Here is a 230,686-nt window from a genome sequence, read left to right as displayed (position 1 = left end):
GCAGCCTGGGCGAGAGTCCGCTGCAGATGCAGTCGGTGGTGTTCAGCTATGCGCTGGCGGTGGCGATGTTCATCCCGGCCTCGGGCTGGATCGCCGACCGCTACGGCACGCGCCGCACCTTCCTGGCCGCGATCGTGCTGTTCACCCTCGGCTCGCTGCTGTGCGCCGCCGCACCGCGCCTGCCCTACCTGGTCGCCGCGCGGGTGCTGCAGGGCATCGGCGGGGCGATGCTGCTGCCGGTCGGGCGGCTGGCGGTGATGCGCTCGGTGTCGCGCGAGCAGTTCCTGAGCGCGATGAGCTTCATCGCGCTCCCGGCGCTGATCGGGCCGCTGGTGGGGCCGACCCTGGGCGGTTGGCTGGTGCAGGTGGCCTCATGGCACTGGGTGTTCCTGATCAACCTGCCGATCGGCGCGATCGGCTTGGCCGCGGCGCTGAAGGTGATGCCCGACTTCCACGGCGAGCAGCGCACGCGCTTCGACCTGGTCGGCTACGCGATGCTGGCCTTCGCGATGGTCGCGCTGTCGCTGGCGCTGGACGGGATCTCCGAGCTGGGCCTGCGCCATGCGTTCGTGATGCTGCTGGCGATCGCCGGCCTGGCCGCGCTGATCGGCTATTGGCTGCACGCGGCCAATGCGCCGGCGGCGCTGTTCCCGCTGCGCTTGTTCAAGGTGATCAGCTTCCGCATCGGCATCCTCGGCAACCTGTTCGCGCGCGTGGGCAGCGGCAGCATGCCGTTGCTGATCCCGCTGCTGCTGCAGGTCGGCCTGGGCATGAGCCCGATGCATGCGGGGCTGATGATGGTCCCGGTGGCGCTGGCCGGCATGGCCGCCAAGCGCGTGGCAGTGCAGCTGGTGGAACGCTACGGCTATCGCCGGGTGCTGATGGCCAACACCGTGCTGCTCGGCACGGCGATGTCCAGCTTCGTGCTGTTCGAGGCCGGTCAGGCACTGGGCTGGCGGCTGCTGCAACTGGCGCTGTTCGGCGCGGTCAACTCGCTGCAGTTCACGGTCATGAACACGGTGACGCTACGCGACCTGGACCGCGACCAGGCCAGCGCCGGCAACGGCCTGCTGTCGATGGTGATGATGCTCGCCACCGGTTTCGGCGCGGCCGCCGCCGGCAGCCTGCTGGCCGCGTTCAACGACCATCTCGGCGATACCCACGGCGCCACCGCCGCGCTGCACGCCACCTTCGTCTGCGTCGGCGCGATCACCCTGACCTCGACCCTGATCTTCTGGCAACTGCCGGATACGCGGCCGCATCCGCAACGGGTGGAGGAAGTGGCGGAGTAGCCGGGACTCGGGACTCGGGACTCGGGACTCGAAGAGCGTGAAGCCTCAGGCCGATGTCGGAATGACGGCTTCAAGCGCCGTCGCGGCTGCCGTTCCCGGGTCCCAGGTCCCCAGTCCCGCGTCCCGCGTCCCGCTTCATCGCCGCCTCGATCGCCTCGACCAACATGTCCCCGGTGACCGGTTTGCGCAGGAAGTCGTCGAAGCCGGCGGCGCGCGCGTGCGATTCGGCGTCGGCGTCGGCGCGAGCGGTGACCGCGATCAGCGGCATCTCGTAACCGAACACGCGCAGTTGCCGCGCCAGCGCCAGGCCGTCCAGGCCGGGCAGGTCCAGGTCCAGCAGGCCCACGTCGAAGACGCTGGCGGCCACGTCGGTCAGCGCCGCCAGCGCGTGCGCGGCGTGGGTGATCTGGTGGCCGCGCGCGCTCAGCAGCCCGCTGATGACCTCGGCCACGGTGGGGTCGTCCTCGACCAGCAGGATGCGCAGCGGTTGCGTCGCGGTCGGCGCCTCGCGCTCGCCGCGCGTGCCGCGCTGCAGCGGTGTCGGGATCCACGGCAGCGGCAGGTCGACGACGAAACGGGTGCCGACGCCGAGCCTGCTGTGCAGCTCGATGCGCCCGCCCATCGCCACCGCCAGTTCCTGACAGATCGCCAGGCCCAGGCCGCTGCCGCCGTAGCGGGCGGCGGTGCGCGAGCCATCGGCCTGCTCGAAGCGCTGGAACAGCCGCGCCTGCTGCTCGGCGTTGATGCCCGGGCCGCTGTCGGCGACCTCGAAGCGCACGCCCTGGTTGTCGTGCAGCGGGGCGATGCGCAAGGCCACGCGGCCGTGGTCGGTGAACTTGATCGCGTTGTTGAGCAGGTTCAACAGGATCTGCCGCACCCGCGTCGCGTCGCCGCTGGCGGTCACCTCGGTGGGCATCGCGTTGTCCAGGGCGAAGGCCAGGCCGCGGCGGTGCGCCATCGGCGCCATCATCGCTTCCAGTTCGGCGATCAGTTGGCCGAGGTCGAACGGCTGCTGGTCCAGATCCAGGCGCCCGGCCTCGATCCGCGCCAGGTCCAGCGCATCGTTGACCAGACGCAACAGGTGGGTGCCGGCGCGGCGGATCGATTCGGTGTAGCCGCGCTGCCTGGGATCCAGCGGCGTGGCCAGCAGCAGCTCGCTCATGCCCAGCACGCCGGTCATCGGCGTGCGCACCTCGTGCCCGAGCGTGGCCAGGAAGCGGGTCTTGGCCAGCGACGCCTGCTCGGCCAGTTCCTGCTTGTGCAGCGCCAGTTGCCACGCATTGCGCCGGCGCAGGCGGCGCCGGTACAGGGACGAGGCCAGCCACAGCGCCAGCAGCGCCAGCAAGGCCAGCCCGGCCAGGCCCCAGGGGCTGCGCCACCACGGCGGCAGCACCCGGAAGCGCAGCGTGGTGACTTTCGACCACACTTTGTCGGCGGTGCGCGCCTGCGTCTCCAGGGTGTAGTGGCCCGCGGGCAGGCGCGAGAACAGGCGCTCGCCGCTGGCGCCGACATCGACCCAGTCCGGGTCGTAGCCGCTGAGCCGGAACCGGTAGGTATTGGCGTCGGTATCGGAGAACGACAGCAGGCGCGCGACGATGTGCAGGTCGCGGTCGCCTTCCTGCAGGGCGATACGGCCGGCATGCAGCAGATCCAGCGCGCGGTCGCCGCGGCGCACCCCGATGCGCTCGATGACCAACGGCGGCTGCCGCCGCGACGGCACCACCTGGGCCGGCTCGAACAACACCACGCCATCCGGGGTGCCGCCGAGGATCTGCCCGCTGCGCGCCTGGATCAGCGTCTGCACGCGGAACTCCTGGTTGGGCAGGCCGTCGTGCACGCCGTAGGAGCGGATCGCGTTGCTCGCCGGGTCGACCCGGAGCAGCCCGCGCTCGCTGCTCATCCAGGCCACGCCGCTGGCATCGACCACCAACCCGTTCGGCGCCAGCGACGGGAACTCGTGCTCGCCGTCGATGCGGTCGAGAAGGCTCAGCCGCTCGCCGTCCCACAGGTAGCGTTCCAGGCGACCGACGCTGGCCAGCCAGACCACGTTGCCGTCGGTGATGGTGAAGGCGCTCAGCGCCCGCACCGGCGCGCCCGGCACCGGCTCGAAACGCTCGCGGGCCGCGTTCCAGGCCAGCACGCCATGCCGGCCGAGCAGCCACGGCTGGCCCGACGGACCGGGCTTGGCGTCTTCCACGGTCAGCTCCAACGGCAGCCCACCGCCGCCCGGGGCGATGGTGCGCAACACGCGGCCCTCCAGGTCGCGCACCTGTACGCCGGCGACTTCGCCGAAGACCCACACACGTCCGTCGCGGCCGAGCGCCATCCGCTCGATCTCGCCGGACAGCGGCGCATCCGCGCCGTCCGCCTTGCCCCAGCGCCGCACCTCGCCGGTGACCGGGTCGTAACGCAGCACCGACCCCAGCGTCGCCGCCCAGACCCGGCCCTGGTCGTCCTCGACGATGGCACGCGGCCACCCCCGCCCGAACATGGTCAGGATGTGGTGGCGCACCGTGCCGGTGGCCGGGTCGAGCTTGTCCAGCACGCCGCGCGTGCCCGCCAGCCACACCCCGCCATCGGCCGAGGCGGCGGTGGCGATGACGTAGGGATTGCCCATCGACGCCGGATCGTCGACCCGGTGGGACAGCACCGAGAACTGCCGCCAGTTGGCCGGCAGGTACCACAGGCCGGCGTTGAAGCTGGCGAACCACAGATCGCCCTCGCGGTCCTCGAACGCCAGCGCCCAGTTGGGCTTGACCAGTCCGTGCGCGGAACTGCTGTACAGCGGCACGTTGCGGATCTCGCCGGCGTCGCCTTCGCGGCCCAGGCCGTCCAGCGTATCGAACCAGCGGCTGCCGTGGCGGTCGTGGACCAGCATCGCCAGCACGCTCTCGCCGGGCATGTTGCGCCAGTATGGCGCCACCACGCTGCCGTCGGCGCGCAGCAGACGCACCCCGCCCTGGCTGGACACCCACAGCGCGCCGTCGCGCTCTGGGGTCAGCCCCTGCACCTCCGGCCGCGGCAGCGCCGAGGCCGGCAGCCGCTCGAAATCGCGTCCGGTCCAGCGCGCCAGGCCGCCGCGCGTGCCGGCCCACAGGGTGCCGTCGGGCGTGGTCGCCAGGAAGGTCACCGCCGGCGACGGCAGGCTGCGCACGTCGCCCGGCGTCGGCATGTAGCGGCGCAGCGTGCCGTTCGGCTGCAGCCGGTTCAGGCCGCCGTTGGCGGTGCCGAACCAGATGCTGCCGTCCGGCGTGGAGGTGATCGCCCAGACCGTGGCGCCGCCGATCTGTGGGAAGTTGCTGCGGTCGTAGTAGCGGAACGTGCGCCGGTCCGCCGACAGCATGCCCATGCCGGCATTCTGGGTGCCGAACCAGACCCGGTTCTGCGCATCGACGTGGACGGTCCAGATCTTGTTGTCGCGCAGCCCGTCCTCGACCCGCCAGATGCGGTAGCCGCGTCCGTCGAACCGCGCCAGGCCGTCGCTGCTGGCCAGCCACAGGTAGCCAAGCTGGTCCTCGGCGAAGCCGTTGATGCTGTTGGACGGCAATCCGTCGGCCACGGTCAGCTGGCGCGGCTGCGGCGTCGGCGGCACCGCCGCGGCAGCGACCGCCGACCACAGCAGCAGCCACCATCCCAAGATGCTTCTCGACCGCATCGTCGTCCCCTGTGCACGGGCGCCGCGTCCCCGATGCCCGTCGCCATCGTCGGCGATAAGCGCCGCCGCTGGCAACAGACGGGGTCCGGGACTCGGGACTCGAAAAAAGCGTGTTGTCTCACCGGATGGTGCACTGGATTCGCAGGCCGACGGCTGCGAGGCTTTCGAGTCCCGAGTCCCGAGTCCCGAGTCCCGAGTCCCGAGTCCCCCGTCCCGAGTCCCTAGCCGAGCGCGCGCAGTTGCCGCGCCAGCGCAAGACCGTCGAGCGCCGGCAGGTCCAGGTCGAGCAGGCCCAGATCGAACGTGGACTGGGTCGCCTCGGTCAGCGCCTCCAGGCCTGCGCGGCGCAGACCACTCTGGTGGCCGCGGCTGCGCAGCAGCTCGGCCATCACCTTGGCCACGGTGGGCTCGTCCTCGACCAGCAGGATCCGCCGCCGCGCCTGCGCCTGCGCCTGCGCCTGCGCCTGCGCCCGCTGCGCCAGCGGCAACGCCGACGCGGGCTCGGCCGGCGGCGGCTGCCAGCGAGCGGCAGCCGCCGCCCGGAAGCACGCGCCATGGCCGGGCCGGCTGTCGACCTGGATGCGCCCGCCCATCGCTATCGCCAGGCCCAGCCCGCAGCCGCCGTAGCCGGCGGCTGCGCGGGCCTTCGCCCTGTTCGAAGCGCCGGAACAGGCGCGCCTGCTGCTCGGCGCTGATGCCCGGCCCGGTGTCGGCGACCTCGACGCACAGCCCGTGCCCACTGTGCAACGGCGACACGTGCAAGTTCACCGCGCCGCTGGCGGTGAACTTGATCACGTTGCCGACCAGGTCGAGCAGAATCTGCCGCACCCGCACCACCTCGCCGTTGACGCTCACCGCGCCCGGCAGGCGTCGTGGCATTCGAAGCGCCGCCCGCGCGCCTGCGCCAGCGGCGCCATCAGGTTCACCACGTCGGCGATCAGCGTCTGCAGCGCGAACGGCAGCCGTTCCAGTTGCAGACGCCCGGCCTCGATCCGCACCAGGTCCGGCGCGCCGTCGACAAAGTGCAGCAAGTGGGTGCCGGCGTGGCGGAGCGATTCGGTGTAGCCGCGCTGCCCGGGATCCAGCGGCATGGCCAGCGGCAGCTCGCTCATCCCGAGCACGCCGCTCATCGGCATACGCACCTCGTGCCCGAGCGTGACCAGGAAGCGCGTCTTGGCCAGCGACGCCTGTTCGGCCACTTCCTGCTTGTGCAGCGCCAGCTGCCAGGCATGCTGGCGACGCAGGCGGCGGCGGTAGGCGCACAGCAAGCCCAGCAGCAGCGCGGCGGCGAGCAGTCCGGCGGTGCCCCAGACGCTGCGCCGCCACGGCGGATAGACCCGGAACGGCAGCCGCCGCGTGGGCGACCAGGCGCCGTTGCGGGTGCGCACCTGCACCTCGAACACGTGCTCGCCGGCCGGCAGCGGCGGCAGCGTGCGCTCGCCGGCGGCGCCGACCGCGACCCAGGGACGGCCGTAGCCGGACAGGCGAAAGCGGTAGCCGATCCTTCCGATCGACGAACGACAGCCGCCGCGCCACCACCCGCAGGTCGCGGTCCTCCGGCTGCATCGCGAAACCGCCGGCCACCGGCAGCGCCAGCCGCCGCTCGCCGCGGCGCACCTGCACGCTCTCCATGCTCAGCGCCAGTGGCATCGGCGGCGGATCCGGCAGCCGCGTATCCAGCAGCGCCACGCCGCCGTCGGCGGCGGCGGCCACCAGCACCCTGCCGGCGGTCAGCCACAGCCCGCGCTTGAGCATCTCTTGGCTGCTCAATCCGTCGCGGGCGCCGAACGCGCACACCGCCGGGGGCGCCGCGGATCGATCCGGAACAGGCCGCGGCGCAGGCCCAGCCAGGCGCGTCCCTGCGGATCGGCGACCAGGCTCGGCATCGAACACGCCCAGACCACCGCCTTCGCAAGCGACCCAGACCCGGTTGCGCGGGTCGATGTGCAGTTCCTGCACGACGTTGCAGCGCAGCAACCGCGGATCGTCGCGATCGTGGCGCCAGATGCGGAACTCGCGGCGATCGTAGCGGACCAGGCCATCGTCGCTGACGATCCACAGATAACCGTCGCGATCCAGGCCCAGCCGCGAAATCTCGCTGAACGGCAGCCCATACTCGGCGCCCAGCACGCGGAACCGCGGCAGCGCCAGCACGCCGGCCCCGGCCCCGGCGCAGTTGCCGGTGCCGGCCAGCCGCAGCAGCGTCCAGCCGCGCCGCAGGCGCCGAGGACGGGGATTGGCATCGACATCGGCTCCAGCGGCCGTGAACGATCGGCGCGGATGGACACCGGCGCGCTGCCGGGGCCGGGTGCGAAAACCGCGGCCGCTCCGTTGCCGCCCTCGTGCGGACACATTTTTATTACCCCGCGGGGCCGCAAGAATCACACCCGACGCGCGGGGCAACGAAGCATTGCGCGCTGCGCTGGCGCACGCGGCGCGGACTGCGCCTAGAATCGTGCTACTCCACTCGCCTGGCCCGCCCATGCTCCAGCGCCGCCTCCGCCTCCTGCTCCTGCTGCCGACCTTGCCGACCGCCGCGCTGGCGGCCCCGGCGCAGTACGCCCTGGACCCGGTGCACACCCGCGTGCTGTTCGCGATCGAGCATGCCGGCTTCTCCAAGGCGCTGGGCACCGTCTCCGGCAGCACCGGCACCCTGCTGTTCGACCCGGACGACTGGCGCAGCGCGCGGCTGGAGGCGCGGGTGCCGCTGCAGCGGCTGGACCTGGGCGAGGACAAATGGAACCGCGCCGCGCTGGCGCGCAACCTGGTCGACGGCGAGCGCTATCCCGAGGCGCGGTTCGTCTCCACCCGGATCGAGCCAATCGACACCACCCACGCAAGGGTGTTCGGCAATCTGACCCTACGCGGGGTCAGCCGCGAGATCGTCCTGGAGGTGACCCTCAACGCGCTGAAACGGCATCCGCTGCCGCCGTTCCGCCGCACCGCGGGCTTTTCCGCCACCGCCACGCTGCAGCGCGCCGACTTCGGCATCGACGCCTGGCCATCGGTGATCGGCGCGGCGGTCGAGCTGCGCATCGAGGCCGAGGCCACCCGCGTCGGCCGCGCCGACGCCGACCCGGCGCAACCGGCCGCCCCCGCGCTCGACGCCGATCCCGATGCCCTCACCACCTCGCCCAGCCCCAGCCAGGAATCCACACCATGATCGCCAAGAGCACCGCCGCCCAGAACACCGCAGAGCGTTGGGGCGGCGTCAGCCAGACCCTGCATTGGCTGATCGCCGCGCTGATCCTGCTGCTGGGCGTGGTCGGCCTGACCATGGGCGAACTGCCGAAGACCCCCAAGTACTTCTGGGTCTACACCGCGCACAAATCGCTCGGCCTGACCGTGCTGGCGCTGGCGATTGCGCGGCTGGGCTGGCGCCTGTACGCCGGCGCGCCCAAGCCGGTGCCGGGCACGCCGGGCTGGCAGCAACGCATCGCCAGCGCCACCCACGTGCTGCTGTACGTGCTGATCTTCGCCATGCCGTTGTCCGGCTGGTTGTACGACTCGAGCAGCGGCCTGCGCCCGTTCCACTGGTTCGGCCTGGTTGCCGTGCCCAAGCTCAGCGCCCCCGACGCGCAATTGCACGAACTGTCGCACGCCGCGCACGAATGGGGCTTCTGGATCCTGGTCGCGGTGGTGCTGGCGCATGCCGGCGCCGCCTTCTACCACCACCTGTTCCGACGCGATGCCACGCTGGCGCGGATGTTGCCGCGCGGCTGGCTGCGCCCCAAGTCCTGAGGAATTCCACCATGTCGCCCCGTGTCGCCTCCCCCGCCCCCGCCGTCGCCGCCAGCCTGGTGGCGATGCTCGCCGCCGCCCCCGCGTTCGCCGCCGACTACGTGCAGGCGCCGGGCTCGAGCCTGGTGTTCGCCAGCAAGTACGACGGCGAAGTGTTCACCGGCCAGTTCCCCGGCTTCGACACCAAACTCAGCTTCGACCCGGCCAACCTGCCGGCGTCCAGGCTCGAGGTCAGCATCCCGCTGGCCGGCGCCAAGAGCGGCAATGCCGACCGCGACTCCACGCTGCAGGGCGCGGATTTCTTCAACGTCGCCAAGTTCGCCACCGCCCGCTACCGCGCCGACAAGTTCCGTGCGCTCGGCAACAACCAATACGCCGCCGACGGCATCCTGGACCTGCGCGGCGTGTCCAAGCCGGTGACCCTGACCTTCACCTGGACCCCGGGCGCACAGCCGGTGCTGGCCGGCAAGGCGCTGCTCAAGCGCCTGGACTTCGGCGTCGGCGGCGGCGACTGGGCCGACACCAAGACCATCCCCAACGAAACCGCGATCAGCACCAAGGTCGTGCTCAAGGCGAAGTGAGTCGCCACAGGCCGCGACGGCATGCGGCCCCTGGGCGGTGGATTCCCTCGTCGGGTTCCGCCGCTTTTCTGTATCCGCAGCGCCGCAGCGGAGCGCATCGCAGGCAGCGCCGAGATGCCGCTCAGGCCGCCGACATGCGCCAGTACCCGACCGTGGCGGCATCGAACGGCCAGTCCAGTTCGCGCCCCGCTGCGTCGCGCAGCACCGGCACCCGGGCCCCGTAGCGCGCCTCCAGCGCCGGGTCGGCATCGATGAATACGCTTTCGAGATCGCCCACGCGCGCCTGCGCGAGGACCAGCAGGGCCTGGTCGCACAGGCGGCAGTCGTCGCGCTGGTACAAAGTCAAGGGCATGCGGCAGGTTCCAATGCGGCGCTGCGGGCGTGCGCTGCGGGCGCGGGGCATAGAATAGACCGTCTCTGGCCTTCCCCCTCTCCGGCACGCATGGCTGTCAGCACCTTCGACCTGTTCAAGATCGGCATCGGGCCCAGTTCCTCGCATACCGTGGGGCCGATGCGTGCGGCCGAGCGCTTCGTGCACCGCTGGCTGCTGGATCCTGGCCGGCTGCATGACGTGGTGCGGCTCCGCGCCGAGGTGTTCGGCTCGCTGGCGCTGACCGGGCGCGGCCACGGCACCGACAAGGCGCTGTTGCTGGGCCTGGAGGGCCAGCGCCCGGACCTGATCGACCCGGACATCATCCCGGGCACGCTGGAACGCATCCGCGGCAGCAAGCGCATCAATCTGATGGGCCTGCACACCATCGCCTTCGACGAGAAACGCGACCTGGCGATGAACAAGCGCCAAAAGCTGCCGTACCACACCAACGGCATGCGTTTCACCGCCTACGCCGCCGACGATGCGGTGATCGCCACGCGCGACTACTACTCGGTCGGCGGCGGCTTCGTGGTCAACCAGGACGATGCCGCCGACGACCGCATCGTCGCCGACGAGACCCCGCTGCCGTATCCGTTCCTCAGTGGCGAGGAGCTGCTGGCGCAGTGCGCGCGCAGCGGCCTGAGCATCGCCGCACTGATGTTCGAGAACGAGAAGAGCTGGCGCAGCGAGGACGCGATCCGCGACGGCCTGCGCGCGCTGTGGGCGGCGATGCAGCGCTGCGTGGCGCGCGGCATCCGCGAGGAAGGCACGCTGCCCGGCGGGCTGCACGTCTCGCGGCGCGCGCCGTCGCTGTACCGCGAGCTGTCCTCCCAGCCGGAAGCGGCGATGCGCGATCCGCTGACCACGCTGGACTGGGTCAACCTGTACGCGCTGGCGGTCAACGAGGAGAACGCCGCCGGCGGCCGCGTGGTCACCGCCCCGACCAACGGCGCGGCCGGCATCATCCCGGCGGTGCTGCACTACTTGGACCGCTTCTGCCCCAGCAGCGAGCAGCGCATCTTCGACTTCCTGCTCACCGCCGCGGCGATCGGCATCCTGTACAAGGAGAACGCCTCGCTCTCCGGCGCCGAGGTCGGCTGCCAGGGCGAGGTCGGCGTGGCCTGCTCGATGGCCGCCGGCGGCCTGGTCGCCGCGCTCGGCGGCAACCCCGGCCAGATCGAGAACGCCGCCGAGATCGGCATGGAACACAACCTCGGGCTGACCTGCGACCCGATCGGCGGCCTGGTGCAGATCCCCTGCATCGAGCGCAACGCGATGGGCGCGGTCAAGGCCATCAACGCCAGCCGCATGGCGATGCGCGGCGACGGCAAGCACAAGGTCTCGCTGGACAAGGTCATCCGCACCATGCGCGACACCGGCCGCGACATGCAGGACAAGTACAAGGAAACCAGCCGCGGCGGCCTGGCGGTGAACGTCATCGAGTGCTGAGCCGCTGCGCCGGGCCGCGCCGCCGCCACGGCATTGCTCGCCGCGCGGATAAAGATCCGCGCGCCGCCGCCGATAGCGATGATGGCGATCCGCCTATCCGGCACTGGAATGCCCTTGCAGCCTCATCCCGCTTCCTGGTGCACCCATGCGCGACAGCTGGCCATGCTCCTCGGAGCGTGGGTCGCGTTCGCGCCGGTGGCGGCCGCCTTGCAGCCGGACAAGCAATTCAACCATTACGAGCGCCGGCGCTGGAGCCTGGAACAAGGCCTGCCGCAGTTGAGCGTGCAGGCCTTCGCGCAGGACCGGCAGGGCTACCTGTGGATCGGCACCATGGGCGGGCTGGCGCGCTTCGACGGCGTGCGCATGACCACCTTCGGCGAAAAGCCGCCGGCGAATCTGCCCGGACCGCTGATCAAGGCCTTGCACGCCACCCCCGGCGGCGACCTGTGGATCGGCACGTACCGCGGACTGGCGCGCTACCGCGACGGACGCTTCAGCAATCTGCTGCCGCAGGACCCGCAGGCGCCGCTGCTCAACATCGAGGCGATCGCGGTCGACGCGCGGGGCACGGTCCTGGTCGCGGCGCAGGACGGGGTCTACGCCGTGGTCGGCGACAGCCTGCGCCTGCGCCATCGCATCGCCGGCGGCGCCTACGCGCTGTTGCCCCGCGGCGAGGAACTGTGGGTCGGCGCGCGCGGCGCCGTGCTGCGCTTCGCCGGCGGCGAGGGCGAGCCGCTGGCGCTGCCGGAGGACGCCCGCCAGGCACCGGTGCGGCAGCTGCTGGACGCACAAGGGCGGCTGTGGGCCGGCAGCCGCCACGGCCTGCTGTTCCGGCGCGACGGCCGCTGGCAGCGCCTGCCGGGCGACCCGGCGCTGGCGCGGCGCGCGGTGGAAGCGCTGGCCCAGGACAGCGACGGCAACCTGTGGGTGGGCCTGCCCGGCTGCCTGCTGCGCGTGCGCGACGGCGGCATCGCCGAGCAATACCTCGAAGACGACCAGGACGCCGGTGCCAGCGCGGTGTTCGAGGACCGCGAGCGCAACCTGTGGCTGGGCAGCCACTGGAAGGGCGTGACCCGCCTATGGAACGGCTGGACGCGCCGCTACAGCAGCGACGAAGGGCTGCCCGACCCGCTGGTGTGGACGCTGGCCCGCGATCCCGACGGATCGCTGTGGGTCGGCACCGGCAGCGGCTTGGCGCGGTTGCGCGATGGCCGCTACCGGCAGGTGCTGAGCCGCGAGCAGTTGCCCACCGACGTTCCCTACACCCTGCTCGCCGAGCCCGGCCGGTTGTGGATCGGCACCCGCCGCGGCGCGGTACTGTACCGCGACGGGCGCGCCACGCTGCCGCCGCTGCTGGCGCCGCTGCGCGAGCTGCAGGTCAGCGGCATCCTCCGCGACCGCGCGCAGCGGCTGTGGTTCGCCACCAGCGACGGCCTGTTCCGCAGCGACGGCGCCGGCCTGCATCGCTACGGCACCCGCGAAGGCCTGCGCGATGCGCGCATCCGCCTGCTCTACGAGACCGGCGACGGCCGTCTGCTGGTCGGCTCCCAGGCCGGCCTGTACGAACTGCGCGGCGAGCGCCTGGTGCCGCTCGCCGATGCCGGCTCGGCGCTGGCCGCAGCCGACATCACCGCCATGCACGAACTGCCCGGCGGGCAGTGGGTGGTCGGCACGCTGTCGGAACAGCTGTGGGTGTTCGACGGCAGGCGCTGGACCATGTTCGACGAACAGGACGGGCTGCCGCTCAACGCCGCGTTCTTCATCGCCGACGACGGCCACGGCAGCCTCTGGGTGGCCGGCATGCGCGGCGTGTACCGGATGCCGCTGGCCAGCCTGCTCAAGCGCATCCAGGCGCCCGCCACCCCGCTGCAGGCGGAACTGCTGCTCAACGATGGCGGCCAGCGCCATGGCGGCGTGGAGGCGTTTTGCTGCAACGGCGCCGGCAACGGCAAGGGCTTCATCGACAACGGCACGCTGTGGCTGCCCAGCCGCGACGGCGTGGTGACCATGGACACCGCCGGCATCGTCAAGAACCCGGTCGCGCCGCAGCCGGTGGTGGAGCGGATCCGCGTGCAGGGCCGCTGGATGACGCCGCAGGCGCTGCGCGACACGCCGCTGCCGGCGCAGGCGCACGACCTGGATTTCGAGTTCACCGCCGCCTCGTTCCAGGCCCCGGAGAACGTGGAACTGCGCTATCGCCTGCTCGGCTACGACACCCGCTGGCGCACGCTCGACGATATCCGCCAGCGCGTGGCGAGCTACACCAACCTGCCCGGCGGCGACTACGTGTTCGAGGTCGCCGGCAGCAACAACGCCGGGGTGTGGGCGCAAGCGCCGGCGCGGCTGCCGCTGCGGATCCGGCTGCGCTTCCAGGAAACCCTGTACTACAAGCTGCTGCTGGGGCTGGGCGCGCTGGCACTGCTGCTGCTCGGCATCCGCATGGCGCACATGGTCAACCAGCGCCAGCGCGAGGCCCTGGAACGGGAGGTCCGCCAGCGCACCGAGGCGCTGCAGGCGGCGAACCAGCGCCTGCAGGAAGCCAGCTTCACCGACGACCTGACCCAACTGCGCAATCGCCGCTACCTGTCCCTGCACATTCCCAGCGACATCGCGCTGTACCGGCGCATGGCCGCCAACGACCAGGACATGCTGTCCTCGGGCATGCTGTTCGCGCTGATCGACATCGACCATTTCAAGTCGATCAACGACAGCGGCGGCCACCACACCGGCGACGCGGTGCTGCAGCAGATGGCGCAGTTGCTGGTGCAGCTGACCCGCGAGAGCGACTACGTGGTGCGCTGGGGCGGCGAGGAATTCCTGCTGGTGCTGCGCTCGGCGCCGCGCGAGAACCTGACCGAGGCCGCCGAGCGCCTGTGCCGGGCAATCGCCACGCACGACTTCACGCTCGATCACGGCCGCCAGGGCCAGATCACCTGCTCGATCGGCCTGGCCGAATTCCCGTTCGTGCACGATCCCGACAGCCGCCTGGGCTGGGAGCGGCTGCTGGTCCTCGCCGACCGCGCGCTGTACCGGGCCAAGGCCAAGGGCCGCAACGGCTGGGCCGCGTACCGGCCGGTGCTCGGCACACAGGCCGAGCAAGTGCTGGCGGCACTGCAGGAGCCTGCCGATCGCATGCAGCACCACGCCTGCCTGACCCTGCTCCACCGCGCCTGCTGAAGCGGCGTTGACGCGACCTGGGCTAGGCTCGGCGCGTCCTTCTTATCCGCACTTCTCCCGCCCACATGCGCCGATCCCCGCTGCTCGCCGCGCTCGCCGCCGCGCTCCTGCTGCCGTCCGGCCGCGCCGCCACGCCCGCGCCCCGCTACGGCGCGCAGCTGGAAGGCTTCGACTATCCGTATCCGGTCCGCCAGTACCGCTTCGCCTCGCAGCGCCAGTCCTTGCAAATGGCCTACCTGGACGTGGCGCCGACCGGCACGCCGAATGGCCGCGCGGTCGTCCTGCTGCACGGCAAGAACTTCTGCGCGGCGACCTGGGAGTCGGCGATCGCCGCACTCCTCGCCGCAGGCTACCGGGTGATCGCGCCGGACCAGATCGGCTTCTGCAAGTCGAGCAAGCCGCAGGCCTACCAGTTCTCCTTCGCGCAACTGGCGGCCAATACCCATGCGTTGCTGCGCTACGCCGGAGTGACCCAGGCGGTGTTCGTCGGCCACTCGATGGGCGGCATGCTCGCCGCGCACTACGCCTTGCAGTACCCGCAGGACATCAGCCGGCTGCTGCTGGTGAACCCGATCGGGCTGGAGGACTGGAAGGCCGCCGGCGTGCCATGGCGCAGCGTCGACGACTGGTATGCGAAGGAGCTCAAGACCGACGCCGCCTCGATCAAGCAGTACCAGCAGACCGTCTACTACGGCGGGCAATGGAAACCCGAATACGACCGCTGGGTGACGATGCAGGCCGGGCTGTACGCCGGCCCCGGCCACGCGCGCGTGGCCTGGAACCAGGCGCTGACCTCGGACATGGTGTTCAACCAACCAGTGGTGCAGCGGTTCCCGCAGATCCGCGTGCCGACCACGCTGTTCATCGGCCAGCGCGACCGCACCGCGATCGGCAAGGACCTGGCGCCGCCGGCGCTGGCCACGACACTGGGCGATTACCCGGCGCTGGGCAAGCGCGCGGCGGCGGCGATTCCCGGCGCCAGGCTGATCGAGTTCGCCGACCTGGGCCACTCGCCGCAGGTCGAAGCGCCGCAGCGCTTCAACGCAGCGCTGCTGCAGGCGTTGGCCGCACCCGCCGCCGCGCCGTAGCGGCGCGTCAGCGCACCGCGATCCGCAACACGTCGTCGAGCAGGGCCGCCGCGGTCACCTCGGCGCCGGCGCCCGGACCCTGGATCAACAGCGGCTGCCGCAGATAGCGGTCGCTGTGGATGGCGACGCGGTTGTCGGTCCCGGCGCCGCTGGCCAGCGGATGCGCCAGCGGCAGTTCGCGCAATCCCACCGAAGCCCCGTGCGCATCGAAGCGGCCGACGAAACGCAGGCAAGCGCCGTTCGCGCGCGCCTGCGCCAGGCGTGCCGCAAGCGGCGCATCCAGCGCCGACAGCGCGGCATCCACGTCCTGCGGCGGCGCGGCGGCCAATGCCGCCGGCAGCAGCGAGGCGACCTGCACCTGCTCGGCGCGCAGCGGCAGTCCGGCGGCGCGCGCCAGGATCAGCAGCTTGCGGCGCACGTCCTCGCCGGACAGGTCCTCGCGCGGATCGGGCTCGGTATAGCCGGCCGCCGCGGCCTCGCGCACGCACTCGGAAAAGTCGCGGCTGCCGTCGTGGCGATGCAACAGCCACGCCAGCGAGCCGGACAGCACGCCTTCCACCGCATGGATGCAGTCGCCGCCGGCGGCCAGCGCGCGCAGGCTGCTCAGCAACGGCAGACCCGCGCCGACCGTGGCGCTGTCGCCGTAGTGCGCGCCGGCAGCATGCCGCGCGGCATGGATCTGCTCGGCGCGCGCCAGGGCCGCGCCCTGTCCGAGCTTGTTCGCGGTGACCACGTGCACCCCACGCGCCAGCCACTCGGCATGCCGCTGCGCCACCGCATCGCTGGCGGTGGCGTCGACCACGATGTCGCCGGCACGCAGGTCGGCGGACACCTGTGCGCCGCCGGCGCCGCGTGCGGCGGCATTGGCCGTGGCCAGCGCCCGGTCCGGCGCGGGCCGGCAATCCTGCAGCGTGCGCGAATTGGCCAGCCAGGCGAAGGCCGGCAAGCCCGGGCGACGCTGCTGCAACACCTGGTAGCGCGCGACGAACGCGCGGCCCACCGTGCCGGTGCCGAGCAGACCCAGCCGCGGCGCCACCGTACCGGCCGAGCGCGCCTGCGCCGGCACCCCTGCAGCGGCGGCGGCGCTGCTCACGCGTCCACCTGTTTGCGCGCCGCCGCCTCGCCGGCCTGCTGCGCGCGCAGCAGGCCGGCCTGCAGGTCGGCGACCAGGTCATCGCTGGATTCGATGCCCACCGACAGCCGCAGCAGGCCATCGCCGATGCCGGCATGGGCGCGCGCTTCGGCACTCATCGCCGCATGCGTCATCGAGGCCGGATGCGCAACCAGGCTCTCGACCCCGCCCAGCGACTCGGCCAGGGTGAAGTAGCGCAGGCCATCGACGAAGGCGCGCACCTGCGCCTCGCCGCCGGCCAGCTCGAAACTGATCATCGCGCCGAAGCCCTGCTGCTGCCGCGCCGCGACCGCGTGGCCCGGATGCGCGGCCAGCCCCGGGTAGTACACCTGGTCGACCGCGGCGTGGCCGTCGAGCAGGGCCACCACCGCCTGCGCATTCTCCTGGTGCACGCGTAGCCGCGCATCCAGCGTACGCAGCCCGCGCAGGGTCAGGAACGCGTCGAACGGCGAACCGGTCAGGCCGAGCGCGTTCGCCCACCACACCAGTTGCTGGTGCAGTTCGGCATCGGCGGCGACCACCGCGCCGCCGACCACGTCGCTGTGGCCGTTGACGTACTTGGTGGTGGAGTGGACGACGATGTCGGCGCCGAACGCGATCGGCTTCTGCAGCGCCGGCGACAGAAACGTGTTGTCGACCACCGCCAGCGCACCGGCCTTGTGCGCGGCATCGATGACGAAGCGCAGGTCGGTGATGCGCAGCAGCGGGTTGGACGGGGTCTCGATCAGCACCAGCCGCGGCGACTGCGCCAGCGCCTCGGCCAGCGAGCGCGGATCGGTCAGGTCGGCGGTGATCAGCGCGAAATGGCCCTTCTTGGCCAGCGCGTTGAACAGGCGCCAGCTGCCGCCGTACGCATCGTGCGGCACCACCAGCGTGTCGCCCGGCTGCAGCAGCGCGTTGAGCACCAGATTGATCGCGCCCATGCCGGTGGCGGTGACCACGCCGCCGGCGCCGCCTTCCAGGTCCGCCAACGCCTCGCCGAGTAGGTCGCGGGTGGGATTGCCGCTGCGGGTGTAGTCGTACTGCCGCTTGTTGCCGAAGCCATCGAAGCTGAAGTTCGACGACAGCACGATCGGCGGGGTCACCGCGCCATGAGCGGTATCGCGGTCGATGCCGGCGCGCACCGCGGCGGTGGCGGCGCTGCAGCGCGGATCGTTGTCGTGGGCAGTGCTCATGCGGTAGCTCCGGTGGGGCGAAGGGCGGTGGCGAGGATCGCGTCGATGCGGTCGGTTTCTTTCAGGAAGGCGTCGTGCCCGTACGGCGAGCGCAGCACGCGCAGGCTGCCGCGCGGGCCCAGGCCTTCGACCAGGGTGACCAGGTCGGCCAGCGGCACCAGGCGGTCGCCTTCGACCGCGACCACCACGGTGGGCACGGCGACGGCGGCCGGATCGATGCGGTGCAGGTCGATGGATTCGGACAGGCGCAGGTAGGCGTTGACCCGGGTGCGCGCCACGTACTGCGCGCCGGCGGCGTCCAGGTAGTCCTCGGCGGCGACGCGGACGCGGCCGTTGATCACTTCCGGCGGCGCATCGAAGCGCTCGCCGAATTCCTCGGGCGTGCGGTAGCTGAGCATCGCGAACTGCCGCGCCAGCGACAGTCCATGACTCTCGGCGCACTGCAACTGGCCCAGCGCCACCGCGCGGCGCTGCAGCGCGCGCCACGCCGCGGCGTACGGGTGCGCGCGGTGCGCGCCGCTGACCGCGACCAGCTTGTGCAGCCGCTGCGGATGCCGCACCGCCAACTGCAGGCCGACCAGCGCGCCGTAGGAGTAGCCGACGAAGCCGTGCAGCCGGGCGATGCCCAGCGCGTCGAGCAGCGCGGCGATGGCATCGGCCTGGTCGGCGCTGTCGATCGGTGCGTCCAGGCTGCCGTCGGCGCCGACGAAATCGAACGCCAGCAACCGCCGCCGGCCTGGGTCCAGCGCGCGCCCGGTCCCGACCAGGCCCTCGGCCCAGCCCTTCTCCGGGAAGCTGGCATTGGCGGCGAGATGGCGGTGCGCGGAGATGCCGCCGGCGACAAACACCACCGGCGCGTCGGCCGGGCCGGTCAGTTCATAGCGCAGCCGCAGCAACTGCACGCCGGCGTGGCGCAACGGCAGCGCGACCGCGGCTTCGCCGCGCAGCGCAAGCAGGCCATCGGCGGCAGACGCGACGGCGCCGGCCTGGCGGTCGAGCGGCACATTCGCGACAAGGGGGCGGTTGGGCGTATTCACGAGGCTCATGGCGGTATCCGGGGAGGAACGGCCATCGAGCTTCGCGGAGCTCGCGTTCGACGTGCGCATGGCAGGCGTCGAACCATCTTTCGGCGGACGCGGTGGTCCCCGCAGGATTTGGCACCGACACGGTCGCTTGCGCGTCCGCTGGCTGCCCCGGCATCAAAGGGCCTGTCCCTCCGCCGGTCTCGATGGTGGCGCCACGATGCCAGCGATTTTCTGCAGTGTCAATCTCTTTATTCGGATGAAGCGATATGATTTTTCGATCCCCGGCCTCGGCCATACTCCGCTCTCCCCATCGATCCACCTGTCCGTGCGCCGACGCCCCCTCCGCCGCTGGCTTGCCGTGGTCCTGTCGCTGGCGGTGGCGACCTGCGCGGCCGCGCAGCCGCTGCTGCGCTGGAATGCCCCGCGGCCTGCGGCACGGCCGGCCCCGGCATGGCTGGAGGTGATCGCCCGCGACAGCGGCCTGCGCGAGGTCGCGCTGGGCAATCCGCTCGGCGGCCCCGTGCAGATCCGCCTGCAGGGCGACACCGCCGGCTTCACCGCCGTGCCCGCGCTGCCGCTGACCGTGGAACTGGCCGCCGGCGAACGCCGCGTGGTCGCTCGCCTGTATCCGCCCAGCGACCGGACCGAGACCGGCGGCGCCAGCGCCCGGCTGCGCATCGAAGCGGTGCCCGGCTCGCCGCGCGCCCACGCCGACGCCGACGCGGTGCTGTACGCGCTGCCCTTCGCCGACCGCCCGGTGCGCATCGACCAGGGCTTCGGCGGCGCCTTCAGCCATCGCGATCCGGCCAATGCCTATGCACTGGATTTCGCCCTGCCCGAAGCCACCCCGGTGCTGGCCGCACGCGAGGGCGTGGTGATGGAGGTGCACGACGACTTCCGCCAGTCCGGCACCAACCCGCGCCTGGGCCGGGCCGCCAACCTGGTGCGGGTGGTGCACGCCGACGGCAGCATGGCGATCTACGCGCACCTGGTCGCCGGCGGCGTGCAGGTGCGGGTCGGCCAGGCGGTGCGGCGCGGCGAGCGCCTCGGCCTGTCCGGCAACACCGGCCTGAGCAGCGGCCCGCACCTGCATTTCGCGATCCAGCGCAATCGCGGCCTGCGCCTGGAGTCGGTGCCGTTCCGCATGGCCGGCCCATTGGGCGAACTGCACTTCGCCCGCCCCGACCCGCGCTGAGCTACCGCCAGCGCGCCGCTCGTCGGCTGACGACTTGACATCCGCCAAGTGTATTGATGTATTAATACACATGGATGCAAACCAGCTTCATGTGCAACCCAGCGCCCCGGAGCCGATCTACCGGCAGATCGCCGAGCAGATGCGGCGCCTGGTCGCGGCCGGGCGACTGCGCCCGGGCGACGGCCTGCCCTCGGTGCGCGAGGTCGCCGCCGCCCACGCGGTCAACCCGATGACGGTCTCGCGTGCCTACAGCCAGCTCGAGGCCGAGGGCGTGCTGGAACGCCTGCGCGGCCGCGGCATGGCGGTCGCCGCGACCGCCGCCGCGCCGCAGCGGCAGCGCCTGGAACTGATCGAACCCCGCCTGCAGGAACTGGTCCGGCATTGCCGCGAACTGGGCCTGCCGGCGTCCCCCGTGATCGAACGTCTCGAACACCTGTTTGGAGAAACTGGCGATTTTGGAGAAACTGGCGATGCATAGCATGGCGATGGCGGCCGCAGACCCGGCCGGGCTGGACATGGACCTGCCGCTGGCGGCGCACGACCTGCACCTGGCGTTCGGCGCCAGCCAGGTGCTGCAGGGCGTGGACCTGCAGGTGGCACGCGGCGAGGTGGTCGGGCTGATCGGCCGCAACGGCGCCGGCAAGAGCACCCTGCTCGCCTGCCTGCTCGGCCTGCTGCAGCCGCAGCGCGGCCAGGCGCGGATGTTCGGCGGCCCGGCGCTGCGCCTGGACGATGCGCGCAAGGGCCGACTGGGATTCGTCCCGCAGCAGCCGCAGGCGTTCGGCTGGATGCGCGTGGAGGAACTGCTCGCCTTCGCCACACAGCTCTACCCCAACTGGGACGCGCCGCGTGCCGACGCCCTGCTGCGCCGCTGGGACCTGGACCGCCGCCAGCGCATCGGCACGCTCTCGCCCGGCCAGGCGCAGCGCCTGGCGCTGCTGCGCGCGCTGGCCGCGCGACCGGCGCTGCTGGTGCTGGACGAACCGGCCTCGGCGCTGGACCCGGTGGCGCGCCGCGACCTGATGCGCGAGATCGTCACCCAGACCTGCGACGAAGGCACCACCGTGCTGTTCTCCAGCCATATCGTCAGCGATCTGGAACGCGTGGCCTCGCGCGTGGCCTTCCTCCACCAGGGCCGGCTGCTGCTGGACCAGCCGCTGGACGAGCTCAAGGACAACGTTCTGCTGGTCACGCTGCCGGCGACGGCCGCCGCGCTGCTGGGCGACGCCGTGCTGCGCGGCGAATTCGCGCGGCGCCGGAGCGCCGACGGCGGCACCGCCGTGCTGCTGCACGTCAGCGAACCACCATCCGCCCTGCTCAGCATGCCCGGCGTGCGCATCGACCGGCTCGGCCTGGAAGACCTGTTCATCGAGGTGGCCGGATGAACCGCCTTCTGACCGATCTGCGCGTGCTGTCCGCGGCATCGGGCAAGACCGGCCGCGGGTACCCGCTGGTGATCGCGGCCGCGTTCGCGCTGACCTGGGTCGACAACCCGCCGTCGCCGCTGCTGCTGACCTGCCCGGTCGTGCTGCTGCTGTGGGCACGGCTCGGCGCGCGCCTGCTGAGCCTGCTCGACCAGGCGCATCACGTCCGCTTTCCGGCCCTGGCGACGCGCTTCGCGCAGCTATTGGCGCTGGCCCTGGCCGGCACGGTGTTGCTGCCTGTCCTGCTGTACGCGGTGCGCGACAGCGATCCCAGCCTATCGGCGCCGATGCTGCTGCTGTGCGCGGCTGCCGGCCTGCTGCTGGCGACCGTGCCGGCATGGTCCAGCACCCTGCTTTTATTACTCGTCGGATTCTTCCACGACACCGTCGGCGTCGCATTGGACGCTCACCCGCGCGCGGCGATGCTGGCCATCGCCACGGCCTGCCTGGCGACCACGGTGTGGGTATACCGGCATGCCAGCGCGCATCCGCCCCACGCGCTGGCGCCCTGGCTGCGTCCGCTGTGGATGACCCTGCAGCAGCGCTTGCCCGGCGACGGTGCCACCAGACACACGGTCGAATCGCAAGGCGGGCGTCTGGTCTGGATCCAGGGGATCGCCCGCCCCAGTTTCCCCTCGGACCTGCGCCGGCGACCGGAACGCGCCATGCGCTTCGCGCTCGGTCCGGGCTTTGCCCCCAGCAGTGCGGCCGGCACCGTGCTGGTCATGCCGGCGCTGGTGCTGCTGTCGACCCTGCTGCTGCGCACGCAATCGCCGACGCTGCCGCTGATCCTGGCCAACGTCATGGCCAATCTGTCCAGCGTGAAGTTTCTGCAACGGCTGTGGCTGTTGCGCAAGCACGGCAACCTGGGGCTGATGGAAAGCGCGCTGCTGCCCGGCCTGGGCGCACCCGGGCAGGCCGGCAAGCTGTTCAACCAGGTGATCCTGAAGCGCGCGATCGCGGCGATGGCGCCATGGCTGGGTCTGTCCTGGCTGCTCGGCGCTCTGAAGCACGCCCCGCCGGCCTATTACCCGCTGACCGTGTCGATGACCCTGACCGCCGGCACCCTGCTGCTGGCCTGCATGCGCTGGCCTCGCGGGGCGCTGCTGCCGACCGTGGCGCAGTTCGTGCTGGCGATACTCGGCGGAATCAGCATCGGCCAGGTCGGCCTGCCCGGCGCCGTGGCGCCGCACTGGCTGGCGCAGACCTGGAGCCTGCTGCTGCTCGGTGCGGTCGTCGCCTACAACCTGGTGGCACGCCACGCCGGCAGGCGCCCGCACCCCTGGCTGCTGAACTGAACAGGGCCATCGGGAAGCCCGCTATAATCGGCGGCTTCCTCCGTTTCCGATGACGCCCGCCGGGCGTGCTGCCCATGTCCGAAGTCGCCACCGAAGCCGCGCGCCGCCGCACCTTCGCCATCATTTCCCATCCCGACGCCGGCAAGACCACGCTGACCGAAAAGCTGCTGCTGTTCGGCGGGGCGATCCAGATGGCCGGTTCGGTCAAGGGCCGCAAGGCCGCGCGCCACGCCACCTCCGACTGGATGGCGCTGGAGAAGGAGCGCGGCATCTCGGTGACCTCGTCGGTGATGCAGTTCCCCTACGAAGGCAAGATCATCAACCTGCTCGACACCCCCGGCCACGCCGACTTCGGCGAGGACACCTACCGCGTACTGACCGCGGTGGACTCGGCGCTGATGGTGATCGACGTGGCCAAGGGGGTGGAAGAACGCACCATCAAGCTGATGGACGTGTGCCGGCTGCGCGACACGCCGATCATGACCTTCATCAACAAGCTCGACCGCGAAGGCAAGGATCCGATCGCGCTGCTCGACGAAGTGGAGACCGTGCTCGGCATCCAGTGCGCGCCGGTGACCTGGCCGATCGGCATGGGCCAGCGCCTGAAGGGCGTGGTGCACCTGATCGGCGGCGAAGTGCACCTGTACGAGCAGGGCCGCAACTTCACCCGCCAGGACTCGACCATCTTCCCGTCGCTGGACGCGCCCGGCCTGGCCGACAGGATCGGCGCGCAGATGCTGGCCGAACTGCGCGACGAACTGGAACTGGTGCAGGGCGCCAGCCATCCGTTCGACCTGGATGCGTATCGCGCCGGCAAGCAGACCCCGGTGTTCTTCGGCTCGGGCGTCAACAACTTCGGCGTGCAGCCGCTGCTGGACTTCTTCGCCGAGCATGCGCCGCCGCCGCAGCCGCACGCCACCACCGGCCGCGACGTGCAGGCGGCCGAGGAGAAGCTGAGCGGCTTCGTGTTCAAGATCCAGGCCAACATGGACCCGCAGCACCGCGACCGGGTCGCGTTCATGCGCATCTGCTCGGGGCGCTTCAGCGCCGGCATGAAGACCCTGCACGTGCGCACCGGCAAGGACACCAAGCTGGCCAACGCGCTGACCTTCATGGCCAGCGACCGCGAGATCGCCGCCGAGGCCTGGCCCGGCGACGTCATCGGCATCCACAACCACGGCACCATCTCCATCGGCGACACCTTCACCGAGGGCGAGGCGCTCGCGTTCACCGGCATCCCCAACTTCGCCCCGGAACTGTTCCGCCGCGCGCGGCTGCGCGACCCGCTCAAGCTCAAGCAACTGCAGAAGGGCCTGGCGCAGTTGTCGGAGGAAGGCGCCACCCAGTTCTTCCGCCCGCTGATGAGCAACGACCTGATCCTGGGCGCGGTCGGCACCCTGCAGTTCGACGTGGTCGCCTACCGGCTCAAGAACGAGTACGGCGTGGACGCCAGCTTCGAGCCGGTCGGCGTGGTCACCGCGCGCTGGGTGCATTGCGCCGATGCCAGGAAGCTGGAGGAGTTCCGCGAGAAGAACGCGATGAACCTGGGCATCGACGCGGCCGGCGAACTGGTCTACCTGGCGCCGACCCGGGTCAACCTGCAGCTGGCGCAGGAGCGCGCGCCGGACGTGCGCTTCGCCGCGACCCGCGAGCACGCGCACAGCGTCGCGCTGGACTGACGCGCCCCGCGCCACGGCGGCGGCGGCGCCACGGATGCGAACCGCTCGCGATCGGAGTACCGTTCGCGCATGCCAGCAGACTTGCCGTCCTCGCTCGTGAACGCAGACGCGCCGCCTTCCACCGACTGGCGCGACGAAGTCGCCAACGCAGTGACCCATGGCCTGGGCGCGGTCGCGGCGCTGGCCGGCAGCTCGGTGCTGATCACCCTCGCCGCGATCTACGGCGACGGCTGGCAACTCGCCGGCGCGATCGTGTTCGGGGTCGCCCTGCTGCTGTTGTACACCGCCTCCACGCTGTATCACGCCATCCCCCACCCCGGCGCCAAGGCGCGGCTGCAGGTGCTCGACCACTGTGCGATCTACCTGCTGATCGCCGGCACCTATACCCCGTTCACCCTGATCGGCCTGCGCGGCCCATGGGGCTGGGGACTGTTCGCGGCGATCTGGACCATCGCGCTGGGCGGGGTGGTCTTCAAGCTGTTCTTCACCGGCCGCTTCCGACTGCTGTCGACCATCCTCTATATCGCCATGGGCTGGCTGATCGTGGCCGCGATCGAGCCGCTGCTGCGCTCGGTCGAGGCATGGTCGCTCGGCTGGCTGCTGGCCGGCGGCCTGTTCTACACGCTGGGCACCTACTTCTACCAGCGCGACACGGTGCGCTACTTCCACGCGATCTGGCACCTGTTCGTGCTCGCCGGCAGCGTCTGCCACTTCGTCGCGGTCGCCAGGCAGGTGCTCTAGCGCTTTCGCACCCCGTGCACGCATGCCGCCTAGTATGCCGGCATGGATGACGACCCTACTCCCGGAACCCGCCGCCGTTCGTGGCCCTGGCGCCGTCCCGACGGCCATCTGCGACGCTGGCCATTCGTCATCGGCGCGCTGATCCTGCTGTTGTTGATCGTCATCCTGATATTCGACTGGAACTGGTTCAAGGCGCCGGTGGAGCGCGCGGTGCAGGCCAAGACCGGCCGCGCGTTCCATATCGACGGCGATCTGGACGTGCGCCTGGGCGGCGTCACCACCCTCCGCGGCGACCGGCTGCGCTTCGCCAATGCGGACTGGTCCAAGCAGCCGCAGATGGCTAGCGCGCAACGCGCCGAGATCGACTTGGCGTTCTGGCCGCTGCTGCGCGGCAAGGTCCGCATCCCCGAGATTCGTCTGACCCAGCCGAACCTACTGCTGGAAACCGGGCCGGACGGCAAGCCGGGCAACTGGGTCTTCGGCAGCAGCGACAGCGGCACGCCGCCGGTGCTGAGCCGCCTGCTGGTGCAACAGGGTCGGCTCAAGTTCCAGGACATGCCGGCACGTACCGACATCGACGTCGGCGTCGACAGCCTGACCTCGCAGCGCAGCCGCACCGATGCGGCGCCGCCGATCGCGGTGGCCGGCGCCGGCCGCTGGCACGGCAACCCGTTCACGCTCAAGGGCAGCACCGCCTCGCCGCTGGAACTGAGCGAGAGCGACCATCCGTTCAAGATCGACCTGCGCGGCAGCGCCGGCAACACGCGCGCGCATATGCGCGGCACCCTGACCAACCCCTTCCAACTGCGCGTGTTCGACCTGCAGCTGAGCCTGGCCGGCGCGGACATGGCGCACCTGTATCCGCTGCTGGGCATCGCCATCCCGTCCACCCCGCCCTACCAGTTGGACGGACGGCTCAAGCGCAACGGCGAAATCTGGCGCTACGAGGACTTCAGCGGCCGCGCCGGCGACAGCGACCTGGCCGGCAGCGTGCAGATCGACACCGCCGGGCAGCGTCCGTTCCTGCGCGCCGACCTGCGCTCGCGGCGCCTGGACTTCGACGACCTAGCCGGCTTCGTCGGCGCGCCGCCGCGCACCGGCCCCGGCGAAACCGCCAACGCCGCGCAGAAGGCGCAGGCGGCCAGGCTCGCCGCCGACGCCAAGGTGCTGCCGTCCTCGCCGTACAACCTCGGCAAGCTGCGCGCGATGGACGCCGACGTGCGCTGGAAGGCGCAGCGGATCAACGCGCAGAAACTGCCGCTGGACGACATGGACGCGCACCTGAAGCTCAACGACGGCGTGCTGCTGCTGCAGCCGCTCGACTTCGGCGTGGCCGGCGGCAACATCCGCTCGGACATCCGCATGGACGCGCGCACCCCGACCATCGCCACCCGCGCGCAGATCTCGGTGCGCGGCATGCAACTGGGCAAGCTGTTCCCGGACGCGCAACTGGCCAAGGAAGCCTCCGGCGCGATCGGCGGCGAGATCGCGCTCGCCGGCGCCGGCAACTCCATCGCGCAGATGCTCGGCAGCGCCGACGGAAACGTCGCCATCGGCATGGGCAAGGGCCGCATCAGCAACCTCATCATGGAGCTTGCCGGGCTGGACATCGCCGAATCGCTGAAATACCTGGTGACCAAGGACCGCGAGATCCCGGTGCGCTGCGCGTTCGGCGATTTCGAGGTCGAGCGCGGGGTGATGGATTCGCGCGCACTGGCCTTCGACACCACCGACACCCTGATCGTCGGCAGCGGCAACATCGACCTGGGCGAAGAGAAACTGGACCTGCTGCTGAAGCCGCGCCCGAAGGACCGCAGCATCCTGTCGCTGCGCTCGCCGCTGCGCATCGGCGGCAGTTTCAAGGCGCCGACGTTCCGTCCCGACCTCAAGGCGCTGGGCATGCGCGGGGCGATCGCGGTGGCGCTGGCCAGCATCGCGCCGCCGGCCGCGTTGCTGGCGACGTTCGAAACCGGCCCCGGCAAGGACAGCGACTGCGGCGGCCACTACGCGAAGTGAGCGGGACTCGGGACCCGGAACGTCAAAAGCACATGCACCGCTCTTGCTTTTCCGAGTCCCGAGTCCGTGGTCCCGTCAGCTAGTGATATAGCGCTGCAACTGCTCGAGTTCCTGCTGCTGCTCCTCGATCACCGCCTTGACCAGATCGCCGATCGAGATGACCCCAACCACCGCGCCGGCCTGCACCACCGGCAAGTGGCGGATGCGCTGGCCGGTCATCAGCGCCATGCACTGCTGCACGCTCTGCGCCGGGTCCACCGTGTGCACCTTCGCGCTCATGATGTCGCGTACCGGCGTGGTCGCCGAAGATCGGTCCTGCAGCACCACCTTGCGCGCGTAGTCGCGCTCGGAGAGGATTCCCACCAGGCGCCGGTCCTGCATCACCAGGACCGCGCCGATGCCCTTGTCGGCCATCAGCCGCAGCGCATCGACCACCGCCGCATCCGGCGGCACCGCGTGGATCTCACCGCCCTTGTCGCCCAACAACTGTCGCACCGTACGCATCGCTGCCTCCCGGTTCGCTGGATCGCACCGCCGAGGATACTCCTGCGGCCGGCGCGCGCCAGGTGTCGACCAAATACAGCGGCCGCTGCTTGGATTCCTCGTACAGGCGGCCCAGGTACTCGCCGATCAGGCCCAGCGCGATCAGCTGCGCACCGCCCAGGAACAGGATCACCGCCATCATCGTCGGCCAGCCGGCGACCGGGTCGCCCCACAGCAACGCCTTGATCACGATCCAGATCCCGAACAGGAACGCGCCTGCCGCGGTCGCCAGGCCCAGATAGGTCGCCACCCGCAGCGGCGCGGTGGAAAAGCCGGTGATGCCTTCCAGCGCGAAGTTCCACAGACGCCACAGGCCGAACTTGCTGCGCCCGGCCAGGCGCGGCGCGCGCCGGTACGGCAACGCCAACTGGCGGAAGCCGATCCAGCCGAACAGCCCCTTCATGAACCGGTGGCGCTCGCGCAGCTGCGCCAGCGCCGCCAGCGCACGCGGCGACAACAGGCGGAAATCGCCGGTATCGGCCGGAATCGGGGTCTTCGACAGGCGTCCGATCACCCGGTAGAACAGCGACGCGGTGCCGCGCTTGAGCCAGCTCTCGCCGTCGCGCGCGATGCGGGTTCCGTAGACGTCGTCGTAGCCGGCGCACCAGTGCGCGACGAACTGCGCGATCAGCTCCGGCGGATCCTGCCCGTCGGCATCCAGCAGCATCGCCGCGCCGTGCTCGACGAAATCCAGGCCCGCGGTCAACGCCAGCTCCTTGCCGAAATTGCGCGACAGGCGCAGCGCCCCGACCCGCGGATCGGCCGCGGCCAGCGCCAGGATCGCCTCCCAGGTCGCGTCGCGGCTGCCGTCGTCCACGTACAGCACCCGCCCCTCCAGGCCGTCCAGGCCATCGAGCGCGGCGAGGATGCGCGGATGCAGCAGCGGCAGGGTCTGCGCCTCGTTGAAGGCGGTGACGACGACGGTCAGGCGCTCGGGTTCCATGTGCCGATGGTACGGACCGGCCTGCGCGTTCACCAGCGTCCGCCCCGCCTCTGCGTCCATGCCGGGCAGGGGCGCCCTCCCTGCCTGGTACGGCGCAGGCCAGCGCGAGCGCAGGGCGCTGGGCCGCGCCCGGCGATCGCGCCCGCAGCAACCGCCTGTTGGCTGCCGACGCGTGCGCCCGGGATGGCGGAAGCCTTACGGCGCCTGCAGGTAGGCCGGTCCACCCAACTGCCGCGTCTGCCGCTGGATCCAACTGGCGCGGCGCTGCACATAAGAACCCGGGCGCGCGGCGTCGTAGCGTTGCGGCGCCGGCAGCACCGCCGCCAGCAACGCGCTCTGCCCGGGACTGAGCTGCGCCGCGTCCTTGCCCCAGAAACGGCGTGCCGCCGCTTGCGCGCCGTAGACCCCGTCGCCGAACTCGGCGACGTTGGCATAGACCTCCAGAATCCGCCGCTTCGGCCACAACGCCTCGACCAGCACCGTGTACCAGACCTCCAGCCCCTTGCGCAGCCAACTGCGGCCCTGCCACAGGAACAGATTCTTGGCGACCTGCTGGCTGATCGTGCTGGCGCCGCGCAGGCGGCCGCCGCGCGCATTGTGGTCGCGCGCCTTCTCGATCGCATCCAGGTCGAAGCCATGGTGGCTGGGAAACCGCTGGTCCTCGGCGGCCACCAGCGAAATCTGCAGGCTGGAGGCGATCTGCGCGGTGTCGCGCCAGTCGTAGGCGACGCGGAACGACCAGTCGCCCTCGCCCCAGGCGCCAAGCTGGCGTTCGAGCATCATCGCCGAGAACGGCGGGTCGACGAAGCGCAGCGCGATCACCTGCGACACGCTCACCAACACGAACAGCAGCGGCGCCGCCAGCAGCCAGCGCCGCCAGCGCGGCCGCCGCCGCGGCACGGCCGCGCCACTTGCAACGCCCCGCACCGCCCCCATTGCTGTGCCTTCTTCGACTTCGTCCACCGTGATGACCCACTATCCTGCGGTCGCCATCTTCCCATGCGCAGCGAGTCCGCGATGCCTTCTTCCGAATCCGATCACCTGACCCGCCTGCTGCTGCCCAGCGCCGGCGTGCGCGGCGTCCACGTGCGTCTGGAGGCCGCCTGGCACGAGATCCTGGCACCCGCCAGCTATCCGGCCACGGCGACCGAACTGCTGGGCCAGGCGTGCGTGGCGGCGGCGCTGTTCACCGGCCACACCAAGGTCGCGGGCCGACTGTCGGTGCAGTTGCGCAGCCAGGGCGCGCTGCGCACCCTGTTCGCCGAATGCACCGCGGCCGGCACCTTGCGCGGCATCGTCCAACTGGGCGAGGGCGGCGACGCGCCGCGCGACCTGCGCGCGCTCGGCGCCGGCGCGCTGCTGGCCATCACCATCGAGAATCCCGGCCTGGATCCGCGCGAACCGCAGCGCTACCAGAGCCTGGTGGCGCTGACGGCGGCCGAGCTGGGCGAGGCCTTCGAGGACTACTTCCGCCAGTCCGAGCAACTGCCGACCCGCCTGATCCTGGCCGCCGACGGCCACCGGGCGGCCGGCCTGCTGCTGCAGAAGCTGCCCGGCGACGCCGGCGACGAAGATGGCTGGAACCGTGCCGGCGCCCTGTTCGAGACCCTGGGCGAGGCCGAACTGCTGGCGTCGCCGGCCGCAACCCTGCTGCACCGGCTGTTCCACGAGGAAGCGCCGGAGCTGCTGGGAACCCGGCCATTGCGCTTCGGTTGCTCGTGCTCGCGCGAGCGGGTGGCGGCCATGCTGCGCTCGCTGGGCGAGGAGGAAGCGCGCGCCGCCGCCGAGGCGACCGGCCAAGTCGAGATCCGCTGCGAGTTCTGCGGCCGCCACTACGACTTCCCCTTGACGGAATTCGGCGTATTGTTCTCATTAACGAATACTGAACCTCCGCCTCCGGAGCGCTTGCAGTAGCCAATAACGAGTAGTGGGACAAGGGGCCCGGCTTGTTAAAGAAACATAAATCCACTAGCATCGTTCCAACCGCCTGGCGGGAACTTTAGTTCCTGCCCGAGAGTCCTAGACCGCTGATGCATTCGCCGCTGCGCCTGTCGCTTGCCCTGCTGATCGCCCTTGCGGCGGCCACGGGCGCGCATGCGCAGCAGGCCAAGCCCACCGCCGACCGCGACCGGACCGTGCTGCCGATCTGGAACAAGGGCAGCGGCAAGGTCGAGGCGCTGCTGTACCTGGAGCCGACCGGTGAACAAGCGGCCGGCGCGCGCTGGCACTTCGGCCGCAATTCGCTCGACGCCGCGTTCGGCCTGTCTTCCGGCGACTCGCTCGGCCTGCTGTGCAACAACGCGAGCGGCAGCAGCATGAGCGGGCTGGCCAGCCATTGCATGCTCGCCAGCCTGGGCGGCGACGATGGCGATGTCGGCCATCACGTCGCCGCCACCACCACCTTCAACCGTCCCGGCGGGCGCCTGTCGCTGTCGGCCGGCACCGGCCGCGAGAACATGCCGGCGTGGCTGGCGGGGGCGAACAAGACACCGGCGCTGCGCATGGAGCAGAACGATCTGACTGTGTTCGCGCAACAGAACATCGGCCGCGAGGGTTTCGTGTCGATCGGCGGCACCTACGCGCGGGCCCGCCTGGTGCCGATCGCCGACGCCTCGCAGGCGCTGGTCGACCAGTGGGACAGCAAGAGCCTGAGCATCGGCGGCGGCTATGGCGCCTTCAGCGCCAACGTCATCGGCCGCGTCGTGGACGCGCCTGGACAGCCCGGCAAGTGGTCGGGCCTCGGCGTGGGCCTGACCTGGCGTACCCCGTGGAGCGGACAACTGACCGTCGGCGCCGAGAACGTGACCACCCGTGGCAAGAACCCGTTCGCCCCGAACAACATCAGCACCGAGGAAGGCACCATTCCCTACGTGCGTTACGAACAGGACTTGTGAGGTGCGGCTCGCAACACAGCAAAAAGGTGATTACAGAGACAAAAAACGCCCGTTCAGGGCGTTTTTTGCGACCGAATTTACATTCAACTGCAGGAATTCACTCTATCCCGCCCTTGCATTAACGGGACTTTAATTCTTTCTCCAGCCGGGATACCATCGAACCACCCTGAGGGACTTGATGTCGCACTTTCGACTTCACCTTCAGGCAAACCTTGGGCTTTACCCAGATCTCATTCGGAGAGAGAGCTAATGAATTGCAAGACCAACAAACTGCGTGATGCAGTTGTGCTCGCGCTGATCGTGAGCGCTGGCGGCACCGCGACCGCGGCGTTCGCGCAGGACACTGGAAGCGCGGGCGCCACCAACCTGGACCGCATCGTAGTCACCGGTTCGCGCATCCGCCAGGTCGACACCGAGACCGCTCAGCCGGTCATGCTGATTAGCCGCGATCAGATCGAGAAGCAAGGCTTCAAGTCGGTGGCCGACATCCTGCAGAACATTCCTACCGCCGGCTCTCCGACCATCAGCCGCACCGCGCCGCTGTCGTCTGGCGAGAACGTCGGCGGCTACTACATCGACCTGCGCAATCTCGGTCCCGCGCGCACCCTGGTGCTGGTCGACGGCAAGCGCCTGGGCACCACCAACGGCGGCCTGCAGGACGTCTCCTCGATTCCGGCCGTGGCGGTCGAGCGCATCGAAGTGCTGAAGGACGGCGCCTCCACCATCTACGGTTCCGACGCCATCGCCGGCGTGATCAACATCATCACCCGCAAGAATTTCGAAGGCGCCGAAGCCAACGCCTACATCGGCCAGTGGGGCAAGGGCGACGGCCAGCGCCAGGTCTACGACTTCATCCTCGGCACCGCCGGCGACCGCGGTTCGCTGACCGCCGGCGTCGAATACACCAAGGAAGATCCGGTGTGGGCGCGCGACCGCTGGTTCAGCCGCGACCGTTTCCCGACCGGCGAGAATTCCGCTGCGCGTCCGGGCGGCCTGTCCGGCACCAGCCAGTACGGCCGTTTCAGCTATGACACCGGCCGCAGGGACGCCCAGGGCAGGCCGATCATGGCCACGCGCACGCTGCGCCGCGACATCCCTGGCCTGGACCCGGCCAACTTCAACAGCTACCGCGCACTCAACGGTTCGGACGTGTCCAACCCGGCGCTCGCCTCCACCGTGTACAGCGGCATCGAGCGCAAGTCGGCGTTCTTGAACGGCACCTTCAACTTCACCGACAACGTTCGTTTCGACACCAGCGTCCTGTACACCGACCGCGATTCGTTCTCGCAGAACGGGGGCTACCCGTTCAACTCTGAAGCAAGTGGCACCAGCACCGCGCTTTCCCGCAACGGCTTGTCGATTGACAGCGTGTTCAACCCGTTGGGCAACAAGGCCACCGGCCCGCGGCCTGCGGGCGTCGCGCCGCAGGCGGTCCAGTACGTGCGCCGCGGCTGGGAAGTGCCGCGCGAAGTGCGTAACAGCGTCACCACCTATCGTTTCACCGGCGTGTTCAGCGGCAGCTTCGAGCTGGGCGAGAACAAGTTCTGGGATTGGGACGCCGGCTATCTCTACAATCAGAACAAGGGCGTGCAGATCAGCACTGGCAACTTGAACACCCTTGCAGTCGGCCAAGCGACCGGCCCCTCTTTCATCAATGCAAATGGTGTAGCCCAGTGCGGAACCGCCGCTAACTCGATCGGACTTGGCAGTGCTGCGGGCACCTGTACGCCGTGGAACCCGCTGCTGCCGGAAGGCTACCAGGGCGCCAACGGTCTGACCGACCCGAATGTGCGCGCGTTCCTGTACCAGGACGGTCAGGCGGTCTCGAAGACCGAGACCAAGAACTTCTTCGCCAACATCTCCGGCACCATCGTCAGCCTGCCGGCCGGCGATCTGGGCGTGGCGGTGGGCGTTGAGCACCGTCAGGAAAGCGGCAACTTCTCCCCTGATGCGATGGCACAGGCCGGCATCTCCACCGATCTGGCCGCCGGTCCGACCCGCGGCAAGTACAGCCTGGACGAAGTCTATGCCGAGTTCCAGGTCCCGTTGCTGGCCGACCTGCCGCTGGCCAAGGAACTGAGCCTGTCGCTGGCCAGCCGCTACTCCGACTACGATAACTTCGGCGATACCGTGAATAGCAAGTTCGGCTTCAAGTGGAAGCCGATCGACTCGCTGCTGGTCCGCGGCACCTGGGCCGAAGGCTTCCGGGCGCCGACCATCGCCGACCTGTACGGCGGTCTGTCGCAGAGCTTCGAGTACTACACCGACCCCTGCGACACCTCGTTCGGCACCGCGGCGGGCAACGCACGCTGCGCGGCAGTCGTGCCGGCGGGCTTCCGCCAGCTCAACACCTCGGGTACGGCGCCGGCGCCGGGTCCGGGCGAGCAGAGCAACGTGCCGTTCGCTTCCGGTTCCACCCCGACCCTGACCCCGGAAACCTCCACCTCCAAGACCCTGGGTCTGGTATGGAGCCCGGAGTTCGCGCGCGGACTGAACGCGTCGCTGGACTGGTGGAATGTCCGCATCGAAAACACCATTGTGGCGGATGATCCGACCAGCCTGCTGGAAGACTGCTACCTGCGCGGCATCGCCTCGCGTTGCACCGGCTTCACCCGCAACGCGGCCGGCAACATCACCACGCTGGCGTTCGGTCTGCGCAATGCGGGCTACCAGGAAACGGAAGGCTACGACCTGGATCTGACCTACCGCATCGATAGCGCGTACGGCAACTTCACCGCGGCGTGGCTGAGCAGCTACGTGGTCAAGAACGAACTGAAGCAGGACGACACGGCAAGCCCCGCCGAGCAGGAGAACGGCTATCAGAAAGCCATCGGCAGCTACTTCCGCCTGCGCTCGAACCTGAGCCTGACCTGGCAGATGAACGACTGGGCCGTCACCTGGAGCACCCGCTACTACTCCGGTGCCAAGGAGCGTTGCTACTTCGACGACCGTTGCAGCGAGCCGAACTTCACCGCCCCGCAATACTTGGGTGCGCCCTTCCCGGTCAACAAGATCGGCTCCAACACCTTCCACGACGTCCAGGTCAGCTACAACACGCCGTGGAATGCCACTGTCGCCGTTGGCGCCAACAACGTGTTCGAGCACTACGCCGCTCCGTCGTACTCGCAGCCGAGCTCCGGCTACTCGTACTATGGCGGCTACGACATCGGCCGCTTCGTCTACATGAAGTACCAGCAGCGTTTCTGATCGCCTGGCGATCCGTCACCGCGTCACCACAACGGCTCCGCAAGGAGCCGTTGTCTTTTGTGTTTTGTGCCCCGCGCGCAACGCACATTGGCGGCGAGGATCGATTCGGCGGTCGCTGGCGCGCGCCGGGCAACCGCGGCGAGCGCGAGCACGCCATGGCGTTCGCGCTCGCCGCGGAGCGAGCGCTCCAGAACGCGGATCGGTCAGCCAGCGTCGCCGGCGACCCGGCGTCGCGATCTCACTGCCGCGACGTGACTGCGCGCGGAGCGCTCACGCCGGCCCGTTGCGGGCGCGCACAGCGCAGCCGTCGGCGCGAGGGTTGGAAGGAGACGTCGACGCTGGGCGCGCGGCGCATCTGGCGCTGGATCGGCTCTCAGCCGGGAATCAGGGTCGCGATGACGTGTTCAACGTAGGACTCGAAGTCCTCGCGCGCCTGCTTGGGCTGATGCAACTGCAGCGACAACTGCAGGAAGCCGACATAGGCGGCGTAGGCCAGCCGCGCACGGTGCTGGGCATCGGGACGGCTGAGCCCGGCCTGGCGGAACGAAGCGATCAGGTACTCCATGCGCCGCTGCGAGACCCGGTCGATGACCGGGCGCACCGCCGGATGGTCCAGCGCCTTCAGCAATTCGCTGTAGATGACGTGCGGCTTGACCTCGTGCGCGACCAACTGGAACAGCGCGCGCAGCCGCGTGCGCGGGTCCGGCATCTCTTCCAGGCTGCCGAACACCTGCTGCTGCTCGACCAGTTCCCAGCGCTCCAGCGCCGCCTGCAGCAGCGCATCGCGCGAGGGGAAATGCCAGTAGAAGCTGCCCTTGGTGACGCCCAGGCGCCGTGCCAGCGGCTCCACCGCCACCGCGCTCACGCCCTGTTCGGCGATCAGGTCCAGGGCGGCCTGCGCCCAGTCTTCGGCGCTGAGCCGGTTGTTGCGGCCACCGCCGGAAGCGGCGCCGTCATCGGAGGAAGGAGCGGGCGCGATATTCATCCGTGGATTTAACCATACGGGGACGTCGGTTGCAGTATGTGGCCTTCGCGAGGCCGGCGCAAATGCCCGGCAGCGTTGGCTTTTCGCACCCATACTGCATCGTATTGACATGCCCCACAGGGCGACCATACTATCTCGTATGGTTTCCTCTTCCGCCACCGTCCCGCATGCCGCCTTGGCTGCCTTGTCCGGCGCCGGCGAGCTGGCGCTGGCCGCGACCGTCACCGATCCCGGCGAGGCTGGATCGGTGCTGCTCGCGCATGGCTTCGGCCAGACCCGGCACGCCTGGTCGGCGACCGCCGCGGCGCTACAGGCGCATGGCTATCGCAGCGTCGCCTACGACGCGCGCGGCCATGGCGACTCCACGCGCAACCCCGCCGGCCTGGCGTACCGCGGCGAGCAGTTCACCGACGACCTGATCGTGGTCGCCGGCGAAATGGCGCCGGCGCCGGTGCTGGTGGCCGCCTCGATGGGCGGACTGTTCGGTCTGATGGCCGAGGCGCGCTGGCCGGGCCTTTTCCGCGCAATGGTGCTGGTCGACATCACCCCGCGCTGGCAGCCGGCCGGGGTCGAGCGCATTCTCGCCTTCATGACCGCGCATCCGCGCGGCTTCGCCAGCCTGGACGACGCCGGCGATGCCATCGCGGCCTATCTGCCGCAACGCGCGCGCAAGTCGCCCGAGGCGCTGCGCAGCGTCCTGCGCCGGCACGACGACGGCCGCTGGTACTGGCACTGGGATCCGCGCCTGGTGGAAGAACTGGCGCGCGGCAGCGACCAGCACCAGGCCGCGATCGCGCAGGCGGCCAGCAAGGTGCATTGCCCGCTGCTGCTGGTCAGCGGCGGGCGCAGCGATCTTCTGGTCACGCCGCAGACCATCGAAGAATTCCTGTCGTTGGTGCCGCATGCGCAGCATGCGCACCTGCCCGAGGCCACGCCTATGCTGGCCGGCGACGACAACGCCGCGTTTACCGCCACTGTGTTGCATTATCTGGACGCACTGCCACCGGCTAGCGCCGGCGCACCGTCCGCCGTCACCGAGCATGTCCCCGGAGCAAGCCCATGAGCATCGTCGCGCCCTTCCTCGTGTTGTTGCTGGCAGGCGCCTTCGCCGCCTATCACCGCATGCGGCTCGCCGTCTGGGCCGCGCTGAGCGCCACGCTGCTGGTCGCGTGCTGGCTGCTCGGCGCCAGCCATGCCGCCACCATCGTCGCCGCGGTGCTGCTGGCGCTGGTCGCGGTGCCGCTGCTGCTGCCGTTCGTGCGCAAGCCGCTGTTCACCGCGCCGATGCTGAAGGTGTTCCGCAAGGTGCTGCCGCCGCTGTCGCAGACCGAGCGCATCGCGCTGGAGACCGGCTCGGTCGGCTTCGAGGGCGAGCTGTTCACCGGCGATCCGGACTGGCAGAAGTTGCTCGACTATCCCAAGCCGCAGCTGACCGCCGAAGAGCAGGCGTTCCTCGACGGCCCGGTGGAAGAGCTGTGCCGGATGACCAACGACTGGGAAATCACCCACGTCCACGCCGACCTGCCGCCGCAGCTGTGGAGCTTCGTCAAGAAGCACAAGTTCTTCGGCATGATCATTCCGAAGGAGTACGGCGGCCTGGGCTTCTCGGCGCTGGCCCACCACAAGGTGATCCAGAAGATCGCCTCGGTGTCGAGCGTGGTCAGCTCCACCGTCGGCGTGCCGAACTCGCTGGGCCCGGGCGAACTGCTGCTGCACTACGGCTCCAAGGAGCAGAAGGACTATTACCTGCCGCGCCTGGCGGTGGGCCAGGAAGTGCCGTGCTTCGGCCTGACCGGCCCGTTCGCCGGCTCCGACGCGACCTCGATCCCCGACTACGGCATCGTCTGCAAGGGCGAGTGGAACGGCGCCAACGTGCTCGGCGTCAAGCTGACCTTCGACAAGCGCTACATCACCCTGGCGCCGGTGGCGACCCTGGTCGGCCTGGCGTTCCGCATGTACGACCCGGGCGGCCTGATCGGCGACACCAAGGACATCGGCATCACCCTGGCGCTGCTGCCGCGCGAAACCCCCGGCGTCCAAATCGGCCGCCGCCACTTCCCGCTGAACTCGCCGTTCCAGAACGGCCCGATCCACGGCCGCGAGGTGTTCATCCCGCTCAGCCAGCTGATCGGCGGCGTGGACATGGTCGGCAAGGGCTGGAACATGCTCAACGAGTGCCTGGCCGTGGGCCGCTCGATCACCCTGCCCTCCACCGCCAGCGGCGGCGCCAAGTACGGCGCGATCGTCACCGGCGCCTACGCGCGCATCCGCAAGCAGTTCGGCCTGTCGGTCGGCCGCTTCGAAGGCGTGGAAGAAGCCCTGGCGCGGATCGGCGGCAAGGCCTATGCGATCAGCGCGCTGTCGCAGGCCACCGCCGCGGCGGTGGATCGCGGCGACGTGCCATCGGTGCCGTCGGCGATCGCCAAGTACCACTGCACCACGATGAGCCGCGAAGTCATCAGCGACGTGATGGACGTGGTCGGCGGCAAGGGCATCATCCTCGGGCCGCGCAACTTCGCCGGCCGCAGCTGGCAGGCGGCGCCGATCGCGATCACCGTGGAAGGCGCCAACATCATGACCCGCAGCCTGCTGATCTTCGGCCAGGGCGCGATCCTGTGCCATCCGTGGGTGATGAAGGAAATGAAGGCCGCCGGCAATCCTGACCACCAGGCCGGCGTCGACGAATTCGACCGCAACCTGTTCGGCCATATCGGCTTCGCGATCTCCAACGCGGTGCGCTCGCTGTGGTTCGGCCTGACCGCCGCGCGCATCGGCGCCGCCCCCGGCGACGCCTACACCCGCCGCTTCTTCCGCAAGCTGGACCGCTACTCGGCGAATCTGGCGCTGATGGCCGACGTGTCGATGCTGATGCTCGGCGGCAAGCTGAAGTTCAAGGAATCGCTGTCCGGCCGCCTGGGCGACGTGCTGAGCCACATCTACATGACCAGCGCGATGCTCAAGCGCTACCACGACGACGGCGCGCCGGCGACCGACCAGCCGCTGCTGGCCTGGGCGTTCCACGACAGCGTGCACAAGATCGAACTGGCGCTGTCGGCGGCGCTGCGCAACTTCCCGATCCGCCCGGTGGGCTGGCTGATGTGGGCGCTGATCTTCCCGTGGGGCCGCCGCGCCGAAGCCCCGGGCGACCGCCTGGGCCACCGCGTCGCCGCGCTGCTGATGACCCCGAACGAAGCCCGCGACCGTCTCGGCCAGGGCGTGTTCCTGACCCCGTGCGAGAACAACCCGGGCGGCCGCATCGCCAGCTACCTGACCAAGGCGGTGCTGGCCGAGCCGGTCGAGCGCAAGTTTCTGAAGGCGCTCAAGAGCAAGGGCATCGAGGCGCTGGACTTCGCCGCGCAGCTGGACGAGGCGGTGCGCGAAGGCGTGCTGTCGGCCGACGAGCGCCTCCAGCTGGAGGAACTGCGCGAGATCACCATGGACACAATCGGCGTGGACGACTTCGACACCGATGCGCTGCGCTCGGCCAGTTATGTCGCCCCTGCGGCAAGCGCACAGGAGCACTCGCGCGAAGCGGCCTGATCGCACCGGCAGGCGCTTGTCGCCGACGCACACCGATCCCGTCGGCGACAGCCCTGACAGCCCGGCACTACCGGATGATTTCCTGCTCGCTGCCTCACCCTGGCCTGCGGCGATACGCGCTCCGGGGGCTGCGTCCGAGCATCCCCAACACCTGCTGCCACCTTCTGTTGCGCTGATCGCTCCGCGCAATCGCGCAACACACAGCGCAGCGATTTCGCGGGCGCCGCCCGGTGCGGACGCGCCAGCATCAGCCGCCGGACAGCTGCGCCGCTGGCAACAAGCGCGCGTGGCGCAACGTGGCCAGGTCGGCCGAACCGGTGCAAAAGCACACCACGGCCAATTGGCGGATGACGATCTGGAAATGCGCGACGACCGCATCGGTGGACACCGTTGCCGCACGCAGCACGCCGGCCGCCTGCCCGGCGATGTCCGCTCCCAGGCGAATCGCCTTGGCCACATCGATGCCATCGCGGATCCCTCCCGATGCGATCAGCTTCACTGCCGGCAATGCCTGGCGCACCGCCTGTACGCTGGCTGCGGTCGGAATTCCCCAGTCGGCGAACGCCATTGCCACCGCACGGTCGGCGGCATCGCTGGCGCGCTCGCCTTCCACTGCGGCCCAACTTGTCCCGCCGGCCCCGGCGACGTCGACGACCGCCACGCCCGCCTCAACCAGCGCGCAAGCCACCGATGCGGACAGGCCCGCCCCCACTTCCTTGACGATGATCGGCACCCCCACGGTGCGCGCGGCGCGGGCGATCTGCGCAAGGACGCCGCGCCAGTCGCGGTCGCCCTCCGGCTGCACCGCCTCCTGCAGCGAATTGAGATGGACGATGAGTCCATCGGCCTCCAGCGCATCCACCGCCCGGCGCGCCAAGTCCAGGCCGTCGGCCTCGCGCAGTTGCGCGGCGCCGATATTGGCCAGCAATGGAACATCCGGCGCGAGACGCCGCAGCGTGCGCGTCAACCCTTGAGAGCGGCCGGACTGAAGGCTCACGCGCTGCGAACCGACGCACATGGCGATGCCCAAGGCTTGTGCCGCCTCGCTCAGATGCCGGTTGATGGCCTCGGCGCGTGGCGTGCCGCCGGTCATGGAGCTGATCAGCAGCGGCGCACGCAGCGCCTTTCCTAGCAGCGAAGCGCTCAGGTCGATCTGCGCCAGGTCCAACTCGGGCAGTGCGCAGTGTTCGAAACGGATCCACTCCCAGCCGGCAGCGACCGTGGCTGGTGCCGTTCGCCGGTCCAACACGATGTCCAGATGGTCGCCCTTGCGCCGGCTCAGTGCGTCATCGCTCATGCTCGCTCCTCCGTATCGCCGGGCGACGGCATGGCATTGCTCGGACTGACGGCGCGGCGCGTCTGCCGCCGCCCGCGCGTTCAGGCCGGCGCACGCTCGCCTTCATCCGCATCTGCGTTGCGGTAGCGACTGGTTGAGGTCTGGTAGTACTGCGCGCGGATGGCCGACATGGCCTCGATCAACTGTACCCACGGCTCGGGAAAGCGTTTTTCCGCCATCACCCGGCGCAGCATGCAGGCGTAACCGGCCAGCTCGTCGCCGAGGAACTCCAGCACAGGCATGGCCGGATAGCGCTGCTGGAGCAGAATCGCCACGTTGTCGGACTCGCCGGCCGACCGGTCCTTGTCCCGTCCATGCAGATCGTTCTGCAAGCGCCCTACCGCAGAGATCAGCCACAGGGCCTGGCGAAACGCCGGGCACTCGCGCCAGGTCGCCATGTCCAGCCCCCACAGCAGCGACAAGCAACAGAACACGTTCGCGTAGGCGATCGAATCGATGCCATTGTGCAGGTACTCGGCATAGGACCAACCCTGCGGCGCTGACGCCTGCGCGCTACTGCGCAGCGCCGCGCAGTAGCTCCGGGTATCGGCAAGAAGCTGCACATAGTCGCGACGATCGTAGGCGAGTGCAGCCAGCGAAGCGCGCAGCGCCGCGCAGCCGTCGAATCCGGGCACCGCGCACGGCACGCCATGCCCCAGCGCTCGTTCCACCGCAGCGAGCTGGTCCGGCGCGATCAGGCCAAGGTCGTTGCAGTCGTCAAGCCAGAACAGCAGCGCCAGTTCGCAATAGAACGCCACGATCAGCCGTTCGTCCTGCGGATCGCGGCCTGTGCGGACGCTGGTCTGGCACAGGCTCTGGTGGATGCGCTGCAGGATGTACTGGCCGCCCCTGACCGCTTCCGCGGCATGCTCATCGGCGAAGCCGGCCAAGGACCGCCCCCACTCCAGCACCTGCTCCAGCGCGCGCTCGGTCCGGATCATGGCGCCGCTCCCGATCCATCGGCCAGCACACGCCGCTCCCAGCGGTGCGCCAGCCACAGACCTGCGAGTTCGGCAATGCGCACGACCCTCGTCGGGCAGTACAGTTCCTTGCCGATCCATAGCGGCGTCTGCGGCAGCGAATACGGCGCATGGCGCTCGAGCATCCAATCCAGCGCGCGCGCCACGGCCTGCGCAATGCGCCGGCGGCCAGTCGGTTCCTCGCTCTCGTCCATGACGTGCAATGCGAACAGCGCGTAGGCCGTTTCTTCCAACGTGGACGCGCGGCCAGCACCCCAACCGCCGTCGTCGCGCTGCGCCTGGAGCAGCGCCGCCAGCGTGCGTTCGCACCGCCACTGCGGCCTGGCTTGCGCCAGCGCAGCCACCGCATGCGCTGTCGGATACAGCCACGAAACGTGCCATTTCTCGTTATCCCAGAGACCGCGCTGGTTGCGCTTGACGTCGATGTAGCCGCTGGTGCCGGCCGCGCGCTTGCCCAGCAGTCGCAGCGCATGCAAGGCATGGATGTTGGTCGACACGGAGGCATTGCGCTCGCCGGGGAAGGTGACGAACAACTCGCCGCTCTCGAACTGGCACAATGCATCGACCGCCGGGTCGAGGCCTGCCAGGCGCAGAACGCACAACGCCACGGCGGTGTCGTCCGCATCGGCCGCGAAGTGCAAGGCTGGACCCAGGCCACGCACGCTCATGCGGGCATCGATCTGGGCGACGATCGGGCGCACCACGTCGGCGAGCGCAGGATGCGCGAACAGCCTGGCCAGATGCAGCGTATACAGCGACCAGCATGGCTCGAACACATCGATTGGCCAGACGTTGGGAACGACACCGTCGATGCCGCTGAGCGTGGCGCGCGACGCCGCCTGCAGATACGCGTTGGCGCGCCCGGCATGCGTCGCGCCTCCCTGCACCAGGGCGCGCGCGCGCCACGCGGCGGTGGCCGCCGGGCTGATGCCGATGCTGCCGTCTGCATCCGGGCACGCGGTGGCCGGCGACGTTCCCCACGCTTCCCAGGAGTGCAGCAGCGGATGGCCGCTCGGCAACGTCGCCACTGCTCCCAGCTTGGCCAGACGCGCTTGCTGCAACGGCAGCAGCGCCGAATGGCGCGGATACTCCATGCCGGCCAGCAGTGGTGCGGCCTCGCCGCACAACTGCGGCAGGATCAGCTCCGCGCCGATGGGCGCGTCCTCCGGCACCGCATGCGCGTAGGGATCGGGCTGGCGCGCGAGGAAGCGCGTCGCCGCCTGGAATGCGTCAGCGACGCCAGGAAGATGATCGGCCCGCTGCAATGCCAGCAACGCCGCCCACGTAGGCGCATGGCGGAACAACGGGAAGTCCTGGCTTCCCCACCCGCCATCGACCTGTTGCTGCGCCAGGAGCCACGCGTATGCGTCCTGCCGATCGCCGCCGCCGTGGTACTGCAGGGATCGCGCCGTATCGTAGACGGAGGCGCCGACGCTGCCACCGTCGCTCATCTCACCCAGCAAGTGGCGCAGCTCGGAAAGTATCTGTTCGGACAGCGCGTTCACGCAGGATGTTCCTTCTGCAGGCGGTAGACGGGAACCTGGCCCGGGCGAGCGCCGCACACGTCGCCGACGCCCATTGCGGCGGCCCGCCGCATGCAACTGGGCAGTGCCGAACGACCGCGCCGCTGCGGCGCGGCCATGCGGCGCGGCGCGGCGTTTGCGATCGCCCGCTCGGGTGCTGCTGTCGGTCCGCCGCCGAGGCATTGGGACCACTCCATGCGAACGAGGGCGTTCATGCGCATGGCGCCTGCTGGAACAGATAGGCGTTGGCCCGCTGCAGCATCTGCGCCAGTCGTTCCGCACGCGGCCCCAGCGGAGCGATGGCCCCTTCGGCGTCGAGCAACAAATCCAGCGCGAACTGGCGTGCCGCCTGCAGCCCCATGATCGACGCGCAGGTCGGCTTCTGCGCCGCCGCGTCCTTGCCGACGGTCTTGCCGAGCGTCGCGGTATCCGCCGTGACATCGAGAATGTCGTCGACCACCTGCAAGGCTAGGCCGAAGCAGGAACTGTAGCGGTCGAGCGCACGATACAGCGCGTCGCGCGCGCCACCTTCGGCGATGCCGCACAAAGCGCCCATGCGAACGGAAGCGCGTACCAGCGCGCCGCTCTTCATCCGGTGCATCGCGAGGATCTTTTCCAGTTCGACATGCTTTCCGACCAGCGCCAGATCCATGGCCTGCCCGCCAGCGGCGCCCTCGGCGGACACTGCCTGCGCCAGTTCGTGCACCAGCGCAATGCGGTTGTCGCCCGGCGCATCTACGCTCGCCAGGGTCAGGAACGCGTGCGCCTGCAGCGCATCGCCGACCAGGATCGCAGTGGCCTCGCCGAACTTGACGTGCACGGTCGGAACGCCGCGGCGAAGCACGTCGTCGTCCATCGCGGGCAAGTCGTCGTGGACCAGGGTACAGGCATGCATCATCTCGATGGCAGCACTGACATCGTCGAGCACGTGCGCCGGCGTGTCGGTCAGTGCGCCAGCAGCAAGACAGAGCAAGGCGCGGGTGCGCTTCCCGCCATGCAAGGTGGCGTAACGCATCGCCGCCATCAGTTCGGTCTCACCGTCGTCTTCGGTACAGAGAAGACGCGCCAGCGTCTGCTCTACCCGCTTTGCACCAGCCTGCATCCAGATCTCCGGCTGTAGCGTGCCGGATGCGCCGCGAGTCTGCGGGCCCAATCCCCCAAGCGCCGCAGCGTCTGGTTGGTCGTCATGTCTCGTGGAACCGGTCTGCATGTTGTTCATGTCCTTGCATCTGCCAAGAGACGGCCCCGGCGGACGGCGCGTCAGCGGGGTGTTGCCGGCGTCGCGCTGGCCGCCGATACCGGGTGCCGGAACGCCTTGCATCGCCAACGTCGCTGTCTCGCCATGCACAGCACGCGATACGACTTCACGAAAATCCAATGCGAATGGCCATGGACGGATGCGCGGTAGGGTAGTATCGCCGGCCTTTTTCGACGTCGCTCAGCAATCGCGGCCGCATCCCGGCTTGGCGCATGGTCAGCGCCAAGGCGATGCAGAACTGCACCAGTTCCAGCCACACCAAGTGGTAGCCGATGCAGACATGCGGGCCGGTGCCGAACTGCAGCATGTCCACGGGCCGGATCGGTTCCGTCCGCTGCAGCCACCGTGCCAACCGGAACTGGTCCGGCTCCTCGTGCAGCAGCGCAGACGTCGAGAAATGCAGCAGCGGGATGCACAGGTGGGTGCCTGCGGGAATGCGTCGCTGACCAAGCTGCAACTCCCGCCGCGCGCGACGCGGCAGCAGCGTCGTCGCCGGATGCACGCGCAGCGTCTCGCGAAACAGCGCCTCGGCGACCGGACATTGCGCCAGGTCCGTGTGCCGGGTCGGCACCGCGCCGACGCGCTGCGCCTCGTCGACCAGGGCGTCCCACAGCGCCGGCTGCCGCGCAAGTTCGATCACCATCCAGGCCATCGTCGAGGCGGTGGTATCGTGCCCGGCAAGCAGCAGCAGGCGGATATTGGCGACCAGGACGTCGTCGGAGAGCGCATCGTCGCTGCGATCGAAGGCATCCACCATGTCGCTGATAAGCCCGGTGCGCACGGCATGCGCACGCGCGTCGCGGACGAACTGGCGCAACTGCACGTCGATCCAATCGCGTGCGGCGCGACCGCGCCGCAAGGGCAGGCCGGGCAGGTCGACGGGGGGAGCGATGATCAACTGCAGCAGTTGCCGGTACTTGCGATGCCATCCCGGCAGGTCCTGCGCGGGGATGCCCATGAGACTGAAGATGAGCTTGAGCATCAAGTCGCCGGTTTCGCGCAGGATTGCCACTCCGCCCAGGTCGCGCCATGCCTGCACCCGCGCATGGATGATCGGCGCGAACAGTTCGCCGATCCCGGCCTGGGTCAGTCCTCTGGGCAGGAACGCCGCCTTGATCGCATCGCGCGCCTGCCGGTGCGCGCCGCCGTCCTGGGCAACCAGCGTTCCGCCAAGCAATTCGGGCGCGATCTCTTCGATCAGCGCCGAGGACACGTCCTTGTGCCGGAGCAGCGCGAACGCATCCGGATCGACGCAGGTCATCATGTGTCCGGCAGGACCGAAATCGAGCCAAAAGTGGCTGCCAAGCGTCCGTTCCGCTCGTTGCAGCAGGCGCGGCAGGTCGCACACGATGGCCGGAAGATGCCCGACCACGGGGAAAGCGCCGCGCATGACCGGAATGTCGTGTCGCGACCGCTGCCGACGATCCAGCGGGTTGAGCGGCATGTCCATCAGCAGCGTGGTGCAGCGGGCGGTTCGACGGCGTTGGCGCGGCTGTTGCAGCCGTCGGCGTAAGTGGGCACATGCGCCAGCATGCCGCCATCGATGCAGACGACCTGGCCGGTGATGAACGCGGCATCATCGCAGAGCAGGAAGACCACCAGCGCGGCCACGTCCTCGGGGCGGCCGGCGCGCGGCAGGAGTTGGTGCCGGGGCAAATGCCGTTGCATGGACTCGTCCAGCTTGGCGACGAGACGTTCGGTCATGATGAGGCCCGGCGCGACCGCGTTGCAGCGGATCTGCGCGTGGCCGTACTGGGTGGCGAGCGAGGCCGACAGCATGTTCATCGCCGCCTTCGCGGCGGCATAGGACGTCTGCGCGGTGTCTCCGCTCGGCCCCTGGCACGCGGACATGTTGACGATCGCCCCGCCGCCGCGGGCGATCGTCCGCGGAATGGCCTGCCGGCAGCACAGCAGCGTGCCACGCAGATTGGTCGCCATGGTCTGGTCCCAGATCGCCAGTTCCAGGTCGAGGATCGCGCGATCGCGCGGCGTCAGATGCATGGCGCTGGCGTTGTTCACCAGCAGGTCGACCCCGCCGAAGTGCCGCTGCGCCGTCTCGAACAGCGCCGCCACCGCCTGCGCATCGGCGATGTCCATGGCCACGGCGAGCACATGGCCGGCGTCGGCCGCGATCTGCGCGGCGCATGCGGTCGCCGCCGGGCCATCGACATCGGCCACCACCACCCTGGCGCCCTCGCGCCCGATGGCGATGGCGCATGCCTTGCCGATACCGGCGCCGGCGCCGGTCACCACCGCCACTTTGCCTTCAAGCCGTCCCATCGCGTTCTCCAGGATTGCGTTGGTCTATCGCTGCCTGACGCTCGACCGCCACCGAAGGCGCAGGGTCGCCGAGGATGCGATCGTCATCGCCATCTTCGCTTTCGATGACCCGGATCGCGGCGACCGGACACTGGCTGGCAGCGAGCCGCACAGCGGCGTGCAGCGCGTCCGGTACCGTCGCCACGCACGCTTCGGCGATCCCGTCCGGTTCGCGCTGGCGAAAGATGCCCGGCAGCGTCAGCACGCACTGCCCGGTGGTTCCGCACAGATGCTGGTCGACCACGACGCGCATCTCAGCCGCCCGAAGCATGCAGCCGCACCGGCAGCGCGCGGAACGTCCTGAGGAACGCGGAGGGTTCCCGGGTCGGCTCCTCGGCCAATACCAGCGTCGGGAAGCGCGCATGGATGCGCGGCAGACTCTCGGCCAGCTGGACCCTGGCCAGCTGCGCGCCAAGGCAGAAGTGGATGCCGTGGCCGAAGCTCAGCATGATTTTCCCGTCCGTGGACATGCCCGCGCTGGTGCCGTGGAACCGCGCGGGATCGAAACGGTCGGGATCGGCGAAGGCGTCCGGGTCGCGGTTGCCGGCCGCGATCAGCACGCGCACGTCCGCATTCTTCGGGATCACCACGCCGTTCAGTTCGATGTCGCGCTGGGCGATGCGCGGAATGGAACTGAACATGGCAGGCGCGTCGCAGCGCAGGACTTCTTCGACGAATGCCTTTACCCCCATGGCATCGCCGTGCAGCCAGTGCAGCTGTTCGGGATACGCCAGCATCGCCAGGACCGCATGGTCGATGGTCGCGGCGGTGGTCGCGAATCCGCCCAGCAGCATGCCCCAGAGCATGCTGATCAGTTCCGCGTCCGACAGCATGTCGGCATCGTCGTCGTGCGTGCCGACCAGCATCGATACGATGTCGTGCTGGGGATCGGCCCGCTTGCGCTCGATCAGGCCACCAAAATACGCCTGGACCTTGGCGCTGGCCGCGTCCGCCGCGGCGAGCTGGGCGTCGCTGGCATGCGGACTCAATCCTTCCAGAATGGTGCCGATGCCGGCGGCGAGACCGAACATCTCTTCCTGCGGCATCCCGAACAGTTCGGCGAAGACCAGCATGGGCAAGGCCAGCGCGAACTCCCGATGCAGGTCCACCTTCTCCCCGCGCTCCAGCGCGGGCGCCATGCCGTCCAGGCGCGCCGCGACGATGCGCGCGATGCTCGGCCGCAGGTTGTCGATCTGGCGCACGGTGAAATCGCGCGAGATGAGCCGGCGCAGACGCGTATGCGTGGGAGGCTCCTTCATCGCCAGCGTGGAGCCCAGCAAATTGAGCGAGAGGCTGGTCGCCGCACGTGGGAAGTACCGAGCGAGCTCACCCGGCGCCGGCCCCCGAAATGCATCGCCCGTGGCCTTGAGCACCCAATAAATGTCGGCATGGCGGCTCAACAGGAACAGACCCGATGCCGCACGATGCACCGGATCGTGCTCGCGCAGCCAGCGCATGAACGGATATGGGTCACGGATGCACGTTGGCGACGCAAGTTCGGCGAATGCGTCACGGCACGCTGCCGTGGTTTCTAGCACGTCCATCTTGGTTACCTGCTTGGCTGACTGATCTGACCGGCGCGCGGCAAACGCACCGGCAACGTGGGGAGACGATCGCGACTCCTGGCGGCGTTCGCCCGTCACCAGCGCACCGGAAACTCCTCGAATCCACCGGTGATGATCTCTCTGCGCAACCTGAGTTCTTCCGACGCCACGGCCAGGCGCAGTTCGGGAAAGCGCTGGAAGATCGAGCCGAACACCACCTTGAGTTCCAGCCTGGCCAGCGCCATGCCGATGCAGTAGTGCGGCCCGTACGAGAACGCCAGATGCGGCTTTTCGTCGCGCCCGATGTCGAAGATGTGCGGGTCATTGAAATGGCGCGGATCGAACGACGTCGCCGGCAGGCCGACCAGCACCTTGCTCTCCGCGGGAATACGCATTCCCGCAATGGTCACGTCGGTCCTCGGATAGCGCATGATGCCGTCCCAGCCCGCGCCCGGCGGGTACATGCGCAGGATCTCTTCCACCGCTCTGTCCAGCAGCGACGGATCGCCGACCAGGCGCTCGCGTTGTTGCCGGTGGCGGAACATGGCCAGCAGGCCGAATTCGATCTGCGCAACCGTGCTCTCGTAACCCGCCACCAGCATGCCCGCCGCCAGCCCGATCGCCTCTTCCTCGGTCGCTTTGTCCTGCTCGACCGCCGTCAGCAGATCCGTCAACAGGTTGTCGCCCGGATCCTGGCGCTTGTCCCGCATCCTGCTGCGGATGTAGGCGCGCAGTTCTTCCCAGGCCAGGCGCGACGCGCTGCGCGGGCCGCTCTCGTGCTGGTGCGTCATCACCTCATCGGACAGCCCGACCAAGAACGCATGATCCTCGTACGGCACGCCCATCAGCGCGCTGATGACCATGGCCGGCAGTGGGAGGGAAAGGTGATGCCGCAGGTCGGCGGGTTGGGGCTGGGCGGCCAGCGTCTCGAACAATTGCCAGGTGATTGCCTCGACCTGTTGCGCGAGCAGCTTCACCCTGCGGCTGCTGAAGGCCGGCGCCACGATCGTACGCAACCGGGCGTGCTCGACGCCCTCGTGCGAGACCAGCCATCCCGGCGAACCGAGAATCACCGAATCCGGCGTGAATTCCGCCGGGGGCATTCCCGCCGGCCGGAACGCCGCATCGGACAGGACCGCCTTCGCCTCGTCGTAGCCCGTCACCCACCAGCCCTCGTCCCCGGACGGGAAGCGCACGCGATGGATCGGACCGCTGGCTTGCAGCGCCAGCATTTCGGGCGATGGCTCGATGTGATCGACGCGCCACATCGGCAGCCTCGCCAGGGTTTCTTCAGGCATGATGGCGCTGCTCTCTAAGCGATGGGAGGGCGGAAAGCGACCGGCAAACGCTGCGGACAGTGAATGACGTAGGAAGGCATGTAGACGACGTCTTCCGGGGCAATGGCCAACGCCAGATCGTCCAACCGCGCGAACAACGCGGGGAATGCGTACAGCAGCTCCAGGCGCGCCAGCGCGGCCCCCAGGCAGAAATGCGGCCCCTGGCCGAACGAGAGGTGGGGATTGCGCCGCCGGGTGATATCGAACTTGTCCGCACCGGGGCCGAATACCTTTTCGTCCCGGTTGGCCGCATGGAACGCCATCAGGACGGCGTCGCCACGCCGGATCGTGCAGCCGCCAACCTCCACGTCCTGCGTTGCGTACCGGAACGGCAGATTGGCCACGCTGCTGCCCCAGCGCAGAATCTCCTCGATCGCCTGCGCCCAGGGGACCCGACCGCTGCGCACCAGGTCCAGTTGCTGCGGATGCGTCAGCAATGCCAGCACGCCATTGCCGATGACGCCGGTGGTGGTCACGAAGCCCGCCGAGAGCACCATGAGCAGCATGTCGATGAGCTCGGTGTCGGAGGCGAGTTCGCCGTTGTCGCGCGCGACGATCAAGGCCGAAGCCAGATCGTCGCCGAGCTGGCGCCGCTTGAGCGCGATCAGGCGGCGGAAGAACTCCGGAATGCGTTGCCGCGTCTGCCGTACCTCGGCAGCCGGCGCGGAGGTGTTGGCCAGGCTGTTGGTGAGCGCGATGATCTCCTCGCGCTGTTCGTACGGCAGCCCGAACAATTCGGCAATCACGTTGATGGGCAGCGGAATGGCGAATTCGCGCATCAGCTCGGCGCTGCCGCCGCGCTGCGCCATGTCGGCGATGAGTTGATCCACGCATTGCTCGATCCGTGGCGCCAGCAAGGCGATGCGGCTGGGCGCGAAGCTCCTGGACAGCAGGCCGCGCAAGCGCTGGTGATCGGCGCCATGTGCAGTGACCATGTTATCCCGCTTGCACATTCCGACCAGTGGATGATCCTCGGGAATCTCGCCGTCCTGCAGCGCCCGCCAATGCCGCCAGTCCCGGTTGAAACGCTGGTCGGTAAGAATCTCCCTGAGCGTCTGGTGATGGCCTGCCGCCCAGGTCACCACTTCGCCGGGCAGCGTCACCCGCGCGATCCGATCGCGCTGCAGAATCGCAGAAGACACATCATCCAATGTCGCAGAAGCGAACGGAACACTTATCGCATCGCAATGATTGCTTTTTGATCGCATGTCAAAAAATCACCATCGAATTATTGCGAAATTGCGACAGAATAATCTGCAGTTACGTGCAAAAACATCACGTAGCTTTTTATTTACACCCATAATTCGATCATCAAAATACACGCCAGCGCACGCATCATTCTGTGATCAAGTTCTATATTATGAATATGCATTGCAGACAAAATCAAACATGCGCGGAAACAAGGACGCCCTGCCGAAACAGTGCTCCTCGCGTTTTGCAGCAAATGGCAAGCGCACAACCAAATTCCGCTGCATACAAGTCGCAAATCGCGCGACAGATTCCCCCTGCCCCACATTTCGGCAGCGCACGCGCCGCCTCTCGGATCGCGCAGTACGCGCCGCATCGATCAGCTTATGCAAAAATAAAATTTTAAATGATGAAATATTATTACCAGCATCTCTCCGCCAGCCGCTGCCGCGAGCGCCATGGCGCTTCTCCACCATTGAGCAAAGAACCGGTTTTGCCAACGCCTACCTACGGAGCCGCCTCGTGACGGCGGATATTGCCGGACGGCGGTCGCGCGACGGTGCCGCGGCCGCGGAGCAGTTCGCGGCTGCTTGTGTCCCGCACGATCCTCGTACATGCACTGCGCAGGCCTCGGCTCGAGCATACGGGTGGACGTGCAGGCGCCTTCCTGCCGGCCGCTCTCGCCAGCCGCCGCGATCCGCCGATCCGCTTGCCGCACGCGCCCGGCAGCAGCGCGATGCCGCCCGACCCCGGCTTGCTGGAGATGGTCCGCAAGCCGCTGCATCCCACACGCGCCCGTGGCGCACGTGCGGCACGCAGCGGCGCTACTTTCGTGTCAGCCGCCGGACCACACCAGCGCCAGTGCCAGCGACGCCGGCAGGCTTTGCACAAATCAAAGATGCGCCGGTTGACGCTGATCGCGCCGTAGATCCCGGCCACCACCACGCACACCAGGAAGAAGGTCGCCACGTCGCGGCGCTGTTCCAGCAGCCCCCAGAACAGTCCTGCGGCCAGGAAGCCGTTGTACGGACCCTGATTGGCTGCGAGCACGCGGGTGACGGCGGCTTTGTCCGGGGTATTGCGGAAGGTCTTCAGCCCGAGCGGGCACGTCCACAGGAACATCTGCAGCACTAGGGTGAGACGTGCAGCAACGCGACCGCGCCCACCAGGATCGAAGCCAACAGGATCATTGCGCTATCCGACACAAGAGGAGGGACGCCAGCATAACGATCCGTCCGGGCGGACGGCCAGCACCCGACCGGGCCGTGCAGCGGCTCAGCGCGCAGGTGGCGTGCGCTCGGGCGGCAGCTTCGCCGCCTCGCGCAACAGCCGCCACGCGCCCAAGGTCATGCCCGAGGCGACCAGCAGGCCCGCGCCGAACACCGCCTGCGAGCCGAACGCCGACAGCAGCTTGTGCAGCCACACGAAGCTGAGGTCGCTGCCGCGGTAGATCACCGTATCGATGGCCGCACCGGCCTTGTAGCGCCATTCGCGCCCCACCCGGGTGTACAGCGTCTCGCGCGCCGGCTTGGCCAGAGAGAACTCGCTGGCGCGGGTCACCACCTGCACGATCGCGACCATCATCGGTAAGGGCGACACCGCCAATGCACAGTAACCGAGGATGATGGCGCAGCCGGGAACGAGCAGCGCCGGCGCGATGCCGAAGCGCGACAGCAGCGCGCGGGTGACCAGCAACTGCAAAAACAGGGTCAGCGCGTTCACCGCCAGGTCGATGCCGGCGTAATAGGCGGTACTGGAGGCAGCATCGGTGTACAGGCGGCGCACGATCGCGGCCTGCTCGTTGTACAGCAGGGTTCCCACGCCGACCCCGAACACCACCATCACCGCCAGCCGGCGCAGCAGCGGTTCGCGCACGATCAGCTTCAGCCCGGCCAGCACATCGCCGCCCATCGGCAGCTCGCCGCCGACCACGCCGCGCTCGCGTTCGCGCACCACTGCCCACAGCCGCAGGCGCAGCAGGCAGACCACGCATACGCACAGGAATCCGGCCGATATCAACATCAGGTTGGCGATGCCGATGCGTTCGACCAGGCTGCGAGCGATCACCGGTCCCAGGAACGCGCCGACGGTGCCGGCGGCACCGATATAGCCATAGCAGGCGCGCGCTTCGGCGTTGCTGAAGATATCGGCCATGAAACTCCAGAACACCGCCACCGCGAACAGGTTGAAGACGGAGATCCAAAGGAAGAAGGCCATGCCGCGCCCGGGCACCCCGCTATCGAACAACACGTAGAACAGCAGCAGCGTGGCGATGAAGAAGCCGTACACCACCGGCAGGAACACGCGCCGCGGATAGCGGCTGACCAGCGCGCCATAAACGGGCTGCAGCAGCAGCATGACCAGGAACGTGCAGGTGAACAGCGCCTGCAGCGCGAACGCCTGCAACGGCATTCCGCGTGCGGCGAAGAACGCGATCATCGCAGGCGGGAATACCGCGGCCACGTCGGCGGAAGCGCCCATCGCCTCGCGCACCGGGCGCAGCACGTAGTAACCGCTGAGCAGCGAGAAGAAGTACAGGAACGCCCAGGCCAGCGGCGGCGACGTGCGCAAGCTGGCGCGCAACCGCGCCATCGCGCCCTGAGGCTGCGCAGATGGGTTCATCGGCGGCGAACCTGCGAAGGGCAGCGGGACATCGGCGATTCCAGAGGCGCAAAACGCGCACGGTAGCCGATGCACCGCAGCATCGCCAGCATGCGCGCGCCGTGCAGGTGCGCTGCGCCGGGGCGCAGGCCCGCGCCGAGCATATGCTCTATCGGCGACGACTAGCGTCGCTGCACAAAACGGGGGACACCGCGGGTGTACGACTACATCATCATCGGCGCAGGCTCGGCCGGCTGCGTCCTGGCCAATCGGCTCAGCGAAGACCGCGACTGCAAGGTGCTGTTGATCGAAGCCGGACCGCGCGACCGCAATCCGTTCATCCACATGCCGGCCGGGCTGGCGCGCCTGGCCACCAACCGCCGCATCAACTGGAACTACCTCACCGAGGCCGAGCCGAACCTGGACGGCCGCCGCCTGTGGTGGCCACGCGGCAAGGTGCTGGGCGGCTCCAGTTCGATCAACGCGATGTGCTACGTGCGCGGCGTGCCTGCCGACTACGACGATTGGGCGACCGATGGCGCCGACGGCTGGGACTGGCGCGGCGTGCTGCCCTACTTCCGGCGCAGCGAATGCAACAGCCGCGGCGGCGATGCGCTGCACGGCGGCGACGGGCCGCTGCACGTATCGGATCTGCGCTACCACAACCCCCTGTCGGACGTGTTCATCGCCGCGGGGCAGCAGGCCGGCTTCGCCCACAACCGCGATTTCAACGGCCCGCAGCAGCAGGGCGTGGGCCTGTACCAGGTCACCCAGAAGGGCGGCGCGCGCTGCTCGGCGGCGGTCGCCTACCTGGCGCCGGCGCTGGCGCGCGCCAACCTGCAGGTGGTCACCGACGCGCTGGTGCTGCGCCTGCTGATCGAAGGCGAGCGCGTGGTCGGCGTGGCCTACGCGCAGCGCGGCGCCGAAGTGCAGGCGCGGGCCGGGCGCGAGGTGCTGCTCAGCGCCGGCGCGGTGAACTCGCCGCAGTTGCTGATGCTTTCGGGTATCGGCCCGGCCGACGAGCTGCAGCGCCATGGCATCACGGTGCGCCTGGACCAGCCGCAGATCGGCGCCAACCTGCAGGACCACCTGGACGTGTGCACCCTGTACCGCACCCGCCCCGGCATCAGCTACGACCGCCGCAACCAGCTGAAGATCGCCTTCGACTATTTCCTGCGTGGCCACCGTGGCCCCGGCAACAGCAACATCGCCGAGGCCGGCGGCTTCATCCGCTCGCCGCTGGCGCAGGACGCGCGCGCCGACATCCAGCTGCATTTCGTGCCGGCGATGCTCGACGACCACGGCCGCAACCGGCTGCCCGGCGACGGTTTCACCCTGCATGCCTGCCACCTGCAGCCGCGCAGCCGCGGCCGCCTGGCGCTCAACGACGCCGACCCGCGCACGCCCGCGCGGATCCAGGCGAACTATCTCAGCGACCCCGGCGGCTTCGATCTGCGCATGCTGGTGGAATGCGCGCGCCTGGCACGGCGCATCCTGCAGCAGCCGGCATTCGCCCCCTGGCGCGCCGCGCCGCTGCTGCCCGCGCGCGAGGACCTGGACGAGGCCGGTCTGGTCGCCTTCATCCGCGCCAAGGCCGAGACCATCTACCACCCGATCGGCACCTGCCGGATGGGCAGCGATGCAAAGGCGGTGATCGATCCGCAACTGCGCCTACACGGCTTGCAAGGACTGCGCGTGGTCGATGCGTCGGTGATGCCACGCCTGGTCAGCGGCAATACCAACGCCGCGACGATGATGATCGCCGAACGCGCCGCGGACCTGATCCGCGGCCACCGCGTGCTGCGCGACTGACCGGCAGCGCCGGCGCAGGACTGCGCGCGACCGGCCGGCCACACGCCCGGCGCCGCCAACACGAAGCCGCCGACCGGATCGACCAGTGCCAGCCGTGCCGTCGCCGCGACCAAGCAGCCGCCACTAGCCTGGAAGCGGGCCGTCCGCCGGACGGGTCGGGATCGGGCATGCGGCATGATCCCGCGGCGCGGCGCCGTCGCCGCGCCACAAGCGGCCCGGGCCGGGCCGGCGCGGTTCGGCACACCGGTTGCATGCGCTTGCACGACACCGCGCCATCGCTGCCCCCTGCAGTCGCCGCGGCACCCTGTCGCCGGCCCGGCAAAATCACCAGCAGGATCAAGACGATGCCTATTCATCTTCTCCCGGTTTGTGCAATGACGAAAAGCGGCGCTAGAATCGGTCTCGGCAGCACCTCACAGGCCACGCGCGCGATGAAACAGAACAGCAGGCACCGGCTCTTTCGAGCGGTGGCAACCGGGTTGCTCGGGGCATTGCTGCCCCTTGCGATGTCCTCCACCGCGCAAACGCCGGCGCCCTCGCAGCCGCTGCCGCCGCCGCTCTACACCGAGGCGAGGCGCTACACCTCGCCGACCCAGCCGCTGCCGTACCGCGCCGCGCTGCCCGAGAGCCGGGTGCTGCCGCTGGCCAAGGACTTCGATGTCGCCAGCCTGGAAGCGATGGCCGAGCAACTCACCTACGGCGAGCGCGTGCCCGGCCTGGCGGTGGCGATCGTGCACAACGGTCAGGTGATCAGCGCGCGCGGCTTTGGCGTCACCGACGTCAACCGGCCCGAGCCGGTCGATGCGCACACCGTGTTCCGCCTGGCCTCGCTGTCCAAGGCCTTCGCCGGCACCATGGCCGGCCTGCTGGTCAACGACGGCACCCTGCGCTGGGACAGCAAGGTCACCGACTACGTGCCCGGCTTCCAGCTCAGCGACCCGGTCGCCACGCGCCAGTTGAACGTGGCCGACCTGCTCAGCCACCGCGTCGGCCTCACCTACAACGCCTACGACCGCGACGTCGAGTCCAACGCCGACTACTACACGCTCAGCCACAAGCTCGCCTACGCCCCGCTCAAGTGCGCGCCGGGTGAATGCTATGCCTACCAGAACGTGGCCTTCAGCCTGATCGGCGACGTGGTGTTCGCCGCCTCCGGCAGCTTCTACGAACAGTCGGTGGAGCGCCGCATCTTCAAGCCGCTGGGCATGAACGACGCCAGCATGGGCCTGGCCGGGATCCAGGCCAGCCCGCGCTGGGCGCGCCCGCACGCACGCAGCCGCAACGGCTGGGTGTCGCTGATGCCCAAGCCCACCTATTACCGGCTGGCACCGGCCGCCGGCGTCAACGCCAGCATCAGCGACATGGCGCAGTGGCTGATCGCGCAGACCGGGCACCGTCCGGACGTGCTGCCGGCGCCGCTGCTGGCGACCCTGCATGCGCCCCTGATCACCACGCCCGGCGAGATGCGCTCGGGCTGGCGCCGCGAACGCGTCAACTCGGCCAGCTATGCACTGGGCTGGCGCATCTTCGACTACTCGGGCCACCAGGTGGTGTTCCATGCCGGTGCCGTGCAGGGCTATCGCGGCCTGGTCGCGCTGGTGCCGGAGCGCGACCTGGGCGTGGCGATCCTGTGGAACGGCGAGAGCGGCCTGCCCTCGGGCCTGCTGCCGACCATCCTCGACCGCGCGATCGGCCTGCCGGCGCAGCGCTGGCTGGACGTGGATACCGACTTCGGCAGCGACAACCTGCTGGCCGAGCGCCCGGATCCGAACGACAAGAAAGGCGCTTCCTCGTCCAAGTCGGTGGCGTCGCCGCACTGACGCCAGCGGCGCGGCGGTGTTCCGCGGCGCGGATGCCGCCGGCGTCGGCAGGCGTGCATGGCGACGCGGCGTCAAGCGGCGACCGGGCATCCCGCGAGCGGCGCAGGATCGGATGACGGTAGCACCACCGGGCGCGGATGCCGGCGGTCGCCGGCGACGCTCTGGCGCCATGGCGAAGACGCGTCGCGGCACGGCGGACCGGACCCGCCCATAAAAAAACTCCCTCCCCGCTGGGCACCGAGGAGAGAGCTTAGGGACGGCTATCGGGATGGATCAGATCAGATCAGCGGTGCGGGCGTTGCCGGCAATGCGACCGGAGCGGTCTTCTTCTTGCGGGCGGCCGGCTTCTTGGCGAGGGCCTTCTTCGCGGCCGGCTTCTTGGCAGCCGACTTCTTCACCGCGGCCTTCTTCGCGGTCTTCTTTACCGCCTTCTTTGCAGCGCTCTTCTTGGTGGCGGCCTTCTTCGCCGTCTTCTTCACCGCCTTCTTTGCAGCGCTCTTCTTGGTGGCGGCCTTCTTGATCGCCTTCTTTACCTTGGCGACCTTCTTGGCGACTTTCTTAGCGACCTTCTTGACCGCCTTCTTTACCGACACTTTCTTCGCTGCCGGCTTCTTGGCGGCAGTCTTCTTGACCGCTTTCTTAGCGGCCGGCTTTTTTTTCGCAGCTTTTTTCGTGGCCATGGGATGGCTCCTCGTCAGTGAACTATGGATTGAAAACGCCCAGTTAAAGCAAACCCGCGGCAATGGTCCGCCTGCAGGATCCGCCGGCGCGTGCTGCAGGCCGGATGGGATACAGAAACACCCGTACCGAAGCTCGATACGGGTGCCGTGCCAGGGGAGACGTTGCGTTTCTCGGAGGGAAGCGACACCTGCTCCACCATCATCAGGTCCCTGGCGGATGTCCAAGTTGTGCTTCGCGTTTCGATGTCGATCCGTTTCACTCGCTTTCGCAGCAACGTCTGCTGGGCGAAACCTAATCACGCTTTTTTTTACTGTCAACACTTCCGCGCAATTTTTTTTCCGACATCGCGCGTACCGAGCGCGCCGAGCACGGCGTCCGGCCGCGCTCGGCGGTCGGCAACGGCAGCGGAGAGACCCGCGGCGAAACGCGCGCACAGAGAAAAACAGCGGGAATTCCCGCGCTTTTCTGCAACAGGCTGGCGATGCAACGCGTGCCGCGCGCTGGCGCGAGGCGTGGTGAGGACCGCACGGCGCTGGCGCGCCAGCCTGTCCGCAAGCTGAAAAAAACTTTTCGCGGCATGCGCTGTTCCGGCATCGCACAAGAGCAAATGCGCAAAACTGCGCAAAATTTTTTTGCATCCTTCGGCAGCCGCCGGCGCGCGCTGCGTCGCGGCCACGCACGATGCCGACGCAACGTCCGTTCGCCTCGCGGCTTTCCTCACCGGCACGTCACGCATGCGCGACGGATGCATCGCGCTGCGTCGCGCCGCCGCCGATCGTGAGCGCGCGTTCGCAGCGCCGCCGCAGCGGACGTGATCCGAACCGGCGGACGGACGCGATGCCGGGCCAGCCGACGATGCCCGGACTGCGCAGTGCGCACACCGCCCGCTTGCGATGCCGATCACTGTCGCTGCCAAGCATCCGGCGCTGCGTTCGCCACGCGCGTGCCCATCCGTGCAGCAGCGATGCCGTCGACTGCGGGCGAGACGGCATGCCGAGCCGACGCGCGGCGAAGACCGGCAGCGGGGCGCATCGTCCTGTCCGATGCGGCACCGGACCGCGGCCGCCGGCGCAAACGAAAACCGGCCGCACAAGGCGGCCGGTTCGGCTATCGCGACGGGGCGGCCCGGCTCAGTGGCCGTCTTCCTCGAGCAGCTCGGCGTAGTCGTCGGGCGTCAGCAGTTCGTTCAACTGCTCCGGCTCGGCGATCTCCAGCACGAAGATCCAACCTTCCCCGTACGCGTCCTCGTTGATCGTCTCCGGCTTGTCGCTGAGCGCGACATTGACCTCGACCACCTTGCCGGAGAGCGGGCTGTACACGTCCGATGCGGCCTTGACCGACTCGACCACCGCCACACCGTTGCCGGCGACGACGTCGTCGCCGACGTTGGGCAGCTCGACATAGACCAGATCCCCGAGCAGGCCCTGGGCGTGATCGGAGATGCCGACGGTGACGCGTCCGTTGCCTTCGACGCGCGCCCATTCATGGGACTTGAGGAATTTGAGGTCGCCAGGGATCTCGCTCATAGGGCTGCCGATGTCGGGGATGGGGCGCTAGTGTAGCGAACCGGATGTTCCGGGAAGAAGTCGCCGGCGCATGCATCGCCGCGGCCGGGGACTCAGCCGAGGACGCCGGGCTGGACCTGGCCTTCGCGCACGAACGGAAACTCGACCATGCGCACCGGCACTTCCCTGCCGCGGATGTCCACCCGCACTGCACCCGGCTCGCCGGCCGGCACGCGCGCGAAGGCGATCGCCTTGCCGAGCGTCGGCGAGAACGTGCCCGACAGGATCTCGCCTTCGCCCTGCGCGGTGAGCACCTTCTGGCCGTGGCGCAACACGCCCTTCTCGTCCATCACCAGGCCGATCATCTGCCGCGGCGCGCCGTTGGCCTTGTGCGCCTCGAGCACGTCGCGGCCGATGAAGACGCGACCCTCGTCCAGCGCCACGGTCCAGGCCAGCGCCGCCTCGTACGGCGACACGCTGTCGTCCATGTCCTGCCCGTAGAGATTCATGCCGGCCTCCAGGCGCAGCGTATCGCGCGCGCCGAGCCCGGCCGGCTTGACCCCCGCGCGCAGCAGCGCGTTCCAGAACGCCAGCGCCTGCTCCTGCGGCAACACGATCTCGAATCCGTCCTCGCCGGTGTAGCCGGTGCGTGCGACGAACAGCGCCACGCCATCGGCCGAGGTCGCCTCGAACGCAGCGAAGCGGCCGAGCTTCTGCACCGCAGCACGGTCGTCCTCGCGCAGCAGGCCGATCACCTTGGCGCGCGCGTTGGGGCCTTGCACCGCGATCATCGCGAAGTCCTCGCGCTCGCGCACCTGCACGCCGAACGCCCGCGCCTGCTCGCCGATCCAGGCCAGGTCCTTGGTGCGCGTGGCGGCATTGACCACCAGGCGGAAGAACGTGTCGGACAGGTAGTAGACGATCAGGTCGTCGATCACCCCACCCTGCGGATTGAGCATGCAGGTGTACAGCGCCTTGCCCGGCAGCTTGAGCTTGTCCACCGAGTTGGCCAGCAGGCGGCGCAGGAACGCGCGCACCTGCGCACCATGCAGGTCGACCACGGTCATGTGGCTGACGTCGAACATGCCCGCGTCGCGGCGCACCTGATGGTGCTCGTCGAGCTGCGAACCGTAGTGGATCGGCATGTCCCAGCCGCCGAAGTCGACCATCTTGGCGCCGAGGGCGCGATGGCTGTCGTTGAGGATGGTCTTCTGGGTCATGGCGCAGGTCCGTGGGTAAAGTCGCCCATTATCGTCGCCGGCATGGGGGATAAGGAATGGGACACCCGGGACTCGGGACTCGGGACTCGGGACTCGGGACTCGGGACTCGGGACTCGGGACTCGGGACTCGGGACTCGGGACTCGGGACTCGGGACTCGGGACTCGGGACTCGGGACGGCAGGGTGTTGTCCCGGCGCAAGTCGCTGTCAAGCGATTCGACGAAAAAAGTGCTTTTTTTTTGCAAAGAAAGCGGCTTTTCCTACAGTGCCGGTCCAACCGCTTTCTATGGGAGGGGCTTCAGCCCCGACGCGTTACCGGTACTTGATTCCCCATCCGTCGCCTCCGCTGATCCGGAGAGGGTCGATGCGGCAAGCCGCTGATTCGACAGAGGCGGTGCGACGATGGCCAAGAAGCACCCGATCCAGTTCCAGGCGGGCATGGGCCTGCCGGCGCTCTTGCGGTCCTAGGGGAGCCAGGCGCCATGCCGGCAAGCCGTACTTGAACAACGATGGCCGCAAGGCTTCTTTTGCCCAGCGTATGGACATCGGCGGTCTTGCCCGTTGCACAGCCGCGACCTGCTCCAATGCAATCGCTGCCAACAGCAGGCCTGCTCGACGCGCGGCACCTTGTTCGCCGATGCCACGTCGCCGTTGCGCAGCTGGTTCCTGGCGATCTACTCGCTCAGCCAGCACAAGAACGGCATCCCGGCCCTGGCGCTGCGCCGGCAGCTCGGAGTGAGCGAGGACACCGCGGGGCCGGCCGCTGCCAACAGAGCCGGCGCTCATCCGGGTCGACACCCTGCTGGGCACCATCCAGAATGCCTGGCCTGGCACCTATCACGCCTTGCCCCCGAAGTCCCTACAGCGCTACCTGAGCGCGTTCTGCCATCGCTTCAACCGACGCGTGGACCTGGCGGCCTGGGTCCCACGATCGATCTGCGCCGTCCTCCACCCTCCACCGCGGCCCTATCGGCTCGCAACGTTGGATGCGCGATGGCGGGAATCAGGTCCCGGTGACGCGTCGGAGTTGAAACCCCTCCTACAGAAAAGCAAAAAATGCGGAATACTTGCGAAAATCCCGAGTCCCGAGTCCCGAGTCCCGAGTCCCGAGTCCCGAGTCCCGAGTCCCGAGTCCCGAGTCCCGACGAGTCCCGCGTCTCACTCGGCCTGCACCAGCAGGGTCATGCCATCGACGCCGACGATGCGCACGGCACTGCCGGCCGGCAGGTCGGGACCGCCGACCACCCAGAACGCATCGTCCACTTTGGCGCGGCCGCGGCCGGCCTGGATCGACTGGTCCAGGGTCACCACCCGGCCGATCAGTTGCTCGGCACGGCGGTTGAGCAGCGGCCGGTCGCTGACCCGGTCGCGGCCGCGGAACCAGGCGCGGTATACTTGGATCGAGACGAAGCTGAGCACCACGAACGCCGCGATCTGCAGCAGCAGCGGGATGTCCGCCACCACCAGCACGGCGACCAACACCGCCGCGGCGGCGAAGCCCATCCACAGCATGAACGCGCCCGGCGCCAGCGCTTCGGCCGCGAACAGCAGCAAGGTCAGCGCGCCCCACGCCACCACCTCCAGGCGCATGGTTCAGGCTCCGCTGCGCGGCGGCATGCCGCGCGGCACCGCCGACGGCGCGGGCTGCTGCTTGGCCAGCGCCTCGCGCGCCAGTTCGCCGATGCCGGCGATCGAGCCGATGATGCCGCTGGACTCCATCGGCATCAGCACGAACTTCTGGTTCGGCGCGGTGGCCAGTTCCTTGAACGCCTCCACGTATTTCTGCGCGATGAAGTAGTTGATCGCCTGCACGTCGCCCTCGGCGATGGCCTTGGACACCATCGCGGTGGCGCGCGCCTCGGCTTCGGCCAGGCGCTCACGCGCCTCGGCGTCGCGGAACGCGGCTTCCTTGCGCCCTTCGGCCTCCAGCACCGCGGCCTGCTTCTCGCCCTCGGCGCGCAGGATCTCCGACTGCCGCGAACCCTCCGCCTCGAGGATCTGCGCGCGCTTCTCGCGCTCGGCCTTCATCTGCCGCGCCATCGAATCGATCAGGTCGCGCGGCGGCTGGATGTCGCGGATCTCGATGCGGGTGACCTTGATGCCCCACGGATTGGTCGCATGGTCGACCACGCTGAGCAGCTGCGCGTTGATCGTCTCGCGCTGGCTCAGCGATTCGTCCAGGTCCATCGAACCGATCACGGTCCGGATGTTGGTCTGCACCAGCGCGATCGTGGCGATCTCCAGGTTCGACACTTCATAGGCGGCCTTGGCCGCGTCCAGCACCTGGAAGAACACCACCCCGTCCACGCGCACCACCGCGTTGTCCTTGGTGATCACGTCCTGGCTGGGCACGTCCAGCACCTGCTCCATCATGTTGACCCTGCGTCCCACGCCGTAGACCACCGGGATCAGGAAGTGCAGGCCGGGCGACAGGGTATGGGTGTAGCGGCCGAAGCGCTCCAGCGTCCACTGGAATCCCTGCGGCACCATGCGCACGGTCTTGAACAGCACGATCACGCCGGCGACCAGGATCACCAGCGCGAGGAAATAGGTCGGCTGCATCGGGTTGCTCCATTCACCAGGAAGTCGATGTCCCGAGTATAGCGAGCGTGGGATGGGGCGGCGGCGGCCGCGCTCACGACGAATGCCGGCGACGCCGTCACCCTGCCGCGCCGGATTCCTCGCGCTTGACCCGCTGCCAGTACGCTTCCTGCTGCTGCAGCGACAATTCCTGCAGCGCATCACCGTCCTGCTGCGCCAGCTGCTCCATGGCGCGGAAGCGGCGCTCGAACTTCAGGTTGGCGTGACGCAACGCGGCGCCGACATCGACCTGGGCATGGCGCGCGAGGTTGACGCAGACGAACAGCAGATCGCCGAGCTCGTCCTGCAACCGCGCATGGTTGTCCTGCACCACGCCGCGCTCGATCTCCATCCGCACTTCCTGCAGTTCCTCCTGCAGCTTGTCCAACACCGGGCCCGGCCCGGGCCAGTCGAAGCCGACCCGCGCCGCGCGCGCCTGCAGCTTGCTCGCGCGCTGCCATTCCGGCAGGCCGCGCGCGATCCCGGCAAGCACCGAGCTGTCGGTCTTGCCCGCCGCCGAACGCTCGTCGCGCTTGATCTGCTCCCAGTTCAGCGTCTGCTGCGCGGCGTCGCCGACCTGGCTGTCGCCGAACACATGCGGATGCCGGCGCACCATCTTGTCGCAGATCGCCGCCACCACGTCGTCGAACCCGAATGCCGCCCGCTCGCGCGCCATCTGCGCATGGAACACCACTTGCAGCAGCAGGTCGCCGAGCTCGTCCTTCAGTTCGGCCAGGTCCTGGCGGTCGACCGCATCGGCCACCTCGTACGCTTCTTCGATGGTATAGGCGGCGATGCTGGCGAAGTCCTGCTCCAGGTCCCAAGGGCAGCCTTGCGCGGGATCGCGCAGGCGCGCCATGATCGCGAGCAGGGCGGGAAGGTCGTAGCGGGCTGCGGTCACGGAAAGGTTCCGATGCGACGGCAACGGCGCCGCCTGCACCCAGTTTGGCAGAGCCGCCGCACGGCCGGCGGCGGCGCGGCGCGGCTCAGCCGAGCCAGCTGCGCCACGGCAGCGCCGGATCGCCCAGCGCCAGGAAGTCGCCGTTGAGCAGCGATTGTCGCCGGTTGTAGCGGAACGGCTTGCCGGTGGCGGCGGCGAGCAGCGCGCCGCCGGCGGCCTGCAGCACGCACTGGCCGGCCGCGGTGTCCCATTCGGAGGTCGGGCCGAAGCGCGGGTACACGTCCAGCGCGCCGTCGGCGATGCGACAGAACTTCAGCGACGAGCCTTGTGCGACCACCTCGGTCTCGCCCATGCGCAGCAGCAGCGCATCGGTGCGCGGGTCGCGGTGCGAGCGGCTGGCCGCCACCCGCAGCGGCGCGGCGGCCGGCCGCCGCGTGTTCAGCGCGGTGTCGCGGGAACCGTCGCGGCGATACGCCTGCCCGCCGCGCACCGCGTGCCAGAGGCGGCCGTCGACCGGCGCCTGGACCACGCCGAACACCGGCGCGCCGTGGTGGATCAGCGCGATGTTGACGCTGAACTCACCATTGCGCTCGACGAATTCGCGGGTGCCGTCGAGCGGATCCACCAGCCAGTAGCTGGTCCAGCGTTCGCGCACGTCCCACGGGATCTGCGCCGACTCCTCGGACAGCACCGGCAGGTCCGGGGTCAGCCGCTCCAGGCCCTCGACGATGATCCGGTGCGCGGCCAGGTCGGCCTGGGTCAGCGGGCTGGCATCGGCCTTGAGCGCGACCTCGAAGCCGGTGGCGTAGACCGCCATGATCGCCGCAGCGGCGTCGATGGCGATGGCGATGGCGGTTTCACGCAGGTCTGCAGTGATGCGGATCATCCAGCACGACCCATCCATTCGCGGGCAATGAACAGCGCCGCCAGCGAACGTCCTTCGGAAAAATCCTCACGCAACATCAGCTGATCCAGCGCAGCCAGATTCCAGGGCACCACTTCAAGTTCCTCCGGCTCGTCGCCGGCCAGTTTTTCGGGATACAGATCTTGCGCCAACACCAGCCACGACTGGTGGCTCATGTAGGTGGGCGCCAGGGTCATCGCGCGCAGCACGCGCAGCTGCCGTGCGCCATAGCCCGCCTCTTCCTTGAGCTCGCGGTCGGCCGCCTGCAGCGGGGTCTCGTCGGCGTCGATCCGGCCCTTGACCAGGCCCAGTTCGTAGCGGTGCACGCCGGCGGCGTACTCGCGCACCAGCAGCACGGTCTGCGCATCGAGCATCGGCACCACCACCACCGCGCCGTGGCCGGGGGCCTTGAGCCGGTGGAACACGCGCCGCTCGCCGTTGCTGAATTCCAGGTCCAGCTCCTCGACCTTGCGCTCCATGGCCGACTCGCTGCGCTCGCGCAGCGCATGGATGACCGGCAGCGGGCGGCTCACGCCGGCCCCCCGCGGCGCGGCGCGGCGTCGGCCGATAGAATGCCCGGAGCGAAGAACCTGTTCATGGGCTGGAAATGCTAACAGACCTGACCGCATCACAGACGGCCGACGCGTGGCGGCAACGCGACCTGGCCGTACTCTGGCACCCCTGCACGCAGATGCGCGAGCACCCGGACACCCTGCCGCTGCTGCCGATCGCCCGCGGCGAAGGCGCCTGGCTGATCGATCACGAGGGCAACCGCTACCTGGATGCGGTGAGCAGCTGGTGGACCAATCTGTTCGGCCACAGCGAGCCGCGCATCGCCGCGGCCATCGCCGCACAGGCCACGCAGCTGGAGCAGGTCATGCTGGCCGGTTTCAGCCACGCGCCGGCGGTGGAACTGGCCGAACAGCTGCTGGCGCTGGCGCCGCGCCAGGACGGGCGCGCGCCGCTGGCCAAGGTGTTCTACGCCGACAATGGCTCGGCCGGGGTCGAGGTGGCGCTGAAGATGGCGTTCCACTATTTCCACAACCGCGGCCAGACCCGCCGCACCCGTTTCGTGGCGCTGGAGAACGGCTACCACGGCGAGACCATCGGCGCGCTGGCGGTCGGCGACATCCCGTTGTACCGGCGGGTGTACGCGCCGCTGCTGGCCGAGGCGCTGTTCGCGCCCTCGCCCGATGCCTACCTGGCCGCGCCGGGGCAGACCGCGCGGCAGCGCGCCGATGCCGCCGCCGATGCGCTGGCCGACCTGTTCGACCGCCATCCGGGCGATATCTGCGCGGTGATCCTGGAACCGCGCCTGCAGTGCGCCGGCGGCATGCGCATGCACGACCCGGCCTACCTGCGCCGCGCGCGCGAACTGTGCGACGCCAACGGCGCGTTCCTGATCGCCGACGAGATCGCCACCGGCTTCGGCCGCACCGGCACCCTGTTCGCCTGCGAACAGGCCGGGGTGATGCCGGACCTGTTGTGCCTGTCCAAGGGCCTGACCGGCGGCTTCCTGCCGCTGTCGGCAGTGCTGGCCACGCAACACTTATATGACGCCTTCCTCGACGACAGCCGCGAGCGCGCCTTCCTGCACTCGCACAGCTATACCGGCAATCCGCTGGCCTGCGCCGCGGCGCTGGCCAGCCTGCGCATCTTCCAGCAGGACGACGTGGTCGCGCGCAACCGCGGCACCGCCGAGACCATGCGCGCGCTGGCGGCGCCGTTCAACGACCACCCGCACGTGGCCGACGTGCGCCAGGCCGGGATGGTGGTCGCGTTCGAACTGACCCGCGACGGCGACAAGCGCACCCCGTTCGCCGCGTCCGCGCGGGTGGGCCTGCATGCCTATCGCGCGGCGCTGCAGCGCGGCGTGGTGCTGCGTCCGCTGGGCGACGTGCTGTACTGGATGCCGCCGTACTGCGTGGACGATGCGCAGCTGGCGCTGCTCGCCGAGACCACGCTTGCCGCGATCGACGAGGCCGTGGCATGCGCCTGACCCGCTGCCACGTCGCCGCCGCGCTGCGCAGCGGCAGCGACGTGGTCCTGCCCGCGGACGTCGCCGGACATCTGCTGCGCGTGCTGCGGCTGCGCGAGGGCGACCGCTGCGTGCTGTTCAACGGCGACGGCTGCGACTACGACGCCGAGCTGCTGCAGGCCGGCAAGCACGGCGCCAGCGTGCGGATCGGTGCGGCGCGGCCGGCGGGCAACGAATCGCCGCTGGCGATCACGCTGCTGCAAGGGATTGCGCGCGGCGAGAAGATGGACCTGATCCTGCAGAAGGCGACCGAGCTGGGCGTGGCCGCGATCGTGCCGGTGTGGGCCGAGCGCAGCGAGGTGAAGCTGGATGCGTCACGCATGAACAAGCGCGTGGCGCACTGGCGCAGCGTCGTCGCCGCGGCGTGCGAGCAGTGCGGCCGTGCGCGCGTGCCCGGCCTGGCCGCGCCGCTGGCGCTGGCCGAGGCCGCATGCGCCGCCGGCGCCTCGCAACTCAAGCTCGCCCTCGACCCGCAGGGCGAACATCGGTTGCGCACGCTGGACATCCCCGGCGACACCGCGACGATCGCGATCGGTCCGGAGGGCGGCTGGTCGCCGCGCGATCGCGCCGTCCTGCACGCGGCCGGCTTCGCCGGCCTGCGCCTGGGTCCGCGCATCCTGCGCACCGAAACCGCGGGCCTGGCGGCGATCGCGGCGCTGCAAGCACAGTACGGCGACCTGTGATCCCGGGTACATCGGCTCGAACCGATGGCGATGGCGGTACCGGCGGCCGTGCCGGGTGCGGAAATGGCGAGGTCGCCTGCGAACGCGTCACCGCGTCGGCCACGTCCAGGCCGTGCATGAGCTGAAGCGGCGGTACCGAATCGGCGCCACGATGGCAGCGCCGCTGCCGCTCCCCAGTTTCAGAGTTCGGCGCTTCCCGGCAACGCCGCCGCGATCGCGTCGATGGCCAAGCGCACGCGCAGCGGCATGTGCGGCGTGGCCGGCCACAGCGCATGGGTCCTGAACACTAGGCGCGGCGTCGTCTCCAGCAGCGCCGCCAGTTGCCCCTGGCGGACCCGTTCCCGAATCAGCCAGCAGGGCAGCCAGGCCAGGCCATGCCCCGCCTCGGCGGCATCGGCGATCGCCTCCAGGTCGTCCAGCCGCAAACGGCTCGGCGGCGTGAGTTCCCGTACCTGGCCGTTGCCCGTCGGAAACTGCCATGCCTTGGTGCGCCCCGCCCGGCCATAGATGACCGCATGGTGCGCCAGCAACTGCTCCAGCGTTTCCGGACGACCATGCTCGGCAAGATAGTCGGGCGCAGCGCAGACGGTCATCCGCTGCAGGCTGATCGCGCGCGCCATCAGGCCAGCTCCGTTGCCGATCTCGCCATTGCGGATGACCAGGTCGAAACCGTCTTCGATCAGGTCCACCGGGTGATCGCAGAAGGAAAGATCGAGTTCGAGCCGGGGGTGTTGCGCCGCCAGACGGGTCAGGACCGGCGCGACGCAGCGGCGCCCGAACAGCACCGGCACCGACACCCGTAGCCGACCGGAGGCATCGCGCCGACCGGAGTCCAGCGCCAGCTCGGCGGCCCGCAACTCCTCCAGCGCGCGGGCACAGCGCTCGTAGTAGATCTGCCCGTCCTCGGTGAGGGATTGGCTGCGCGTGGTGCGGTGAAACAGCCGCACATCGAGCCGTCCTTCGACCCGCGCGATCGTCTTGGCCACCGCCGAGCGGGTGAGGTGCAGGCGCTCGGCGGCCGCGGCGAAGCTGCCGGTCTGGACCGCGGCCACGAAAACATCCACGCCATTCAATGCCGCGCCACGCATTGTCGCCGCCAAAGAACCAATCATCGGATTTTATATCGCCACAACCGCTTAAAAATCAACAATAAAATCGCCAATCCCGGCGAAGCCGCTTTCAGGAGTCTGCGATGACCACGACGATGACACGATGGGAAATGGACGGCCTCGGCCGCGACCGACTGACGCTGAAGGAGGCGACGATCCCCACCCCACGGCTCGGCGAGGTGCTGGTGAAAGTGGCCGCGGTCGCGCTCAATTACCGCGACAGGCTGGTGATCGAGAACGGCATGGGCATGGCCCTCGCCTTCCCTTTCACCCCTGGTTCCGATCTCGCCGGCACGGTGCAAGCCACCGGACCGGGGACCACGCGCTTGGCCGTCGGCGACCGGGTGATCTCGACCTTCTGGCCCGGCTGGATCGACGGCGCTGCGCACGGCAACGCACGCATGCCGGCATATCGCTCCCTCGGCGGAAGCCACCCCGGCGTGCTCGCCGAATACGTGGCTTTTCCGGAAGAGTGGTTCGTGCGCGCGCCGGCCTCGCTCGACGAGGCGCAGGCCAGCACCTTGCCCTGCGCCGGCCTCACCGCCTGGTTCGCCCTGGTCGAAAAAGGAAAGCTGCGCGCTGGCCAGACGGTGCTGATCGAAGGCACCGGCGGGGTCGCGTTGTTCGGCCTGCAGATCGCCAAGGCGCATGGCGCACGGGCGATCGTGGTCTCGGGCAGCGCCGAAAAGCTGGAACGCGCCAGGCGCCTCGGCGCCGACCACGGCATCGACCGCAGCGCCGAGGATTGGCTGGAGGCGGTACTGCGCATCACCCACGACCAGGGAGCGGACCACATCCTCGAACTCGTCGGCGGGCCGCATCTGGGCAAGGCCGTGCAGGCGGCGGCGATCGGCGGACACATCCACCAGATCGGCGTGCTGGAAGGTTTCGAAATCACCGCGCCCGCAGGCCCGCTGATGATGAAGAATCTCGACGTCCATGGCATCGGCGTCGGGCACCGGCGAGCGCTGGAGGATCTGGTCGTGGCCGTCGACCGGCTCGGACTCAAGCCGGCCATCGATGCACGCTATTCCTGCGCCGAACTACCGGCGGCGCTGGAGCACCTGGATCGCGGCGCATTCGGCAAGATCGTCATCGAACTGGCCTGAGCACGCCGGGGCCGAACGCGGGGACAGGATCGACACCTGGCAGCAAGTTCGTACCGGCGCCGGCCGGGAACGAGCGCACGGAAGGCGTGGTCGCGCCACGCAGTGGCGGCGCGCGGCCATCCTTCCGGCGCAGCGCGCGCCGGCGGATGCGCATCATGCGGCCGATGCGATCGCAAGCAGGATGCCTTCGCCGGCCGTCGTCAGCGCTGTTGCTGCAGGAACCAGTTGGCCGCGCCGATCACCCCGAGCTGGCCATGCTCGACCAGCTTCACCGGGATCTGTTCCAAGGCCGGGCGCATCGCGCCCTTGTTCAGATAGCGCTCGACGAAGCTGCTGGCGCCCAGGAACCCGCCGATCTGCGGCAGAAAACCGCCGGCCAGGTAGATGCCGCTGTGGATGCCGTACAGCAACGCCATGTCGCCGACCACGCTGCCGAGCAGGCCGCAGAACGCCGACAGCGCCTCGTGCGCCAGCGGATCGCGGCCGGCCAGCGCCGCGGCGGTGACCTCGCTGGGAGCGGCATGCACCGGCACGGCATCGCGCAACTCGCACAGCACCTTATACAGGTTGAGCAGGCCGGGTCCGGACAGCAGGTGTTCCACCGGTACATAGCTGCGCGTGCGCAGCAGCCGCTGCGCCATCGCCATCTCCAGCTCGCTGCCGACCGGCAGGGCCGCATGGGCGGCCTCGGTCGCCAGCACGACCGCGCCGCCGCCGGTCGGGATCCACACCGCCGCACCGAGCCCGGTGCCGGGGCCGATGACCAGCGCCGGCCCGCGCTGCGCCTTGCGTGGGCCGGTCAGGTGCAGTACTTCGCTGGCGTCCATCGACGAGGCCGCATAGGCCACCGCCTCGAAATCGTTGACCAGGTGCAGCGCCTGCATGCCCAGGCGCTCGCGGATCTCCGGCGGCGACAGGCTCCACGGCAGATTGGTGGTGATCACCCGGCCATCTTCCAGCGCATAGCCGGCGCTGGCGATCACGCCACGGGTGGGCGCCGGTCCGGGCACGCCGGACAGGAACTCGCCGATGATCTCGGTCAGGCCGGGGTAATCGGCGCAGCGGTACTTGCGATAGTCCAGCACCTTGACCGTCTGCACGCTGTCGGTGGCGTCGCCACGCGATACCAGGCCGATACGTACGTGGGTGCCGCCGACATCGGCGGCAATGAAAGGCTCGGCCCGCGGGCCGGCCGCGGCCACTGGTGAACTGCTTGCGGACACGTACTACTCTCCCGTTGCGCCCGAGAGGGCGCACGTCGATTGGGCCTGTTGATCGATCGAGTGTCAGACCATCGTGATAACGTTGTCAAGATAAAGTCATCCAGCGGGCGCCACCGGCACTCGCCAGCGATCAGCCATCCTGGCTGGATTCGTCGCCTCGTTCCGACAGCACACGACATCGCGCATGCAACGCCAACGAACCGGTCAGACAGCACCGCGCTTCGCCGCGCTGCACAAAATTTCTGGAATGCCGATTCCGACCGGGATCGGCAGCGGTCGAGACAAGCGCCGCACCGCGCCGCCGGGGCGCTTCCCGGCCGCGACCGATTTTCCTTGGCGAACAACCACCTATCCGTAAAGCGGGAATGCCCGGCGGGCCGCGGCCGCGGCCCGCCGGGGCGATCGGGCAACGAATTGTCAAAATACCGTGAAGCACGTATTGACAACGCTGTCAGCGCTATTACAGACTCGAGTCAGACAAGTCTTACAACCTCAAGACATGCCACGTTCAGGTTGGACCGCGCCATGGCGCCGCTACAGCGCCATGGGCAAAGGCGCCGAGGCGGTTGCTCGGTGGTCGCCGCGACGAAAGGCAAACGGCTCCAACGCCATGCACGGAACGGGGTTTCCGCCCGCGCACCAGGCGTCTGCAACATGCATTGCTTTGCTGGATTTGGTTGTCCCCCCCCCCACAGGAAACAAGGAAGGACCGGCGCCTCGGTGCCGCCGGCGGCCACTTCCGCGTCAACGACCGGACGACGCGCACCGAAACGCGATACACGCAGCCACCGCAAGGTGCCGCGCCATCCACAGGCCGGGCAGCGGCCAGCACGCCGGAACATCGGTTGGCGCCTCTTGCCCATGCACTCACCCAAAGGTTCAGCCAATGAATAGCCGCACCACCACGTTAGCCATCAGCATCATGGCCGCGCTGTACCTGTCCGGTAACGCAATGGCGCAGGAAGCGCCCGCTTCCGGCCCAGCGCCGAAGAACGTCCAGGAACTGGACACGATCAGCGTCACCGGCTACCGCGCCAGCCTGCAGAAGTCGCTCAACATCAAGCGCAACGCCGACGCGATCGTCGATGCGATCTCGGCCGAGGACGTCGGCAAGTTTCCTGCCACCAATGTCGCCGAATCGCTGTCGCACCTGCCCGGCGTCAGCGTCGACCGCCAGTTCGGCGAAGGCGAGAAGGTCTCCATCCTGGGCACCGACCCGGCCTTGAACCGGGTCCTGCTCAACGGCCAGAGCATCGCCTCCACCAGTTGGGGCGGCGATCCGAACAACCCGGACAGCCGCTCGTTCAATTACTCGCTGCTGGCGCCGGAAGTGATCGGCAGCGCCGAGGTCTACAAGAGTGCGCAGGCCAGCATCGACGAGGGCAGCCTCGGCGGCACCGTGATCCTGCACACGCGCAAGCCGCTGGAACTGGAAAAAAACCTGCTGACCGGCAGCGTCGGCTACGGCTACAACGACCGCTCCGAGGACGGCAAGCCCAACGCCTCGCTGTTGTACAACTGGAAGAACGATGCAGGCACGCTCGGCGTGCTCGGCTCGGTGATGCATTCGGAACGCTCGCTGCGCCGCGACGGCGTGGAGATCTTCGGCTACAGCGCCATCCAGGGCGCCGGCTTTCCCGACGCGGTCGCCGCCGGCAAGCAAGGGGTCTACCCGAGCGCGATCAACACCGCGCTGTTCCTGCAGACGCGCAAGCGCGACGGCGTCACCGGCGCGCTGCAGTGGAAGCCCAGCGAGGCGTTCGAGCTGTCCTACACCGGCCTGTACGTCGAGGAGACGTTCGACAACGTCAACCAGAGCCGCTTCGCCGACATCAAGCCGGCCACTGCCACCGCACTGAACGTGGTCGACGGCGTCGCCACCTCCGGGGCCTACGGCGACAACGCCCAGACCATCCTCGATTCGTACGTGCGCAGCACCACGGTCAAGACCAGCAGCAACACCTTGCGCGGGGACTGGCACGGCGACGGCTGGAACGTCTCCGGCCAGGTCGGCGCGACCCGCTCGGCCGGCGGCGCCGACCGCATCTACGGGGTGACCCTGGGGGGCAACGGCGGCTATCGCTACGCCATCGATCACCGCCGCGTCGGCGTGGACTACGCGGTACCGCCGTCCACTTTGGAGAACATGTCGGTGAAGAGCGCCACCGTGAATCGCTATCCGAACCTGGACAAGGAACGCTACGCGCAGCTGGACTTCGACCACGACGTGGAATGGGGCCCTGTCACCAAGCTCCGCGCCGGAGTGAAGGCCACGCGCCACAGCACCGCGCAGGACACGTACTACAACGACTACAGGGAGGATCCGGGCAACACCCTGGCCCGCTTCTACGGCGGCACCACGCCCGGCGGCTACCTGGACGGCCTGTCGGTCAGCGACGACATGCGTCGCTGGCCGCTGCAGAGCCGGGGCGCCATCGTCGACTACGTCCGCAGCCTGCCCGGCAGCGACACGCTCAGGCCCAGCTACAACAACACTTTCGGCGTGATCGAGCGCAACCGCGCCGCCTACCTGCAGGCCGACTTCTCCGGCTACAGCTACCGCGGCAACATCGGTGTGCGCTACGTCAACACCCGCGATGCGATCAGTGGCTACAGGTACGTCGGCAACGACGCCTATGCGCCAGTGAACGAAAACAAGTCCTACGGCGAATGGCTGCCGTCGCTGAACTTCGCCTACGACTTGTCCGACGCGCTGATCCTGCGCGTGGCCGCGGCCAAGGTGATCGCGCGACCGCGTTACGCCGACCTCACGCCCTACATCAACGCCGACGACAACAAGCTCACCGCCAGCAGCGGCAATCCGGCGCTGGATCCGTACCGCTCCACCAACTACGGCGCGTCGCTGGAATGGTATTTCGCGCCCAACAGCGTGCTCGCCGGCGAGTTGTTCTACCGCGACATCTCCAACTACATCCTGCAGACCCTGGTGAACCGGCCGCTGTACAACACCCGGTACAAGCGCGAGGACGTCTATCAGGTGACGCTGCCGCAGAACTCCGGCGCGGCCAAGGTCAAGGGCGTGTCGCTGAGCTACCAGCAAGAGCTGGGCGGCGGTTTCGGCGTGGCGGCGAACTACACTTACTCCAAGGCCGACACCCAGAGCAGCTACAACCTGCCCTACAACTCCAAGAACAGCTACAACCTCAGCCCCTACTTCGAGCAAGGGCCGTGGGAGGCGCGGCTGACGCTGGGCTGGCGCTCGGCCTACTTCACCGAGATCGGCCGCCTGGGCGCGAGCCAGATGACCGATGCCTTCACCCAGCTCGACGCATCGGTGGCCTATGCGATCACCGACAAGGTCAAGCTGCAACTGGAAGCCAGCAACCTGCTCGACGAGACCTACTACAGCTACGCCGGCCAGAAAAGCCAGCCTTACTATCTGTACAAGAACGGGCGCAGTTACATGCTCAGCGTGCATTTCACGCTGTAACCGCGGCCGCGACGGCAGCCGCGCAGAAGGGAAGGCACGCGCCGAGCTGTCGCTCGGCGGCGACCGGCAACGGAAAGCGAACGGGCCGACGCCATGCCCGGAACGGGGGATCCCGCCAGGCACCAGGAGGCATCTGCACAACACAACATGCATCGGTCGTTTTGCTGGATTTGGTTGTCGCTCCGCAGCAGGGAACAAGGACCGGCGCCTCGGTGCCGCCGGCGGCCACTTCCGCGTCAACGACCGGACGACGCGCACCGAAACACGATACGCGCAGCCACCGCAAGGTGCCGCGCCATCCACAGGCCGGGCAGCGGCCAGCACGCCGGAACATCGGTTGGCGCCTCTTGCCCATGCACTCACCCAAAGGTTTAGCCAATGAATAGCCGCACCACCACGTTAGCCATCAGCATCATGGCCGCGCTGTACCTGTCCGGTAACGCAATGGCGCAGGAAGCACCCGCTTCCGGCGCAGCGTCGAAGAACGTCCAGGAACTGGACACGATCAACGTCACCGGCTACCGCGCTTCGCTGGAGAAGAGCCAGGCGGTCAAGCGCTCGGCCAACTCGATCGTCGATGCGATCAGCGCCGAGGACATCGGCAAGTTCCCGGACACCAATGCCGCCGAGTCGCTGGCGCACCTGCCCGGCATCAGCGTCGACCGCCAGTTCGGCGAAGGCGAGAAGGTCAGCATCAACGGCACCGACCCGGCGCTGAACCGGGTGCTGCTCAATGGCCAGACCATCGCCTCCGGCGACTGGGGCGGCAACCCGACCGACACCAGCGGCCGCACCTTCAACTACACCCTGCTGTCGCCGGAAATCATCGGCCTGATGGAGGTCTACAAGACCCCGGAAGCGCGCATCGACGAAGGTTCGATCGGCGGCACGGTGATCGTGCACACCCGCAAGCCGCTGGACCTGCCCAAGAACACCATCCGCGGCTCGGTCGGCTACAACTACAACGACCGTTCGGAAGAAGGCAACCCGCGCGGCTCGGCGCTGTGGAGCTGGAAGAACGACGAGGAGACCTTCGGCGCGCTGATCTCCGCCACGCACGACAAGCAGGATCTGGCACGCGCCGGCATCGAATACTTCGGCTACACCACCGGCGCAGGCATTCCGCCGACCGCCACCATCACCGGCGATGGCAGCGACGTGGCCACCGCGCGCGTGCCGGCCGGCATCAGCAGTGCGTTCTTCCAGCAGACCCGCGAGCGCAACGGCGTGCAGGGCGCGTTGCAGTGGAAACCGAACGAGCAGAACGAGTTCAACCTGACCGGCCTGTACATCAAGGGCAAGTACAACAACTTCAGCCAGGCACGCTACGTCTGCCCGGCATGCAATAACGACAGGCGCAAGATCACCAGCGCCAATGTGCAGAACGGCGTCGTCACCTCGGCCACGATCAGCGATGGCGCAGCTGGTCAACCGTATGCCCAGCTGGATGCCAATTATCGCGAAAGCACCGTCACCACCAAGAGCCTGAATCTGCGTCATGACTGGTTCGGAGAGAAGTGGGTCTTCACCACCCAGGTCGGCAACACCAAGGCCACCGGCGGCAAGAATCCCGAGTACCTGATGAAGTTCCTGATGCAGGACGGTGGTTACAACTATGCCTTCGACGGCCGCAACACGGCGGTCAATTATGACAACGGCGGCGCATCCAACTGGGCGCTGCCGGGCAATGCGGCTGGACTGCCTGCGGGATCGACCGCGGACGGCGTCATGCAGGCCGGCGGCATCGCCTATCAGAAGAGCAAGGACGAGGAGAAGTACTTCCAGTGGGACGCCTCGCGTGATCTGCAATGGGGCCCGTTCACCAAGTTGCAGTTCGGCTACAAATACATCAATCACAACAATGGCGTGGACGCGCGCGGCAACCGCATCAACACCACCGCTCCGGTGTCGCTGACGCAGTTCAATCCGGGCGGCACGCCCAGCAGCCTCTACGGCGGTCTGGGCGCCAGCGGCGACCTGACCACCTGGCCCACCGCCAGCCTCAATGCCGTACGCGACTATCTGCTGGCGCAGCCACAGGGTCCGTACCGCACCGACTTCGGCGCCTCGTTCCAGGTCAAGGAAATCACCCAGAACCTCTATACGCAGTTGAACTTCGAGTCAGGCCAGTGGCGCGGCAACGTCGGCGTGCGCCTGGTCGATACCACCGACAAGTCGCAGTTCTGGCAAAGCAACGATGGCGGCGCGAACTTCGACCACGTCGCCAAAACCAACGACTATCGCAAGGCATTGCCGAGCCTCAACATCGCCTACGACGTCACTGACGACACCGTGCTGCGCTTCTCGGCGGCCAAGGTCATCGCCCGTCCGCGTTACGCCGATCTCGCAGGCACGTTCACCATCAACAGCGGTACCGGCGACCTGACCGCCAATGGCGGCAACCCGGACCTGAAGCCGTACGAGTCCACCAACTACGACCTGGCCGCCGAATGGTATTTCGCCCCGTCCAGCATGCTGTCGGGCGAAGTGTTCTATCGCGACATCAGCTCCTACATCGTCAGCACCACCACCACCCAACAGCTCAATCCCGCACCGCCGGCCATTGCCGGCCTGTACCAGGTCACCACGCCGGTCAACGTCTCCGACGCCAAGGTCAAGGGCGTGTCGGTCAACTACCAGCAGACCTTCGGCCTGGGCTTCGGGTTGCAGGCCAACTACACCTTCGCCGAATCCGACTCCAGCTCCGGCTTGAACCTGCCCTACCTGTCGCGCGATACCTACAACGTGATTCCGTACTGGGAGCACGGCGACTGGACGGTGCGCGTGAACTACAGCTATCGCTCCAAGTACTTCACCCAGATCGGTCGCCTGCAATCACGCGACTTTGCCGATGCCTACAAGCAGCTGGATCTGAACGCTTCGTATCAGGTCACCGACTACATGAGCATCACCTTCGGCGCGACCAACCTGCTGGACTCCACCTACCGGGTCTTCAGCAATACGCGTGATACGCCAACGGCGTTCTACAAGAACGGCCGCGGTTACCAGGCCCAGCTCAACTTCAAGTTCTGATGCAGTCCCGGCGCGCCACCGATCCTCCACGGTGGCGCGTTTTTTTGCCTGCCGCCTGCATCAGGCAGCGACAGGTCGCCGATCGCATGCAACAGCGGCGCTGGCCATGTTCCTTGCGCACTCGAAGGAACATGGCCAGGCCCGCTTCTCCGCCATCCACGTGCCGGTTGCTCGTTGCCGGCACGTCTTCGCTCACAGGAGTGCAGTTCCCATGACGACCGAGTGCCGCCATCGCGCGGCTACATCCTGCCGCCACGCCGGAGCTGCCCCCAGGCGTCGTGCACTCGTGCTCGCGCTGCTGGTGGCCTGCCCGGTGCTGTCGCTGCGTGCGGCCGACTCCACCACCGCGCCGACCGCCACCACGCTCAGTCCCGAGCAGCTCGACCAGCAGTGGCTGCAGGCCACCGCCAGGTACGCGCCCGAGCGCGAGCGACGGGTGCACGAAGCCGAGCGGGGCGCCCGCAAAGGTCCGTTCCGCCCGGACTGGGCCTCGCTGAAGCACTACCGTTCGCCGGGCTGGTACGACAACGCCAAGTTCGGCATCTTCATCCACTGGGGCGTGTTCTCGGTGCCGGCCTTCGGCAACGAGTGGTATTCGCGCAACATGTACCAACAGGACAGCAAGGACTACGCGCACCACATCGAGACATACGGGGCGCAGGCCAGGTTCGGCTACAAGGACCTGATCCCGTTGTTCACCGCGCCCAAGTTCGACCCGCAGGGCTGGGCCAGGCTGTTCCGCGACGCCGGCGCGCGCTACGTGGTGCCGGTGGCAGAGCACCACGACGGGTTCGCGATGTACGACTCGCAGCTGTCGGACTGGACCGCGACCAAGATGGGCCCCAGGCGCGACGTGATCGGCGAGCTGTCCAAGGCGATCCGCGCGCAGGGCCTGCACTTCGGCCTGTCCTCGCACCGCGCCGAGCACGACTGGTTCTTCGACGGCGGCCGCCATTTCGACTCGGACGTCAACGACCCGCGCTATGCCGGCCTGTACGGCCCGGCGCAGGTGCGGCTGCCCGGCAAGGACGACGCCGACGTGCACAACGACTGGACGCCGGTGTCGCAGGCGTGGCTGGACGACTGGCTGGCGCGCACCACCGAACTGATCGACCGCTACGACCCCGAGCTGATCTACTTCGACTGGTGGATCGCGCACCCGACCTTCCGCCGCACCTTGCCGACCATGCTGGCGTACTACTACAACCACGGCGCCGCGCGCGGCGACGGGGTGGTGGTGAACTACAAGCTCGGCGCGCTGCCGGAAGGCGCCGGCACGCTGGACATCGAGCGCGGCCAGCTCACCGGCATCCACCCCACCCACTGGCAGACCGACACCTCGGTCAGCAACGCCTCGTGGGGCTATGTGGAGAACGACACCTACAAGACGCCCACCTTCATCGTGCACATGCTGGTGGACGTGGTCAGCAAGAACGGCAACCTGATGCTCAACATCGGCCCGCGCGCCGACGGCTCGATCCCCGATACCGAGCGCGACATCCTGCTGTCGATCGGCAAATGGCTGAAGACCAACGGCGAGGCGATCTACGACAGCCGGCCATGGCGCATGTACGGCGAAGGCCCGACCGAAGTGGTCGGCGGCACCTTCCAGGACACCAAGACCAAGCCCTACACCGCCGAGGACTTCCGCTTCACCACCGGCCATGGCGCGCTGTACGCGATCGAGCTGGGCTGGCCGGCCGACGGCAAGGCGGTGATCCGCTCGCTCACCGCCGCCGACGGCGTGCGCGGCGTGACCCTGCTGGCCACCGGCAAGCCGGTGCCGTTCGAACAGCGCGCCGACGGCCTGCACCTGACCCTGCCGGCCGAGCCCGCCGGCGAACACGCCTACGTGTTCCGCATCGACTTGCCCTCCCCCACCCGCTGATGGATACCTCCCGATGATGAAGCGATTCGCTGGGCTGCTGCTTGCCCTGGCCATGGTCTGTACCCCGGCCATGGCCAAGAACCCGACCGCGCTGTTCTATCTGATGAGCACGCAGAAATCGACCAATTCGTTCCTGGCCAACGTCGACAAGATCGACGTGGTGGTGCCGACCTGGTACGGCGTGGACCAGAACGGCCTGGTCAACGGCACCCCCAACGCGTACCTCTACGACATCGCCAAGCGCAGGCAGCTGCGGGTGATGCCGATCCTGTCGATGACCGCCGGCCGCGACGGCTTCCATAAGCTGATGCACGACGAGGAGGCGAAGCAGCGCATGATCGCCTCGTTGCTGATCCACGGCAAAAAGCACGGCTACTACGGCTTCCAGTTCGATTTCGAGAACATCGCCTGGACCGACCGCGACGCCTACACGCGGATGGTCAAGCAGACCGCCGACGCGCTGCACAAGGCCGGCTTCAAGATGTCGGTGGCGGTGGTGCCCAACGCGCCCGGCTACGCCGAGGGCGGGCAGTTCTCCAAGTGGATGTGGGAGTACTGGCGCGGCGCCTACGACCTGAAGGCGCTGGGCCAGGCGGTGGACCTGGTCAGCCTGATGACCTACGACCAGCACACCCGCTGGACCACGCCCGGCCCGGTCGACGGCATGGTGTGGATGAAGAAGCACCTGGACTACGCGCTGACCCAGGTGCCGAAGGAGAAGCTGTCGCTGGGCATCGCCACCTACGGCTACCGCTGGTACACCGGCAACCCGGTGAAGGAAGACGGCACGGAAGCGTCGAACATCTCGGCGACCTACATCGACGCCGACGAATCCTTCCCGCTGGCGATCGAGCAGAACGCCACCGTGCAGTGGGATCCGCAGGAGCAGGAGTCGTGGTTCTACTTCTACCGCGACGACATGCGCGAGTGGGTGTTCCGCCCGGATGCGCGCAGCTTCCGCGCGCGCTACGACCTGGTCAAGGAATACGGCCTGGAAGGCTTCAGCTGCTGGGTGCTGGGCGCCGAGGATCCGAAGGTGTGGGACGCGCTGCCGGCCGCCTCGCGCTGATCCGTTACGCGCCGATCCACTAGGATATGCGTTCAGACAGCACGAGGCAGACCGAATGACTGCAGTGGGTGCACACCCCCGTAAGCCGCACCGCCCGACGACCGCCCCGGCGGGCGTCGCGGCGGCCTCCCGCATCACGTGGCCGGGGCTCGCCCTGTTCGCGCTCGTTGCCATGCTGGGCGGCTGCGACCGCGACGCCGCCGCTCCCGCGCAGGCCGCCAAGCCTGCCGCGGCACCCGCCGCCGCCGCGCCGAAGCCGGCGGCGGCGGACACCGCGCCGCTGCCGTTGATTCCAGCGCCGGCGCAGGTCGAGCGCGGCAGCGGCACGCTGACCATCGGCACCGGCAGTACGCTGTCGGTGCCGACCGACGACGCCGCCGCCATGCGCGTGGCCCGGCAACTGGCGACGCTGCTGGAAAACACCCGCGGCCTGTCGCTGGAGGTGCGCGCCGAGACCATTCCGGCAAACGGCAGTATCCGCCTGCAGATGAACCCCACCACCTCGGTGGAAGCGCCGGAAGGCTATGCGCTGGACGTGGACGGCAACACCATGCTGATCCAGGCACGCGACGAACGCGGCCTGTTCTACGGCGCGATGAGCGCCTGGCAGCTGCTCACTCCCGACGCCGGCAAGGGCGAGGTCGAGGTGCCCGAGGTGCAGATCCGCGATTGGCCGCGCTTCGGCTGGCGCGGCCTGCTGCTCGACGTGGCCCGCCACTTCCATGGCCCGGACACGGTCAAGCACGTCATCGACGCGATGGCCGCGCACAAGCTCAACGTGCTGCACCTGCACCTGACCGACGACCAGGGCTGGCGCATCGAGATCAAGCGCTACCCCAAGCTCACCGGGATCGGCGCCTGGCGCACCCCGCCTGGCGCCGGCACACAGGGCGTGCCCGACCGCTATGGCGGCTTCTACACCCAGGACCAGATCCGCGACCTGGTCGCCTACGCCGCCGCGCGGCACATCACCGTGCTGCCGGAACTGGACATGCCCGGGCATGCGCAGGCGGCGGTGGCGGCGTACCCGGAACTGGTCGGGGTGACCAGGCAGCGGCCGAAGGTGTCGGTGGACTGGGGCATCAACCTCTACCTGTTCGATACCGACGAGAAGAGCATGACCTTCATCCAGGGCGTGCTCGACGAAGTGCTGCAGCTGTTCCCCTCGCAGTACATCCACATCGGCGGCGACGAAGCGGTCAAGGACCAGTGGGAGCGTTCGCCGGCGGTGCGCGCGCAGATGCGCAAGCTGGGGATCAAGGACGCGCATGCGATGCAGGGCTGGTTCAACCAGCAGCTGTCCGACTACCTGGCCAAGCACGACCGGCGCCTGATCGGCTGGGACGAGATCCTGGAAGGCGGGCTGCCGGCGAGCGCCTCGGTGATGTCCTGGCGCGGCGTCGACGGGGCGGTGACCGCGGCCAAGCAGGGCCACGACGTGGTGCTGGCGCCGGCCGGCTGGCTGTACCTGGACAATCTGCAGAGCGCGCGCGGCGACGAGCCCAACGGGCGCCTGTCGGTGCTGCCGCTGCAGAAGGTCTACGAGTTCGATCCGGTCCCCACTGCGCTCAGCGCGGAGGAAGGCAAGCACGTGCTCGGCGCCCAGGCCGCGCTGTGGACCGAGTACATTCCCTCGGCCTGGCACATCGACCATGCACTGTTCCCGCGTCTGGGAGCGCTGGCCGAAGCCGCATGGTCGCCGATGGCGGTGCGCGGCTGGGACAGCTTCCTGCAGCGCCTGCCGGCGCAGCTCAACCGCTACCGCGCGCAAGGCATCGACTACGGCGATGGCGCGTTCGCGCCGGACATCGCCATCCAGGGCGGCGACAACGCGGCGCTGGACAGCGGCAAGGCCAGCATCGTGCTCGGCAACCAGGCCAGGTTCGGCAGCTTCCGCTACACCACCGACGGCAGCGAGCCCAAGGCCGACTCGCCGCGCTACGCCAAGCCGTTCGACGTGACCCTGCCGGTCACCGTGCGTGCGGCCACCTTCGCCGACGACGGCAGCCTGCTGGCCGCCCCGCGCACCCGCATCCTCGACCGCCCCGCCCTGCTCAGCCGCGACACCCAGGGCCTGGATTCCTGCGCCGACGGCAGCCTGGGCCTGCGCGTACCGCTGCTGCCGGACCTGCCGGGCAAGGACACGCCGGTGTTCAACATCGACCTGTTCGGCAGCTGCTGGCGCTATGCCGACGCGCGCCTGGACGGCATCGGCCGCATCCGCATCGATGCGGCGCGGCTGGCGCGCAACTACGGGCTGGCGCACGACCAGGCCAAGGTCAAGCAGTACCCGGCCAGGACCGCCCACGGCGAACTGGAAGTGCGCCTGGGCGACTGCAAGGGCAAGCTGCTGGCGCGGATCCCGCTGCCGGGCGGCAAGGCGCTGGGCGAGCAGTTCTCGCTGGAGGCGCCGCTGCCGGCGCAATTGGGCACGCACGACCTGTGCCTGCGCTCGACCGCACGCATCAACGGCCCGTACTACGCCATCGGCGCCGTCCACCTGATCGACACCACCGCGCAGGCGCTACCGGCCGCCGCGCGTTGACCCAGGAGACCCACCCATGATCCAGCCGCATCGCCGTTCCCGTTCCGCGCCGCGCGCGCGCTTCCCCGCCCGGCTCGGGCTGCTGCTGGCGTTGGGCCTGCCGCTGTCGGGCCAGGCGGCGGCCCCGGCGACGCTGTCGCTGCAGCAGGGCTGGCAGGTGCGGCTGGCGCCGGGCGAAGCCCACGCCAAGGCCTTTCCGAAAGCGGCGCAGTGGCTGCCGGCGCAGGTGCCGGGCACGGTGCAGACCGACCTGATGGCGGCCGGGGTGGTGCCCGATCCGTTCTATCGCGACAACGAGGCCAGGATCCAGTGGGCCGGGCTCAGCGACTGGCAGTACCAGACGCGCTTCAAGGCCGATGCCGCGCTGCTCGCGCGCGAGCACGTGGAGCTGGTGTTCGACGGCCTGGACACCTTCGCCGAGGTCTATCTCAACGGCAAGAAGCTGCTCGCCGCCGACAACATGTTCCGGCAGTGGCGCGTCGACGCCAAGCCGCTGCTCAAGCGCGGCGACAACGTGCTGGACGTGCGGCTGTACTCGCCGATCAAGAAGATCCAGCCGTGGCTGGCCAAGCAGCCGTACGCGTTGCCCGGCGCCTACGACTCGGCGTTTGGCGACGAGCCGGTGGCGCGGCACAGCTCCACCTACGTGCGCAAGGCGCCGTACACCTTCGGCTGGGACTGGGGCCCGCGCATCGTCACCGCCGGCATCTGGCAGGACGTGCGCGTGGAAGCCTGGGACGCGCTGCGCGTGGAAGGCCTGCACATCGCCCAGCAACGCGTCGATGCCGACGCGGCGCAACTGCTGGCGCAACTGGACGTGCAGGCCGGCCGCAGCGGCGAGGTGCAGCTGGAGCTGGACGTGCTCGGCCCCGACGGCCAACGCGTGGCGCAGCTGAGCCAGAAAGCGGTGCTCGATCCAGGCAGCAACATCCTGACCGTGCCGGTGCGCATCGCCAAGCCGCAGCGCTGGTTCCCCACCGGCTACGGCAAGCAGGACCTGTACACGTTCAAGGCGCGCCTGCGCGACGCCGCCGGCGACAGCGTCGACACCCAGCGCGTCACCGGCCTGCGCAGCGTCGAGCTGCGCCGCGACAAGGACCAATGGGGCAAGGGCTTGGCGATCGTGGTCAACGGCATCCCGGTGTTCGCCAAGGGCGCCAACCTGATCCCGTTCGACAGCTTCCCCAGCCGGGTCGATGCGGCGCGCATGCGCGGCATCCTGCAATCGGCGCGCGAGGCCAACATGAACATGCTGCGCATGTGGGGCGGCGGCCACTACCAGCCGGACAGCTTCTACGAGGACGCCGACCGCCTGGGCATCATGATCTGGCAGGACTTCATGTTCGGCGGCGCGATCCCGCCCTACGACGTGGCGTTCCGCGAGAACACCCGCGCCGAGGCCGAAGCGCAGGTCAAGCGCCTGGGCGACCACCCCAGCATCGTGATCTGGTGCGGCAACAACGAAGTGCAGACCGGCTGGGAAAACTGGGGCGACCGGGTCAAGTTCAAGCAGTCGATCGATCCGGAAGAACGCAGCCGCATCGAGCGCGGCATGACCACGCTGTTCGGCACCGTGCTGCGCGAAGCGGTGAGCAAATACGATAGCGACACCCCATACTGGGCGACCTCGCCCGGCACCGATTTCGACGGCGCCGCCGACCAGCCCGACGACGGCGACATGCACTACTGGAAGGTATGGGGCGGCCCGGCGTTGCCGACCACCGAATACCTCAACGTGACCCCGCGCTTCATGTCCGAGTACGGCCTGCAGTCGTTCCCGGAAATGCGCACGATCCGCGCCTTCGCCGAGCCCGGCGACCTGCAGCCGGAATCGCCGGTGATGCGCGCGCACCAGAAGTTCGACAAGGGCAACGGCAACCAGCGCCTGCTGCTGTACATCCGCCGCGCATTCGGCGAGCCAAAGGACTTCGAGAGCTTCGTCTACCTGAGCCAGCTGATGCAGGCCGAAGGCATCGCCCTGGCCGCCGAGCACCTGCGCGCATCGCGGCCGCAGTCGATGGGTTCGCTGTACTGGCAGCTCAACGACGTGTGGCCGGGCGCCTCGTGGTCGAGCCTGGACTACTTCGGCCGCTGGAAGGCGCTGCACTACCACGCCAGGCGTTTCTATGCGCCGGAGCTGATCGCCGCGCTGCGCAACGACAAGGGCCAGACCGAGGTGACGCTGGTGTCCGACCGCACCGTGCCGCTGGCCGCGCGCTGGCGCATGCGGGTGATGGACGTGTCCGGCAAGGTGCTGAGCAAGAGCGAGAAGCCGGTGACCCTGGCGCCGCTGTCCAGCGTGCGCGTGGGCAGCTTCAGCGATGCGCAGCTGCTGCGCCGCGCCGACCCACTGCGCAGCTTCGCGGTGTTCGAACTGCTCGACGGTGCGCGCGTGCTGTCGCGCAACCTGGTGTTCTTCGATGCGGCCAAGCATCTGCACCTGCCCAGCCCCGACATCCACAGCGAACTGCGCGCCGACGGCGACGGCTACGCGCTGACCCTGACCAGCACCAGCCTGGCGCGCGAGGTGTGGCTGGCGTTCGGCGACCTGGACGCCACGTTGTCCGACAACGCCTTCGACCTGCTGCCGGGCGAGCCGCTGACCGTGCACATGCGCAGCGCCGCGACGCTGGAGCAGCTGCGCGGCGCCTTGCAGGTGCGCGAGCTGGCCGGCACGCTGGCCGGCGCGCCGCCCGAGCCGGCCGCGGCGAAGTGATGCGGATGGGGAACACCGGCCGGCCGGCGCGCCGGCGCGAGGACATCCAGGTCACCGAGAGCGGTGGCGCGCGGCGCGCGGCGGACAGCGCACGGTCGCGGCTGAAGCCGCTCCTACAGGGGATTTCGCACGGGCTGTGTCTGCTTGGGTTGGCCGCCGCCCCGCTCGCCCACGCCGACGAGGCCGACGACCGCGCCGCCGCGCTGGTGGCGAAGATGACACGCGAGGAAAAGATCGCGCAGGCGATGAACGACGCGCCGGCGATCCCGCGCCTGGGCGTGCCGGCCTACGAGTGGTGGAGCGAGGGCCTGCACGGCATCGCCCGCAACGGCTACGCCACCGTGTTCCCGCAGGCGATCGGCCTGGCCGCGACCTGGAACACCGGCCTGCTCGAGCAGGTCGGCACGGTGACCTCGACCGAGGCGCGCGCCAAGTTCAATCTCGCCGGCGGCCCCGGCAAGGACCACCCGCGCTACGCCGGGCTGACCATCTGGTCGCCGAACATCAACATCTTCCGCGACCCGCGCTGGGGCCGCGGCATGGAGACCTACGGCGAGGACCCCTACCTCACCGGGCAACTGGCGGTGGGCTTCATCCACGGCCTGCAGGGCGACGACCCGGCGCACCCGCGCACCATCGCCACGCCCAAGCACCTGGCCGTGCACAGCGGCCCGGAACCCGGCCGCCACGGCTTCGACGTGGACGTGTCGCCGCGCGACCTGGAAGCGACCTATACCCCCGCGTTCCGCGCGGCCATCGTCGACGGCCGCGCCGGTTCGGTGATGTGCGCTTACAACTCCTTGCATGGCACGCCGGCCTGCGCCGCCGACTGGCTGCTCGACGGCCGCCTGCGCGGCGACTGGGGCTTCAAAGGCTTCGTCGTCTCCGATTGCGACGCGGTCGACGACATGACCCAGTTCCACTACTTCCGCGCCGACAACGCCGGCTCGGCCGCCGCCGCGCTCAAGGCCGGCCACGACCTCAACTGCGGCTACGCCTACCGCGAACTGGGCAAGGCGATCGACCGCGGCGACGCCGACGAGGCCCTGCTCGATCGCTCGCTGGTGCGGCTGTTCGCGGCGCGCTACCGGCTTGGCGAACTGCAGCCGCGGCACAAGGACCCGTACGCGCGGCTGGGCGCAGGGGACGTGGACAGCGCCGCGCACCGCGCGCTGGCGCTACAGGCCGCGCAGCAATCGATCGTGCTGCTGCAGAACCGCAACGCCACGCTGCCGTTGCGGCCGGGCCTGCGGCTGGCGGTGATCGGCCCCAATGCCGACGCGCTGGCCGCGCTGGAAGCCAACTACCAGGGCACCTCGGCCGCGCCGGTGACGCCGCTGCTGGGCCTGCGCGCGCGCTTCGGCGCCGCGCAGGTGACCTATGCGCAAGGCGCACCGCTCGCCGCCGGCGTGCCCGGCATGATCCCCGAGACCGCCTTGCGCAGCGATGGCCAGCCCGGCCTGCGTGGCGAGTATTTCGACAACCCCGACCTGGCCGGCACCTCGCGCACCCAGCGCCAGGACCGCGTGGTCAGCTTCAACTGGGATCACGTGGCGCCGGCCAAGGGCGTGGACAAGGACCGCTACTCGGTGCGCTGGAGCGGCGAGCTGCTGCCGCCGGGACCGGGCGACTACACCCTGGCGGTGCGCGTGGCGCGCTGCTTCGATTGCGCCGGCCACGATCCGATACGGCTGTACATCGACGACAAGCTGGTCGTCGCCGGCAACGCCGAAGACAAGCACCTGCCGGCCGGCATGCACAACGCCGACGGCCGCAACGTCGAGACCGTCCTGCACTTCGACGACGCGCGCCCGCGCCGCATCCGCCTGGAACTGGAGCACCGCGGCCAGGACCAGGGCCTGCGCCTGGAATGGCTGGCGCCGCCGGCGCTGCAACTGGCCGAGGCCGAGCGCGCGGTCGCACAGGCCGACGCGGTGGTCGCCTTCGTCGGCCTGTCGCCGGACGTGGAAGGCGAGGAACTGCGCATCGACGTGCCCGGCTTCGACGGCGGCGACCGCAACGACCTCGCCCTGCCCGCGCCGCAGCAGGCGCTGCTGGAACGCGCCCGCGCCGCAGGCAAACCCGTGATCGTCGTGCTGATGAGCGGCAGCGCGGTGGCGCTGAACTGGGCCAGGCAGCATGCCGACGCGATCGTCGCGGCGTGGTATCCGGGGCAGTCGGGCGGCACCGCGATCGCGCAGGTGCTGGCCGGCGACGTCAACCCGGGCGGCCGCCTGCCGGTGACCTTCTACCGCTCCACCAAGGACCTGCCGGCCTACGTCAGCTACGACATGAAGGGCCGCACCTACCGCTACTTCAAGGGCGAACCGCTGTTCGCGTTCGGCAGCGGGCTGAGCTACACCCGCTTCGCCTACGCCGCGCCGCAGCTGTCGGCAACGACGCTGCAGGCGGGCGCGAACCTGCAGGTGCGCACGCAGGTGCGCAACAGCGGCACGCGCGCCGGCGACGAGGTGGTGCAGGTGTACCTGCAATATCCGCCACGCCCGCAGTCGCCGCTGCGCAGTCTGGTCGGCTTCCAGCGGGTGACGCTGCAGCCGGGCGAATCGCGCGAGCTGACGTTCGAGCTGGCGCCGCGGCAACTAAGCGATGTCGATCGCGCCGGCCAGCGTGCGGTGCAGCCCGGCGACTACCGCGTGTTCGTCGGCGGCGGCCAGCCCGGCACCGACGCCCCCGGCGGCGAGGCGGCGTTTTCGATCCAGGGCACGGCGCCCATTCCGCGGTGACGCCGGGACGCGGGACGCGGGACGCGGGAAAGCACAGCACACCGCAGCGCATATTGCAGGAGTTCGTTCACGCCATGACCCAAGCTTCCACGCCCATGCTTCCATGCAGTGACTCGGCGCGTCCCGCGTCCCGCGTCCCGCGTCCCGGCCTCACCCGCCGCGACGTCCTCCACCTGCTCGGCACCACTGTCGGCGCCGGCCTGCTCGCCAGCGCCGTGCCAGGCTTCGCCGCCGCATCCGGCGCACCGGCAACGGCGCTGCCCAGCAAGCGTCCGCCGCCGGCGCAGCGGCGCTTCGCCAGCGCCGCGGTGGAGCAGCACCTGCGCACGGTCAAGGCCGGCATCGGCGACCCGCGTCTGGCCTGGCTGTTCGAGAACTGCTATCCCAACACGCTCGACACCACGGTGCAGACCGGCACCCGCAACGGCAAGCCGGACACCTTCGTCATCACCGGCGACATCGAGGCGCTGTGGCTGCGCGATTCCTCGGCGCAGGTGCATCCGTACGTCCCGCTGGCCAAGCGCGACCCGGCGCTGCGGCGCATGTTCCATGGCCTGATCCAGCGCCAGGCCGCCTGCATCCGGCTCGACCCCTATGCCAATGCGTTCCTGCCCGATGGCAAGCGCCAGCGCCTGAAGTGGTCGGTGGCCGACATCACCGAGATGAAGCCCGGCGTCGGCGAGCGCAAGTGGGAAGTGGATTCGCTGTGCTACCCGATCCGGCTGGCGCACGAATACTGGCGCGCCAGCGGCGACACCGCGCCGTTCGACGACGACTGGCGCGCGGCGATGCACGTGGTGGTCAGGACCTTCCGCGAGCAGCAGCGCCTGCACGACCGCGGCCCCTACAGCTTCCAGCGCCCCTCGCCGCTGGCCACCGAGACCCTGGTGCTGGAGGGCTACGGCCAGCCGACCCGGCCCAACGGCATGATCCACTCGATGTTCCGCCCGTCCGACGATGCCTGCGTGTATCCGCTGTTCGTGCCGGCCAACCTGTTCGCGGTGACCTCGCTGCGCCAGCTGGCGACGATGAGCCAGACACTGCACCGCGATGCCGCCTTCGCCGCCGAGTGCCGTGCGTTGGCCGACGAAGTCGAGACCGCCACGCGCCGGTTCGGGCAGATGCGCGATGCCGACGGGCAGGCGTTCTGGGCCTACGAGGTGGACGGCTACGGCAACCAGCTGTTCATCGACGACGCCAACGCGCCGGGCCTGCTGAGCCTGGCCTACCTGGGCTGCTGCGATCGCCGCGACCCGCTGTTCCTGCGCACCCGCCAGTTGGCCTGGAGCGCGCGCAACCCGTATTTCTACCAGGGCCGCGCCGCCACGGGCGTAGGCAGCCCGCACAGCGGCATGGGCACGATCTGGCCGATGTCGATCATGCAGTACGCGCTGGCCAGCGACGACGACGCGCAGATCCGCCAATGCCTGGCCTGGCTGAAGAACACCGACGCCGGCAGCGGCTTCATGCACGAAGCCTTCGACAAGGACGACCCGAACACCTTCACCCGCGACTGGTTCGCCTGGGCCAACACTTTGTTCGGCGAACTGATCATCGACCTGCACCAGCGCAAGCCGCATCTGCTGCGCGGCTGATACCGCTGGCGGTTTCTCGTGGGGGAGACTCCAGGCGGCCTCGGGCCATCAGTCCCGACAGGCATTCCCGGGAAAGCGTCGGAACGGAAGTCCCTCCCACCACAGCCTTCTCCACCGCAGTTCCCAGACCTCAACCTCTCCGCCGCACCTATCGAGGACACACCATGGCCACACGACGCGGTTTCCTGCAGGGCGCCATCGCCCTGGCCCTGTTCGGCAGCAGCGGCATCGCCCGCCTGGCGCACGCCCGCGCCGGCAGCTACGCGCTGCCCGCCGACGCGCGCGCCAAGGCCGAGCTCACCCGCCACGTCGACGTGTTCATCGGCACCGGCGGCCACGGCCACACCTTCCCCGGCGCCACGCTGCCGTTCGGCATGGTGCAGCTGAGCCCGGACACCTACAACGCGGTGTGGGATTCGTGCTCGGGCTACCACGAGTCCGACGGCTCGATCATGGGCTTCTCGCACACCCACCTGTCCGGCACCGGCGTCGGCGACATGCTCGATTTCCTGGTCGTGCCCGCCACCGGCGACGTGAAGCTGGTCCCCGGCACGCTGGAAGATCCGGACGCCGGCTACCGCTCGCGCTACGACCACGCCGACGAAGCCGCCTCGCCCGGCTATTACCGCGTGCGCCTGAAGGACAGCGGCGTGCACGCCGAGCTGACCGCCACCGCGCGCGCCGGCCTGCACCGCTACCACTTCCCCAAGGGCAAGCCGGCGCACCTGCTGCTGGACCTGTGCCACGGCATGCAGGACAAGCCGGAGATCGCGACCCGGGTCAGCGACGCGCAACTGCGCATCGTCGATGCGCGCACCCTGACCGGCGGGCGCCGCGTGTACCAGTGGGCGCCGGGCCGCTACCTCTACTTCGCCATGCGCCTGTCGCGCCCGTTCGCCAAGGCCCAGCTCTACTCCGAAGACCAACCGCTGGCCACCGGCGCGCGCCAGGCCGACGGCACCCACCTGAAGGTGGCGCTGCACTACCCCGACGCGGCCGACGCGCCGCTGCTGGTCAAGGTCGGCATCTCCGCGGTCAGCGCCGAGAACGCCCTGGCCAACCTCGACGTCGAACTGCCCGACTTCGATTTCGCGCGCGTGCACGCCGCCGCCGTGGCCGCGTGGGAGAAGGAACTGGCGCGGGTGCGCATCGACAGCGACGACGACGCGCAGCAGCGCATCTTCTACACCGGCCTGTACCACAGTCTGCTCGCGCCCACCCTGTTCAGCGACACCGACGGCCGCTACCGCGGCATGGACCTGCAGGTGCACCAGGCGCCCGCCGGCTATCACAACTACAGCACCTACTCGCTGTGGGACACCTACCGCGCCCTGCACCCCTTGCTGACCCTGATGCAGCCCGAACGCGTGCCCGACCTGGTGCAGTGTTTGGTGCGCGGCGCCAACGAATGCCCGGACGGCGTCGGCATCTGGCCGCTGCAAGGCGTGGAGACCGGCTGCATGATCGGCTACCACTCCGCCGTGGTGCTGGCCGAAGCGCACGCCAAGGGCTTCACCGGCGTCGACTACGCCGCCGCCTGGCCGGCCTACCGCAAGCGCGCGATGGACGACACCACGCACGGCCTGGACGAGTACCGCAAGCGCGGCTACATCCCCAGCGACAGCGTCGACGAAGCGGTCAGCCGCACCCTCGAATACGCCTACGACGACTGGGCGGTGGCGCACCTGGCGCAGGCCGCAGGCGCCACCAAGGACGCGAGCGCCCTGCGCGAGCGCTCGCGCAACTACCGCAACGTGTTCAACCGCAAGAGTGGCTTCGTGCAGCCGCGGCTGAGCAACGGCGACTGGGCCGCGCCATTCGATCCACGCGCCATGGGCCACCTGACCAAGTGGCGCGACTTCACCGAATCCAACGCCTGGCAGGCCACCTTCCTCAACCAGCACGACCTGTACGGCTACATGGAATTGTTCGGCGGCCGCGACGGCTTCGTCGCCAAGCTCGACGAACTGTTCTCCACCAGCTCCGAACTGCCGGCCGACGCGCCACCGGACATCGACGGCATGGTCGGCCAATACGCGCACGGCAACGAACCCAGCCACCACGTGGCCTACCTGTTCGCCTATGCCGGGCAGCCGTACAAGACCCAGGCGATGGTGCGGCGGCTGCTGCGCGAGCAATACCACGACGCGCGCAATGGCCTCTCGGGCAACGAGGACTGCGGGCAGATGAGCGCCTGGTTCGTGCTCAGCGCCCTGGGCTTCTACGCCGTGGACCCGGTCAGCGCCACCTACGTGCTCGGCAGCCCGCTGTTCAAGCGCGCCGACGTCGATGTCGGCAACGGCCGCACCCTCAGCGTCGTCGCCCACGGCAACAGCGCCGCCAACGTCTACATCCAGCGCGCCCGCTGGAACGGCAAGCCCTACACCCGCAGCTGGCTGCGCCACGCCGACCTCGCCGCCGGCGGCACCCTGGAACTGGAGATGGGCCCGGCGCCCAACCCCGCGTTCGGCGCGGCCCAGGAGGACCTACCGCCGTCGTTCGTTTGACGGCCCGGGAATGGGGGAATGGGGATTGGCCGATCTCCCCGCTTGGTTCTCCCTGGCCCGCGTCACGCAGACGGCCTGCGGCACGCGTGCCGCATCGCCCGTCGCCTTCCAATTCGCATCGCCCTTCTTCGAGAGAATCCCACATGCAACGCAAGACCTTTGCTGCCCTCGCCCTCGCCCTGGCGTTCGCCCTGCCCACCACCGCCGTGCAGGCCGCCGATGCCAACGCATGGCCCGCCTTCGCCACCCAGGGCGAGCACTTCACCCGCGACGGCACGCCGTACCAGATCATCTCCGGCGCGATCCATTTCCAACGCATCCCGCGCGCCTACTGGAAGGACCGCCTGCAGAAGGCGCGGGCCATGGGCCTGAACACGGTGGAGACCTATGTGTTCTGGAACCTGGTCGAACCGCGTCCCGGCCAGTTCGACTTCACCGGCAACAACGACGTGGCCGCCTTCATCGACGCAGCCGCCGCACAGGGCCTGAACGTGATCCTGCGCCCCGGCCCCTACGTCTGCGCCGAATGGGACGCCGGCGGCTACCCGGCCTGGCTGTTCGCCGAACCGGGCATGCGCGTGCGCAGCCAGGACCCGCGCTTCCTCGCCGCCAGCCAGGCCTACCTCGACGCGGTCGCCGCCCAGGTCAAGCCGCAGCTCAACCGCAACGGCGGCCCCATCATCGCCGTGCAGGTCGAGAACGAATACGGCTCCTACGACGACGACCACGCCTACATGCAGGCCAACCGCGCCATGTTCGTCAAGGCCGGCCTCGACCAGGCATTGCTGTTCACCTCCGATGGCGCCGACATGCTGGCCAGCGGCACCCTGCCTGACACCCTGGCGGTGGTGAACTTCGCGCCGGGCGAAGCACGCGGCGCTTTCGAGGCCCTGTCCAAGTTCCGTCCCGGCCAGCCGCAGATGGTGGGCGAGTACTGGGCCGGCTGGTTCGACCAATGGGGCGCCAAGCACGCTGCCACCGACGCCGGCAAACAGGCTGGCGAATTCGAATGGATCCTGCGCCAGGGCCATTCCGCCAACCTCTACATGTTCGTCGGCGGCACCAGCTTCGGCTTCATGAACGGCGCCAACTTCCAGAAGAATCCCAGCGACCACTACGCCCCGCAGACCACCAGCTACGACTACGACGCCGTGCTGGACGAAGCCGGCCGGCCCACGCCCAAGTTCGTCCTGTTCCGCGACGCCATCGCCCGCGTCAGCGGTGTGCAGCCGCCCGCGCTGCCGGCGCCGATCCGCTTCGCCGAGTTGCCGGCCACCCCACTGCGCGAATCGGCCTCGCTGTGGGACAACCTGCCCGCCGCGGCCGCCACCACCGACAGCCCGCAGCCGATGGAGCGCTACGGCCAGGCCTACGGCTACATCCTCTACCGCACCACCGTCAGCGGCCCGCGCAAGGGCAGCCTGTACCTGGGCCAGGTGCGCGACTACGCCCGCGTCTATCTCGACCGCACGCTGGCCGGCAGCGCCGAGCGCCGCCTGCAGCAAGTCGCCGTGGACGTGGACATCCCCGCCGGCACCCACACCCTGGACGTGCTGGTGGAGAACAGCGGCCGCATCAACTACGGCGCCCACCTGGCCGACGGCCGCGCCGGCCTGGTCGATCCGGTGCTGCTCGACGGCAAGCCGCTGACCGGCTGGCAGACCTTCCCGCTGCCGATGGACGACGCGAACAAGATCCAGGGTTGGACCACCGCCCAAGTGGATGGCCCCGCGTTCCACCGCGGCACCATCAAGATCGGCACGCCCACCGACACCTTCCTGGACATGCGCGCCTTCGGCAAAGGCTTCGCCTGGGCCAACGGCCACAACCTGGGCCGCCACTGGAACATCGGCCCGCAGCGCGCGCTGTACTTCCCGGCGCCGTGGCAGCGCAAGGGCGGGAACAGCGTGATCGTGTTCGACCTGGACAGCGCGCCCGCTGCCAGCGTACGTGGGGCGAAGGCGCAGGTGTGGAGTACGCCGGGGGGCTGAGGCTGCCGATGCTTGCCGCCATGCCATTGCCATACGCCGATGGCGCGGTGGCGACGCATCCACTGGCATCGCTGGTGATGGCCGTCAACGATTTTGAGAGGCGATCCGATGCAGCCTCATTCTGGCGACGGCAGCTCCAGATGCAACCATCGCTTCATTGCAATGCAGAGCTTGATGCGCGCGCCGCAGAGGTGATGACCGCATTCGATTGGTCCCATTCTCCACGACGGCCGGAGCAAGCTCAGTGAGGCAGTCGTCCACGCACCGATTGAGTTGGGGTCGCTTCGAAGCATCCAATACACAGGATGACAAATCGTCGGGCCCCGTACGGACGCCCGAGCAGATCGCCGCTGCCGCCGATTTTGTCCGCCCCGCCGCCGGCGCCCGCCATCGCAGTGCATGCCGGCTGCAGCCCCTCCGCCAACGGCAAGCGTATGCGCGCGTTGCACCTGACCCACTACTGCTTAGGAAATTTGCACTTCGCGTGCGAATCCGCCACCGTCAATGGCCGCAGGAATCGACAACACTCCGGTCGGCAGTACTTGGCTGTTGGTATTTCAGCAGCCTGCTAAGCAAGCGGAGCGCGCAGCTCTAGGAAAAGACATTCATCAACCATGCTGTTTCCTCTTCGTCGAACACTGGAAAACTTTCCACCGCTCCAGGGGAGAAGGAGAAGTCCGCATATTCTTGGAAAGCAGTGTTGGAAACTGCCAGATCCTCGTCCGTCGGCATTCCAGGATCCCGGAGGCCGCTGGCTATGGAAAGCGAGCGTTTTGTACTCCTGCTGCTGGCCAAGGGGAGATGAGGAGCGTCTCGATGTTCGGGAATGGGCGCATCGGCCATCTGCTGTGCTGGGAACCTGTGCACTGGATCATCGGATCGAAACCGTTTGCGGCTGCTTGACCCAGCCGGGGATGCATCCTGCATCGGGCTGGGCGCATCCAATTCGCGCTCCAGGGAATCGGCGAATTCATGCAAGGACTCCTGAATCGGAGCTTGAACCGAAGCAGAGGGCGGTTTCATCAATGCATGGAGAATGCGCTGCCAACGCTGGGATGCCGCGGGGATAGTTCCACTGAGGGCTTCGAGTTCTGTGACGCCAAGACGGCGAAATAGTTGTAACAACTCTTGCTTGCTCATCTCGAACTCGGCCGTCGCTTCATGAAATGCATGCGTTGGATTGGAGTGGCCCTGGAAGAAACTCAGCAATCGAAGTATTGTTCCGAGTTCGGCTCCGTGGTGGGCCGTGCGTTCGGGAACACGCTTATTCATTTTCCTGATCAATGCCACCGCCCGTGGCAAACCGTTCTTGACCGCCTCCAACGCAGGACGTCCACCGAGGCAGGCCAAGGCGACGAGGCGATCGTTGGTAAAAGCTGCCAACGCCGGGTGAGGAGTGGATAACTGGGCAACAACACCTTCCAGCGCCTGCTTGCCGCCGCCGTTGCTGGCGATGCCCACGACCTGCGCCGGGGTCAGGCCATGGGGCGGTGCGCACAGCTCGGGCAGCAGCCGCTGCACCGTCTCCAGCGCCTGCTTGCCGCCGCCGTTGCTGGCGATGCCCACGACCTGCGCCGGGGTCAGGCCATAGGGCGGCGCGCACAGCTCGCGCAGCAGCCGCTGCACCGTCTCCAGCGCCTGCTTGCCGCCGCCGTTGCTGGCGATGCCCACGACCTGCGCCGGGGTCAGGCCATAGGGGGGCTTGCACAACTCGGGCAGCAGCCGCTGCACCGTCTCCAGCGCCTGCTTGCCGCCGCCGATGTTGCTGGCGATGCCCACGACCTGCGCCGGGGTCAGGCCATAGGGCGGCGCGCACAGCTCGCGCAGCAGCCGCTGCACCGTCTCCAGCGCCTGCTTGCCGCCGCCGTTGCTGGCGATGCCCACGACCTGCGCCGGGGTCAGGCCATAGAGGGGATCGCACAGCACGGGCAGCAGCCTGTGCACCGTCTCCAGCGCCTGCTTGCCGCCATCGTGGCTGGCGATGCCCACGACCTGCGCCGGGGTCAGGCCATAGGGCGGCGCGCACAGCTCGCGCAGCAGCCTGCGCACCGTCTCCAGCGCCTGCTTGCCGCCATCGTGGCTGGCGATGCCCACGACCTGCGCCGGGGTCAGGCCATGGGGCGGCGCGCACAACTCGCGCAGCAGCCTGCGCACCGTCTCCAGCGCCTGCTTGCCGCCGCGGTTGCTGGCGATGCCCACGACCTGCGCCGGGGTCAGGCCATAGGGCGGCGCGCACAACTCGCGCAGCAGCCTGCGCACCGTCTCCAGCGCCTGCTTGCCACCATCGTGGCTGGCGATGCCCACGACCTGCGCCGGGATCAGGCCATAGGGCGGCGCGCACAGTTCGCGCAGCAGCTTCTGCACCGTCTCCAACGCCTGCTTGCCGCCGATATTGCTGGCGATGCCCACGACCTGCGCCGGGGTCAGGCCATAGAGGGGATCGCACAGCACGGGCAGCAGCCTGTGCACCGTCTCCAGCGCCTGCTTGCCGCCGTCGTGGCTGGCGATGCCCACGACCTGCGCCGGGGTCAGGCCATGGGGTGGCGCGCACAGCTCGCGCAGCAGCCGCTGCACCGTCTCCAGCGCCTGCTTGCCGCCGCCGTTGCTGGCGATGCCCACGACCTGCGCCGGGGTCAGGCCATGGGGCGGTGCGCACAGCTCGCGCAGCAGCCGCTGCACCGTCTCCAGCGCCTGCTTGCCGCCGCCGTTGCTGGCGATGCCCACGACCTGCGCCGGGGTCAGGCCATGGGGCGGTGCGCACAACTCAGGCAGCAGCCGCTGCACCGTCTCCAGCGCCTGCTTGCCGCCATCGTGGTTGGCGATGCCCACGACCTGCGCCGGGGTCAGGCCATAGAGGGGATCGCACAGCACGGGCAGCAGCCTGTGCACCGTCTCCAGCGCCTGCTTGCCGCCGTCGTGGCTGGCGATGCCCACGACCTGCGCCGGGGTCAGGCCATGGGGTGGCGCGCACAGCTCGCGCAGCAGCCTGCGCACCGTCTCCAGCGCCTGCTTGCCGCCGCCGTTGCTGGCGATGCCCACGACCTGCGCCGGGGTCAGGCCATAGAGGGGATCGCACAGCACGGGCAGCAGCCTGTGCACCGTCTCCAGCGCCTGCCTGCCGCCGTCGTGGCTGGCGATGCCCACGACCTGCGCCGGGGTCAGGCCATGGGGTGGCGCGCACAGCTCGGGCAGCAGCCGCTGCACCGTCTCCAGCGCCTGCTTGCCGCCATCGTGGTTGGCGATGCCCACGACCTGCCCCGGGGTCAGGCCATAGAGGGGATCGCACAGCACGGGCAGCAGCCTGTGCACCGTCTCCAGCGCCTGCTTGCCGCCGCCGTTGCTGGCGATGCCCACGACCTGCGCCGGGGTCAGGCCATGGGGCGGTGCGCACAGCTCGCGCAGCAGCCGCTGCACCGTCTCCAGCGCCTGCTTGCCGCCATCGTGGCTGGCGATGCCCACGACCTGCGCCGGGGTCAGGCCATAGAGGGGATCGCACAGCACGGGCAGCAGCCTGTGCACCGTCTCCAGCGCCTGCTTGCCGCCGCTGTGGCTGGCGATGCCCACGACCTGCGCCGAGGTCAGGCCATGGGGCGGTGCGCACAGCTCGGGCAGCAGCCGCTGCACCGTCTCCAGCGCCTGCTTGCCGCCGTCGTTGCTTGCGATGCCCACGACCTGCGCCGGGGTCAGGTGCAGTGGTTCGCCAGTAAGCGCATTGCGCAATGCTTGGACTGCCTCAAGCGCTGGAGCGCCGCCACGTTTTGCAATCTTGATCAGTTGGCATGTTTCCAACTGTAACGGCGGGCCTCTCAAATTCTCCGCCACCGTAGGCAATGTCTGCAGGGTTCGAGCGCCCGACCACTGTTTACCCACTTCTACGATTTGTTTGTGTGTCGCCTCGGGCAGCACCGTGATAATCGCCTGATACCTGTCAGCCACGGTCCCTAACGATGCCGCATGTTTGCTGAGCTCAATGATCTGCACGTGCGTAAACCCATGGTCGGCCAATGCCGCGTGATGCTGCGCCACTGTCGACCAAGCACCTGGCTTGATCTGCTCCCGTTGCTTCTGGGTGTAGCCTAGGGCGCTCAGATCCACACTCTCTGCAGACGAAGCGAAGGTCTGGGCAGAACTCCGCCGCCGCGCTGCCGCCTGGACGCGAGGCGGGGTTGGCGATGGAGCAGTGACAGCCGCGCCAGAGTGGGACTGCGGTTCATACGCTGTGCGCAGAACCGACTGCACCACGGCGTTCTCTCCAGGTACAGCGTCTGCACTGTGAGCGTCCAAGGAAGGAAATGTATAAAGCGATGGATCAAACCGACGCAGCAGTTCGCTGAAGCCGCCCACCGAAAAAGCAGGCGAGGATTCGGGCGTGGCCGGCCGGCGGGTCGGGGACACCACCGGCCGAGCGGGCAAGCCATCAAGGGGGCTGCTGGCGAAGGGGCTGCTGGCGGCCGTAGACGCGAGCCGACCAACAATGGGCTGAGCCTCATCCGATCCGGCCTGCGGCTCCCGGGCAGGACTTGGCGTGCGAGAACGAATGGGTTCCATCAGCCGTTCCTCTTTCAAAAGTGCTTATGCCCGGAAGACTAAACCCTTTGGTTCCCGACGCCCTTTCCCCAACTTCGCATAGCGGCACAGGTTTTCGGATGGGAGCTCGGGCGGGATCATTCGGCGCTCCCGCATCAGGCTCGAGCCTGCATGGGGTCGCAATACGGAACCCCGATCCTCCTGATCAACGATGAGGAAGCCGCTAAGCGGGCCCATGACTGCGGGCCAGGGCCAATATAGGAATCCCCCGCGCGGAACTTGCTATCGCGTCTGCATTCAATGGGTTGCCAGAGAAGAGAAATGGCGGTTTTTCGCACGAATCCCTGCCGAGCCTCGTTCCGACTCGGACGCGGCGTCGGCGGAGCGCGGCCGAACTGCTCAGCCGGCCCGCCGGTGCGCCTGACCGCGGATGCGGCCTGATAGTGCACCTATACGGTGTAGTATAAATATCGAACCGACTGGTCTAGTATTACCTCCATGGTCAGCAAACCCCCTGCCGTTGCCTCTTCCAAATCCTCTTCCCGCGCCACCGGGCCGGGCCGTCCCAAGGACATGGGCAAGCGTGCGGCGATCCTGGAAGCGGCCAAGCAGATGTTCACCGAACTGGGGTTCGGCGGGGTCAGCATGGACGGCATCGCCGCGCGTGCCTGCGTGTCCAAGCTCACCGTCTACAGCCATTACGGCGACAAGGAGACTCTGTTCGCCGAGGCGGTGCGTGCGCAATGCCAGGCGCTGTTGCCCGACGACCTGTTCGGGCATGCGTCGAAGGGCCCGCTGCCCGTGCAACTGGCGGAGATCGGCCTGGCGTTCTTCGCGATGATCAGCAGCGAAGCGGCGATGGCGACCCACCGCATGATGCTCACCCCCGGCACCGGCGACGAGCACGTGCGCGAGATGTTCTGGAACGCAGGCCCCAAACGCCTGCAGCAGGATATGGCACGGCTGCTGCAGGCGCATGTCGCCACCGGCGAGCTGGAGGTGCCCGAGCTGGACCTGGCCGCTTCCCAGTTCTTCTGCCTGATCAAGGGCGAACTGCACTCGCTGATGATGTGCGGCCTGTGCCGCAACCCCAGCCAGGCGCGGATCCAGGCCCATGTCCAGGCCAGCGTCGAGTTCTTCATGCGCGCCTACGCCTCGCGCCGGGCCCGCGCCGGCGGGGAATCGGCCCGATGACTTCCGGCACTGCGCGCCGCGGCGTTCCCGCGGCGATGCTGCAGCATACGTAACGTCCTCGGGCCGGCTAAAATGCCCTGCCCACCGCATTGGATGTCCCATGATGACGATCGACTATTCCCAAGCCCGCGAAAAGATGGTTGAACAGCAGGTGCGTCCCTGGGACGTGCTCGACCTGCGCGTGCTCGACGTGCTGGCGCGGCTGCCGCGCGAGACCTTCGTGCCGCAAAGCCACCGCGCGGTCGCCTATGCGGACCTGGAGATCCCGCTGGGCCACGGCCAGTCGATGATGAAGCCAGTGATCGAAGGGCGCATGCTGCAGGCGCTGGACCTGCAGCCGGGCGAGGATGCGCTGGAGATCGGCACCGGCAGCGGCTTCATCAGCGCCTGCCTGGGCGAGCTCGGCCGCGACGTGGTCAGCCTGGAGATCGAGCCGGCCCTGGCCGCCGCCGCGCGCGCCAACCTGGACGCTGCCGCGCTGGGCAGCAACGTGCGCATCGAGACCGCCGACGCGTTCGGCTGGGACAGCGAGCGCCGCTTCGACGTGGTCTGCGTCACCGCCGCCGTCACCGAGATCCCGGCGCAGTTCCTGGCCTGGCTGCGTCCGGGTGGCCGCCTGTTCGCGATCCGCGGCCGCGCCCCGGTCATGGACGCGGTACTGGTCCACGCCGATGCCGGTGCGCCGCGCGTGGAATCGCTGTTCGAAACCGACCTGGCGTACTACCTGCGAGGCGCCGCGCCGGTCCCCCAGTTCACGTTCTGATCCATCAAGGAAGCCGCAATGATCCGCCGATCCCTCCTCCTGGCGCTGGCCGCCGCGCTGTTTCCGTCGGCCGCCAACGCCGCGGACCTGCTGCAAGTCTACGAAATGGCCCGCAATAGCGATCCGCAGCTGGCTTCCGCGGAATCGACCCGGCTGTACAACAAGGAGGGCGAAGTGCAGGCGCGCGCAGCGCTGCTGCCGCAGTTGAACGGTACCGCCTCGCTGCAGCGCAGCCACAGCGAGATCCAGCGCGGCAGCGGCGAACTGGCCGGCACCGGCAAGAGCCGCAACTACGCGATCCAGGGCCAGCAGACCCTGGTCAACTTCGCCCAGTTCGCCACCCTGCGCGCGCAGAAGGCCAACAGCCTGGCCGCCGACTACACGCTGCAATCGGCCAACGACGACCTGATCGTGCGCACCTCGGCCGCCTACTTCAACGTGCTGGTCGCGATCGAGTCGCTGGTCGCGGCGGAAACCAACGAAGCCGCCGCCAAGAAGCAGTTCGACTACGCCGACAAGCGCCTGGAAGTGGGCCTGGCGCCGATCACCGACGTGCACGAAGCGCGCGCCGAGTACGACCAGGCGCGTGCCGATACGATCACCGCGCGCAATTCGCTGCAGGACCTGTACCAGGCCCTGACCGAGATCACCGGGCAGCCGGTGCACGACCTGCGCGGCCTGCCGGAAGACTTCCGTCCACAGCTGCCGGCCGGGAACGGCGACATCGACAGCCTGATTGCCTCGGCGCTGGACAAGAACCCGTCGCTGCGCGCCAACCAGTACCAGGTGCAGTCCGCCGAGAACCGCGTCTCCGCCGCGCGCGCCGGCCACCTGCCGACGCTGAACCTGTCGGCCAGCGCCGGCCGCGACGCCAGCTGGGGCGACAGCGTCTCCGGCAGCAATTCGCCGCGCTCGGACAGCAACGTCATCGGGGTGACCCTGAACATCCCGATCTTCGCCGGCGGCGCCACCCAGTCGGCGGTGCGCCAGGCGCTGGCGCAGCGCGACATCGCCCAGGACACCTACGAGCAGCAGAAGCGCGCGCTCGACCGCAATACCCGCAATGCGTACCAGACCGTCGTCGCCGGCATCAGCGAAATCGAGGCGCGGCGCCTGGCGGTGGTGTCGGCGCAGGCCGCCTACGATGCCTCGCAGGTCGGCCTGGAAGTGGGCACGCGCACCGTGCTGGACGTGGTGCAGAACCAGCGCACCCTGTACCAGGCGCAGCTGGCCTATGCGCAGGCGCGCTACAACTTCCTGCAGAACCGCCTGCTGCTAAGCCAGGCGCTGGGCGCGCTGGACGTGGCCGAAGTGCAGTCGATCAACGCGCTGCTGACGCAGAGTACGGAATCCAAGCTCAACTCCGGCAGCAGCACCCGGTAGCGCCGGCGCGCGGCGTCGGCGCGATCCCGCGAACGGCGGGCCTGCGGGCCCGCCGCTTTTGCATGCCGGCGTTGCGGCACTGCCGAAGCAGGCGCTAGTCGCCGCCGGGCGCCGGCTGGTGCGCCACCGGCGGCAGGTCCTGCGCGATCAGCCGCAGCATCCGCTGCAGCGCGCCGCGGCCGTTGGCGACCAGAGCGCAGCCGGCCTTGGCCATGCGCGCGCGCGCCTGCGCATCGCCCAGCAGCTCGCCCAGCGCCGCGCACACGGCCGCGGCGTCCTCGCAGATCGCGACCGCGCCGGCCTCGTGCATGCGCCGCGCGATCTCGGCGAAATTGTGCAGGTGCGGCCCGCTCACCGACGGCGTGCCGACCGCGGCCGGCTCCAGCAGGTTGTGCCCGCCGATCGGCTGCAGGCTGCCGCCGACGAAAGCGACCCGGGCGCAGGCGTAGAACGTCATCAGCTCGCCCAGCGTATCGATCACGAACACACCGTCCTCGGCGCCGGGCCACCGCTGCAGGCGGCGGGTGGCCACGCGCCAGCCCTGGTCGCGCGCCAGCGCCTCGACCTTGGCGAAGCGTTCGGGATGGCGCGGCGCCCACAGCAGCAGCAGGTCCGGCCACTGCCGGCGCAGCTGCCGGTGCATCTCGATCACCGAGGTCTCTTCGCCTTCGTGGGTGCTGGCGGCGATCCACACCGGGCGCGTCGGCGCCACCCGCTGGCCGAACGCGGCGACGAACTCCGGCAACTGCGCGGGCACGGCGATATCGAACTTCAGGTTGCCCAGCGCGCGCACCTGTGCGGGAAGCGCCCCCAGTTCGATGAAGCGTTCGGCGTCGGCCTGCGACTGCGCGGCCACGCAGGTCGCGGTCCGCAGCGCGCGCCCGATCAACGGCCGCAGCAGGCGGTAGCCGCGCAGCGACCGCGCCGACAGGCGTGCGTTGAGCACATACACCGGGATGTTGCGGTCGCGGCAGCCGAACAGCATGTTCGGCCACAGTTCGGTTTCCAGGATCAGCGCCAGGCTCGGGCGGAAATGCTGCAGGAAGCGGCCGACGCTGCCGGGCACGTCGTATGGCAGGTAGACGTGGTCCAGCGCATCGCCCCACAGCGCGCGCACCCGCTCCGACCCGGTCGGGGTGATGGTGGTGATCACCCAGCGGATGTCCGGGCGCTGCGCGCGCAGCGCGTCGACCACCGGCGCGGCGACGTTGACCTCGCCCACCGACACCGCGTGCAGCCACACCCGCGGCCGCCCGCGCGCCTGCGGATACGAGGCGTAGCGCTCGTCCCAGCGCTGGAAGTACTGGCGCACGCGGAACCCGCGCCAGACCAGGTGATAGACGGTGACCGGCAGCAGGAGGTAGAGCACGGCCGAGTACAGGCCGCGCAGCAGCCGCTCGATGAAATCGTTGCGCATCGGAGAAGCATAGCGGGTTGCGCCGCGCGCGGCAGACGATCGCGGCCGCCGCCCGCCGCGTGGTCGCGCCATGCCTGGGCATGCGCGGCAAGGAAGCGGCGTTGCGCCCATGGCGGACGCGTGCCAGCGCCGTCCCGCGCGCATCCCAACGCGCGCGTCGGCCAGCGCGCCGCGATCGCGCTGACCGGCCCGGACCCGCTCCCGGCTAAACTTGGCGCATGTCCGACCCATCCCCCGCTCTCGCCGCCGCCGCACCGCCGCCGCGCTCGCCGCGGCACTGGCCGACCTGGCTGCTGCTCGGCGTCGCCGTGGCGATCGCGCGGCTGCCCTGGCTGCTGCAGCGCGCGCTCGGCCGCGGCGTCGGCTGGCTAGCGCTGCGCCTGGCCGGCACCCGCCGCCATGCCGCCGCAGTGAATCTGCAACTGTGCTTCCCCGAACACAGCGATGCCTGGCGCGCGCGCCTACTGCGCGACAGCTTCGATGCGCTGGGCGTGGGCGTCTTCGAGTTCGCCCGCGCCTGGTGGGGCGGCCTCGGCCCGATCCGCCGCCGCACCCGCATCGAAGGCCTGGAGCATCTGCGCGCGCTACAGGCGCAGGGCCGCGGCGTACTGCTGGTGTCGGGCCACTTCATGACCCTGGAGATGTGCGGCCGCCTGCTGTGCCAGTACGTGCCGCTGGCCGGCATGTACCGCCGCCACCGCAACCCGGTGTTCGAGTGGGCGGTCAAGCGCGGCCGCCTGCGCTACGCCGTCGCCATGTTCGCCAACGAGGACCTGCGCGGCAGCGTGCGCCACCTCAAGCGCGGCGGCTTCCTGTGGTACGCGCCGGACCAGGACATGCGCGGCAAGGACACGGTGTTCGTGCCATTCTTCGGCATGTCCGCGGCCACCATCACCGCGACCCACCAACTGGCGCGGTTGACCGGCTGTGCGGTGGTGCCGTATTTCCACCGCCGCGAAGGCGCCCGCTACGTGCTGCGCATCGCCCCGCCGCTGCAGGACTTCCCGTCCATGGACATGGTCGCCGACACCGCGCGGGTCAACGCCGCGATCGAGGCCATGGTGCGCGAGGCGCCGGCGCAGTACCTGTGGATCCACCGCCGCTTCAAGCGCCAGCCTGGCGGCCGCAGCCAGTTCTACGCACGCGACTGAGCGTGCGCCCTCTGGCCCGCGGGCGGCGCAACGGCCGGCGCGGCGCGCTCCTCGGCCAGCAGCGCACCCGCGTAGAGGCCGACCAGCAGCAGCGTCAGCGAGCCCCAGAACGACGAATAGAACGCCAGGTGGGTGTTGAACGGGAACACCGTCACCAGCAGCGCCAACATCGCCGGCCGCGCCCGCTCGCGCGCCCGCGGCGAGGCGTAGCGCCATGCGCGCCATGCCTGGGCGGCGCCGGCCAGCCACAGCAGCAAGCCGATCACGCCGGTCTCGCTGAGCACCTCGAGCACGATCTGGTGCGCGTGGAAGGCCGGCTCGCGACCCCACTCCCCGGCATGGGTCGGATCCGGATCGCAGCTGGGGTAAGCCTCGCGGAAGCCGCGCACACCGACCCCGTTGAGCGGATGCGCGCGGATCATGCACCAGGCCGCGGTCCAGATCTGCGCGCGCCCGGTCAACGCCGCGTTGAGGTCGGCCGGATGCCCGCTCAGCGCCCGCGACGTGCGCTCGAAGCGGTCGCGCACCTGGGGCGACAGCGTGCCCAGCACGCCGGCGACCAGCACCGCCGCCACCGCCAGCGCCAGCAATTTGCGCGCGCCGAGCAGGCGCCAGCCCGATAGCGCCAGCAGCAACGCGTAGGTGATCCACGAGGCGCGCGAACCGGCCAGCACCAGCACCACGCCCACCGCCGCCGCCGCGAGCAGCCAGCCCCAGACACCGCCGCGGCGCGCGGCCGCGAACAGCAGGAACGGCGACAGGCTGGCCAGGATCTGGCCGAACTTGAGGTTGCACGGCCCGAACGCGCCGCTGAGGCGGTCGGCCAATGCGATCTCCTGCGGCGTGCACAGGCCGTGGTGGCTGATCGCCCACTTCAGCTGGTCCATCGACCAGAACAGCGGGCTGCTGCCGAACAGCGCCTGCGCCAGCGCGTCGGCGGTCCACACCGCGGCGATGAGCGCAAGGCCGTTGAAGGTGGTGCGGCGGCCACGCGGCGTCGCCACCGCCATCGCCACCAGCCACAGGAACGGCAGGAAGCGCAGATCCACCGCCGACTCGCGCAGCGCCAGCGGCGCGTCCACCGCACCCAGCGCCGACAGCGGCTGCGGCAGCCAATAGGTCAGGAACAGCAGCGTGGTCAGCGCCCACGCCGGGCCGCTCAGCAGGCTGGCGCCGCCCCGGAAGCGGCTGTGCAGCAGGCGCGCCAGGGTCGCCAGCGCGCCCAGCGCCAGCACCCCCGCCGCCAGGCCCGGCGCCGGCCACAGCGCCACGAACGCCAGCACCCAGATCGGCGCCCAGCGTTCGCTGCGCGCCGGCGTCAACGGCGCAGGCAGGGAGGGATCAGGACAGGAGTTCGTCATACACCGCCAAGGTCGCGTGCTGCATCGCCTGCAGCGTATAGGGAATCTGCGCCGGCGCGGCCGGCGGCTGCGCCAGCAGCCGTACCGCCGCGGCATGCAGGGCCGGCGCATCGAACGCGGGCACCGCGCCGGCCGGCTGCAGCTGCGCCAGCAGTTCGCCGACCCCGCCGTGCGCCCAGCCCAGCACCGGCCGCCCCACCGCCAGCGCCTCGACCACGGTGCGGCCGAACGCTTCCGGCTTGCGCGACAATTGCAGCACCAGGTCGCTGGCGGCATAGGCCTCGGCGATGCGCGCGGTGGGCGCGGTGAACGCGACCGCCTCGGCGATGCCCAGCGCGGCGGCCTCGGCCTCCAGTTCCTGCACGTAGGCGGCGCGCCCGGCCTCGCGCGCGCCGGGCAACCACAACCGCGCGTCGCTGCCGTCGGCGCGCAGCGCGGCGAGCAGGCGCAGCGCGTCGGCGTGGCCCTTGAGCCGGGTGCCGCGCCCGGGCAACAGCAGCAGCGGGCCGCGGCCGGCCGCGGCCGGCGCCTGGGTGACGGCCCAGGCGCGCGCGGCGGGATCGGGCCGCGCACGCCGCGGGAACTGCGCCGGGTCGATGCCGCGCGGGATCACCCGCACGCGCGCCGGATCGGTCTTCGGATAGTGGCGCAGCACGTAGTCGCGCACCGTGGCGGACACGCAGATCACGCGTTCGCCGCGGGCCATGATCGCGCTGTAGCGGCCCGGCGAATTGAGTCCGTGCACGGTGCTGACCAAGCGCGGCCGCTGCGCCGCCGGCAGGCCAAACAGCGCGTGCCAGCCCAGCCAGGCCGGCAGCCGCGAGCGCGCATGCACGATGTCCACCCGTTCGCGCACGAACAGGCGGCGCAGCGCCGGCACGTGGCGCAGGGTCAACAGCGACTTGCGGCCGATGTCCAGGGCGATGTGCTCGGCGCCGGTCGCGGCCAGCGCCGGCAGCAGGCGGCCGCCGGTCGACACCACCAGCGCACGGTGCCCGGCCGCGACCAGCGCCTGGGCGATTTCCAGCGTGGAGCGTTCGACCCCGCCGGACTCCAGCGCCGGCAGCAGCTGCGCCACGGTCAGGCGATGCATCGCACCGGCAATCAGTCGACCAGCACGAAGACCGCGCCGCAGTAAGGGCACTTGGCCTGGTGGTCGGTTTCTTCCTGCACCGGCAGGTAGACCCGCGGGTGCGAGTTCCACAGCGCCATCTCTGGGGTTGGGCAGCTCAGCGGCAGGTCGGCGTGGTGCACGTCGTAGCGCTTCTCGGCATTGGCGGGCGCGGTGGCGGTCAGGCTCATGGCGATGGGGACACGGCGGAAGAGACAGCGAATTCTAGCAGTCCGACCCGGGCCGCGGCGGGCGCCGTGCCGCACCGACGCGCCGCTTTTCCTGGCCTGTTCGCATTTGTCGGCTTGATGCCGAGCACAGGGCCTACTATGCTGGGGGTGCGCGGCCCGACATGCCGCTCTGAGGTGTCCCGTGGATATAGGTGTGCGATTGATGCAGGCCCGGCGCAATGCCGGTTTCACGCTGCGCGAACTGGCGGCCTTGCTGGGCGTGGCGCATAGCACCCTGGGTCACTGGGAGAACAATCGTTCCGTTCCCAATGCCCGGCATTTGCTGAAGATCGCCGAACTCACCGGCGTCGACGCCTATGTGCTGCTGACCGGCAAGCCGTCCAAGCTCAACAACCCGACCGACCCCGGTGCGTTGCCGCTGCCTTCCGGCAAGCGGATGGCCTGACCAGCACGGCCAGTGCGCAACGGCAGGTGCGTACTGCGCTGGCAACCGCGACGCCTGCCCTCATTCTTGTACAGGGGACAGGCAGGAATGCCTGTAGCAGAGTGGTGGTCCGTTAGGGCCGAGCAATAGAATACCGAACGGTTTCTATCGTCATCCATGACAAAGTCAGCACAGCGTTCGGCGGCGACGGCTGACACCGGGAACGGATTTATTCCAGTACTAAGGAGGGCGGTCTCAAGAATCAAGTGCAACACGTGATTTGAACGCTGCGATGTCCGCTTCCATTGCCTCGCTAGGCGTCTTCCAGCCAAGTGTCTGGCGAGGGCGAGTGTTCATCAGCAACGCGATGTGATTGAGGTATTCCTGGCTGACGGCGGATAGGTCCGCCCCCTTGGGCAGGAACTGGCGAAGTAGACCGTTGGTGTTCTCATTGCTTCCGCGCTGCCACGGTGCGTGCGGATCGGCAAACCACAGGTCGATGTTCAACCGTTCCATCAGCTCGGCATAGCGCGTCATTTCGGTGCCACGGTCATAGGTCAAGCTGGTTCGCATGGATGCGGGGAGCTTCTTCATCTGACGGGTGAAACCTTCCAGTGCGTCTGTGGCGGTGCAGCCGTCCATCCGGCACAGCACCACAAAACGCGTCTTGCGCTCCACCAGGGTGCCAGCACAGGAACGATTGAACGCTCCCTTGATCAAGTCACCTTCCCAATGTCCTGGGACCAACCGCTGTTGCACCTCTTCGGGTCGGTGCACGATCCGCGGTTCCTCAGGCACCCAGCTGCGTTTGGCGGCGGTCGTGCGCCGTGATCCCCGGGGCGGCCTGCGCTGGCGCAACGCCTCCACAAGCTCCTTTTTCAGGCCGCCGCGCGGGTGCGCGTAGATCGTGGCGTAGATGGTTTCGTGACTGACGCGCTGGGCAGGATCATCCGGGGACATGAGGAGCAGCTTGGCAGCAATCTGCTGGGGCGACCAGCGCCACAGCACCAGATGATCGCGCACCATCTGGAATAAATCCGTTCCCGGTGTCAGCCGTCGCCGCCGAACGCTGTGCTGACGTCCTGTCCGGTAACGCATGGCCGCCTCTCGAGCACGGTAGACCGTGGCTTGCTGCCTGGCCAGCTCCCTGCTCGATGTCGACGGGCTTCTATCCAGCAGCCTGGATATCGAGCGTAAGCTCTGACCACGTCGCGTTTCGATTTGGAGTACCGCGCGCTCTTCTGCGCTCAGGTGGAGATAGCTTCTTGACATGCATACACCCTACTGGCTGAGAGGGTGTTGCGCTTGGAAGTTGAGTCTAAGGAGTGTATTTGTGGATATGAATGGGAAGCTCGCTTCAATACGACTCTCTCTCAGCGTGCTGTTGATCGCAGCGTCGGGCAGTTGCATCGCCCAATCCGGCTATTTGTCGATTGGACAATTACGCATGTTCTCCCGCGCGAATTGCGCGACTGTCAACGAAAGCATCACATGGTCCCCCTCAGGCGCCATGTCATTGATGGAGACGCACTCTGTCGTAACCAACCCAGCTGGAAAAGCAGAGCATTTCGTAGACATCTCCAGCGGATTTCGTAGCCGAGCAGGCTGCTTTTTTTGCACGGCAGGCGGTTATATAGTCACTGGCGTACACTATATAGTCGACACCAGCGATCCAAGGGCTAGGATGTACTGTAATAGTAAATCGCCTTGTTTCAACAGTTATGCTTACGACTGCTGCCTTCCGGAGGGCTGGATGTGATGAATCCGATCATTCTTTCCGCACTGCTTGCCGCATCGGCCGCCATCTCGCAGGAGGTCATGACCCCCAACTACACGGCGCGGCACGCAGAGACAGGCCGCATGGCGAGCGCGCAATCGACAGCGCCTGCTTCCAGCATTTCCGCACCGGCTCCGATCCAGTCCAGCGCGCTTCCGACCAGCAAGGCGCTGGTCGAGCAGTTCGACCAGCTCGTTGAGGCCGCCGCGCAGGTGAAAGCCACAAGCTACTTGGCGGTCGACGAGCATTATCTGCATGTTTCCGGATGCGACTATCACGCCCAGCATCCGCGTGGCGTGGCCAGAATCTCGGACGGAGCGTACAACAGTGTGTCGGTATTGCTGAAGTGCAGCGGTTTCATCATGCAGGTCGAGATCACCGACTTCACCCAACCCACCTCGCCGATGATGAAGTCCACGCTTCCCGGCGGCCGTAGCGTTGCGATCGCTGGCGCGCGCATGGTCAGCGCATTCGCGCACCTGATTACCCACATCACGCATCCAGCGTAGCAATCCGATAGGGCAGCGGTGGAGTGTGGAGGGAGGCGCAGATCAATCGTGGCACCAAGGCGGCCAGGTCGAAGCGTCGGTTGAAGCGATAGCAGAACTCGCTGAGGTAGCGCTGCAGGTACTTTGGGCGCAAGGCGTGATAGGTGCCATGCAAGGCGTTCTTGATGTTGCCCAGGAGGGTGTTGACCCAGATAAGCGCCGGCTCTGTGGGCACTCGCCGGCCGCGGTTGAAGATGGCGGTATGGTGGCATCCGGCCAGGGCCACGCCTGGGAAGCAGCTCAGGCCATCGGAAACAACGCGACTGCCTGGGGCGACATAGCGGCTTGCCCAGCGGGTCAGTTCGGCCTTGCGAAAACCGGCCACCACATCCAGGCGCATGGCGACAGGATGTCCCTGCGCAGAGCACTGAACGGCGGCCACAAACGGGGTCTTGCCCGGACTGCCACGGCCGGCCCCGCCGCCGTGGCGCTCTCCGCCCCAAAAGGCGTCGTCCACCTGTATATCCCCGCTCAACTGATGGGAGGCTTCGCGTTCGACCATGGCTTGCATCAATTTGTGTTTGATCAGCCAGGCGGTGTTGTAGCTCACTCCAAGTTGCCGGCGCAGCGCCAACGCCGAGATGCCGTTCTTGTGCTGGCTGAGGAGGTAGATCGCCAGGAACCAGGTGCGCAACGGCAGCTTGGTATCAGCGAACAAGGTGCCGCGCGTCAAGGAGGTCTGATGTTTGCAGCGATTGCATTGGAGCAGATCGCGGCTGTGCAACTGGCAAGACCGCCGATGTCCACACGCTGGGCAAAAGAAGCCTTGCGGCCACCGTTGTTCAAAGACGGCTTGCCGGCATTGCGCTTCGTTCCCATAGGACCGCAGGAACGCCGGCAGGCTCATGCCCGCCTGGAACTGGATCAGGTTCTTCTTGGCCATCGTCGCATCGCCTCTGTCGAATCAGCGGCTTGCAGCATTGACCAGCCCCGAATCAAGGGATGCGACTGATGGGTAATCAGGTTCGCGCAAACCCCGGATGGCCGCATCCGTCAGGACCACTCCGCACTGGGCACGTCGATGACTGTCAACGCGCTCGTCCAATCGCAACGACCTGTCTTTCAGGAAGAGGCCAGATCGACGGCACTGGCGGCAATCACGCGCGTGCTTGCCCATCCTCCCAGGATCCGGCCTTGAGTCGCGCCGCCTTCTCGGACGCGAGAGGGCGGCTTTGGGGAAAGCGGCGCCATTTGGAGCGGCTAGCAAAACCCTGGAAAGAGCCGTAGGCAGGTGATGGAGCACGCAAGAGGCAGCCGCGCCAGGTGGACATCGATGCGTCGTTCGAAGCGGACGTGCAGCTTGTCCATGCCAGCGAACCAGGCATGGGTGCGCTCGACGACCCAGCGATGACGACCCAAACGATCGTTGCGTTCGATGCCCTTGCAGCGATCCTCCCTCGGTGCTTGAAATGGTCGGGGCAGCAGTCGATGTCAGAGGAACCGCTGACGCAGAGGATCAACGCCGCCCGGGCAGTGAAGGCGGTCGATGCACGCGAGCTATCGCGGGTGATCGTGGACAGCAAGATGCAGGAGAACGATCCCCATCCGACCGACAGCCGGCTGCGATAGGTGGCGCAGCGCCAGCTGCTGCTGTTGTTGTGCAAGCAGTACGGTCTGAGGCTTCGGCAGAGCTGTGAACGCGGAGGGCCGGGCTGAGCCGGCAGGCCGGCTGCTACGCCCGCGCACGCCAGTTCAAGCGGATGCGGCGGGCGCTGCGCCGGCAGCGCACGCTGCCGGGACGAGTGATCCGGGACATCGCACGGAAGCTGGACATGGTCGATGAGGCGGCGCGGCAACCGATGCAGATGTGGCGGGAGCGTGCCGAGCGGATCTGGCGCCAACGTCCTCAGGACAAGCACAAGCTGTATGCGCTGCACGCGCCGAGGGCAGCCTGCCATTGCAGACTGCGATATCGCGCGGTGTGGTGGGCACCGCGTTCGACTCGGTGCCTTGGTTGCAGGCGTTACCGCGGCCTGATGTCCAGCCACGACCAGGAATGCGGCAGCGCAGTCGCCCGTTTCATCGCTGCGGCGCTGCTGCCCGGCATTGGCTGCCCGGTCCCGGTTGGAGCGGTTGGAATCGACATTTGCACCTGCGCATACAGAATCAGACCGCCACCGCTTCAACGGACGCCGGCCGTGGCCGCACTTCCTGCACGATCCGGCCCTGCTCCATCACCAGCACGCGGTCGGCGCTGGCAATCGTCTCCGGCCGATGTGCCACGATCACCTTGGTGAGCTTCAATTGCTTCACCGCCTCGTTCACCAGGCGCTCGCGCATCACGTCCAAATGGCTTGTGGCCTCGTCCAGGAACAACAGCGTCGGCTGCCGGTACAGCGCCCGCGCCAGGATCACCCGCTGCTTCTGGCCGCCGGACAGCGAACTGCCCATATCGCCGATCAGACTGTGGTAGCCCATCGGCATCGCGGCGATGTCCTCGTGCACCGCCGCCAGCCGCGCCGCCGCCTCGATCCGCTGCAGGTCGAAGTCCGGATCGAAGAAGCCGATGTTGTCGGCGATGCTGCCGGCGAACAACTGGTCGTCCTGCATCACCGCGCCGACGATCTTGCGCACGTTGCGCGGGCCGAGCTTATGCAGATCGTGGCCGCCGATGCGGATCGCGCCTTCGGTTGGCTTGAGCAGCCCAAGCAACAGCTTCACTAGCGTGGTCTTGCCGCAGCCGGAGGCGCCGACGATCGCCACCGACTCACCCGGCTCGATCGCGAAACTACAGTCCTTGAGCACCCATGGCTCGCCCTCGGCATAGCGGAACGACAGCCCCTCGACCTCGATGCGCGGCTCGGCCGGCGGCAGCGCCTCGTGCAGCGCCTCGTCATCTTCCGGCGGCGTCAGTACGATGTCGGCCAGGCGCTCGCCATGCAGACGCAGCATGCGAAACTCGATCCACTTGTCGATCAGCCCGCTCACGCGCATGGCGAACTGGTCCTTGTAGGCCAGATAGGCGACCAGCATGCCGACCGAGAACACGCTGTCCAGCGCCAGCGTCGCGCCGATCCAGATCACCGCGATCCGCTCGATGCCGAATAGCAACTGGCTGGCACTGGAGAAGCCCAGCGACATCCGGGCCAGCTTCACGTCCTGGTTGACGGTGTCGTTGAGCAGGTTGTCGTAGGTGGAGCGGCGCAGCGATTCCTCACCGGCCACCTTCAGGCTCTGCATGCCACGCAGCGATTCCAGCAGATGAGTCTGCTGCCTGGCGGCGGCGACCAGTTGCTGCTCGGTGCCATCGCGCACCGGCCGGTAGGCCATCGCGCGAATACCCAGATACAGCGCCACCGCCAGCAACGTCACCAGCGCCAGCTTCCAACTGTAGATCAACATCAGTGCCAGCGTGACCACCGCCATCAGTCCGTCGATGATCGCTTCGACGAAGCTGGTGGTAAGCGTGTGCTGGATCGCCTGCACCGAGGCCATGCGCGAGGTCACATCGCCCAGGTGGCGTTTCTCGAAGAAGTCCAGCGGCAGCCTGAGCAAGTGCGCGAACACATTGCCCATCCACTGCAATCCGAGCTTCGAAGACAGGTAGACCACCGACCACCCGCGCAACAGCCCGATCCCCACCTGCAGTAACAACGCAAGACCGAATCCAAGGCCCAGCACCACCAGCAGGTCGCGGTCGGCCGAGACCAGCACCTGGTCCACCACCCACTGCATGTAGAACGGCGCCAGGACGACGAACACCTGCAGTGCTGCGGACAGCAGCAGAATCTGCGATAGCGCGTGCCACAAACCGCGGATCGGACCGGTCAACTGACGCGCCGAAATCGAGGGAACCGCCTTCTGTGGCGTGAACCCGGCGGTTGGCGTCAGTTCGAGCGCCACACCGGTGAAATGCCTGGACACCTCGTCGAGCGACAGTTTCCGCTCGCCGATGGCCGGATCGAGAATCGTGGCGTTCGACTTGCCGACCCTGGCCAGCACCACGAAGTGGTTGAGGTCCCAGTGCAGGATGCAGGGCAGCTTGAGCTGGCCCAGGTGCTCCATATCCAGACGCAGTGGCCGGGTGGAGAAGCCGAGTTGCTGGGCGATATGGATCAGGTGGTTGAGTTTGGCCCCTTTCAACGACAGTGGAAAGCGGCGGCGCATTTCCGGCAGGCCGACGTGAAGGTTGTAGGCACCCGCCACCATCGCCAACGACGCCAGGCCGCACTCGGCGGCTTCGTTCTGCAAGCAGGCGTCCATCAGCCGGCCGCGTAATAGTTGCGACTGAGCACTGCCTTAATGCTCCAACACGAACGATGATTTCACCCCAGCTTTCTTCATTGCATCCACAATCATTTCATCCGTGTATCCAGGACAATACTCAGCTCCAGCAACCCCATATTTCTGCAACGTGCCACCCTGAGGGATCCAGACAGACGGGGTGCTGGTGTAGGAGTACTCTCCCGTCTTCTCGTCGAGCGTATATTCATCCGCCTTTCCGGAACTCATTTTTACCTGCTGACCCGCATGCTCCAACATCGCGTAGTTCACTCCAGCACGACTGTAGAAAGCACGCTCGTCCGCGTGAAACTTGTCCAGCCAACTGCGATATTTCTCCACCAATGCGCCAGGAGCTCCTTCCGCCGCCAGCGAAACCGCTCCTTCGCTCCCAGTTGGCAGCGTCCCATGCCACCCGAGAACAGCTCCGCAATCGACCTTCAGCGAAGAAGCGGCCACCGCGATGTAGCTGGCACACGCCGATAGGCACACCCCATTCACCCTCACTTCGATGGGCCGTCGCCGAACGATGTCTTCGGCAATCTTCAGCGCAACGCGTGGGAAACCCCCTCCGCTATGAACGACAATTTTCGAATAACCGCCCGTTGCCGCCTTAAAATATTCCACATCGGAATTCGCGTCGATATCGCCACTCAACTCTATGAGATCGGGCGATATTCGCTTCCAGCCTGCATGAGCATCTCCACAAAAAAAAAAACGATCGAAAGAAAAGCAACGGCCAGAGTTGCGATACGAATCATCCGCGAATTACTCCATTCTATTTTCGTAAAATGAGGCCTCGACATTGAACCGAGGCCTCATTAAAAATCAGAATCAGGCCTTAGCATGACATTCGTACGTCTTGGTTGTCGTCGTGCTTCCATCTGCGTTCTTTGTGACCGTCTTGGTATATGAGCAGCCGGCCTCAAGCCCGCCAGTAACAGCAACGGTTTCTTCAAATTTCAACTCACGCATAGATCACCTCTCACAGTCGCTATGACGCATACCCTGCGCCGGGGAAGAACCGACATACGCCTCAAAAAACTAACGCCGAACTTCCATTCACAATACATCGATTTATTTGATGGCCGACTGAGCATTTAAGAAAATCCGCATACGGCGAGATATGATTCATCAACATCGGATTAAAACCGCCGATACGCACTCAACAGCGTTCGCATCAAATCATCGCACCTTCATGCTTTAGGCTGTACTGCGTCTCCAAGGGCAATTCCGGAAGCGTGAACGGGGCGGGAGGAGAAGCCGAGTTTGCTGGGCGATATGGATCAGGTGGCTGAGTTTGGCGCCTTTCAGCGACAGTGGAAAGCGGCCGCGCATTTCAGACAGGCCCAGCGCTTTTCCATGCCAGCCTGAGACCATGGCCAGGGAGGCAAGTCCGCACTCGGACATTTCATTCTGGACGATGATTCTCAAATTTAACTGCTCGCTTGCTTGAGGCCGTAGTAGATGCCCACTCCCCCCCAAGGAAGATACCGGCGGCGTGGGCAGCCGACGCTGTATTTTCTGAAATGACCTCTGACGCAAATATTCCAAGCACAGTCAGATTTAAGATCAACAACCAAAAGCCTTTTGGAAACAACTGGCGCTTGACCACCCCCGCCGAGATCAGTGCGCCAAACAATGCATAGACCCCACCTGATACCCCCCCATAATTATCAAAGTCCCCTCCCCCAAATTTCATCTGCGCGAGTGCAGCACAAGCATTTCCGATAATAAAAACTAAAAATACCGATCTTCCAAACAAAGCAAACGCCAGAGTCCCCGCGAACAGCAGAAGCATTACGTTATTCAAGTAATGAAACATCGAATAGTGCAAGTACGGACCGGTTATAATCCTCCAATACTGCCCAGCACTCACATCAGCGTACATAAAGCCAAAGTTATGGAATAGTGAATCCATACTCCCAAGGTGTTGCAGCAACAGCCATTGCAGTACACCCATGCCAAGTGCGATGACAAGCCAAACAAGGAATCCAAGTCTGGCTGACGAATCGACCTTAAGCCAACGAAAAAAAAGTGCCCTCTCAGTCAAGCGCTCGCGGTTCCGCAATCCAAGATAGTAGTCAAGAGCGATGGTCGCCCCGAGTGCAATCGCCATTAGTCCGATCAAAAAAACAGAGGATGTTGGATCAGCTGCAGAAGTACACAGTAGAACGACTCCGCACGCCGCAAGCGCAATAATCATGTTGCGGCAGTTGTTTCGAACGGTTCTAAGCGCAACAGCCTCAAATTCCGAGATAAGCACAGGAGGTAGAAACCGCTTTTCTCCCGGAGCCCCGATAAGTAGAGGATTTGCCGGCAGCCAACGCGCAACGAGAGATGCAATCTCGGAGTAGCTTGCATCGATCTGTTTGCGCGCCTTGAAAACAGACCACCCCTCTCCCTCCTTCGATGGAAGTATGTCGATGTCGTTCCACCTGCGACTCGCAATCACTATCTATACTCTCTTGTCCAGAGGGAGACCTGCGTATTTAAAGTCTTGCGCATACCATGCATTCACTTGGACTTGCAAGATAATTAAAAATCTTGGCGCTATTTCAATTTGCCCGCGTTGCTCGCCGAATCGATAGACTTCCAAACCCTGTAGGCGACAAATAATGAAATAAATCCAATCAGCATCAATAAATAGTCCGACCTTTCAAATCCGGACTTAAAAACGATAGCTCCAAGAATAATTATATACAGTGCACATGCAAAAGCCAGTTTCATGAGTGTACTCCCATGTAAGCCCGCCCGTAAAACGGGCAGGCGGCCTTCATTTAAATCAAAATGTGTCGTAGAACCCCTGCAAGAAACCCTTCAGAAAACTTGCAGCTTCCCTCGAGCCTCCAATCAACTCATTACCCGAAATCGGTGGAGCGCCAGCAGTTCCAACTCCACCAAAAACTGCATCAACGTCTAAATTATTCATTTCTTTCATAATTCCCCCTATCAAGCCGAAATCAGGAGAGCATAGAGCCCCGCAACAGTACCAACCGCGATAATGGTCTTGGCGACAAATTGCCCAGTGGCATATCCAGCACTATATGATGTCCCACCATCGACTTCATTCAGTTCGTTCATAGTCAACTCCCGCATTTCCCTATCTCCTTTGAAGTGTTGGCACAGCACCCCTGCGCCTTGGGGCCGGGAACCCACCCGGCAATCTCTACCTCACAGGATCAGTCGCTTCCAACCTTTCCTTTGAGCGCATACAACGGCTCGAACACCCATTCGATCAGCCTCCGCTTCTCCCCCAGGATGTCCGCATCGAGCAACATTCCGGGTTTCAAGGGTTCCGACCTGCCATAGGCGGTGATCGCCTGCCGCGCCAGCGCCACCGTCACCCGGTAGTACGCTTCGCCCTGCTGCGCATCGCCGATCGATGCACCGCGTTCGCCACGGCTCAACGCGCTGCGGCTGATCCGCGCCACCTTGCCCCGCTGGTGGCCGAACTTCTGGTACGGATATGCCTGATAGCGCAGCGTCACCGCATCCCCCGGCGCGACGAAACCGATGGCGCGGCTGGGCACCAGCAGTTCGGCCTCCAGTTCGCCGTCGTCCGGCAGCAGGCTCAGCAGCGGCTGCCCGGCCTGTACCGCCTGTCCAGGCTTGACGTTCTGCGTCGCCACCATGCCGGCAATCGGCGCCACCACCGCCAGCGCACCGCGCGCCTCGGTCTCCACCTGTTCCTACTCCAACTGCGCCAGATCGCGTTGGTAGCCGGCCTGCGCCGACCGGCGCTGCGCCGGCAGTTCCCTCAGCGCCTGCTGCAATTGCACGATGGTCCGCCGGGTGGCGATCGCCTGCCGCTGCATCGCCTGCATCTGGCTGGTGTATTCGAGCACGGACGATTCCTGCTGCTTGATCTGCAGCACGCTGACATAGCGCACGTCCTCCAGACGGCGCAGGCGCTCCAGCGTCTCCCCGGCGATGCGGACCTGCTCCCGGCGCGTGGCGGTCTCGGTGTCCATCTGCGCCAGTTCGCTCCTGGCTGCCGCCAATTGTGCGGCCAGCCCTCCGTCCTGGACGGACAGCGCGTCCAACTCGGCCGCGCGGGCGGCGACAAGCCCCTCGCGGCGCTGCCCCAACCGCCGTTCCAGCGCCGCCACGGTATCGCCGCTGGCCACGGTGGCACGCGGCACGCTGACCAACGCCAGGGCCTGCCCGGTCGCCACCTTGTCGCCTTCGGACACCTGCATGCGCCCGACCACGCCGCTGGCCGGTGCCAGGACCGTGGCCAGCCCCCTGGCCGGCTGCAATTGCCCGATCACGCTGGAGCGGCGGGTATAGGTCGCCAGGCACAGAAACAGCACCACGGCCGAGGCCACCGCGCTCGCTGCCACGGTCAACAGCCACGCCTTCGGTGGCTGGGTCAGCGACACCCCGCCCAGCCAACTGGTACGCCTGGCTTGGAGCACTTACGTGCGGAACAGTCCTGGTGACATCCTGATCCCCCGCCGACCTCTTGTCAGTCTATGGAAAGAGATTTATCACAGGAAATAGGCACTTTTCAAGAGACCGCGGCAGGCCGCAATACAGGTCAATTTTCCTGGCCTGCTCTTGCTTGCAGGCGCTGCCACGACGGCATCGATTGCTTGGATGCCAGCGTTGTCGACCGAATGCTGCAATGTCGTCGGCAAAGACCGGAACCGGCGGCTGGCGATGGCGCCATGATGCGCAGGCGGAGGGGAACAGGTCATCATCCGCACTGCGGTGCGCCCGTTCTCCCCGAGGGTAGGGGCAGGGGAAAACTTCCAAAAAATAAAGGTGGAACTTCAGCCGTGCTTCTCCGCTTCTAGTGTGCAGTGCTCGAAATAACTTACCTGTGTACCACAAGCCAACATGTTGATATACATATATTCACCAGCAATCAACGGCTAGTTTTTTCGAAAACAGCACACTAGCTGCCTGCGGATCTTCGCGTCGACCGCGGCGATCGCGGTCATGTTCATCACCCGGCGCGAGGTGGCGCTGCTGGTGAGGACGTGCACCGGCTTGGAGATGCCCATCAGGATCGAGCCGATCGCCACGCCGCCGGTGAACACGCGTGCGCTCTTGCGGCTTGTAGCGGGGCATGGGCAATCCCGGTTGTCTCGACCTGTTGAATTTACCGTCGGAGATCGGATATGGATCCGTTTTTAAAGTCTCAACTTAAACTTACGGCATTCCAAAGAGCAGAAAATTTGGCTATATCTGGTCATCAGGCCCCTTGATAATCCTTGGCTGCACCGCGGCAACCAAAACCCCGTAAACCAAAGAGCCCAAGACTGCACAGACAATACTAATTCCAAATTTATTTGGATCCAGCAATGTCCAAACAATAGTGACAAAAAGCCCCCATGTTATGAAGAAGTTCAGTGCATACACAAAACAGCGCAGTCCGAAGGAACGACGCATAGAATCAGCCGAGATTGGGCGGCCAACCTTTACAAACAACCACATTGCGATAGCCGGGTCTCGGAAAATCATGCAAGCACCTTCATTTTGAGAATCCAATAGAAAGCGCCGCTTGAACAAGCGGCGCCTCAACTCGTCAACTCAATTATGCGCCGCGATATCCGACGATCGCGCCAGCAATCAAGCCAACCGCAGCGCCAGCCGGACCACCCATAATTGCACCAGCAGCCGTGCCCACCATCATATCTCGAAACTGAAGTTGAACATTTTTAGAGTAGATGCCATCACCACTACTGACCTGGCTAACCTCAAATCCCTTCAATTCGCGCATACTGTTTCCTTCCAGTTTTAAGTTGAGCAGCTTAATTCCGACAGCCAAGAGCTACCCCTTCATGAAGAGCAGCCAACAATTGCCCCCCTCTACGAAGATAATTCTGGACACAGTTGATTACTAGGCGCCGGACCAACCATTGCGGTCTGTCGCCATAATCACACCTCAACGTTTTTCTGCTTCCAGCTGCTTGCGGATCTGGGCGTCGACCGCGGCGATCGCGGTCATGTTCATCACCCGGCGCGAAGTGGCGCTGCTGGTGAGGATGTGTACCGACTTGGAGATGCCCATCAGGATCGGGCCGATCGCCACGCCGTCGGTGAACACGCGCACCAGGTTGTAGGCGATGTTGGCCGCTTCCAGGTTCGGCAGCACGAACAGGTTGGCGCGGCCCTTCAGCGTGCTGTTGGGCATGATCTGCTTGCGCAGCGTCTCGTCCCAGGCGGTGTCGCCCTGCATCTCGCCGTCGATGTTGAGCTCGGGCTTGCGCTTGAGCAGCGCCTCGCGCACCTGGCGCATCTTCAGCGCATCGCGCGAGTCGTGGCTGCCGAAGTTGGAATGCGACAGCAGCGCGATGTTCGGCTCGATGCCGAACAGCTTCAGCCGGTATGCGGCCTGCAGCGTGGCCTCGACGATCTGCTCCGCGCTCGGATCTTCCTGCACGTGCGTGTCCAGGAAGAAGAACGCGCCCTGTGGGTTGATCACCCCGGTCATCGCCGAGGTCGAGCTGACCCGCGGCTCCAGCGGGATCACGCTGCGCGCGTAGCCGAGCTTCTTGTGGAAGCGGCCGACCACGCCGGTCAGCAGCGCGTCGGCCTCGCCGCGCGCCACCATCACCGCGCCGATCAGGGTCGGACGCGAGCGCATCAGTTCCTTGGCGGCGCTGACGGTGACGCCGCGGCGCTCGGTCAGCGCGTGGTACTGCTGCCAGTAGTCGTTGAAGCGCGGGTCGTCGTGGATGTTGGTGACCTCGAAGTCCACGCCGGCGGCCAGGCGCAGCCCCATGCGCTCGATGCGCGCGTCGATCACGTCCGGGCGGCCGATCAGGATCGGGAACGCCAGGCCCTCGTCGACCACGTTCTGCACCGCGCGCAGCACCACTTCTTCCTCGCCCTCGGCGTAGACCACACGCTGCTTGTCGGCGCGCGCGCGGTCGTAGACCGGCTTCATCATCAGGCTGGTGCGGTAGACGAACTGGCTGAGCTTGTCGCGGTAGGATTCCATGTCGGCGATCGGGCGCGTGGCCACGCCCGAGTCCATCGCCGCCTGCGCCACCGCCGAGGACAGCTCGACCAGCAGGCGCGGGTCGAGTGGCCGCGGGATCAAGTACTCGGGGCCGAAGCTGGGGGTCTCGCCGCCGTAGGCCGCGCCCAGGTCCGAAGCTTCACGCCGCGCCATCGCCGCGATCGCCTTGACGCAGGCGATCTTCATCTCCTCGTTGATGCCGGTGGCGCCGACGTCGAGCGCGCCGCGGAACAGGTACGGGAAGCACAGCACATTGTTGATCTGGTTCGGGTAGTCCGAACGACCGGTGCCGATGATGCAGTCCGGGCGGATCGCCTTGGCGGCCTCCGGGGTGATCTCCGGGTTGGGGTTGGCCAGGGCGAAGATCACCGGCTGGCGCGCCATCGTGGCGACCATCTCCGGGGTGAGGATGCCCGCGGCCGACAGGCCGAGGAAGATGTCGGCGCCGTCCACGATCTCGGCCAGGGTGCGCTTGTCGGTGTCGCGCGCGTAGCGCCGCTTGTCCGGGTCCAGGTCGGTGCGGCCGGTGTGGATCACCCCATCGCGATCCAGCGCCAGGATGTTCTCCGGCTTCAGGCCCAGCGACACCAGCATGTTGACGCAGGAGATGCCCGCCGCGCCCATGCCGGTGGTGGCCAGCTTGACGTCTTCGATCTTCTTGCCGGTGACCACCAGCGCGTTGAGCACCGCGGCGCCGACGATGATCGCGGTGCCGTGCTGGTCGTCGTGGAACACCGGGATGTTCATGCGCTCGCGCAGCTTGCGCTCGACCACGAAGCATTCCGGCGCCTTGATGTCCTCGAGGTTGATGCCGCCGAAGGTCGGCTCCAGGCTGGCGATGATGTCCACCAGCTTGTCCGGGTCGTTCTCGTCGATCTCGATGTCGAACACGTCGATGCCGGCGAACTTCTGGAACAGCACGCCCTTGCCTTCCATCACCGGCTTGGACGCCAGCGGGCCGATGTTGCCCAGGCCCAGCACCGCGGTGCCGTTGGAGACCACCGCCACCAGGTTGCCGCGCGCGGTCAGTTCGCTGGCCTGCTGCGGATCGGCGACGATCGCCTCGCAGGCGAAGGCCACGCCCGGCGAGTACGCCAGCGACAGATCGCGCTGGGTGAGCATGGGCTTGGTCGCGGTGACCTTGATCTTGCCCGCCGGCTGCTGGCGGTGGTAGTCGAGGGCGGCCTGCTTGAAATCGTCGTTTGACATCGAGGCTTCTGTGGTCGAGAGGCGCGAGGACCCAGGATTCTACTCCTTGGACCAGGGCCGAGTCTGTCTAGCGGCTGTCGCCACGCAGGCCCGGGGCCGCAAACGCGACGCGCCGGCAAGGCCGGCGCGTGCGCAGCGGGGTGAAAACTCAGCGGATCGCGGCAGGCTCGACCGCGACCTCGGACAGCGCGTCTTCGCCGCCGTCCAGGGCGATACGCAGACGGTCGCGATCCAGCGCGTTCTCCCAGCGCGAGACCACCACGGTGGCCACCGCGTTGCCGATGAAGTTGGTCAGCGAGCGGCACTCGCTCATGAAGCGGTCCACGCCCAGGATCAGCGCCATGCCCGCCACCGGCACCTCCGGCACCACCGCCAGCGTCGCCGCCAGGGTGATGAAGCCGGCGCCGGTCACGCCCGCGGCGCCCTTGGAGCTGAGCATCGCCACCAGCAGCAGCGCGATCTGGTGGCCCAGGGTCAGTTCGGTGTTGGTCGCCTGGGCGATGAACAGCGCGGCCAGGGTCATGTAGATGTTGGTGCCGTCCAGGTTGAACGAGTAGCCGGTGGGCACCACCAACCCGACCACCGACTTCTCGCAGCCGGCCTTCTCCATCTTCTCCATCAGCGACGGCAGCGCCGATTCGGACGAGGAGGTGCCCAGCACCAGCAGCAGTTCCGCCTTCAGGTAGCGGATCAGCTTGAAGATCGAGAACCCGCACAGGTGCGCCACCGCGCCCAGGATCACCAGCACGAACAGCAGCGCGGTCACGTAGAACGAGCCCACCAGCCAGGCCAGGTTGATCAGCGACTGCACCCCGTACTTGCCGATGGTGAAGGCGATCGCGCCGAACGCGCCGATCGGCGCCGCGCGCATCAGGATGTGCACCAGCTTGAACACCGGTGCGACCAGCGCCTCCAGCAGGTTCAGCACCGGCCTGCCGCGCTCGCCGACCAGCGCCAGCGACACGCCGAACAGCACCGCCACGAACAGCACCTGCAGGATGTTGTCGCCGACGAACGGGCTGAGCAGGGTCTTGGGGATGATGTCCACCAGGAAGCCGACCAGGGTCAGCTCGTGCGACTTCTCCACGTAGCTGTGGACTGCGCTCTGGTTCAGGTCGGCCGCATTGATGTTCATGCCCGCGCCCGGCTGCACCACGTGCGCGACGACCATGCCGACCACCAGCGCCAGCGTGGAGAAGAACAGGAAGTAGATCATCGCCTTGCCGAACACCCGGCCCACCGTCTTCAGCTGGGTCATGCCGGCGATGCCGGTGACGATGGTCAGGAAGATCACCGGCGCGATGATCATCTTCACCAGCTTGATGAAGGCATCGCCCAGCGGCTTGAGCTTCTCGGCGAAGGCCGGTTCGAAGTGGCCGAGCAATGCGCCGAGCACGATGGCGACCACCACCTGGAAGTACAGCTGCCGGTAGAACGGCACGTGCCGATGCACGCCGCCGCCGGCCAGGGAAGTTGGGATATGCATGAGTGCGCTCCGGAGCAGATGTAGACCGGCAACCCGACGCAGGTCGCGGAATGCTGCCTTTGTACGCGGCGCCGGCTTCCAAGCAGATAACCTATTGGTACTAGTCCCATGGTCGCGGCGCTGCCGGTGCAGTTACAGTGTCCCCGCAGCGCACGGGAGGCAGGGGCGGCGCGCAGCGCCGGCCACGGGCATCGCTCCGTGCCGGCGCTGCCGTGCACCCCGCCCTGCTGCCGGCGCCACATGCGCATTCAGGGGGATGCGTTGCCGCGCGGCCGCCATACCGTTTTAAAGAAGCGCCGGATGCGTCCGCGATTGCTCGCGGGCGGCGCGTTGTCCCGGCGACACGCTGCACCGCCCGCGCAAACCTTGCCGTTCCCGTCAGTCGAGTGTCGGCGCGTTTTTTTCCTTCACCAATGAAGACATCACACCATGCGCCATACCCTTCTCTTCGCTGCGCTGTGCCTGACCGCCGCCGCTCCCGCCGCCGCCAGCCGGTTCGATGACTGGCCGACCAAGGTCGCCTTCAGCGACGGCACCGAATTGGCCGCCACCGCCAACTACGGCTACGACTGGAACAACTTCTCCGACGACGACCCGCGCCTGCAGGACGACAACGCGTTCCGGCGCAAGGAGTTCGGCGCCACGCTGAAGAAGAAGGGCGTGTACGACGCGATGGTGTACTTCGACTTCCAGTCCAAACTGTGGCTGGACGTGTTCTTCCGCTTCGAGACCAAGGCGCTGTTCGGCAGCGACTACGGCAAGATGCGGCTGGGCTACATCAAGGTCCCGGTCGGCCTGGAGGGCGTGACCAGTTCGCGCGCCGACACCTTCATGGAGACCGCGCTGCCGATCCAGGCGATCTACCAGGGCCGGCGCACCGGCGTGGAGTGGAGCTTCGAGCGCCCGCAGTACCTGCTGCAGGCCGGCGCCTACGGCGGCAAGGATCTGCAGGGCGACAACCCCGGCACCACCCAGGCGGTGCGCGGCGTATGGACCCCGTTCAAGGCCGACGGCGACGTGCTGCATCTGGGCCTGGCGTACTCGCAGGAAAACCCGCGCGGCTTCCACAACGGCCTGGACGTGAGCTTCAGCCCGCGGGTGCGCCTGCGCGCGCGCCCGGAAGCCGGCCTGACCGACGTGCGCCTGGTCGATTCGGGCACCCTGGTCGATGCCGACCAGGTGCGCCGCACCGGCCTGGAAGCGATCTGGATCAAGGGTCCGCTCTCGCTGCAGGGCGAAGCGCTGCGCGCCCAGGTCACCCGCGACAACGGCCGCCCCAACTATACCGCCGACGGCCAGTACGCCTTCGTCAGCTACGTGCTGACCGGCGAGTCGCGTCCGTACAACGCCGGCAACGTGGCCAACATCAAGCCTGCCAACGCCTATGGCGCGGTCGAGCTGCTGGCCCGCTACAGCCGCCTGGACCTGGACGATGGCAGCGTGCTCGGCGGCCGCCAGCACGACTGGACCTTCGGCGCGAACTGGTACCTGACCAGCCACTTCAAGTTCCAGGTCAACTACGTGCGCGCCGACGCCGAGCGCGCCGGCGTGCACACCAAGCCGAACTCGCTCGACGTGCGCGTGCAGGTCCAGTTCTGAGTCGTACGGCCTGACCGGCGCCCCGATCGGCGTTGCCCGATCGGGAGCGACTGCAATGGAAACCCGGATCGGCAGCGCCGCCCGCTCCGTACGGGCCGGCGTTGCCGATCCTCATCCGATGACCCGAACGCAATGGCCGGCCGCGCGCGCACCGGCTCCATAGAGGCCGCGCGCAACGCCGCCACGGCAGCGCGCCCGCCGCTGCCGCTAAGCTGGCGGGCATCGTCCCGACCGCGCCCCACTTTGCATGTATCCCGCCTCGCGCTATCGCCGCCTCGCCCTGCTCCTGCTCACCGTCCTCGGCGGCATGGCGCTGGCGATGCTGTCGGCCGGGCATTTCGCCGAACAGCGCGCGCTGCGCGACGAGAGCCGGCAGTTGCGCCAGCAGCTGGAGCTGTACGCGCAGACCCTGCAGCAGCGCATCGACCGCTACCGCACCCTGCCGCAAGTGCTGGCGCTGGACCCGGAACTGCGCAGCGCGCTGACCCGGCCGCTGGACCCGGCCGCGCACCAGCGGCTGAACCTGAAGCTGGAACGCGCCAACGACGTCACCCGCTCCTCGACGCTGACCCTGATCGACGCCGGCGGCGTCGCCGTGGCCGCCAGCAACTGGCGCCTGGCCAGCAGCAACGTCGGCGCCGACTACAGCTTCCGCCCCTACGTGAAGCAGGCGCTGGCACAGGGCAACGGTCGCTTCTACGGCATCGGCATGACCACCGGCGTGCCCGGCTATTTCCTGTCGCAGGCGATCGGCGACGATGCCGGCCGCACCCTCGGGGTGATCGTCGTCAAGATCGAGCTGGCCGCGCTGGAACGCGAATGGCTGCGGCTGCCCGACGTGGTGCTGGTCAGCGACCGCCACGGGGTGGTGTTCCTGTCCAGCCGCGACGCCTGGCGCTACCGCCAGTTGCAGCCGCTCAGCGCGCACCAGCGCGCGGATCTGCTCGCCACCCGCCAGTACGCCCGGCAGGCATTGCTGCCGGCGCAGCGGCGCAGCCTGGCCACACTGGACGACGGCGGCCAGGTGATGCGCATCGACACACCGGCGCAGCGGGAACCGCTGCTGTGGCAGAGCATGGCGCTGCCGGAGAGCGGCTGGCACCTGCACCTGCTGCACGACATCGGCGGCAGCCGTGCCGCCGGCCGCGCCGCCGCGCTGGCCGCGGCCGGCAGCTGGCTGGCGCTGGCGTCCCTGGGCCTGCTGTTCCAGCAGCGCCAGCGCCTGGCGCACCTGCGCCAGCGCAGTCGGCGCGAACTGGAATCGCTGCTGCAACAGCACGCGCAGGAGCTACGCACCGCGCAGGACGGCGTGGTGCAGGCCGCGCAACGGGCCGATACCGGCCTCAGCCGCAGCCTGGAGCATCTACCGCAGGGCGTGGTCATCATCGACGCGCAGCTGCGCCTGGTGGCGTGGAATTCGCGCTACCTGGAGATCTTCCGCTTCCCGCCGGACCTGATCCGTCTCGGCCGCCCGATCGAGGACGTGTTCCGCTACAACGCGCGCCGCGGCCTGCTCGGTCCCGGGCCGGTGGAGGCGGCGATCCAGCGCCGGCTCGACCATTTGCGCAGCGGCCGCCCGCACATGCGCGAGAGCGAGAAGAACCACGGCACGGTGCTGGAGATCCGCGGCAACCCGTTGCCCGACGGCGGCTTCGTCACCAGCTATGCCGACATCACCAGCTACAAGAACGCCGCGCGCGAACTGCGCTCGCTGGCCGACGCGCTCGAGCACCGCATCGCCGAGCGCACCCGCGACCTGGCCGATGCCAAGCGCGAGGCCGAGAGCGCCAACCGCTACAAGACCCGCTTCGTCGCCTCGGCGGTGCACGACCTGCTGCAGCCGCTCAATGCCGCGCGCATGTTCGTCTCGGCGCTGCGCGGCAGGCTGGACGACGGCGATGCGCGGCAGATCGCCGACCACGTCGACAACGCGCTGGTCGCGCAGGACGCGATCCTCAACAGCCTGCTGGACATCTCACGACTGGAATCGGGCACGCTGAAGACGCAGGTGCGCGACTTCGCGCTGGGTCCGCTGCTGCAGACCCTGGCGCACGAATTCGGCATCGTCGCCCAGGACCGCGGCCTGCGCCTGGACTACGTGCCCACCGGCGCCGCGGTGCGCAGCGACGAGACCCTGCTGCGGCGCATCCTGCAGAACTTCCTGTCCAACGCGGTGCGCTACACCCCGCGCGGCCGCGTGCTACTGGGCTGCCGCCGCGACGGCGACAGCCTGCGCATCGAGGTCCACGACCAGGGCCCGGGCATCCCCGAAGCGCTGCAGCAGGAGATCTTCGAGGAGTTCCGCCGCCTCGGCGACGGCGTCGCCCACGACCGCGGCGCCGGCCTGGGCCTGGCGATCGTGGAGCGCATCGGCCGCCTGCTCGGCCACCGCATCGGCCTGCGCTCGCAACTGGGCCGCGGCAGCGTGTTCGCGGTCACCGTGGCACTGGGCGACGCCCGCGCCGCGGCGCAGGCGCAGCCGCCGACCGCGGTGGCCAGCGACAACGGCGAGGACCCGATCCTGCACGGCTGCCGGGTGTGGTGCATCGACGACGATCCGGGCGTGTGCGAGGCCGGCCGCGCGCTGCTGGAACGCTGGACCTGCCGATTGGAACTGGCGGCGGGCCCCGAGGAGGCGCTGGCCGCGGCGCAGCCGGCGCAAGCGCCGGAGCTGGTGCTGCTGGACGTGCGCATGGGCGAGTGCGACGGGCCGGCCTTGTTCGCCCAATTGTGCGGGCGCTGGAACGCCGAGCCGCGGGTGATCCTGGTCACCGCCGAAGCGGATCCGGCGCTGCGCGTGCTGGCCCAGGAACGCGGCTGGGGCTTCCTGGCCAAACCGGTGCGCGCGCCGGCGCTGCGCGCGCTGATGACGCAGATGCTGCTGCGCCGCGGTTGAGCTGCTCTCGCGAAGCGGGAAGGGGGGAACAGCCGCGGTGCGCCTTAGCCCCTCTCCCACCGGGAGAGGAGTTGGGTGTGGCTGCGACGCGGCGTGCGCCGATGACGGAAATGCTGTTGCGGCGCGGCTAGAACATTTTCGACTCTGGTATTTGCAGCCAGCGGAGTGTTGTGGGAGCACTTGGATCGAACATGCTCTAACGACTGATTGCCGGCGCCTGATTCTGAGCCAGCGCCTCGTTCTGCACCTGTTGCGCGCGCGCCTGGGCCTGCTCGCGATCGATGCTTTCCAATTGCGCGAAGGACTGCGCCTGCGGCGTGCGCAGCGCCTCGTCGCTTGGCATGGCGGCGCGCAGGTGCGCCGGATCCTTCATTTCGCCCTGCACCACAAACGCGGTCCGCCCGGCATGCAGCTTTGCGGTCGGCTCGTTGAGCGCGACGCGATCGACCCGGCTCAATCCCTCGCGCTTGGCCGGCACCAGCAGGCTGGCGGTCATGCGCGCGCTGGATTCGTCCCAGCCACGGCCATGCTCGGCGTCCAGCTTCTGCACAGCGGACGTTATCTGCCGGTGCAACGCACGATCGGGGTGTCCGGGCTGCGACGGATCGGCGGCGTGCGGGGCCGCAGGCCCTTGCGCCGGGGGAGAAATGGATTGTCGTGCCGCCGCTTCGCGCTCGACGACCCGGCTATCCATGCTCGGCAGGACGGTGTCGTTGAGATGGCGCTGTATCGCTTCGGAACCCGACGGAAGCACGGCACCGGCGAACGCGCCGGTCTTGACGAGGTCCGGCATCCCCATGGCGCTGCCGAAGCGAAGCGCAGCGCTGCCGACGCCGGCCGTCGCCGCGCCATACATCGGACCGAGCGCCGGGGTGCGGTCCGCGGCGAAGGAGGCCGCCTGCCCGGCGCCATCCAGCCCTCGATCGAATTGCCTCGCGGCGTCGGCAATGCCGGCATGCTGCAATCCGCCGAGCAGTGCAGCACCGGCGCCGATCCTCGCCGCGTCGACCTGTGCCGCATGCCGGCGATCGGCAGCGGCGTGTGCGGCGTGTTGGCGAGCGCTGGCGCCGGCGTGTTGCAGACGCTCGGCCTGGTCCCCGAGTCCGCCCTGCAAGCGCTCCGGTAGGCGCTGCTGCGTGCCACGCAGCAGTTGCGCCCCCGGCGCTGCGGCGCGCGCTGCCATTGCCCGCGCACCTGCGCGGCGCCCGCCTCGGCCTCGCCGATCGCCAAACGCACGCCGGCGGCCTCCCCAGCGCGCGTGTGGCCTCGCGGGCCAGGTCCGCAGCATGCCCGCTGGCGTTGCGGAGCAGATCGCCGGAACCATCCAGGCAGCGCTCGGCGACCCGGCCCGCGGCGGCGACCGCATCGCCGGCGCGATGGCCCACATGCGCGCCGCGCATGGCCGCATGCAGGACGCCCAGCGGCGGCCCGGCGAAATCGCTCACCTCCTGCAGCGACGGCAGCCTGTGGCGATCGATCACCTACCCCTCCGCATCCACGGTCTTGGCCGCCAGCAGCGGCTGCACCCGCCCCGCCGCCAGCGGCAGTTCCTGCAGCAGCTTGGCCGTGTCGCCATCGGCCAGGCGATCGACGAACGCGTGCACCGCGCCCTGCGCCTGCACCGCCCCATCCAGCGCGCGCTTGAGCGCGGCGCGCCCTTCCGGCACCTCCTGCAGCAGTTCGCAGGTCTCGCGCATCGCCTCGTCCAGCTGCCGGCGGTGCAAGGCATCGAGCCGGTGGATGTTCTCCTGGATGCCGTCGTTCGGCAGTTCGCCGCTGACCGGGTAGGCGGTCACGCTGCGCTGGGCGTCGTAGACCCGCACGCCGGGGTTCTGCGCCGCGAAGCGCTGCGCGGTGAGCGGATGCAGGCCGGCGGCGTTGAAGGCGGTCGCCTGCGCGCCGGTCACCGCGGCGGCGGCCGAGGCCATGACGCCGCCCGAGGGAGTGGCCGGCGATGTCGAAGTCGATGCCGCGATCCTTCAATTGCAACCCTAGGGAAGCTCTGAACAACGTTCCAGACCACATACATTCCGGCATCTTGAACGCCAGGAACGCGTAAAGCGGGTTTGTCGGACGAGGTTTTGCGCTTTTCTGGCGACGTATCCCGCGCCAGGCAGCATTCCCCCCTGGCCGGCAGCAACTGCCGGCGCGCCATCCATCGATTGGAGAGCGCAAACAACGTCAGCACCTGCGCCGTGTTCTTGGCTAGGCCCCGATAGCGGACCTTGGTGTAACCGAACTGGCGTTTGATCACCCGGAATGGATGCTCCACCTTCGCGCGTACGCTGGCCTTGAAGTGTTCCCAACGCGTTTGCCGGGCACGCTCGCGTTGATTGCCGATGGCTTGGATCGTCGAGGGTCTGGCGGCAATGAAGAATGCTGCCTTGCAGTTTTGCAGTTCGTCGCGTTTGTCCGCACCGCTATCGCCGCTATCGCCGAACACGCTGTCTTCTTTGCCATGCAGCAAGGCGTGCTGGACCGGCCAGATTTCCGTAGACACTCAGTCGCCGCTCTGCGCGTAGCGCCTTTCAAACTCTACCGGTGACACGCCGCCAGCGGAACCATGCCGGCGGATCGGGTTGTAGAACATCTCGATATAGTCGAACACGTCCGATGCCGCCATGGCGCGTGTCGGGTAGATCCGACGCTTGATACGTTCCTTCTTCAAGACGCTGAAGAAGCTCTCGGCCACGGCGTTGTCATGGCAGTTCCCGCGTCGGCTCATGCTCGGCACCATCCGGTGCGCCTTCAGGAACGACTGCCAATCGCTGCTGGTGAACTGCCAGCCCTGGTCGGAGTGCACCATCACGCCAGGACCGGGCTTGCGCCGCCACGCCGCTGCCACCAGTGCCTGCAGCACCAGATCGCTGGTCATTGTCGAAGCGGTTGCCCAACCCACGATCTGGCGCCAATACAGCTCCATTACCGCTGCCAAGAACAGCCAGCCCTCGTAGGTGCGGAGATAGGTGATGTCCGTGACCCAGACCTTGTTCGGGGCCTGCGGAATGAAGTCCCGGTTGAGCACATTCGCCACCACGCCGACCGGACCTCCCCGCTAACGCGGCTTGCTGCCGTAGCCAACCTGCGCTCGCAAGCCTTCGGCCTTCATCAAGCGCCGCACCCGGTGACGGCTGCAACGCTCGCCGGCCTCACGCAGATCCAGGGTGAGCTTGCGATAGCCGTACACCGCGCCGCTGGCCAGCCAGTGGTGCTTGATCAGGCCCAGCAAGCGCTGGTCCTCGCGTTCGCGGACGCTGGTGCCGTTGCGCAGCCAGGCCTAGTAACCACTGCGATGCACGCCCAGCACCCGGCACATCGTCGCCAGACGAAACTCCCGGACGTGCGCACGCATGAACGCGTACTTCGCCCTTACCCCTTGGCAAAGTACGCGGCGGCTTTTTTTAGGGATAGTCTGATCAACGCGGTCGGAGGATGAGGCAAGCCATATCGACCACGCCCACGGCGCTCAGACCCTCGGTTTTTCGCCGTTTCCGGCGCATTTCCGGGGTATTTCCCGGATTACAGGCACACCCTCCCCACGACAGGCAGCAACTGCTTTCGCTTCAGCCACAGGTTCGACAGCGCAAACAGCGTCAGCACTTGCGCCGTGTTCTTCGCCAGGCCGCGATAGCGCACCTTGACGTAGCCAAACTGGCGCTTGATCACCCGGAACGGATGCTCCACCTTCGCCCTCAGGCTGGCCTTGGCGTGCTCCCAGCGCTGTGCCCACTTCAATTCGCGCTTGCTCTTGATCTGCTTCAGCTTCGAGGGCTTCTCCGCGATCAGATAGCGCAGCTTGCGCTTGCTCGCCATCTCCTCGCGCTTGGCCAGCCCGGTGTAGCCGCTGTCGCCGCATACCGTGTCTTCCTTGCCGTGCAGCAGCTTGTGCGCCTGGGTGATATCTGCGGCGTTGGCCGCCGTGCATTCCAAGTGGTGCACCAGCCCGGACTCATCGTCCACGCCGATGTGCGCTTTCATCCCGAAGTAGTACTGATTGCCCTTCTTGGTCTGGTGCATTTCCGGGTCGCGCTCGCCGTTCTTGTTCTTGGTCGAGCTGGGCGCGGCAATGATCGTGGCGTCCACGATGGTGCCGCCGCGCAGGCTCTGGCCCTTGCGCGATAGGTGCGCGTTGACCCGGTTGAACAGCGTGCGCGCCAGATCGTGCGTCTCCAGCAACCGGCGGAAGTTGAGGATCGTGGTCTCGTCCGGCACCTCATCCAACCCGCCGATCCTGGCGAAACGGCGCATCGACGCCGTGTCGTACAAGGCTTCTTCCGCGCCCGGGTCGCTCAGTGCGTACCACTGCTGCAGAAAGTGGATGCGCAGCATTGTCTCCAGCGGGTACGGCTGACGGCCCGGATGGCCCGACTTCGGATAGTGCGGCGCGATCAGCGCCAGCAGGTCTTTCCACGGCACCACCTGATCCATCTCGGCCAGCAACCTTTCGCGCCGCGTCTGCTTGCGCTTGCCGTTGTACTCCGCGTCGCCGAAAGACAATTGCATCGTCGTTGTCCTGTTGGGCTTTGTACGATTGTCGCAGGATCAGAGGGAGTTGTTCAGACCATCCTTAGGATGTCGCGCTCCTCGGTTACCCGCCTCAGTTCGGCCTTGAGCCGGCGAATCTCCGCTGAGTCGGTCGACGCCGCTGCAGCGCCGGCTGCCGGCGCCATCTTCCTGGCGGCCTGCACCCACCCGTATAGCGTGTGCTTGGGAATCCCGATTCGGGAGGCCACATCCACCACCGTGAAGCCGCGTTCGATCACCTGCTTCACCGCCTCGGCCCGGAACTCATCCGTGTACTGCTTGCTGTTGCCCATAAACACCTCGGTCATTGCCATCAATTATGGCGTCCGGATGTCTACGAAAGGCTGGCCGGTCCAGTCGGTGAACTGCTTGCCGTTGTCGGTCAGCAGCGTGTTGATCTTGATCGGACAGGCCGTGTGCAGTGCGTTCGGAAAGGCCTTTGCACTGGCCGCTGCCTTGTTGGTTTTGAACTGCACGCACACCCAGCGTGTGGCCCGGTCGATGGCCACGAACAGGTAGCGCCGGCTGCTCTCGTCCTGCCTCTGGGGCAGGGACTTCACATCCACGTGCACATCGCCGGGCTCCTAGCGCTTGAAGGCCTTGTGGGCCACAGCAGGCGCACGGGGCTTGAGGTCGTTGAGGTTGCCAGCCCCATGTCGGCGTAGGCACCTGTCCAGGCCCGAGCGAGAGACATCGGCACAGATGAATTCCCGCATGACCGCCAGCAGGTCATCCAGGGGCAACCACAAGGTGCGGCGCAAGTGGACCACCACGGTCTCTTGTGCAAGCGTGAGCACTGTCTGCAGGGGATGTGCGGTGTGCGAGCGGTCCCCGAACACCTCGCGCTTCTTCCACGGGTAGACCGTCTGCTCGGTGATGCCAACGCGCTGGGCCAGGACACTGGCCGTCTCATGGCTGGCCGCGATCTCGGCCCGCACGGTGGGTGTGGTGCGGGCGTTCTTGTGCAGGGCTATCCGCATGGCTTGGCTCCCGGAGTCGATTGCAAGGACGCTATCAACTCCTGTCACACGGCTCGGGCCATGGAAGAGGGGATCGCGTTTTGGATCTATGCAATCATCCGGGATGCGACATGTAGACACCGCCCAAGGCGACGGGCGACCTTCCGCGGTCGCGGTGGCGACGGGGCGATGCCGCCGCCGCGCTCACCACTCGCGCGGCGCGATCAGCTGCTCGGCATCGACGGCGTCGAAGCCGTAGGTCTTGGCGATGTACAGGAAGTCCACACCGATGTTGTCGCGCGCGGCGGTCTCGATCTCGCTGTCGTGCGCTTCGAACTCCAGCGCCAGCGCGTTGAATTCCTCGGTGGCGGCGTGGGTGAGCCGGTACAGCGCCGACAGGTCGGGCGGGGCCTGCGCCTCGATCGCTTCGCACAGCCGCAGCAGGATCTTCTGGCCCTTGCCGACCAGGAAGGAAGGAAAGTAGTCGTCGTCCAGCATTTCCTGCAGGAACGGATAGTAGGCGATCTGCTCGTTGCGGATGGGCATGGTCCGGGGGTCCTTTCCGCCCGCAGGAAGCGCGGGCGCCAGTGCATAGCATCGCGTATCCGGGCGCGGCGGAAAACGCTCCCCGCCGCCGCGCGGCGGGAATCAGGCCTCGCCTTCCGGCTCCAGCGCCTTGACCAGCACCGCGGCCTGGGTGCGGCTGTGGCATTCGAGCTTCTTCAGGATCGCCGTCACGTGCACCTTCACCGTGTTCTCGGCCAGGCCCAACGTGTAGGCGATCTGCTTGTTGAGCAGGCCGTCGGCCAGGCACAGCAGCACCCGGAACTGCTGCGGCGTGAGCTGCGCCAGCCGTGCGGCCAGTCGCGCGTCGGCTTCCGAGCGCGCCGCGGTCAGCGGCGGGAACCAGGTGCCGCCGTCGAGCACCGCCGCCACCGCGATGCCGATGGTCTCGGCCGGCGACGACTTGGGGATGAAGCCGGCCGCGCCGAACTGCTGCGCGCGGCGGATCACCCGCGGATGGTCGTTGGAGGAGATCACCACCACCGGCACGTTCGGGCGTTCGCCGCGCACGTGCAGCAGCGCCGAGAACCCGCGCTCGCCGGGCATGGCCAGGTCCAGCAGGACCAGGTCGGCGTCCGGCTGCGCGGCCAGCGCGGCATCCAGCGAGGCGGCGCTGGCCGCCTCGGTCACCCGCGCGCGCGGCAGGGCCTGGCGCAGCGCGTGCAGCACCGCGGCGCGGAACAGGGGATGGTCGTCGGCGACCAGGATCGTGGGCGCATCCATGCCGACAGTCTGGCATGCGCGGCCGCCGGGGCCTATCACCGCCGCGCGCGCAGGCCGCGGCGGGGCGGGCGGGTCCACGCCTGCACGGCTGCGCGGGGAGCGACGGCAGCGCCCCGCACGCGGCAATCGCGGCGACATTCAAGCGCCGCTGCCTGCGGCCGATAGCGTGGCGTGATCCGACTCCTTTCGATCTTCCTGCGGGGCGTGTGCCCGTCCGCGCGGCGCGGCGCGCTGCTGGCGGCGCTGCTGGCGCCGGGACTGGCCGTGGCCGCGACCCTCGCCAGCGACGGCGACACGCCCGATCTGCCGAGCAGCCTGGAGCATTTCGGCCTGGACGAGGGCCTGTCGCAGCTCTCGATCAATGCGCTGCAGAGCGATGACCAGGGCTTCCTGTGGATCGCCACGCAGGAGGGCCTCAACCGCTTCGACGGCCATCTGTTCCGGGCCTACCGCCACGAACTCGGCGCCAGCGACCGGCAAAGCCTGCTCAGCAGCAGCATCGACAGTCTCGCCTTCGAGGCGCGCGGCACCCGGCTGTGGCTGGGCACCAACGACGCCGGTCTGGAAGTGATCGAGCTGGCCACCTGGCGGCGGCATCGGCTGGGCGTGGCCGAGGGCCTGTCGCACAACCGGGTCATGGCCATCCTGGTCGATCCGCAGGGCGGCGCCTGGCTCGGCACCGAGCGCGGCATCGACCGCGTCGATGCGACGCTGCGCCGGGTCCTGCCGCTGGGCGGCGACGCACCGGTGGTCGGCCTGGCCTGGATGCCCGACGGCAAGCGCGCGATCGCGCTGGACCGGCGCTGCCGGCTGTGGCTGCTCGGCGCGCACGCGCGGCAGGCGCTGCCTGCCCCGCCGGGCATCGACGAATGCGTGGCGCTGCAGGCCGGGCCGGAAGGCCTGTGGCTGGCCTCGGCCAATGCCGGGCTGTTCAAGCTGGATGCGCAAGGCGGCGTGCTCGCGCACTGGAGCAACGCGCAACTGCTGACCGACCACAGCGATCTGAGTGCGCTGATCCGGCTGATCGACGGGCGCGTGCTGGTCGGCTCCAACAACGCCACGGTGACCCAACTGGGCCAGGACGCGACGCCGCGGCGGCTGCACTTCGACGTGCCGCCGCGCAGCGCCATCACCCGTTTCTACCAGGATGGCAACGGCACCTGGTGGATCGGCACCTACACCGCCGGCCTGTACCGGGTGCGGCCGCTGGCGGCGGTGATCCGCAACGACGAGGAGAATCTCACCGACGTCCATGCCTGGCCCAGTCCCAGCGTGCGCAGCATCTGGCGTCAGGGCGCGCGCATGTTGATCGGCACCGACCAGGGTCTGCTGATCCGCGACCGCGACCGCGCGCCCTGGCGCGTCCCGGCGCCGCTGGCCGCACGCACGGTACGCGCCATCGAGCGCGACGCCGACGGCTGGTGGTTGGGAACCCACCACGGGCTGTGGCGCCTGGACCGCCATGGCGCGCTGGCGCGCGTGGACGGGCTGGCCGATGCGCACGTGAACGACCTGCTGCGCGAGGGCGACACGCTGTGGGTCGCCACCCGCCACGGCCTGAGCCGTGTGATCGGCGGCCGCGTGCAGGACGATCCGCGCTGGGCGCCGCTGGCCGGGCGCATGCTGACCCGGCTGTACCGCGATGCCCAGGGCACGCTGTGGATCGGCTGCAACGACTGCGGCGTGTGGCGCATGCGCGGCGACCGGCCGGCCGAACCCTATCGGCCCGGCGGCGCCGGCGTGTACGCGTCGGTGTGGTCGCTGTACGCCGCCGACGGCGTGCTGTGGGTGGGCACGTTCTCTGGTGGGCTGTACCGGGTGGACCTCAGGCGCGACGTCGCGGTGCGCTACACCGATGGCGAAGGCCTCAGCAGCAACGTCGTCTACACGATCCTGCCGGACCCGCACGGACGGTTGTGGCTGAGCACCAACAACGGACTGAGCGTGCTCGATCCGGCGACGCGCATCGTGCAGAACCTGGGCCGCCGCGACGGCCTGCAGAACCAGGAATACAACAGCGGCCGCGGCTATCGCGACAACCGCGGCCTGCTGTATTTCGGCGGCACCCAGGGCGTGGACGTGGTCGACCCGGGCCGGCTGCCGCTGCGCAGCGCGCCGGCGCGCGCGGTGCTGACCGACCTGCGCGTGCTCGATGCCGAAGGCGGCCACGGCGAGCGGCAGACCGAGCGCGACGTGGTGTATGCGCAGCGCATCGCGCTGGACTACCGCGACAACGTGTTCAGCCTGGGCATGACCGCGATCGACTTCGCCGCGCCAGGCGCCGCGCGCCTGCGCTACCGGGTGAACGGGCTGCAGAAGGGCTGGGTGTATCCGCAGGCGGCGCACAGCGAGTTCTCGGTCAGCCATCTGCCGCCGGACCGCTACACGCTGGAGGTACAGGCGGCCGGGCGCGACGGCCAGTTCGGCGCCTCGCGCACGCTGCAGATCCAGGTGCGGCCACCGCCGTGGCGGCACCCGCTGGCCTATGCCGGCTACGCGCTGCTTGGCCTGCTGCTGCTCGGGCTGACCGCGCAACGGGTGCGCCGCACGGTCAACCGCGAGCGCGACATGGTCGAACTGCTGAACCTCACCGTCGCCGAGCGCACACGCCAGCTCGAACGCGCCAACCAGCAGCTGCTGCAGAGCAACGTGCAACTGGAAGCGGCCACGCGCATGGATCCGCTGACCCGGGTCTCCAACCGCCGCGAGCTGCACGATTGGCTGGCCCGCGAATGCCCGTCGCTGCTCGCCCAGCTTGACGCCGGCGGCAGCGCGGACGCGCTGTACTTCTTCATGATCGACGTCGACGACTTCAAGCGCATCAACGACGACTACGGCCACCAGGCCGGCGACGCGGCGCTGGTGCACTGCGCCGACCGCCTGCGCGCGCTGTGCGGCGCCCACGACCTGCTGGTGCGCTGGGGCGGCGAGGAGTTCCTGCTGATCACCCGCCTGCACCGCGACGGCGCCGCCGAGGCCATGGCCGAGCGGCTGCGCGCGGCCGTGGCCGCGCATCGCGTTGCGCTGGAACCGCACGCGCTGGCGTTGACCTGTTCGATCGGCTTCGCGCCGTGGCCGTTCGCGGCGGCGTGGCCGGCGCTGGGCGACTGGGAACAGAGCGTGGGCCTAGCCGATCGCTGCCTGTATGCGGCCAAGGGCGCAGGCAAGAACGCCTGGGTCGGGCTGGGCGCAGGCGCGACGCCGGAGCGGCGGCGCGTGCATGCGTTGCTGGCCGGCACCGCGCCCGAGCAGCTCGGCGCCAGCGTGCGGATTCTGCACTCCACCGCGCAGCCGCCGCGCTTCGCACGCTGAGCGCCGGCGGCGCCCGACCTCAGCGCGGCGGCCTGCGCTGCATGCTGCTGCGCCAGGCATCCAGGAACTGGCGGCGCTTGAGCGCGTCCAGGTACACCAGCAATCCCGGCCCCAGCGCGATCGGACGCCGCGCCGGGGCCGCCGCCGGCGCGGCGGCAGCGGCGCCGCCCACCGGCAGGATCGGCTTGAGCCGCGCCTCGCGCGACAGCACCTGCTGCCCGCGCGGCGACAGCAGGTAGTCGAGGAAACGGCGCGCCTCGGCCGCGTGCGGCGTATCGCGCGGAATCACCACGGTGCGCAGCGCGACCAGGGTGTAGTCCTCCGGCTGCACGATCGCCAGCGGCGCGCCGGCGTCGATCCGCGCCTGCGCATAGGAGCCCAGCACGTTGTAGGCCAGCAGCAGTTCGCCGCGGCTGACCCGGTCCAGCAGCACGCCGGTGCGCTCCTCCAGCACCACCTGGTTGTCGCCCATCGCCGCCAACAACGCGCCGGCCATGCTGCCGATCTGCCCGTCCTGGGTCGCGAACAGATAGCCGACGCCGCTGCGCTGCACGTCGTAGGTGCCGATCCTGCCGCGCAGCGGCTGGCCAGGCGCGCGCAGCAGTTCCAGCAGCTGGCGGCGCGTGCGCGGCACCTGCGCGGCCGGCAGCCGGTTCTTGTTGTAGACGATCGCCACCGGCTCGTAGCTGATCCCGAACGCCTCGTGCCGCCATTGCGCCCATGCCGGCAGCGCCTCGGTCTGCGGCGAGCGGTGCGCGAGCGCGTGGCCGTCGTTCACCAGCTTGGTCTGCAGGTCCATGCTGGCGCTGATCAGCAGGTCGGCGCAGCGCGCGCCGGGCGGCGGATGCAGGTAGCGCTGGTAGATGTCCCAGGCGATCACGTCCTGGTACACCACCTCGGTGCGCGGATGCAGCCGCTGGTAGTCGCCGATCACCGCGGCGAACACCTCGATGTCGGTCGAGCCCTGGATGCACAGCCGGGCATCGGCCGCGCCCTGCGCCGGGAAGCGGCGGATGTCGCCGGGCGCGGCCGTCGCGGCATGGGCCAGGACGCAGGCCAGCAGCAGGACGCCGGCGCGGAGCGGGGGAAGGATCGTCATGGGTGCAGCCTGGGCAGGCGCAGGCTGGCGATGAGGCCGCCGCCGACGCGGTTGGACAGATCGATGCGCCCGCCGTGGCTGTCGACCACGCGCTTGACGATCGCCAGGCCGAGCCCGGCGCCGCCGGCGGCCGCATTCTCGCCGCGCGCGAAGCGTTCGAACACGCGCTCGGCGGCGGCGGCGGCGATGCCGGGGCCATGGTCGGCCACGGTCACCACGCACTGCTGCGCCTCGCAGGTCAGCGCCACCTGCAGCACGCCGTCGCCGCCGTACTTGCAAGCGTTGTCGATCAGGTTCTTGATCGCCTCGCGCAGCAGCAGCGCATCGCCGCGCACCAGCGCCGCCTCGCTGGCGATGGCCAGCTGCACGCGCGGACGCGGCTGCGATTGCGGCAATGCCTCGTGCAGCGCCTGGTGCACCACTTCGGCCAGATCGACGCTGGCGTAGCGCTGCAGGTTGGCGCGGTGGATCACGCTGGCGTCGCTGAGCAACTGGTTGAGCAGCCGGCTCATGTGCATGGCGTTGCGCTCGATCGCCTCCAGGCTGCGGCGCATCTGGCGCGGATCGTCCTCGTCCAGCGCCAACTGCGCCTGCGCGCGCAGCGCCGCCAGCGGCGTGCGCATCTGGTGCGCGGCCTCGGCCATGAACGCGCGCAGGGTCTCGTTGCTGCTCGCCAGGCGCGCCATGAAGCGGTTCAACGCCGCCACCATCTGGTGCATCTCCTGCGGCGCGGCCACCGCCAGCGGTTTGAGTTCCGACGGCTCGCGCCGCGACAGGTCGCGCTCGATCCGGTGCAGCGGGCGCAGCGCGCGGTACACGCCCAGCCACACCAGCGCCAGCGACAGCAGCGACAGCACCGCGATCGCGACCAGCGCGTGCAGCACCACGTCCTGCGCCAAGGCTGCGCGCGCGCGCCGGGTCTGCCCGACCTGCACCCACACCTCGCCCTGCGCCGCCGCCGACGACACTCGCCGCGCCACCACGGCGAACCGCACCCGCTCGCCGCTGTACACGGCATCGAACAGCCGCGGCGGTGCGCTGGCGGGCGGCAGCGACGGCACCTTCGGCAAATCGCCATAGCCGGTGATGGTGCGTCCATGCGCATCGAACACGCGATAAAACACCCGGTCTTCCGGCGCCATCGCCAGCAGGTCCAGCGCCGCGTATGGCAGGTCCACCTGCCATTGCCCGCCGGCCAGCGCCACCGAGTCGACGATCGACAGCGCCGAGGACACCAGCAGATGGTCGTAGGAGCGATTGGCCGCGCGCTGGCCGTAGTCGCGGGCGGCGAAGAACAGCGCCACCGCGCCGAGCAGCGACAGCGCACCCAGGTACAGCAGCAACGTGCGCCGGATCGACGGCGCCGGCAGCGCGGCCTCAGCCATCGCGGCCCGGCTCCTGCGGCGCCGCCGCAGGCGTGCCGGGTTCGGCCGCTTCCAGCTTGTAGCCGACCCCGCGCACGGTGACGATGCGCAGCGGCGCGGCGGCCAGCTTCCTGCGCAGGCGCCCGACGTACAGCTCGATCGCGTTCGGCCCGGCGGCGTCGTCGAAGCCGAACAGGCCGTTGCCGATCTCGTCCTTGCCGACCACCTGACCGAGCCGGCCGATCAGGATCTCCAGCAGGCGGTACTCACGGTTGGGCAGCTCGATCGGCGCGCCGTCCAGGCTGACCCTGTGCGCGGCGTTGTCGAAGGCGAAACCGCCCAACTGCACCACCTCGCTGGCGTTGCCGCGATTGCGCCGCAGCAGCACCCGGCAGCGCGCCTCGAATTCGCGGAAATCGAACGGCTTGCCCAGGTAGTCGTCGGCGCCCACGTCCAGCGCCTGTACGCGGTCCTCGATGCCGTCGCGCGCGGTCAGCATCAGCACCGGCGTGGTGTCGCCGCGCTCGCGCAGCCCGGCCAGCACGCGCAAGCCATCCAGCCGGGGCAGGCCGATGTCCAGCACCACCAGGTCGAAGCGCTGGTAACGCAGCACGCTGGCCGCGCCCAGCCCATCGCTCTGCCAATCCACCGCATGCCCGCTGCGGCGCATGCGCCGCACGATCGCATCGGCTAGATCGGCGTTGTCCTCGACTAGCAGAAGGCGCATTGGGGCCGGGAATCGGGAATGGAGAATCGGCAATGGTAAGAGCAATCGCCAAAGCCTAGCGCATCCGGAGAGCGGCGCTCTTCTCCTATTGCCCATTCCCGACTCTCCCTTCCCGGCTCCCCACCGACAGGTCGATGACAGCTATGCCGCACTAGGCTGCAGCCACGCTGGCCTGCGCCTTCCGTTGCGGGCGACCGACTCATCGACGCGCTGCGCGCACCTGGGAGGGTACGTGAACCTGAAGAAATTGAGCCTGTGCGGCGCTTGCGCCTGCACCTTGCTGTCCCTGCCCCCGCTGGCGCACGCCGCCGACGGCGACGACGACCGCCCGGTCACCGCCGAGATCGGCGGCCGCCTGCATTGGGACGTCGCCCAGTTCGACAACGACCACCGCGGCACGCCCAATCCCGACGACACCGAGATCCGCCGGCTGTGGATCGACGTGTCCGGCAAGTTCTTCGGCTTCGGCTACAAGGTCGAAGGCGATTTCGCCGGGTTGCAGGAGGACTTCAACGGCAAGGGCATCGAGGCCAAGGACGTCTACCTGACCCGCAAATTCGACGCCGGCACGCTGAGCGTCGGCCAGTTCAAGCAGTACTTCTCGCTGGACGACCGCACCGGTTCCAATTTCGGCCAGTTCCTGGAACGCAGCGGCGCGGCCAGCACGCTGGCGCCGCTGTACCGCAAGGCGGTGTCGTGGCAGGCGGCCGGCAAGGACTACACCTGGGCCGCCAGCGTCTACAGCCTGGAAAGCATCGACGTGTCCAACATCAAGGGCGATGCGTTCGGCGGCCGCGGCACCTGGGCGCCGGGCGCGCGCGACGGCGACGTGCTGCACCTGGGTCTGTCGCTGGCGCACGAGCGCTACGACCATCCCGGCGCCAACGGCGCGCCGGCGCTGAGCATCCGCCCGCGTCCGGCCGGGCATCTGTCCGACGACAGCCGCATCACCCTGGCGCGCTTCGCCGGCGGCCGCGATACCGACGTGGACAAGTGGTCGTTGGAATACGCGCAGGTGCGTGGCCCGCTGTCGTGGCAGGGCGAGTTCAGCGGCGGGCTGTTCGACGACGGCGCGCAGCGCGCGCAGGTGCTGTCCGCCTACGGCTTCATCAGCTGGTTCGCGACCGGCGAATCGCGCCGCTACGACGGCAAGACCGGGCGCTTCACCCGCATCAAGCAGGTCGACAACCCGCGCGGCGCGTTCGAACTGGCGCTGCGCTACGACCGCATGTGGGGCACGCAGCACCTGGATGGCCAAGCGGATTTCCTCGACGCCTCCACCGCATCGTGGACGCTGGCCGGCAACTGGTACCTCAAGCCGAACATGCGCTTGATGCTGAACCTGATCGACAGCCGCAACCGCGACCGCCTGGCCGGCACCACGCTGGACCACACCCGCGCGATCACCGGCCGCTTCCAGTACGACTTTTGAATCGCGGGACCCGGGACCCGAAGAACGGAAACCGATAACGCTTCAGATCGCAATACTGCGCTTTTCCGGGTCCCCGGTCCCGAGTCCCGCCCCTTTCCGCCCCACCCAAGGAACTCCCATGCTGACCGCGCTCGGTTTCGGAATGGTCATCACCTTCATGTACCTGATCATGAGCAAGCGGCTGTCGCCGCTGGTCGCCTTGATCATCGTGCCGATCGCGTTCGCGCTGGCCGGCGGCTTCGGCACCGGCATCAACGAGATGATGCTGGAGGGGATCAAGAAGATCGCGCCGACCGGCGTGATGTTGATGTTCGCGATCCTGTACTTCGGGGTGATGATCGACGCCGGCCTGTTCGACCCGCTGGTGCGGCGCATCCTGCGCCTGGTCAAGGGCGACCCGATGAAGATCGTGCTCGGCACCGCGGTGCTGGCCTTGCTGATCTCGCTCGACGGCGACGGCTCCACCACCTACATGATCACCGTGTCGGCGATGCTGCCGCTGTACCGCCGCATCGGCATGAACGCGCTGAACCTGACCTGCGTGACCATCCTCGCCGGCGGGGTGATGAACCTGACCCCGTGGGGCGGACCGACCGCGCGCGCGGCCACCGCACTGCACGTGGATCCGGCCGACGTGTTCGTGCCGCTGCTGCCGGCGATGGCGCTGGCGATCGCCGGCATCCTGGTGCTGGCCTGGTACCTGGGCATGCAGGAACGGCGCCGGCTCGGCGTCGCCGCGCTGCCGGGCGACGCCTGGTTGGACGCCAGCGTGGCCGACGACGGCGATGCGCTGCCGACCGTGGAAGACGCCGAGGACATCAAGCGGCCGAAGCTGCTGTGGGTGAACCTGGCACTGACCCTGGCGCTGATGGCGGCGCTGGTGGTCGGCGTACTGCCGATGCCGGTGCTGTTCATGATCGGTTTCGCGCTGGCGCTGCTGATCAACTACCCGAACCTGGCCGAGCAGCGCCGGCGCCTGGTCAACCATGCCGGCAACGTGCTGTCGGTGGTGTCGCTGATCTTCGCCGCCGGCGTGTTCACCGGCATCCTGTCCAATACCGGCATGGTCGACGCCATGTCGCGCAGCTTCCTGGCGGTGATCCCGGATGCGTGGGGACCGTACCTGGCGGCGATCACCGCGATCGCCAGCATGCCCTTCACTTTCTTCATGTCCAACGACGCGTTCTACTTCGGCGTGCTGCCGATCCTGTCCGAGGCCGCCAGCCACTACGGCATCACCCCGGTGGAAATGGCCCGCGCCTCGCTGGCCGGGCAGCCGGTGCACCTGCTCAGCCCGCTGGTGCCGTCCACCTACCTGCTGGTCGGCCTGGCCAAGGTCGATTTCGCCGACCACCAGCGCTTCACCTTGAAGTGGGCGGTGCTGGTTTCGTTGTTGTTGATGGGGGGAAGTTTGTTGTTCGCCCTGTATCCGTTGGCTGCTTGAGTCTTCGGGACCCGGGACCCGGAAAAGCGCAGCGCCGCGATCGGCGGCTCTACCGACTTCCGTTTTTCCAGTCCCGAGTCCCCCGTCCCGCCCTCCCAACCCACAGAGGCTCCAGATGACCCTAAGAATCGCCTACGTCACCAGCGGCATGGGCAGCATCGGCACCGCGATCTGCCAGAAGCTGGCGCGCAACGGACATACCGTGGTCGCCGGCTGCGGCCCCAACTCGCCGCGCAAGTCGGCGTGGCTGCGCGAGCAGCGCGAGCTGGGCCTGGACTTCATCGCCTCCGAAGGCAACGCCACCGACTGGGACTCCACCGTCGCCGCATTCGCCAAGGTCAGGGCCGAGGTCGGCGAGATCGACGTGCTGGTCAACAACGCCGGCGGCAGCCGCGACACCCTGTTCCGGCAGATGAGCCGCGAGGACTGGCAGGCGGTGATCGCCAGCAACCTCAACGCGCTGTTCAACATCACCAAGCAGGTGGTGGACGGCATGACCACGCGCGGCTGGGGACGCATCGTCAACATCGGCGCGGTCAGCGCGCAGAAGGGCCAGATCGGGCAGATCAACTACGCCACCGCCAAGGCCGCGATGCACGGCTTCAGCCGCGCGCTGGCGCAGGAAGTAGCCTCGCGCGGGGTCACCGTCAACACCGTCTCGCCCGGCTACATCGCCAGCGCGGCGATCAGCGGCTTCCCGCCGGACGTGCTCGACCGCCTGGCCACCTCGGTGCCGCTGCGCCGGCTCGGCAAGCCCGAGGAAGTGGCCGCGCTGTGCGGCTGGCTGGCGTCCGACGACGCCGCCTACGTCACCGGCGCCGACTACGCGGTCAACGGCGGCCTGCACATGGCCTAGGACCTGTCGCGCGCGCCGCCGGCCCACGCGCGCAGACATTCTCGCCGCGGCGGGTGGCATAGACTGGCATTCCGCTCCGTGCGCCACCCACCGCCACTGCATGCCCGACAAACCCGACCGCCGCGCGCCCGGCGCGCGCCTGCAGATGGCCGATATCGCGCGCATGGCCGGCGTGTCCGAGTCCACCGTCTCGCGCGCGCTGGCCGACAACCCGGTGGTCGCCGAGCGCACCCGCGCCTACATCAAACAGTTGGCGCGCGAGGCCGGCTACCGCGTCGATCCGGTCGCGCGCAGCCTGCGCTCGCGGCGCTCCAACATCGTCTGCGTGGCGGTGCCGCTGACGCACACGCACGAGCAACCGCTGTCGGACCCGTTCATGATGACCATGCTGGCGCTGCTCGCCGACGCCTTGACCGCGCGCGGCTACAGCATGCTGCTGTCCAAGCTGGACCGGCACCAGGACCACTGGGTCGAAGACCTGGCGCGCGGCAGCCGCGCCGACGGCGTGATCATGCTCGGGCAGAGTTCCGAACACGCCGCGCTGGATGCGGCCGCGCGCAGCGGCCTGCCGATGGTGGTGTGGGGCAGCCACATCGACGGCCAGGCCTACGTCAGCATGGGCAGCGACAACCTGCGCGGTGGCGAGCTGGCCACCGCGCACCTGATCGAAATCGGCCGCCGGCGCATCGCCTTCCTCGGCGACGAGCGGTTGCCGGAAGTGGCGCCGCGTTTCGCCGGCTACCGGCGCATGCTCGAACGCCATGGCCTGGACTTCGATCCGCGGCTGCACGCACGCAGCCACTTCCTCAGCGAGGACGCCTACCGCCTGACGCGGGCGATGCTGAAGAAATCCGATCCGCCGGATGCACTGTTCGCCGTGTCCGACGTGATCGCGCTGGGCGCGATCCGCGCGCTGACCGACGCCGGCCACCGCGTGCCGCAGGACATCTCGCTGGTCGGCTTCGACGACATCCCGCTGGCCGCCTACAGCCAGCCGCCGCTGACCACCGTGCGCCAGGACCTGGCGCAGGCGGCGACGCTGCTGGTGGACGGCGTGCTGCGCCTGATCGCCGGGGAGCCGCTGCAGTCGGTGGAGCTGGCGGTGAGTCTGGTGGTGCGGGATTCGGCGTGAGAGGCCGGGACTGGGGACCTGGAAAAGCCCGGCGCCGCGAACGGAAGCCTTACCGACTTCCGTTCTTCGAGTCCCCAGTCCCCGGTCCCGAGTCCCGCCCAAGCTTCACGAACACCATCGCCACCGCCGCCATCAGCATCAACCCGCCCGCCAGGCGGATCACGTTGCGCGGGTCGCCGTGCAGCCAAGACGCGAAGTACAGCGGCAAGGTCACGATCTGGATCAGCATCGGCAGCACGATGAACAGGTTGAACAGGCCCATGTACACGCCGGTGCGCTGGGGCGGGATGCTGTCGGCCAGCATCAGGTACGAATTGCCCATCATGCTCGCCCAGGCCAGGCCGATGCCGATCATCGGCAACAACAGCAGCCAGCGGTCGTGGATCGCCGGCAGCAGGCACATGCCGATGCCGGCGGCGAGCAGGCACCCGGCGTGCGTGATCTTGGGGCCCACACGGCGCGCCACCGGCACCATCGCGAACGCGGCGACGAACGCGACGAAATTGTAGAAGCCGCCGATCCGGCCGTTGACCAGTCCGGCTTCGCTGAACCCGTGCGAGTCCGCCGCGGTGGTCCCGAACAGCGTGGTCGACAGCGACAGCACGATGTGCTGCCAGTAGCAGAACATCGCATACCACTGGAACAACATCACCGGCGCCAGCTGTCGCATCGTCGGCGGCATCTGCCGCGCCGCATCGACGATCTCGCGCAGCGTCGCCAGCGGGCCGGCCGCGGCGCCGCGCAGGCGTTCCAGTTGCGCCGGCGGCAGCGCCGGCTCGTGCACGCTGCGCGCGGTGAGCAGGATCGAGGCGGCGGAAAAGCCCGCACCGATCGCGAACGCGGCAATGGTGACGTAGGGAATGCGGTGCGCGTTGGCCGCGTCCTGGTTCATGCCCACCCACACCAGCAGCGGCGGGGTGACGTAGGTCAGGGTCTGGCCCAGGCCGCTGAACGCGCTCTGGGTGAGATAGCCCAGCGCGCGATAAGGTTCCATCGCCACGTTGTTGGCCACGTCCAGCATCCACAGCAGGCTCACCGCCATCCATAGCGCCAAGCTGAAGGGCATCAGCAGCAGGCACAGGCTGCACACCAGCGCGCCGACCACCATGTACGGCATGCGCCGGCCCCAACGGGTGACGGTGCGGTCGCTCAGCGCGCCGACCACCGGCTGCAGCACCAGCCCTGTAATCGGGCCGGCCAGCCACAGATACGGCAGGCTGGCGTGATCGGCGCCCAGGTCGTTGTAGATCGGGCTCATGTTGCTCTGCTGCAGGCCGAAGCTGTACTGCACGCCGAAGAAGCCGGCGTTGAGCGCCAGCACGCGCGGCAACGGAAGCAAGGGGCGATCGGGGCGCGTGGGCATCGGCCTGCATGAGCATCGGCCTGACAGGAAGCCAAGGACGCTGCGGGCCCCGCGCCACGGCGGCAGAGCGAATGTTCCGAGCAATGCAATCGTTTGCAACATTGAGTTGACTATGACCCAAGGTCCAGGCAATTTCATTCCATGACTATCGTCAGACTATTGTTGGACTGGCGTCGGACTATTGTCGATGTTGTTGCAATTTGCCACATCGCAAATTGCAATCTATTGTAGAAGGCCGTATTACTGCGCCATCCCACCGCCTGTCCGGCATGGGCGAAGTGCGGGTCCACAGCGTCGTGCGCCGCGTGCAGGCCCTACCCGCGTCACCCTTCGCTTCGGGAGTAAAGAGAGAGCGATGCCCCCCTTCCCATCCGCCTGCATACCCTGGCCTGGGCCGTCGCCGCGGCACTGGCCGCCCCGGCCGCCTTCGCCCAGGACGCGGCCGTGCCTGCCGCCCAGCCTGGTGCCGCGCAAGGCGACGTGGTCAGCCTGGATTCGGTGTTCGTGACCGGCACCGCCACCGCCAAGCGCAAGCTCGCGTCCAGCATGTCGGTCAGCACCGTCGGCGCCGAAGCGATCGCGCAATCGGCGCCGCGCTCGACCGCGGAGATCTTCCGCAACATCCCCGGCATCCGCTCCGAATCCAGCGGCGGCGAAGGCAACGCCAACATCGCGGTGCGCGGCCTGCCGGTGGCTTCCGGCGGCGCCAAGTTCCTGCAGTTGCAGGAAGACGGGCTGCCGGTCCTGGAATTCGGCGACATCGCCTTCGGCAATGCCGACATCTTCCTGCGCGCGGACTACAGCCTGGAGCGCATCGAGGCGATCCGCGGCGGCTCGGCCTCCACCTTCGCCAGCAACTCGCCCGGTGGCATCATCAAACCGGCGACAACGCCGGCGGCAGCGTCGGCCTCACCCGCGGCCTCGGCGGCTACGACAACACGCGCCTGGACTTCGACTACGGCGCGCCGTTCGCCGACCGCTGGCAGTTCAACGTCGGTGGCTTCTATCGCCGCGGCGACGGCGTGCGCGATGCCGGCTATACCAGCGACAGGGGCGGCCAGCTCAAGGCCAACCTGACCCGGCTGTTCGACAACGGCTACGTGCGCGTGTACGCCAAGTACCTCAACGACCGTGCCGCCGGCTATCTGCCGGCGCCCACCCGCGTTAGCGGCAGCGACGGCTCGCCGCGTTTCGGCAGCATCGATGGTTTCGATCCTGGCACCGACACCCTGTACAGCCCGTACTTCCGCAGCAGCGCCAGCCTCGACGGCGGCAGCCGGCGCTCGCGGGTGGAGCTGGGCGACGGCATGCATCCGCTCTCGCGCGCGTTCGGCGCCAAGGCCCAGTTCGATCTCGGTGGCGGCTGGACCATCAGCGACAAGTTCCGCATCGCCGACACCTCCGGCCGCTTCGTCTCGCCATTCCCAGCGCAGGTCGCCGATGCCGCCGCGCTGGCCGGTTCCATCGGCGGCAGCGGCGCCGGCCTGCGTTATGCCGACGGCCCCGCCGCGGGCCAGGCATACACCGGGCAGGCGCTGCGCACGCACCTGTTCAACGTGCATCTCAACGACCTGGGCAATGCGGTCAACGACCTGAGCCTGGCGCGAGAGTTCGGCAGCGGCGATGACGGCAACCTGACCCTCAAGGCCGGCTGGTACACCTCGCGGCAGACCATCGACGTGGACTGGACCTGGAACGCGTGCGTGCAATCGCTGGCGCACCGCTCGCGGCTGCTGGACGTGGTCGCCGCCGACGGCAGCCTGCGCTCGCAGGACGGCCTGTACGCCTACGGCGTGCCCTACTGGGGCCTGGACACCACCCGCCACTACGACGTGCGCTACGACATCAACGCGCCGTATCTGGCGCTGAGCTGGGAGCAGGGTCCACTGAGCGTGGACGGCAGCCTGCGCTACGACATGGGTCGCGCGCGCGGCAAGACCCCTGGGGGCGCACTGGTCAGCGACCTCGATGTCGATGGCGACGGCGCGATCCAGGCGCCGGAACGCAGCGTGGCGACCATCGACTACGCCAACCGCAAGCCGGTGCGCTACGACTGGAACTCCGTGTCCTATTCGTTCGGCGCCAGCTACCTGCTCGACGACGATCTGGCCGCATTCGCACGCTACAGCCGCGGCGCGCGCGCCAACGCCGACCGCCTGCTGTTCGGCGTGGTCCGCGACGACGGCTCGTGTCCTCCGACGAAGCCGTGAACTTCGTCAAGCAGCTCGAGGGCGGCCTGAAGTGGCGTCGCGGCGGCCTGAGCGTATTCGCCACCGCCTTCGCCGCGCGCACCGCCGAACAGAACTACGAGGCCACCAGCCAGCGCTTCTTCGACCGTACCTACAAGGCGCATGGCCTGGAACTGGAGGCGTCCTATCGCAGCGGCGGCTTCGGCCTCAGCGGCGGTGCGACCTGGACCGGCGCGACCATCGACAAGGACCGGATCGCGCCCGCCAACGCCGGCTACACCCCGCGCCGCCAGGCCCGCTTCATTTGGCAGCTGACCCCCAGCTACCGCGGCGAGCGCTATGAACTCGGGGTCAACGCGATCGGTATCAGCGCAGCCTACACCCAGGACAGCGACCAGCTGAAGATGCCCGGCTACACCCAGGTCAACTTGTTCGCCAACTATCGTCTCAGCGACGCGTTGACGGTCTCGCTCAACGTCAACAATCTGTTCGACGCGTTCGGCCTGACCGAGGCCGAGGAAGCATCGATCGCCGACGCATCCTCCGGCGTGATCCGAGCGCGCTCGATCGCCGGCCGCACCTCCAGCATCGGCTTGCGCTACGACTTCTGACCAGCGCCGCCGCCGCGGTGCTGCCGCGCTCGCAGCGGCATGGCATGTACTTGCTGGCGCCGCTGCAGCAGCTGTACGCCGACCACCCCGACTTCGCGCAATGGCTGGCGCAGCTCGCCGCCGTCGCCAACGTACGCCCTGCCGACTTGCGCCGGCTCGACGCCGCGCGCGCCCCGATTGGTTCGCCGCGCCGGCCATGCTCGGCTACAGCACCTATGTCGACCGCTTCGCCGGCACCCTGGCCGGCGTGGGCGAGCGCGTGCCGCATCTGCAGGAACTGGGCGTGCGCTATCTGCATCTGCTGCCGTTCCTGCGCGCGCCGGCGACAACGACGGCCGCTTCGCGGTCAGCGACTACGGCCAGGTCCAGCCACGGCTCGGCGACAACGCCCAGTTGGCTGCGTTGACCACGCGCCTGCGCGCTGCCGGCATCAGCCTGTGCGCCGACTTCATCCTCAATCACACCGTCGACGACCATCCCTGGGCACTGGCCGCCAAACGCGGCGATATGCGCTACCTGGATTACTACCACCACTTCGCCGAGCGCAGCGCACCCGACCGCTACGAGCGCACCCTGGGCGACGTGTTCCCGCACACCGCACCCGGCAATTTCATCTGGAACGACGACACCGGGGCCTGACTGTGGACCACGTTCTACCCGTATCAGTGGAACCTGGACTGGAGCAACCCGTCGGTCTCGGCGAGATGGCGCTGGCGCTGCTGCACCTGGCCAACCTCGGCGTGGAGGTGTTCCGCTTGGATTCCACCGCCTACCTGTGGAAGCGCACCGGCACCGCGTGCATGAACCAGCCCGAAGCGCACACCATCCTGCAGGCGCTGCGCGCGCTCACCGACATCTTCGCCCCCGCGGTGCTGCCGAAGGCCGAAGCGACCGTGCCGATGAGCGAGTCGCCGCCCTACTTCGGCAGCGGCCAGGCGCGCGGCCACGAATGCCACCTGGCCTACCACAGCACGCTGATGGCGACCGGCCGGCCGGGTGGCGCTGGCCGCGCAGCGCGGCGACATCGTGCAGTGAGGATCGCGCACAGCCCGGCGCTGCCGCCGGCCTGCGGCTGGCTGAGCTACGTGCGCCGCCGCGACGACATCGGCGGGTACGTGCTGCAGCGCGAAGCGGCGGCTGGCGGCAGCGGCGCGCCGCTTTCACTGGCCTACCCGGCGCAGTTCTACTTCCTCCAGCCAGAAAGCGGTCGTGCGCCCCGTGTCGCCGGGGCGGTCGTGCGAGGTCAGCACCATCAGGATCTTCATGCGGACATCCTTTTTGCGTGGGGAACGGCGGCCAAGCGCATGCAGGCCGGACGCGCAGTGTCGGCACGCGGACCTTCGCGATGGGTGAGCGCGGCGCGGCGGCGTTCATGCGCCGTCCAACTGGTCCATGCGGATGCGGTTGGCGAACAGGGAGAACGCCAGCATGCCGGCCAGGCCGCTGGCGCGCGCGACCCAGGTCGGCAGCCAGCGCGGCGGCGCCAGCACGCCGGCCTCGAACAGCGGCTCGAACGCGGCCACATCTTCCAGCGCCATCTTGCCGGCGAACAGCCAGCGGCACAGCGGCAGGCGATCGCGCTGCAAGGCCTGGCGGAAGAACGTGTGCACCGACACCAGCCCGCGCAGGTACACGGTGTCCTTGGTGAACGCGGCGCCGCCGGTGGTGGGCACGCCGCGGAACACGCGCTGCGCCGAAGAGAAACTCTCTGCCGGCGACTGTCCGGCCGCGTCGAAATAGCGGAACACCTCGATGAAATCAGCGCCGCCGCGCGCCAGCGCGATCGCCTCGATGCGCAGGCTGATGCGCTTCATGCGCGCGATGTCGATGCTGCCGGTGATCTGCTCGGCGAAGGTCGCCAGCCCTTCCTGGGTCGCGGTGACCCGCGGCGAGGACAGCGCCAGGCTCGGCAGTTGCGCCTGCGCGCGGCCGTTGAGCGCGGTCAGCGAATGCACCAGCGCCTCGTGGTGGAACAGTTGCGCGCGGTCGTAGTCGCTGAACGAGGCGCTGGAGCGCAGGCGGATGCGGTGCGCGCCGGCCGCGGCCTTGGCCAGCAGCTCCGGATCCAGTTCGACCGCGATCACCCGCGCGCCGAAGAATTCGTCCAGGTCCTGCTGCAGTTGCAGGCGCAGCGCCGTCGCCGACACCGGCACCTGCTCCTCGGCCGACAGCAGTTCGCGGTCCAGCTCCTGCGCGATATGGATGAAGTGGCGCGCGGCGTCGCGGGTGGTCGGGCCATGCCCCGGCATCGGGTCCTCGGGCACGCCGAACAGCTGTGCCGAATAGGTGCCGACCGCTGGTGTGCCCAGCGACTCCAGCAAGGCCGCGGCTAGGTTCCAGCTGTGTGCCGAGGCCTGCAGATAGGCGCCGAGCGGATGCGCTGGATCGGCCGCCTGGGCGATCGCGGCCAGTTCGCGGCGCGTGTCGGCGAAATCCAGCCGCGGGTACTGCACCTGCGGCAGCTGCGGCTGCCCGCGCACCACGCTGTCCAGGAATGGCGCCTGCACCGCCGCCGGCCAGCTCGCCAGCGCCAGCAGGCGGATGCCGCGCACCGCCTTGACCAGGCGCGCGTCCAGCGCGGCGTGGTGGCGGATGTCGGCCGGCAGCGCGGTCATCGCGAGCGTGGCGGCGTGCGCGGCGCGTCAGCGGTGCTGGTGGCGCGGCGGCGGGCGCTTGCCGGCCGGCTTGCCCGCGGCGGGCCTGCCGGATTTGCCGGCGGCCACGTGCTGCGCCTGGCGCTGCGCCAGCTTGCCGGCGGCGCCGGCGACCTCGTCGCGCAGCTTCAGGTAGTTGGCCAGCCGCGCCGCGTCGATCTCGCCACGCGCGATCGCCGCCTGCACCGCACAGCCCGGCTCGGCCTGATGCGCGCAATCGTTGAAGCGGCACTGCGCCGCCAGCGCCTCGATGTCGGCGAAGCCGCCTTCGGCCAGATCCTCCTCGCCGGTGGGCTTGAGTTCGCGCATCCCCGGCGTGTCGATCAGGCAGGCGCCGCACGGCAGCGGCAGCAGCGCCCGGTGCGTGGTGGTGTGGCGGCCGCGCGAGTCGTTCTCGCGCACCGCCGCGGTGCGCATCTTCTGCACCCCCAGCAAGGTATTGGTGAGGGTGGACTTGCCGGCGCCGGACGACCCGACCAGTACCGCCGTGCGCCCGGCTCCCAGCCACGGCCGCAGCGCCGCCACGCTGCCGGCGTCCTTGGCGTTGACGGTCAACAGCGGAATGGACTGCGTGGCCAATTCCTCCAGCACCGCCAGCGCATCGTCCGCGTACTCGGTCAGATCGGCCTTGGTCAGGATTACCACCGGCTCGGCGCCACCGCCGCCGACCAGCAGCAGGTAGCGCTCGATGCGCCGCGGATTGAAGTCCGCATCCAGGCCGCACACGATGAACACCGTATCGATGTTGGCCGCGATCACCTGCTGGTGGTAATGCTCGCCGGCCGCGCCGCGCTTGATCGCGGTGCGCCGCGGCAGCAGCGCCACGATGCGCATGCCCTCCAGCAGCACCCAGTCGCCGACGGCCGCGCGCTCGTGGCTGGGCGTATGGCCTTTCTTGAAGCCGGGCGGCCGCTGCCATTCCGGCAGCGACTCGACCTTGAAGCCGGCATCCACCGCATCGGCCACCACATAGCCGGTGCGATGCTGTTCCACCACCCGCGCCGGCCGGGCCTGCGGATGCGCGGCGCACAGCGCATCCCAGGCGGGTTCCTCGGGAGGGCCCGGCCAGGGCCAACCGATGGCCTGAAGTGCACGGAAGTCGATTGGGGCGGCGCTCATGCCGCGATTCTAGAGCGTGACAGGCGCATGCGGCGCTATCGGCCGGGTGACAGGTAACCCAGCGCCGAGTGCAGGCGTGTTGGACTGTAGAAGCCATGGATGTAGCTGGCGATGGCCGTATGGGCCGCCGCCTTGGCACCGTACACGCCGGTGGCCTGCTGGTTCTTGAGCGAGGCGAAGAAGCGCTCGGCCACCGCGCTGTGCCCGGAGAGCAGGCTGCGCGCTCCCAGCAATTGCCCCGGCGGCGCATGCCCGGCACGACGCCGTGGGCAGACAACGTCTTGCCGACGTCGCCGCTGGCGTGCTGGCTGCCGCGATCGGAGCGGAACAGCATGCCCGCGCCGACCGGCGCGGCCGAGGAGTTGCGTTGAGCATGTCCACGACACCGTCGCCCATTCATCGCCAATCTGATCGAGCAACGATCGCTCTCAGGCATGCGATTTACTTGCATATACCTAGGCGACTCTAAGTGCGTTATTGTAACCTGGTCTATTTTTTATATCATTGAGCTTTTTCCAAAGCAGGCATTCTGATGACCGCTACCGACGTCCTGTTTCGCCCGTTCCGTATTGGCGCCGTGGAGCTGGCGAACCGCATTGTCATGGCGCCCATGACCCGCAGCTTCGCAGTGGATGGGATCCCTGGCGCGGCGCATGCGGCTTACTATCGCCGTCGGGCGGAGGGCGGGGTGGGCCTTATCCTCTCCGAAGGCACAGTGATCGATCGGCCAGCGTCGCGGAACGATCCGGGCGTCCCGTTCTTCCACGGCGACGCAGCACTGGCGGGTTGGAAGGGCGTGATCGATGCGGTTCACGATGGCGGTGCCAAGATGGGCCCGCAGCTTTGGCACACGGGAGCGCTCAAGAGCTTCCTGACGGAGTGGGTGCCTGACGCGCCCGTCGAAAGCCCATCTGGATTGGAGGCGCCGGGCGTCGAGCGCGGTGTCGCCATGAGCGATGGCGACATTGCCGACACGATCGCCGCCTTTGCTCGCGCCGCCAGCGACGCAAAGCGTCTTGGCTTCGACACCATCGAACTGCACGGGGCGCACGGCTACCTGTTTGACCAGTTCTTCTGGGCCGCCACCAACCGTCGGACCGACCGTTACGGCGGCGCCACGATCGGCGAACGCTCGCGCTTTGCCGCAGAGGTCGTTGCGGCGGTCCGGGCGAGCGTCGGCCCCTATTTCCCGATCATCCTGCGTCTCAGCCAGTGGAAAGTGCAGGACTTCGCCACGCGGCTAGCGGAGACGCCCGATCTCATGGCCGACTGGCTGATTCCCCTGGTAGAGGCCGGCGTTGACGTGCTGCACTGCTCGCAGCGCCGATTCTGGGAGCCCGAGTTCCCGGACATCGATGGCGAGCAGGGCCTGAATTTCGCCGGCTGGGCCAAGAAGCTGACCGGCGCGGCTACGATCAGCGTCGGCTCCGTCGGCCTTACGGGAGACTTCATGAGCGCGTTCGGCGGCGAGGGCTCGTCGACGGCCAAACTCGACAAACTCGTGGAGCGGATGGAGCGCGACGAGTTCGACCTGATCGCCGTCGGCCGCGCCCTGATCGCCGATCCGGCATGGGTACAGAAGGTACGGACCGGCAATAGCAGCGCCTTGAAGAACTTCGACGCAGCCGCGCTCGCCGAACTGGTGTAGGAATTGAAAGCGCCGTTCACCACGTCGAACCAAGCGGACCCGAGACGCGGAACGATCAAACTTCGGCCTCAAAGATCGGAGACCTAGATGAAGGCGCAGTCCATGGTTAGGCTGCTCGGCGCTGGGCGTCGAGCGGTCATTCGTGACCTACAGTTCGCGCTGCTCCGACCAGACGCTGCGAGTGATGGCACTCATCTCTCGCCGAGGAGGCCGATGAGCCATCTATCCACCAGTTGATCCAATATCTTCTACAAGGACTGGGGGGCCTAAAGGGGCGCAGTCGATCGTCTTCCATCATGGCTGGCCGTTATCGGTCGACGACTGAGATGCGCAGATGCTGTTCTTCCTGCAGCATGGGTATGCCGCGTCGCATGCTCGTCGTGCACCGCAAGTTGCATCTGTCGATATACCCGGAGGCCGGTCCCCCACTCTTCTACAAGGACGCTGAGCGCTTCAACCGCGAGCTAGCAGCCTTCTCGACCTTCACCATCAGCAGAAAGGCATCTTCATGATCCTCAAGACCTACACCCGCATCTTCACGACGGACCTCGAGTCCACCGTGGCAACGCTCAAGGCAGTCCACGGCACGGAGCCGCATCTCAGGCTCAACTACGACCCCTTGACTCTTGTCGGGATTGGCGACGTGCTCGCGATTGGCGGAACGGACGAGGCGCTGGAGCCGATCCGCGGCAGCCTCGGTCCTTGGATCGTGGAGGACATTGACGACGCCAGGGGCAAGCTCCTCGCGAACGGCGCATCCGTGATGCGCGACATTAAAGACATCCCGACCGGACGAATGATGTACATGAAGCATGCGGACGGCAGCGTGGTCGAGTACGTCCAGTGGGCGCCCGAGCTGGTCGAGCAGCACATCTTCGCACCGCTGCGCGCAGGGACGCCGGCCTCGCAGATCTGATCGGGAGGAGAAACGCCATGCTGCGCTACCAGTTTCGTCAAGGCACCCACGCGCGGCGCGTGATCATTTACCTTTCGGAGAGCGTCGCCGACAGTCTGGTGAGGATCGAGGGCGCTCGACGAGCAGCGCGCCGACCTCTGAGCGGTCAGTCCCCACCAGGCGGTGAATTCGGTCGGTCATGCCGAGGACGCCGAGCGCGTGCAAGGGCCGCTCCATGTCGTTCGGCAGGCGGCGCAGATCAGACTTGCGCCATGCCGCCGTCGACTGGCAGCTCGGCCCCGGTGATGAAGCTGCTTTGGTCGCCGGCGAGGAACAGCGCGGCCGAGGCCACTTCGTCGGCACGACCCATACGGCCGAGCGGGATCAGCTTCGTCAGCGTCTCGCGCACCTCGTCGGACGCCGCCGCCATCATGGCGGTGTCGGTTGGTCCCGGTGCCACGACGTTGACGCGGATGTTGCGAGGCGCCAGCTCATTGGCCCAGGTCCGCGCGAACGAGCGCACGGCGGCCTTGGTTGCCCCGTAGACGCCATAGCCTTTGGTGCCGATCGCGTCGGCGATCGAGCCCACCAACACGATCGAGCCACCATCCGGCATGATCGCCGTCGCAGCCTTGGTGGCAAACAGCAGGGCGCGCACGTTGAGGTCGAAGGTCCGGTCAAAATGATCCTCGCTGATGTCGTCGAGGGTCGCGAACTTGGAGATGCCGGCGTTGATGGCTAGCACGTCCACTCGTCCGACCTCATTGCTCACCGCCTCGAAGAAGGCGGCGAGCGCCGTCAAATCGGAAGCATCGACGCGACGCGCGCACAGCCTGCCGCTCCCAAGCTCGGCCACCGTTTCTTCGGCGCGACGACTTGTGGCGTAAACGGTGGCGCCTTCCGCCGCGAACCGCTCTGCAATAGCGCCACCGATGCCGCCATGGCCACCGACCACGACGGCGATTTTTCCTGAAAGTTTGCTCATACGTCCTCCTATCACTGGTGAGCACGTATGGTATAATTTATATATCTGATTACAAGAAGGCACCGGATGGTGCTTAGATATCGAGGTGTATACCCATGGCTAAAGACGTGCTCGAACTGCCGCTTGACGTCGCCGCGACACGACCCATCCTCGAACATATCGCCAACAAGTGGACGGTGCTGATCCTGAGCGTCCTCTGCACGCGGCCAGCGCGGTTCAACGACCTCAAGCGCCGCCTCGATGGCATCACCCACAAGGCTTTGTCTGAGGCATTGAAGCGTCTGGAGCGCAACGGCCTTATCAGTCGCAGAGTCCTGCCGACGCAGCCGGTCGGCGTCGAGTACACCATTACCGATCTTGGCTGCTCGCTACGCGAACCCTTTGCTGCCCTTTACAACTGGTCGCTCGCCAACGGCGGCGCGCTGGAAAGAGCGCAATGTGCCTATGACACATCAAGACGGAACGGAGGGTTGAAGGAGGAGATCTAGGGAAGGTCTGAACAACACACCGCAGATGAGCGACACTATCCGCTCACGTAGAGGGATGGGCCATGCAACTGACGTTTGGTGATGCTGAGGGCCTGGGCAAGCGTAAGCGGAGGCGCCGTGAGATCTTCCTTGCCGAGATGGAGCAGGTCGTCCCATGGAAGCAATTGCTGGGGCTGATCGCACCGCACTATCCGGTGTCGGGGCGTCCAGGTCGGCCGCCGTACGCATTGGCGACGATGTTGCGGATTCATCTGTTGCAGCAGTGGTATGCGTTGAGCGATCCGGCGATGGAAGAAGCGTTGCACGAGATCCCGAGCTTGCGTCGTTTTGCCCAGCTCGGTGGCTTGGACAACGTTCCCGAGGAGACCACGATTCTTAACTTTCGCCGCCTGCTGGAAACCGATGGCCTCGCCGCGCGGATGTTGGCAGCGGTCAACGCGCATCTGGCGCGCAAGGGCCAGAGCCTGCGGTCGGGCACGATTGTCGATGCGACGCTGATCGCCGCACCCAGTTCGACCAAGAATGCCGACCATGCGCGTGACCCTGAGATGCATCAGACCAAGAAGGGCAATCAGTGGTATTTCGGGATGAAGGCGCACATCGGCGTGGATGCGTTTTCCGGGTTGGTGCACCAGGTCCGTTGCACGGCCGCCAATGTCGCCGATGTCACGGTGGCGCACGCCTTGCTGCATGGCAAAGAAGACAGCGTGTTCGGCGATAGCGGCGATAGCGGTGCGGACAAACGCGACGAACTGCAAAACTGCAAGGCAGCATTCTTCATTGCCGCCAGACCCTCGACGATCCAAGCCATCGGCAATCAACGCGAGCGTGCCCGGCAAACGCGTTGGGAACACTTCAAGGCCAGCGTACGCGCGAAGGTGGAGCATCCATTCCGGGTGATCAAACGCCAGTTCGGTTACACCAAGGTCCGCTATCGGGGCCTAGCCAAGAACACGGCGCAGGTGCTGACGTTGTTTGCGCTCTCCAATCGATGGATGGCGCGCCGGCAGTTGCTGCCGGCCAGGGGGGAATGCTGCCTGGCGCGGGATACGTCGCCAGAAAAGCGCAAAACCTCGTCCGACAAACCCGCTTTACGCGTTCCTGGCGTTCAAGATGCCGGAATGTATGTGGTCTGGAACGTTGTTCAGAGCTTCCCTAGATCGACGATGGCATCGGTCAGCCTCACGTCGATCATGACATCCGGAAAAGAGCAGCGAAACTCGGCGAGGCGCGGAGCCAGAACCAGCGTTCCGTATCCAACCGAGGCGGTCAGGCGTAGGCGTCCGGCAGGACGTGTGGCATGGGACTTTGCGTTTTGCTCGCTCTTGTATACCGCAGCAAGGATCGTCCTGCAGGAAGCTAGGTCCTGTTAAGGATGGTCTGAACAACTCCCTCTGATCCTGCGACAATCGTACAAAGCCCAACAGGACAACGACGATGCAATTGTCTTTCGGCGACGCGGAGTACAACGGCAAGCGCAAGCAGACGCGGCGCGAAAGGTTGCTGGCCGAGATGGATCAGGTGGTGCCGTGGAAAGACCTGCTGGCGCTGATCGCGCCGCACTATCCGAAGTCGGGCCATCCGGGCCGTCAGCCGTACCCGCTGGAGACAATGCTGCGCATCCACTTTCTGCAGCAGTGGTACGCACTGAGCGACCCGGGCGCGGAAGAAGCCTTGTACGACACGGCGTCGATGCGCCGTTTCGCCAGGATCGGCGGGTTGGATGAGGTGCCGGACGAGACCACGATCCTCAACTTCCGCCGGTTGCTGGAGACGCACGATCTGGCGCGCACGCTGTTCAACCGGGTCAACGCGCACCTATCGCGCAAGGGCCAGAGCCTGCGCGGCGGCACCATCGTGGACGCCACGATCATTGCCGCGCCCAGCTCGACCAAGAACAAGAACGGCGAGCGCGACCCGGAAATGCACCAGACCAAGAAGGGCAATCAGTACTACTTCGGGATGAAAGCGCACATCGGCGTGGACGATGAGTCCGGGCTGGTGCACCACTTGGAATGCACGGCGGCCAACGCCGCAGATATCACCCAGGCGCACAAGCTGCTGCACGGCAAGGAAGACACGGTATGCGGCGACAGCGGCTACACCGGGCTGGCCAAGCGCGAGGAGATGGCGAGCAAGCGCAAGCTGCGCTATCTGATCGCGGAGAAGCCCTCGAAGCTGAAGCAGATCAAGAGCAAGCGCGAATTGAAGTGGGCACAGCGCTGGGAGCACGCCAAGGCCAGCCTGAGGGCGAAGGTGGAGCATCCGTTCCGGGTGATCAAGCGCCAGTTTGGCTACGTCAAGGTGCGCTATCGCGGCCTGGCGAAGAACACGGCGCAAGTGCTGACGCTGTTTGCGCTGTCGAACCTGTGGCTGAAGCGAAAGCAGTTGCTGCCTGTCGTGGGGAGGGTGTGCCTGTAATCCGGGAAATACCCCGGAAATGCGCCGGAAACGGCGAAAAACCGAGGGTCTGAGCGCCGTGGGCGTGGTCGATATGGCTTGCCTCATCCTCCGACCGCGTTGATCAGACTATCCTTAACACTAATGGCCCGAGCGTTTAAACTATCGGGCATGGAGATCACGCCAGCACAATCTTCCCTAATCGAACACTGCCTGCCGGCACAGCGCGGCAATGTCAGCATGACCAACCTGCAAGTGGTCAACGCCATCCTTTACGTTGCCGAGCATGGCTGCAAATGGCGCGGCCTGCCCAAGCGCTTTGGCAACTGGCACACGGTGTACACACGCATGAACCGCTGGGCCAAGGCGGGTGTGCTGGACCGGATGTTGGCCCAATTGCAGAAGTCCCAGATCGTGCGCATCGAAATCGAAGCAATCTCGCTGGACTCCACCAGCATCAAGGTGCATCCCGATGGCACGGGCGCATTAAAAAAAACGGTCCGCAGGCCGTCGGCAAGTCCCGCGGTGGATGGAACACCAAGATTCATATGGTTGCCGCAGATGCTCGAACAGCCATCACCTTTGGATTGACGCCTGGTAACGTGCATGACGCACCTGCAGGCCGCACGTTGCTTGAACACCTGGGGCCGGTGGAGCGGCCGATTCATTTGTTGATGGACCGTGCCTACGAAGGCAACCAAACCCGCCAGTTGGCGCTCGATCTTGGCTTCGTGCCGGTGGTCCCGCCGAAATCCAATCGGGTCGAGCCTTGGGAATACAACCGGGAGATGTACAAGCGGCGCAACGAAGTGGAGAGACTGTTCCGTCGCCTGAAAGGCTACCGCCGGATTTTCTCGCGCTTCGAGAAGCTGGATGCCATGTTCCTTGGATTCCTCAGCTTCGTCCTGGTCGTTGATGGGCTTCGGATGTGTTAACAGGCCCTAGGAAAGACGCCCCAGCCTCCGAAAGGTGCTGGTGACGGGTTTGACGAACGATTAATGTGACTCCGAGCCGCTCCTCAAGCGCCTTAAGGTATCGCCCCGCCATCTGGGCGCTCATCCCGAGATCCGAAGCCGCAGCCGTCAACGAGCCGTTATCGGGGGTACGAACGAATACCTCCATTTCCAGTAGTTTATCGCTCATCTTTCAACGGGTATCGGATGGTTGAGGGTTGGAAGCCGCTCATCTGTGCCGTTTGACCTGGCCGTCTTGTCAGACGGCCGCAGTTCTGTGCAAAACCGTTCGAGCAGCCAACGGCCTGCGGGCCCGGGCAACTGTCCGGCCCGGTAGACCGCCTGGAACGGCATGATCCCGGCGGCGGGGCCTTCAAGTTCGATACATTCCAGTCGGCCTTCTTTCAAATCGTCGAGGACGAGCCAGCGGGGCATGTGTCCCCAGCCAAGGCCGGCAAGAAGGAAGGCGTGCTTGGCACCAAGATCGGCCAGCCGCCAGATGTTGCTGCCCTGCACACCGTAATCGGTGCCGTCCGTCAGGGACGAGCGATCGGTGAGCACGAGCTGGGTCTCGACCATCAGGTCCTTCAAGGGCACCGGCCCGGTTCTGCCTGAGAGGGGCGAGCCGGGCGCGACGACCGTCATCATCCGCTCGCTGAACAGCCGCTCGGCCGTCAATGTTGGCGGCGGATAAGGCAATGTGCCGGTAATTCCGAGGCTGCATCGTCCCTCGATGACCATCTGCGCCACCGCGCCCAGCGCTTCGACGTAGAGACGCAGCGGGGTGGACGGAAAGCGCTGCTTGAAGCTCGCCAGGGCATGCGTCAGGCAGGCTTGGGGGAACATCACGTCCACCACGATCGAGAGTTCAGGCTCCAGTCCGGAAACGAAGCTGCGCGCCTTAGCCTTTAGTCCATCCGCGCCGGTCACGATGCGGCGCGCGTCGGCGACGAGATGGGTGCCCTCGCTGGTCAGTTGCGGGTAACGGCCGACGCGCTGAAACAGCATGACGCCAAGTTGGCCTTCCAGATTGCCGATGGCCTGGCTGACGACCGATTGGGCGCGGCCGAGCGCTCGTCCGGCGGCCGAGAAGCTGCCGTGATCCACAGCGGCGATGAAAGTGCGCAGTTGATCGAGGGAAACGCCATCGAGCATGTATCGCTCCTTACGATGGATGCCATCTAATTATATAGGCTTCTTTGAAACAGAGGACGGTCGTATCTTATGTTCAAGGAGATCTTGAACATGACCCATATTCTCGTACTAGGAGCGACTGGTTTCGTCGGCGGCGCCATCGTCCGTCACCTTGTTCGATGTGGCCATCGCATTAGCGGGCTGGCGCGCAACGACGTCAAAGCGGTACAACTCGTCGATGCAGGTATTGATCCTGTCTATGGCGATATCGAAACGGACCTTTCTTCAGTTCTTGCGGCCGCCCGCGCAGCAGATGCCGTCATCTATGCAGCGCAGATCGCGCCGCTAGCCGAACAGCAAGCGATCGTTGATCTGCTGGAAGCGCTGACCGACACCGGAAAGAGTTTTCTCTTCCTATCGGGATCGGGCGTCCTGTGCCAACGCACCAACGGGGCCTGGAGCGCGGACAGCTTTGCCGAAGACGACGCATTCGTGCCCGAGCCCCTCGCCGCGGCGCGGATCCAAACCGAGCAGAGCGTGCGTGCCGCCGCGCGGCGAGGTGTGCGGGCGATGGTCGTGCGTCCGCCCCTTATCTGGGGGCCTGGCGATCATGGACATGTGTCGATGGTGTATCGGTCGGTTTCCGTCACTGGGGCCGCCTGCTATGTAGGTAACGGCCTGGCGACCTACGGAAATGTTCACGTCGACGACATCGCGGACCTTTTTGCCAGAGCGCTGCAATCGGGTGAGGCGGGCGCGCTTTACCACGCCGTCGCCGGAGAAATCCCCAACCGGTGGATCGCCGAAGCCGTCGCCCGCGATCTGGGCGTTCCCGCCCGCAGTATCAGCATGACCGAGGCAGCCGAGATCTGGGGTGAATTCGGCGCGCTGATCATGAGCGTGTCGAGCCGCGTGCGCGATGCAGCAAGCCGCGCGGCCCTCGACTGGTCTCCGCACCATATCGACATGCTGTCGGAAATCGGCGAGCCGCGACTGCGCGCGCTCGCTTCCTCCCAAACCAAGTAAGGAGCAACAGAATGAGCACGCATGAAGGAAAGGTAGCGATTGTCACCGGCGGTCGGCAGGGCATCGGTAGGGGCGTGGCGGACCTGCTCGCTCAACGGGGCGCCAAGGTGGCCATTGTGAATCGCACGGATGCGGCGGATGCGGCGAAAGCGATCGGTCATGGCGCGATCGCGATCGCCGCCGACGTCACCAGCGAAGCTGACTGGGCCAAAGTCGCAAGCACGGTGGACGCCGCCTTCGGCCACGTCGACATCCTCGTTCACGCCGCCGGCGCCTATCCGATGGCCTCGCTGGCCGAAATGACGCCTGAGACATGGCGCAGCGTGATGGCGCTGAACCTCGACTCCCACCTGCTCGGAGCGCGCGCGATCGTGCCGTTGATGAAGAAGGCCGGTGGCGGATCGATCGTGGCGATCGGCTCCGACGCTGTCGGTATGGTGACGCCGCCGGGCTTCGGCTTCTCGCACTACATCACCTCGAAGATGGGGGTGGTCGGTCTCGTCCGCGCGCTCGCGAGTGAACTTGCACCTGACAACATCATCGTCAACGCCGTCCATCCCGGTATTACCGATACCGAGGGCGCGAGCGGCATGCCGAACGAACAAAAAGCACAGGTTTACATGCAGCAGGCGATCAAGCGGCTCGGCACGCCCGCCGACATCGCCGGACCGGTTGCCTTCCTCACCAGCGACGATGCCCGCTTCGTCACCGGCCAGACGCTGGTCGTCGACGGCGGCTGGCTGCGGCTTTGACATGACCGGCACCCCAGTCCCTACAACGCTGGAGCACTCCGGCGCTGTTGCTCGACGAGATTGAAAATGGGTCTGCGTCGTCCGTGTAGAAGGACGGCGCTGCGCCACCCAATCCTGACGGATGAAGTGGGTTCTGCTTCCCGCCATCCCTCGAAAACGCAGCCCTGCGCTATGCGTATTTATTCTAGGGATAGTCTGATCAACGCGGTCGGAGGATGAGGCAAGCCATATCGACCACGCCCACGGCGCTCAGACCCTCGGTTTTTCGCCGTTTCCGGCGCATTTCCGGGGTATTTCCCGGATTACAGGCACACCCTCCCCACGACAGGCAGCAACTGCTTTCGCTTCAGCCACAGGTTCGACAGCGCAAACAGCGTCAGCACTTGCGCCGTGTTCTTCGCCAGGCCGCGATAGCGCACCTTGACGTAGCCAAACTGGCGCTTGATCACCCGGAACGGATGCTCCACCTTCGCCCTCAGGCTGGCCTTGGCGTGCTCCCAGCGCTGTGCCCACTTCAATTCGCGCTTGCTCTTGATCTGCTTCAGCTTCGAGGGCTTCTCCGCGATCAGATAGCGCAGCTTGCGCTTGCTCGCCATCTCCTCGCGCTTGGCCAGCCCGGTGTAGCCGCTGTCGCCGCATACCGTGTCTTCCTTGCCGTGCAGCAGCTTGTGCGCCTGGGTGATATCTGCGGCGTTGGCCGCCGTGCATTCCAAGTGGTGCACCAGCCCGGACTCATCGTCCACGCCGATGTGCGCTTTCATCCCGAAGTAGTACTGATTGCCCTTCTTGGTCTGGTGCATTTCCGGGTCGCGCTCGCCGTTCTTGTTCTTGGTCGAGCTGGGCGCGGCAATGATCGTGGCGTCCACGATGGTGCCGCCGCGCAGGCTCTGGCCCTTGCGCGATAGGTGCGCGTTGACCCGGTTGAACAGCGTGCGCGCCAGATCGTGCGTCTCCAGCAACCGGCGGAAGTTGAGGATCGTGGTCTCGTCCGGCACCTCATCCAACCCGCCGATCCTGGCGAAACGGCGCATCGACGCCGTGTCGTACAAGGCTTCTTCCGCGCCCGGGTCGCTCAGTGCGTACCACTGCTGCAGAAAGTGGATGCGCAGCATTGTCTCCAGCGGGTACGGCTGACGGCCCGGATGGCCCGACTTCGGATAGTGCGGCGCGATCAGCGCCAGCAGGTCTTTCCACGGCACCACCTGATCCATCTCGGCCAGCAACCTTTCGCGCCGCGTCTGCTTGCGCTTGCCGTTGTACTCCGCGTCGCCGAAAGACAATTGCATCGTCGTTGTCCTGTTGGGCTTTGTACGATTGTCGCAGGATCAGAGGGAGTTGTTCAGACCATCCCTAGAGAATGGTAGCTGACTGGTCTATGGTCGTCGCGGCACAAGTTTGCGGTTTCGCAGCAATCCAGTATGACCAAGCGCGATCCAGCTTTCTTTCCCAACGCTCTTATGTGGCACCTAGCTCACAACGCCTCAGCCTCGCGTAGCGGCCTCAAGAAGGTTAACGCCATGTCTCATCTAGACTTCCGGTCGTCCGTCCGATTTCGTTAGCAGACTGCTGAAATACTGGTCGACAGCCCTCGAAAGTCAATGACTTGGCATGCAAGTCACTGACCTTTCGTTTGGCGTGCGTCATTTTGGGCGGGAAAAGTATCAAAATTCACACCGGAAATAAGTATTTCAGCAGCCTGCTAGAGGCTTGACGCCATTCATTTTTATGTCTTTTTTTATGTCTTTCGTCCGTCGAGCGCGGCCGCGCCGCGCGCCTGGCCGTTGCGGCCATGCACGGACCCGGTACCGCCCTTGCGCTCCGCAACGCAGTGCGCCGCAGCGCCAAGCCTTGCCGCGCAGACATGGCGCTACTGCGCTGCGCGCGGCCATGGATGCAACGCCGCCGCCAGCGCGGCCGGATCCGGATGCGGCCGGTACGGCAGCCGCCCCCAGCACGGCATCGGCAGCCGCGCCTGCAACATCGCCATGTTGGCATCGATGCACTGCATCGCCGGATCGATCTCGTTGCCGATCCAGCCGATGCAGCACAGGCCATCGGCAGCGATCGCCGCGGCGGTGAGCCGGGCGTGGTTGAGGCAGCCCAGGCGCAGCCCGACGACCAACAGCACCGGCAGCGCCAGCGCCCGCGCCAGGTCGGCCTGGTCCAGCGTCGCCGACAGCGGCGCCGCCCAGCCGCCCACGCCTTCCACCACCACCGTGTCGGCCTGGCCGCGCAGGCGCGCGAAGGCGGCGGCGATCGGCGCCAGCTCCACGCGCGCGCCGGCCGCCGCGGCGGCCAGTTCCGGCGCCAGCGGCAGCGGCAAGGCATAGGGATTGAGGTCGGCGTAGTCCGGCCGCGGCGCGCTGGCCGCCTGCAGCGCCAGCGCGTCCTCGTTGCGCCAGCCGTCCGCACCGGCCACGCAGCCGCTGGCCACCGGCTTCATGCCCACCGCCGTCTGGCCGCGCGCGCGCAGCGCATGCAGTAGCGCGGTACTGGCGACGGTCTTGCCGATGCCGGTATCGGTTCCGGCGACGTAGAAGGCGGGAACGGTCATCGTGGTGGGATCCTCGGGGCCGCCAGGTGCGGCGCAGCGGCACAGGATAGCCGCCACGCCACGCTGCGTCGGCGCCCGCAGCCGGGGCGTGCGATTCGGATCGGCCTGCCGGACTGCCGGGGCCCGTCACAGGCGCCGACCGGCCCGGCGCACAGGCCGCCGGCGGCCGCTGCTAGACTCGCGCGATGTTCGCGTCCTCTTCGCTCACCGGCAGCAAGCCGGAGCAGTACGCCCAACTGCTCGCCCAGGCCCGCGCCCTGGTCGGCGGCGAGCCCGACCGCATCGCCAATGCCGCCAACCTGGCGGCATTGGTGTACCACGCGCTGCCGCGGCTGAACTGGGTCGGCTTCTATCTATACGACGGCAAGGAACTGGTGGTGGGGCCATTCCAGGGCCTGCCCGCCTGCGTGCGCATTCCGCTGCACAAGGGCGTGTGCGGCGCCGCCGCCAGTAGCGGCCAGACCCAGCGCATCGCCGATGTCGAGGCCTTTCCCGGGCATATCGCCTGCGATGCGGCGTCGCGCTCGGAACTGGTGGTGCCGCTGCTGCGCGATGGCACGTTGGTCGGCGTGTTCGACCTGGACAGTCCGGACCTGGCGCGCTTCGACGAGGATGACCAGCACGGCCTGGAGGCGATCGCCCGGGTCTACGTCGAGGCACTGCGGATGAGCCCGCGATGAGCACCGACAAGCTGCGCAACATCGGCCCCAAGAGCGCGGCCTGGCTGCGCCAGGTCGGCCTGCGCACGCAGCAGGACCTGGCCGCGGCCGGCGCGGTGGGCGCGTTCCTGAAGGTCAGGCGCGCCGGCTTCAAGCCCAGCCTCAATCTGCTGTACTCGCTGGAAGGCGCGCTGACCGGCTGCCACTGGCAGGAACTGCCCGAGGCGCGGCGCATGCAACTGCTCGGCGAACTGGAGACGGCCGCGGCGCAGTTGCCCGCACAGCGCGGCCTGCCGGTGGCCGGACCGGTGGCCACCACCCACTTCGACCGCGACGGCGACCGCAGCGACATGCCCTATGCGGACGACGCGTCCGGCGGCGATGCGTTCGACGCCGAACACGGGGACGAACGCGACGCCGATCGCCACGCCGGCGAGCGCGACGCCGACTGATCCGCGCGCGACCGCGGCGATCGCGTACAATCTCGCCGCTTCAAGGTGACCTGCCGGCCCCGGCCTGCAAGGTTGAAACGGGAAGCCGGTGCGTCTTGCGACAAGGCCGGCGCTGCCCCCGCAACGGTAAGCGATCCGCGCTGACGACTTGCGCCACTGTGCCTGGCATGGGAAGGCGTCGCAGCCGGGAGTTGACTCCCAGATCGCCAGCCCGGAGACCGGCCTTGCAGTCCACTGGTTGCGATGCGGAGGGCGTCGCGGCGTGCCGCGCCGCGTCTGGCGCCGTCCGCTCGCACCTTCCGTTCGCGACTCCTTCGCCGTCACAGCGCGCATCGGCGCGCCGGAGTTGCCCCATGCCGTCCCGCCTGCTTTCGGTCGCGATCGCGTCCGTCCTGTCCCTGCCCTCGCTGGCGCTCGCCGCCGATGCCGCCGCCGACCTGGACCAGGTCCTGGTCACCGCCACCCGCACCCAGATCTCGGTGGAGGACAGCGTGGTCCCGGCGCAGGTCATCGACCGCGCCGAGATCGAGCGCAGCCAGGCGACGTCGCTGGCGCAGCTGCTGCAGGGCCGCGCCGGCATCGGCGTCTCCAACCAGGGCGGGCTGGGCAAGCTGACCACGCTGAGCCTGCGCGGCAGCGAGTCGGACCACGTGCTGGTGCTGGTGGACGGCGTGCGCATCGGCTCGGCCAGCGCCGGCCTGGCCGCGTTCCAGGACCTGCCGTTGAGCCAGATCGAGCGCATCGAGATCGTGCGCGGCCCGCGCTCGAGTCTGTACGGCTCCGATGCGATCGGCGGCGTGATCCAGATCTTCACCCGCCGCGGCGGGCGGGGCCTGCAGCAGAACCTGCACCTGGGCGCCGGCAGCAACGGCCTGCGCGAAGCCAGCGCCGGCTTCAGCAACCGCGGCGAACGCGGCTGGCTGGCGGTGCAGGCCGGCTATCAAGACAGCGACGGCATCAACGCCTGCAACGGCTCGGCCACGCTGTTGGCCGGCTGCTTCGTCGACCAGCCGGACCGCGACGGCTACCGCAACGCCTCGCTCGGCGCGCGCGGCGGCTATGCGCTGAGCGACACCCTGCGCATCGAGGGGCAGGCGCTGAACATCGACAGCCGCAACGAATACGACGGCGACGCGCTGTTCGCCGGCAACGAGGCCGACAATACCCAGCAGGTGTTCGGCGGCAAGCTCGACTGGACCCCGTCCGAGCGCGTGCACGTGGCCGCCCAGCTCGGCCGCAACGCCGACCAGGCCGACAGCGACTACCGCGCCCCCGGCAGCAGCGCGCGCAGTTTCGTCAGCACGTTCGACAGCCGCCGCGACACCGCATCGCTACAGGGCGACTTCGGCTTGGCCGACGGCCATCTGCTCAGCGCCGGCGCCGACTGGCAGCGCGAGGAGGTCAGCGGCACCACCGCCTTCGACGTCGACCGGCGCGACAATACCGGCGTGTTCGCCGAGTACCAGGGCCGCATCGGCACGCAGCAGGTGCAGGCCAGCGTGCGCAGCGACGACAACGAGCAGTTCGGCCAGCACACCACCGGCAGCCTCGGCTGGGGCCTGGCGCTGGAGGGCGGTTTCAAACTCACCGCCAGCGTCGGCACCGGGTTCAAGGCGCCGACCTTCAACGACCTGTACTTCCCGTTCTCCGGCAACCCGCAGCTGAAGCCCGAGCAGTCCAAGAGCGGCAACCTGGGCGTGGCGCAGTACGCCGACGCCTGGAACTGGACCTTCAACGTGTACGAGAACCGCGTCGAGGACCTGATCTCCTACGACGCCGCCACCTTCCTGCCGGTCAACGTGGACCAAGCACGCATCCGCGGCGCCGAGCTGACCGGCTACGCCGCGCTGGCCGGCTGGGAACTGTCGGCGCAGCTGAGCCACACCGATCCGCGCAACCGCAGCGATGGCGGCAACCGCGACAACTGGCTGGCGCGGCGCGCGCACAACACCGCGCGGCTGGACGTGGACCGCGGCTTCGGCGCAGTCAAGCTCGGCGTGACCGCGTTCGGCAGCGGCCACCGCTACGACGACGCGGCCAACAGCGTGCGCGTGGCCGGCTACGGCACGCTGGACCTGCGCGTGGAATACGCGTTCGCGGCGGACTGGACGCTGCAGGCCAAGGCCAGCAACGTGTTCGACCGCGACTACCAGACCGTGAACTGGTACAACCAGCCCGGCCGCGAGTACGCGCTGGCCCTGCGCTACGCGCCGGCGGCACGCTGAGCTGGGAAGGGCTGCGCCACACGGCGCAGCCCTCCACACGAGCACCAATACGCATCCTGTGGGCCAGCCAACGTCGCTACAGCGCTCGGCTGTCGGGAACGCAAGCGCATTCCCAACTCAGGCATTTACAGTTGCTGCGATGCTGTGGGAGCGACTTGAGTCGCGACTGAAGTCGCTCCCACACGTTTTTAGTCGCCTAAAAAAATCCACGGAAAACGCCTCGGCGATACCAGATGGGCTACGTGGGATTGGCAGCCCGCATCACCCCAGCGTCAGCAACTGGCGCATGTCATCCATCAGCAGCACCACACCGACCGTGGCCAGGTCGAGGTCGCGCGGATAACCGTAGCGCACCAGCGCCGCCGGCATGCCGGCGGCATGCGCGGCCTGCAGGTCGGTGCCGGAATCGCCGACCATCAGGCAGCGCGCCGGCGGCTGCGCGAACTGCTGCGCCAGATGCAGCAGCGGCAGCGGGCTCGGCTTGCGCTCGGGCAGGCTGTCGCCGCCGAGCACCGCGGAAAACGCATCGGCCACGCCGAGGTGGCGCAACAGCAGCGGCACCAAGGTCGACGGCCTGTTGGTACACAGCGCCAGCGTCGTGCCGCGCTGGCGCAGCTGCGCCAGCGCCTCGGCGACGCCCGGGTACAGGCGCGGGCTGCGCAGCAGGCAGGCTTCGTAGTGGCGCATGAAGGTCGGCATCACCGCGTCGACCGGGGTAGCGTCGTGCGCATGCCGCCACGCGGCCTCGACCAGCCTGCGCACGCCATCGCCGATCCAGCCCAGCACCGTGGCTTCGGGCACGCGCGCCAGGCCGAACTCGACCAGCGTGCGGTTGAGCGCCTCGGCGATATCGGCGCCGCTGTCCACCAATGTGCCGTCCAAGTCGAACACCACCAGCGCATACGGAAAAGTCATTTCGTTCCTGAGTGCGGAAAGCCGCGCCCATTGTAGGCACGCGCTCAGTCGCGGTCCCAGTGCGGCGCCTCGCCGAAGCGTGCGACCAGGAAATCCAGGAATACGCGCACGATCGCCGGCTGCTGCCGGCGCGACGCATACACACCGAAGATGTCCATGGTGTCGAGTTCATGGTCGGGCAAGACGCGTCGCAATTGGCCGCTGCGCAGCAACCCCGCGGCCTGGTAGGTCGGCAGCATCGCGATGCCGGCACCGATCCGCACTGCCTCCAGCAGCACGATGGCCTCGTTGGTGGTGAAGTTGCCACGCACCGACACCGACACCCGTTCGCCGCGATAGCGCAGCGGCCACGCGTGCTTGCCCACGTAATGATGGCACAGGCAATTGTGCGCGGCCAGGTCGGCGGCAGTGCGCGGCGCGCCATGCCGCTGCAGGTAGGCCGGCGCCGCGCACAGGACCGAGCGGCACACGCTCAATCGCCGCGCGATCAGCCCCGGGTCGACGCGATGGGAAATGCGCACCGCCAGGTCGATGCGCTCCTCGATCAGGTTGACGGCGCGGTCGGCCAGCAGCATGTCCACTCGCGCCTGCGGGTAGCGGGCGACGAACTCGGTCGCGGCCGCGGCCAGATGCGCCTGGCCGAACGAGGCCGAGGCGGTGACGCGCAGCTGTCCGTGCGGCTCCGGGTCGTCGCTGGCCAGTTCCTCGCGCAGCGACGCACCGATCGCCAGCATCGGCCGGAACCGCGCCAATGCGGTTTGGCCGGCGCCGGTCAGGGCCACCCGCCGCGTGGTCCGGTGCAGCAGGCGCACCCCCAGCCAGCGCTCCAGCCCGGCCAGATAGCGCGACACCATCGCCCGCGACAACTCCAGTGTTTCGGCGGCCGCGGTGAGACTGCCGCGCTCGGCGACCTCGACGAACACGGCGATCGCGGTCAGACGGTCCATTGGCTCGTTCCACGCAACAAAGCATCGACTTATACGCGGTTTATCGCGCTAATTGCCATGGCTACGCTGTGACCATCCCATCCATCCCCTGGAATACCTCGATGCACATCGCCCTGATCGGCGCCACCGGCAATATCGGCCGCCACATCGCCCACGAAGCCCTGCGCCGCGGCCATGCGCTCACCGCCCTGGTCCGCCGCACGCAGCCACTGCCGTCGGAACTGGACGGCGCCAGCATCGTGGTCGCGTCGCTGGACGACACCGCCGCCCTCGCCGCCGCGGTGCGCGGCCACGACGTACTGGCCAGCGCCTACGGCTCCAGCGCCGCGGCGGCCGACACCATTCCGGCCGTCGCCCAGGCGCTGATCGAGGTCGCCCGCGGCGCCGGCGTGCAGCGCCTGCTGGTGGTCGGCGGCGCCGGCAGCCTGGAAGTGGCGCCGGGCGTGCAGTTGGTGGACACGCCGGACTTCCCCGACGCGTACAAGCCCTACGCGCTGGCGCACCGTGCCGCCCTGCAGCACTTCCAGGCGGCCGCCGACCTGGACTGGACCTTCTACGCGCCGGCGGCGGACATCGGCCCCGGCGGCAAGCGCGGCGGCGTGCGCACCCAGGCCACCGCGCTGCTAAGCGATGCGCAGGGCCATAGCGCGATCAGCTATGCCGACTACGCCAGCGCCTTCGTCGACGAGATCGAACGCCCGCAGTACCTGCGCCAGATCGCCACCGCCGCGTACTGAGCGCAGCATCGGGCCGGCGGCGGTGGGCGTGCCCGATGGCCACAGCGCGCAGTCGCCCCCGCTCGTTACGGCCGCAGCACGGTCGCGGCCTTGTTCCTGCGCGTCGTGCCCATGCATGGCGCCGCCTTCCACGACGAAGTCCGCCTGCATTCCCTTTCGTTGTCGCTCCGCAGCGCTGCGCTGATCTTGCCGTGTCCGGCACCGGCGCTGCCGCGGCGCGCGCCGCCGCCGGCACCGCTGCCCACGCCGCGCCTGCCACCACCACGTGTGGATGGCCGACACGCAGACTCCGGCAGCGCATGCGCAGTGGCTGCCCACGCTGCAACGGATCCACGTGCTGCAGCCGCAGCGGGCGATTCCCGGACACCTTGCGCCTGGTGCGGCGCAGGACCTGGCCGCGGTGCGCTTCACCATCGACTGCACCTGCGCCTTCGACAAGCAAACCGCCCAGGCCAAGGAGGCGGCCGCGCTGGTCGCGGCGATGTAGCGGCGCTATCGGCAACTGGGCGGCGTGGACACGCTGCTACTGAGCGCCAAGGTGGCCAAGGGCGAAATGCGCTGGCCATGCGCGAAGCGCCAGCGCGTGGCAGCGCACACGACCCCGCACGCCGCTGCGCGGCTCAGCGGAACAACCGTCCTTGCGCCAGCACCGGCTCGGCTTCGTGGAAGCCGGCCAGACCCACGCCGACCAGCCGGTAGCGCGTGGACGCGGGCAATTCCACGCGCTGGCGCAGCGCCAGCGCGATGTCGATCAGCGCCTGCAGCGAGTCCGGCGGCCGTTCCGGGGTGAAGCTGCGGGTGAGGATGCGGAACTGCGCGGTCTTGAGCTTCAGCACCACGGTGCGCGCGACGCGGTCGGTGCGGCGGGCGGCGTTCCAGGTCTTCTCCGACAGCTGCCGGATCGCCGGCTCCAGCGCGTCCAGCGCCAGATCCTCGGCGAACGTGTCTTCGGAAGACATCGACTGCACTGGCTGGTCCGATTCCACCGCACGCTCGTCGATGCCGCGCGCACGCTGATACAGGCGCAGCCCGAAGCTGCCGAAGCGCGCTTCCAGTTCCGCCTCGCCGTGCGCGCGCAGGTCGCCGACGGTGGCAATGCCCAGCGCCGCCAGCTTGGCCTGCATCACCTTGCCCACGCCGTGCACCTTGCCGACCGGCAGCGGGGTCAGGAACGCTTCCACCTGGTGCGGGCGGATCACGAACTGGCCATCGGGCTTGTGCCAGTCCGAGGCGATCTTGGCGAGGAACTTGTTCGGCGCGATGCCGGCCGAGGCGGTCAGCGCGGTTTCCTCGCGGATCTGCGCGCGGATGGCCTGCGCGATCTCGGTGGCGGTGGCGAGCTCGCCCTTGGGCGCGGTGACGTCGAGATAGGCCTCGTCCAGCGACAGCGGCTCGATCAGGTCGGTGTGGCGCTGGAAGATCGCGCGCACCTGCCGCGACACCGCCTTGTAGCGCGCGAAATCCGGCGCCACGAAGATCGCGTCCGGGCACAGGCGCTCGGCGCGCAGCGCCGGCATCGCCGAGCGGATGCCGAACACGCGCGCCTCGTAGGACGCGGCACAGACCACCGAGCGCATGCCACGCCACGCCACCACCACCGGCTTGCCGCGCAGCGCGGGATCGTCACGCTGCTCCACGGATGCGTAGAAGGCATCCATGTCGACGTGAATGATCTTGCGCATCGGCCCTGCACCCTACGCCAGCGAACGGTAGCGGCATGATAAGCCAGGCCTGCGCATGCGCCGAGAATGCGCGCCTCGATTTCACTCACTGTGCGGCACTGCGGCAGCGCCTACGCTACGCGTGCGTACGGATAAAACGTTTGATTGAAAGCGCGCGCATCGTGCACGCTTGCGCGTCTCGACTGTCTGCCCTGGGAATATCTGCTCATGAGCCGCCTCACTTCGTATTCACGCGAACAACTCCTCGCCAGTGCGCGCGGCGAACTGTTCGGCGCCGAGGCCGGACGCCTGCCCAACGATCCGATGCTGATGTTCGACCGCATCACCCACGTCGACGACAGCGGCGGCGCCCACGGCAAGGGCATGATCCGCGCCGAACTCGATGTGCGCCCGGACCTGTGGTTCTTCGGCTGCCATTTCATCGGCGATCCGGTGATGCCCGGCTGCCTGGGCCTGGATGCGATGTGGCAGTTGACCGGCTTCTTCCTGACCTGGATCGGCGCGCCCGGGCGCGGCCGCGCGCTGGGGGTGAGCGAGGTGAAGTTCACCGGGCAGGTACTGCCGAGCGCCAAGCAGGTGGTCTACGAGATCGACATCAGCCGGGTGATCAACCGCAAGCTGGTGATGGCGGTGGCCGATGGCCGCATGTCCGTGGACGGCCGCCAGATCTATACCGCCAAGGATCTGCGCGTGGGCCTGTTCACCTCGACGGAGGCGTTCTGATGCGCCGCGTCGCGATCACCGGCATGGGCATCGCCTCGTGCCTGGGCAACGACCTGGACACGGTCTCGCGCGCGCTGCGCGACAGCCGCCCGGGCATCCGCTTCAACGCCGAAGCCGCCGAACACGGCCTGCGCAGCCAGGTCGGCGGCGACGTGCAGCTGGACCTGGAGGCGCTGATCGACCGCAAGCTCAAGCGCTTCATGGGCGATGCCTCCGCGTACGCGTACCTGGCGCTGCGCGACGCGATCGCCGATGCGGGCCTGGACCAGGCAGCGGTCAGCGACCCGCGTACCGGCCTGATCGCCGGTTCCGGCGGCGGCTCCAGCCACTGGCAGGTGGAGGCGGCGGACCTGCTGCGCGCGCGCGGCGTACGCAAGGTCGGCCCGTACATGGTGCCGCGCACCATGTGCTCGGCGGTCTCGGCCAGCCTGGCCACCGCGTTCAAGATCAAGGGCGTCAGCTATTCGCTGTCGGCGGCCTGCGCGACCTCGGCGCACTGCATCGGCGCGGCGGCGCAGCTGATCCGCCACGGCCAGCAGGACGTGATGTTCGCCGGCGGCGGCGAGGAGCTGGACTGGACCATGAGCCTGATGTTCGACGCGATGGGCGCGCTGTCCAGCGGCTTCAACGACCGCCCGGCGCTGGCCTCGCGTCCCTACGACGCCGAGCGCGACGGTTTCGTCATCGCCGGCGGCGGCGGCATGCTGGTGCTGGAGGACTACGAGCGCGCGCTGGCGCGCGGCGCGCGCATCCATGCCGAACTGCTCGGCTACGGCGTGACCTCCGACGGCGCCGACATGGTCGCGCCGTCCGGCGAAGGCGCGGTGCGCTGCATGCGGATGGCGCTGCAGGGCGTGGAGGCGCCGATCGACTATCTCAACACGCACGGCACCTCGACGCCGCTGGGCGACGTCACCGAGCTGGGCGCGGTGCGCGAGGTGTTCGGCGAGGCGGTGCCGCCGCTGTCCTCGACCAAGGCGCTGTCCGGGCATTCGCTGGGCGCGGCCAGCGTGCACGAGGCGATCTACTGCCTGCTGATGATGCGCGACGGCTTCATCGCCGGCTCGGCCAACATCGACGCGCTGGACCCGCGCGCCGAGGGGTTCCCGATCGTGCGCGAGAGCCGCGAGGCGACGCTGCGCACGGTGATGTCCAACAGCTTCGGCTTCGGCGGCACCAATGCCGCACTGGTGTTCGGCAAGCGCTGACCGCCACTGCGCACGGCAGCGGCGGGATTGTCCTGTCGCTGCCAGCAGCCGGCTGGCTCCGCGTTCGAGCTGCTTGTCGTCGTGGCGCGTGCGTTCCTGCCACTTCGCCCCGCCGGGGCGCAGCGTAAAACTTGAACTGATTATTCTTACTGTGTCATAAATCAAAGGCCGTCCTGCGGTGCGTCATCGGCGTGCAGCCGATCGCCAGCCACTGTCGGTAGAGGCGTTGGCCGTGTCGTTGCCTTCTCGCGCCTTCAGCACGGTGTCGTGGCGGGAACGCCGTTGTCAGGCCGTTTTGCGGCCATGCGGGTGCGTGCGGCACAGGGCGATCATTTGCGCCGGGAAGACTGGCGGTTGGTCGAATGGCCCAAAGGCGAGGCCAGACCGCACCGATACTACTTGTCCAATCCGCCGGCTGGCGCATCCCGGACGATCATATGGCCGCTTGTGGAACAGGTTCTAAGGTTTCCCCAGATTTTTACGCGGCCAACATCATCTGCTCGCGCACTGCCGCAGGCAGTGCGCGCAAGCGCTCCAACCATTGCGAGACAGGCTCCATCGGCCATTGCCTGACTAAGAGCGACTAACAAAACGCTGGAAGAAGCCGTAGGCAAATGATGGAGCAAGCCAGTGATAGGCACGCCGGATGGATATCGATGCCGCGTTCGAAGCGGATACCCTGCCATGTCAGCGTCAAACCGCATCGCGGCCGGATCAACGCCCGCACGGCATGTCGCCTCCACAACGCGAACGACATCTTCGACTGGTCCGGCATCCGCTCGCGCACCAGGACGCGAAGGCCCACTCCCTGTCGCTGCGTCAGCGCGCGACCTCCATTCACCGAACGTCCGCCGGGTTCGTCGCGCAAGGCCGTCGCGCCTTCGGGCGCAGATCGCTTGCAGATGTCGAACACCCCCGTACGGGACAGGTCCGTCTGCTCGGCAATCTCTTCGTAGGTCCAGCCGCGCTTGCGCAGGTCGATCGCCTGCCGACGCCGCTCTTCCCGTGCCTCACGAGGAAGCGATCTCATGTCGTGTTTTTCCATGTCCCCCACAGGAGGGGCGATTCCCAGATGTCAAGATCGACTATTTCGAATCAATAATGACACAGAAGACTAGGGCCTGTTAACACATCCGAAGCCCATCAACGACCAGGACGAAGCTGAGGAATCCAAGGAACATGGCATCCAGCTTCTCGAAGCGCGAGAAAATCCGGCGGTAGCCTTTCAGGCGACGGAACAGTCTCTCCACTTCGTTGCGCCGCTTGTACATCTCCCGGTTGTATTCCCAAGGCTCGACCCGATTGGATTTCGGCGGGACCACCGGCACGAAGCCAAGATCGAGCGCCAACTGGCGGGTTTGGTTGCCTTCGTAGGCACGGTCCATCAACAAATGAATCGGCCGCTCCACTGGCCCCAGGTGTTCAAGCAACGTGCGGCCTGCAGGTGCGTCATGCACGTTACCAGGCGTCAATCCAAAGGTGATGGCTGTTCGAGCATCTGCGGCAACCATATGAATCTTGGTGTTCCATCCACCGCGGGACTTGCCGACGGCCTGCGGACCGTTTTTTTTAATGCGCCCGTGCCATCGGGATGCACCTTGATGCTGGTGGAGTCCAGCGAGATTGCTTCGATTTCGATGCGCACGATCTGGGACTTCTGCAATTGGGCCAACATCCGGTCCAGCACACCCGCCTTGGCCCAGCGGTTCATGCGTGTGTACACCGTGTGCCAGTTGCCAAAGCGCTTGGGCAGGCCGCGCCATTTGCAGCCATGCTCGGCAACGTAAAGGATGGCGTTGACCACTTGCAGGTTGGTCATGCTGACATTGCCGCGCTGTGCCGGCAGGCAGTGTTCGATTAGGGAAGATTGTGCTGGCGTGATCTCCATGCCCGATAGTTTAAACGCTCGGGCCATTAGTGTTAACAGGCCCTAGCGCGCTTTTGATCCAAGTGATGCCACTTGTGGGAGCGACTCCGGGCGGCCTCGAGCCAGCAGTCGCGACAAGCTTTACAGGTAGAGCCGTTTTCGACTGAAGTCGCTCCCACAACACTCCGCTGGATGAAAATACTAGAATCGAAAATGCGCTAGCCCGCCGCCGCTCTGTGGCGCGTGCGGCTCAACCCGCCATGCCGCTGTGCCGCAACAGCGCCTCCAGTTCCGGCGCGCGGCCACGGAAGGCGGTGAAGTTCTCCAGCGCCGGACGGCTGCCGCCGCGCGCCAGGATCTCGCGCAGGAACCGCGCGCCGGTGGCGGCCAGTTGCTCCGGCGCTTCCTCGAACGCGGCATAGGCGTCGGCGCTGAGCACCTCGGCCCACTTGTAGCTGTAGTAGCCGGCACCGTAGCCGCCGGCGAAGATGTGGCCGAACTGGTGCGGGAAGCGGTTCCAGGCCGGCGGGCGGTTCACCGCGACCTCGTCGCGCACGCGCTCGAGCAGCTGCAGCATGCTGTCGCCGGCGGCGTCGAAGTGGTGGTGCAGTTGCATGTCGAACAGCGCGAACTCCAGCTGGCGCACGGTGAACATGCCGCTCTGGTAGTTCTTCGCCGCGAGCATCTTGTCGAACAGCGCGCGCGGCAGCGGCTGCCCGCTGTCCACGTGCGCGGTCATCGCCTGCAACCGCGGCCATTCCCAGCAGAAGTTCTCCATGAACTGGCTGGGCAGCTCCACCGCGTCCCATTCCACGCCGTTGATGCCGGCCACGCCGAGCTCGCCGACCTGGGTCAGCAACTGGTGCAGGCCGTGGCCCATCTCGTGGAACAGGGTGGCGACTTCGTTGTGGGTGAAGGTGGCCGGCTTGCCGTCGCTGCCGCGGCCGAAGTTGCACACCAGGTACACCAGCGGCGTCTGCGCGCCGTCGGCGCGGTCGCGGCGGTTGCGGCAATCGTCCATCCAGGCGCCGCCGCGCTTGCCCTGGCGGGCGTACAGGTCGAGGTAGAACTGCCCGACCAGGCGGCCCTGCGCGTCGGTGACGCGAAAGAACCGCACGTCCGGATGCCACACCGGCGCGCTGTCCGCTTCCACGCGCAGGCCGTACAGGTCGCCGATGACGCCGAACAGGCCCTCCAGCACCTTGGGCTCGGTGAAGTAGAGCTTCACCTCCTGCTCGGAGAAGCTGTAGCGCGCCTGCTTCAGCTTTTCGCCGACATAGGCCAGGTCCCAGGCCTGCAAGTCGTCCAAGCCCAGGTGTTCGCGCGCATAGGCTTCCAGCGCGGCACGGTCGCGCTGCGCGTATGGCTTGGCGCGCGCGGCCAGGTCGCGCAGGAAACCCAGCACCTCGTCGGGGCTTTGCGCCATCTTGGTCGCCAGCGAATACTCGGCATAGCTGGCAAAGCCGAGCAGGCCGGCCAGTTCGCCGCGCAACGCCAGGATGCGCTCGATCGCCGCGCTGTTGTCCAGCGCCGGGTCGCCGAACTCCGAGGCGCGGATCGCATTGGCATGGTACAGGGTCTCGCGCAGCGCGCGGTCGTCGGCGTACGTCTGCACCGGCAGATAGCACGGCATCTGCAGGGTCAGCTTGCAGCCGGCCTGGCCGTCCTTCTCCGCGGCCGCGCGCGCGGCGGCCACCACGTCCTCGGGCAGGCCGGCGAGCCGGGCCGGGTCGTCGACGAGCAGCGACCAGCCATCGGTGGCGTCAAGCACGTTCTGCGAGAACTTGGCCGACAGCGCCGACAGTTCTTCCTGGATCGCGGCGAAGCGGCGCTTGTCGGCATCGCCCAGTTCGGCCCCGCCCAGGCGGAAATCGCGCAGCGCGTTGTCCAGCACCTTGCGTCGCGCGGGGTCGTAGCCGGCGGCCTGCGGTGCGGCGGCCAGCGCGCGGTATTGCGCGAACAGCGCCAGGTTCTGCCCCAGCGCGCTGGAGAAGCGCGTCACCTTGGGCAGGTTGGCGTTGTAGGCCTCGCGCAGCGCCGGGGTGTTGACCACGCCCTGCAGGTGGTTGACCTGGCCCCAGGCGCGCCACAGGCGCTCGGTGGCGTCGTCCAGCGGCACCACGAAGCTGTCCCAGGTCACCGGCGCGACCTGTTCGGCCTGGGCGACCACGGCCTGGGCCGCGGCCAGCAGCGCGTCGATCGCCGGGCCGACGTGTTCGGGCCCGATCGCATCGAAGCGCGGCAGGCCGGAGAAATCGAGCAGGGGATTGGTCATGGGCTCTCCATCGTGGCGGACGTGCCGGTCAGGATCGGGGCGGACCGGGACATTGCAAGGGACGACCGGGTTCGGCCGGCTGCGCTCAGCACAGTCGCAGGCTGCTGCCAGGGAAACCGCCCGCGGGCGCGGGTTCGGCCCGCCCGCCCAGGTGGCGCGCCAGGAACGCCTCGGCCAGTGCGTTGAACGACATCCGGTTGGACTCGCGCACGAAGCCGTGGCCCTCGTCCGGGTACAACGCGTACTCGACTGCGATGCCATTGCCGCGCAGCGCTGCCACCATCCGCTCGGACTCGGCCTGTTTCACCCGCGGATCGTTGCCGCCCTGGGCGATCAGCAGCGGCGCGCGGATGCGTCCGGCACGGTGCAGCGGCGAGCGCTCGCGCAGCAGCGCACGGCCGTGCTCGGTCTCGGGATTGCCGATGGCGCGGTACTGCATCGCGCGTGCGGCCTCCCAGTACGGCGGAATGGCCGCCAGCAGGGTTTCCAGGTTCGACGGCCCGACCACGTCGATGCCGCAGGCGTAGCGGTCCGGGTAACGGGTCAGCGCCGACAGCACCGCATAGCCGCCGTAGCTGGCGCCGAAGATCGCCAGCCGCGCCGGGTCGGCGATGCCGCGGTCGATCGCCCACTGCACCGCATCTTCCAGATCCTCGTCCATGCGCCGTCCCCATTCGCCGTTGCCGGCGTCGAGGAACGCCTTGCCGAAGCCGATGGAGCCACGGAAGTTCACCGACAGCACCGCATAGCCGCGGTTGGCCAGCCATTGATGCAGCGCGTTGTAGCCGAAACCGTCGCGCGACCAGGGTCCGCCATGCACCAGCAGCACCAGCGGCAGGGGTCGGGCGGCCCACGCGGGGGCGATCTCGGCCTCGATCGGCAGGCTCAGGTAGGCGACCAGCGCCAGCCCGTCGCGGGCGCCGATCAGCTGCGGCCGCATCCGTGCCAGCGGCCGTCCGGCAAGCCGCGGCCGGTGCAGTTGCAAGCGTTCCAGACGACGCCGATCGCGCCGGTAGAGCCAGCTGGCACCAGGGTCGTCGTCGTCGCCGGACTGCAATAGCCACAGGCGGTCGTCGCCACTGCGGCTATCCAGCGTCCACTGCCCGGGCAGCCGTTGCTCGAGCCAGTCCAGTTCCTCCTGCAGGGACGGCTGCAGCGCCAACCAGCTCGGCCGCAGCCGGGTCAGTGCGACCGCGCCGGGACGGTGCTCGGCGGCGTCGGTCAGCAGCCCGCCGAGGTCGGCCAGCGGATCGGCGGCCATCAGCCGCAGCGTGCCCGCCGCGCCGGCCACCTCGTAGAGCGCGGCGGTGTCGCGGCCGCGGCTGTCGTACAGGTAGAGCCGCTCGCCGTCGCCACCGTAGTGGCTGGGGCCGGAAGTGCGCGCGTCCTCGGCCGGGTAGCTCAGCCACGGCCGCCAATCTCCTTCGTGGCGGCGCAGCACGGTGGCGCCGCCGTCGGCCTCATTGCGCACCGCCAGCCGCACCCGGTAGTCGTCGTCGATGACGAAGCGGGCCATGCCAGGATTGGCCTGGTGCAGGGTCAGCGTCGCACTTTCCAACTCCAGCCGGTACAGGTCCGGCCAGCGCGGGTCGCGTGCGTTGAGCGACACCAGCACCGTGTCCGGGTGCAGGCGACTGACCGCCGCCAGGCTGGCGCGGACGCCGCCGGCCGGGGTCAACGGCCGCGCCGCGCCGCCGTCGGCGGCGACCGCGTACAGCCGCCAGTTCTCGTCGCCGTCGCGGTCCTGCGCGAACAACAACAGCCCCGGACGCCAGCTCCAGCGATAGCTTGAGATCCCGCGGCGGCCGTCGAAGGTCAACGGGCGCGCCTGCGTCGGATCCTGCAGCGGCGCCGCCCACAGGTTGCTGACGCCCGCACCGACGCTCAGCCACGCCAACCAGCGGCCGTCCGGGCTGATCCGCAGCTGCGAGCGCTCCGGCTCGGCGAACAGATCCTCGCGCGGGATCAGCGGCGGCGGCGGCCCCTGCCGCCGCGCCGCGCCGGCAGGCGCCGACGCCTGCAGTTGCAGCAGCAGCCGCGCCAGCGCCTGCGCCCAGGCCTGCGGCCGCTGCAGACGTTCCTGCGCCAGCTTCTGCCGCAACCGCGCCTCCAGCGCCGGATAGGCCCGACGCAGCAGGGCGAAGGCATCGATGCGGGCGGGGTCGGCACCGGCGGCCAGCGCGCGAGCGTGCGCTTCGGCCAGGCGCCGCTGCACCTCGGCCTCGTCCTGCGCGCTCCAACCCCAGCGCCGCAGCGCCTGTTCGCAGCGCAGCGCCACCCACGCCCGCAGCGTGTCCAGCACCGCCGCGCGCGATTGCCGCGGATCCCAGGCGGCTACCTCCAGGCACGCGCCGGCCAGCCGCGGCAGGCCGGGCGCCAGACAGTCGGTCAGCGCGGTCGCCCGCCGCCGCAGTGCGCGCCAGGACGCCGGCGCCACGGCCTGACCATCGCCGCATTGGCGATGCAAGGCGATCAGCCGCTGCAGTTCAAGCTGCAGCGCGTCCGTCTCGGCGCCGGCATCGGCATGCCTGGCCGCGTCCAGGGCATCCTCGAGCAGTTGCAGCAGCAGCCGCGATCCATCGGCGGCGTAGTCGGCGCCAGCCACCAACGCCTCGACCAGGTACACCCCGGCGGCGGCGGCGTCGGCGCGGCTGGGCAGTTCGGCGAGCACACCGTCGATCGCCAGCGCCAGCCAGCGCGGCAGTCCCTGCGCGTCCCATGCCTGCAGGTCGGTACCATCGATCAGGCAGGCGACCACGCTGGCGCGCTCGCCGTCGACGTGCAGCGGATGCTGGCCGATGCGGTCGGCGGCGATCGCCGCGCGCAGTCGGTTGCGCCATTGCCCCTGGCGATGCGGATCGCCGGCGAACGCACTCATGTCTGCGCATCCAGCTGCGCGTCCAGCAACGCGGCGATCCGGGTCCGCGAGCTCAGCCCGACGATGCGCCCGCGCTCGACCCCGTCGACCAGCAGCAGCAGCGTCGGCAGCCCGCGCACGCCGTAGCGGGCGACCGCGGTCGGGTTCTGGTCGGCGTTGATCTTGCCGATGGCGGCCGCGCCGGCGTATTCGTCGGCGATGTCGTCCAGCACCGGCGCCAGCGCCCGGCAGGGCGCGCACCACTCGGCCCAGAAGTCCAGCAGCAGCACGCCGCCGGCCGCCAGCGCCGGTTCCAGGCTGGCGTCGGTGAAGGTTTGGATCGAATCGCTCATCGGGGACGTTCCATGGTGAAGCGGTGGGAAGGGATCGGCGCCTAGCGCGGCGCCGGCCGCACCTCGACGCTGTCGTCGTGCAGGGCGGCGACGCTGGCGCGGTGGGCGACGCTGACGATGGCGCTGTCGGGCAGGCGCTCGAACAGCAGCGCGTACAGTTCGCGCTCGGCGTCCTCGTCGAGCGCGCTGGTGACCTCGTCGAGGAACACGAAATCGGGGCGCTGCAGCAACACGCGCACGAACGCCAGCCGCTGCTGCTCGCCGCCGGAGAGCCGCTGCTGCCAGCGCGCGCGCTGGTGCAGGCAGCCGCCCAGCTGCGGCAGGCCGCAGGCGCGCAGCGCCTCCAGGCAGCGCGCATCGTCGAAGTCCTCGGCCCGGCCGGGGTAGCACAGCGCGGCCTTCAGGCTGCCTTCGGGCACGTAGCTGCGCTGCGGCACGAACAGGCTCGCGCCGTCCGGCAGGCCGATGCGTCCCTGGCCGAACGGCCACAGCCCGGCCAGCGCGCGCAGCACGCTGCTCTTGCCGGCGCCGGACCGCCCGCGCAGCAGCCAGCGTTGGCCGCGCTCGATCCGCAGCGGCGGCAGCTGCGCCAGCAAGCCGCCGTCGGGCGCCCACAACTGCAGGGTGCCGGTGCTCAGCACCGGCCCGCCGGCGGCTGCATGGACGATCCGTGCTTGCTCGCCGCTGTGCTCGGCGCGCGCCATCGCCGCGGCCAGCGCGCCCAGGCGGTTGCCGGCCGCGCGCCACTGGGTGAAGATCTCGTAGGCGGTGACGAAGAACATCAGGCTGGAGCGCACCGAGTTGTAGGCGCCGGCGCTGCGGGTGACGCCGCCAAGGCTGATCGCCCCGGACAGGTAACGCGGCATCGCCAGCAGGGTCGGGATCACCACGTTGGTCTCCGCGAACAGGTCGCGGCCGAACAGGAACTTGGCGGTGCGCCACTGCAGCGCGCGCCAGTTGCCGTGCACCGCGCGCCAGCGCCGGCCCAACCGCTCGCGCTCGACCCGCTGGCCGTGATAGAAGGCGATCTGCTCGGCGTATTCGCGCAGTTGCATGCCGAGATGGCGGAAATCGGCCTCGACCTGCTTCTTGCGCATGTTCAGGCCGATCAGCGGCCACCCCAGCCAATGGGTGATCGCCAGCTCGACCAGCACTATCAGCACCGCGGCGATCAACATGTAGCCAGGGATCGCCACCGTGATCCCGCCCAGCGGGACCTGCAGCACCCCCGACAGCCCCCACAGCACGATCGAGAAGGTGACGATGTTGACGCTGGCGACGATGCAGTTCAGCGCCAGGTCCAGGGTCTTGGTGGTGAATTCGTCGATGTCCTCGGCGATGCGCTGGTCGGCGTTGTCCAGCGTGCCCGCTCGCTCGATCTCGTAGAACACCTTGCCACGGGTCCAGCGGTCCAGGTAGGAGGCGGTCAGCCAGCTGCGCCAGTCGAAGGCCAGCCACTGTCGCAGCAGGCGTCCACCGTTGCTCATCGCCACGCTCAGCATCGCCGCCAGCAGGGTCTCCAGAAACACCGGCTTGAGCGCCTGCCAGTCGCGCAGCAGCAGGGCGTCGGTGAGCTGGCCGGCCAGCCGGTTCAGCCACAGCGCCACCGATACCTGGGTGAAGGCGATCGCCAGCACCGCCCCTGCCAGGGTCAGCGCCAGCCAGCGCCGCTCCGAGCCCCAGTATGGGCAGATCAGCCGCCAGAATCCCACCTGCCCGGCAGCGCCGGCCGAACCCTGTTTCATCGATCGCTCTCGCTGGCGGCCGCCACGCCCAGGCGATCAGCCCGCCTCACAGGACGTTCCACTGCCAGGTGGCCATGAACGTGCGCCCGTCGAGCACCGGGATATAGGTTTCGGTGGTCGCCGCGCCGTACAGCAGGCGGTCGAACACGTTCTTCACTCCCAGCGTCAGCCGCCAGCGGTCCTGCCGGTAGTAGACGCGGGTGTCGACCGAGGCGCCGCCCGGCAGGCGATAGCTGTTGCTGTTCGTGCCGGGGCTGTCGCTGCGAGCGGTCACGCCCAGGCCCAGGCCCCAGCGCGCGAGCACGCCGTCCTGGAAATCGTAGGTGCTCCACAGGCTGGCCGAGTTGCGCGGCTTGCCGGGGAAATACCGGGCCGGGTTGCTGGGGTTGTCGGTCTTGGAGTAGGTGTAGTTGAAGATCGTGTTCCAGCCCGGCGCCAGCCGGCCCTGCAGGTCCAGTTCGAAGCCCTTGGTGACCTGCGAGGGCACGAAGGTGTAGCAACGCAGGGCGATGTTGTACTCGGCGGCGTTCTTGTCCTTGATCTCGAACCCGGCGGTGGTGATCCCGAGGCGACCGTCGGCCAGGTCGAACTTGGCGCCGATCTCGCGGTTCTCGCTGCTGCGCGGCTTCGGCGCGCCGCCGTCGCAGGCATTGCCGAAACTCGGCGAGAACCCCTGGGTATAGCTGGCATAGACCGAAGCCCAGGGCGCCAGCCGCTGCACCAGGCCGACCCCCGGCAGGGTCTTGTCGGAGGTCTGCTTGGCGCTGACCGCCGCATTGGCGTTACCGGCGATCGTGGTGCTGGAGGGGCCTTCTTCGTAGCGGCTGCGGCGCACGCTGAGCAGCAGCGTGGTGTCTTTCCAGCCGATCAGGTCCTGTGCATAGACACCGAACTGCTTGTAGCCGATCCGGTAGATGTCGCTCGGCACGGCGCGTGAGGCCATCGCCGGGAAGTCGTCGGCGCTGGCGGTATACAGGCTCACCGGCGCCATGCCGCCCTGGTAGGCGTCGATCTGCTGGGTCCCCTGGTAATGGCTGAGGCCGGTGGACAGGGTGTGCTGCAGCAGCCCGGTCGCGAACTCGCTGCGCAGGTAGTGGTCGCCGCTGGTGCTGTTGAAATCGGTGAGGTTGCTGAGCGGCGAGTACAGCGCCAGCGCGGCGGCCGGGCTGAGCACCACCAGCGGGGACTGCAAGTGCAGATCGACCGTGCCGAGCGCGCGCTCGGCGCTGCTGACCAAGGTGAAATGCTCGCCGATACGCTGCTCGAAGCTGTAGAACAGACGCCGGTTCTTGGTGTCGATGCCGTCGTTGGCGCGGCCAAGGCGGCGGCCCGGCAGCGGCTGGATGCGACCGTCCCAGGCGAAACCGTAGCGATTGGCTGGATTGCGCTGCTTGTCGTAGGACGCACCGACCAGCAGGTCGGTGTTCTCGTCCTTCCAGCGGATCTGCGGCATGACGAAGCGGTCGCGACGGCCGTCGTAGTCGCCCTCCGAACCGCCGGCCCCGGTCCAGGCGCCGATCACCCGGGCACTGAGCCGGTCATCCTTGTTCAGCGCCCCGCCGACGTCGGCGGCGACGGTGCGATCGTTGTGGCTGCCGTACTGCAGGCTGACTTGGCCGGCGGTCTCGGCCTGCGGCTTCTTGGTGACGATGTTGACTGCGCCGCCGAGCGTTCGCGCACCGATCAGGATCGCCTGCGGCCCCTTCAGCACCTCGATCCGCTCGACCCCGTAGACGCTGGTGCTGGTGCCGTCGGGATCGTTGATGCCGTTGCTCATCACGTTGGTGGACAAATTGTTGTAGGTATCGCCGTAGCCGCGCACGCTGAAGCTCGGCGTGCCCTGCAGGTTCTGCTGCACGACCACGCCGCTGGCGTTGGCCAACGCCTCGGTGATCGAGGTCGCCTGCTGGGTTTCCAACACCTTGCTGGTGATCACCGTCACCGCGGCGGGGGTATCCATCAGGCTGTTGCCGCTGCGCGAGGTGGTATCGGAGCGGTCGGCCTTGAACTCGGTCTCGGCCTGGTCGCGCCTGGCCACGGCCCGCACCGCATCGAGCCACGGAACGAAGACCACCAGTTCCCCGCCGGCGGCGCTGCGCATGCTGAGCCCGCTCTGCGAGATCGCACGCTGCACCGCCTCCACCGCCGCCAGCCGGCCCTGCAGCGTCGGCGCCTGCCGGCCGCGCACGTCCGCGTCGTCGAAGCGCACGGCCCGGCCGCTGACCCGCGCGATCTCGCGCAATGCGCTGCTTAGCGGACCTGCCGGCAGCGCATAGTCGCCGGCCGCCTCGGCCCCGGGCACGGCGTCGGACTGGGAGTGCACCGGCAGCGCCGTCGCCAGGCACAGCGCCGCGCACAGCAATGAGACCGGGACGGCGAAACGATGGCTGGGCAGGCTGGGCATTGCGCTTCTCCTGGACGAAGTCGTGAATGGGAGCGGCGCTGCCGCTGCTCCGGGCGATGACACCGGGACATTCCGCTTTCACTGCGGCATTGCCGCTTTCCCCGCCAGACAGTGAAGGGACTGGAGGACCGACTATAGCCACGCCGTCGCGCTGGAGCCGCAACACATCGCCGCCTTTTTGGCAAAACTGTTATAAACGTCTGACACCAACAATTCGGCGGCAGCGAGCAAATCCGGGCGTGACAAGCGCCTCGTCATTCCCTTGCGTTATGGACACATTCTCGACCGACATCGATGCCGACGCCGTCCAGGCCGGGTCGGCCGCCGCCGGCGCGACCCGGGTCGACCGGATCGCGCAAGCGTTGATCGAATGCATCCGCGGCGGCCAGTTGCCGGTGGGCAGCCGCCTGCCGTCGGTACGCGCACTGGCGCGGCAGGCCGGGGTCAGCATCCAGACCGCGCTGCGCGCCTACGACAAGCTGGTGGCGCGCGGCTATCTAGAAGCGCGCCGCGGTTCCGGCTTCTACGTCCGCTACCGGCGACCGCCGGCGCCGAGCCCATCCTGGCTCCAGCCCGGCACCACCGAACAAGACTGGCGCGGGCTGCTCTATCCCGAAGTGCCCTACGAGCGCCGCATCGGCTGCGGCACGCTGCCGGAGGCGTGGCTGGACAGGCCGGCGCTGGCCTCGGCGATCCGCGCCATCGGCGCCGGGTCGATCCCGGCCCTGGCCGGCTACGCCGACGTGCGCGGCTACCTGCCGCTGCGCCAGCAACTGCAGCTGAAGCTGCGCGAATACGGCGTCGAGGCCGACCCGGGCCAGATCGTGAGCTGCGCCGGCGCGGTGGACGCGCTGCACCTGTTCATCTGGTCGCACCTGCACCCGGGCAGCTGGGTGCTGGTCGAGGATCCGGCGCCGTCGGTGCACCTGCAGCGACTGCTCGCCAACGGCTTGGAATTCGCGTGGATCCCGCGCCACGCCGACGGCCCGGACATCGATGCGCTGCGCGAAGCCTGCGTGCGCCATCGCCCCAAGGCGTTCTTCTGCAGCTCGCTGGTGCACAACCCCACCGGCGACAGCCTGTCGCCGAGCAAGGCGTTCCAGTTGCTGCAACTGGCCGAGGAATTCGACCTGACGGTGGTCGACGACTGCGCCTACGCCGACCTGCTGCCGTCCTCGACCCTGGCCCGGCAGCTGCCGCTGGCGGCGCTGGACCAGTTGCGTCGGGTGGTGCATGTCGGCAGTTTCTCCAAGACGCTGGGCGCCGGCCTGCGCGCCGGGTTCCTGGCCGCCCGCCCCGAGTGCGCCGATCGCATCGCGCTGTTCAAGTCGGCCGGCGCGATCAGCAACCCGGTGATCGGCGAACGGCTGGTCCACCACCTGCTGTCCCAAGGCAAGTACCGCCATCATTGCGAGCGCCTGCAATCGCGCCTGTACGACAAGCGCCAGCGCCTGCTGGTGCAGCTGGCCGAACGCGGCTTCGTTCCGGAGCGGGCCAGCGCCGGCATGTACCTGTGGCTATCGCTGGGCGCGGGCGTGGACGCGCGCAGCATCGCCGAGGCCCTGGACAGGCGCGGCCACATCGCCGCGCCGGCGCGGGGTTTCTTCAGCCATTCGCCCCGCTACGCGTCCTACATGCGCATCAACGTCGCCGTCGCCTGCGACAACCCCGTGCTGGATCTGCTGGCGGAGGAGGTCGCCAGCGCGCGCAGGTCCGGCGCGCGGCCGCGGCGCTGAGGGTCAACGATCGCCGGCCTCGAGCGCGGCCGCCGGCAGTGCCGGCAATGCGCCAGCGGCCAGCGCCGCGGCCAGCGCCGCGTCGTTCTCCTCCATCGGGATGCCGTACTGCAGGTACCAGTCGCGGTTGTAGTAGCTGTGCGCGTAGCGCTCGCCGCTGTCGCACAGGATGGTGACGATGGAGCCGCCGCGGCCCCGCTCGCGCATCTGCGTCGCCGCGTGCAGCACGCCGACGAAGTTGGTGCCCGTGGAGCCGCCCACGCGCCGGCCCAGGCGCGCGCTGACGTAGCGCATCGCCGCCAAGGCCAGCGCGTCGGGCACCTTGACCATCGCATCGACGCAGCTGGGGATGAAACTCGACTCCATCCGCGGCCGGCCGATGCCCTCGATGCGCGAGCCGCCGGTGCTGGCCAGCGCGGCATGGTCGCGCCCGGCCAGCGCCTGGCGGTAGCCGTCGAAGAACACCGACACTTCCGGGTCCGCGCACAGGATGCGGGTGGCGTGGCGGCGGTAGCGCACGTAGCGGCCGAGCGTGGCGGCGGTACCGCCGGTGCCGGGGCTGCACACGATCCATTCCGGCACCGGATGCGGTTCCTCCTGCATCTGCCGGAAGATCGACTCGGCGATGTTGTTGTTGGCGCGCCAGTCGGTGGCGCGCTCGGCATACAGGAACTGGTCCATGAAGTGGCCGCCGGTCTCGCGCGCCAGCTGCACCGCGTCGGCGTGCAGGTCGCAGGCGCGCTCGACCAGGTGGCAGCGCCCGCCCTGGAACTCGATCGCGGCGATCTTCTCCGGCGAGGTCGTGGCCGGCATCACCGCGATGAACGGCAGCCCCAGCAGGCGTGCGAAGTAAGCTTCCGACACCGCGGTGGAGCCGCTGGATGCCTCGATCACCGGCCGCCCCTCGCACAGCCAGCCGTCGGCCAGCGCGTACAGGAACAGCGAGCGCGCCAGACGGTGCTTGAGGCTGCCGGTGGGGTGGCTGGACTCGTCCTTGAAATACAGGTCGATGCCGGGGAAACCGGGCAGCTCCAGCGGGATCAGGTGGGTGTCGGCCGAGCGGTTGAAATCGGCTTCGATCTTCTGGATGGCATTGGCCACCCAATCGCGAGGGGTCATGGCGGTGCGCTGGCCGGAAAAATCTTGCCCACGATACACGCCCGCCGGGTCGCGTGGCCGCACCGGGACGGCGACGCGCGGCGACGTTCGCCTGCCGGGGGGCGGCGGCCGGGCGCGCGTCGAGCGCCCGCCGCGCGCGCGGGCGCTCAACGCGGGGCGACGCCGAAGCCGGCGTCGGCGATGGCGCGCTCGATCGCCGCCGCGTCGGTCCGGGTGTCGTCATAGTCGACGCCGACGCGCCCGCCGTCCAGCACGATCTGCGCCGCGGCGACCCCGGCGCTGGCTTCCAGCACCCGTTGCAGCCGCACCGAGCAGCCGCCGCAGGTCATGCCCTGGACCGTCAGTTCGATATGGCCCATTGCAGTGTCCTCGTTGGAACATCGTCGCCGCCGGCGCTGCGCTCAGCGCGGCCGCCAGCGGTTCAGCAGCAGGGAATTGCCCAGCACCGAGACCGAGCTCAGCGCCATCGCCGCACCGGCGAGCACCGGGTTGAGCAGGCCGAACGCCGCCAGCGGGATGCCGAGCACGTTGTAGACGAAGGCGAAGAACAGGTTCTGGCGGATCTTGCGCAAGGTCGCGGCGGACAGGTCGATGGCGGTGGCCACGCCGCCCAGGTCGCCATGCACCAGCACCACGTCGGCCGCTTCCACCGCGATGTCCGAACCGGCGCCGATGGCGAAGCTGACGTCGGCGGCGGCCAGCGCCGGCGCGTCGTTGATGCCGTCGCCAACCATGCCGACATGCGCGCCGCGCTCGGCCTGCAGGCGCCGCACCTGCTCGGCCTTGTGCTGCGGCAGCACCTCGGCCTGCACGCGCTCGATGCCGACCCGCGCGGCGACGGCCTGGGCGACATGGCGGTTGTCGCCGGTCAGCATCGCTACTGCGATGCCGCGCGCCCGCAGCCGCGCCACGGCCGCGGCGGCGTTCGCGCGCAGCGGATCGGCGATGGCGATATAGCCGGCGAGCCGGCCATCCAGGGCAACGCCGACCACGCTCTGGCCCTGCGCCTGCGCCTCGTCCGCACGCTGCAGCAGCAGCGCGTCCAGCAGCGGCGGCGCGACCAGTTCGCGCATCCACGCCAGCGACCCCAGCGCCACCTCGCGGGCGCCCACGCGGCCGCGCACGCCCTTGCCGGGCATCGTCTCGACCGTCTCCGGCAGCGCGACCGGCGCCGGCGCGCGCACGCCGTCGGCGCCGGCGCGGCGCACGATCGCCTGCGCCAGCGGGTGCGCGGAACCGGCTTCCAGCGCCGCGGCCAGGCGCAGCAACGCGCCGGCATCGCCGCCGTGCGCCACGTCCACCGCGGTCACCTGCGGCCGGCCCTCGGTCAGGGTGCCGGTCTTGTCCACCACCAGCGTGGTCAGCGCGCGGGCGCGTTCGAGCACCTCGGCGTTGCGGATCAGGATGCCGGCGCGGGCGCCCACGCCGGTGCCGACCATGATCGCGGCCGGCGTGGCCAAGCCCAGCGCGCACGGGCAGGCGATCACCAGCACCGCCACCGCATGCACCAGCGCGGTGGCGACGCTGCCGCTCAGCAGCCAGGTCGCGGCCAGGGCGAGCGCGGCGATGGCGATCACCGCCGGCACGAACACCGCGGCGATGCGATCGACCAGATGCTGGATCGGCGCCTTGGACCCCTGCGCCGCATCGACCATGCGGATGATCTGCGCCAGCAACGTGTCGGCGCCGACCCCGGTGGCGCGCGCGCGCAACAGGCCGAACTGGTTCACGGTGGCGGCGAACAGGCGGCTGCCCGGCTCCTTGGCCACCGGCATCGCCTCGCCCGACAGCATCGCCTCGTCCACGCTGGAGCGGCCGTCGAGCACCTCGCCGTCCACCGGCACACGCTCGCCGGCGGCGACCACGAACACCTCGCCGACCAGCAGCTCGGCGGCATCGATTTCCACGATGGCGCCGGCGCGCTCCACTCTGGCGGTCTTCGGCTTGAGGTCGAGCAGCGCGCGGATCGCCGACGAGGTCCTGCGCCGGGCGCGCGCCTCGAGCAGGCGCCCGAGCAGGATCAAGGTGATGATCGACGCGCTGGCCTCGAAGTACACATGCTGCCCGGCCAAGCCGAACACGGTGACCGCGGCGCTGTACAGGTAGGCCATGCTGGTGCCGAGCGCGACCAGCACGTCCATGTTGGCGCGGCCGTTGCGCAAGGCGACGAAACCGGCGCGGTAGAAGCGCGCGCCGAGCCAGCACTGCACCGGCGTGGCCAGCAGCAGTTGCAGCCAGCGCGGTAGCGGCTCGGCGTGCTGGCCACCGCGCGCATGCTCCATGCTGGAGAAATCCAGCATGCCGACCATCTGCACGAACAGCGGCAAGGTCAGCAGCGCCGCGGCGGCGAAGCGGCCCAGCTCCCACCGCCAGGCGCGGCGCTCGGCGTGGTCGCGCGCTGCCAGCTGCATCTGGTCCATCTCGCGCAGGACGCTGGCGCCGAAGCCCGCCCTGCCGATCCGCGCGACGATGTCGGCCGGCTCGACCATGCCCGGCACGTACTCCACGCGCGCCCTGGCCGCGGCCAGGTTGACGCTGCCGGCGATCACCCCGGGCGTCTTCGCCAGCACCGCTTCGATCGCGGCGGCGCAGGATGCGCAGCTCATGCCGCTGAGTTCCAGTGTCAGCGCCTGCGTCGGCACCGTGTACCCGGCCTGGTCGATGCGCTGCAACAGCGTCTGCGCATTCACCTGCTGCGGGTCGTAGTCCAGGCGCACGCGCGCGGCGGCGACGTTGGCCTGCGCGCTGACCCCGGGCAGCCGGTTGAGCGCCTGCTCCAGGCCGACGCCGCAGGACGCGCAACGCATGCCGTGCACCGGCAGGCTCAACGTGCTGGGGGTGGAGGCTGCCGCGTTCACGGCGCTGGCGCGGCGGCGCGGCGGATATCGCCGAGGATCGGGCAGCCCTCGGGTTCGCCGCTGCCCGGGCATTCCTCCACCAGCACGGCCAGCGCATCGCGCATCTCGGTCAGCTGCGCGATGCGCCGGTCCAGTTCGTGCAGGCGCTTGCTGGCGCGCTGCTCGATGCCCTCCACGCCATGCAGGCGGTCGTTCCGCAGCGTGAGCAGGTCGCCGATCTCCTCCAGCGAAAATCCCGGCTCCTTGGCGCAGCGGATGATGGGCACAGAGTCCATTTCAACCCAACCCATTGATCTAACTGGATTTCATATAGGGCGGGGGACCAAAACTAACGATACCTCAAGGGATACATAATGTGGCGTCTCACAAAAAATATCAATTAAGTTTAGCAGCCGCCCGTGCGACGCGGGTGATGCTGGAATCAGCACTCTTGCGCCAGACAAAAGGCTTCGGATTCTCGTTGTGGCGGTCGATGTAGTCTTTAGATGGCCTGCTCCAAATCGTTGACGCGGGTGTGGGCGCCACGCTTGATCCACTGCTCACTGAGCTGACTGAAAAAGCGTTCGACCAGGTTGAGCCATGAGGCCGAGGTCGGAGTGAAGCGGACGTGGCAGCGGGGATGGGCCGCCAACCAGGCACGGACCTTCTCCGTCTTGTGCGTACCTTAGTTGTCCATGATCGAACTGATCAGCCCTGACCTTCAGCCACCCGTCGCAGGATCTGCGCCGCCCTGAGTTGATGCTGCCGTCATCTGAAGACAATGAGGTGGGGTGATGAGCATCGATGCGGTGCAGTTCCAAGCGGGATTGTCGATGTCCGAGTTTTTCGCGTCCTACGGCGCCGAGGCCAAGTGCTACCGCGCTCTGTACAAATGGCGGTGGCCGCAGGGATTTCGCTGTCCCTGCTGTGCCGGGCGGGCGCGGTCGCGTTGCAAGCGTGGTGCTGCGATCTACGACCAATGCAGCGCGTGCCGGCATCGGACCCGTCTGATGGCAGGCACGCTGTTTGCCGGCGCCCAACTTGCCGCTGCGCGCCTGGATGCTGGCCTTGCCCCTGTGGACCTGGACCAAAACCAATCTGGCCGCGCTGGAGCTGATGCGTCATCTGGCGGTCAACGACAAGACGGCCTGGCGGATGAAGCACAAGATCATGCAGGCCATGGCCGAGCGCGAAGCCACGCGGAAACTGTCTGGTGTTGTGCAGATCGACGATGCCTGTCTGGGCGGCGAGCGTCACGGCGGTCAGGCCGGGCGCGGATCGCAGAACGAACAATCGTTCCTGATTGCGGTGTAGACCGATGCCACCTTCACGGCGCCGAGTCGTGTGGCGATCGCGCCGGTGCGCAACTTCGACAATGCCTCGCTCACGGACTGGACTGCGCGCCGCCTGGCGCCCGAATGCGAGGTCCATACCGAGGGGCTGGCCTGCTTCCGCCGCCTGGAGGATGCCGGCCACGCGCACACCACGCCGGACGCCGGCAGAGGGCGTGCTGCAACCGAAGCGGCTGGCGCCCGCTGGGTCAATGGGGTGCCTGGCAACCTCAAACGCGCCATCCGCCGCGTGTCTCACGCCGTCGCACAAGGCAAATACGCAAGGCGGGTATCTGGCCGAAGCCGCCTACCGCTTCAATCGCAGATTCCAGTTGCGCGAGCTGCTGCTGCGACTTGCCAACGCCATGATGCGGTGCATGCCTTGTCCGCAGCCGGTTCTGCGTGCGCCTAGCAATTCCCACAACTGAGAGTCAGGGCTAATCCGGAAAGACTTTGAACAGGCTCTGAGCGGGGGGAGGGTTCACCCCTGCCAACGGATTGCTGGCCAGAGGGCCTGCGCACACCGGCGACACCAAGAACCCCGGCACTTGTCGGCGGCGATCACTCCAGTATTCTCTGCGCATCCCCTCGCCCCTTTCGTCTTCCGTGCCGATCTTCGCCCTGCCGACCCGCCTGCTGTTGTGCCTGAGCCTAGTGCTCAATGGCGCCGGCACGGCGGTGGCGATGCCGGGCATGGCCGCGACGCCGGCCGGCGCGGATCACGCCACGCAGCGCCACGCCGCCAGCCAGGCGCATGTCGCCTCTGCCGCCGGCGCAGCGACGCCCTGTCACCCACAGGCGGCCGTACCGCCACCTGCCGACCATGGCGATGGCCATTGCCCCAAGCAGGCCGGCAAGCACGGTTGCTGCGGCGCCACCGGCTGCCAGTGCCCGCATGCACAGCCGCTACCGGCGCCGATCGCGCTGCCGCTGGCGCTGCCGGTCGTCGCGCAGCGCCCGTTCCCCAGCCGGCGCCAGGACGGCCGCGGCGCGCCCGGCCTGCCGCGGCTCGAGCGACCTCCCAGCGCCTGATCGCGACGCCGCCGCCCGCGGGCGGCGCCACTGCGGCCGCGCCCCTGCGCGCCGCCGCTCCCTGCGCGCACCGCCCCAGGCGGTCGCGCATCGCATCGTATCGAGGCTCGCTCATGAAACCACCTTCCTCCGGCCTGCCGGCCCTGCCGTCGCGGCGCCGTTTCGTCACCGGCTTGGCGCTGGGCGCCGCCGCCGGCCTCGGCGGCCTGTCGCTGCGCCCGGCCCAGGCCGCCGCACTGGCGCGCGACGGCGCCGTACCCGACCAGCTGCACGGCAGCGATTTCGACCTGAGCATCGGCAGCGCCCGGGTCAACTTCACCGGGCGCGAGCGTCCGGCCATCACCGTCAACGGCAGCGTGCCCGCGCCGATCCTGCGCTGGCGCGAGGGCGACAGCGTCGAAGTGCGCGTGGCCAACCGCCTGCCCGGACGCACACCGACCTCGGTGCACTGGCACGGCATCCTGCTGCCGGCCAACATGGACGGCGTGCCCGGCATGAGCTTCGACGGGATCTATCCCGGCGAAAGCTACCGCTACCGTTTCACCCTGCGCCAGTCCGGCACCTACTGGTACCACAGCCACTCGCTGCACCAGGAACAGGCCGGCCTGTACGGCGCCATCGTGATCGATCCGCTGCAGCCGCCGCCCTACCGCTACGACCGCGAACACGTGCTGCTGCTGTCGGACTGGACCGACCTGGACCCGGCGGCGCTGTTCCGGCGGCTGAAGAAGATGCCGTCCTACGACAACACCTACCAGCGCACGGTCGGCGATTTCCTGCGCGACGCGCGCGAGGACGGATTGCGCGCCACCCTCGCCGACCGCGGCATGTGGGGACGCATGCGGATGACGCCCAGCGACCTGTCCGACGTCAACGCCAACACCTACACCTACCTGCTCAACGGGGTCGCGCCCGGCGGCAACTGGACCGGCGTGTTCCGTCGCGGCGAAACGCTGCTGCTGCGTCTGATCAATGCCTCCAGCATGACCTACTTCGACCTGCGCATCCCCGGGCTGAAGATGACCGTGGTCGCCGCCGACGGCCAGTACGTGCACCCGGTGAGCGTGGACGAACTGCGCATCGCCGCGGCCGAGACCTACGACGTGCTGGTCGAACCCGGCGGCCAGGACGCCTACACCGTGTTCGCCCAAGACATGGGCCGCACCGGCTACGCGCGCGGCACCCTGGCCGTGCGCCAGGGGCTGCAGGCGCCGGTGCCGGCCAACGATCCGCGCCCGCTGCTGCGCATGCAGGACATGGGCCACGCCATGGGCGGGCACGCCGGTATGGACCACGGCGGCGGCGCGATGAAGGGCATGGAAGGCGGCTGCGGCGCCGGCATGGGCATGGCCGGCATGGACCACGCGGCGATGGACCACGGCGCGCATGCCGATGCCGATGCCGATGCCGATGCCGGCGCTGGCGCTGGCGCTGGCGCTGCGCCCACGCATGCGCGCAGCGAACGCGGCAATCCGCTGGTGGACATGCAATCCTGCGCCACCGCGCCGAAGCTGGACGATCCCGGCATCGGCCTGCGCGGTAATGGCCGCCGGGTGCTGACCTATGCCGACCTGCACAGCCTGTTCGACGACCCAGACGGGCGCGAACCCGGGCGCGAGATCGAGTTGCACCTGACCGGCAACATGGAGAAGTTCGCCTGGTCCTTCGACGGCGTCCCGTTCGCCAGCGCCGAGCCGCTGCGGCTCAACTACGGCGAGCGCCTGCGCATCGTGCTGGTCAACGACACGATGATGCAGCACCCGATCCACCTGCACGGCATGTGGAGCGACGTGGAGGATGCCGCCGGCCGGTTCCAGCTGCGCAAGCACACCGTGGACATGCCGCCGGGCACGCGCCGCAGCTACCGCGTGCGCGCCGACGCGCTGGGTCGCTGGGCCTACCACTGCCACCTGCTGTACCACATGGACGGCGGCATGATGCGCGAAGTGCGGGTGGACGCATGAACGCCGCGCTGCTCTCCACGCTCGCGCAGGCCGTCGGCCTGGCGCTGCTGCTCGCCCACGGCGCCGCACGTGCGCAGCATGTGCATGCGTCTGCCGATGCCGGCATCGCCGTACCTGCATCTGCATCTGGACCTGCGCCTGCAGCATGCGTGTGTCCGCCTGCCGACGATGGGATACGTATGCATATCCCGCTATCGCCACCTGCCGTCGCCGGCGGCGATGACGCAGCGATGGATCATGGCGCACACGTCGACACTGTTCCGGCCGCTGCGACGGCGAGCGACGGCGGCATGCAGCACATGTCCATGGACCACGCAGCGCACGGCGACCACGCCATGCCGAACCATGCAGACATACAGCACAGGGGCATGCACCCCGCCACGATGGAGCACCGCACGCCAACCGCAGCGCAGGCCGATGGCGCCATGCCGGACCACGCCGGGATGCATCACCCCGCTGCAGCATCGCCAGTTGCAACGCCATCGAGCGCGGCATGCACCTGCAAGGTCGCGCCCTCCTCCGCGCTACCGCGCGAGCCGATCCCGCCGCTCGCCGACGCCGATCGCGCCGCCGCGTTCCCGACGCGGCGCGCGCACACGATACCGCATGGTCCGTCGCGCAACGGCTACCTGCTGTTCGATCGCCTGGAAGGCTGGGACGCCGACCATGGCAGCGGCCAGGCCTGGGAAGCCAGCGCCTGGTACGGCGGCGACATCGACCGGCTGTGGCTGCGCAGCGAAGGCGAGCGCAGCGGCGGCCGCACCGAGGCCGCCGACCTAGAAGCGCTGTACGGCCACGCGGTGTCGCCCTGGTGGGACCTGCTGGTCGGGGTGAAGCAGGACGTCGCCCCCGGCGCCGCGCGCACCTCGGCCGCGTTCGGCGTGCAGGGCATGGCGCCGTACAAGTTCAAGGTCGCCGCCACGCTGTACGTCGGCGAAGGCGGCAGCGCCAGCGCGCGCCTGCAGGGCGAGTACGACGTGTTGCTGAGCAACCGCTGGATCCTGCAGCCGCGGCTGGAAGCGGATGTCGCGTTCGCGGACGACCGTGCGCGCGACATCGGCAGCGGCCTGTCCACGCTCGAGGCCGGCCTGCGCCTGCGCTACGAGATCAGCCGCCGCTTCGCGCCGTACCTGGGCGTGGTGCACGAGCGCGCATTCGGCAGCACGGCCGACTATCGGCGCCACGCGGGAGACGCCGCACGCGACACGCGCGTGGTGGCGGGCGTGCGGGTCTGGTTCTAGCGGCCATTCCCTGTAGGAGCGGCTTCAGCCGCGACAGGCCTTACTGACGGATCCTGTCGCGGCTGAAGCCGCTCCTACAACACCGTGCCCACTGTATTGGCGTCGATTGCAGCATGTGACATCGCGGCGACCCACGAGCACTTCGTCGTGGGGGTTCTCGCCGCTCAAGCGCGCAGCGAACCATCCTCCCCGACCCGCCAACCGCGCGGCGGACGCAGCGCGCCCAGCGTGCGCACCAGTTCCTGGTAGCTGCGCGCCAGCTGGGCGAACAGCCCGGCGTCGCTGGCGCGGGTTTCGGCGACCTCGTAGTAGGCGCCGCGGCCCAGGTCGATGAAATAGTCTACGCTGACCCGGCGCCGCTCGGCCACGCCGGGAAACAGCCCGGCGATCAGCAGGCAGCCATCGCCGACCTCGCGCAGCGCGTCGGCGCGGGCGCGCCCGACCTGCTCCTGCGCATGCAGCCAGGCCAGCGCCTGGGTGCGCGCCAGCAGGTGACCGTCGCCCTGGTAGCGCAGCAGCACGAATACCAGATAGCTCTCGCGCGATGCGTCCAGCGGCCGGCCCAGCCACTGGCCTGCCTCGTGCACCAGCGCCTGCCACAGTTCGGCCGGCGCCCCCTGTCTGAAAGACTCGTACATGCGTCCTCCTGCGTGGTGGGAACCCTCGCCAGGAGCTTATGCATAACCTGGGCCACTGCGTTGGCAACCGCGGGCGAGGGCTGCCAATCGCACGCTCGGTGCCGCCGCGGCGTCGTTCGGCCGCCATGCCTGCACAGGTTCCCCAAGCGGCGCGGCCGCGATCCCTCGTGCGCGTTGCAACCGCACCCACCGACCTCGCGGACAGCGCGCACGCCGGCGCGGCACAGCCCGCAACCGCGCGCCGCCTTGCGAACGCCGGCGGCGGCCATGTGCCGGCGGTTCGTGGCGGCTCAGCGCCTGCGGCGCTTCGGCGAGGCGCCAACCAACGGCGCAGCGCCCTGCCGCGATGCAAGCCCACCGAGGATCAGATCGATCCCGGCGATGAAATCCATTGGGTCGTCCTGCGTACGCAACGGGCCGGCCAGGCTGCGCACGAACGGATACGCCTCCGGGTCGAGCCCGGACCAGGCGGTCGCCACTGCGTCCAGGAACTCGGACCTGGCGATGCCCTGGGTCCGCGCCAACTGCGTATTGGCCGCATTCTGGCCGCCGACGCCGAGGATGTAGCTCAGCAACGCGGACACAGCCGGCCACTGTTCCGCATCCGGCACGCCAAGCGCGCGCACCTGCTGGCCGATGCGTTCGACGACGCGCACGATCGGTAATTGCCCGGGCGCGCGGGTGAGCGCCGATCCGATCCATGGATGCGCATCGATCGCGTCGAACATGCCCAGCGCCAGCGCGCGTATCGCCGCCTCCGGCGTCGCGCCGGCGAATGGCGCCTGCAAGGTGCGCGCGACGATCGCATCGCAGGCGGCGGTCAGCAGGTCGCGCTTGTCGGCGATATGCCAGTAGAGGGCGCCGGGGCCGGTGGCGAGCCGTTCGGACAGCGCGCGGAAGGTCAGTCCCGCTTCGCCGCTGTCGTCCAGCAACGCGATTGCCGCCTCCACGATCTGCTCCCGGGTCAGCGATTCCTCGCGTCGTTGGGTACTGCGCGTCTTCTTGACCATGCCGCATCTTGACACGAATGGAACAACATTCCAATATTGTGGAACGCCGTTCCACTGCTTTGCGCCCACCATGCCCGGCGCGCTCCCCTCCCAGGAAAAACCCAGATGCACACTGCCATCGCGATCATCGGCGCCGGGCTCGGCGGGCTCATGCTCGCACGCGTCCTGCACGTGCACGGCATCGCCGCGACGATCCACGAAGCCGAGGCCTCGGCGGACGCCCGCCCGCAGGGCGGCCTGCTCGACATCCACACCTACAACGGCCAGCGCGCGCTCAAGGCCGCGGGCCTGTACGACGCGTTCCTCGAACGCGTCCTTCCCGGCGCCGATGCCAAGCGGGTCGTCGACCGGCACGGCACCCTCCTGGTCGACCGGCCCGACATGGGCCACGGCGACCGGCCCGAGGTGGATCGCGGCAGCCTGCGCCGGCTCCTGATCGACGCGCTTCCCGAAGGCACGATCCGCTGGGGACGCAAGCTCGCCGCGGCATCCGCGCTCGGCGACGGACAGCACCTGCTGCGCTTCGCCGACGGCGCGACGGCGACCGCCGATCTGCTGGTGGGTGCGGACGGCGCCTGGTCGAGAGTGCGTCCGCTGCTGTCCGACGCGGTGCCCGCCTATGCCGGCACGTCCCTCATCGAGACCTGCCTGTTCGATGGCGATACCCGGCACCCCGCCAGCGCGCAGACGGTCGGCGGCGGCACGATGATGGCGATCGCGCCGGGCAAAGGCATCCTCGCGCACCGCCATGCCGATGGCACCCTGCAGACCTACGTGGCGCTGTCCAGGTCGGAGGACTGGTTCGCCCGCATCGACTTCGCCGACCCGGCGACGGCGCTGGCCCGCGTCGCCGCGGAATTCGCCGGCTGGGCGCCGGCATTGACGGCGCTCGGCACCGACGGCGATACCGCTCCAGTGCTTCGCCCCATCCACGCGCTGCCGGTCGGGCACCGCTGGGAGCCCAGGCCCGGGGTGACCCTGCTCGGCGATGCGGCGCAACTGATGTCGCCGTTCGCCGGCGAAGGCGCCAACCTGGCGCTCTACGACGCTGCCGAACTCGGCAAGGCCCTTGTCGCCCATCCCGGCGATGTCGAGGCCGCGCTCGCCGCCTACGAAAAGGACCTCTTCTCCCGCAGCGCGCCCTTTGCCGAGGAATCAGCGCGGAACCTGGCGATGTTCTTCGACGACGACGCGCCTCGAAGCCTGGTCCGACTTCTTCGACAGCGTTGCCGAGTAGCGGGTCGGTTACGCCGGCATTCGGCCGCGCTGGTGCGGCCGTGCCCGCATTGGCGACGGATCGCGCCGCGCAGCCCTGCTGTGGCCGGCCATGCGGCAGTACGCAGGCCAGCCGAACGCCCCGCGCCCGCGCCTACTCCACCGTCACCGACTTGGCCAGGTTGCGTGGCTTGTCCACGTCGGTGCCGCGCGCCAGCGCGGTGTGGTAGGCGAGCAGCTGAACGGGGATGGTGTGCACCACCGGACTCAGCAGGCCGACGTGGCGGGGCGTGCGGATCACGTGCACGCCTTCGGATTCGCTGAAATGGCTGTCCTGGTCGGCGAACACGAACAGCTCGCCGCCGCGCGCACGCACTTCCTGCATGTTGGACTTCACCTTCTCCAGCAGCGCGTCGTTGGGCGCGATCACCACCACCGGCATGTTGGCGTCGACCAGCGCCAGCGGGCCGTGCTTGAGTTCGCCGGCCGGGTAGCCCTCGGCATGGATGTAGGTGATTTCCTTGAGCTTGAGCGCGCCTTCCAACGCGATCGGATAGTGCAGGCCACGGCCCAGGAACAGTGCGTTGTGCTTGTCGGCGAAGCGCTCGGCCCACACCGCGATCTGCGGCTCCAGGTTCAGCGCGTGCTGCACGCTGCCCGGCAGGTAGCGCAATTGCTCCAGGCACTGCGCTTGCTGCGCCTCGCCGAGCCGCCCGCGCAGCCTGGCCAACACGCAGGTGAGCTGGAACAGCGCCGCCAGTTGCGTGGTGAAGGCCTTGGTCGAGGCCACGCCGATCTCGGCGCCAGCGCGCGTGTACAGCACCAGCGCGCTGGCGCGTGGGATCGCGCTCTCGGGCACGTTGCAGATCGACAGGGTCCTGGCGTGGCCCAGCGACTTGGCGTATTTCAGCGCCTCCATCGTGTCCAGCGTCTCGCCCGACTGGGAGATGGTCACGATCAGTTGCCGCGGGTTGGCGTGCGCGGCGCGGTACCGGTATTCGCTGGCGATCTCCACGCTGCACGGCAGGCCGGCGATCGACTCGATCCAGTAGCGCGCGGTCAGCCCGGCGTAGTAGCTGGTGCCGCAGGCGAGGATCTGCACGCCGTCGAGGTCGGCCAGCAGCGCGTCGGCGTTGCGGCCGAACAGCGCGCTGTCGAACCCGCCGGCGTCGAACAGCGCTTCCAGCGTGTCGGCCAGCGCGCGCGGCTGCTCGTGGATCTCCTTCTGCATGAAGTGACGGTACGCACCCAGTTCCAGCGAGGCCAGCGACACCTCCGACAGGTGCACCTCGCGCTGCACCGGCCGGTCGCCGGCGTCGTACACCTGCACCCCGCTCCGGCTCAGCTCGGCGGTGTCGCCTTCTTCCAGGAAGATCACCCGGCACGTGGCCTGGAGCACCGCCGACACGTCGGAGGCGATGAAGTGCTCGCCCTCGCCCAGGCCGATCAGCAGCGGGCAGCCCATGCGCGCGCAGACCAGCACGTCCGGGCGCGATTTGCTGACCGCGGCCAGCGCGTAGGCGCCGGTCAGTTCCTTGACCGCGGCCTGCAGCGCCGCCAGCAGCGACAGGCCCTGCACGGCGTGGTGGTGGATCAGGTGCGCGATGACCTCGGTGTCGGTCTGCGACTCGAACACGTAGCCCAGCGCGCGCAGGCGCGCGCGCTGCTGCTCGTGGTTCTCGATGATGCCGTTGTGCACCAGCGCCAGGTCGCCATGGCTGACGTGCGGATGCGCATTGGCTTCGGTGACGCCGCCATGGGTGGCCCAGCGCGTGTGGCCGATGCCCAGCGTGGCATGCAGGTCCTCGGCCAGCGCGGCACTCTCCATCTCCGCCACGCGCCCGGTGCGACGGACCCGGCGCACGCCGTCGCCGGCCACCACCGCGATGCCGGAAGAATCGTAGCCGCGATACTCCAGACGCTTCAGGCCCTGGATCAGCACCGGCACCACGTCCCGCTCCGCTATCGCACCCACGATCCCGCACATAGCCGCACCCTGCACCGAAAGATCGCCATTCTAGCTTTGTCCGCTGCATATCCTGCAGGACGTGCCGGCGCGACTTGGACGCGCCATGGCATGCCCTGGCAGCGCCGCCCGGGGGGTGGGGACCGGCACCGGGCATCCGCGCATGGGCGACCGGGGAGCGCCGGACCCGGCGCAACGCACGCTCCAGACGCCGATCGCGGCAGCGCGTCCTATCCCGGTCGTCCGGGCCGGCAGCGGGCACGGTGTCCGCGAACGTGTCCGCGGACACGCGGACAACCGCCCGTCGCAACGAAACCTTTCTTTTTCCAATCACTTGGGATTGGCACGCGGCGTGCTTTGGATTCGTTCATTCTCCACTGCGCCGACCCGACCGATGATCCGCGACACGTCCGCCCAGGACCAGGTTCTCGCCCACCCCCGCGCCGCCGCGTGGCGCCGCTGGTTCTGGCCCGCGCTGATCGCGCTGGCGGTGCTGCTCGGCATCGCCTTCGCCGCGCGCGGCTGGATCGCCGGCAGCCGCTCGTTCGACGCGCAGCGCGTGCGCATCGCCACGGTCGGCCGCGGCGACCTGGTCCGCGACATCTCCGCCGACGGGCGCCTGATCGCCGCCAACAGCCCTACCCTGTACGCGATCTCCGGCGGCACCGTGCGCCTGAAGGTGGTCGCCGGCGACGTGGTCAAGCAGGGCCAGGAACTGGCCGAGATCGACAGCCCCGAACTGCGCAGCAAGCTCGCCCAGGAAGAGGCCACGCTGGCCGGCCTGGAGGCCGAGGCCGGCCGCGCCGACCTGGACGCGGTGCTGGCGCGCGCCAACGCCAGCAAGCTGGTCGACCAGGCGCAGATCGAGCGGCAGGCCGCCAGCCGCGATCTAGAGCGCTACCAGCGCGGCTACGACGGCGGCGCGGTGCCGGCGGTGGAACTGGCCAAGGCGCAGGACTCGCTGAAGAAGGCCGACATCGCGATGCGCCACGCACAGAAGGACTCCGGCCTGCAGACCCGGGGCGCCGGCCTGGACGCGCGCAACAAGCGCCTGCTCGCCGATCGTCAGCGCGCGGTGGTGACCGAGGTCAAGCGCCAGGTGGACCTGCTCACGCTGCGCGCGCCGTTCGACGGCCAGGTCGGCCAGGTGCAGGTGTCGCAGCACACCAACCTCGCCGCCAACGCGCCGGTGCTGAGCGTGGTCGACCTGTCCAAGTTCGAGCTGGAGATCAAGGTGCCGGAGAGCTTCGCCCGCGACCTGGCGATCGGCATGCCGGCGCAGCTGACCAGCGGCGCCGGTGAACCCTTCGCCGGCGCGATCTCGGCGGTGTCGCCGGAAGTGGTCAACGGCGAGGTCAACGCACGCATCCGCTTCACCGACAGACAGCCGCCCGGCCTGCGCCAGAGCCAGCGCATGAGCGCGCGGGTGCTGCTGGATACGCGGCGCAACGTGCTCAAGCTCGAGCGCGGCCCGTTCGTCGAACAGTCCGGCGGCCGCTACGCCTACGTGATGGACGGCAACGCGGCGATCCGTCGCCCGGTGGAGCTGGGCGTCACCAGCCTTGGCGAAGTCGAGGTACGTTCGGGCCTGCAGCCGGGCGACCGCGTCGTGGTCTCCGGCAGCGACCTGTTCGGCGAGGCGCCGCAGGTGACGGTGCACTAGGAGCCGGGACTGGGAACTGGGGACTCGGAAGAGCCCACACCTTAGTTGTCCGTCTCCCCGCCGAAATTTCAGTTGTCTGTATGGCGTCTGCTTTTCCGAGTCCCCAATCCCCAGTCCCCGCACCACAACCACCCCCCTAGCAAAGGAACCACCTCATGCTCGAAATGCGCTCCGTCTCCAAGGTCTTCCGCACCGAACAGGTCGAGACGCACGCGCTGCGCTCGCTGGACCTGCATGTCCGCGAGGGCGAGTTCGTCGCCGTCACCGGCCCGTCCGGTTCCGGCAAGACCACCTTCCTCAACATCGCCGGCCTGCTGGAGACCTTCACCAGCGGCCAGTACGTGCTCGACGGCCAGGACGTCAGCCATCTCAACGACGACGCGCGCTCGCGCATGCGCAACCGGAAGATCGGTTTCATCTTCCAGGGCTTCAACCTCATCCCCGACCTCAACCTGTTCGACAACGTCGACGTGCCGCTGCGCTACCGCGGCATGGCCGCGGCCGAACGCAAGCAGCGCATCGAGGAGGCGCTGGGCCGGGTCGGGCTGGGTTCGCGGATGAAGCACTATCCGTCCGAGCTGTCCGGCGGCCAGCAACAGCGCGCGGCGATCGCGCGCGCGCTGGCCGGCAGCCCGCGCCTGCTGCTGGCCGACGAACCGACCGGCAACCTGGACTCGCAGATGGCGCGCGGGGTGATGGAACTGCTGGAGGAGATCAACGCGCAGGGCTCGACCATCGTCATGGTCACCCACGATCCGGAACTGGCCGCGCGCGCGCAGCGCAACGTGCACATCGTCGATGGGCAGGCCACCGACCTGCAGCGCGAACCGGTGCTGGCGCATGCCGGCGCGGCGACGCCGTCGGCCGCCGACGACCGCTGAGACAGGGCCCGTCATGCCGCTGCCGTACGCCGTGGAACTCGGATTGAAGGGCGCGCGCAGGCACCCGCGCACGGTGCTGCTCGCCGTGTTCACCCTCGCCCTGGGCCTAGCTTCGGTGATGACGATGCTGACCCTGCTGGCGCTGCTCTCGGCCGATCCGCTGCCGGGACTGAGCCAGCAGCTGTACACCGGCTGGGTGGAGTCGCGGCAGGCGCAAAAGAGCAACGACGACATGGAGCCCAACCCGCTGCCGCCGTCGCACTGGAAGCTGGGCGATGCCAAGGCGTTCATCGCTGCGCATCCGGATATCGGGCAGACCACGCTGGCGGCGAGCTATCTGACCGTCAGCGACGAGGACGGCAGGCGGCGCCAGGGCATCTACGGGGTGATGGCGCTCGGTCCGATGCCTGCGATGTTCGGCGTGCCGCTGCGGCACGGCCGCGCCTGGACCGCGCAGGAGGAACGCGCCGCCACGCCGGTGGCGATCGTCGGCCACACGCTGAGCCTGAAGCTGTTCGGCGCCGAAAACGGCGTCGGCAAGCAAATCCGCGTGGGCAAGCACCTGTTCCGCGTCATCGGCATCAGCGACGACTGGCAGCCGCGGCCGGCGTTCTACTTCATCCAGTCGCTGGACACGGTCTGGAACGAGACCAGGATCGAACTGTTCGTGCCGGTGCAGGCGACGCTGAACGCGGCCGCAACGCCGCTCGTCGACCAGCAGTGCGACGACAGCTCGCCCGGCGGCGTGCGCTTCAACCAAATCAACGTCGCGGCCTGCCGCTGGATGAACCTGTGGGCGCAGTTGCGTACGCCCGCGCAGGTGAACAGCTACCGCGACGCCTTGCTCGCGTTCGCCAGCGCACGCCATGCCGCCGGCATCTACGCGCGGCCGCCGCAGGCCACGCTGCACAGCGTGCCGGAGTGGCTGGACGCCAATCGGGTGGTCCCGGACAACGTGCGCCTGAACTTCTGGCTGACCATCGCCCTGCTCGCCCTGTGCGTGGTCAACGTGGCGGGCCTGCTGGCGGCGCGATTCTTCAAGCGCGCGGGCGAAATCGGCGTGCACCGCGTGCTCGGCGCGCCGCGCGGGGCGGTCTTCGTGCGCTGCCTGACCGAAGCCGGCTTGATCGGGTTGCTCGGCGGAGCGCTCGCGTTGCCTGCGACCCTGTTCGGCCTGTGGGTGGTCCGCCTGCAGGACCAGAGCTACAGCACCCTGGCCCGCTTCCAGCCGGAGTTGTTCATGCCCTTGTTGCTGCTGGCCGTATGCACCGGGCTGCTGGTCGGGTCGATTCCGGCCTGGCGCGCCGTGCAGTTGCAGCCTGCCCTGCAAGTGAAGAGCCTCTGAGAGAGCCATGATGACGCCGCTACGCCCCTATCTCGCCCCTCTGCGCCGACAGCGACTGATGCCGTTGCTGGTGGTCGCGCAGACTGCGCTGGCCTGCGCCATCCTGGCCAACATGCTGTTCCTGCTGTGGCAGAAGCTGGGGCCGATGCTGGTCCCGGATGGATTGCCGCGCAACGAGCTGGTCCTGGTCGATCAACTGGTGAGCAACAAGGGAAGCTGGAACGCCGCGCAGGTGCGCGCCGGCGCCGAAGCGTTGCGTGCGATCCCCGGCGTCAAGGCGGTGTCGCCGACGATCGGCCTGCCCATGAGTTCCACGCTGACGATGACCGGGCGCGTCACCGGTCCGCAAGCGACCGAAACGGTGAGTCTGTTCACCGGCGACACGCTGCTCGACGCGCTCGGCCTGCAACTGAGCAGCGGCCGCGACTTCAGTGCGCAGGAGCGCAAGGACATCGATCTCGGCGCGCCCGACGTGCCCGGCCAGACCGAAGCGGTCATCATCACCGACGCGCTGGCGCGGCACATGTTCGGCAACCGGCCGGCACTGGGCGGCGTGCTGACTGGCAAGGACCCCAAGGACCCCGCGCGCTTCGTCGTGGTCGGGACGGTCAAGCACCTGCTGCGCTACCAGATCGACGAACTGGACGATGGCAAGGCCGAGTTCTCGATGGTGACGGCCGGCAAGGTGACCGGCGTGCCGATCCTGACCTACGCGGTCCGGGCCGCCCCCGAGCAGCGCCAGGCGGTGATCGCGCAGATCCCGCAGCGGCTCAAGCATGTCCTCGGCCCCGACATGATGGAAGGCATCGACATGCGCGTGAGCGACTACGAGTCGCAGCGCGACGCGCGGCTCAAGCCGCGCCGTGCCGCCATCTGGCTGTTCGGCACGGTGAGCGCCGTGGTCGCGACGATCACCCTGATCGGCATCGCCAGCCTCAGCGGCTTCTGGATCCAGCAACGCACCCGCCAGATCGGCATCCGCCGCGCGCTCGGGGCCACGCGCGGCCAGGTCCTGCGCCATTTCCAGGTCGAGAACCTGCTGGTCACCGGCAGCGGCATCGCGCTGGGCATGCCGCTGGCCTACGCCGCCAACCTGTGGCTGCTGTCGCACTACGCGCTGCCGCGGCTGCCGGCCGTCTATCTGCCGATCGGTCTGGTCGCACTGTTGCTGCTCGGCCAGCTCGCGGTGCTGGCGCCGGCGCGCCGCGCCGCCGCGATCCCACCCGCCGTCGCCACCCGCAGCGCCTGACCAGGACCCACCTTTTCCGATGTTCGCCTATCACCTCAATCTGGCGCTGCGCAGCCTGCGCCGCAGCCCGGTGCTGACCGCGCTGATGGTGCTGGCCATCGCCGTCGGCATCGGCGCGGCGATGACCACGCTGACGGTGATGCGGCTGCTGTCCGGCGATCCGCTGCCCGGGCGCAGCCAGCGCATCTTCTACCCGCAGCTGGATCCGCGCCCCGCCGGCAGCGCCGGCCGGCAGCCGTTCGACAAGCTCGACTACCCCACCGCGATGGACCTGTGGAAGAGCGGGCGCGCCGATCGCCAGGCCGTGGTGGCCGAGAGCCAGATCAAGCTGCGCGCGCCCGAACGCGAGGGCCCGGCGTTCATGGCGCAGATGCTGTCCACGCAGGCCGATTTCTTTCCGATGTTCCAGGTGCCGTTCGCCTACGGCGGCGGCTGGCGTGCGCGGGACGACCAGGACCACGCCCGGGTGGCGGTGATCTCGGCCGATCTCAACAACAGATTGTTCGAGGGCCGCAACAGCGTCGGCCGCCGCCTGCTGGTGCGCGGCAACGCGGTGCGCATCGTCGGCGTGCTGGCGCCCTGGCGGCCGTCGCCGCAGTTCTACACGCTGGCCGGCGGCAGCTTCGCCCATGGCGATACCGGCAGCTTCTATGGCAAGCCGCAGGACGTGTTCGCGCCGCTGTCCACCAGCCTGGAAATCAACGACGGCCACATCCAGCCGTGGACCTGCTTCGGCACGCCGGCCCAGCCGCTGGATCTGCGCAGCGCACCGTGCGTGTGGGTGCAGCTGTGGGTGCAGCTGGACACGCCGGCCAAGCGGGCCGACTACCGCCGCCTGCTGGCCGATTACGCCGCCCAGCAACAGGCGGCCGGACGCATCGCCCGCAAGGACACGGCACGGCTGCTGTCCCTGCCGCAGTGGCTGGACCACAACCGGGTCGTGCCTGGCGACGTGCGGCTGCAGAGCTGGCTGGCGGTGGCGTTTCTGGGCTTGTGCCTGTTCAACAGCATCGGCCTGCTGCTGGCCAAGTTCCTGCGCCGCGGCGGCGAGATCGGCGTGCGCCGCGCGCTGGGCGCGTCCAGGCGCGCGATCTTCGCCCAGTGCCTGACCGAAGCCAGCGTGATCGGGTTGATCGGCGGCGTCGGCGGATGGCTGCTGACCCTGCTGGGCCTGTGGAGCGTGCGCCAGCAGCCAGCCGCCTACGCCGACCTGGCGCGTCTGGACCTGTCGGCGTTTGCCGGCACCTTCGTGCTGGCCGTCGGCTGCAGCGTGGCGGCCGGCCTGTTCCCGGCCTTGCGCGCCAGCCGGATCGCGCCGGCGCTGCAGCTCAAGAGCCTGTGACCGGGACCACGCCATGATGCAGATCATCCCCATCCTGCGCGCCCTGTGCCGCCACCGGATCGCCGCGACGCTGATCGCGCTGGAGGTCGCGCTGGCCTGCGCGGTGCTGTGCAATGCCTTCTTCCTGATCGGCAACCGGCTGGATCTGATGCAGCTGGACAGCGGCGTCGACGAAGCCGCGCTGGGACTGGTGTCCCTGTCCGGCTGCGACGGCTGCAACGATGCCGATCTCAATGCACGCGCGCTCGATGCCGTGCGCCGCATTCCCGGTGTGCGCGCGGCAGGTGCCATCAATACCGTGCCGTTCGCTCCAGCGGTCGCCAACAGCGGCATTTGCCTGGATCAGGCCTGCACCCAGGTCGGCGGCGTGCCGCACTTCTACATGGCCGGCCCGGACGCCGTTGCCGCCCTGGGCCTCAAGCCCGACAGCGGCCGCGCGTTCAACGACGCCGACTACCAGCCGATCGCGCACTTCGCCCCGGCCGCGGCCGACGTGTGGATCACCCGTACCCTGGCCAACCATCTGTGGCCGGGCCAGGACCCGCTGGGCCGGGAAGTCTGGGCCGGCGGCCACTATCGCGTGGTCGGCACCCTGCCGCACCTGGCCCGGCCCGATCCCGGCCGCAGCGAGGATGGCGCGATCGGCAGCGACTGGTCGGTGCTCATCCCGGTGCGCGAGGCGTCGCAGTCCGGCGTCTACGTGCTGCGCGCCGATCCGCGCGAGCTGCCGCGCATCGTCGAACAGGCGCGCACCGCGGTGGCGCGCGCCGCGCCCGAGGCGGTCCTGGACACCGAGTACAGCAGGCCGTTGAACGAACTGCGCCAGCGTTACTTCCAGAGCGACCGGGCCATGGCCAAGCTGCTGGTGGCGGTCATCGCCGCAATGCTGCTGGTGACCGCACTGGGCATCGTCGGACTGGCCAGTTTCTGGGTACAGCAACGCACCCGGCAAATCGGCATCCGCCGCGCGCTCGGCGCCACCCGCCGCGACATCCTGCAGCACTTCCAGACCGAGAACCTGCTCATCGTCGGCGCCGGCGTGGTGTTGGGCATGCTGCTGGCCTACGCCGGCAACGTCCTGCTGATGCGCTTCTTCGAACTGGAGCGGCTGCCGGCGAGCTACCTGCCCGCCGGCGCGGCGCTGCTGTGCGCGCTCGGCCAGTTCGCCGTCCTCGGCCCGGCCCTGCGCGCCGCCGCCGTCCCACCCGCCACCGCCACCCGCAGCGCCTGACCCGGAGCCACCCATGTTCGGCTATTACGTCCTCCTCGCCTTGCGCAGCTTCCGCCGCAACAAGGTGCTCACTGCGCTGATGGTGCTGGCCATCGCGCTGGGCATCGGCGCCAGCATGACCACGCTGACCGTCTTCTACGTGCTCTCCGGCGATCCGATCCCGCAAAAGAGCGACCGGCTGTTCTACGTGCAGGTCGATCCGCAGCCCAAGGCCGGCTACCAGCCTGGCGAGGAACCGGACATGCAGAACGCCCGCTTCGATGCCGAAACGCTGCTGCGCGAGAAACGGGCCAAGCGGCAGGCGATGATGAGCGGCGGGTCGGCGGCGATCGAGCCGCTCAAGAGCGGCCTGAAGCCGTTCAAGTTGGAAATGCGCTTCACCTCCGCGGACTTCTTCCCGATGTTCCAGACGCCGTTCCTGTACGGGCACGGCTGGTCGGCCAGCGAGGACGACCGCCACGAACGGGTCGTGGTGATCGGCAGGAAGCTCAACGAAAAGCTATTCGATGGTGCCAACAGCCTGGGCCGCGAGCTGCGCATCGACAAGAACACCTTCCGCATCGTCGGCGTGCTCGACGCCTGGGAAGCCAATCCGCGCTTCTACGACATCACCAACAGCTACGGCGCCGACGAACAGGCCTACCTGCCCTTCAGCGTGGCGATGGACCTGAAGCTGGACCCCAACGGCAACATGAACTGCTTCGGCAACCGCAGCACGGCCGACCAGACCGCGCTCAACGCTCCCTGCCTCTGGGTCCAATATTGGGTCGAACTGGAAAGCCCGGCGCAGGCCGGCGACTACAAGACCTATCTCGACAACTACTCGCAGCAGCAGCGCGCCGCCGGCCGCTTCGAGCGCCCGCCCAATACCCGCCTGCGCAACGTGATGCAATGGCTGGACCACAACCAGGTGGTGCCCGGCGACGTGCGCCTGCAGCTGTGGCTGGCGCTGGGCTTCCTGTTGGTGTGCCTGCTGAACACCGTGGGCCTGTTGCTGGCCAAGTTCCTGCGCCGCAGCGGCGAGATCGGCGTGCGCCGCGCGCTCGGCGCCGCGCGCGCCGCCATTTTCGCGCAGTGCCTGGTCGAGGCCGGCAGTATCGGCCTGGCCGGCGGCATCGCCGGGCTGGGATTGGCGCAGCTCGGCCTGTGGGCGGTGCGCCAGCAGCCGGCCGACTACGCCAGGCTCGCGCATCTGGACGCCAGCATGCTGGCGCTGACCTTCGCGCTGGCCCTGGCCGCCAGCCTGCTGGCGGGCCTGCTGCCGTCCTGGCGCGCGGTCCAGGTCGCGCCGGCGCTGCAGCTCAAATCCTCCTGACCGCCCGGCCCGCCGCGCGGCGGCGGGCCGACTGCCGACAAGACCTCCCACAGGTGATCGCCATGGACATCCGCCCCATCCTTTCCACCCTGCGCCGGCACAAGACCGCCGCCGCGCTGATCGTGCTGGAGATCGCGCTGGCCTGCGCGATCGTGTGCAACGCGCTGTTCCTGATCGGCAACCGCATCCAGACCCTGCACCGGCCCAGCGGCATCGCCGAACCGGAACTGGTCACGATCAGCCTCGGCGGCATCGGCCCGCAGGCCAATGCCGCCGCGCGCACGCGCGAGGACCTGGCCGCGCTGCGCGCGGTGCCGGGCGTGCGCGCGGCGACCGTCACCAACCAGGTGCCGTTCGTGCACTCTTCCTGGAACGGCGGCGTCCGCCTGACCCCCGAGCAGGAACGGCCGACCCTCAATGCGGCGCAGTACATGGCCGAGGAAAGCACGTTGCGCACGTTCGGCCTGCAACTGGCGGCCGGGCGCGACTTCGATCCGGACGAATATCGGGATCGGGAAGACGCAGAAAAGGACGACCCCGCGCGCAAGCAGCAGGGCGCCGCCGTCATCCTCAACCAGGCCACCGCCGACAAGCTGTTTCCCGACCACGACGCACTGGGCAAGCGCCTCTACATGGGCGACACGCCGTTCCGCGTGGTCGGCATCGTGCGCCAACTGGCGCGGCCCTGGGCATCGGCCGGCAACGATCAACTGGACTACGCGATGCTGCTGCCGGCACGCGTGGCCTACACCGACGGCCTGTACGTGCTGCGGGTCGCCGACCCGGCACGGCGCCAGGAAGTTCTGGCGGCGGCGACCGCCGCGCTGATGAAGGTGGACAGCAGCCGCCTGGTGCTCAAGCAGCAGACCTACACCGAGATCCGCGACGACTTCTTCCAGGCCGATCGGGCGATGGTGTGGCTGCTGGGCGCGGTGTGCGTCGCGCTGCTGGTGGTGACCGCGCTGGGCATCGTCGGCCTGGCCAGTTTCTGGGTGCAGCAGCGCACCAAGCAGATCGGCATCCGCCGCGCGCTGGGCGCCACACGTGGGCAGATCCTGCGCTACTTCCAGACCGAGAACTTCCTGCTGGCCAGCACCGGCATCGTGCTCGGCATGCTGCTGGCCTACGCGATCAACCAGTGGCTGATGGGCAAGTACGAACTGCCGCGGCTGCCGCTGTACTACCTGCCGTTCGGCGCGCTCACCCTGTGGCTGCTCGGCCAGGTCGCGGTGTTCGCGCCGGCGCGCCGCGCCGCGGCGGTGCCGCCGGCGGTGGCCACGCGCTCGAACTGACCCGGGAGCGGCGTCCATGCTCGGCTACTACTCCATGCTCGCCTTGCGCAGCTTCCGTCGCAGCAAAGTGCTGACCGCGCTGATGGTGCTGTCCATCGCGGTCGGTATCGGCGCGTCGATGACCACGCTGACCGTGTTCCATGGGCTGTCCAGCGATCCCATCCCCGGCAAGAGCGAGCGCCTGTTCTACGTGCAGACCGACCCGCGCCCGCTGGCCAGCTACCGCGCCGGCGAGGAACCGTCGCCGCAAATGACCCGCTACGACGCCGAAATCCTGCTGGCGCAGAAGCGCGGCACGCGGCAAGCGATCATGTCCGCCGGTGCCGTGGCGATCGAGCCGGACAACGGCACGCAGCCGCCGTTCATCGCCGAGGCGCGCTATGCCTCGGCCGACTTCTTCGCGATGTTCTCGGTCCCCTTCGCGCAGGGCCGCAGCTGGAGCGCGGCGGACGACGGCGCCCACGCGCGCGTGGCCGTGATCACCCAAGCGCTGGCGCAGGAACTCTATGGGACCGCGTCGGCGATCGGCAGGACCTTGACGATCGAGGGCGGCAGCCTGCGCATCATCGGCGTGATCGACGGCTGGAATCCCAATCCGCGCTTCTACGATCTCACCAACCAGCAGTACGGCGAGGTCGAGGATGTCTTCATTCCGTTCTCCACCTCGCGCGATCTGCGTCTGCCCGCCAGCGGCAGCCTGAGCTGCTGGGGCGGCTCCCCGGCCGACGACCCCGAAGGCGACTTCGCCCGCAACGCGCCCTGCGCCTGGCTGCAGTACTGGGTGGAACTGGAGACGCCGCAACAGGCGGCCGACTACCGCAGCTACCTGTCCAACTACGCCAGCCAGCAACGCGCGGCCGGCCGCTATGCGCGCCCGCCGAATGTGCGGCTGTACGACGTCCGCGCCTGGCTGGACCACAACCGGGTGGTGCCCGAGGACGTCAACCTGCAGATGTGGCTGGCCCTGGCGGTGCTCGGCATTTGCCTGGTCAACACCGTCGGCCTGCTGCTGGCCAAGTTCCTGCGCCGCAGCGGCGAGATCGGCGTGCGCCGCGCGCTGGGCGCGACGGGGCGCGCCGTCTTCCTGCAGTGCCTGGTCGAGGCAGGAGCGATCGGCCTGGCCGGCGGCCTGCTCGGATTGCTGCTGGCCGCGCTCGGCCTGTGGCTGGTGCGCCAGCAACCGGTCGCCTACGCGCCATTGGCGCACCTGGACGGGCAGATGCTGGTGAGCACGTTCGCGCTGTCGATCGCCGCCAGCCTGCTGGCCGGACTGCTGCCGTGCTGGCGCGCGATGCGGATCGCGCCCGCCATCCAGCTGAAGACCCAGTAGGCCCCATGCCTTCGTCGCCGCACAGGACCGTGCCGCGGCGCAAGGATCCGCGTGTCCCCTCCCATCCTTGCGGTCTTCTGGCGCAACAGAAGAACGCAGTCCCTGCAGCGAGTCTCTCCGTATGGACATCCGTCCCATTCTCAGCACCCTCCAGCGCCACAAGACCGCCGCCGGACTGATCGTGCTGGAGATCGCGCTGAGCTGCGCCGTCGTCAGCAACGCGCGGTTCCTGATCGGCAATCGGCTCGAACGCATGCAGCGCCCCTCCGGCATCGACGAAGCGCACCTGATCGCGGTCAAGGCCAACGCCGTGGCCCGCCGCGACGACGCCATGGCGGTCACGCGCACGGACCTGGAGGCGCTGCGCGCCATCCCCGGCGTGCGCTCGGCCGCCATCGTCAACATGCTGCCGTTCGGCAGTTCGAGCTGGGACAGCGGCATCAAGCTCGCCCCCGACCAACAGGACAGCACGGCGAACGCACCGAACTACATGCTGGGCGAGGACGGGCTGCGCACGCTGGGCCTGAACGTGGTCGAGGGCCGCGACTTCAACGCCGACGAATACGTGAACACCGACGGCGTCAGCCACGATGCGTTGCGGTTTCCCGCGGTCATCCTCAGCCGTGCGCTGGCGCAGCGCCTGTTCCCGGACGATCACGCCGTCGGCAAATCGCTCTACGTCTTCGGCGCCCCCCCGCACCGCGTGGTCGGCGTGGTGGAACGGCTGGTGAAGCCGCGCGACCGCGGCAGCGACGGCGGTTACGACGAATCGATGATCTTTCCGGGCCGCGCCAGCTACGCCGGCGGCACTTACCTGCTCAACGTGGCCGACCCGGCCCAGCGCGAAACGGTGCTGGATGCGGCCAAGCGCAAGCTGAGCGCTCGCGGTCCGGTGCGCATCTTCAAATCGAAACAGAACACGACCCTGGAGCTCATGCGCGAACGCTACTACCGTCCCGACCGGGCCATGGCCTGGCTGCTGGCAGGGGTGAGCATGGTCCTGCTGCTGGTGACGGCGCTGGGCATCGTCGGCTTGGCGAGCTTCTGGGTGCAGCAACGCACCAAGCAGATCGGCATCCGCCGTGCGCTCGGCGCCACCCGTGGGCAGATCCTGCGCTACTTCCAGACCGAGAACTTCCTGCTGGCCAGCGCCGGCATCCTGCTCGGCATGGTGTTGGCGTACGCGATCAACCTGTGGCTGATGGGCAAGTATGAACTGCCACGGCTGCCGCTGTCCTACCTGCCGTTCGGTGCGGTCAGCCTGTGGCTGCTCGGCCAGCTCGCCGTGCTGGGGCCGGCGCGGCGCGCCGCGGCGGTGCCCCCGGCCGTCGCGACGCGCAGTGCCTGAGCGCGGGCAATGCCCCGCGCGCAGCGCCGGAGGGCTGCGCTGCCGCGGCGGGACAAGCCGGGCCTGGGCTGCGATGATGCCGCTGCGTTCGCTGTTGGTCCGTTCCGTCCCGGCTCTCCGACAAGGTCCACGATGCCCTGCCTGCTGATCATCGACGACAACCCGGCTGTCGCCACCGCGCTGGAAGTGCTGTTCTCCCTGCACGACATCGACACCGTGCATGCGGACAGCCCGGACGCCGGGCTGCGGCGCCTGGCCGACGGCGACATCGACTTGGTGCTGCAGGACATGAACTTCACCGCCGACACCACCTCCGGCGAGGAGGGCGTGGCGCTGTTCGACGCGATCCGCACACGCCATCCCGACCTGCCGGTGATCCTGCTGACCGCCTGGACCCAGCTCAGCAGCGCGGTGGAACTGGTCAAGGCCGGCGCCGCCGACTACCTGGCCAAGCCATGGGACGACCGCAGGTTGCTGACCACGGTCAACAACCTGCTGGAACTGTCCGAGGCCCACCGCGAACTGGAGTGGCGCCGCGACGGCGAACGCCGCCACCGCCAGCAGCTGGCGCAGCGCTACGACCTGCGCGGCGCGGTGTTCGCCGACCCGGCCAGCGAGCGCGCCATCGCCCTGGCCTGCCAGGTCGCGCGCTCGGAACTGCCGGTGCTGATCACCGGCCCCAACGGCAGCGGCAAGGAGAAGATCGCCGAGATCATCCAGGCCAATTCGCCGATGCGGCAGGGCCCGTTCGTGGCGCTGAACTGCGGCGCGATTCCGGCCGAACTGATCGAGGCCGAACTGTTCGGCGCCGAGGCCGGCGCCTACACCGGCGCCAACAAGGTGCGCGAAGGCAAGTTCGCGGCCGCCGACGGCGGCACCCTGTTCCTGGACGAGATCGGCAACCTGTCGCTGGCCGGGCAGATGAAGCTGCTGCGCGTGCTGGAGACCGGGCGCTTCGAACGGCTGGGATCCAACCGCGAGCGCCAGGTCAAGGTGCGGGTGATCAGCGCCACCAACGCGGACCTGACCGCGATGATCCGCGACGGCGCCTTCCGCGAGGACCTGTACTACCGGCTCAACGCGGTGGAGCTGTCGCTGCCGGCGCTGGCCGAGCGGCCCGGCGACATCCTGCCACTGGCCGAGCACTTCCTGTCCGGCGCCAAGGCGCTGTCGGCCGGGGCCGTGCAGGCGCTGCAGCGGCATGCCTGGCCCGGCAACGTGCGCGAGCTGCGCAACGTCGTCCAGCGCGCCGAACTGCTGGCCGGCGGCCGCCAGATCGAGGCCGCCGACCTCAACCTGCCCAAGCCCGCGGCGCCGCGCCCGGCCGCCGGCGCCGAACCGGACCGCGAGCGCATCGTCGCGGTGCTGGGCCGCGCCAATGGCGTCATCGCCCAGGCCGCCGCCGAGCTGGGCATGAGCCGGCAGGCGCTGTACCGGCGCATGGACCGCTACGGAATCCCGCGCGAATGAAATGGCGCCGCTCCTTCACCGTCGGCCTGTTCCTGCGCCTGCTGCCGGTGCTGGCGCTGGCCGCGGCGATGCCGTGGCTGCTGGCGTACTGGATGGACCGCGGCTGGGAAGTGGCGATGCTGTCGGCGCTGCTGCTGCTGGCGCTGATGTGGTGGACGCTGCGCCGCGCCACCGCGCCGATGCGCTCGCTGTTCCGCGCCCTGGCCGGCACCGTCAGCAGCTATCGCGACGGCGAGTACAACTTCGGCGTGCACTGGCGCGGCGACGACGAACTGGGCGAGATGGTCGCCGCGCACGGGCAGCTGGGCGAGATCCTGCGCGAACAGCGGCAGGGCCTGGCGCAGCGCGAACTGATGCTCGACACCATGGTGCAGAACACACCGGTGGCGATGTTGCTCACCTCCAGCGGCGGCGACGGCCTGCGCCGCGTGGTGTTCTCCAACCTGGCCGCGCGCAAGCTGCTGCACGGCGGCTGGAAACTGGAAGGCCAGCGCCTGGACGACCTGCTGCTGGGCATGCCGCCGGCGCTGCGCGAAGCGGTCGCGCGCGGCGGCGACAGCCTGTTCACCATCGACGACGACGAGGATCCGGAAGAGGAGCAGGTCTACCACCTGTCGCGGCGCCGCTTCCGCCTCAACGGCCGCCCGCACGAACTGCTGCTGATCCGCCTGCTCACTGCCGAACTGCGCCGCCAGGAAGTGCATACCTGGAAGAAGGTGATCCGGGTCATCAGCCACGAATTGAACAACTCGCTGGCGCCGATCGCCTCGCTGGCGCACTCCGGCGCCGAGCTGGTGCGGCGGCAGAAGGTGGAGCGGCTGGAAGAAGTGTTCGGCACCATCGAGGAGCGCGCACGGCACCTGGAAGGCTTCATCCGCGGCTACGCGCGCTTCGCCAAGCTGCCGCAGCCGCAATTGCAGACCGTGCACTGGGCGCAGTTCCTGGGCGGGCTGCAGCAGCAGATCCCGTTCGCGCTGGACCTGGAAGCGCCCGACCTGCACAGCCGGGCCGATCCGGCGCAACTGCAGCAGGCGCTGCTCAACCTGGTCAAGAACGCGCACGAATCCGGCCCCGAGGGCCTGGCGCCGGCCGACAGCGTGCGCATCCGCGTCTCCACCCGCCCCGACTGGCTGCGCATCGAAGTGCTGGACCGCGGCAGCGGCATGAACGAGGCGGTGCTGCACAACGCGCTGATGCCGTTCTATTCGACCAAGCGCAACGGCACCGGCCTGGGCCTGGCGCTGACCCGCGAGATCGTCGAGGCGCACGGCGGCCGCCTGTCGCTGCAGAACCGCGACGAGGGCGGGCTGTGCGTGAGCGTGCAACTGCCGCTGGCGTCCGGGAGTACGAGTTAAGCATTACCGGCAGTCCGTCCTTTGCGCGGATGAAAAGACGGAGATCTGTGCCTTCGGCAGATTGGCGATTACCACGCCGCGCCCATCAATTGAATATCCAAAATGTGACTAAAAGCAAATCGGAAGCACGCCGCTTTCGAACGATGCTGTTACTCTTTGGCACGGCAGAAAATCGACGCAGCGTTGGAGAAATGCAAATGCTTTTTTTCCTCAGACGCAAGTTTATGGGCTACGCTGGCGGCCTAATATTGAGCGCTTCCTGCGCAGGAAGCGCCATCGCGCAAGAAACATTTGGGGTGACCGAGGATCAGACCGCCTTCACGGTAGATACGGGCGGCGATCTGGTCTTCAAGGTTCGCAAGATCAAACCAAACAACAACACCCAGTCTATCGGAGACCTGGCTTCCCTGGTGTATCGCGGCATTGAATACCAGGACCAGTCGCGCGGGAGTCAACTCAACGTTGGTGCCGGCTATTTGTTTGATGGAGGAAACTCGGCTCAAGTGCGCGCCACGAAAGTCGACGATGATCGGATCGTGGTCACCGTCGCTGCAGGGAACCTGACACATTACTACATGGCCAAGCGCGGCGAGCCAAGGATCTATATGGCAACGGCCTTTGATCGGGAACCGATGCAGGGACTCGTTCGGTATATCCTTCGCGTACCGTTTGACAAGCTCCCCGATGGGCCCGCAGCATCCGACCTGCATGGCTGCCAACGGACCATCGAAGCCGCCGACATCTGCAGCACCGCAACCGGAGAGACCAGATCGAAGCACTATTCCAACATGCGCCTGAAGGACTGGCATTACATCGGGGCGAAATCCAAAAATGTCGGACTATGGTTCGTCCGCGACAACGGCGAAGGAATGACTGGAGGACCGTTTTATCGCAGCCTCCTCAATCAAGGCACGACCGACCAGGAACTGACCTACATCATCAACTACGGAATGGCGCAGACCGAAGCGTTCCGGACGGGCACCTTGAATCTTTACACGTTGGTGTTCACCAATGGGGCGGCGCCGCCGGACAGCATCGATACGTCATGGATGGATGACCTTTCGTTGAAGGGCTACCTCAGTTATGCAAAAAGAGGGGCGATAAGTGGCTCGCTGACCGGCCAGTTTGAACCGCAATACTTCGACTACACCGTCGCATTCAAGAACGGCCAAGCGCAATATTGGACCAAAGCTGATACGGCTACAGGTCAATTCACGAGCAAAAATATGCGCCCAGGACAGTACACGATGCTGGTCTGCAAGAACGAGCTCGTTGTCGATACGCGCGAGGTGACGGTCGGGTCGGGACATACGAACGACGTCGGAGCGCTGAGCATTGCCAACGATCCATCGGCCAATGGCGCGGTTTGGAGGATCGGTGAGTGGGATGGGACACCCGCGGAGTTCCTTAACGGCGACAAGGTGACTTGGATGCATCCGAGCGATTCGCGATTGCGCGCTTGGGCTGTGCCAGAGTATGTGGTGGGCGAATCGAACGCCGAGACGGGGTTCCCCGCCTACCAGTGGACGGCCATCAACGGCGAGATCGTGGTTCGGTTCAACTTGTCCCAAGATCAATTGAAGCCCTCATCGGTGCACATCGGCGCCACCATTGCTTTTGCAGGAGCGCGGCCGATGATCAAAGTCAATGACTACGCACCACGCTCCCCTGGAACTCCCAACCAGCCCAATACACGGAACCTGACTGTTGGGACGTATCGTGGCAACAACACTTACTACTCGTTCGCAATCCCGCAGAGCGCTCTCAAGGTAGGCGACAATGTGCTGCGGCTCTCTCCGATCTCGGGCTCGCAAGGCGCCGGCTACCTGAGTCCTGGCTTCGCCTACGATGCTATCGAGTTCGCGCAGTAGAGGATTCCGACCGGGAATAAGTAGATCCAAAAGTGAACCGCTTTGGTCGGACGACATCTGGAGGGCGCCGTTCGTTTCCGAAAGGAAACCGTGAAGACGCTCACCTCGGATGCATCGCGAGCTGCAACGCCCGCTTTCCCGCGATCGACGGCTTGCCAGGAAGCCTTCCGATCTGCGGCGCCCCGACGCTTTCAGCGGCAGGACCGCTTGGAGCGCGAGCTGCCGCTCCGCTGAGTCGCGCTTAGAACCTGTTCACGATCTTTCCCGGGTAGTGCAAACTCTGCGGATGCGAACAAAGACGTATCCGAGTGACATGAGCCGGGAGCGGTTCGAGCAGATCCGCCCCATTCTGGAGCAGGCGCGCAAGCGTACCAAGCCACGGACCGTGGATCTGTAGGACGTGTGGTGCGCGGTGCTGTACCTGCTGCGCACCGGCTGTCAGTGGCGAGCGCTGCCCAGCGACTTCCCGAAGTGGCGCACCGTGCACTGCTACTTTGCCAAGTGGAACGAAACAGACGATGAAGGAGTCAGCCTGCTGGAGCGGGCGCTCAAAAAATCAGGGTGGCGCGGCCCGCCAGAGACAGGGGCGCAACGCTTGCAGCACGTTCTTGATCGTGGACGCACAGAGCGTGAAGAACACGGACACGGCCGGCCAGAAGGGTTATGACGCGGGCAAGAAGGTCTTGGGGATCAAGCGTCGCATCGCCGTCGATACCCAAGGCCTGCCGCATGCGGTCGCGGTGACGAGGGCGGAAGTGACCGACCGCAAAGGCGCGCTCCAATCCCTGGATCGTTGCAAGCCGAACCTGGGACACGTGCAAAGCCTGTTGTGCGATAGCGTCTATACCGCAGAACCGTTCGCCGAAGGCGTACGAGAGATCCTGGGCAAGCAAGTCACGGTGCAGATCGCCAAACGCAGCGAACTGCACACCTTCAAGGTCATGCCCAAGCGCTGGAGCGTCGAACGCAGCTTTGCGTGGCTGGAAAAGAACCGAAGGCTATGGAAGAACTGCGAGCGCAAGCTCAACACCAGCTTGCAGTTCATCCACCTGGCATGCCTGACACTACTACTCAAAAGATCGTGAACAGGTTCTTAGCGCGGCACGCCCAGTTAAGGTTGCAAAAGCGGCCACGCGGTGCCTGCGCCTGCCCGAGCCGTGCCGCCGATTACTTCTTCGTTGGCCGCTTCCAGCCTTCGTGGGTGCTCTGCCGCGCGCGCGCCACGGTGAGCTGGCCGGCCGGCGCATCGTGAGTGATCACCGAGCCGGCGCCGATGGTCGCTCCGTCGCCGATATGCAGCGGCGCCACCAGGGCGCTGTTGGAACCGACGAAGACGCCGTCGCCGATGGTGGTCTGCGACTTGTTCACGCCGTCGTAGTTGCAGGTGATGGTGCCGGCGCCGATGTTGACGCCGCTGCCGATCACCGCATCGCCGAGATAGCTCAGGTGGTTGACCTTGCTGCCGATGCCGAGCACCGCCTTCTTGGTCTCGACGAAGTTGCCGATGTGCGCGCCGTCGGCCAGCACCGTCCCCGGCCGCAGCCGCGCGAACGGGCCGATCTGCACCGCGCCCTCGGTGACCACGCCTTCCAGGTCGCAATGCGCGCGCACTTCGGTGCCCGGGCCCAGGACCACGTCCTTCAAGCGCACGTATGGGCCGATGCTGACCCCGTCGGCCAGGTCCACTTCGCCCTCCAGCACCACGTTCACGTCGATGCACACGTCGCGGCCCACCCGCACCCGGCCGCGCTGGTCGAGGCGGTTCGGGTCGAGCAGCTGCGCGCCCTGCTCGCACAGCGCACGCGCGGCACGCAGCTGCCAGGCGCGTTCCAGCTGCGCCAGCTGCCACGGGTCGTTGGCGCCTTCGGCCTCGATCGGATCGGCCACCAGCACCATCTCCGCCGGCGTGAACTCGGCGGCAGCGGCGGCGAACACGTCGGTGAGGTAGTACTCGCCCTGCGCGTTGTCGGCGCGCAGCTGCGCCAGCCAGCGCTTGAGCGCGGTGGACTCGGCGGTGACGATGCCGGTGTTGATGATACGGATGCGGCGCTGTTCGTCGTCGGCTTCCTTGTGCTCCACGATCGCAGCGACCTTGCCCGCCGCGTCGCGCACGATGCGGCCGTAACCGCTGGGATCCTCGGGTTCGGCCACCAGCACCGCCAGCCGCCCCGGCGAATGCAACAGGCGCGACAAGGTGTCGACGCGGATCAACGGCACGTCGCCGTACAGCACCAGAGTCGTGGCCGCATCCGGTACCGCCGCCATCGCCTGCCGCAGCGCATGCCCGGTGCCCAGTTGCTGCGCCTGCTCGGCCCACAGCAGGTCCGGCTGGTCGGCGAAGGCGGCGCGCACCGCATCGCCGCCATGGCCGTAGACGACATGGATCGCCGCCGGCTGCAGGCGGCGCGCGGTCTCGACCACGTGCGCCAGCATCGGCCGGCCGGCGATCGACTGCAGCACCTTGGGCTTGGCGGACTTCATCCGCTTGCCAGCGCCGGCGGCCAGGATCACGACGTGCAAGGGCAGGCTCATGGGACGGTTCCATTCTGGGTGAACCGGAATTCTAGAGGCTGCCGCGCGGACGTCACGCGGCGGCGGCGTGGCGGCGCCGCGGCATTTACATCCGCGCGGCAGACGTTAGCATGCGCGCTTGATCTCAATCCGGGGCGTCCATGGGTCTGCTGCGCCAGGGCCGTCAGTTCCTGCTGATCGGGCTGCTGCAACTGCTGGTCGACTGGAGCATGTTCGTCGCCGCGACCGCCGCCGGCATGCCGACGGTCCCGGCCAACGTGCTCGGCCGCGTGGGCGGCGCGCTGCTCGGCTTCTGGCTCAACGGCCGCATCACCTTCGCCGGCGGCAACGGCGCGCGCCTGGGCTGGCGGCGTTTCGGCCGCTTCATGGCGATGTGGATCGTGCTGACCGTGCTCAGCACCTGGCTGGTGGCGCTGTGCGTGGACGCGCTGGGCCTGCGCCTGGCATGGCTGGCCAAGCCGGTGGTCGAAGGCGTGCTGGCGGTGCTGTCGTTCTTCCTGGGTCGGCATCTGGTGTATCGCTAGGGCGTGTCATCAATTAAGTAAAATGACGGAGGCGGCCCAGTAGATGGCGCCGAGGAAGTTGCAGGCGGTCTTGTCGTATCGGGTCGCAATGGCTCGGTACTGCTTGAGTTTGGCAAAGAAGTTCTCGATCAAGTGTCGATCCCTGTACAGCACCCGGTCGTAGTCACGTTGCACGTTGCGTGTTGGGTGGGAGGGGATGACGATCTGGGTCCCCTGTCGCTGCATCGGCTCGATGACGCGCGCGCTGGCGTCGTAGGCTCGGTCAGCGAGCAATGCGCCCACCGACAAGGGCGGCAACAAGGCATCTGCGCCTTCCAGATCCGACGCCTGGCCTGCGGTCAGATGAAACGCCAGCGGATTGCCCAGTGCATCGACCACCGCGTGGATCTTGCTGCTCAGTCCGCCGCGGCTGCGTCCGATGGCTTGCCGCTCCCCCTTATTGCCCCGGCGCTGTGCTGATGCGCCCGGACGATGGTGCTGTCGATCATTGCGTACTCGTTGTCCGCGTCTTTCGACAAGGCCTGGAACACCTGGTGCCAGATGCCGGACCGGCTCCAGCGGCTATGTCGCAGGTGGATCACGCGAAAATCGCCGAAGCGCTCAGGCAGATCGCGCCAGGGGATGCCGGCTCGGTAGCGGTACAGCACGGCTTCGACGAACAGCCGGTTGTCTTTGGCAGTCACGCCGACATGGCCGGCTCGGCCGGGAAGCAGATCGCGGATGCGATCCCACTGATCGTCTCGCAGGGCGTAGCGACGTGCCATTGCAGGGCCGGAGAGTAAAGCGGCGACAAGCATCCACTATTCTAGCAATTGATGACAGATCCTAGGGGTGACATGCCGGAGCTCGCGGTGGGAGCGACTGAAGTCGCTCCCACCACATGAAGGCAGCGGCGGTCGATAGCCCGGCCTGCACGCGCTCGACCGCGCAGGCCGCATGCAGGTGCAATCGGGGACGAGCGGCCCACTCGCCCCGCTCAGCGGCAGAAATCGCCCAGGCTGCGCACCAGCGCGGTGCGATGCACCTGGTCCAGTTGCCAGCGCAGCGCATAGGCTTCGGCCGCGCGCGCGGTGGCGGCCGGGCAATCGGCTGCCCGCCGCGCCGCGGCACTGGCCTGCAAGCCATCCAGCATCTCGCCCTGCAACCGGTTCAGGCGCTCGCGCAGCACCGCCAAGTCCGCGCGCGGCTGGTCGGGAGCGCGGCCGCGCAGCCGCCAACGCGCCAGCAACTGGTATTGCACCAGCTTGTTGGACTCGATCTGCATGCCGAAGAAACGCACCGCATCGTCCGCGTCCACGCCATGCGCCGACGCCTGTTCGCGCACGCTGGCCAGCACCGCCGCCTCGCGCGTGGCATCCAGCACCGGCTTGCCGCTGTCCCATTTGCTCAGCGCGACCTGGTCGCCGATCGCGTTGCGCTCGACGATCCGGTCGAGCAACGGTTCGAGCACGGTGGCGCTGCGCGCCGGCATGGCGCAGCCCAACAGGACGGCGCCGGCCAGCAGCGCGGTCAGCGCGCGGGTGAGTTCAGTAGGAAGGTAAACGGTCATCGTGGCTCTCCTGGGACCGTCTGCGTGAGGGAAGGATGTGCAGAGCGGGCGGTCATCTTGCCGCAGCCAGTGGGCGCTGTCGTTGCGCCGCGGCACCGTTGTCTGGCGATCGCGCGGCCGAGTCAGCGGCGATTAAAGTCGGCGCCGTGCGCCGCGTCACTGTTTCGCGCCGGCGCCGCGCCGGTGCGCTGCGGCGGGCTCGCCGGGCCGGGGCCACGGCGCGGCTCCCCCTGCGCCCGGCGCACGCCACGAACGAAAACGCCGGCAGGCAGCCGGCGTCTGCGTCGCGATCGGGCGCCGCGCCCGCCGGCGCGTTGCCGCTCAGTGCTTGAGGGTCTTGCGCAGGCGCTCCAACGCCTGCAGTTGCGCAGTGACTTCCGCCAACTTGGCCTGCGCCTCGGCCACGTCGATGCCCTCGCCGCGGTTGGCGAGCATGCGCTCGGCTTCTTCCTTGGCCTTGCGCACCGACGCCTCGTCGATGTCCTGCGCGCGGATCGCGGTGTCGGCCAGGATGGTCACCACCTGCGGCTGTACCTCGAGGATGCCGCCGGAAATGGCGAAATCCAGCTGCTCGCCGCTGGCGGTGGTCACCACCACCTTGCCGGGCTTGAGGCGGGTGATCAGCGGCGCGTGCTTGGGCGCGATGCCCAGCTCGCCCAGCTCGCCGGTGGCGACCACCAGGGTCGCTTCACCGTGGTAGATCTCGTGCTCGGCGCTGACGATGTCGCAACGGATGGTGCTCATGGTGCCTCACTGGGTTAGGCGGGACTCGGGACCCGGGAATGGGGGAAGCAGGCTGTCTGCTCTTCACCACTGCACGATGCCTCGGATGCCACGTGTCCCGCCTTTACGATTCTCGATTCCCGATTCCCGCTCCGGGATGCCGGCCGCAACGCGGCCGGCATCCGGATCAGGCCTTCTCGGTCATCTTCTTGGCCTTCTCGACCGCTTCCTCGATGCTGCCGACCATGTAGAACGCCTGCTCCGGCAGGTGGTCGTACTCGCCGTCGACGATGCCCTTGAAGCCGCGGATGGTGTCCTTCAACGACACGTACTTGCCCGGCGAGCCGGTGAACACTTCGGCCACGTGGAACGGCTGGCTGAAGAAACGCTCGATCTTGCGCGCGCGCGACACCGACTGCTTGTCCTCTTCGGACAGCTCGTCCATGCCCAGGATCGCGATGATGTCCTTCAGTTCCTTGTACTTCTGCAGGGTCATCTGCACGCGGCGGGCGGTGTCGTAGTGCTCGTGGCCGATCACGTTCGGATCCATCATGCGCGAGGTGGAATCCAGCGGATCCACCGCCGGGTAGATGCCCAGCGAGGCAATGCTGCGCGACAGCGCCACGGTCGAGTCGAGGTGGGCGAAGGTGGTCGCCGGCGACGGGTCGGTGTAGTCGTCCGCGGGCACGTACACGGCCTGGATCGAGGTGATCGAGCCGGTCTTGGTCGAGGTGATGCGCTCCTGCAGCACGCCCATTTCCTCGGCCAGGGTCGGCTGGTAGCCCACCGCCGACGGCATGCGGCCCAGCAGCGCCGACACTTCGGTGCCGGCCAGGGTGTAACGGTAGATGTTGTCGACGAACAGCAGCACGTCCTTGCCCTTGCCGGACGCGTCCTTCTCGTCGCGGAAGTACTCGGCCATGGTCAGGCCGGTCAGCGCCACGCGCAGGCGGTTGCCCGGCGGCTCGTTCATCTGGCCGTACACCATCGCCACCTTGTCCAGGACGTTGGAGTCCTTCATCTCGTGGTAGAAGTCGTTGCCCTCGCGGGTCCGCTCGCCCACGCCGGCGAACACGGACAGGCCCGAGTGCGCCTTGGCGATGTTGTTGATCAGTTCCATCATGTTGACGGTCTTGCCGACGCCGGCGCCGCCGAACAGGCCGACCTTGCCGCCCTTGGCGAACGGGCACATCAGGTCGATGACCTTGATGCCGGTTTCCAGCAGCTCGGTGGCCGAGGACTGGTCTTCGTAGCTCGGCGCGGCGCGGTGGATCTCCCAATGGTCGGTGGCCTGCACCTCGCCGGCCTCGTCGATCGGGCGGCCCAGCACGTCCATGATCCGGCCCAGCGTGCCCGGGCCGACCGGCACCGAGATCGCACGGCCGGTGTTGGTCGCCACCAGGTTGCGCTTGAGGCCGTCGGTGGAACCGAGCGCGATGGTGCGCACGATGCCGTCGCCCAGCTGCTGCTGCACTTCCAGCGTGATGGCGGTGCCTTCGACCTTCAGCGCGTCGTAAATCTTCGGCACATCGGCACGCGCGAATTCGACGTCGACGACCGCGCCGATGATCTGAACGATCTTGCCCTGACTCATGTTTGCTGCTCCGGTTAACTTAATTCGATCGACCGACGAGTCGGCCCTTCACTATCCGTGATTCGGGAGTCGGGATGCGTAAAGCGCGCCTGCTGCTTCTGCGAATCCCGAATCCCCGATCCCGCGGCCGTCGTCAGACGGCCGCTGCACCGCCGACGATCTCGGAAATCTCCTGGGTAATCGCCGCCTGCCGCGCCTTGTTGTAGATCAGCTGCAAGGTGCTGATCAGCTTGTTGGCGTTGTCGCTGGCGGCCTTCATCGCGACCATGCGCGCGGCATGCTCGGAGGCCACGTTCTCCAGCACCGCCTGGTACACCAGCGACTCGATGTAGCGCGTCATCACGTGCTCCAGCACGGTCGCGGCATCGGGCTCGTACAGGTAGTCCCAGTCGTGGTGCGCGACCTGGTTCTCCGCCGGCGGCAGCGGCAGCAGCTGGTCGAAGCTGGCCTTCTGCGTCATCGTGTTCACGAAGCGGTTGTAGACCAGGTACACGCGGTCGACCTTGCCCTCGGTGAACGCATCCAGCATCACCTTGATCACGCCGACCAACTGCTCCACGCGCGGCACGTCGCCGAGGTGGCCGACGCTGCCGACCATGTCGACCTTGAGCCGGCGGAAGAACACCGAGGCCTTCTGGCCGATGGTGACCACGTCGATGCCGGCGCCCTTGTCCTGCCATTGGCGCACTTCGCCCAGCATCTTGCGGAACAGGTTGTTGTTGAGGCCGCCGGCCAGGCCGCGATCGGAGGAGATCACGATGTAGCCGACGCGCTCGACCGCGTCGCGCTGCACCAGGAACGGATGCGTGTAGTCGGTGCTGGCCTGCGCCAGATGCCCGATCACCTGCTTCATCGCCTGCGCATACGGCCGCGAGGTCTTCATCCGATCCTGCGCCTTGCGGATCTTGGAGGCCGAGACCATCTCGAGCGCGCGCGTCACCTTGCGGGTGTTCTGCACGCTCTTGATCTTGGTTTTGATTTCGCGTCCGCCTGCCATGCTCTTCTCGTCGGGACTCGGGACTCGGGACGCGGGATTCGAAAAAGCCCGCGCACGAATCGTTTCTACCTCTTCCGGATCTCGTGCCCCGGACCAGGGAACCCGCTTTCGCGAGTCCCCAGTCCCCGGTCCCGAGTCCCGGCTCGCTTTACCAGCTACCGGTGGTCTTGAACTCGCCGATGCCCTTCTTGAACGCCGCCTCGATCTCGCCGTTCCAGTCGCCGCTGTCGTTGACCTTGGCGACCAGCTCGCCGGCGGTGTTGGCGAAATGCGCGTGCAGACCTTCCTCGAACGCGCCGATCTTGGCGACCGGCACGTCGTCCAGGAAGCCTTCGTTGACCGCGTAGATCGACAGCGCCTGGTTGGCGATGGACATCGGCAGGTACTGCTTCTGCTTCATCAGCTCGGTGACGCGCTGGCCGCGCTCGAGCTG

172 protein-coding genes, 23 pseudogenes and 2 riboswitches (2 of these 197 running past the window's edge) are annotated in these 230,686 nt (G+C 68.3%); of the genes and pseudogenes, 91 read left to right on the top strand and 104 right to left on the bottom strand.

From position 1 onward, the window contains the following. On the top strand, positions 1–1,292 hold the 3' portion of the coding sequence (mdtD, locus tag G4Q83_RS03670) for a multidrug transporter subunit MdtD (RefSeq protein ID WP_128418796.1). 139 nt of this gene lie to the left of the window's left edge; only the last 1,292 of its 1,431 coding nucleotides appear in the window; the start codon falls outside the window, past its left edge; it ends in the stop codon at positions 1,290–1,292. Positions 1,293–1,362: 70 nt separating this feature from the next. Here the strand turns inward: mdtD and G4Q83_RS03665 are convergent, their stop codons facing one another. The 4 genes and pseudogenes from G4Q83_RS03665 to G4Q83_RS22915 all read right to left on the bottom strand — a co-directional run bounded on the left by G4Q83_RS03665 (position 1,363) and on the right by G4Q83_RS22915 (position 6,431). After that, positions 1,363–4,947: a hybrid sensor histidine kinase/response regulator gene (locus G4Q83_RS03665; protein WP_128418795.1), complete on the bottom strand. Its 3,585-nt coding sequence runs from the start codon at positions 4,945–4,947 to the stop codon at positions 1,363–1,365. Between the two features lie 221 nt (positions 4,948–5,168). After that, on the bottom strand, positions 5,169–5,540 hold the full coding sequence (locus G4Q83_RS22925; RefSeq protein ID WP_246432364.1) for a response regulator: 372 nt from the start codon (positions 5,538–5,540) through the stop codon (positions 5,169–5,171). Between the two features lie 109 nt (positions 5,541–5,649). Next, a pseudogene (locus G4Q83_RS22920) lies at positions 5,650–5,826 on the bottom strand (ATP-binding protein); the annotation flags it as partial. After that, positions 5,799–6,431: a sensor histidine kinase gene (locus G4Q83_RS22915; protein WP_246432363.1), complete on the bottom strand. Its 633-nt coding sequence runs from the start codon at positions 6,429–6,431 to the stop codon at positions 5,799–5,801. The pseudogene G4Q83_RS22920 and the gene G4Q83_RS22915, both read right to left, overlap by 28 nt. Positions 6,432–6,705: 274 nt before the next feature. On the opposite strand from G4Q83_RS22915, the gene G4Q83_RS03655 reads away from it, so the two are divergent. The 4 genes from G4Q83_RS03655 to G4Q83_RS03640 are packed head-to-tail and all read left to right on the top strand — an operon-like array spanning position 6,706 to position 9,269. Then, on the top strand, positions 6,706–7,398 hold the full coding sequence (locus G4Q83_RS03655) for a hypothetical protein (RefSeq protein WP_246432266.1): 693 nt from the start codon (positions 6,706–6,708) through the stop codon (positions 7,396–7,398). Between the two features lie 31 nt (positions 7,399–7,429). Further along, complete coding sequence (locus G4Q83_RS03650; protein ID WP_128418793.1) at positions 7,430–8,110, top strand: YceI family protein; 681 nt, start codon at positions 7,430–7,432, stop codon at positions 8,108–8,110. Continuing rightward, on the top strand, positions 8,107–8,688 hold the full coding sequence (locus G4Q83_RS03645; RefSeq protein WP_128418792.1) for a cytochrome b: 582 nt from the start codon (positions 8,107–8,109) through the stop codon (positions 8,686–8,688). The genes G4Q83_RS03650 and G4Q83_RS03645 overlap by 4 nt, the downstream gene beginning before the upstream one ends. A gap of 11 nt (positions 8,689–8,699) precedes the next feature. Beyond that, positions 8,700–9,269: a YceI family protein gene (locus G4Q83_RS03640; RefSeq protein ID WP_128418791.1), complete on the top strand. Its 570-nt coding sequence runs from the start codon at positions 8,700–8,702 to the stop codon at positions 9,267–9,269. 121 nt (positions 9,270–9,390) lie between these two features. On the opposite strand, the gene G4Q83_RS03635 is transcribed toward G4Q83_RS03640, so the two are convergent. Then, positions 9,391–9,621, bottom strand: coding sequence for a glutaredoxin family protein (locus G4Q83_RS03635; protein WP_128418790.1), 231 nt, complete (start codon positions 9,619–9,621; stop codon positions 9,391–9,393). A 90-nt stretch (positions 9,622–9,711) separates the two neighbouring features. Between G4Q83_RS03635 and G4Q83_RS03630 the strand changes: the two genes are divergently transcribed. The 3 genes from G4Q83_RS03630 (at position 9,712) to G4Q83_RS03620 (ending at position 15,356) form a co-directional block, all read left to right on the top strand. Continuing rightward, entirely contained in the window at positions 9,712–11,091 is a 1,380-nt protein-coding gene (locus G4Q83_RS03630; RefSeq protein ID WP_128418789.1) for an L-serine ammonia-lyase, read from the top strand. A 162-nt stretch (positions 11,092–11,253) separates the two neighbouring features. Beyond that, positions 11,254–14,268: a ligand-binding sensor domain-containing diguanylate cyclase gene (locus tag G4Q83_RS03625; protein ID WP_246432265.1), complete on the top strand. Its 3,015-nt coding sequence runs from the start codon at positions 11,254–11,256 to the stop codon at positions 14,266–14,268. A gap of 65 nt (positions 14,269–14,333) precedes the next feature. Continuing rightward, on the top strand, positions 14,334–15,356 hold the full coding sequence (locus G4Q83_RS03620) for an alpha/beta fold hydrolase (protein ID WP_128418788.1): 1,023 nt from the start codon (positions 14,334–14,336) through the stop codon (positions 15,354–15,356). A 7-nt stretch (positions 15,357–15,363) separates the two neighbouring features. On the opposite strand, the gene G4Q83_RS03615 is transcribed toward G4Q83_RS03620, so the two are convergent. Genes G4Q83_RS03615 through metX form a run of 3 tightly spaced genes read right to left on the bottom strand, consistent with a single transcriptional unit; the run spans position 15,364 to position 18,769 of the window. After that, positions 15,364–16,422, bottom strand: coding sequence for a homoserine dehydrogenase family protein (locus tag G4Q83_RS03615; RefSeq protein WP_170069117.1), 1,059 nt, complete (start codon positions 16,420–16,422; stop codon positions 15,364–15,366). Between the two features lie 23 nt (positions 16,423–16,445). Then, positions 16,446–17,663 (bottom strand): O-succinylhomoserine (thiol)-lyase, encoded by a 1,218-nt coding sequence (locus tag G4Q83_RS03610; protein WP_128418787.1) that lies wholly within the window; start codon positions 17,661–17,663, stop codon positions 16,446–16,448. After that, on the bottom strand, positions 17,660–18,769 hold the full coding sequence (gene metX / locus G4Q83_RS03605; protein ID WP_185817339.1) for a homoserine O-succinyltransferase MetX: 1,110 nt from the start codon (positions 18,767–18,769) through the stop codon (positions 17,660–17,662). The genes G4Q83_RS03610 and metX overlap by 4 nt, the downstream gene beginning before the upstream one ends. 10 nt (positions 18,770–18,779) lie before the next feature. Next, a riboswitch (SAM riboswitch) is annotated at positions 18,780–18,898 on the bottom strand. Between the two features lie 244 nt (positions 18,899–19,142). On the opposite strand from metX, the gene G4Q83_RS03600 reads away from it, so the two are divergent. The 7 genes from G4Q83_RS03600 (at position 19,143) to G4Q83_RS03570 (ending at position 27,041) form a co-directional block, all read left to right on the top strand. Further along, positions 19,143–19,883 (top strand): M23 family metallopeptidase, encoded by a 741-nt coding sequence (locus G4Q83_RS03600; RefSeq protein WP_386273515.1) that lies wholly within the window; start codon positions 19,143–19,145, stop codon positions 19,881–19,883. Between the two features lie 70 nt (positions 19,884–19,953). After that, positions 19,954–20,361 (top strand): GntR family transcriptional regulator, encoded by a 408-nt coding sequence (locus G4Q83_RS03595; protein WP_128418785.1) that lies wholly within the window; start codon positions 19,954–19,956, stop codon positions 20,359–20,361. Continuing rightward, positions 20,354–21,268, top strand: coding sequence for an ATP-binding cassette domain-containing protein (locus G4Q83_RS03590; RefSeq protein WP_128418784.1), 915 nt, complete (start codon positions 20,354–20,356; stop codon positions 21,266–21,268). The genes G4Q83_RS03595 and G4Q83_RS03590 overlap by 8 nt, the downstream gene beginning before the upstream one ends. Further along, the gene (locus G4Q83_RS03585) at positions 21,265–22,605 is read left to right on the top strand and encodes a hypothetical protein (RefSeq protein ID WP_128418783.1); all 1,341 of its coding nucleotides are present in this window, start codon (positions 21,265–21,267) and stop codon (positions 22,603–22,605) included. The genes G4Q83_RS03590 and G4Q83_RS03585 overlap by 4 nt, the downstream gene beginning before the upstream one ends. A gap of 74 nt (positions 22,606–22,679) precedes the next feature. After that, positions 22,680–24,284, top strand: a complete 1,605-nt coding sequence (locus tag G4Q83_RS03580) for a peptide chain release factor 3 (protein WP_128418782.1) — start codon at positions 22,680–22,682, stop codon at positions 24,282–24,284. Positions 24,285–24,380: 96 nt separating this feature from the next. Continuing rightward, positions 24,381–25,025, top strand: coding sequence for a PAQR family membrane homeostasis protein TrhA (gene trhA, locus G4Q83_RS03575; protein WP_128418781.1), 645 nt, complete (start codon positions 24,381–24,383; stop codon positions 25,023–25,025). A 42-nt stretch (positions 25,026–25,067) separates the two neighbouring features. Beyond that, positions 25,068–27,041 (top strand): AsmA family protein, encoded by a 1,974-nt coding sequence (locus G4Q83_RS03570; protein ID WP_128418780.1) that lies wholly within the window; start codon positions 25,068–25,070, stop codon positions 27,039–27,041. A 75-nt stretch (positions 27,042–27,116) separates the two neighbouring features. Here the strand turns inward: G4Q83_RS03570 and G4Q83_RS03565 are convergent, their stop codons facing one another. The 3 genes from G4Q83_RS03565 to mtgA form a co-directional block, all read right to left on the bottom strand. Next, complete coding sequence (locus tag G4Q83_RS03565; protein ID WP_128418779.1) at positions 27,117–27,545, bottom strand: CBS domain-containing protein; 429 nt, start codon at positions 27,543–27,545, stop codon at positions 27,117–27,119. After that, positions 27,505–28,527, bottom strand: a complete 1,023-nt coding sequence (locus G4Q83_RS03560) for a glycosyltransferase family 2 protein (RefSeq protein ID WP_170069116.1) — start codon at positions 28,525–28,527, stop codon at positions 27,505–27,507. The genes G4Q83_RS03565 and G4Q83_RS03560 overlap by 41 nt, the downstream gene beginning before the upstream one ends. A gap of 195 nt (positions 28,528–28,722) precedes the next feature. Further along, the gene (gene mtgA / locus G4Q83_RS03555; RefSeq protein WP_128418777.1) at positions 28,723–29,463 is read right to left on the bottom strand and encodes a monofunctional biosynthetic peptidoglycan transglycosylase; all 741 of its coding nucleotides are present in this window, start codon (positions 29,461–29,463) and stop codon (positions 28,723–28,725) included. 81 nt (positions 29,464–29,544) lie between these two features. Between mtgA and hslO the strand changes: the two genes are divergently transcribed. The 3 genes from hslO to G4Q83_RS03540 all read left to right on the top strand — a co-directional run bounded on the left by hslO (position 29,545) and on the right by G4Q83_RS03540 (position 34,628). Then, on the top strand, positions 29,545–30,441 hold the full coding sequence (gene hslO / locus G4Q83_RS03550; protein WP_386272348.1) for an Hsp33 family molecular chaperone HslO: 897 nt from the start codon (positions 29,545–29,547) through the stop codon (positions 30,439–30,441). Positions 30,442–30,557: 116 nt separating this feature from the next. Then, positions 30,558–31,421, top strand: a complete 864-nt coding sequence (locus G4Q83_RS03545; RefSeq protein ID WP_128418775.1) for an XOO1806 family protein — start codon at positions 30,558–30,560, stop codon at positions 31,419–31,421. A gap of 249 nt (positions 31,422–31,670) precedes the next feature. Continuing rightward, positions 31,671–34,628 carry a TonB-dependent receptor domain-containing protein gene (locus G4Q83_RS03540; protein ID WP_128418774.1) on the top strand — a complete coding sequence of 986 codons (2,958 nt, stop codon included), beginning with the start codon at positions 31,671–31,673 and terminating at the stop codon, positions 34,626–34,628. Positions 34,629–35,001: 373 nt separating this feature from the next. On the opposite strand, the gene G4Q83_RS03535 is transcribed toward G4Q83_RS03540, so the two are convergent. Further along, complete coding sequence (locus G4Q83_RS03535) at positions 35,002–35,613, bottom strand: TetR/AcrR family transcriptional regulator (RefSeq protein WP_128418773.1); 612 nt, start codon at positions 35,611–35,613, stop codon at positions 35,002–35,004. 139 nt (positions 35,614–35,752) lie between these two features. On the opposite strand from G4Q83_RS03535, the gene G4Q83_RS03530 reads away from it, so the two are divergent. Together G4Q83_RS03530 and G4Q83_RS03525 are read left to right on the top strand one after the other, a co-directional pair. Continuing rightward, the gene (locus G4Q83_RS03530) at positions 35,753–36,676 is read left to right on the top strand and encodes an alpha/beta fold hydrolase (RefSeq protein WP_128418772.1); all 924 of its coding nucleotides are present in this window, start codon (positions 35,753–35,755) and stop codon (positions 36,674–36,676) included. Further along, positions 36,673–39,153 (top strand): acyl-CoA dehydrogenase, encoded by a 2,481-nt coding sequence (locus G4Q83_RS03525; RefSeq protein WP_128418771.1) that lies wholly within the window; start codon positions 36,673–36,675, stop codon positions 39,151–39,153. Before G4Q83_RS03530 ends, G4Q83_RS03525 begins: the two co-directional genes overlap by 4 nt. 247 nt (positions 39,154–39,400) lie before the next feature. On the opposite strand, the gene fni is transcribed toward G4Q83_RS03525, so the two are convergent. From fni to G4Q83_RS03460, 13 genes and pseudogenes are all read right to left on the bottom strand, one after another. Next, positions 39,401–40,450 (bottom strand): type 2 isopentenyl-diphosphate Delta-isomerase, encoded by a 1,050-nt coding sequence (fni, locus tag G4Q83_RS03520; protein ID WP_128418770.1) that lies wholly within the window; start codon positions 40,448–40,450, stop codon positions 39,401–39,403. Positions 40,451–40,530: 80 nt separating this feature from the next. Beyond that, complete coding sequence (locus tag G4Q83_RS03515) at positions 40,531–41,430, bottom strand: terpene synthase family protein (RefSeq protein ID WP_128418769.1); 900 nt, start codon at positions 41,428–41,430, stop codon at positions 40,531–40,533. Further along, positions 41,427–42,974 carry a hypothetical protein gene (locus G4Q83_RS03510; protein WP_128418768.1) on the bottom strand — a complete coding sequence of 516 codons (1,548 nt, stop codon included), beginning with the start codon at positions 42,972–42,974 and terminating at the stop codon, positions 41,427–41,429. Before G4Q83_RS03510 ends, G4Q83_RS03515 begins: the two co-directional genes overlap by 4 nt. Further along, positions 42,971–43,207 (bottom strand): hypothetical protein, encoded by a 237-nt coding sequence (locus G4Q83_RS03505; protein ID WP_128418767.1) that lies wholly within the window; start codon positions 43,205–43,207, stop codon positions 42,971–42,973. Before G4Q83_RS03505 ends, G4Q83_RS03510 begins: the two co-directional genes overlap by 4 nt. After that, entirely contained in the window at positions 43,204–44,094 is an 891-nt protein-coding gene (locus tag G4Q83_RS03500) for a polyprenyl synthetase family protein (protein WP_386272352.1), read from the bottom strand. Before G4Q83_RS03500 ends, G4Q83_RS03505 begins: the two co-directional genes overlap by 4 nt. A gap of 262 nt (positions 44,095–44,356) precedes the next feature. Next, positions 44,357–45,640: a cytochrome P450 gene (locus tag G4Q83_RS03495; protein ID WP_246432263.1), complete on the bottom strand. Its 1,284-nt coding sequence runs from the start codon at positions 45,638–45,640 to the stop codon at positions 44,357–44,359. A 59-nt stretch (positions 45,641–45,699) separates the two neighbouring features. Beyond that, positions 45,700–46,530 (bottom strand): SDR family oxidoreductase, encoded by an 831-nt coding sequence (locus tag G4Q83_RS03490; RefSeq protein ID WP_128418765.1) that lies wholly within the window; start codon positions 46,528–46,530, stop codon positions 45,700–45,702. Next, complete coding sequence (locus G4Q83_RS03485; RefSeq protein ID WP_128418764.1) at positions 46,517–46,822, bottom strand: ferredoxin; 306 nt, start codon at positions 46,820–46,822, stop codon at positions 46,517–46,519. Before G4Q83_RS03485 ends, G4Q83_RS03490 begins: the two co-directional genes overlap by 14 nt. Before the next feature lies 1 nt (position 46,823). Then, positions 46,824–48,113, bottom strand: a complete 1,290-nt coding sequence (locus G4Q83_RS03480; RefSeq protein WP_128418815.1) for a cytochrome P450 — start codon at positions 48,111–48,113, stop codon at positions 46,824–46,826. Positions 48,114–48,208: 95 nt separating this feature from the next. Next, positions 48,209–49,411, bottom strand: coding sequence for a cytochrome P450 (locus G4Q83_RS03475; RefSeq protein WP_128418763.1), 1,203 nt, complete (start codon positions 49,409–49,411; stop codon positions 48,209–48,211). A gap of 14 nt (positions 49,412–49,425) precedes the next feature. Beyond that, complete coding sequence (locus G4Q83_RS03470; protein ID WP_246432362.1) at positions 49,426–50,592, bottom strand: cytochrome P450 family protein; 1,167 nt, start codon at positions 50,590–50,592, stop codon at positions 49,426–49,428. Between the two features lie 881 nt (positions 50,593–51,473). Beyond that, positions 51,474–51,828: pseudogene (locus G4Q83_RS03465) on the bottom strand (DUF1304 domain-containing protein). Between the two features lie 85 nt (positions 51,829–51,913). Next, the gene (locus G4Q83_RS03460) at positions 51,914–53,260 is read right to left on the bottom strand and encodes an NTP/NDP exchange transporter (RefSeq protein ID WP_128418761.1); all 1,347 of its coding nucleotides are present in this window, start codon (positions 53,258–53,260) and stop codon (positions 51,914–51,916) included. A 195-nt stretch (positions 53,261–53,455) separates the two neighbouring features. On the opposite strand from G4Q83_RS03460, the gene G4Q83_RS03455 reads away from it, so the two are divergent. After that, the gene (locus tag G4Q83_RS03455; RefSeq protein ID WP_128418760.1) at positions 53,456–55,051 is read left to right on the top strand and encodes a GMC family oxidoreductase; all 1,596 of its coding nucleotides are present in this window, start codon (positions 53,456–53,458) and stop codon (positions 55,049–55,051) included. A 431-nt stretch (positions 55,052–55,482) separates the two neighbouring features. Then, positions 55,483–56,871, top strand: a complete 1,389-nt coding sequence (locus G4Q83_RS03450; protein WP_128418759.1) for a serine hydrolase domain-containing protein — start codon at positions 55,483–55,485, stop codon at positions 56,869–56,871. Between the two features lie 278 nt (positions 56,872–57,149). Here G4Q83_RS03450 and G4Q83_RS03445 read toward each other — a convergent pair whose 3' ends face one another. From G4Q83_RS03445 to gcvT, 5 genes are all read right to left on the bottom strand, one after another. Continuing rightward, positions 57,150–57,551 (bottom strand): histidine biosynthesis protein HisIE, encoded by a 402-nt coding sequence (locus G4Q83_RS03445; protein ID WP_128418758.1) that lies wholly within the window; start codon positions 57,549–57,551, stop codon positions 57,150–57,152. A gap of 314 nt (positions 57,552–57,865) precedes the next feature. Next, positions 57,866–58,228, bottom strand: a complete 363-nt coding sequence (locus tag G4Q83_RS03440) for a hypothetical protein (protein ID WP_185817337.1) — start codon at positions 58,226–58,228, stop codon at positions 57,866–57,868. Between the two features lie 52 nt (positions 58,229–58,280). Next, positions 58,281–58,472 carry a hypothetical protein gene (locus G4Q83_RS03435; protein ID WP_128418756.1) on the bottom strand — a complete coding sequence of 64 codons (192 nt, stop codon included), beginning with the start codon at positions 58,470–58,472 and terminating at the stop codon, positions 58,281–58,283. Between the two features lie 210 nt (positions 58,473–58,682). Beyond that, a complete protein-coding gene (gene gcvH, locus G4Q83_RS03430) occupies positions 58,683–59,078 on the bottom strand; it encodes a glycine cleavage system protein GcvH (protein WP_128418755.1) in 396 nt (131 codons plus the stop codon). Between the two features lie 92 nt (positions 59,079–59,170). Continuing rightward, a complete protein-coding gene (gene gcvT / locus G4Q83_RS03425) occupies positions 59,171–60,277 on the bottom strand; it encodes a glycine cleavage system aminomethyltransferase GcvT (protein ID WP_128418754.1) in 1,107 nt (368 codons plus the stop codon). A 483-nt stretch (positions 60,278–60,760) separates the two neighbouring features. Between gcvT and G4Q83_RS03420 the strand changes: the two are divergent. Next, a pseudogene (locus G4Q83_RS03420) lies at positions 60,761–61,294 on the top strand (transposase); the annotation flags it as partial. Positions 61,295–61,435: 141 nt separating this feature from the next. On the opposite strand, the gene G4Q83_RS03415 reads toward G4Q83_RS03420, so the two are convergent. The 5 genes from G4Q83_RS03415 to nudE all read right to left on the bottom strand — a co-directional run bounded on the left by G4Q83_RS03415 (position 61,436) and on the right by nudE (position 65,141). Next, positions 61,436–61,867 (bottom strand): NfeD family protein, encoded by a 432-nt coding sequence (locus tag G4Q83_RS03415; RefSeq protein WP_128418753.1) that lies wholly within the window; start codon positions 61,865–61,867, stop codon positions 61,436–61,438. Positions 61,868–61,870: 3 nt separating this feature from the next. Next, positions 61,871–62,839: an SPFH domain-containing protein gene (locus G4Q83_RS03410; RefSeq protein WP_128418752.1), complete on the bottom strand. Its 969-nt coding sequence runs from the start codon at positions 62,837–62,839 to the stop codon at positions 61,871–61,873. A 97-nt stretch (positions 62,840–62,936) separates the two neighbouring features. Beyond that, the gene (mazG, locus tag G4Q83_RS03405; RefSeq protein ID WP_343068481.1) at positions 62,937–63,716 is read right to left on the bottom strand and encodes a nucleoside triphosphate pyrophosphohydrolase; all 780 of its coding nucleotides are present in this window, start codon (positions 63,714–63,716) and stop codon (positions 62,937–62,939) included. Between the two features lie 127 nt (positions 63,717–63,843). Next, complete coding sequence (gene cysQ / locus G4Q83_RS03400; RefSeq protein ID WP_128418750.1) at positions 63,844–64,644, bottom strand: 3'(2'),5'-bisphosphate nucleotidase CysQ; 801 nt, start codon at positions 64,642–64,644, stop codon at positions 63,844–63,846. Next, a complete protein-coding gene (gene nudE, locus G4Q83_RS03395; protein WP_246432361.1) occupies positions 64,641–65,141 on the bottom strand; it encodes an ADP compounds hydrolase NudE in 501 nt (166 codons plus the stop codon). The genes cysQ and nudE overlap by 4 nt, the downstream gene beginning before the upstream one ends. Positions 65,142–65,269: 128 nt before the next feature. On the opposite strand from nudE, the gene bioA reads away from it, so the two are divergent. Together bioA and G4Q83_RS03385 are read left to right on the top strand one after the other, a co-directional pair. Continuing rightward, on the top strand, positions 65,270–66,661 hold the full coding sequence (bioA, locus tag G4Q83_RS03390; protein WP_128418748.1) for an adenosylmethionine--8-amino-7-oxononanoate transaminase: 1,392 nt from the start codon (positions 65,270–65,272) through the stop codon (positions 66,659–66,661). After that, positions 66,652–67,383, top strand: coding sequence for a 16S rRNA (uracil(1498)-N(3))-methyltransferase (locus G4Q83_RS03385; RefSeq protein ID WP_128418747.1), 732 nt, complete (start codon positions 66,652–66,654; stop codon positions 67,381–67,383). The genes bioA and G4Q83_RS03385 overlap by 10 nt, the downstream gene beginning before the upstream one ends. Positions 67,384–67,562: 179 nt before the next feature. Here the strand turns inward: G4Q83_RS03385 and G4Q83_RS03380 are convergent, their stop codons facing one another. Further along, positions 67,563–68,495, bottom strand: a complete 933-nt coding sequence (locus tag G4Q83_RS03380; RefSeq protein ID WP_246432261.1) for a LysR family transcriptional regulator — start codon at positions 68,493–68,495, stop codon at positions 67,563–67,565. A gap of 107 nt (positions 68,496–68,602) precedes the next feature. On the opposite strand from G4Q83_RS03380, the gene G4Q83_RS03375 reads away from it, so the two are divergent. Then, positions 68,603–69,601, top strand: coding sequence for a zinc-dependent alcohol dehydrogenase family protein (locus G4Q83_RS03375; protein WP_128418746.1), 999 nt, complete (start codon positions 68,603–68,605; stop codon positions 69,599–69,601). Positions 69,602–69,801: 200 nt separating this feature from the next. Here the strand turns inward: G4Q83_RS03375 and G4Q83_RS03370 are convergent, their stop codons facing one another. After that, positions 69,802–70,824, bottom strand: coding sequence for a glucokinase family protein (locus tag G4Q83_RS03370; RefSeq protein WP_128418745.1), 1,023 nt, complete (start codon positions 70,822–70,824; stop codon positions 69,802–69,804). A gap of 184 nt (positions 70,825–71,008) precedes the next feature. On the opposite strand from G4Q83_RS03370, the gene G4Q83_RS03365 reads away from it, so the two are divergent. The 12 genes from G4Q83_RS03365 to G4Q83_RS03310 all read left to right on the top strand — a co-directional run bounded on the left by G4Q83_RS03365 (position 71,009) and on the right by G4Q83_RS03310 (position 94,611). Next, positions 71,009–71,182, top strand: a complete 174-nt coding sequence (locus G4Q83_RS03365; RefSeq protein ID WP_158254955.1) for a hypothetical protein — start codon at positions 71,009–71,011, stop codon at positions 71,180–71,182. A 528-nt stretch (positions 71,183–71,710) separates the two neighbouring features. Then, positions 71,711–74,275 (top strand): TonB-dependent receptor, encoded by a 2,565-nt coding sequence (locus G4Q83_RS03360; protein WP_128418744.1) that lies wholly within the window; start codon positions 71,711–71,713, stop codon positions 74,273–74,275. Positions 74,276–74,653: 378 nt separating this feature from the next. Beyond that, positions 74,654–77,308 (top strand): TonB-dependent receptor, encoded by a 2,655-nt coding sequence (locus G4Q83_RS03355; protein ID WP_128418743.1) that lies wholly within the window; start codon positions 74,654–74,656, stop codon positions 77,306–77,308. A 211-nt stretch (positions 77,309–77,519) separates the two neighbouring features. Next, positions 77,520–79,196 (top strand): alpha-L-fucosidase, encoded by a 1,677-nt coding sequence (locus tag G4Q83_RS03350; RefSeq protein WP_128418742.1) that lies wholly within the window; start codon positions 77,520–77,522, stop codon positions 79,194–79,196. A gap of 13 nt (positions 79,197–79,209) precedes the next feature. Further along, the gene (locus G4Q83_RS03345; protein WP_128418741.1) at positions 79,210–80,265 is read left to right on the top strand and encodes a glycosyl hydrolase family 18 protein; all 1,056 of its coding nucleotides are present in this window, start codon (positions 79,210–79,212) and stop codon (positions 80,263–80,265) included. A gap of 55 nt (positions 80,266–80,320) precedes the next feature. Beyond that, entirely contained in the window at positions 80,321–82,810 is a 2,490-nt protein-coding gene (locus G4Q83_RS03340; RefSeq protein ID WP_128418740.1) for a family 20 glycosylhydrolase, read from the top strand. Between the two features lie 16 nt (positions 82,811–82,826). Beyond that, the gene (locus G4Q83_RS03335) at positions 82,827–85,526 is read left to right on the top strand and encodes a beta-mannosidase (RefSeq protein ID WP_128418739.1); all 2,700 of its coding nucleotides are present in this window, start codon (positions 82,827–82,829) and stop codon (positions 85,524–85,526) included. Between the two features lie 5 nt (positions 85,527–85,531). Continuing rightward, complete coding sequence (locus G4Q83_RS03330; RefSeq protein ID WP_246432260.1) at positions 85,532–88,270, top strand: glycoside hydrolase family 3 C-terminal domain-containing protein; 2,739 nt, start codon at positions 85,532–85,534, stop codon at positions 88,268–88,270. 95 nt (positions 88,271–88,365) lie between these two features. Next, positions 88,366–89,865 carry a glycoside hydrolase family 125 protein gene (locus tag G4Q83_RS03325; protein WP_128418812.1) on the top strand — a complete coding sequence of 500 codons (1,500 nt, stop codon included), beginning with the start codon at positions 88,366–88,368 and terminating at the stop codon, positions 89,863–89,865. A 164-nt stretch (positions 89,866–90,029) separates the two neighbouring features. Beyond that, on the top strand, positions 90,030–92,372 hold the full coding sequence (locus tag G4Q83_RS03320) for a GH92 family glycosyl hydrolase (RefSeq protein WP_128418738.1): 2,343 nt from the start codon (positions 90,030–90,032) through the stop codon (positions 92,370–92,372). 143 nt (positions 92,373–92,515) lie between these two features. Next, on the top strand, positions 92,516–94,363 hold the full coding sequence (locus tag G4Q83_RS03315; RefSeq protein ID WP_128418737.1) for a glycoside hydrolase family 35 protein: 1,848 nt from the start codon (positions 92,516–92,518) through the stop codon (positions 94,361–94,363). An 8-nt stretch (positions 94,364–94,371) separates the two neighbouring features. Then, complete coding sequence (locus G4Q83_RS03310; RefSeq protein ID WP_128418736.1) at positions 94,372–94,611, top strand: hypothetical protein; 240 nt, start codon at positions 94,372–94,374, stop codon at positions 94,609–94,611. 343 nt (positions 94,612–94,954) lie between these two features. Here the strand turns inward: G4Q83_RS03310 and avrBs3 are convergent, their stop codons facing one another. After that, a complete protein-coding gene (gene avrBs3 / locus G4Q83_RS03305; protein ID WP_185817336.1) occupies positions 94,955–98,911 on the bottom strand; it encodes a type III secretion system effector avirulence protein AvrBs3 in 3,957 nt (1,318 codons plus the stop codon). A 477-nt stretch (positions 98,912–99,388) separates the two neighbouring features. On the opposite strand from avrBs3, the gene G4Q83_RS03300 reads away from it, so the two are divergent. From G4Q83_RS03300 to G4Q83_RS03290, 3 genes are all read left to right on the top strand, one after another. After that, positions 99,389–100,084 carry a TetR/AcrR family transcriptional regulator gene (locus G4Q83_RS03300; protein ID WP_170069204.1) on the top strand — a complete coding sequence of 232 codons (696 nt, stop codon included), beginning with the start codon at positions 99,389–99,391 and terminating at the stop codon, positions 100,082–100,084. Between the two features lie 103 nt (positions 100,085–100,187). Then, complete coding sequence (locus tag G4Q83_RS03295; protein WP_128421666.1) at positions 100,188–100,847, top strand: protein-L-isoaspartate O-methyltransferase family protein; 660 nt, start codon at positions 100,188–100,190, stop codon at positions 100,845–100,847. Between the two features lie 18 nt (positions 100,848–100,865). Further along, positions 100,866–102,230, top strand: coding sequence for a TolC family outer membrane protein (locus tag G4Q83_RS03290; RefSeq protein WP_128421658.1), 1,365 nt, complete (start codon positions 100,866–100,868; stop codon positions 102,228–102,230). A gap of 94 nt (positions 102,231–102,324) precedes the next feature. Here the strand turns inward: G4Q83_RS03290 and waaA are convergent, their stop codons facing one another. Then, positions 102,325–103,647 (bottom strand): lipid IV(A) 3-deoxy-D-manno-octulosonic acid transferase, encoded by a 1,323-nt coding sequence (waaA, locus tag G4Q83_RS03285; protein WP_128421659.1) that lies wholly within the window; start codon positions 103,645–103,647, stop codon positions 102,325–102,327. A gap of 218 nt (positions 103,648–103,865) precedes the next feature. Between waaA and G4Q83_RS03280 the strand changes: the two genes are divergently transcribed. Beyond that, a complete protein-coding gene (locus G4Q83_RS03280; protein ID WP_128421660.1) occupies positions 103,866–104,798 on the top strand; it encodes an LpxL/LpxP family Kdo(2)-lipid IV(A) lauroyl/palmitoleoyl acyltransferase in 933 nt (310 codons plus the stop codon). Here the strand turns inward: G4Q83_RS03280 and G4Q83_RS03275 are convergent. The 3 genes from G4Q83_RS03275 to G4Q83_RS03265 are packed head-to-tail and all read right to left on the bottom strand — an operon-like array spanning position 104,783 to position 107,461. Then, on the bottom strand, positions 104,783–106,159 hold the full coding sequence (locus tag G4Q83_RS03275; RefSeq protein WP_128421661.1) for an O-antigen ligase family protein: 1,377 nt from the start codon (positions 106,157–106,159) through the stop codon (positions 104,783–104,785). The genes G4Q83_RS03280 and G4Q83_RS03275 overlap by 16 nt on opposite strands. Beyond that, positions 106,140–107,252, bottom strand: a complete 1,113-nt coding sequence (locus G4Q83_RS03270) for a glycosyltransferase (RefSeq protein ID WP_128421662.1) — start codon at positions 107,250–107,252, stop codon at positions 106,140–106,142. The genes G4Q83_RS03275 and G4Q83_RS03270 overlap by 20 nt, the downstream gene beginning before the upstream one ends. A gap of 11 nt (positions 107,253–107,263) precedes the next feature. Further along, the gene (locus G4Q83_RS03265) at positions 107,264–107,461 is read right to left on the bottom strand and encodes a zinc-finger domain-containing protein (RefSeq protein WP_128421663.1); all 198 of its coding nucleotides are present in this window, start codon (positions 107,459–107,461) and stop codon (positions 107,264–107,266) included. A 202-nt stretch (positions 107,462–107,663) separates the two neighbouring features. Between G4Q83_RS03265 and G4Q83_RS03260 the strand changes: the two genes are divergently transcribed. Next, positions 107,664–107,906 (top strand): helix-turn-helix domain-containing protein, encoded by a 243-nt coding sequence (locus G4Q83_RS03260; RefSeq protein WP_128421664.1) that lies wholly within the window; start codon positions 107,664–107,666, stop codon positions 107,904–107,906. Positions 107,907–108,140: 234 nt separating this feature from the next. On the opposite strand, the gene G4Q83_RS03255 is transcribed toward G4Q83_RS03260, so the two are convergent. Continuing rightward, a complete protein-coding gene (locus G4Q83_RS03255; RefSeq protein ID WP_185817335.1) occupies positions 108,141–109,157 on the bottom strand; it encodes an IS30 family transposase in 1,017 nt (338 codons plus the stop codon). 486 nt (positions 109,158–109,643) lie between these two features. Between G4Q83_RS03255 and G4Q83_RS03250 the strand changes: the two genes are divergently transcribed. Beyond that, positions 109,644–110,171 (top strand): hypothetical protein, encoded by a 528-nt coding sequence (locus G4Q83_RS03250; protein ID WP_128421997.1) that lies wholly within the window; start codon positions 109,644–109,646, stop codon positions 110,169–110,171. On the opposite strand, the gene G4Q83_RS03245 is transcribed toward G4Q83_RS03250, so the two are convergent. Continuing rightward, on the bottom strand, positions 110,155–111,093 hold the full coding sequence (locus tag G4Q83_RS03245; RefSeq protein WP_128422000.1) for an IS1595 family transposase: 939 nt from the start codon (positions 111,091–111,093) through the stop codon (positions 110,155–110,157). The two genes, G4Q83_RS03250 and G4Q83_RS03245, sit on opposite strands and share 17 nt — an antisense overlap. A gap of 317 nt (positions 111,094–111,410) precedes the next feature. Further along, a pseudogene (locus G4Q83_RS03240) lies at positions 111,411–111,643 on the bottom strand (IS5/IS1182 family transposase); the annotation flags it as partial. On the opposite strand from G4Q83_RS03240, the pseudogene G4Q83_RS22910 reads away from it, so the two are divergent. Next, positions 111,639–112,105, top strand: a pseudogene (locus G4Q83_RS22910) (hypothetical protein); the annotation flags it as partial. The pseudogenes G4Q83_RS03240 and G4Q83_RS22910 sit on opposite strands and share 5 nt — an antisense overlap. Positions 112,106–112,316: 211 nt before the next feature. Here the strand turns inward: G4Q83_RS22910 and G4Q83_RS03235 are convergent. The 12 genes and pseudogenes from G4Q83_RS03235 to G4Q83_RS03185 all read right to left on the bottom strand — a co-directional run bounded on the left by G4Q83_RS03235 (position 112,317) and on the right by G4Q83_RS03185 (position 124,102). Beyond that, positions 112,317–114,413, bottom strand: coding sequence for a peptidase domain-containing ABC transporter (locus G4Q83_RS03235; RefSeq protein WP_128421861.1), 2,097 nt, complete (start codon positions 114,411–114,413; stop codon positions 112,317–112,319). A gap of 36 nt (positions 114,414–114,449) precedes the next feature. Then, positions 114,450–115,088, bottom strand: a complete 639-nt coding sequence (locus G4Q83_RS03230; RefSeq protein ID WP_246432259.1) for a hypothetical protein — start codon at positions 115,086–115,088, stop codon at positions 114,450–114,452. Positions 115,089–115,675: 587 nt separating this feature from the next. Continuing rightward, positions 115,676–115,865 (bottom strand): annotated as a pseudogene (locus G4Q83_RS24425) (cysteine peptidase family C39 domain-containing protein); the annotation flags it as partial. After that, positions 115,843–116,886 (bottom strand): rhomboid family intramembrane serine protease, encoded by a 1,044-nt coding sequence (locus G4Q83_RS03220; RefSeq protein WP_185817334.1) that lies wholly within the window; start codon positions 116,884–116,886, stop codon positions 115,843–115,845. The gene G4Q83_RS03220 and the pseudogene G4Q83_RS24425, both read right to left, overlap by 23 nt. A 330-nt stretch (positions 116,887–117,216) precedes the next feature. Further along, positions 117,217–117,372 carry a hypothetical protein gene (locus tag G4Q83_RS03215; RefSeq protein WP_158255062.1) on the bottom strand — a complete coding sequence of 52 codons (156 nt, stop codon included), beginning with the start codon at positions 117,370–117,372 and terminating at the stop codon, positions 117,217–117,219. A gap of 11 nt (positions 117,373–117,383) precedes the next feature. Further along, a complete protein-coding gene (locus G4Q83_RS23995) occupies positions 117,384–117,515 on the bottom strand; it encodes a hypothetical protein (RefSeq protein WP_281401988.1) in 132 nt (43 codons plus the stop codon). A 98-nt stretch (positions 117,516–117,613) separates the two neighbouring features. Continuing rightward, positions 117,614–118,852, bottom strand: a pseudogene (locus G4Q83_RS03210) (HlyD family secretion protein). Between the two features lie 459 nt (positions 118,853–119,311). Beyond that, positions 119,312–119,482 (bottom strand): annotated as a pseudogene (locus G4Q83_RS03205) (phosphate acyltransferase); the annotation flags it as partial. A 139-nt stretch (positions 119,483–119,621) separates the two neighbouring features. Next, entirely contained in the window at positions 119,622–119,951 is a 330-nt protein-coding gene (locus tag G4Q83_RS03200) for a hypothetical protein (protein ID WP_128421315.1), read from the bottom strand. A 25-nt stretch (positions 119,952–119,976) separates the two neighbouring features. Continuing rightward, positions 119,977–120,210, bottom strand: coding sequence for a Blp family class II bacteriocin (locus G4Q83_RS03195; RefSeq protein ID WP_128421314.1), 234 nt, complete (start codon positions 120,208–120,210; stop codon positions 119,977–119,979). A 117-nt stretch (positions 120,211–120,327) separates the two neighbouring features. Further along, on the bottom strand, positions 120,328–122,616 hold the full coding sequence (locus G4Q83_RS03190; protein WP_128421313.1) for an NADP-dependent malic enzyme: 2,289 nt from the start codon (positions 122,614–122,616) through the stop codon (positions 120,328–120,330). A gap of 148 nt (positions 122,617–122,764) precedes the next feature. Then, complete coding sequence (locus G4Q83_RS03185; RefSeq protein WP_128421312.1) at positions 122,765–124,102, bottom strand: dicarboxylate/amino acid:cation symporter; 1,338 nt, start codon at positions 124,100–124,102, stop codon at positions 122,765–122,767. Positions 124,103–124,531: 429 nt separating this feature from the next. Between G4Q83_RS03185 and G4Q83_RS03180 the strand changes: the two genes are divergently transcribed. The 3 genes and pseudogenes from G4Q83_RS03180 to G4Q83_RS03175 form a co-directional block, all read left to right on the top strand. Next, positions 124,532–125,701, top strand: a complete 1,170-nt coding sequence (locus G4Q83_RS03180; RefSeq protein WP_128421311.1) for an OprO/OprP family phosphate-selective porin — start codon at positions 124,532–124,534, stop codon at positions 125,699–125,701. 247 nt (positions 125,702–125,948) lie between these two features. After that, positions 125,949–126,696 (top strand): annotated as a pseudogene (locus G4Q83_RS24420) (PDC sensor domain-containing protein); the annotation flags it as partial. A gap of 65 nt (positions 126,697–126,761) precedes the next feature. Continuing rightward, positions 126,762–128,597, top strand: a pseudogene (locus G4Q83_RS03175) (hybrid sensor histidine kinase/response regulator); the annotation flags it as partial. A 196-nt stretch (positions 128,598–128,793) separates the two neighbouring features. Here G4Q83_RS03175 and G4Q83_RS22905 read toward each other — a convergent pair. The 9 genes and pseudogenes from G4Q83_RS22905 to G4Q83_RS03130 all read right to left on the bottom strand — a co-directional run bounded on the left by G4Q83_RS22905 (position 128,794) and on the right by G4Q83_RS03130 (position 135,367). After that, positions 128,794–129,780: an XVIPCD domain-containing protein gene (locus G4Q83_RS22905; RefSeq protein ID WP_246432258.1), complete on the bottom strand. Its 987-nt coding sequence runs from the start codon at positions 129,778–129,780 to the stop codon at positions 128,794–128,796. A 298-nt stretch (positions 129,781–130,078) separates the two neighbouring features. Continuing rightward, positions 130,079–130,525 (bottom strand): Tle-like phospholipase domain-containing protein, encoded by a 447-nt coding sequence (locus G4Q83_RS03165; RefSeq protein WP_128421309.1) that lies wholly within the window; start codon positions 130,523–130,525, stop codon positions 130,079–130,081. A gap of 194 nt (positions 130,526–130,719) precedes the next feature. Continuing rightward, positions 130,720–131,076 (bottom strand): annotated as a pseudogene (locus G4Q83_RS03160) (transposase); the annotation flags it as partial. 21 nt (positions 131,077–131,097) lie between these two features. Then, positions 131,098–132,015: pseudogene (locus G4Q83_RS03155) on the bottom strand (IS3 family transposase); the annotation flags it as partial. A 101-nt stretch (positions 132,016–132,116) separates the two neighbouring features. After that, the gene (locus tag G4Q83_RS03150) at positions 132,117–133,100 is read right to left on the bottom strand and encodes an IS5 family transposase (RefSeq protein WP_185817191.1); all 984 of its coding nucleotides are present in this window, start codon (positions 133,098–133,100) and stop codon (positions 132,117–132,119) included. Between the two features lie 62 nt (positions 133,101–133,162). Then, a pseudogene (locus G4Q83_RS03145) lies at positions 133,163–133,414 on the bottom strand (transposase); the annotation flags it as partial. Positions 133,415–133,477: 63 nt separating this feature from the next. Continuing rightward, positions 133,478–134,101 (bottom strand): annotated as a pseudogene (locus tag G4Q83_RS03140) (transposase family protein); the annotation flags it as partial. A 183-nt stretch (positions 134,102–134,284) separates the two neighbouring features. Beyond that, complete coding sequence (locus G4Q83_RS03135) at positions 134,285–134,626, bottom strand: DUF5713 family protein (protein WP_128420782.1); 342 nt, start codon at positions 134,624–134,626, stop codon at positions 134,285–134,287. A gap of 102 nt (positions 134,627–134,728) precedes the next feature. Further along, entirely contained in the window at positions 134,729–135,367 is a 639-nt protein-coding gene (locus G4Q83_RS03130; protein ID WP_128420781.1) for a LuxR C-terminal-related transcriptional regulator, read from the bottom strand. Between the two features lie 171 nt (positions 135,368–135,538). Between G4Q83_RS03130 and G4Q83_RS03125 the strand changes: the two genes are divergently transcribed. Beyond that, entirely contained in the window at positions 135,539–138,679 is a 3,141-nt protein-coding gene (locus tag G4Q83_RS03125) for a ligand-binding sensor domain-containing diguanylate cyclase (protein ID WP_246432257.1), read from the top strand. Positions 138,680–138,698: 19 nt separating this feature from the next. Here G4Q83_RS03125 and G4Q83_RS03120 read toward each other — a convergent pair whose 3' ends face one another. From G4Q83_RS03120 to G4Q83_RS03110, 3 genes are read right to left on the bottom strand one after another with little or no spacing between them, the layout of a single operon-like run. Continuing rightward, on the bottom strand, positions 138,699–139,778 hold the full coding sequence (locus G4Q83_RS03120; protein ID WP_128420780.1) for an ABC transporter substrate-binding protein: 1,080 nt from the start codon (positions 139,776–139,778) through the stop codon (positions 138,699–138,701). Continuing rightward, complete coding sequence (locus tag G4Q83_RS03115; RefSeq protein ID WP_128420779.1) at positions 139,775–141,163, bottom strand: sensor histidine kinase; 1,389 nt, start codon at positions 141,161–141,163, stop codon at positions 139,775–139,777. Before G4Q83_RS03115 ends, G4Q83_RS03120 begins: the two co-directional genes overlap by 4 nt. Further along, a complete protein-coding gene (locus G4Q83_RS03110; protein WP_128420778.1) occupies positions 141,156–141,869 on the bottom strand; it encodes a response regulator transcription factor in 714 nt (237 codons plus the stop codon). The genes G4Q83_RS03115 and G4Q83_RS03110 overlap by 8 nt, the downstream gene beginning before the upstream one ends. Before the next feature lie 232 nt (positions 141,870–142,101). Between G4Q83_RS03110 and G4Q83_RS03105 the strand changes: the two genes are divergently transcribed. The 4 genes from G4Q83_RS03105 (at position 142,102) to G4Q83_RS03090 (ending at position 146,733) form a co-directional block, all read left to right on the top strand. After that, a complete protein-coding gene (locus tag G4Q83_RS03105) occupies positions 142,102–143,301 on the top strand; it encodes an OprO/OprP family phosphate-selective porin (protein ID WP_128420777.1) in 1,200 nt (399 codons plus the stop codon). 118 nt (positions 143,302–143,419) lie between these two features. Further along, positions 143,420–144,745, top strand: a complete 1,326-nt coding sequence (locus tag G4Q83_RS03100; RefSeq protein ID WP_128420776.1) for a CitMHS family transporter — start codon at positions 143,420–143,422, stop codon at positions 144,743–144,745. Between the two features lie 115 nt (positions 144,746–144,860). After that, positions 144,861–145,601, top strand: a complete 741-nt coding sequence (gene phbB, locus G4Q83_RS03095; RefSeq protein ID WP_128420775.1) for an acetoacetyl-CoA reductase — start codon at positions 144,861–144,863, stop codon at positions 145,599–145,601. Positions 145,602–145,701: 100 nt separating this feature from the next. Continuing rightward, positions 145,702–146,733: a LacI family DNA-binding transcriptional regulator gene (locus G4Q83_RS03090; RefSeq protein ID WP_128420774.1), complete on the top strand. Its 1,032-nt coding sequence runs from the start codon at positions 145,702–145,704 to the stop codon at positions 146,731–146,733. Between the two features lie 49 nt (positions 146,734–146,782). Here the strand turns inward: G4Q83_RS03090 and G4Q83_RS03085 are convergent, their stop codons facing one another. Next, positions 146,783–148,096: an MFS transporter gene (locus G4Q83_RS03085; protein WP_128420773.1), complete on the bottom strand. Its 1,314-nt coding sequence runs from the start codon at positions 148,094–148,096 to the stop codon at positions 146,783–146,785. Positions 148,097–148,465: 369 nt separating this feature from the next. Between G4Q83_RS03085 and G4Q83_RS03080 the strand changes: the two are divergent. Together G4Q83_RS03080 and G4Q83_RS24415 are read left to right on the top strand one after the other, a co-directional pair. After that, a pseudogene (locus G4Q83_RS03080) lies at positions 148,466–150,896 on the top strand (TonB-dependent receptor domain-containing protein). A 44-nt stretch (positions 150,897–150,940) separates the two neighbouring features. Then, positions 150,941–152,152 (top strand): annotated as a pseudogene (locus G4Q83_RS24415) (alpha-amylase family glycosyl hydrolase); the annotation flags it as partial. Between the two features lie 114 nt (positions 152,153–152,266). Here G4Q83_RS24415 and G4Q83_RS03065 read toward each other — a convergent pair. The 3 genes from G4Q83_RS03065 to G4Q83_RS03055 are packed head-to-tail and all read right to left on the bottom strand — an operon-like array spanning position 152,267 to position 154,902. Next, positions 152,267–153,511, bottom strand: coding sequence for a flavohemoglobin expression-modulating QEGLA motif protein (locus tag G4Q83_RS03065; RefSeq protein ID WP_128420772.1), 1,245 nt, complete (start codon positions 153,509–153,511; stop codon positions 152,267–152,269). A gap of 27 nt (positions 153,512–153,538) precedes the next feature. Further along, a complete protein-coding gene (gene rsgA, locus G4Q83_RS03060) occupies positions 153,539–154,669 on the bottom strand; it encodes a ribosome small subunit-dependent GTPase A (protein WP_128420771.1) in 1,131 nt (376 codons plus the stop codon). Positions 154,670–154,704: 35 nt separating this feature from the next. Further along, complete coding sequence (locus tag G4Q83_RS03055) at positions 154,705–154,902, bottom strand: hypothetical protein (RefSeq protein WP_128420770.1); 198 nt, start codon at positions 154,900–154,902, stop codon at positions 154,705–154,707. A 299-nt stretch (positions 154,903–155,201) separates the two neighbouring features. Here G4Q83_RS03055 and G4Q83_RS03050 point away from each other — a divergent pair, with 299 nt between their 5' ends. Beyond that, complete coding sequence (locus G4Q83_RS03050) at positions 155,202–156,317, top strand: NADH:flavin oxidoreductase (RefSeq protein ID WP_128420769.1); 1,116 nt, start codon at positions 155,202–155,204, stop codon at positions 156,315–156,317. Positions 156,318–156,825: 508 nt separating this feature from the next. Further along, on the top strand, positions 156,826–157,233 hold the full coding sequence (locus G4Q83_RS03045) for a VOC family protein (protein WP_128420768.1): 408 nt from the start codon (positions 156,826–156,828) through the stop codon (positions 157,231–157,233). A gap of 238 nt (positions 157,234–157,471) precedes the next feature. Here the strand turns inward: G4Q83_RS03045 and G4Q83_RS03040 are convergent, their stop codons facing one another. Continuing rightward, positions 157,472–158,197, bottom strand: coding sequence for an SDR family NAD(P)-dependent oxidoreductase (locus G4Q83_RS03040; RefSeq protein ID WP_128420767.1), 726 nt, complete (start codon positions 158,195–158,197; stop codon positions 157,472–157,474). 95 nt (positions 158,198–158,292) lie between these two features. Between G4Q83_RS03040 and G4Q83_RS03035 the strand changes: the two genes are divergently transcribed. The 4 genes and pseudogenes from G4Q83_RS03035 to G4Q83_RS03015 all read left to right on the top strand — a co-directional run bounded on the left by G4Q83_RS03035 (position 158,293) and on the right by G4Q83_RS03015 (position 162,020). Further along, the gene (locus tag G4Q83_RS03035) at positions 158,293–158,685 is read left to right on the top strand and encodes a winged helix-turn-helix transcriptional regulator (RefSeq protein ID WP_128420766.1); all 393 of its coding nucleotides are present in this window, start codon (positions 158,293–158,295) and stop codon (positions 158,683–158,685) included. Positions 158,686–158,747: 62 nt separating this feature from the next. Beyond that, positions 158,748–159,713 (top strand): annotated as a pseudogene (locus G4Q83_RS03030) (IS5 family transposase); the annotation flags it as partial. Between the two features lie 409 nt (positions 159,714–160,122). Next, positions 160,123–161,106, top strand: coding sequence for an IS5 family transposase (locus G4Q83_RS03020; RefSeq protein ID WP_185817191.1), 984 nt, complete (start codon positions 160,123–160,125; stop codon positions 161,104–161,106). A 150-nt stretch (positions 161,107–161,256) separates the two neighbouring features. After that, a protein-coding gene (locus G4Q83_RS03015; RefSeq protein ID WP_246432255.1) for an IS5 family transposase occupies positions 161,257–162,020 on the top strand; the annotation gives its coding sequence in 2 pieces (ribosomal slippage) (positions 161,257–161,572 and positions 161,572–162,020; 765 coding nt in all). On the opposite strand, the gene G4Q83_RS24410 is transcribed toward G4Q83_RS03015, so the two are convergent. Together G4Q83_RS24410 and G4Q83_RS03005 are read right to left on the bottom strand one after the other, a co-directional pair. Continuing rightward, positions 161,980–162,207: a helix-turn-helix domain-containing protein gene (locus tag G4Q83_RS24410; protein WP_425509767.1), complete on the bottom strand. Its 228-nt coding sequence runs from the start codon at positions 162,205–162,207 to the stop codon at positions 161,980–161,982. The genes G4Q83_RS03015 and G4Q83_RS24410 overlap by 41 nt on opposite strands. A 17-nt stretch (positions 162,208–162,224) precedes the next feature. Continuing rightward, entirely contained in the window at positions 162,225–163,193 is a 969-nt protein-coding gene (locus G4Q83_RS03005; protein ID WP_128421910.1) for a LysR family transcriptional regulator, read from the bottom strand. A 69-nt stretch (positions 163,194–163,262) separates the two neighbouring features. On the opposite strand from G4Q83_RS03005, the gene G4Q83_RS03000 reads away from it, so the two are divergent. Both G4Q83_RS03000 and G4Q83_RS02995 read left to right on the top strand, forming a co-directional pair. Beyond that, positions 163,263–164,198: an NAD-dependent epimerase/dehydratase family protein gene (locus G4Q83_RS03000; RefSeq protein WP_211288356.1), complete on the top strand. Its 936-nt coding sequence runs from the start codon at positions 163,263–163,265 to the stop codon at positions 164,196–164,198. 11 nt (positions 164,199–164,209) lie between these two features. Then, positions 164,210–164,950 carry an SDR family NAD(P)-dependent oxidoreductase gene (locus G4Q83_RS02995; protein ID WP_128421909.1) on the top strand — a complete coding sequence of 247 codons (741 nt, stop codon included), beginning with the start codon at positions 164,210–164,212 and terminating at the stop codon, positions 164,948–164,950. Between the two features lie 302 nt (positions 164,951–165,252). On the opposite strand, the gene G4Q83_RS02990 is transcribed toward G4Q83_RS02995, so the two are convergent. Next, the gene (locus tag G4Q83_RS02990) at positions 165,253–166,236 is read right to left on the bottom strand and encodes an IS5 family transposase (protein WP_185817191.1); all 984 of its coding nucleotides are present in this window, start codon (positions 166,234–166,236) and stop codon (positions 165,253–165,255) included. Positions 166,237–166,817: 581 nt separating this feature from the next. Then, a complete protein-coding gene (gene bioD, locus G4Q83_RS02985) occupies positions 166,818–167,504 on the bottom strand; it encodes a dethiobiotin synthase (protein WP_128421463.1) in 687 nt (228 codons plus the stop codon). A 185-nt stretch (positions 167,505–167,689) separates the two neighbouring features. Between bioD and G4Q83_RS02980 the strand changes: the two genes are divergently transcribed. The 3 genes from G4Q83_RS02980 (at position 167,690) to btuB (ending at position 170,840) form a co-directional block, all read left to right on the top strand. After that, positions 167,690–168,184, top strand: a complete 495-nt coding sequence (locus G4Q83_RS02980) for a GAF domain-containing protein (protein ID WP_128421462.1) — start codon at positions 167,690–167,692, stop codon at positions 168,182–168,184. Further along, positions 168,181–168,615, top strand: coding sequence for a TfoX/Sxy family protein (locus G4Q83_RS02975; RefSeq protein ID WP_128421461.1), 435 nt, complete (start codon positions 168,181–168,183; stop codon positions 168,613–168,615). The genes G4Q83_RS02980 and G4Q83_RS02975 overlap by 4 nt, the downstream gene beginning before the upstream one ends. Before the next feature lie 26 nt (positions 168,616–168,641). Continuing rightward, positions 168,642–168,856, top strand: a riboswitch (cobalamin riboswitch). Positions 168,857–168,968: 112 nt separating this feature from the next. After that, positions 168,969–170,840, top strand: a complete 1,872-nt coding sequence (gene btuB, locus G4Q83_RS02970) for a TonB-dependent vitamin B12 receptor (RefSeq protein ID WP_128421460.1) — start codon at positions 168,969–168,971, stop codon at positions 170,838–170,840. 261 nt (positions 170,841–171,101) lie between these two features. Here btuB and gph read toward each other — a convergent pair whose 3' ends face one another. Together gph and G4Q83_RS02960 are read right to left on the bottom strand one after the other, a co-directional pair. Next, the gene (gene gph, locus G4Q83_RS02965; protein ID WP_128421459.1) at positions 171,102–171,755 is read right to left on the bottom strand and encodes a phosphoglycolate phosphatase; all 654 of its coding nucleotides are present in this window, start codon (positions 171,753–171,755) and stop codon (positions 171,102–171,104) included. Between the two features lie 44 nt (positions 171,756–171,799). Beyond that, positions 171,800–172,702, bottom strand: a complete 903-nt coding sequence (locus tag G4Q83_RS02960) for a LysR family transcriptional regulator (protein ID WP_128421458.1) — start codon at positions 172,700–172,702, stop codon at positions 171,800–171,802. Between the two features lie 101 nt (positions 172,703–172,803). Here G4Q83_RS02960 and G4Q83_RS02955 point away from each other — a divergent pair, with 101 nt between their 5' ends. Continuing rightward, positions 172,804–173,439, top strand: coding sequence for an NAD(P)-dependent oxidoreductase (locus G4Q83_RS02955; protein ID WP_128421457.1), 636 nt, complete (start codon positions 172,804–172,806; stop codon positions 173,437–173,439). Between the two features lie 271 nt (positions 173,440–173,710). Further along, a complete protein-coding gene (locus tag G4Q83_RS02950) occupies positions 173,711–173,926 on the top strand; it encodes a hypothetical protein (protein WP_128421456.1) in 216 nt (71 codons plus the stop codon). Positions 173,927–174,059: 133 nt separating this feature from the next. On the opposite strand, the gene dinB is transcribed toward G4Q83_RS02950, so the two are convergent. Next, entirely contained in the window at positions 174,060–175,121 is a 1,062-nt protein-coding gene (dinB, locus tag G4Q83_RS02945; RefSeq protein WP_128421455.1) for a DNA polymerase IV, read from the bottom strand. 207 nt (positions 175,122–175,328) lie between these two features. Here dinB and fabA point away from each other — a divergent pair, with 207 nt between their 5' ends. After that, the gene (fabA, locus tag G4Q83_RS02940) at positions 175,329–175,844 is read left to right on the top strand and encodes a 3-hydroxyacyl-[acyl-carrier-protein] dehydratase FabA (protein ID WP_128421454.1); all 516 of its coding nucleotides are present in this window, start codon (positions 175,329–175,331) and stop codon (positions 175,842–175,844) included. Then, the gene (fabB, locus tag G4Q83_RS02935) at positions 175,844–177,052 is read left to right on the top strand and encodes a beta-ketoacyl-ACP synthase I (protein ID WP_128421453.1); all 1,209 of its coding nucleotides are present in this window, start codon (positions 175,844–175,846) and stop codon (positions 177,050–177,052) included. The genes fabA and fabB overlap by 1 nt, the downstream gene beginning before the upstream one ends. Positions 177,053–177,635: 583 nt before the next feature. Here the strand turns inward: fabB and G4Q83_RS22480 are convergent. From G4Q83_RS22480 to G4Q83_RS02900, 8 genes and pseudogenes are all read right to left on the bottom strand, one after another. Further along, positions 177,636–177,728 (bottom strand): annotated as a pseudogene (locus G4Q83_RS22480) (IS5/IS1182 family transposase); the annotation flags it as partial. 249 nt (positions 177,729–177,977) lie between these two features. After that, positions 177,978–178,082, bottom strand: a pseudogene (locus G4Q83_RS22890) (helix-turn-helix domain-containing protein); the annotation flags it as partial. A gap of 94 nt (positions 178,083–178,176) precedes the next feature. After that, positions 178,177–178,940 (bottom strand): IS5 family transposase gene (locus tag G4Q83_RS02925; protein WP_246432255.1). Its coding sequence is split into 2 segments (ribosomal slippage): positions 178,177–178,625 and positions 178,625–178,940, totalling 765 coding nucleotides; the frame shifts between segments, so codons are not numbered across the junction. 229 nt (positions 178,941–179,169) lie between these two features. Further along, entirely contained in the window at positions 179,170–181,194 is a 2,025-nt protein-coding gene (locus G4Q83_RS02920; RefSeq protein ID WP_128421181.1) for a M3 family metallopeptidase, read from the bottom strand. 85 nt (positions 181,195–181,279) lie between these two features. After that, positions 181,280–184,072, bottom strand: coding sequence for an alpha/beta hydrolase family protein (locus tag G4Q83_RS02915; protein ID WP_211288331.1), 2,793 nt, complete (start codon positions 184,070–184,072; stop codon positions 181,280–181,282). Then, the gene (locus G4Q83_RS02910) at positions 184,069–184,404 is read right to left on the bottom strand and encodes a thioredoxin family protein (RefSeq protein WP_128421180.1); all 336 of its coding nucleotides are present in this window, start codon (positions 184,402–184,404) and stop codon (positions 184,069–184,071) included. Before G4Q83_RS02910 ends, G4Q83_RS02915 begins: the two co-directional genes overlap by 4 nt. Before the next feature lie 41 nt (positions 184,405–184,445). Beyond that, positions 184,446–186,149, bottom strand: a complete 1,704-nt coding sequence (locus G4Q83_RS02905) for an ABC transporter ATP-binding protein/permease (RefSeq protein WP_128421179.1) — start codon at positions 186,147–186,149, stop codon at positions 184,446–184,448. Positions 186,150–186,195: 46 nt separating this feature from the next. After that, positions 186,196–188,553 carry a TonB-dependent siderophore receptor gene (locus G4Q83_RS02900; protein ID WP_128421178.1) on the bottom strand — a complete coding sequence of 786 codons (2,358 nt, stop codon included), beginning with the start codon at positions 188,551–188,553 and terminating at the stop codon, positions 186,196–186,198. A 269-nt stretch (positions 188,554–188,822) separates the two neighbouring features. Between G4Q83_RS02900 and G4Q83_RS02895 the strand changes: the two genes are divergently transcribed. Next, positions 188,823–190,289, top strand: a complete 1,467-nt coding sequence (locus G4Q83_RS02895; RefSeq protein WP_158255056.1) for an aminotransferase-like domain-containing protein — start codon at positions 188,823–188,825, stop codon at positions 190,287–190,289. Positions 190,290–190,292: 3 nt separating this feature from the next. Here the strand turns inward: G4Q83_RS02895 and G4Q83_RS02890 are convergent, their stop codons facing one another. The 5 genes and pseudogenes from G4Q83_RS02890 to G4Q83_RS22885 all read right to left on the bottom strand — a co-directional run. Beyond that, positions 190,293–191,408 carry a PLP-dependent cysteine synthase family protein gene (locus tag G4Q83_RS02890; RefSeq protein ID WP_128421176.1) on the bottom strand — a complete coding sequence of 372 codons (1,116 nt, stop codon included), beginning with the start codon at positions 191,406–191,408 and terminating at the stop codon, positions 190,293–190,295. A 146-nt stretch (positions 191,409–191,554) separates the two neighbouring features. Further along, the gene (locus tag G4Q83_RS02885) at positions 191,555–191,767 is read right to left on the bottom strand and encodes a heavy-metal-associated domain-containing protein (protein WP_170069193.1); all 213 of its coding nucleotides are present in this window, start codon (positions 191,765–191,767) and stop codon (positions 191,555–191,557) included. Positions 191,768–191,809: 42 nt separating this feature from the next. Further along, positions 191,810–194,215 (bottom strand): heavy metal translocating P-type ATPase, encoded by a 2,406-nt coding sequence (locus G4Q83_RS02880; RefSeq protein ID WP_185817405.1) that lies wholly within the window; start codon positions 194,213–194,215, stop codon positions 191,810–191,812. Between the two features lie 47 nt (positions 194,216–194,262). Continuing rightward, positions 194,263–194,541, bottom strand: coding sequence for a MerR family DNA-binding protein (locus tag G4Q83_RS02875; protein WP_246432254.1), 279 nt, complete (start codon positions 194,539–194,541; stop codon positions 194,263–194,265). A 100-nt stretch (positions 194,542–194,641) separates the two neighbouring features. Next, positions 194,642–194,927, bottom strand: a pseudogene (locus G4Q83_RS22885) (transposase); the annotation flags it as partial. Positions 194,928–195,039: 112 nt separating this feature from the next. On the opposite strand from G4Q83_RS22885, the pseudogene G4Q83_RS02865 reads away from it, so the two are divergent. The 4 genes and pseudogenes from G4Q83_RS02865 (at position 195,040) to G4Q83_RS02850 (ending at position 199,813) form a co-directional block, all read left to right on the top strand. Further along, positions 195,040–196,004 (top strand): annotated as a pseudogene (locus tag G4Q83_RS02865) (IS1595 family transposase). A gap of 178 nt (positions 196,005–196,182) precedes the next feature. Then, positions 196,183–196,608: a CopL family metal-binding regulatory protein gene (locus tag G4Q83_RS02860; RefSeq protein WP_128420659.1), complete on the top strand. Its 426-nt coding sequence runs from the start codon at positions 196,183–196,185 to the stop codon at positions 196,606–196,608. 113 nt (positions 196,609–196,721) lie between these two features. Further along, positions 196,722–198,572, top strand: coding sequence for a copper resistance system multicopper oxidase (locus G4Q83_RS02855; protein ID WP_128420660.1), 1,851 nt, complete (start codon positions 196,722–196,724; stop codon positions 198,570–198,572). Positions 198,573–198,802: 230 nt separating this feature from the next. Further along, positions 198,803–199,813 (top strand): copper resistance protein B, encoded by a 1,011-nt coding sequence (locus G4Q83_RS02850; RefSeq protein WP_185817332.1) that lies wholly within the window; start codon positions 198,803–198,805, stop codon positions 199,811–199,813. A gap of 164 nt (positions 199,814–199,977) precedes the next feature. On the opposite strand, the gene G4Q83_RS02845 is transcribed toward G4Q83_RS02850, so the two are convergent. Together G4Q83_RS02845 and G4Q83_RS02840 are read right to left on the bottom strand one after the other, a co-directional pair. Next, positions 199,978–200,451, bottom strand: coding sequence for a hypothetical protein (locus tag G4Q83_RS02845; protein WP_128420662.1), 474 nt, complete (start codon positions 200,449–200,451; stop codon positions 199,978–199,980). A gap of 290 nt (positions 200,452–200,741) precedes the next feature. After that, positions 200,742–201,461 (bottom strand): TetR/AcrR family transcriptional regulator, encoded by a 720-nt coding sequence (locus tag G4Q83_RS02840; protein WP_128420663.1) that lies wholly within the window; start codon positions 201,459–201,461, stop codon positions 200,742–200,744. Positions 201,462–201,566: 105 nt separating this feature from the next. On the opposite strand from G4Q83_RS02840, the pseudogene G4Q83_RS02835 reads away from it, so the two are divergent. Beyond that, positions 201,567–202,517: pseudogene (locus G4Q83_RS02835) on the top strand (FAD-dependent oxidoreductase); the annotation flags it as partial. 313 nt (positions 202,518–202,830) lie between these two features. On the opposite strand, the gene glmS reads toward G4Q83_RS02835, so the two are convergent. Continuing rightward, entirely contained in the window at positions 202,831–204,663 is a 1,833-nt protein-coding gene (glmS, locus tag G4Q83_RS02830) for a glutamine--fructose-6-phosphate transaminase (isomerizing) (protein WP_128420664.1), read from the bottom strand. Between the two features lie 373 nt (positions 204,664–205,036). Here glmS and G4Q83_RS02825 point away from each other — a divergent pair, with 373 nt between their 5' ends. The 14 genes and pseudogenes from G4Q83_RS02825 (at position 205,037) to G4Q83_RS02760 (ending at position 223,419) form a co-directional block, all read left to right on the top strand. Next, complete coding sequence (locus G4Q83_RS02825; protein WP_128420665.1) at positions 205,037–206,305, top strand: efflux RND transporter periplasmic adaptor subunit; 1,269 nt, start codon at positions 205,037–205,039, stop codon at positions 206,303–206,305. A 155-nt stretch (positions 206,306–206,460) separates the two neighbouring features. Beyond that, positions 206,461–207,186: an ABC transporter ATP-binding protein gene (locus G4Q83_RS02820; RefSeq protein ID WP_128420666.1), complete on the top strand. Its 726-nt coding sequence runs from the start codon at positions 206,461–206,463 to the stop codon at positions 207,184–207,186. Between the two features lie 13 nt (positions 207,187–207,199). Then, positions 207,200–208,531 (top strand): ABC transporter permease, encoded by a 1,332-nt coding sequence (locus G4Q83_RS02815; protein WP_128420667.1) that lies wholly within the window; start codon positions 207,200–207,202, stop codon positions 208,529–208,531. 10 nt (positions 208,532–208,541) lie between these two features. Continuing rightward, positions 208,542–209,780 carry an ABC transporter permease gene (locus tag G4Q83_RS02810; RefSeq protein WP_128420668.1) on the top strand — a complete coding sequence of 413 codons (1,239 nt, stop codon included), beginning with the start codon at positions 208,542–208,544 and terminating at the stop codon, positions 209,778–209,780. Between the two features lie 19 nt (positions 209,781–209,799). Next, the gene (locus tag G4Q83_RS02805; protein WP_128420669.1) at positions 209,800–211,122 is read left to right on the top strand and encodes an ABC transporter permease; all 1,323 of its coding nucleotides are present in this window, start codon (positions 209,800–209,802) and stop codon (positions 211,120–211,122) included. A gap of 16 nt (positions 211,123–211,138) precedes the next feature. Then, positions 211,139–212,353 carry an ABC transporter permease gene (locus tag G4Q83_RS02800; RefSeq protein WP_128420677.1) on the top strand — a complete coding sequence of 405 codons (1,215 nt, stop codon included), beginning with the start codon at positions 211,139–211,141 and terminating at the stop codon, positions 212,351–212,353. 13 nt (positions 212,354–212,366) lie between these two features. Continuing rightward, on the top strand, positions 212,367–213,668 hold the full coding sequence (locus G4Q83_RS02795; protein ID WP_128420670.1) for an ABC transporter permease: 1,302 nt from the start codon (positions 212,367–212,369) through the stop codon (positions 213,666–213,668). A 62-nt stretch (positions 213,669–213,730) separates the two neighbouring features. Continuing rightward, complete coding sequence (locus G4Q83_RS02790; protein ID WP_128420671.1) at positions 213,731–214,960, top strand: ABC transporter permease; 1,230 nt, start codon at positions 213,731–213,733, stop codon at positions 214,958–214,960. A gap of 16 nt (positions 214,961–214,976) precedes the next feature. Beyond that, positions 214,977–216,290: an ABC transporter permease gene (locus G4Q83_RS02785; RefSeq protein ID WP_128420672.1), complete on the top strand. Its 1,314-nt coding sequence runs from the start codon at positions 214,977–214,979 to the stop codon at positions 216,288–216,290. A 121-nt stretch (positions 216,291–216,411) separates the two neighbouring features. Further along, entirely contained in the window at positions 216,412–217,638 is a 1,227-nt protein-coding gene (locus G4Q83_RS02780) for an ABC transporter permease (RefSeq protein ID WP_128420673.1), read from the top strand. 132 nt (positions 217,639–217,770) lie between these two features. Further along, positions 217,771–219,108, top strand: a complete 1,338-nt coding sequence (locus tag G4Q83_RS02775) for a sigma-54-dependent transcriptional regulator (protein ID WP_128420674.1) — start codon at positions 217,771–217,773, stop codon at positions 219,106–219,108. After that, positions 219,105–220,463, top strand: coding sequence for a sensor histidine kinase (locus G4Q83_RS02770; RefSeq protein ID WP_128420675.1), 1,359 nt, complete (start codon positions 219,105–219,107; stop codon positions 220,461–220,463). The genes G4Q83_RS02775 and G4Q83_RS02770 overlap by 4 nt, the downstream gene beginning before the upstream one ends. Before the next feature lie 89 nt (positions 220,464–220,552). Next, positions 220,553–222,334: a rhamnogalacturonan lyase B N-terminal domain-containing protein gene (locus G4Q83_RS02765; protein ID WP_185817331.1), complete on the top strand. Its 1,782-nt coding sequence runs from the start codon at positions 220,553–220,555 to the stop codon at positions 222,332–222,334. Positions 222,335–222,620: 286 nt separating this feature from the next. Then, a pseudogene (locus G4Q83_RS02760) lies at positions 222,621–223,419 on the top strand (IS5 family transposase). 82 nt (positions 223,420–223,501) lie between these two features. On the opposite strand, the gene glmU reads toward G4Q83_RS02760, so the two are convergent. Next, on the bottom strand, positions 223,502–224,866 hold the full coding sequence (glmU, locus tag G4Q83_RS02755) for a bifunctional UDP-N-acetylglucosamine diphosphorylase/glucosamine-1-phosphate N-acetyltransferase GlmU (RefSeq protein WP_128421957.1): 1,365 nt from the start codon (positions 224,864–224,866) through the stop codon (positions 223,502–223,504). A 140-nt stretch (positions 224,867–225,006) separates the two neighbouring features. Here glmU and G4Q83_RS02750 point away from each other — a divergent pair, with 140 nt between their 5' ends. Continuing rightward, entirely contained in the window at positions 225,007–225,390 is a 384-nt protein-coding gene (locus G4Q83_RS02750) for a GtrA family protein (RefSeq protein ID WP_128421956.1), read from the top strand. A gap of 9 nt (positions 225,391–225,399) precedes the next feature. Here the strand turns inward: G4Q83_RS02750 and G4Q83_RS02745 are convergent. The 6 genes from G4Q83_RS02745 to atpA all read right to left on the bottom strand — a co-directional run. Beyond that, positions 225,400–226,154 (bottom strand): IS5 family transposase gene (locus G4Q83_RS02745; protein ID WP_425509728.1). Its coding sequence is split into 2 segments (ribosomal slippage): positions 225,400–225,852 and positions 225,855–226,154, totalling 753 coding nucleotides; the frame shifts between segments, so codons are not numbered across the junction. Positions 226,155–226,366: 212 nt separating this feature from the next. After that, positions 226,367–226,939, bottom strand: coding sequence for a chorismate mutase (locus tag G4Q83_RS02740; RefSeq protein WP_128419616.1), 573 nt, complete (start codon positions 226,937–226,939; stop codon positions 226,367–226,369). A 321-nt stretch (positions 226,940–227,260) separates the two neighbouring features. Next, on the bottom strand, positions 227,261–227,683 hold the full coding sequence (locus G4Q83_RS02735; RefSeq protein WP_128419617.1) for a F0F1 ATP synthase subunit epsilon: 423 nt from the start codon (positions 227,681–227,683) through the stop codon (positions 227,261–227,263). 166 nt (positions 227,684–227,849) lie between these two features. Next, positions 227,850–229,256, bottom strand: coding sequence for a F0F1 ATP synthase subunit beta (gene atpD, locus G4Q83_RS02730; RefSeq protein WP_128419618.1), 1,407 nt, complete (start codon positions 229,254–229,256; stop codon positions 227,850–227,852). Between the two features lie 133 nt (positions 229,257–229,389). Further along, positions 229,390–230,253 carry a F0F1 ATP synthase subunit gamma gene (gene atpG / locus G4Q83_RS02725; protein ID WP_128419619.1) on the bottom strand — a complete coding sequence of 288 codons (864 nt, stop codon included), beginning with the start codon at positions 230,251–230,253 and terminating at the stop codon, positions 229,390–229,392. Between the two features lie 148 nt (positions 230,254–230,401). Beyond that, on the bottom strand, positions 230,402–230,686 hold the 3' end of the coding sequence (atpA, locus tag G4Q83_RS02720; protein WP_128419620.1) for a F0F1 ATP synthase subunit alpha. It continues 1,263 nt past the right edge of the window; only the last 285 of its 1,548 coding nucleotides appear in the window; its start codon lies off the right edge, out of view; the stop codon is at positions 230,402–230,404.

Origin of the sequence: Xanthomonas theicola, from assembly GCF_014236795.1 — a bacterium.
Taxonomy (GTDB): Bacteria; Pseudomonadota; Gammaproteobacteria; order Xanthomonadales; family Xanthomonadaceae; genus Xanthomonas_A; species Xanthomonas_A theicola.
The sequence above is the reverse complement of the archived record's forward strand: the minus strand, read 5'-3'. Positions and strand labels throughout refer to the sequence as shown.

Coding starts and splice junctions, on each gene's coding strand:
- G4Q83_RS03265 (WP_128421663.1), bottom strand. CDS start 107,461: ATGAGCCTGACCGCCACCGCGCCCGCCAATGCCGAGAAGCGCTACGAC.
- G4Q83_RS02915 (WP_211288331.1), bottom strand. CDS start 184,072: ATGAGTGCGTTCGCCGGCGATCCGCATCGCCAGGGGCAATGGCGCAAC.
- G4Q83_RS23995 (WP_281401988.1), bottom strand. CDS start 117,515: ATGAACGAACTGAATGAAGTCGATGGTGGGACATCATATAGTGCTGGA.
- G4Q83_RS03650 (WP_128418793.1), top strand. CDS start 7,430: ATGCTCCAGCGCCGCCTCCGCCTCCTGCTCCTGCTGCCGACCTTGCCG.
- G4Q83_RS03150 (WP_185817191.1), bottom strand. CDS start 133,100: ATGCAATTGTCTTTCGGCGACGCGGAGTACAACGGCAAGCGCAAGCAG.
- G4Q83_RS03110 (WP_128420778.1), bottom strand. CDS start 141,869: ATGCGCCTTCTGCTAGTCGAGGACAACGCCGATCTAGCCGATGCGATC.
- G4Q83_RS03530 (WP_128418772.1), top strand. CDS start 35,753: ATGGTTTCCTCTTCCGCCACCGTCCCGCATGCCGCCTTGGCTGCCTTG.
- G4Q83_RS03500 (WP_386272352.1), bottom strand. CDS start 44,094: ATGCAGGCTGGTGCAAAGCGGGTAGAGCAGACGCTGGCGCGTCTTCTC.
- G4Q83_RS22925 (WP_246432364.1), bottom strand. CDS start 5,540: ATGGGCGGGCGCATCCAGGTCGACAGCCGGCCCGGCCATGGCGCGTGC.
- G4Q83_RS02920 (WP_128421181.1), bottom strand. CDS start 181,194: ATGACCAATCCCCTGCTCGATTTCTCCGGCCTGCCGCGCTTCGATGCG.
- G4Q83_RS03595 (WP_128418785.1), top strand. CDS start 19,954: ATGGATGCAAACCAGCTTCATGTGCAACCCAGCGCCCCGGAGCCGATC.
- G4Q83_RS03490 (WP_128418765.1), bottom strand. CDS start 46,530: ATGGGACGGCTTGAAGGCAAAGTGGCGGTGGTGACCGGCGCCGGCGCC.
- G4Q83_RS02980 (WP_128421462.1), top strand. CDS start 167,690: ATGTTCGCGTCCTCTTCGCTCACCGGCAGCAAGCCGGAGCAGTACGCC.
- G4Q83_RS02910 (WP_128421180.1), bottom strand. CDS start 184,404: ATGAGCGATTCGATCCAAACCTTCACCGACGCCAGCCTGGAACCGGCG.
- bioD (WP_128421463.1), bottom strand. CDS start 167,504: ATGACCGTTCCCGCCTTCTACGTCGCCGGAACCGATACCGGCATCGGC.
- bioA (WP_128418748.1), top strand. CDS start 65,270: ATGCTAACAGACCTGACCGCATCACAGACGGCCGACGCGTGGCGGCAA.
- G4Q83_RS03335 (WP_128418739.1), top strand. CDS start 82,827: ATGATCCAGCCGCATCGCCGTTCCCGTTCCGCGCCGCGCGCGCGCTTC.
- G4Q83_RS03475 (WP_128418763.1), bottom strand. CDS start 49,411: ATGCCTGAAGAAACCCTGGCGAGGCTGCCGATGTGGCGCGTCGATCAC.
- G4Q83_RS03625 (WP_246432265.1), top strand. CDS start 11,254: ATGCTCCTCGGAGCGTGGGTCGCGTTCGCGCCGGTGGCGGCCGCCTTG.
- G4Q83_RS02950 (WP_128421456.1), top strand. CDS start 173,711: ATGGCCGACACGCAGACTCCGGCAGCGCATGCGCAGTGGCTGCCCACG.
- G4Q83_RS03255 (WP_185817335.1), bottom strand. CDS start 109,157: ATGTCAAGAAGCTATCTCCACCTGAGCGCAGAAGAGCGCGCGGTACTC.
- G4Q83_RS03540 (WP_128418774.1), top strand. CDS start 31,671: ATGAATTGCAAGACCAACAAACTGCGTGATGCAGTTGTGCTCGCGCTG.
- rsgA (WP_128420771.1), bottom strand. CDS start 154,669: ATGAGCGCCGCCCCAATCGACTTCCGTGCACTTCAGGCCATCGGTTGG.
- glmS (WP_128420664.1), bottom strand. CDS start 204,663: ATGTGCGGGATCGTGGGTGCGATAGCGGAGCGGGACGTGGTGCCGGTG.
- waaA (WP_128421659.1), bottom strand. CDS start 103,647: ATGCGCAACGATTTCATCGAGCGGCTGCTGCGCGGCCTGTACTCGGCC.
- G4Q83_RS03020 (WP_185817191.1), top strand. CDS start 160,123: ATGCAATTGTCTTTCGGCGACGCGGAGTACAACGGCAAGCGCAAGCAG.
- G4Q83_RS02955 (WP_128421457.1), top strand. CDS start 172,804: ATGCACATCGCCCTGATCGGCGCCACCGGCAATATCGGCCGCCACATC.
- G4Q83_RS03280 (WP_128421660.1), top strand. CDS start 103,866: ATGTCCGACCCATCCCCCGCTCTCGCCGCCGCCGCACCGCCGCCGCGC.
- G4Q83_RS03350 (WP_128418742.1), top strand. CDS start 77,520: ATGACGACCGAGTGCCGCCATCGCGCGGCTACATCCTGCCGCCACGCC.
- G4Q83_RS03570 (WP_128418780.1), top strand. CDS start 25,068: ATGGATGACGACCCTACTCCCGGAACCCGCCGCCGTTCGTGGCCCTGG.
- G4Q83_RS24410 (WP_425509767.1), bottom strand. CDS start 162,207: ATGGAGGTATTCGTTCGTACCCCCGATAACGGCTCGTTGACGGCTGCG.
- G4Q83_RS03090 (WP_128420774.1), top strand. CDS start 145,702: ATGCCCGACAAACCCGACCGCCGCGCGCCCGGCGCGCGCCTGCAGATG.
- G4Q83_RS02810 (WP_128420668.1), top strand. CDS start 208,542: ATGACGCCGCTACGCCCCTATCTCGCCCCTCTGCGCCGACAGCGACTG.
- G4Q83_RS03535 (WP_128418773.1), bottom strand. CDS start 35,613: ATGAATATCGCGCCCGCTCCTTCCTCCGATGACGGCGCCGCTTCCGGC.
- nudE (WP_246432361.1), bottom strand. CDS start 65,141: ATGGAGCGCAAGGTCGAGGAGCTGGACCTGGAATTCAGCAACGGCGAG.
- fabB (WP_128421453.1), top strand. CDS start 175,844: ATGCGCCGCGTCGCGATCACCGGCATGGGCATCGCCTCGTGCCTGGGC.
- G4Q83_RS03610 (WP_128418787.1), bottom strand. CDS start 17,663: ATGAGCACTGCCCACGACAACGATCCGCGCTGCAGCGCCGCCACCGCC.
- G4Q83_RS02845 (WP_128420662.1), bottom strand. CDS start 200,451: ATGTACGAGTCTTTCAGACAGGGGGCGCCGGCCGAACTGTGGCAGGCG.
- G4Q83_RS03260 (WP_128421664.1), top strand. CDS start 107,664: ATGCAGGCCCGGCGCAATGCCGGTTTCACGCTGCGCGAACTGGCGGCC.
- G4Q83_RS02740 (WP_128419616.1), bottom strand. CDS start 226,939: ATGACCGTTTACCTTCCTACTGAACTCACCCGCGCGCTGACCGCGCTG.
- G4Q83_RS03515 (WP_128418769.1), bottom strand. CDS start 41,430: ATGATCCGGACCGAGCGCGCGCTGGAGCAGGTGCTGGAGTGGGGGCGG.
- G4Q83_RS03320 (WP_128418738.1), top strand. CDS start 90,030: ATGGCCACACGACGCGGTTTCCTGCAGGGCGCCATCGCCCTGGCCCTG.
- G4Q83_RS02735 (WP_128419617.1), bottom strand. CDS start 227,683: ATGAGCACCATCCGTTGCGACATCGTCAGCGCCGAGCACGAGATCTAC.
- G4Q83_RS02960 (WP_128421458.1), bottom strand. CDS start 172,702: ATGGACCGTCTGACCGCGATCGCCGTGTTCGTCGAGGTCGCCGAGCGC.
- G4Q83_RS03290 (WP_128421658.1), top strand. CDS start 100,866: ATGATCCGCCGATCCCTCCTCCTGGCGCTGGCCGCCGCGCTGTTTCCG.
- fni (WP_128418770.1), bottom strand. CDS start 40,450: ATGAGCGATGACGCACTGAGCCGGCGCAAGGGCGACCATCTGGACATC.
- G4Q83_RS03560 (WP_170069116.1), bottom strand. CDS start 28,527: ATGGAACCCGAGCGCCTGACCGTCGTCGTCACCGCCTTCAACGAGGCG.
- phbB (WP_128420775.1), top strand. CDS start 144,861: ATGACCCTAAGAATCGCCTACGTCACCAGCGGCATGGGCAGCATCGGC.
- G4Q83_RS03630 (WP_128418789.1), top strand. CDS start 9,712: ATGGCTGTCAGCACCTTCGACCTGTTCAAGATCGGCATCGGGCCCAGT.
- G4Q83_RS02820 (WP_128420666.1), top strand. CDS start 206,461: ATGCTCGAAATGCGCTCCGTCTCCAAGGTCTTCCGCACCGAACAGGTC.
- G4Q83_RS03375 (WP_128418746.1), top strand. CDS start 68,603: ATGGACGGCCTCGGCCGCGACCGACTGACGCTGAAGGAGGCGACGATC.
- G4Q83_RS03645 (WP_128418792.1), top strand. CDS start 8,107: ATGATCGCCAAGAGCACCGCCGCCCAGAACACCGCAGAGCGTTGGGGC.
- G4Q83_RS03460 (WP_128418761.1), bottom strand. CDS start 53,260: ATGAACCCATCTGCGCAGCCTCAGGGCGCGATGGCGCGGTTGCGCGCC.
- G4Q83_RS02885 (WP_170069193.1), bottom strand. CDS start 191,767: ATGGGCCATATCGAACTGACGGTCCAGGGCATGACCTGCGGCGGCTGC.
- G4Q83_RS03180 (WP_128421311.1), top strand. CDS start 124,532: ATGCGCCATACCCTTCTCTTCGCTGCGCTGTGCCTGACCGCCGCCGCT.
- G4Q83_RS02850 (WP_185817332.1), top strand. CDS start 198,803: ATGGATCATGGCGCACACGTCGACACTGTTCCGGCCGCTGCGACGGCG.
- mazG (WP_343068481.1), bottom strand. CDS start 63,716: ATGGCGCGCCTGCGCGATCCCGCGCAAGGCTGCCCTTGGGACCTGGAG.
- G4Q83_RS03330 (WP_246432260.1), top strand. CDS start 85,532: ATGGGGAACACCGGCCGGCCGGCGCGCCGGCGCGAGGACATCCAGGTC.
- G4Q83_RS02785 (WP_128420672.1), top strand. CDS start 214,977: ATGCTCGGCTACTACTCCATGCTCGCCTTGCGCAGCTTCCGTCGCAGC.
- gph (WP_128421459.1), bottom strand. CDS start 171,755: ATGACTTTTCCGTATGCGCTGGTGGTGTTCGACTTGGACGGCACATTG.
- G4Q83_RS02770 (WP_128420675.1), top strand. CDS start 219,105: ATGAAATGGCGCCGCTCCTTCACCGTCGGCCTGTTCCTGCGCCTGCTG.
- G4Q83_RS03525 (WP_128418771.1), top strand. CDS start 36,673: ATGAGCATCGTCGCGCCCTTCCTCGTGTTGTTGCTGGCAGGCGCCTTC.
- G4Q83_RS03245 (WP_128422000.1), bottom strand. CDS start 111,093: ATGGCCAAGAAGAACCTGATCCAGTTCCAGGCGGGCATGAGCCTGCCG.
- gcvH (WP_128418755.1), bottom strand. CDS start 59,078: ATGAGCGAGATCCCTGGCGACCTCAAATTCCTCAAGTCCCATGAATGG.
- mtgA (WP_128418777.1), bottom strand. CDS start 29,463: ATGGGGGCGGTGCGGGGCGTTGCAAGTGGCGCGGCCGTGCCGCGGCGG.
- gcvT (WP_128418754.1), bottom strand. CDS start 60,277: ATGACCCAGAAGACCATCCTCAACGACAGCCATCGCGCCCTCGGCGCC.
- G4Q83_RS02750 (WP_128421956.1), top strand. CDS start 225,007: ATGGGTCTGCTGCGCCAGGGCCGTCAGTTCCTGCTGATCGGGCTGCTG.
- G4Q83_RS03590 (WP_128418784.1), top strand. CDS start 20,354: ATGCATAGCATGGCGATGGCGGCCGCAGACCCGGCCGGGCTGGACATG.
- glmU (WP_128421957.1), bottom strand. CDS start 224,866: ATGAGCCTGCCCTTGCACGTCGTGATCCTGGCCGCCGGCGCTGGCAAG.
- G4Q83_RS03035 (WP_128420766.1), top strand. CDS start 158,293: ATGGCTAAAGACGTGCTCGAACTGCCGCTTGACGTCGCCGCGACACGA.
- G4Q83_RS02815 (WP_128420667.1), top strand. CDS start 207,200: ATGCCGCTGCCGTACGCCGTGGAACTCGGATTGAAGGGCGCGCGCAGG.
- G4Q83_RS02905 (WP_128421179.1), bottom strand. CDS start 186,149: ATGAAACAGGGTTCGGCCGGCGCTGCCGGGCAGGTGGGATTCTGGCGG.
- G4Q83_RS03295 (WP_128421666.1), top strand. CDS start 100,188: ATGACGATCGACTATTCCCAAGCCCGCGAAAAGATGGTTGAACAGCAG.
- G4Q83_RS03665 (WP_128418795.1), bottom strand. CDS start 4,947: ATGCGGTCGAGAAGCATCTTGGGATGGTGGCTGCTGCTGTGGTCGGCG.
- G4Q83_RS02890 (WP_128421176.1), bottom strand. CDS start 191,408: ATGACCCCTCGCGATTGGGTGGCCAATGCCATCCAGAAGATCGAAGCC.
- G4Q83_RS03385 (WP_128418747.1), top strand. CDS start 66,652: ATGCGCCTGACCCGCTGCCACGTCGCCGCCGCGCTGCGCAGCGGCAGC.
- dinB (WP_128421455.1), bottom strand. CDS start 175,121: ATGCGCAAGATCATTCACGTCGACATGGATGCCTTCTACGCATCCGTG.
- G4Q83_RS03100 (WP_128420776.1), top strand. CDS start 143,420: ATGCTGACCGCGCTCGGTTTCGGAATGGTCATCACCTTCATGTACCTG.
- G4Q83_RS03040 (WP_128420767.1), bottom strand. CDS start 158,197: ATGAGCAAACTTTCAGGAAAAATCGCCGTCGTGGTCGGTGGCCATGGC.
- G4Q83_RS03410 (WP_128418752.1), bottom strand. CDS start 62,839: ATGCAGCCGACCTATTTCCTCGCGCTGGTGATCCTGGTCGCCGGCGTG.
- G4Q83_RS03380 (WP_246432261.1), bottom strand. CDS start 68,495: ATGATTGGTTCTTTGGCGGCGACAATGCGTGGCGCGGCATTGAATGGC.
- G4Q83_RS03435 (WP_128418756.1), bottom strand. CDS start 58,472: ATGCTTGGCAGCGACAGTGATCGGCATCGCAAGCGGGCGGTGTGCGCA.
- atpG (WP_128419619.1), bottom strand. CDS start 230,253: ATGGCAGGCGGACGCGAAATCAAAACCAAGATCAAGAGCGTGCAGAAC.
- G4Q83_RS03135 (WP_128420782.1), bottom strand. CDS start 134,626: ATGCCCATCCGCAACGAGCAGATCGCCTACTATCCGTTCCTGCAGGAA.
- G4Q83_RS02775 (WP_128420674.1), top strand. CDS start 217,771: ATGCCCTGCCTGCTGATCATCGACGACAACCCGGCTGTCGCCACCGCG.
- atpD (WP_128419618.1), bottom strand. CDS start 229,256: ATGAGTCAGGGCAAGATCGTTCAGATCATCGGCGCGGTCGTCGACGTC.
- G4Q83_RS03580 (WP_128418782.1), top strand. CDS start 22,680: ATGTCCGAAGTCGCCACCGAAGCCGCGCGCCGCCGCACCTTCGCCATC.
- G4Q83_RS02990 (WP_185817191.1), bottom strand. CDS start 166,236: ATGCAATTGTCTTTCGGCGACGCGGAGTACAACGGCAAGCGCAAGCAG.
- G4Q83_RS03450 (WP_128418759.1), top strand. CDS start 55,483: ATGAAACAGAACAGCAGGCACCGGCTCTTTCGAGCGGTGGCAACCGGG.
- G4Q83_RS03365 (WP_158254955.1), top strand. CDS start 71,009: ATGCAACGCCAACGAACCGGTCAGACAGCACCGCGCTTCGCCGCGCTG.
- G4Q83_RS02790 (WP_128420671.1), top strand. CDS start 213,731: ATGGACATCCGCCCCATCCTTTCCACCCTGCGCCGGCACAAGACCGCC.
- G4Q83_RS03480 (WP_128418815.1), bottom strand. CDS start 48,113: ATGGACGTGCTAGAAACCACGGCAGCGTGCCGTGACGCATTCGCCGAA.
- G4Q83_RS02855 (WP_128420660.1), top strand. CDS start 196,722: ATGAAACCACCTTCCTCCGGCCTGCCGGCCCTGCCGTCGCGGCGCCGT.
- G4Q83_RS02995 (WP_128421909.1), top strand. CDS start 164,210: ATGAGCACGCATGAAGGAAAGGTAGCGATTGTCACCGGCGGTCGGCAG.
- G4Q83_RS03565 (WP_128418779.1), bottom strand. CDS start 27,545: ATGCGTACGGTGCGACAGTTGTTGGGCGACAAGGGCGGTGAGATCCAC.
- G4Q83_RS03315 (WP_128418737.1), top strand. CDS start 92,516: ATGCAACGCAAGACCTTTGCTGCCCTCGCCCTCGCCCTGGCGTTCGCC.
- cysQ (WP_128418750.1), bottom strand. CDS start 64,644: ATGATCCGCATCACTGCAGACCTGCGTGAAACCGCCATCGCCATCGCC.
- G4Q83_RS03235 (WP_128421861.1), bottom strand. CDS start 114,413: ATGGACGCCTGCTTGCAGAACGAAGCCGCCGAGTGCGGCCTGGCGTCG.
- G4Q83_RS03620 (WP_128418788.1), top strand. CDS start 14,334: ATGCGCCGATCCCCGCTGCTCGCCGCGCTCGCCGCCGCGCTCCTGCTG.
- G4Q83_RS03050 (WP_128420769.1), top strand. CDS start 155,202: ATGACCGCTACCGACGTCCTGTTTCGCCCGTTCCGTATTGGCGCCGTG.
- G4Q83_RS03310 (WP_128418736.1), top strand. CDS start 94,372: ATGCTTGCCGCCATGCCATTGCCATACGCCGATGGCGCGGTGGCGACG.
- G4Q83_RS03325 (WP_128418812.1), top strand. CDS start 88,366: ATGCTTCCATGCAGTGACTCGGCGCGTCCCGCGTCCCGCGTCCCGCGT.
- G4Q83_RS03445 (WP_128418758.1), bottom strand. CDS start 57,551: ATGGCCACGAAAAAAGCTGCGAAAAAAAAGCCGGCCGCTAAGAAAGCG.
- G4Q83_RS03270 (WP_128421662.1), bottom strand. CDS start 107,252: ATGCATCGCCTGACCGTGGCGCAGCTGCTGCCGGCGCTGGAGTCCGGC.
- G4Q83_RS03045 (WP_128420768.1), top strand. CDS start 156,826: ATGATCCTCAAGACCTACACCCGCATCTTCACGACGGACCTCGAGTCC.
- metX (WP_185817339.1), bottom strand. CDS start 18,769: ATGCGCACGTCGAACGCGAGCTCCGCGAAGCTCGATGGCCGTTCCTCC.
- G4Q83_RS02895 (WP_158255056.1), top strand. CDS start 188,823: ATGGACACATTCTCGACCGACATCGATGCCGACGCCGTCCAGGCCGGG.
- G4Q83_RS03005 (WP_128421910.1), bottom strand. CDS start 163,193: ATGCTCGATGGCGTTTCCCTCGATCAACTGCGCACTTTCATCGCCGCT.
- G4Q83_RS02975 (WP_128421461.1), top strand. CDS start 168,181: ATGAGCACCGACAAGCTGCGCAACATCGGCCCCAAGAGCGCGGCCTGG.
- fabA (WP_128421454.1), top strand. CDS start 175,329: ATGAGCCGCCTCACTTCGTATTCACGCGAACAACTCCTCGCCAGTGCG.
- G4Q83_RS03635 (WP_128418790.1), bottom strand. CDS start 9,621: ATGCCCTTGACTTTGTACCAGCGCGACGACTGCCGCCTGTGCGACCAG.
- G4Q83_RS03165 (WP_128421309.1), bottom strand. CDS start 130,525: ATGGCCTCGGCCGCCGCCGCGGTGACCGGCGCGCAGGCGACCGCCTTC.
- G4Q83_RS02780 (WP_128420673.1), top strand. CDS start 216,412: ATGGACATCCGTCCCATTCTCAGCACCCTCCAGCGCCACAAGACCGCC.
- G4Q83_RS03505 (WP_128418767.1), bottom strand. CDS start 43,207: ATGAACGCCCTCGTTCGCATGGAGTGGTCCCAATGCCTCGGCGGCGGA.
- G4Q83_RS03485 (WP_128418764.1), bottom strand. CDS start 46,822: ATGCGCGTCGTGGTCGACCAGCATCTGTGCGGAACCACCGGGCAGTGC.
- G4Q83_RS03640 (WP_128418791.1), top strand. CDS start 8,700: ATGTCGCCCCGTGTCGCCTCCCCCGCCCCCGCCGTCGCCGCCAGCCTG.
- G4Q83_RS03545 (WP_128418775.1), top strand. CDS start 30,558: ATGCATTCGCCGCTGCGCCTGTCGCTTGCCCTGCTGATCGCCCTTGCG.
- G4Q83_RS03250 (WP_128421997.1), top strand. CDS start 109,644: ATGAATCCGATCATTCTTTCCGCACTGCTTGCCGCATCGGCCGCCATC.
- G4Q83_RS03115 (WP_128420779.1), bottom strand. CDS start 141,163: ATGGCTGAGGCCGCGCTGCCGGCGCCGTCGATCCGGCGCACGTTGCTG.
- G4Q83_RS02875 (WP_246432254.1), bottom strand. CDS start 194,541: ATGGACTCTGTGCCCATCATCCGCTGCGCCAAGGAGCCGGGATTTTCG.
- G4Q83_RS03275 (WP_128421661.1), bottom strand. CDS start 106,159: ATGACGAACTCCTGTCCTGATCCCTCCCTGCCTGCGCCGTTGACGCCG.
- G4Q83_RS03185 (WP_128421312.1), bottom strand. CDS start 124,102: ATGCATATCCCAACTTCCCTGGCCGGCGGCGGCGTGCATCGGCACGTG.
- G4Q83_RS02880 (WP_185817405.1), bottom strand. CDS start 194,215: ATGCGTTGCGCGTCCTGCGGCGTCGGCCTGGAGCAGGCGCTCAACCGG.
- G4Q83_RS03585 (WP_128418783.1), top strand. CDS start 21,265: ATGAACCGCCTTCTGACCGATCTGCGCGTGCTGTCCGCGGCATCGGGC.
- G4Q83_RS02825 (WP_128420665.1), top strand. CDS start 205,037: ATGATCCGCGACACGTCCGCCCAGGACCAGGTTCTCGCCCACCCCCGC.
- G4Q83_RS02840 (WP_128420663.1), bottom strand. CDS start 201,461: ATGGTCAAGAAGACGCGCAGTACCCAACGACGCGAGGAATCGCTGACC.
- G4Q83_RS03340 (WP_128418740.1), top strand. CDS start 80,321: ATGACTGCAGTGGGTGCACACCCCCGTAAGCCGCACCGCCCGACGACC.
- G4Q83_RS03300 (WP_170069204.1), top strand. CDS start 99,389: ATGGTCAGCAAACCCCCTGCCGTTGCCTCTTCCAAATCCTCTTCCCGC.
- G4Q83_RS03215 (WP_158255062.1), bottom strand. CDS start 117,372: ATGAAAGAAATGAATAATTTAGACGTTGATGCAGTTTTTGGTGGAGTT.
- G4Q83_RS03000 (WP_211288356.1), top strand. CDS start 163,263: ATGTTCAAGGAGATCTTGAACATGACCCATATTCTCGTACTAGGAGCG.
- G4Q83_RS03190 (WP_128421313.1), bottom strand. CDS start 122,616: ATGTCAAACGACGATTTCAAGCAGGCCGCCCTCGACTACCACCGCCAG.
- G4Q83_RS02795 (WP_128420670.1), top strand. CDS start 212,367: ATGTTCGGCTATTACGTCCTCCTCGCCTTGCGCAGCTTCCGCCGCAAC.
- G4Q83_RS22905 (WP_246432258.1), bottom strand. CDS start 129,780: ATGGCAGCGCGCGCCGCAGCGCCGGGGGCGCAACTGCTGCGTGGCACG.
- G4Q83_RS03130 (WP_128420781.1), bottom strand. CDS start 135,367: ATGGATGCGCCCACGATCCTGGTCGCCGACGACCATCCCCTGTTCCGC.
- G4Q83_RS02900 (WP_128421178.1), bottom strand. CDS start 188,553: ATGCCCAGCCTGCCCAGCCATCGTTTCGCCGTCCCGGTCTCATTGCTG.
- G4Q83_RS03085 (WP_128420773.1), bottom strand. CDS start 148,096: ATGCCCACGCGCCCCGATCGCCCCTTGCTTCCGTTGCCGCGCGTGCTG.
- G4Q83_RS03360 (WP_128418744.1), top strand. CDS start 71,711: ATGAATAGCCGCACCACCACGTTAGCCATCAGCATCATGGCCGCGCTG.
- btuB (WP_128421460.1), top strand. CDS start 168,969: ATGCCGTCCCGCCTGCTTTCGGTCGCGATCGCGTCCGTCCTGTCCCTG.
- G4Q83_RS03495 (WP_246432263.1), bottom strand. CDS start 45,640: ATGCGCGGCGCTTTCCCCGTGGTCGGGCATCTTCCGGCCATCGTGTGC.
- hslO (WP_386272348.1), top strand. CDS start 29,545: ATGCCTTCTTCCGAATCCGATCACCTGACCCGCCTGCTGCTGCCCAGC.
- G4Q83_RS02805 (WP_128420669.1), top strand. CDS start 209,800: ATGTTCGCCTATCACCTCAATCTGGCGCTGCGCAGCCTGCGCCGCAGC.
- G4Q83_RS02800 (WP_128420677.1), top strand. CDS start 211,139: ATGCAGATCATCCCCATCCTGCGCGCCCTGTGCCGCCACCGGATCGCC.
- avrBs3 (WP_185817336.1), bottom strand. CDS start 98,911: ATGGAACCCATTCGTTCTCGCACGCCAAGTCCTGCCCGGGAGCCGCAG.
- G4Q83_RS03065 (WP_128420772.1), bottom strand. CDS start 153,511: ATGACCGCGCTGCCGGCCGACATCCGCCACCACGCCGCGCTGGACGCG.
- G4Q83_RS03345 (WP_128418741.1), top strand. CDS start 79,210: ATGATGAAGCGATTCGCTGGGCTGCTGCTTGCCCTGGCCATGGTCTGT.
- G4Q83_RS03355 (WP_128418743.1), top strand. CDS start 74,654: ATGAATAGCCGCACCACCACGTTAGCCATCAGCATCATGGCCGCGCTG.
- G4Q83_RS03415 (WP_128418753.1), bottom strand. CDS start 61,867: ATGCGCCTGGAGGTGGTGGCGTGGGGCGCGCTGACCTTGCTGCTGTTC.
- G4Q83_RS03120 (WP_128420780.1), bottom strand. CDS start 139,778: ATGACGATCCTTCCCCCGCTCCGCGCCGGCGTCCTGCTGCTGGCCTGC.